We start from the raw sequence: 230,686 nt of genomic DNA on the forward strand, positions 1-230,686 counted from the left end.
ACTAATATAAGACAGATGAGACACTCATGAGGTGATGCTATGCCAATACCTGTCACAATTGCTGATGATTCTTTAATGTCCAGAAAAGCGGTAAGACGAGCTTTACCGGAGGACTGGGATGTTGAGATCACTGAAGCGTGCAATGGAAAAGAGGCCCTAGAAGCAGCTAATTCAGGTAAGGCTGAGGTACTATTTCTTGACCTGACCATGCCTGAACTTGATGGATTTGGAGTACTTAAATGTCTTCATGAACAACAATCAAAGACGGTTGTGATTGTGATAAGTGCAGATATACAGCCAGAAGCTAAATTGTTAGTTGATTCCCTAGGTGCTTTTCGTTTCTTACAAAAACCGTTACAACCCGCACAGTTAAGGGAAGCACTTTTCGATGTGGGGCTAATATGAACATGTTGCTATCTGAAGAACAGCGAGACGCGCTCCAGGAATTGATGAATATTTCTATGGGGCAAGCAGCTAATTCACTTGCTCGTTTAATCGAAGCTAAAATTACACTATCAATTCCTAAAATCAGTGATGTTACTCCTGAACAATTTGTCTCAATGCTATCGGACGAGGCAATGTGGTACACACGCCAATCATTTTTAGGCAGTATTAAAGGTGAAGTTATTTCAACGCTATCTAAGCAGGGCTGCGATGCGATTGGTACATTAATGGAGTATGAACTGCCACTTACTCAAGACCGGTTAAATGAATTGTTGTTAGAACTTGCCAATATTTTAGCTGGTGCATGTTTAACCGGATTTGCTGAGCAACTTTCATTAAACGCAAAGTTAAGTATGCCGACAATGTACAATGCGACTAGTCAGCATTACCATTATAGATGGGCAAGTACTTTAATGATGGAGGTTGAGTTTAAAGTGGAAGTGAGTCAGTTTGACTCAAAAGTTGTGATCTGTTTGGAAGAGGCATCAGTTCAAACTTTATTAGCGAAACTACAGCAGCTGCTGGAGTAATTATGAGTCAGTCACAGCTATTGCAGAAGCTTACTTCACGCTTACCACTTGGAATTTGTGTGGTTGATGAGTTTTATCAAATTATTTACTGGAATGAATTTTTTACCGATAGATTGTCAACCGATAATAAGTCAGTTACACACGAAAATAACTTACTCACGTTATTCCCTGATGCCGCAAAATTTCTTCAAAAAAAAATTAATAGCGTTTTTGTGCTTAATAATGCCAGTTTCTCATATTGGGAACATCGTCCACATGTATTTGACTTTAGTAGCAGTCGGCCTATTACAGGTGAAGAGACTGCTATGTACCAAAATATTGAGTTTTTCCCGCTCGATATAGAAAATAATCAAGTGAAAACAGTTTGTTTAATTGTGCAAGATGTAACTGAGCTTGCAAGTTATTACCAAGCACAAAAATGCCTTTCTGAACAATTGGAACAAGAGCATACAGCACTGAGTTTTCTCAATAAAAAACTAGAGGCTGCTCAAAATCAATTATTACAATCTGAAAAAATGGCCGCAATTGGGCAGTTAGCTGCAGGTGTTGCTCATGAAATTAATAATCCAATTGGTTTTGTGAATTCAAACTTACAAAGCTTACAAGATTATAATGATAAGTTATTAAAATTACTTAGCTTTTATCAAAAACTAGTACATAAAATTGGGTCTCCGCCTTATTTTGCACTTGAACAAGATATGTTGAAGCGACATCAGTTTGAATTTATATGCTCAGATTTACCTGATTTAATCAATGAATCGATTGAGGGATTAGATCGCGTTGCCGTAATAGTGAAAAGCCTCAAGTCTTTTTCTCATGTAGATAGTAGTGAATGGCAATATGCTAATGTAATAGAGGGTATTGAAAATACATTAAAAATTGCTGCTAACCAAATTAAATATAAAGCTGTTGTTCTTCGTAATTTCCAGAATAATTTGCCAGAGCTATATTGTCAGCCAATGCAGCTTAATCAAGTATTCCTTAATCTGTTAGTTAATGCTGCGCAAGCTATAGAGGAAAGAGGTGAAATATCTATCGATGTAAGTGCGACAGAATCAGAAATTATGATTATTATTCGTGATACTGGTTCTGGTATTGCGGCACAAGATATACGTAAAATATTTGAACCTTTTTACACCACCAAACCTGTCGGAACAGGCACTGGGCTTGGTTTATCATTATCCTACAGTATAGTTCAAAAGCATAAAGGTGAGATTAAAGTCACTTCTACTTTAGGTGTGGGCACTTCTTTCACTGTGATATTACCGATCTTAACTCCTGCAGATGTTTCTGAGTGTTAGGTCTGACTCATGTGTTATCATTGATATTATATCCTATTATTTTTCATTTTCAGCTAAAAGTGCATCTGTTATAGCGGTTGACAATTCGTTGATTTCATCTAGGGTTATCATTCGATTTTTTAGTTGCACATTGAGATGTGCCGCACATGACGATATATTGCTAAGCCCTAAACACGCACTTGTTCCTTTTAGCTTATGTAATTCATGTCCTAACTTTGTTATTTCTCCATCATTGATAAGTTGCTTTAATAAGGACAATACATTAGGTAAGGTTTTTAGATATTCAATTGTTAAATCATTATCTAATATGTCATCTTCTTTTTTTTGCTTATTATATGTTGATTGGTTTTCTCCCAGAAAATATTGCAAGGTATCAATGAGTTGTTGTTTGCTAAAAGGTTTTGTGATTTTTTTGTTGAAAGCGCTATTTTTTTCACTGTCATCATAAAAAATATCAGCACTTAATAATAATAAAGGAATATTTTTACTCATCGCACGTATTGTATTTGCAGCGGTAAGTCCATCGATAACTGGCATTTGTTGGTCTAATATGATCAGATCGTAATGTTTTAGAGATGCTAATTGTATTGCTTCTTCACCATTGACACCAAAATCTATACTTATTCCTGTATCTTTTAGGTAAATGGCTACTAAGTCTCTAATATCCTCTACATCATCAACAAATAAGATGCTTTTCTTTTTCCAGTCTATGATGTCATTTTGAATAATGTTGATTTCATCATGCGTTATGGCAACGTTATTAATTAATTTTTCTGCGGGTAATGTGATAGAGAAACAAGACCCAATCCCAACTGTACTATGCATATTAAGTTGTAAAGACATAGCATCAGCTAATTGTTTACTGATAAATAATCCTAGACCTGTACCACCATAATCTCTACTGGTACTGGAGTCTGCTTGAGTAAATGCATGAAATAAACTCGATGCTTGTTCAGATGAAATACCAATGCCGTTGTCGATAATTGCAATATATAACTCATTTTTATCTGTTATGTTCGCAACTAATTTTATAGTACCTTTTTGCGTGAACTTTACTGCGTTACTAATAAAATTTAGTAATATCTGCTTAAGTCTATAAGGGTCTGTTTTTATATATTTAATATTTGATAGATTAATGTCTAACTGAGTGGTTAAATTTTTCGAATGTGCTAAAATAGTTAATGCATCACTTAAGCTGTTTAAAAGCGGTTCAATAGCAACCGATTGCTCAGCTATAGACATTTTTCCTTCATCAATTTTAGCCGCGTCTAAAATGTCATTAATTATACTTTGAAGGTGAGATGTATTTTGTTCAATTTTGCAAAGAGCAGTATGTACTTCACCATGGGTAATGGGTAAAATTTGTTCAGTGAAACCTTTAATTATCGTTATTGGAGTACGAATTTCATGGCTCATATTAGCAAGGAATCTAGTTTTAATTGCCGCTAGATGATTTGCTTTATCGCGCTCTTCTTCTAATTCTCTTGTTCGTTTTTCAACTCTTTCTTCTAACTCTTCATTAAGAAGTCTTACCTCATTCATTGATGATATTGTTGCGTTGTGAGCACCAGTTACTCGTCGTTGCATATTTATAAAGCTATGCGCTAAAGTGTCAATTTCAAGCGCCGATTGAGTAAGATTCAATGCTTTGCTATTTAAGGTTTTGCCATCCCATTGTTGAGTGTAATCTACCAATTGCTCCAATGCCTGTGTGTAGTTTTTTACAAATCTTTTTGATAGTCTAACAGATGTTTCTAATATTATAGTGATTAAGGCTAGAGCAAGAAAAAATAAATTGAAAGTTTTATGAAGAGATCGTTCGTGTCAATGAAAAAATATAACTCCCAACCAGTTAAACCTATTTTTTCATTGATGATAAAGTGATGCGCATCTTTGCTAAATGCAATAGGGTTAAGTGGGTTGAATATACTTTTTCTTAAAAATGTTTCTTTCATCGGCTCGCTATCTTTAGGTCGAGTCCAGACACTGCCGATATCACCACTTACATTGTTTCCCCATACTTTTCTTCCTGATTTATCTATGAGTATACGATGTGAAATACTATCATTATGTTTATCAAATAATGTCAGTAATGAATTAAGTTTTATTGCTAATTGTAGAACACCATCAAATTTATTTTCTCTTATTATAGGTGTGCTTACAGCAAATAATTGATCATCTCCGAGTGATCTTCCTTTGAAGGTATCACTTATAAAAGACGTTTTTGTTTGTTTTACCAAATAAAAATAGGGACGGTCTGCAACGCTCAAGTTGCCGATGTTGTTTGTGTTTGCATCAACTTTGTAGAAATCTCTAACAATACCATTATTATCTGTTACAAGTGAAGATATAAATTCTGGAGATTGTTCCACAAGAAGTTTTAAAGTGTTTTTGGTAACTTGTTTTTCTGTTGTATTAACAATAGTTTCAATCTTTACGATGTAATCTTTTAGTTTTAACTCAATATTATCCTTAAGAGAGTTAACTTCATTTTGATAATGAACCATTTGTTTCACAAGTTCTAAACTCGTTAGTCCATTGAGACCAAGTGTAATAAGTAATGTTGCAGGGATTGCTGTGTATAATCCGACTCTAAAAGATAGTTGATGTTGCAATGACTGTTTTCTTAATTGCTCATTATTAACATATAATGCAAGAAGTAAACGTGCAGCTTTTATACTCCAAATAAATAATGCCGTTGATAAAGAGCAATATATAATCAAGAAGGATAAATTATCCTTTATAGCTTCCAGTGAAAACATTTTTATAACGAGAATAGCTGCTAAAAAATAAATCACAGAAATTTGCGTTGTGTTTGAGCTATTTTTTTTAATATAAATATTAAATAATACGACTTGTATAAGGCTTAGTATTATAGCAATAAAAGAGGGGAGTGGAGATGCAACAAAAACAAAACATACTAACGCCCACAAGGGACCTAAACGTGCTAGAATCAATAAAGCTGCAACATTGCCTACATTGAGAGGTACTGCAATTGGAACGGTTACAACTGATAAATTGGCAACCAATCCAATGATAATACAATATAATAAGAATAATATTCGATGTTTCTTAATGGATTTATTATGTCTTCTAATTATTGCTAGCATGGCTAGACTCCGGTAGACCTATAACAAATTTTGTACCCGAAGGCCCTGTGTAGTCAAGAGTAATAAATCCATTGTGTTGCTCTACTATAGCTCTTGATATTGATAGCCCTAACCCAGTACCTTCACCAATTTCTTTTGTTGTAAAAAAAGGTTCAAAGATATGTGGTATATCAGTCTCATGTATACCGTTCCCATTATCCTTTATTTCAATGTTTATCCAATGATTTATCTTCATGATATCTATTTCAATTAATCCTTTTTGATGTTTTATTGAATAATAGGAGTTGTTTATAATATTTAATATTGCTTGACTTAGTTGTGTTGTGTTTCCTTTGGCTAATGCACTTTCTAAATGATGAGTTAAATTTATTTTTATGTGTTTTTTTAGATTGACTTTAGCTATCTTTACCGTATCTTCAACAAGCTTTACTATGTTTATAGTTGATATGGTTTGTTCATCTGGATGTGTGAAGTTACGTAGGTTTTTAATAATATCTCTCGCACGTCTAGCACCTTCTTGACTTTCATTAATTAATTCAATACTGTCTTTTAATATAAAATCAAGCTTGTGCTTTTTAATGGACTTATTAATTTCTGGATATGTATTGTTTACTTCGTTTATGAATGAGTTGATATCTTTTAAGTACACGTCAAGCGTTTTCAAGTTGCTATAAATAAATCCTAGTGGGTTATTCAATTCGTGGGCAACGCCGGCTGCAAGTTGACCAATTGCCGCTAATTTTCCTTGTTTCGCTAAACTGTTTTCAATTCTTTTTTGTTGTGCAAATAAACTTTCGCGTTCAGCTGCAATATGGCGATAGTCTCTCAATGTGAGTGTGTTTGCGATAAAACTACAGTAGTTTGATATGATAGATTGCGCTCCAGAGTTAAAGCTATAGGGCTCTTTTTTTAGCAAGATGACGGCATAATCACTGTTGTTAAATTTTACAGGCTGAATTAGTGCTGATGTCGCTTGGGGCAATAGGCGTTTTAGAGTGCTTGACCAATTAGAGGTAGAGTCTAAATTGATCACTGTTGTTTCTCTAAATTCAAATTTTACAGTTTTAGTATTTTCGAATGTAATGTTTTTTCCAATTAGTTCCTCATGTGTGCATGCTAAAATACTCAGTTCAGTACTTTCTGGGTTGCAAGTTACGATTAATTGAAGATCAGGTTTTAACTCCTGTTTGACTAGTGAAAATAAGACGCTAAAGGGCATAGCTTGGTCTATGTTTTCCGTCAAAGCTTGCATTGATTTTGAAATTAAATTATTGAGTATTTTAAACTCTAATAATTCCTGATTTTCTGCTCTTAATTGTATCAGCAATTGCTGTTGGTCATTTTTATTCATTCAATAGTCCAAATTGCACAGCTAACTTTATAAGAGTATTAGTCGTTTTGACACAGTTGAAAGAGAGCACGTATGTCAACGTTACAAATGCTAATGGAAGGGATGGAAGTTAGCTTTGTACCAACACTGAGTATAGCTTCGTTTAGCTTGCCAATAATCACCGCAATGGTCATAGGGATGATAACTGTTGAATATTTTCGCTCCTGTCGGACTTTTAACATCACAGCGTGGGCATTTTACATGTATTCAGGGAGTCATATATTTAAGTCATCCCATTGATCTATAATGTTTTAAGCTTTAGTTTGTTTCTATTTCAACTAACAATTGCTCCTTATGTTTTAGCTGATACTTTGATAATTTATCAAGTGAAGCAGAGGTTAGTATATGTCCTTCAGGTAACAGCAGTATGTGCTTAAGATTGTATAAGTTTTGCTTTAATTTCATACCGGCTTTGAGTGCACTCACTTGTAGTCCTCTTCTAGCTTTGTTTGCTATGTCTACTTCTTCGGAAGTGACTAAAATTGACAAAGCGTTGACTATCACTGGGTCATAATAACTGCCCTGGCGTAGTTTTATTGCGTCAAAGCCGTCAGCCATGCTTTTTTTATTACCATCGTATCGGCCTTCAACATGCAGCCAAAAATCTCTCGCTACTGCCAATATTCGTGACCCAAGAGGGATGTCTACGCCTGCTTTTTGAGCGGGTTCACCACCGCCATTAAAGCGTTCTAATTGATTGACGATGATGAGTGACATTTCGCTTAAATGTATCGCGGGCAGTAAGATCTCTTCGGCATGTAATGGATGTTCATTAAATAAACGACGTTCACGATCATAGAGGTCGGTATATGCCGTTTCAGCTATTTTGGTGGGGAGCGCGATTTTACCGATTTCTGAAAATAAGCCCGCTTTTGTTATCGTAACTACCTGTTCTGCGGGCAATTGCAATGCATTTGCAAGATATTCGCAGGTGGCGCTGATTTTACGGGCCAGTTCGCCACTGAGTGGTGGATAACTCACGATGATATTGTAGAGTACCTCTAAGGTAGCAGCTTCATCTTTTTGTCGTTCACTTGCTAAGTTTTTGAATTTTAATAGTGTTTGCTTAAGTTGTTCTGTACGTTTTTGAACGGTTTCCTCAAGGGAGTTATTGAGTTCTTTTAACTGTTTGTTTTGTGCGGCTACCTTGGCAGTAAGTTGTTTGTTTTGACGAATTAAGTGGTACATTGCTAATCCTTCGTCAACCACAGTTAATAGTTCTTGATTATCCCAAGGTTTTTGAACATATCTGTGGATTTTTCCAAGATTGATTGCAGAGACCGTCGAGGCAAGATCAGCATAACCGGTCATTAAAATGCGGTAAGCGTCTGGTTGTAATACCGCCGCTTTAGCTAAAAATTCTGCCCCCGTCATATTCGGCATACGCATATCGGTGATAATGACATTGATTCTATACTGCTTCATTAACTCTAAAGCTTGGCTCCCGCTATCAGCCAATAAAAGCTGCAGCTCCTTACCGATAAAAAGCCGCTGTAGCGATTTTAGAATACTGGCTTCATCGTCTACACACAAAATCAATGGCAGAGTGCTTTCAGATGGGGTTGGCATTAAGTCACCTATCGCATTTGTCCTATTTGTCTTATAGATTAAAATTATGCTATAAGTGTTAACTAAGCAAGAATAATCATGGGTACGAGAGCATGAAAACGCTCAAGCCAAGCGATATTGCTCAATATTGCGATGTTCATCAACGCACAGTGAGTCGCTGGATCGCTAAAGGTCAATTAAAAGGTCACAAATTACCTGGACGGGGTAATTATCGAGTCTTGGTTGATGACTTCATTAGTTTTCTACATCAACAAAACATGCCAATGCCAGAAGCCTTTTTAGCCTCAAATAATAATGAGTTAATGGCTGATAAAAAGTCTATTCTTATCATTGATGATGAATTATCGATGCGAAATGCACTCAGGCGGGCACTCCATTCAACACCCTTTGCAATTTTATCGGCACAGGATGGTTTTCAGGCTGGGGTGAAAATTATTGCTGAAAAGCCAGATTTAATTGTTCTTGACCTGTCCTTACCTGGGTTGAATGGTTTTGAAGTTATCCAATTTATTCGAGAGCGACCGGAGTTAGCAAATATTAAAATTTTAGTATTATCAGGGCTTTCACCTAAAGAGTTAGCAGAGTCGATTAGATTAGGTGCGGATGATGCGATAGCAAAACCTTTTGATAATCATGATCTATTGGACAGAGTAAATATGCTCTTAAGCTAGAGGCCACAATGGATAACTCTTTACTACTAGTCGATGACGATGTTGGCATTTTAAAGGCCCTAAAACGCTTATTAACTCGTTCTGGCTATTCGGTAAAGACTGCTCAAAGTGGAGAAGAAGCGTTAAACCTATTACTCACTTATGATTGTAAAGTTGTTTTGACCGATTTTAGAATGCCCTATATGGATGGAGGGCTGTTACTTTCTAAAATCAAACGCTTATATCCTGAAGTCGTCGGGCTTGTCATTAGTGGTTATTCAGATTTTGAGTCGGTGAAGTCATTACTTAATGCGGGTAGTGCGTATCGTTTTCTGCAAAAACCTTGGGAAGATAACGAGTTACTTGAAGAAATAGCGAATGCATTTACGCATCACAACAAACAGATTTTTCAACGCCAATCCCAAAAAATGTTGTTGGCTAGTTCCGATGCCTTACTCGAGATATCCCCATCTAATCAAATTGTGCATGCTAATATTGCGGCGACAAAGCTCTTGGGTTCAACCTTGGTCGAGGGACGTTTGCTTGATGAGTTTTTGGTTGAAACAGATAGGTTAACCTTGCAGGAACAGGCATTAGCAATCGGTCAGAGTGTATCTATTAGGTTATTGAATCACACTGAATTAGAAGTGAGTTGTCGTTTAGCTGGTCCTTCTGGGGTCGTTTTGTGTTTAAATCCCGTGACTGATGGAGAGTTGCTAAACACGGCATTTGAACTTCCTTCGCTGCTTAATTATCAGCAGCTTATCTCGGTGATAACACAATATCTCAATTCTCGCAGAGCTATGGTTCTCGTTGTTATCAAGATCAAAAGTTTTGAACTCTGGAGCCGCATGATTGGTTATTCAGAAGCGCAGCGGACTATCGAGCATATTGCATTACAGCTACTTAATTCCACTGGTACGGCAGGGGAGCTTGCACTACTAGCGAATGAACAATTTGTGCTTTGTTTACCTGATATTACCTCCGAGATGGACGCTTTACAGAAGGCCGCTTCAATTATTGACCCCGTGACTGGTAAAGCTAATTTGACCTCATCTAAGTTGGATTATGCTGTCAGTTACTGTCTTATACCCGACGATGGTGATGAGCCTCGAGCCGTTCTGAATAATTTATTACTGGGTAATCTGATGATGGCAGAAGACTCTGTCCGGATGTTCATGCGTTATGATCAGCAAGCTATCGAACGAAAAAAACACCAGATCTCATTAAATCAGGCGTTATTTCATGCGGTGCAACAGCGTCAACTTTTTCTGCATTTTCAGCCAAAATTTGATTTTGCCAAATATAATTTGTCCGGCTGTGAAGCCCTCATTCGGTGGCAGCACCCCGAATTTGGGATGGTTTCACCTGCGTTATTTATTCCTTTAGCTGAGCAACATGGCCAAATGGTGGATATTGGCTATTGGGTACTCAAAACGGCCTTTATTACTGCGGCCAGATGGCGGAGTGAAGGCATTCAATTTGGAAAAATGGCAATTAATATATCTGGTCGACAGTTAACTGAGCCTGATTTTATTCACTGGATAAAGCATCATATTCAGTTGACAGGCGTTTCACCGACAGATTTAGAATTTGAATTAACCGAAACTTTTTTGCTTAATAACCTTGAAGATTGTGCGATCACCCTTAAGGCGATTGCTGAACTCGGTATCAGTATTGCGATAGATGATTTTGGTACCGGTTATTCATCTTTGAGTTACTTGAGTAAACTGCCTATTAATGTACTAAAAATTGACCGTTCACTTGTGCTCGATATTGAAAGTAATTTGAATACTGAAAGTTTAGTGGCTAATGTGGTTAGGTTAGCACATGATCTGAACATGAAAGTGGTTGTTGAGGGTATTGAAACATTGGACCAACTCAATATTGTCAAATCCTTAGGTTGTGATGTAGTGCAAGGATACTGCATTTCTAAACCGCAATCTGAAGAGGAGTATTTAGCGCTATTGGCTTCTTTTGAAAGTCTTTCAGCTACAATGGCTTAGGAGAGAGTTATGTTTAATGTACTCTTTGTTGATGATGACAGTTTTATGCTTAGAGCTCTCTTGCGGCTAGCGAAAAGACTGAGACCTGACTGGCAGTTTTGGACTGAGGAGGATGGCCTAAACTGGGCAAAATCTATAGCTAATGATGTTAATGTCGATCTTATAATCTGCGATTATTTAATGCCTGATGTTAATGGCGATAGAGTACTCGTTGAGGTTTCAAAACATTATCCCCAGGCAATTAGAGCGTTACTTACAGGTGACACGACAGAGGAAGTAGTATGCAAAGCGGGCAAAACGGCTCATTTTGTATTGAGTAAACCCTTCAATGAACAGGATATTGTACAACTTCTGACCTCAGTGGAACGGGTTCATAAATTGCCATTCTCCCAAGACGTTAGAGCAATGTTGGGCGCAAGTGCTTTATTACTACCTCTGCCAGACATAGTGCAACAGGTCCGCAAAGTGCTTCTAAATCAGCAATCCGAAGCCGCCGATATTGTTGATCTTATTGCCCACGAACCAATTATTACCGCCAAATTATTACAACTCGCAAACTCCGCGTTTTTGGGTTTTAGCCGCACAACACTGTCAATTGAAGAGGCTATCAAACGCTTAGGGGTGGATTTAACTAGCGCGATTATTAGTTCTATCGCCATTGAGCAATCGGCGACGTCGATTATTGATAAGTCTGCACAGAGTAGAATTAACGAACATGCGTATCAGTTAGCGCTTAACGCTCAAAAAATCGCTAAAGCACTTAATTTACAAAAGAGTCTACAAGAAGAGCTATTTATTGCCGCTTTGATGTCGTCAATAGGTGAGTTGATTTTGGCATCTCGTATTTGGCAAGATTCGTTTGCGACTCAGTTTACGGAGTGGCCAGTGAGAAAACTCATCGTCTCTATATCAGCCTATCTTTTAACGCTTTGGGGGTATAGCGAATCCTTATGTGACAACATTTTGTCCAGCGCAGAGCCTGAGGTGAGTAATGTTGAACATAATCTAGCCTTATTATTATGCTTGGCACACTATGCCACTAAATATCACGGCAGAATCCCCGATGAAATATTGAATAAGCTACCCGATGAGCAAATAAAACTAAAATTAGCTAATCTCTAACTCAAGATACATTTGTGGGCATTTAGATCTTACATATTTATTCGATCACTAACTTATCCCAACTTGCTGAATAGACTGCAACTTTATTCTCTGTCGCTTTCGTGTTTCTTATATAGCAATGTAACCCTTCGAACTCCCTTGGTATGCGAATAAAGTTGAATATCATCTAACTTATTTGCATCACTAGAGCGTGCTTTTTACTGCTATTGTTATCATTAACCGTTTATTTTCCTGAATGAAAAAGCGTGTTAGGTTAAATCCACAATCGCATGCCTCACCTAACGAAAGGATGTTTTATGGTTGAAAAAATCACTGGGATGCTAGCACTCATCGGCGTGCTTTCGCTTTTTTGTCAATGGCTTGGTTGGAAGTTGAGATTACCAGCAATTTTACCGCTACTCATCTGCGGTTTGATGTTAGGTCCTGGGTTTGGAGTGTTAAATCCCGATGCAATATTTGGGGATTTATTGTTTCCGATTATTTCCCTAGGCGTTGCCGTGATCCTGTTCGAGGGTGCATTAACCCTCAATTTTAAAGAGATTAAAGATCATGGCCGCATGGTGACTCACTTAGTGAGCATCGGTATGGTGATCACTTGGGGCTGTATCAGTACCGCTACCTATTATTTGTTGAATTTTAGTTGGGAAGTTGCGCTGCTATTTGGTGCGTTGGTGGTGGTCACGGGGCCAACTGTGATTGTACCAATGCTGCGCAGTGTGCGGCCTAAGTCGCAGCTCGCGAGTATTTTACGCTGGGAAGGGATTGTGATTGACCCAATCGGCGCACTACTTGCGGTATTAGTATTTGAATATATTACGGTATCTGGCAACCCCACTCACCATGTATTGTTCGCGCTAGGATCAATGTTAACGCTAGGTTTAGGCTTAGGGGCTGCGGCAGGTTATTTAATCGGCCAAGTGATAAGGCATAATTTGCTTCCCCATTATTTACGTAATACAGCGGTATTGACCTTGATGCTCGGGGTGTTTGTTGGCTCAAACCTGCTACAGGAAGAGTCGGGATTACTTACGGTCACTGTGATGGGCATATGGCTGGCGAATATGCGCGGTGTGGATATTGCTGAAATCCTTGAATTTAAAGAAACACTGACAGTTCTGCTGATCTCCGCCTTATTTATTCTGTTAGCAGCGAGACTCGACTCGAATGCCATGATGGATTTAGGCTGGGGCGGCATTGGTGTACTCGCCGTGACCATGCTTATCGCACGGCCGCTCAGTATTTGGGTATCAGGTATTGGCACGTCATTGTCAAAGGCCGATAAATGGTTTTTATGTTGGATCGCCCCGCGCGGGATTGTGGCTGCGGCCGTGTCTTCGTTATTTGCAATTAAGCTAGAAGCCAATAATGTGCAGGGCGCTGATGCGATTGTGCCTTTAGTGTTTTTAATTATTATCGGTACTGTGGTTATCCAAAGTTTAACCGCAGGGCGCTGGGCGAAATACCTTGGGGTCACATCGGGGTCGGCTCAAGGAGTGTTAATCTTTGGCGCCTCTAAATTTTCCCGCGAGCTGGCAAAACTCTTAAAGGCAAAAGAGGTGAAAGTGCTGTTAGCCGATAGCAACTGGGATAACATTCGTCTTGCGCGGATGGACAATATTCCAGTTTATTTCGGCAATCCTGCCTCGGAACATGCTGAAACTTACATGGATTTAACCGGAATTGGCCGCGTGCTGATCATGTCGCCCTATAAACAGTTAAACCCGCTAGTGACGTTTTATTTTCAAGATGTGTTAGGCGCTAAAAAGGTCTTTGGTCTTAATAATGCCGAGCAGGGCAGCGCGCGCCATCAATTGTCTGAGTCTTACAAACAGCGGCTATGTTTATTTGGTGATACGGTTTCCTATGCCAAAATTGCTAGTCAAATGGCGAAAGGGGCACAGCTTAAAGTCACTAACTTAACCGAAAACTTCACCTTTGAGCATTTCCGTAAGCGTTATGGTGAAACCGCTTTGCCGCTAGTGTATCTGACTAAAGAAGGCAAAGTGGTTATCGTTTCAGGCAATGATACTCCATTCCCTAATGGTATTGAGTTAATCAGTTTATTGCCCGTTGAAGCCCTTGAAGAAGCGAAAACTCAGCAGGCGATTGCTGAGCAAGAAGCCAAAGAGGCCCAGGCCAAAGCGGTGGAAGAAGCTGCCCAAGACAAAGCAAAAGTTGAGGAAAAAGCCAAGGCTGATCAGGAAGCAGAAGCTGAGCGTCAAAGACTTGAGCTGCAAGAACAAATTAATGCTGGGGAGCCATCGCTACCAGAGGCTAATGCACAAGATAGCATTAATACATCGGATGAAACTTTAGCTAAGGGATAATGGACGGGATTAAGGATAACTAAGGATTAGCTTGGTATTTTCGAAGAGATAAGCCTGTTAAGTGAGGCGTAGATACAAAGAGGCACTACATAGGTAGTGCCTCTTTTTTATTTGGATAGGCTTAGCTAGTTCAGCTTAGCTATTAAGCGGCGCGTTCCTGTGAAGTCGTCGCGACGACTTCAGGACGCAGTTCTGCTGGGTCGAAGTCATCCACATTGATAGACTTCATGCGGCCGATTTCGGCTCTTTCCAACAGTTGTACTTCGCTGTCGCTTAATACGCCTAAGGCTTTACCTTCAGCAGCGACTTTATCTAACCACATGAAAGGTAAACGCTTGCCACTAGCTTTACAGACTTTGTCGAATAAAGGTTCTGCGGCCAGAATATCCTTCAGCGTTTGCTCTTGAATACCCACGGCATTGTGCTCAGAGTTAGTCCAGAATTGACCTTTACCTAAACGATCACGGCTTTCACAAGGGGTTTGCATGATCTTGGCGACTTTATGATCTAACACATCGCTTGGACGTTTCAGTGGACGGCCGAATGGGAACATGATGGCACGTAATACACCGCCTAGACCCATTGGGAAGTTATCCAGTAAATCGTCTAATGAAGCCTGTAACTTGTACAGAGCATCTTCAACCGCCCATTGTACCAGTGGCAGATCGTCGGTTTGACGGCCTTCATCTTGGTAACGTTTTAAGGTTGCAGAGGCGAGGTATAACTGGCTTAACAGATCGCCTAAACGGGCTGAAATACGTTCTTTACGTTTTAAGTTGCCGCCTAAAGTTGCCATCGCTAAGTCTGATAGCAGGGCTAGGTTAGCACTGAAACGGTTCATATGTTGATAATAACGCTTGGTTTTATCTGAGTAAGGCGCGTTAGAAAAACGGCTTGATGTCAGACCTAACCAGAAGCTACGCACAAAGTTACTGGTTGCAAAACCAATGTGACCGAAGATGGCCGCATCGAAGTTGGCTAAACCTTGGCCAGACTCAGTATCAAACGCTGACTCCATTTCGGCTAAGACATAAGGATGACAACGGATTGCGCCTTGGCCATAGATGATCATCGAACGAGTCAGAATGTTTGCGCCTTCAACGGTAATCGCGATTGGCGCCGCTTGATAGCCACGGCCTAAGTAGTTGTTAGGGCCTAAGCACACACCTTTACCACCGTGGATGTCCATGGCGTCGATAACGCATTTCTGCATACGATCGGTCAGGTGATATTTCACGATAGCCGAGATAACCGAGGGTTTTTCACCTAAGTCGATACCCGTGGTAGTTAATGAAGTCACCGCATCCATCAGATAAGCGTTACCACCGATACGTGCCATTGGCTCTTCAATCCCTTCTAACTTACCAATAGGCAGTTTGAATTGACGACGAATACGCGCATAGGCACCAGTTGCTAATGCTGCGGTTTTGACACCACCAGCAGAGTTTGATGGCAGCGTAATACCACGGCCTACAGACAAACACTCAACCAGCATACGCCAGCCTTGGCCAGCCATTTTCGGACCACCGATGATAAAGCTTAATGGTACGAATACGTCTTTACCGCGAGTAGGACCGTTTTGGAACATACAGTTCAGCGGGAAGTGACGACGACCCGTTTCAACGCCTTCAACGTCTGTTGGGATCAGCGCGCAGGTAATGCCCAGCTCTTCTTTATCGCCTAACAGGTGATCAGGGTCACGCAGTTTAAAGGCTAAGCCTAATACAGTCGCAACAGGTGCGAGGGTGATATAACGCTTGTTCCAGGTTAAGCGCATACCTAAGACTTCTTCGCCTTCCCATTGGCCTTTACACACGATACCAAAGTCAGGGATAGAGCCTGCATCGCTACCAGCCTCTGGGCTTGTCAGTGCGAAACATGGCACTTCTAGCCCTTTGGCTAAACGTGGCAGGTAATAGTTTTGCTGCTCTGGCGTACCATAGTGTTGTAACAGTTCGCCAGGGCCTAAGGAGTTAGGCACACCTACAGTGGATGCTAATTCGCTGCTCAAACCTGCCAGCTTTTGTAACACACGGGATTGGGCGTAGGCTGAGTATTCTAAACCGCCGTATTTTTTCTTGATGATCATGGCGAAGAAGCCGTGATCTTTCAGGTATTGCCATACTTCAGCAGGCAAATCAGCCAGTTGGTGCGATACTTGGTGTTGATTCACCATGCGGCACACTTCTTCAACTGGACCGTCTAAGAAGGCTTGCTCATCGGCACTTAAACGAGCAACAGGGTAGTTGTGGAGTTTTTTCCAGTTTGGGTTACCCGCAAACAGATCGGCTTCCCACCAAGTGGTACCAGCTTCAATCGCTTCTTTTTCGGTTGAAGACATTTCGGGCATGATGCCACGGTACATCTTCATCAGTGGGCGACTGATAACATTTTGTCTAAATGCACTGATATTGAGGGGCAGCGCGATCACCAGGAAGATAATCCAAGAGATAGGGCCGACAACATCGAGTGTCCATCCGGCTGTCATCACAACAGCGGCTGCAATAGTGGCAGTGAGCAAAGATACCCGAAGGTAAGCTAGGGCTCCTAGCACTAAGATCATGGCGATGATCCAAAGTAGGGTAGTCACTGTAATTTCTCCTTAAGTATGACCGAGTGCCAATCACAGGTCATAACGAGTTTTGTTGATTGCGATCACAATTATAGTTTGTGGTCTGACCTGTGTCGCATAAAAGTTAAACCTAAGGCTGTTTTAATACAAGTATTTTTCAAACAATTGTTTAAATTTTTTGTCACCTTTGATCATTCCACAAATGTCATCAACTAGTTACAATGCAAAACCGTGGAGATTTGGATTGAGAAAGGCGAGAAATATGTGTGAGTTACTGGCGATGAGCGCCAATGTGCCGACCGATATTGTGTTTAGTTTTACGGGTTTAGCACAGCGTGGTGGCGTCACTGGGCCCCATGTCGACGGTTGGGGGATCACTTTCTATGAGGGCCGTGGCAGCAGAACTTTTAAAGATGCTTGCCCGAGTAGTGAGTCGCACATTGCAAAATTGATCAAATCCTATCCGATTAAAAGCGAGGTAGTGATAAGCCATATTCGTCAGGCCAATCGCGGCTGTGTTTCCCTTGAAAATACTCACCCATTCACCCGTGAGTTGTGGGGCCGTTATTGGACCTATGCTCATAATGGTCAGTTAAGCGATTATCAGGCGAAGTTTCAGGTGTCTCGTTATCAGAGTGTTGGTGATACCGACAGCGAGCTGGCTTTTTGCTGGATATTGGAGCAAATCGCGGCCAAGTTTGGTGATCGTCGGCCTGAAGATATGCAAGCGGTGTTTCGATTTGTGGCTACGCTGGCCGAACAAATCCGTGCGCTTGGGGTGTTTAATATGATCCTCAGCGATGGCGAATACTTGATGAGTTATTGCAGTAATAATCTGTGTTACATCACCCGCAGGGCGCCGTTTGGCAAGGCAAAATTAATTGATACCGATGTAGTGATTGATTTTGATAAAGAAACCACGCCACACGATGTCGTGACTGTAATTGCCACTCGGCCGCTAACCGAAAACGAAGACTGGCAGGTGATGCAACCCGGTAATTGGAAGTTGTTCCGCTTAGGTGAGCTGCTTATCGATTTGTAATTGGGGCGCTGTCACAGTCAGTCATTGCACTTTGACGGAATTAAATAAGACACAAAAGGCCAAACGGAGTCACTCACGTTTGGCCTTTTGTGTTTTGTGCTGTGTTGTTACGGCATCTTAGAAACAGCGCTAAATCCATCTTAAATTGCGATAAATGTGTAACTGGCTTAATTCGCGCCTGTGCCGAGGAGTTTAGGTACTTTCTGCTCCGTCGGAACTTCAGTATCAACGGCAGCGGGCTCGGCTTCAACTGGCACATCGTCAAAATGATACTTAAGCAGTTTGATATCGAGCTGCTTACTGCCTTTTTCAAAGTGCGTTAGACGAACGGGGAGGTAGGCTAAATCCGGCGCCATCCAAAAGAAGGTTTGGCGTTTATGATTGTCACGCACTACCTCAATTTTGACTGTATCATAACTGCCGCTTTCAATTGTCATCCGTTCCTTACCAATCACATGGAACTTATACTCATCGAGCTCGTTAGATTTAATCATTTTATAATCAAGCACTTCTTTGCCAGCGCTGATATCGAGTCGAAACTGCAGCTGCACCATTAAGGGATCGAAAATATCGCCTTCAAACGGGAATTTACCTTTTTCATCCTTATAACGGGTGTGGATCATGCCCTGTGCCTTAGCAAAGGCGGTTTGTTCGATGAAATTTGGGCCGACGCCTTGGCGCTCATGCAAATAGCGCAGGGGCAATAATTGATTCCCCTCTTGGGCAAACTCACTCAGTACATGGCGTACATCGGTCAGTAATAACAGGCTAAGATCGCTGTCGAAGCGATATTTATAGACGCCATCCTCTATGGCTGGCAGTTGATACTTGGCCTTACCCAGTTCAACATCACCATAATTAACTTGATATTCAGCAGTTTGAGGCGTTAAAGGCGTTGGCGCCGCCATCGCAAATACGCTGTGGGTGAGTGCGAGACTCACGAATAACGTTGGAATTGTGCGCAATTAATGCTCCTTTATATCGCAAACAGAAAGCGTCTAACACTGCTTATCCTATGGCTCAGCTATCAAATTTAAGTGTTTATAACCGAGTTTATATTGGAATAAATAGTTTTTAGATCAATATATTAAATTAGAACGGGATTGACATCACTAAGGTTGCCATATCCGGTTGCCACTCACATTCAGACAAGTTCACTTTGCCACAGTTCACCATTACACCTTCAAGGCGCAATAATTCCATCTGTTCCTGAAAGGAGGCTGAATGTTTTTCGAAGGAAATTTTTCCTTGGCTATTGAGTACTCTATGCCAAGGAAGTGACAAATGTTCGGGAGCCAATTTGAGAGCTCTGGATACATAGCGAGCGCGTCCTGGTAACCCTGCGAAATCGGCGATCTTACCATAACTGCTCACTTTGCCGGGCGGGATCATCGCTACAATCTGCCAAATCTTCGCCATGGGTGATAGGGCATGACTTCGTATCTCTTGTGTATTGTCTAACTCGTCTGGCGTATTAGCCTTATCTTGCTCTAAGTAGCGATAAAGTGGAGACTTATCTTTTGCAAACCGCATGATGATGCCAAGTAAAACATGAACAGATGAGCCTGTGTAGCGTTAAACGAAGGCCAAGTGAAACAGAGGCTAGTTTGAAAAGCCGTAATGTCAATCTAAAAAATCGATTGTAATGATTTTTATTAAACTATTTAGTTTTGAATATTGAGAAAACACAGGAATAGTTCATAATGGCGCCAATTTTTTTGACTCCATAAGAGATGAAACAGGCATGGCTGTACTCGATATTCTGACAATTCCCGATGAACGTCTAAAACGCAAAGCGCAACCCGTAAAAGATATAGAAGCAATTCAGGGATTTATCGATGACTTAATCGAAACCATGTACCACACTGACGATGGTATTGGTCTGGCCTCGACCCAAGTGGGCAGTACAGATGCGGTGATTGTGATCGATTTATCCGAAACCCGTGACCAACCCTTAGTGCTGATTAATCCAGAGATTGTTGAAAAGTCTGGCGAATATGTGGGTGAAGAAGGCTGTCTTTCAATCCCTGGCTATCGCGCGAAAGTGAGCCGTTTCGAAAAGGTCAAAGTCACCGCCTTAGACAGACAAGGCAAAGCGGTTGAAATCGAAACTGACGACTTTTTAGCCATTGTTTTGCAACATGAAATTGATCATTTACACGGTAAAGTGTTTATCGAGCATTTATCGGCATTGAAGCAACAAATCGCCTTAAAAAAGGTACGTAAATACGCCTAATTTCCCCAATGTCTTGCTCTGCAAAGCCGCACATTTGATTGCGGCTTTGCTGTTTCTAGGCGGTATTACCCGTCGTACTCATGGTGATAAAATTGTTACGTTGTTGAATGTTTATCTAGATACACGCAAAACGAGTCTGTTATCAGCATCTATGGGCTAACTACGATGGTAATAACAAAAAATCATCAAAAGCATGTTGTGCCAACAGGTTTGGCGCGAAATGGGCACAAATTTAGAAAAACGGCGAATTGTTAGGGAACAGCGGTAAATGTGGACCAAACAATAGAGGCAAAATCAGGCAGAGCCGAAGGGTGGGGCATGTTTGAATGTTTTTGGGAAAACCTAGAACAGGCTCGAAGATTTTATCTTAGGCACAAATAAAAATTAAGTATCTTGATGGATGAACAGGTTAAATTGAGTTTTTACAGGGAGTTAAAGCAAGAAATGGTACACCCGAGTGGACTCGAACCACCGACCCCTACCATGTCAAGGTAGTGCTCTAACCAACTGAGCTACGGGTGCACTGTTTGAATTTCAATGTTTAGACTCTATGAAGAGAGTGGTACACCCGAGTGGACTCGAACCACCGACCCCTACCATGTCAAGGTAGTGCTCTAACCAACTGAGCTACGGGTGCATCGTATTACTTATATCGAAACCGCTAAACGCATCTCGCTTTCGAACGAGCGCTATATTAGGGGGATAGCGAAAGGCTGGCAAGCAAAAAAACGAATTTTATTGTCAAATGGTGAATTGCTGTGCAACTTGCCCAGTGTTTCAGCAAAGTTACTGATAAAACGGCAAGTTAGGCTTCAAAGGTTGCAAAATTAAAAGAAATTAAACAAAACGGCGAGCTAATGCTCGCCGTTGATTCAGTGAATTATGTCCTATGTCAATGGTGCACGCTGTCGCCTTCAATCAGACTTAAATGTACGCCATGCTTTTGAATATAACGTAGACGGATAAAAAACAGCAGCGCCGCCGAGGTGAGACCTGCAATCAATCCTGCCCAAAAGCCATGGGCGCCCATGGCGGGTACGATAAAGTCGGTATACGCCAAGGTATAACCTAAGGTCATGCCGATTCCCCAATAGGAAAACAGCGTAATATAAAACGCACTGCGGGTATCCTTATATCCACGTAGTGCACCAGCGGCAACCACTTGGACTGAGTCAGATAGTTGATATAGCGCGGCCATCAACATCAAACTGCCCGCAAGTACCACCACTTCAGGATCGCTGTTATATAACTCGGCGATTTGAAAGCGGAATATCACCGTTAAGATTGCCGTCGATAAGGCCAACGATAGTGCCAACCACAATCCGACTTTAGCCACCACGGCAGAAATATCTGCACGATCGCGGCCAAGGTAGTAGCCAATACGAATCGAGACGGCAATACCAATCGACAGTGGCAACATAAATACAATAGCGGAGAAGTTCAACGCTATCTGATGACTTGCCACCACAGTTGCGCCTAATGGCGCCAGCAGCAGGGCGATAATCGCAAACAAACTTACTTCAAAAAATAACGCCATCGCGATTGGCATGCCGAGCTTGGTCATCTTCTTCATGGTGGTAAAATCGGGGCGATGGAATTGGCTAAAGGGTGCCAATGCGGCAAATTTCTTATGAAACTGCATATAAATCGTCATGGCGATCAACATGGCCCAAAATACCAATGCAGTTGCGACACCGCAGCCAGCGCCGCCCATGGCAGGCACGCCGAAGTGACCATAAATAAAGATATAGTTTGCTGGAATATTCACTGCGAGTCCCACAAAACCGATGATCATAGTCGGTAAGGTATATGAAATCCCCTCACTGCAACCGCGCAATACTTGATAGAGCACAAATGCGGGGGCACCCCATAAAATACCGTCGATATATCCTATGGTTAAGTTGTACAATTGGGGCTCTAAATTCATATGGCTGAGCACGAGTGGCGCTGATGCGAGAAACGCCATTACGCCAAGGCCACCAATTAAGGCTAAGTAGGCGCCTTGAAACGCCAAAGGTTGAATGGCTTTCTGATTATTTGCGCCATTGTGATGGGCAAATAATGGCGTAAACGCCATCAGTAGCCCCTGTACAAATAGAATTGCGGGCAACCAAAGACTGGTTCCCACGGCAACTGCGGCCATATCGACCGCACTGACGCGACCCGCCATTACCGTGTCGATAAAACCCATCATGGTTTGTGTCACTTGGGCGATCAACACTGGAAGTGCGAGTTGAATTAAGCGTTTGGCCTGAAAGCCTGAATGATTCATAAATACAGCCTTTAACGAATAAGCGAGCAAAAAATGTTTACTGGTATAGTTCAAGCCACCTGTGAGGTGGTTGCAATATATAAGAAAGATGGCCTCAATACCCTTGAGGTAGCGTTTAAACCTGATTTGCATGAGGGACTTGCAATTGGCGCAAGTGTGGCAAATAACGGGGTATGTCTGACGGTGACTCAGGTCGTTGATGATAGGGTATTTTTCGATGTAGTGGAAGAGACCTTAAGATTGACTAACTTGGCACATTTATCCGTTGGGCAGCGCGTTAACATTGAACGCTCTCTGACTTTTGGTAGCGAAATTGGCGGCCATATCCTATCTGGACACATTCATACCAAGGCAAAAGTCAGTCACATTAGTCACACCGAGCAGCATTATGATCTGACCTTAAGCGTCGAGCCTAAATGGATGAATTATATTCTCTATAAAGGCTTTGTTGGGGTAAATGGTTGCAGCCTTACCGTTGGCGAGGTGACCGAGAGTACTTTTATGCTGCACTTGATCCCAGAAACTCTTAAGTTGACCAATTTAGGCCAATGTCAGGTTGGTGATGAGTTAAATATCGAAATTGACAGCCAAACCCAAGCCATCGTCGACACCGTTGAGCGTGTGCTGGCTAAACGTTTTAGCGGCCAATCTTAATCAACATGCCTAATAAATTTGCTCGTCGTCCGAGTCAATATATAACTCTATAGTTCGGCGGGCATCATCCACATGTAAACGCAGGTGGATGGGGTTACAACAAATTCGGCAGTCATCGTAATAATCCTGATCGCCGCTGCTGGCATCAATACTAATATGTTGATGGTGTCCGCAGTGGGGGCAGGCAATGACTTTATTCATGATCCTCATGGCGCAACTCCTCGCTAACGAAGGGATGACATTTGTCGCTAAGCCTTCATACTGGCTTTGTTTGAGTATACAAGAATGTGCCGTGGCAGCTTAGATAAAGTCGGTATCAAAATCTCAGTAACTAGATTTTTCCATTCAGCTCAGCGCTTGGTACTTTTTTCACTAAAATTTTCTAGCGTAAGAACCGTCAAGCATGTGCACCAGTATAAGTTAACTCAATCCTTTACCGTCATAAGTTCGACAGGCGCCGTCGGTAATATGCCTTCCTCTATATTGTCACTAATGGCCTGCGATAGTCGTTCGATCTGTAGCAAAAGCTCGGCATGGATATCGGCCTGTAAGCCACTGGTGTCGAATTGTACTGTTTGGCTTTGAACCACTATCGGCTCAGGTTGTGTTTTTGGTATGGGGTTAACAGAGATTGAATTCTGGGCGACTTGGCTAAGTGCAACCGTCAATAGGATACTCGTGAACATACCAACTCCTTTTGCTTCATTATTTACAGCGATGTGACGGCAACGGCATTTGTTATGGCAAATAACAAAGAATCCCGCGGTCATTTAACGCGCATAGCGTAGGGGCGTTAGATGACTGCCACATGAACGATTGACTGCAATATGATGAATTAACGGCAAACTTCGCGGATTGGTTTTAATAAATGCATCGATTTGGGCGCTAACCCCAGCAATCGGGCCATTTAACTTGCGTGTATTAAAGACGATCCCGTAGAATAACTGCCTGCTACGCAAGGCGGCTAAGACTCCTGTACTGTCTTAACCTCGCGAGCATTACTCTTTTTACTTAATCACCATGTGGCCCTACGTGTGGGTCACCACTGGACAAGGATATTTCATGCCTGTAATTACACTTCCTGATGGTAGCAAACGCGAGTTTGCACATCCCGTATCGACTCTCGATGTTGCCGCTGATATTGGCCCTGGTCTTGCGAAAGCCTGTATCGCTGGTCGCGTGAATGGCGAACTCAAAGACGCTTGCGATCTTATCGAAATCGATGCTGAACTTTCTATTATTACCGCTAAAGACGAAGAAGGTATTGAAATCCTTCGCCATTCTTGTGCGCATTTATTAGGCCATGCAATCAAGCAATTATGGCCACAAACCAAGATGGCGATCGGTCCTGTAATCGATAACGGCTTCTACTACGACATCGATCTTGAGCATAAGCTGACTCAAGAAGATATCGAAGCCCTCGAAAAACGTATGCTTGAACTGGCAAAAACCAACTATGACGTAGTGAAACGCGTTGTAAGCTGGCAAGAAGCCCGTGATACCTTCGCCGCCCGCGGTGAAGAATATAAGATTGCGATTCTGGATGAAAACATCAGCAAAGATGCGACACCTGCTCTGTATCATCACGAAGAATACACCGACATGTGCCGTGGTCCTCACGTGCCAAACATGCGTTTTTGCCAGCATTTTAAATTGATGAGCATTGCCGGCGCCTACTGGCGCGGTAACTCTGAAAACAAGATGCTGCAACGTATTTACGGTACTGCATGGGCTGACAAAAAAGCCCTGAGTACCTATTTAACTCGTCTCGAAGAAGCGGCTAAACGTGACCACCGCAAGATTGGTAAGCAGCTCGATCTATACCATATGCAAGAAGAAGCACCCGGCATGGTGTTCTGGCATAACGACGGTTGGAGTATCTTCCTTGAGTTAGAAAGATTCATCCGTCGCAAGTTAAATCAATACACTTACCAAGAAGTGAAAGGTCCACTCATGATGGACCGCGTACTGTGGGAGCGTTCAGGTCACTGGGATAAATACTCAGAAGCCATGTTTACCACCAGCAGTGAAAATCGTGAATATGCGGTTAAGCCAATGAACTGCCCTGGCCACGTACAGATTTTCAACCAAGGTTTGAAATCTTACCGTGACTTGCCATTGCGTATGGCAGAATTTGGTTGCTGTCACCGTAATGAGCCTTCTGGTTCACTGCACGGCCTGATGCGCGTACGTGGTTTTACTCAAGACGACGCCCATATTTTCTGTACTGAAGAGCAAGTTCAAGCGGAAGTCAGCTCTTGTATCCAAATGGTATACGATACTTACTCTACCTTCGGTTTTGAAAACATCGTGGTAAAACTATCAACTCGCCCAGAAAAACGTATCGGTGACGATGCGATGTGGGATAGAGCTGAAGAAGCATTGAAACAAGCCTTACGTGCTAATAATATTGAATTCACTATTTTACCGGGTGAAGGTGCCTTCTACGGTCCTAAGATTGAGTTTACACTGCACGACTGTTTAGACCGTGCATGGCAGTGCGGAACAGTGCAACTTGACTACGCATTACCAAGCCGTTTAGGTGCAACTTATGTGGCGGAAGATAATAGCCGTCAAACGCCTGTGATGATCCATCGTGCAATTTTAGGTTCGTTGGAGCGTTTCTTAGGTATTCTAATTGAAGAATATGCTGGTCGGTTCCCAACATGGTTAGCGCCAATGCAAGTTGTCGTGATGAATATCACCGACAAACAGGCTGATTATGTTGAAGAAGTGGTCAAATTCTTCAAAGAACAAGGTATTCGTGCCTCATTTGACTTGAGGAATGAGAAAATAGGCTTTAAAATACGCGAACACACCTTAAGGCGTGTCCCTTATTTATTGGTCGTTGGCGATCAAGAGATGGAAAATAAGGAAGTCGCGGTGCGTACTCGTGATGGCGTTGATTTAGGTAAGATGCGAATTGAAGATTTCGCCGCTAAAATCCATCAACAGATTTCGCTCCGTAGTCTCAAATTGTTGGAGGAATAGGTCATAAAGATCAAGAAAACAGCAGGGCGTCAGCTGGCCCCTAATAGAATCAATGAAGAAATCACAGGTGTACCAGAAGTACGCTTAACCGGCATTGATGGTGAAGCTATTGGTGTGGTGAGCATCAGAGATGCTCAGAATTTGGCAGATGAAGCAGGTGTAGACCTAGTTGAAATTAGTCCAAATGCTGAACCTCCAGTATGTCGCATTATGGACTACGGTAAGTTCCTGTTTGATAAGGCTAAGTCAGCCAAGGAACAAAAGAAGAAGCAAAAGCAGGTTCAGGTTAAGGAAATTAAATTCCGTCCTGGAACTGACGAAAACGACTATCAGGTAAAACTACGCAACCTGATACGTTTTCTGGAAGACGGGGACAAAGCGAAAATTACGCTGCGTTTCCGAGGTCGCGAAATGGCCCACCAAAATCTTGGTATGGATCTTTTGAACCGTATTAAGACTGATTTGGATGAGTATGCGGTTGTTGAATCTTTCCCGAAAATGGAAGGCCGACAAGCCATCATGGTGCTAGCGCCTAAAAAGAAATAAGTAGGGCAACCTATAAAAGTAGCGAAGGCTATATGCCTTCGCTCGCCTTGCTTTTTATTTAACATCCCAATGCGGAGTTTTAGTAATGCCTAAAATGAAAACCGACAGAGGTGTAGCGAAGCGTTTTAAGAAAACCGCTAATGGTTTCAAGCGCAAGCAAGCCCATTTACGTCACATTCTGACCAAAAAGAGCACTAAGCGTAAGCGTCACTTACGTAACAAGTGTTTAGTTGCCAAAGTTGACGTTCCAGCAATCGCGCGTCAATTACCATACGCTTAATTTAGGAGATTAGAAAATGCCAAGAGTTAAGCGTGGTGTAACCGCACGTGCTCGTCACAAGAAAGTTTTAAAATTAGCTAAAGGTTATTATGGCGCTCGTAGCCGTACTTACCGCGTTGCTGTTCAAGCAGTAACTAAAGCTGGTCAATATGCTTACCGTGACCGTCGTCAGAAAAAACGTCAATTCCGCCAACTGTGGATTGCACGTATTAATGCTGCAGCTCGTCAAAATGGTCTGTCTTACAGCCGTTTCATCAACGGTCTGAAAAAGGCGTCTATCGAAATCGATCGTAAGATTTTGGCTGACATCGCTGTATTCGACAAAGTTGTATTCGCAACTTTAGTTGAAAAAGCAAAAGAAGCGTTAAACTAAGCAATTAGTTTGTCGCACTTAAGAGGGGACCATTTGGTCCCTTTTTTTGTTGCTGTTTTTAGCCACAACATGCAGATAAAAAATAGCAGGCTAAGGTAGTTAACCTATGCCTGCTATTATTTGAGTCTAGATAAGACCTACAGTAGATTATTTCTTCGCGTCTAAGTAACGCTCGGCATCTAATGCTGCCATACAACCTGTACCCGCAGAGGTAATCGCTTGACGGTAATGTTGATCCATCACATCTCCTGCGGCAAACACACCTTCTATACTGGTTTGCGTGGCGTTACCTTGAAGACCACTTTGCACCTTCAAATAGCCGTTGTTCATCTCTAATTGGCCTTCGAAAATCCCTGTGTTTGGGCTGTGACCAATGGCCACGAACACACCGGCAACGGCTAGATCAGTGATAGAACCGTCTTTGGTGCTCTTCATTTTTAGACCTGTTACACCCATTGCATCACCAACCACTTCTTCCATGGTTTGGTCGAGATGCAGGATAATGTTGCCGTTGGCGACTTTATCCATTAAACGGTCGATAAGAATTTTTTCTGAGCGGAAGGTGTCGCGACGGTGAATTAAGTGCACTTCGGCGGCGATATTGCTTAGGTATAGTGCTTCTTCAACGGCTGTGTTACCACCACCAATCACTGCAACTTTTTGATTACGATAGAAGAAACCATCACAGGTTGCACAGGCCGATACGCCGCGTCCTTTGAACGCTTCTTCAGACTCAAGTCCTAGGTAACGGGCAGAGGCGCCAGTGGCGATGATTAGCGCATCACAGGTATATTCGCCGTTATCGCCTTTTAAACGGAAAGGGCGCTCAGTTAGCGTCACTTCATTAATATGATCGAACAGAATTTCAGTATCAAATTTTTCCGCATGCTTTTGCATACGTTCCATTAATGCTGGACCCGTTAAGTCTTCTGCATCACCTGGCCAGTTTTCAACTTCAGTCGTGGTCGTTAACTGACCACCTTGCTGCATACCTGTGATCATCACAGGCTTTAAGTTTGCGCGCGCAGCATAAACTGCGGCTGTGTATCCTGCGGGACCTGAACCTAAAATCAATAGGTTACTATGTCTGACTTGGCTCATTTTTCTCTCCGTGCTTTTAGCAAATTGCATGGATTGTAGGGAATTTACCTGTAGGGGTAAAGCGATGTTTGGTGATTCTTTTAGATTATGCTAATCGAATCCTAAGGCAAATTGTCAGCCTGAGTTTACTAAGGCTATGGCTTAAAACCGGCGTGAGTGAAGATAATTGTGATCTGCATAAAAAATCGGCCTCAACAGAGTGAGGCCGAACAAAGCAGAGTAGGTCCGTGTGAACCTAGGCTCTCATATGATTAGGCTAATAAACTTGCTGGCGCTGTGTACTCAAGATTTAATGCTTGAGCCACTTCTTTACAAACCAGTTTGCCGTGCATTACGTTCAAACCGTTTAGTAAGTGCTTGTCTTGTAACAGGGCGGCTTTATAACCTAAGTTAGCTAACTTAAGGATATAAGGCAGAGTTGCGTTATTGAGAGCGAAGGTTGATGTACGGGCTACTGCGCCTGGCATGTTCGCTACACAGTAGTGCACAACATCATCAACGATATAAGTTGGATCTTGGTGAGTCGTTGCATGGGAGGTTTCCACGCAACCGCCTTGGTCGATAGCTACGTCTACGATAGCACTGCCTGGTTTCATACGAGAAATCATGCTACGTGTCACCAGTTTAGGTGCCGCAGCACCAGGAATTAATACGCCACCAATGACTAAGTCAGCTTCTAATACATGGCGCTCAATCGCATCGGCAGTCGAGTAAACCGCTTTAACTGCAGAACCAAATTGCATGTTTAAGCGACGTAGTGCATCGATGCTACGATCAAGCACAACTACATCTGCGCCCATACCGACAGCCATTTGGGCTGCATTAGTACCGACCATGCCACCGCCAATGATCACAACTTTAGCTGGCTCAACACCGGGTACACCACCTAATAACATACCACGACCACCAGAAGATTTTTCCAGCGCCATCGCACCCGCTTGGATAGACATGCGGCCAGCCACTTCTGACATCGGGGCTAACAGCGGTAAGCCACCACGGTCATCGGTCACAGTTTCGTAAGCGATGCATACGGCACCACATTTAATTAAATCTTCAGTTTGTGGTAAATCCGGTGCTAAATGCAGATAAGTGAATAAAATCTGGTCATGACGCAGCATGGCGCGTTCAACTGCCTGAGGCTCTTTTACCTTTACAATCATCTCTGCTTTAGCAAAAACTTCAGCAGCAGTTGCTAATATTTTTGCGCCTGCATCAATATAATCCTGATCAGTAAAACCAATTCCCGTGCCGGCATTCGTTTCTACAAACACTTCATGACCTTTGATTGTCAATTCGCGAACGCTTGAAGGAACCATACCGACACGATACTCGTGGTTTTTAATTTCCTTTGGTACACCAATAATCATTTTTGAGCCTCAATTGCCTGAAAAACCCACTTTTAATGGGCATAATTGTTATTTTATCGTGACCTGAACGTGATTAATTCAGGGATATCTAGTATAGTATCGGCGACGCAGTTTATGCTGCTGAACTTTAGACATACGTAGAATAAAATGTTGTTTTAGTGATAAAGCAAGGTTAAATAAATGGCATATAATAAAAAGAGTCCTGTAAAAGACTTGGATCGCATCGATCGCAACATTCTTAATGAATTACAAATTGATGGACGCATTTCAAATGTGGAACTATCTAAAAGAGTGGGATTAAGTCCTACTCCGTGTTTAGAAAGAGTGAAACGACTCGAAAAGCAAGGATATATCAATGGCTATACTGCTTTGGTGAATCCTCATTTCTTGGGTGCATCCCTACTGGTATTCGTGGAAATCACATTAAGTCGTGATACTCCCGAAGTATTTGATAAGTTTAATCGCGCTGTGCAACTGTTGGATGATATTCAAGAATGTCATCTCGTTTCTGGTGACTTTGACTACTTATTAAAAACACGTGTTTCTGATATGTCGGCTTATCGCCGCTTATTGGGCGAAACTTTACTGAAATTACCTTCTGTTTCAGATACCCGTACCTACGTGGTGATGGAAGAAGTTAAACATACTAGTCGTGTTGCGATAAACCAGCTGCTCTGCGATATTTAATACCCTGAAACGGTTACAATAAGGGGCCTAGGCCCCTTATTTATTCCAGTGTAAGCCTTTTAAAACCACACTTATAACCTTGCTTTTGCCCTTAAGTTAGCCAGCTTAGGGGCATATTTTTATCTGGCATTTGTCTTCAACAATGTAGCCTAAATTGATTGCGGAATAATCTGTTAATGGTCAAAGTCCTAGCTTTTATGAGCCAAGAGCGTTTTTTTATCTTATAGCAGTAATTCTTAGGAGAAAAACCGCCTAAGATGCTCCACATTTAATGGGATTCTGGTATCGTTAGCCCACCTGTTTCAATTTTATGGATTAAGTCGTTTGTCTCAAGGAAATAGTGTACGCACGCTCTCAGGCTTGCAGCGTCTGCTCGAAGGCGGACTCATCATTTGCTGTGTTGTAGCCACTTATATTTTGCTCGCTTTAGCCAGTTTCAGTCCCTCAGATCCGGGTTGGAGTCAGTCTCATTTTCAAGGTGATATCAATAACTGGACAGGGGCTGTTGGTGCTTGGATCGCCGATATCCTGCTGTATTTTTTTGGCGTGACAGCCTATATCATGCCAATTATTGTCGCCTCTACTGGTTGGCTGCTTTTTAAGCGCGCCCATGATTTATTGGAAATCGACTACTTTTCGGTCGCATTGCGGATCATTGGTTTTCTACTACTTATTCTTGGTTTTTCAGCATTAGCCAGCATGAACGCCAATAATATCTATGAGTTTTCCGCAGGCGGTGTAGCTGGTGATGTCATTGGTCAAGCGATGCTGCCATATTTTAATAAGTTAGGCACAACCTTATTGCTATTGTGCTGTTTAGGCTCGGGTTTTACGCTATTAACAGGGATCAGTTGGCTGACTGTGGTTGAAAAGGTCGGCTTTGTCTCAATCTGGTGCTACAAACAACTCAAACGTTTACCTCAGTCGTTAAAGCGTGAGCGAGAAACGGAAGATACTCGCGGTTTTATGTCTGTTGTGGATAAATTCCGCGAGCGTCGTGATTCGCAACATGTGCTTGATAAAGCAAAAATACGTCAACCAGATACAACACAAAGCCGCGTGATCCATACACGGGCGTTACCAGAAGAGCCCCGTGAAGAATTCATCACTGAAGCCAGTAGTGGTAAAGGTAAGTTATCTTCTTTGGTTAAAATTTTAAGTTTAAACAACAATAAAGCAAAAGCTGAACCTAAAGGCCAGCAACGCGTTGAGCCGCAACTTGATCCTGTTAGCGCGGTCGCTGAATACGGTCATTTTGAAGCGCCACCTTGGGTAGCTAAAGCGCAAGATGCTGATTTGGACGAAGATGAAACCGATAACGGTTTCAATGCTCAGGTTTTCGACGACGATGAGGATGAACCAGTATTGCATCGCGAAGCTATCATTGATGAAGACGATGACATCTTAACGTTCAATGATGACGATGTGATCGATTTTGATACCAAAGCATCTACGGGTGCAGTAACTCAAGCGCAGCGTCAAAAGCAGGCCCCTAAGGCTAAGATTGTCGATGGCATTGTCGTATTACCCGGCCAAGAAGATAAACCTGTGCCGACTAAGCCTATGGATCCGCTGCCGAGCATCAGTTTGCTCGATGTGCCTGATCGCAAGAAGAACCCGATTAGTCCCGAAGAGTTAGAACATGTGGCACGTTTGGTTGAAGCTAAGCTTGCCGACTTTAATATTGTTGCCACTGTTGTGGGGGTCTATCCAGGTCCGGTGATCACTCGTTTTGAGCTTGAACTTGCGCCAGGTATTAAAGCCTCTAAGATTTCAAACCTTGCAAATGACTTAGCCCGTTCACTGCTGGCAGAGCGTGTCCGAGTCGTTGAAGTGATCCCAGGGAAATCTTACGTTGGCCTCGAACTGCCAAACAAGTTTCGCGAAACAGTGTATATGCGTGATGTACTCGACTGTGAAGCCTTTACTCAGAGCAAATCGAATTTAACTATGGTGCTTGGCCAAGATATCTCCGGTGAGCCTGTGGTGGTTGACTTAGGTAAAATGCCGCACTTATTGGTTGCTGGTACGACAGGCTCGGGTAAATCAGTCGGGGTGAACGTGATGATCACCAGCTTGCTGTATAAGTCTGGTCCTGAAGATGTTCGCTTTATCATGATTGACCCGAAAATGCTTGAGCTCTCGGTTTATGAGGGGATCCCGCATTTACTCTGTGAAGTCGTTACCGACATGAAAGAAGCGGCCAACGCGCTGCGTTGGTGTGTGGGTGAGATGGAGCGCCGCTACAAGCTAATGTCTATGATGGGCGTTCGTAACATCAAGGGATATAACGCGAAAATCGCTGAAGCTAAAGCCAATGGTGAAGTGATTTATGATCCTATGTGGAAATCGTCTGACAGCATGGAGCCAGAGGCACCAGCCTTAGATAAACTGCCATCAATTGTGGTGGTTGTCGATGAATTTGCCGACATGATGATGATTGTCGGTAAGAAAGTGGAAGAACTGATCGCCCGTATCGCCCAAAAAGCCCGTGCTGCGGGTATCCATTTAATCCTCGCGACCCAGCGTCCGTCGGTGGATGTGATCACCGGCTTAATCAAGGCTAACATTCCGACGCGGATGGCGTTCCAAGTGTCTTCCCGTATCGACTCCCGTACCATTTTAGATCAGCAAGGTGCCGAAACCTTACTCGGTATGGGTGACATGTTGTACTTACCGCCCGGAACCGCAGTGCCAAATCGTGTCCATGGTGCCTTTATCGATGACCATGAAGTTCACCGTGTGGTAGCCGATTGGTGCGCCCGTGGTAAGCCACAATACATTGATGAGATCCTCAACGGCGTCAGTGAGGGTGAACAAGTGCTATTGCCGGGTGAAACCGCCGAATCCGATGAAGAATACGATCCGCTTTATGATGAAGCCGTTGCCTTCGTGACCGAAACTCGCCGAGGTTCGATTTCGAGCGTGCAGCGTAAATTTAAGATTGGTTATAACCGTGCAGCACGTATTATCGAACAAATGGAAATGCAGGGCGTGGTGTCGGCGCAGGGCCATAACGGTAACCGCGAAGTGTTAGCACCTCCGGCCCCAAAACACTATTAATGTTAAGCTAGATATCAGTTTGAACTTGCCATAATGCGGCGAGTTGAACTTTTAGTCCAAAGGATACCTATGAAAAAACTGTTGTGTGCTGTGTTGTTATCACCATTGTTATACAGCAATGCAGTGTTGGCCGATGATGCTAAGCAATTACGCGAAACCTTAAACGGCACGGAGTCCCTTAAGGCGGATTTTAAGCAAACCGTTACCGATGTGAATAAAAAAGTTATCCAAAGCGGTGCTGGCGTATTTGCACTTGCTCACCCTAATCAGTTTTATTGGCATTTAACGGCGCCCGATGAGTCTAAAATTGTCGCCGACGGTAAAGACTTATGGATCTACAACCCCTTTGCCGAGGAAGTTGTGATTATGGATTTTGCTGAAGCTATTAATGCATCGCCTATCGCTTTATTAGTTCACCGCGATGATGCCACTTGGTCGCAATATAGCGTGACCAAGAAGCAAGACTGTTATGAAATCAAACCTAAGTCGATGGACGCTGGTATTTCTGCGGTTAATGTGTGTTTTAACAAAGGCACACTGAATAAATTTAATGTACTCGATGATAAAGGCAATCTGAGCCAGTTTGACTTAAGCAACCAACACACTATTAGTTCTGCGGATAAAGCGCTGTTTAAGTTTGTGTTGCCTGATAACGTTGATGTTGATGACCAACGTGTTAAACCCCAATAGGTTAGCGAGTGAGTAGTTTATCGTTTAATTTTGCGCCCGATTTTCGTCCTTTGGCCGCGCGTATGCGCCCAAGGACGATAGCTGAGTACATAGGTCAAGCCCATTTGTTAGGTGAGGGCCAACCACTACGCCAAGCATTAGAAGCGGGCCGCGCCCATTCGATGATGTTATGGGGACCGCCGGGTACTGGTAAAACGACCCTTGCCGAACTTATCGCCCATTATTCTAATGCCCATGTCGAACGTATTTCGGCGGTCACGTCGGGTGTAAAAGATATTCGCGCCGCCATTGAGCAAGCGCAAGCGATTGCTCAATCCCGTGGCCAACGTACCTTGTTATTTGTTGATGAAGTGCATCGCTTTAATAAGAGTCAACAGGACGCCTTTTTGCCCTTTATTGAAGATGGCACTGTGATTTTTATTGGGGCGACCACGGAAAACCCTTCATTTGAAATCAATAATGCCTTACTGTCGCGGGCGCGTGTTTATCTAATTAAGCGCTTAAGCCAAGACGAGATAGTGCATATCATCACCCAAGCCTTAACGGATACAGAGCGTGGCTTAGGGCAACGACAGTTAATTATGCCAAATGATGTGCTCAATAAACTGGCGCAGTTATGTGATGGCGATGCGCGTAAGGCGCTGAACCTGCTTGAGTTGATGAGCGATATGGTGGCCGATGGTGGCAGTTTTACCATCGAGATGCTAGTACAAGTCGCAGGCCATCAAGTGGCGGGGTTCGATAAAAATGGCGATCAGTTTTACGATTTGATTTCGGCTGTACACAAATCGATTCGCGGCTCGGCGCCGGATGCCGCGCTCTATTGGTTTTGCCGCATTTTAGAAGGCGGCGGCGATCCGCTATATGTCGCCAGACGCTTATTAGCCATAGCCTCAGAAGATGTGGGCAACGCAGATCCTGCTGCCATGACCATTGCGCTCAATGCCTGGGATTGTTTTCACCGCGTAGGTCCTGCCGAAGGTGAGCGGGCGATTGCCCAAGCGATTGTGTATTTAGCCAGTGCGCCTAAAAGTAATGCCGTGTATACAGCCTTTAAAGCGGCGAGGGCGCTGGCGCGCGAAACGGGCCAAGAGGCCGTGCCTTATCATTTACGTAATGCACCCACAAAACTCATGGCGGAAATGGGTTTTGGCGCCGAGTATCGTTATGCCCACGATGAACCCAATGCCTATGCCAGCGGTGAGAATTATTTCCCCGAATCCTTACAAGCATCGCAATTTTATTTCCCGACTGAACGCGGATTTGAGAAGCGGATTAAGGACAAATTGGCGCAATTAGCGCAATTAGATCAAGCCAGTGGGAGAAAAAGGTATGAATAATCTCATACTTGTGGCCTTAGGTGGTTCCATTGGTGCGGTTTTTCGCTATCTTATTTCAATATTCATGATCCAAGTATTTGGCAGCAGTTTTCCTTTTGGTACACTGTTGGTCAATGTCCTTGGTTCATTTTTAATGGGCGTCATTTACGCACTGGGACAATTGAGTCATATCAGCCCAGAACTCAAAGCACTAATTGGTGTTGGCCTGTTAGGTGCTTTGACAACGTTTTCAACCTTCTCAAACGAAACTTTATTGCTGATGCAAGAAGGAGATTGGTTGAAGGCAGCTTTGAATGTGGTGTTGAACCTAAGTCTATGTTTGTTTATGGTTTACTTAGGTCAACAACTGGTTTTTTCTCGCATTTAACTATTAAGAATATATCACATGTTAGATCCTAAATTTTTGCGCAACGAATTAGCAGTGACCGCTGAGCGATTAGCTACCCGTGGTTTTATTTTAGATGTCGCTCATCTCACCCAATTAGAAGAAAAACGTAAGTCACTGCAAGTGGCAACGGAAGAGCTGCAAGCCTCGCGTAATGCTATTTCCAAGTCCATCGGACAAGCTAAATCCCGCGGCGAAGATGTGGATGCCATCATGGCGCAGGTAGGCGATTTAGGTGCGCAATTAGATGCGAAGAAAGTCGAGCTGGCCGCGGTACTTGAAGAAGTGAACGCGATTGCTATGTCGATGCCAAACCTGCCAGATGAGTCTGCGCCTATCGGTGCTGACGAGACTGAAAACGTCGAAATCCGTCGTTGGGGCACGCCACGCAGCTTCGATTTCCCCGTTAAAGATCATATCGATTTAGGTGAAGGCCTAAACGGTTTAGATTTTAAGAGCGCAGTGAAAATCACTGGCTCACGCTTTATCGTGATGAAAGGCCAAATTGCCCGTTTAAATCGTGCATTAGGGCAGTTCATGCTAGATCTGCACACCACTGAGCATGGTTATACCGAAGCCTACGTGCCATTACTGGTTAACGAAGCAAGCTTATTGGGTACAGGCCAATTACCTAAGTTTGGTGAGGATTTATTCCACACAAAACCTGCGACCGAAGAAGGCCAAGGCTTAAGCCTTATTCCAACCGCAGAAGTGCCATTAACCAACTTAGTGCGTGATACCATCGTTGATGAAGATGAGTTACCCATTAAATTAACCGCACATACCGCGTGTTTCCGTAGTGAAGCAGGGTCTTACGGTAAAGATACCCGTGGCTTAATTCGTCAACATCAGTTTGATAAAGTGGAATTAGTACAGCTAGTTAAGCCAGAAGATTCAATGGCTGCACTCGAAGTGTTGACTGGCCATGCGGAAACGGTTTTACAACGCTTAGGCTTACCATATCGTACAGTGGTGCTTTGTACCGGTGATATGGGTTTTGGCTCAAGCAAGACCTACGATATTGAAGTGTGGTTACCTGGACAAAACACTTACCGTGAGATCTCTTCATGCTCAAATATGAAGGATTTCCAAGCGCGCCGTATGCAAGCGCGTTACCGTGTTAAGGCTGATAACAAACCCGCATTATTACATACCTTAAATGGCTCTGGTCTTGCGGTAGGTCGTACCTTAGTTGCAATTTTGGAAAACTATCAAAATGCTGATGGTAGCGTGACTATCCCTGAGGCGCTGCGTCCATACATGGGCGGACTCACACAGATCGGTTAATTGACATAACACAATACCATGGATAAAGGTCAACGCTATCTTCGTTGGCTTTCCTATACTGCGGTCATCGCCATATTTTGCGCTGTGATGCTCGCAACCTTAGGTAAAGCTGTCTGGGTTGTGTTAGAAAACGTCAATTAGCACGACTCAATGTTAAGACTCAAAATGAAAAGGGGTATCTGCAATAGATATCCCTTCTTTTTGATTTTATTACATGATTACTTTGAATATTGATACGCTGAATCAGCCTTCCACGTTCTAAAGCGCAGTTCTGCACCCTCGGGTAGATAAAACACCTTTGGTAGACGACTGTCATAACGCAGTGTTAATTCACTTGGGATCCTTAGAAATGCTTCTTTTTTGGCTAATTCAAAACAGGCCATCATAGTGCTTGGGCCTTCTGATATTTCATCGACCTGATAGTAGTTATAACCCCAACCTTCAACGGTGAGCTCTTTAAGCTGGCCATTGAGTCCATGTTTATTGCAATCAACAAGTTGAGTTTGGCCTATTTGGATCTCGACCATGTAGTCTGCTTCATTCTCAAGCTTAGGTAATGTCAAAATATGTTGAACCATGCCTTTGTTGGGGGCTGGGAACATTTTAACGGCTTCCCCTGGAGCATAATTATTGGTGTTCATACGAGAAACATTAATCATTGGGGCATTAAGTCCTGTTGGATGAGGCGGGCTGACAGCACTGGCATTAAAAGAAAGCAACGTAAAGGCCAGTGGTACTACCGCAAGATAACGCAATTGAGTTAATTTCATACATTTCTCCTTAAGACTTAAAAAGAGGTTGCTAGGATAATGGAACAACCATTCTACGGTACCTATAAACGGCTTACTTGCAAGAAAGGGTTATTTATGTCGGAAAATTTAAGCCCATAACTCATTTTTCCTTAAGATCTTTATCTAGCATTCGGCTATAAAATCAATGAATTTTAGAGGGTTGAACTGTGTTTTTGAAAAATGGTGCATTCATAGAAAATTTTATAGTCTCGATGCTGTGGTTTGTTTGAGCTTAAAAACTGTTCAAAAAATAATACCACTTAGCAGACCGATATCCATCAACTACTTACGATGTACTTAATCCGAACGTCATTTCATCCCCAATGTTAAATTTATTTAGATAATTAGAGGCTTATTTAATTAAATCAGCCTTTTGTGTGATCTTGTTCAAGAAGTACTCAGAGTTTTGGCGTAATACGAAAAAAGCGACTACGTTTATCTGTAGGGAAAAGTTTCTTCCGTAACAACATAATAGAAATATAAATAAAAGAGACAGTAAAAATGACAAGCATGGAGCGCAATCTTTTTTCTACCACCACCTTGACCTTTATTGTTGGAGCTATAGTCTTCTGCGGGCTCGTTTGGCTCTCCCATTGGTGGCTTGCAGGCTTATCTTTACTCTCATACTTTGGATTTGCTTGGGTGCTTCGGGCACAAATTCACAAATCGACTCATCTTTATCAATCTCGCCAACTCGCCTATGAAAAAGAGAAACGACATCATGTTGACCAACAAGTCGCCAAACTTGAGGCGATTATTTCCCGCTTAGTACCCGTTTGGCAGGGACATATCGTCTCTGTTGACCAACAAATGAACCAAAGCGTAGCCAATATGACGGAGCGATTTAGTTCAATTATCAGCGAAATCGAAAAAGTCACTAGTAATTCAACGGGGATCGCAGATCAACTCCACTCCCCAGGTATAGAAGACGACAAAGCACTGCTAAAAGCATTATTTAATGACTTAAACCAGATGAATAGTGCCAAACTGCACCATTTAGAACAGTTAACCGCATTAGTTAACGATACCAAAGCACTTGATGGACTAGCAGCTGAAGTTAGAAAAATTGCCCAACAAACCAATTTATTAGCCTTAAATGCGGCAATTGAAGCCGCTAGAGCCGGAGAATCGGGTCGCGGCTTTGCCGTAGTGGCTGATGAAGTCAGAACCTTGTCAGCTCAATCAGGGCAGACAGGTGAACGGATCACTCAGCAAATTACTGAATTAAATCAACGTATGGCGGAGCTATACCAGCTGACCGATGCAGCAACTTTACAGGAAAGCCAAGCGCTAGAAGGTGGCGAGTCCATTCTCATCCGTGTAATTGACCACCTCGAAAATCGTACTTTGCAAATGAAAGATGAGGGTATTCAAGCATTAGAGCTTGGTCGGCAAGTTAAAAGAGAAATTGAGCAAATATTAGTGGATTTTCAATTTCAAGATCGCTGCGACCAAATGTTAAGACAGCTTGTCGCCAGTATTGATGAGCTTACAGAGCTAATCCGTGTTCAACAGCAAGCGAGGGAAGCCGGTTTACCTATTCCTGAAGGTGATGTGGATTCCTTGCTTGCCATGATGAAGCAAAGGTATGTGGCGACCGAACAGCATATTCACCATAGTTCAAAAAAAGATAGCCATTATCAACATGCAGAGAAAAGTTCTATTAACTTCTTTTAGTTCACGTTTATAAAACAAGGATGGCCACTGAGATGAAAAGAATACTCGTAGTTGATGACTCTGCCTCTATCCGACATGTCGTCAGTATTGCGCTTAGGGGCGCAGGTTATGAGGTCATTGATGCCTGTGATGGTAAAGATGCACTGAGTAAACTCAATGGCGATAAAATTAATCTTATTATCAGTGACGTTAATATGCCAAATATGGATGGCATTAGCTTTTTAAAAGAAGTTAAAAAACATCCGCGTTATAAATTCACTCCAGTCATTATGCTCACCACCGAGGCGGGTCGGGATAAAATGGAAGAAGGTCGCATGGCGGGAGCTAAGGCATGGGTAGTCAAGCCTTTTCAACCACCCCAAATGCTTGATGCGGTAGCTAAACTTTGTTTACCGTAAAAGGATTTGTGTATGCCAATCAATATCGCGCTAAAAGATCTATCTATTAAGGTTAACTTAACCGAAGAGTTAACTATCTATAGTGTTATGGAATTTCGTGATGCATTAGTCGGTCATTTGCAACCGGGTGTAGACATCAGTGTTGATCTTTCTCAAGTGACAGAGATCGATACCGCAGGGCTTCAGTGGCTTCTGGCGCTTAAAGTATTGAATGAGGCACATCGAGTAGAATTTTGTCACCACAGCAAAGCGGTAATAGATGCCCTCGCACTTTCGGGTTTGTCTGGCACATTTGACGATACCATAGTGATATCCTCGGAGACTCGCCTATGACCGCTAATGACGTTCAAAAGTTATTTATGACCGAAGCGGAAGAACTACTGACAGAAATGGAAGATGCATTATTGTCATTAGAGGTCGACGCAGAAAGTACAGAATTAATAAATCAACTTTTTAGAGCAATGCACACGATAAAAGGTGCAGCGGGTATTTTTAATTATCGTGCCATCGTTGATTTTACTCATCCCATTGAAACGTCAATTGATAGGCTGCGCAAAAATGAATTGAAAATAGATAGTGCGCTTATAGCACTACTCCTTAAGTGTAAAGATCATACATGGGCGTTGGTCAATGCTGCGGTAGAGGAGGATGAGGCAGAGTTGAATACACTCTGCATTCAAAGTCAGTCAATTTTGGCCGAATTAGCGCAACATGAAAACCTTGAACCTTGTTACCCTCAGACTCTCGCCGCAGAGGCGATTACCCCTGAACGGATAGAAGGACATTATCTTGATACGGGCCATTGGCTTATATCACTGGATTTTAAAGCCGATGCACTACGTAATGGATTAGATCCATTAAGCTTTATTCGTTATTTGCATCAATTAGGTCAAGTGCTTGAAGTTATTTGTTTAAGCCACAAGTTGCCGCCATTCGAAGAATGTGACTTCGAAAGTTGCTTTTTACGCTATCGTATTATTTTTGCTGGAGATTGTACGAAAGAACAAATTGAGTCGGTATTTGAATTTGCCCAAGATGATTGCGATATACAGATTCTACCTTCACAAAAAATCTCCGAATCATTTCAAGCTCTGATTGAACAGCTGAATCCGTCTGAAAATCAGCGACTAGGTGAAATTCTGCTATCGATCGGCGCCATCACTGAAAGAGAACTCTCTAAATCACTCGATTTACAGTCTGGTAAGAGTGAAGACTGCACGACTAAAAAACTGGGCGAAGTGCTAATTGCAAACTTACTTGTCGATAAACCTGTGGTTGAGCAAGCCCTTAAAAAACAAATTCAAGCTCGAGAGCAGGCGCAAACTATTCGCGTCGATTCTAATCGTCTTGGCCAGTTAATTAATTTGGTTGGTGAGCTGGTGACGGCAAGTGCTGCGATGAAGGTGATGGTCGACCGTTACCAATTTCTCGATGCTAATGACCTAGTAGGATCGGTAGAACATCTGGTCCAAGAAATTAGAGAAAATGCCTTACAACTACGTATGGTGCAGATAGGTGAAACCTTTTCACGTTTCCGGCGAGTGGTACGCGATGTCAGCAATGAACTAGGTAAACAAATTGAGTTGACCATCCAAGGGGGAGAGTCTGAACTCGATAAAATCGTTGTTGAAAAGATTAATGACCCTTTAACCCACCTTGTTCGCAATGCCCTAGATCACGGTATTGAATTTCCAGAGGCTCGTCTCAAGGCCGGTAAATCCGCTGAGGGACATCTGATGTTAAATGCCTACCATGATTCTGGACATATCGTTATTGAAGTCACTGACGATGGTGCTGGACTTGACCCTGAGCGCATTCGAAGAAAGGCTGAAGCATTGGGGTTAATTGATGTAAACCAGATTCTTAGCCATTCTGAAATTTTGAAATTAGCCTTTGAACCAGGCCTCAGTACTAAAGATAAAGCAAGTAATCTGTCAGGAAGAGGTGTTGGTATGGACGTAGTTAAACGCAATATTGAAGCGTTACGCGGCTCAGTTGAACTCGATAGCGAGCTGGGTAAAGGTACAAAAGTGACGATCACATTACCATTAACTCTTGCCATTATTGATGGTTTTATGGTCGGTGCTGCCAACGAAAACTATGTGATACCGCTGAATATGGTAGAAGAATGTGTCGAGCTCAATCGGGGCGAATGGCATGAGCAACAGAAGAATTACATCAGTTTGCGTGGGGAACTGATGCCTTTTATACGACTTAAAAGTTTTTTTAATATACCCAATTTAAATCAAAACCATACCCGTGAAAGCCTTGTTGTTGTTCGTTTTGGTCGAACTAAAGCAGGGATAGTTGTCGATAAATTATTTGGTGAACAGCAAACAGTGATTAAGCCCTTAGGGAAAATGTTTCAACATCTCAAGGGATTAAGCGGTGCCACTATTTTAGGAACGGGAGATATTGCCTTGATCCTTGACGTACAGGGTTTAATTACTGAAGCAAGCATTAGCGCCAAAAAATATCATCATGTAGCACTGATTGATGAATAGCCTATGTTGAAAAGGAATATTGACTATGTTTAAAAAACTGACGCTCAGCATGCAGATTTCTGGTGGTTATGCATTGGTGTTATTACTATTGATCGTGATTTCATTAGCCGCCTATTTTGGACTAACGAAAGCCATTGACGGTTTTAATGATTACCGCTCGTTGGCGCGCGACTCTAATATGGCTGGTCGCATCCAAGCTAATATGCTTACAATTCAAATGCAGGCTTATGACTATATCTTTCAGAAGAACGAGTCAGCTTATAAAGTATTTAATGAACGTAATGTTATTCTTAATGACATCATTCAAAAAGCCATGACGGAGATTAACGAGCCTGAATTAAGTCAACAACTTTCAGATATTCGCAAAGATATTGTTGATTACAATAATTACTTTGAATCTGTAGTAAAATTGATTAAATCTCGCAATGATGAAGTTACCAACGTGTTGGTTCCTAAAGGAACTGAAGTTGTAAAACTGATTTCTGACACTATGCATCAATCCTATAATAAAGGTCAGATTGATGTTGCTTATCGAGCAGGTTCTGTACTCGAATCGATATTGACTGCTCGTTTAGCAGCATCTAAATTCCTTGAAACAAATTTAGATGCCGATTTACAGCAGGCGCTGATGGCTATTGATTTAGCTAAGGGAGAGCGTCTTTCTGCCTTAAAAACTGTGGCAATAGATCTAGATGCACAATCAAAATTATTACAATTTACCAGCAGCATTGACAATTATGCGTCTTCGTTAAAGTCAGTTTATAGCACTATTAGCGAAAGAAACGATATTGTGCAAAATCAACTCGACCGTATCGGTGCTGATGTTGCGCGCCAAACTGAAGATATCAAATTAACCATCCAAAAAAGGCAAGATGCCCTTGGTCCTATTGTTAAAGCACAGAATGAGCAGACCCTTACCACTGTTATTAGTGTATCTATCGCCGCTATTTTGATCGGCATTTTCTTGGCATGGTTTTTAGTGAAGTTAATTAAAAAACCGTTGGGCGGAGAACCTCGTGATATGGAAACGATTGCGCGCGCAATCGCTAACGGAGACTTAACGGTAGAGCTAAAACAGCGTGAAAATGCGACGGGGGTTTATAAGGCGATGATTGATATGATTGATAGCCTTACTTCTGTGATTGCTCAGGTTCGAAGTGGTGCAGATAATTTGTCTAGTGCTTCTTCACAGGTCAGTAGTACCGCACAAAGTCTAAGCCAAGGAGCAACAGAGCAGGCTGCTAGTGTCGAAGAGACGACCAGTGCCGTTGAAGAGTTAAATGCATCTGTCCAGCAGAACTCCGAAAATGCTAGGGTTACCAATAATATGGCAACGGTAGCCGCTGAAGAAGCACGACAAGGTGGAATAGCGGTAGAACAAACCGTTGCCGCAATGAAACAGATTGCGGCGAAAATTAGCCTAATAGAAGACATTGCATATAAAACTAATCTATTAAGTCTCAATGCGGCCATTGAGGCGGCCCGTGCTGGTGAACATGGTAAAGGCTTTACCGTTGTCGCCTCCGAGGTTAGAAAATTAGCTGAAAACAGCAGCTTAACTGCACAAGAAATTAATAAACTAGCCAGTGAAAGTGTTGGTATTGCTGAAAATGCTGGCCGCTTGATCGCTAATATTGTGCCTAATATTCAAAAAACATCTGATTTGGTTCAGGAAATTAGTTCCTCCTCTGAGGAACAAGCCATTGGGATCAGCCAGATTAATGACTCTATGTTACAGCTTGATAAAGCCACACAGCAGAATGCATCTGCGTCAGAAGAGTTAGCCGCGACATCAGAGGAGTTAAACGGTCAGGCTAATCAACTACTTGACGCAGTAGAGTTTTTTAAACTTGCCATCAGTAGTGAAAGATCTCATCAAGGTAAATCAACAGTAATGGCGGCTTCTGGGCGTAAGACAGCCAAAGCTAAGCAACATGTTGAACGTACCGATTTCGAACGATTCTGATAGGGGCCTATCATGAATCAATTAGTGAATGAGATGAAGGCCAATTCAGTGGGAGATATTACCCAATATCTTACCTTTCAGTCAGGGAATGATACCTTTGCAATTGGTATTTTAGATGTAAAAGAGATCATTGAAATTGAAGGCATTACGCGGGTGCCTATGATGCCAGAATTTTTGTGCGGTATTATTAATTTACGAGGTAAGGTCGTTCCTGTTATTGATTTGTCAAAAAGGCTAGGGCGTCTGACAACGGTCATCTCAAAAAAAAGTTGTATTGTATTGGTAGAAGTCAGTCACGAAGATGAGCAGCAAACCATTGGGATGTTAGTGGATGAAGTGAATGAAATCCTTGAAATTGATGATGAACATACACAGCCGCCACCGGATTTTGGTGCCGATCTCAGAGTTGACTTCATTCGCGCAATGGGGCGAGTTGGCGAACATTTTATGATATTACTTGATATCAATTATGTGCTGTCGGTGGCCGACATTAGTGCAATTAGCCAACTCAATTTTCATGCAGCTGATGCCACTGATGAAGCACTATGAAGTCCTCACCGTTGCCGCTTGAACATACCGCCTTAACGCAAAGGGAATTTGAACATATCCGGCAATTTTTGTATGAGGAGGCCGGTATATTCTTGAGCGACATTAAAAAATCATTGGTGGCTAGTCGATTATGTCGACGCCTAAAAGAAACTGGTTATGAAAACTATGGAGATTACTTTGAGTTCGTCAAAAAACACTCTGAACATATTGAATATCATCATTTTATAGATGCTTTGACGACCAATGAAACATTCTTTTTTCGTGAAATAGAGCATTTTGAATTTGTTAAACACCTAATAAAAACACATCCACAAAAAAAAAGCTGGCAGGTATGGTCAGCAGCGTGTTCATCTGGAGAGGAGGCTTACAGCTTGGCCATGCTGTTGGCGGATCATTTAGGGATTGATGGTCACTGGCAAGTGCAGGGGTCTGATATTAGCCAGCGGGTGCTAGCGAAGGCTGAAATGGCACATTATCCCCTTGAACGTAATGACGCCATCGGCTTTGAGAGATTACAGAAGTATTGCTTAAAGGGGGTGGGTAAGCAAAACGGTACATTTTTAATTGACCAAAGCTTAAAGAGTAAAGTTAGCTTTTTTGCGATGAATCTGACTCAATCCTGTGAAAGTGTCGGAATGTGCGACTTAATCTTTATTCGTAATGTAATGATTTATTTTGATGCTGAGTCTAAGCAAAGGGTCATAAACCATGTAATAAAGCAGTTGAAAGTCGGTGGTTATTTGTTTATTTCACATACCGAATCCTTAATGCACGTAAAACATGGGTTAAAGCAGATTAAACCTTCTATATATCAAAGGATTTGATGTGGAAAAGACAGCCTTAAATCAAAGAACAGTAATCATGATTGGCCCTGGTGAGCATTATGTGACGGCGAAAAACGAAGTCATAAAGACATTATTGGGCTCATGTGTGGCAGTATGTTTATTTGATCCCAAGGCCCAGATCATTGGAATGAATCACTTTTTATTGGCTGCTGATCGGCGCAAGCTTACACATTTTCTTGATTCTCGCGCAGGTTACTATGGTGTTCATGCCATGGAGATCTTAATTAATGCCATGCTAAAGTTAGGAGCACAGCGGCAATATTTGCAGAGTAAAATATTTGGAGGCGCGAATGTTTTATCTTTGTGTGCTGACAATATCCTTAATCACTATGATATTGGCGGGATGAATATTGATTTTGTTAGACAGTTTCTACAACGTGAACGAATCCCTGTTATTAGTGAAGATCTTGGAGGCCATTCTGGTCGAATAATTTATTTCGATCCGTCGGATTATTCGGTCTATCGCAGTTTAATCGAGAATAAATATGAAGAAATTGCGTCACTTCAGGATGAAGAATACCGATATTTTAATCAAGCGAGTGAAGATATGCGTACCTCTAATAACTCGGTGGTGATTTGGTCGGATTAACAAGACTTAAGGGGGCTTTGTGATTAATGTCGCCATAGTCGATGACTCAGCAGTTGTCAGACAAGTGCTCAGCAGCATGTTATCTAACCAGCCTGATATTACCTTATTAGGCTGTGCTCGGGATCCGTTGTTTGCGCTTAAATTATTTGAACAGCAATGGCCCGATGTCATTATTCTTGATATTGAAATGCCAAGAATGGATGGCATTACTTTCTTAAAAAAAGTGATGGCTGAAAGGCCAACCCCTGTTGTGATTTGCTCAACACTCACTGAGCAAGGTGCTTCAGTGACTATTGCTGCACTTGCCGCGGGAGCGGTTGATATCATTACTAAACCTAAATTAGGATTGAAGGGATTTTTGGAGGAATCACAAGCCCGTTTACTCCAGTCCGTGCGTGCTGCAGCTAAAGCCTCAGTATCAAAATTGCGTGTTAATACCCCTACAAAAATGCCTGTCGCCGCGAAACATAACGCCGATGTAGTGTTAACATCAACAAACCATGCGCTACATCAAACGACGGATCGGGTTGTTGCACTCGGAACTTCAACGGGTGGAACCCATGCACTTGAGTGCGTGTTAACGGCATTGCCACGCACAAGTGCCGGTATTGTTGTTGTCCAACATATGCCAGAGCATTTTACGGCGGCCTTTGCTAGTAGGTTAAATAGTTTATGTGAAATGGAAGTAAAAGAAGCCGAAGATAACGATAGAGTGATGCCGGGTCTTGTGCTCATTGCTAACGGCGGCAAGCACATGCTGCTACAACGTAGTGGTGCTCAATATCGTGTTCAGCTTAAGGACGGACCGTTGGTCAGTCGGCATCGCCCCTCGGTTGATGTGTTGTTTCGTTCAGTCGCTAATGCTGCGGGTAAAAATGCCCTAGGCATAATTATGACTGGTATGGGGGACGATGGTGCTCGGGGTTTGCTAGATATGCATCATGCTGGAGCCACAACATTAGCACAGGATGAAGCCAGTTGTGTGGTTTATGGTATGCCAAAAGAGGCTGTTAAGCTCGGCGCAGTCAGTCGGCAGGTTGCTTTAAGCAATATTGCTGAGGAAATTATTGCGTTTACCAAAGAATAAAAAAGCCAGTGCGGACACTGGCTTTCTCTGGCGAAAAAAGGCGGTTATACGCGCTTTTTAAATTCGCCAGTACGGGTATCGATTTCAATCTTGTCGCCAACTTTCACAAAGTCAGCCACGCTGATAGTGCCGCCACCAGTGATAGTGGCTGGCTTCATTACTTTACCTGAAGTATCACCACGAGCTGATGGCTCAGTGTAGATCACTTCACGTACGATAGTGGTTGGCATTTCAACAGAAATTGCTTTGCCTTCGTAGAAAGTCACTTGGCAAGTTTCTTCCATACCGTCAACGATGTAAGCTGCTGCATCACCTAAGTTTTCAGCTTCTACGTCGTATTGGTTGTATTCTGCATCCATGAATACATACATAGGATCAGCAAAGTAAGAATAAGTACAATCCAGACGATCTAGGATAATATCGTCTAACTTATCTTCACCTTTAAAAGTGGTTTCAGTACCAGAGTTAAGCAGTAAGTTTTTCAGCTTTAACTTAACGATGGCAGCGTTACGGCCAGAACGAGTTGTTTCTGTTTTCTGTACAACCCATGGGCTGCCTTCAAACATGATCACGTTACCAGGACGGATTTCATGAGCAGTTTTCATTACACAATTTCCTATATGTCGATTTTCTATATCAGCGCAGCATCTTAGCTTTTTTTCACAAATTGGACTAGCCGAGTTGCAAGATCTGCAGCATTTATTGCGTCAATTGGCCATTCTTTAGCATGTTGTAAGAGTGGCAAACAGACTGGATTTAGGTTTTGCCAGTGAGTTTTCACGGCGGATTGCTCTCCTTGGTTAAATGCAACGTTCAATTTAGACCAAGTGTCAGCAATATCAGGGGGCAGATTATCGCAGTAAAGTCGAATAAAAGCTTCTAATTTTATTAGATGATAATCATCTTCTTGCGGATAAATATGCCAAATAAAAGGTTTTGCCGCCCATTGGGCCCGTAAGAAGCTATCTTCACCGCGGACAATATTAACGTCGCAGCTCCATAGTAGGCGGTCAAATCCCTGTTGATCGGTCATCGGCAAGATATGCAGGGTTAAATCCCCCAGTTTAATTTGCTGCCCAGGTATTAATTCCTCTATAGGGCAGGGCAATATGTGCTGCAAACTGTTTAAGCTGCGGCCTTTGGGGATAAGGGCGTGAATTTTTGCATCGCGTTTGGCCGTGGCTTGCCAGAGTTCACATAAGGCTGGGAGCGACTCGGTTTCATAACTAAAGACGCTATAGACAGTATCTTGCGCTTTAATATCCTTAAGACCAAGACGGTCAAATAATTGCAGCTTATTGGCACTATCCTGTTGCCATGCATCGCGCTCGGCAAATAGCTCTCGCTCACAAATCAGTCCACCCGTCTTAGGTGTAAAGCCCGGGAAAAAGAAATACTTTCTAATGCCGCTTGCCTGCATCGAGGGTAAACCATGGCAGCCATCGACCCAATCTTCTGCGCTTAAATACTCTAAATTAAGCCATAAAGGCACAGATTTTGGTGTTTTAATGTGCAGTTCAGCAAGTTGTTGCTTCACTACATCGGGTAGTTCGCAGGCGAAGGCTTCAATTAACACTTCGCCTGGCTCATATACCAAAGGTAAGGGCGTAGTCCAATGAAGGATAGTCACGCCATGAAAAATCTGGCAAGTGAGGTTAGGGTCAAGGGTCGGTAAAATATGCGAAAAACTGTTTAAGTCATCGACCCAAAGCTTAATTGGGATCTGATATTCATTGACTAACTGTTTGGCTAAACGCCAAGTAACGCCAATATCACCGTAGTTATCGACGACAGTGCAGAAGATATCCCAGTGGGGATGTTGGGGAGCTACCATTGGAAATATCGCTTTCATTTACGTGGATAAAAAATGTAAAAAAAGCGGCATTGGGCCACTTTTTTTACAGAGCTCACTCGATGAAACTAGGCTTAGTCTTCGAGTTCTGCTAAACACATTTCTTCGTAGATTTGCTTAACCCAAGCGTCAACACGCTCTTCGGTCAGCTCTGGTTGACGGTCTTCGTCAATCCCTAAACCGATGAAGTGATCGTCATCCACTAAGCCTTTAGAAGCTTCGAAGTTGTAACCTGCAGTAGGCCAATGTCCAATGATAATACCACCACGGGCTTGAACAATATCGCCAATCATGCCCATGGCATCGAGGAAATATTCCGCGTAGTCTTCTTGATCACCACAACCGAAAATAGCAACCAGTTTGTCTGTAAAATCAATCTGTTCTAACTCAGGAAAAAAGTCATCCCAGTCACACTGTGCTTCACCATAATACCAGGTTGGGATACCGAACAGCAGCAGGTCGTATTCTGCGATCTGTTCTTTGGTACTTTTGGCGATATCTTTCACCTCAACCATTTTCTTACCCAATTTCTTCTGGATCATCTTGGCGACAGCTTCGGTGTTGCCTGTGTCGCTACCGAAAAAAAGACCTACAGTTGCCATTGTCTATCCTTTATGTCTAGTTCACTTATACGTTAATCTTGCTGCTATCGATTGCTCAGCATTTTATTTTTTGCTGAAGAATTAATTCGATTAACTGGCTTCGGCTGATGTTACTGGCCAATGCCCGCTCATTCAAGGCGTCATATAAATCTTGTGACACCTTTAACTCTATTCGCTTTAATCCTTTGGCTTTATCCCGCTGGATCTGGTTGCGCTTATTGACCTTAAGTTGCTGGCTACGGGACAAAGGATTGCTACGTGGGCGTCCCCGTCGCTTTTCATTGGCAAAAAGGTCAATGGTCGTTCTATCTGTTGCTTCTTTTGCCATGTTCTTATTGTTTAACCGATGCCTGAACCTTCCCAAGACATCTGGATAATACCTTTTGCAATAAACCCGGCGCAGCCGAGAAATAACACTAACCAAACAATAAATCGACCAAATTTCGGTACGTTACCTTGTTTTAGCACATCGTGGATGGCCATGCCGATAAAGAAAAATATCGCGGCAAAAAACAGGTTCAAGCCGAGGGTCTCAATTTGTTCCATGTACTGAGATAACATACTTTCTTAGTCCTCTAGATTGTTCTAAGGCTAAAAGAGGCGCGAATATATCACATCAACAAGGTGTCGGCTATATGATTTAGGTCGAGAATCGTTGTCATTTACACCGTGTGTTTGTCAATAAATTCAGACACAATCCGGTTAAAAATAGTAGGTTTTTGCGCATGTAACCAATGGCCACAGCCTGCTAATGTTTTTGCTTGGACTTGTGGAAATTGGTGCACAATCTCGTCTCGGTGCTCCGCGGTGACATAGTTTGAATCGCCACCACGGAGAAAAAGACTCGGACCAGCAAACACTAATTGGGATTTACCAGGTGGATTATGCCAGCCGATGATATTGGGATAACAGCTTTTTAAGCCATTGAGATTCAATTTCCAACGAAACCCAGTGTCAGTTCGTTGGAGGTTTTTCAGTAAAAATTGTGCTGTTGCTTCATCTATTCCGCCAGCTTGTAAATGTGCTAAAGCGAAGCGGCGGTCTGTGTGGCCTTCAAGGGGTAAACTTTCAAGCGCGGCAAACACGGCATCATGCCGAGGTTGATAGGCGACGGGCGCAATATCGGCCGCAACTAAGCTGATGATACTATTTGGGTATGCGAGTGCGGTCGCCATGGCAATTTTTCCGCCCATGGAATGGCCTACGATATGGACACGCTCAAGCTCGAGTTCATCGAGTAAATCCACCATGGCCTTGGCTAAGCTAGGGTAATCCATTTGTTGCCAATGTTCACTTAAGCCGTGATTTGGCACATCAACGCGGATGACTTGATGATTGGCTTCGAGCACTTGGCCTAAGCTTTTAAGATTATCTAAATTACCAAAGAGTCCATGGATAAGGAGGACAGCCTCTCCTTGACCTGAGGATACAAAATTCATGAAATGCCTGCGCAGTGGTGCTTAACGTTGCGCGAATTGTGCCCCTAATACGTTAAGTTTGACAAGTTTCATCATTGTTTTTGGATTATCCCCCCGAACTTGCTGGCTTTTTCAGCGATTAATACCGTTGTGCTAATTTGATGTGCGATTTCACGCATTTTTGGATTAATGATGCTTTATCAGATTGATAGAGATAGATACACTGGGGCACGATCGCACAGATCCTTCGCAAGGATCGTTTGTGGTGCGTTTTGTCGGTTATGCCTATCGAATAACAAAGGATAATAAGGTTATGAAATACATCGAAGTGGATGAAGAGCTCTATCGTCATATTGCCAGCAAAACGGAACGTATTGGTGAGAGCGCCTCTGACATTCTCCGTCGATTACTCGGCCTGTCCGTTAATGCGATTGAACCAGCACAGCCACAGGCTATTAGCCAACCGAGTTTGGAGACTGCAACGCCTGAACCATCATTCACGCCACAAGCCGAACCCTCAGTATCTGTAGCTGATTTTAATCAATTGGTGGATGAACATAGGTTAGAGCAGCAAAAAGGCGCTGTGGGGCGATTCTTATTTTTGCTCGAGAGCCTGTATCAACTGAATAAACCGCAGTTTGCACAAATCTTACAGATCCAAGGGCGCGATCGTCTCTACTTTGCCCGCTCCCGTGAGGAGTTACTTAAGGCCAGCGCCACTGCAAATCCGAAGGAAATTGGCCAGACGGGTTTTTGGGTAACGACCAATAACAATACTGCAAAAAAACGGGCAATTTTAGCCGAGGCCTTGGTGCAATTTGGCTGTGATGCTGAAATTGCCAATGGCATTGCCGAACGCGTATAACGACTTATCGACGCCGCAATGATGCGGCGTTTCCATTTAATTAACCGATTTTCCGGTAGGAGAGGATCAGGTGGCAATACATCAACGGGCAGGACAAACCGCGAGTCAGACGGATCTGGTGAATATTCCAAAGCTGATGAGCCATTATTACAGCATCAAACCTAATGTGGATGCCGCTGAGCAGCGTGTCACGTTCGGTACGTCAGGTCACCGTGGCTCGGCGTTTCAAGGCAGCTTTAACCAAGATCATATTTGGGCGATTACTCAAGCCGTAATCGATTATCGTCAATCGGTGAATATCGAAGGGCCACTCTTTTTAGGTATCGATACCCACGCTTTATCTTATGCGGCTTACGTGTCAGCGATTGAAGTGTTAGCTGCCAATAAGATAACGGTGAATATTCAGCAAAATGATGGTTTTACGCCAACACCTGTGGTGTCCCATGCCATTATTTGCGCTAATCGCGAAGCGGCGCTGAGTGGTGCAGCTTTAAGCGATGGCCTCATTATTACACCGTCCCATAATCCGCCGCAGGATGGTGGGATTAAATACAATCCACCCCACGGCGGTCCTGCAGAGGGCAATATCACCGCGTGGATTGAGTCCCGCGCTAATGATTACCTGTGCACTGCACTTAAGGGCGTTAATAAGCTCGCTTATGCTGATGCATTGGCATCGGGTTATGTGCATGCCATCGATTTAATCACACCTTATGTGGCGGATTTAGACAATGTTGTTGATATGCATGCCATTGCTAAAGCCAAACTTAAGTTGGGTGTCGATCCATTAGGCGGTTCGGGTATCCATTATTGGGCACCGATCGCCAAGCACTATGGCATTGATATCACCTTAGTTAACGATAAGGTCGACCCAAGCTTTAGCTTTATGTCACTGGATAAAGACGGCAAGATCCGCATGGATTGTTCATCGCCCTACGCGATGGCAGGTTTACTGGCTCACAAAGAATCCTTCGATTTATGCGTGGGTAATGACCCAGACTACGACAGACACGGTATCGTGTGTCCGTGCACTGGACTTATGGACCCCAACCATTATTTAGCGGTAGCGATTGATTATCTGTTAACCCATAGACCAGAATGGAGCGCTAGCTTGGCCATTGGTAAGACATTGGTATCAAGCGCGCTTATCGATAAAATCTGTGCCTTCCATGGCAAAAAATTACTCGAGGTGCCCGTTGGCTTTAAGTGGTTCGTCGATGGTTTAGCTGATGCAAGTATTGCCTTTGGCGGAGAGGAGAGTGCGGGAGCGGCCTTCCTACGCCGCGACGGCACGACTTGGTGTACCGATAAAGACGGCTTTATTTTAGTGCTGCTCGCAGCCGAAATGCTTGCGGTCACAGGTAAAACGCCTGGTCAACGCCATCAAGAATTAGTGGCGCAGTTCGGTCAAAGCTTCTACATGCGTATCGATAGTCCGATTAGCCTTGAGAACAAAGCCAAATTTGCCAAGCTTAATGCCGAGACCTTAAACGCCACTACGCTGGCGGGTGAGAACATTGAGGCTGTATTGACCCATGCACCTGGCAATAATGCTTCAATTGGTGGCATTAAAGTGACCACGGCCAATGGTTGGTTTGCTGCGCGGCCATCGGGCACTGAGGCGTTATTCAAGATTTACGGTGAGAGCTTTATCAGTGAGCAACATCTTGCCGATATCATTAAGGACGCACAAGCCCTGATCGATAAGGCCCTCAGCGCCTGATTTAGCGTTTACGCATTCTTTTTACCGATAAAAAAACGCACTCATCGAAATCCTACGAGTGCGTTTTTATTTGCAGCGATTGTAAGGTCAAATTATTCAGGTTTGAGCTTAATCGCTAAGCCTAGTACTCGATATGGCAACTTGGTAAGTTATTCTTATCGATATAGTTTTGGTGATATTCCTCTGCCACATGGAATTGCTGTAACGGCACAATCTCAGTGACGATATGACGTAATCCCCAACGACCTGAACGGGCAAAGGCCAGTTTTGAGGCTTCTGCCGCCGCTTTTTGCTCACGATCATGGAAGAAAATGGTACTGCGGTATTGAGTACCAATATCGCCGCCCTGCATATTGAGCGTGGTCGGGTTGTGGTTTTTCCAAAACACATCCAGTAACTCGTCGTAACTGACAATCGCAGGGTCAAATTCTACTTGTACGACTTCAGCATGGCCTGTCTTACCTTTTTTGACTTCCTCATAGGTGGTCGCTTCGTTATTGCCACCCATATAGCCGCAGGTCGCGTTGGTCACGCCGTTGACTTGTCTAAAGAAATACTCCACGCCCCAAAAACAGCCGGCACCGAAAGTTGCTAACGCCATGATAAATCCTGATAGAAGTCTAGATGGCTAAGGATTGTGATAAAACTCATGCCTAAAAGCAAGTGTGTCGACAAAATTAATCCTATGTCGACCAAATGCGGCTAAGATGCTGTTGTTTTGCCGCGAAATGCGCTTGTTTGACCAGAATGACAGAGTAACGGCCCAAAAACTTGTGTTAGTATGGATGCGCTTTTTAAGGTGGGTAGTGATAAGTGCAATGAAACAGGCAGTTATTGCCATAACGACTCGCCTCTAACACGCTATTATAAGGAGAATTCTGTGTTACAAGCTCTGTTAGATTCGAAGGATTTTCTCGCGCTGACCCTCGCTAATCCTGAAACCCTCGGGGATGAGTTTAGTTTCGCCTTAGGAGAACATACTCGAGTAGAGGTGTGGGACACGGGCGTCATCGTCTTTGAGCCTGCACAGGCCCAAGGTAAGGATGTCATTCTCTCCTGCGGTGTCCACGGTAATGAAACCGCCCCCATCGAACTCTGCAATACCTTAATCAAACAGCTTCTCCAACAAAAAATCATCGCCAAACAACGCACGCTCTTTCTTATTGGTAACCCTTTAGCGATTAATAACGGCACTCGCATTATCGACGAGAACATGAATCGTCTCTTTAGTGGCGAGCATTCAAATCCTCCGGGATTAGTGAATCCTGAGCGGGTGCGGGCAAAAAAATTAGAAGCCTATGTTGACCGCTTCTTTAAGGGCGCAGCCGCAGGGCGCCAGCGAATTCACTACGATTTACACACGGCGATGCGGGCGTCTAAACACGAAAAGTTTGCGATTTATCCCTATCGTCCCGGCCGTGCTTACAGCGCCGAGCAAATCATGTTTTTAGCGGCCAGTGGCGTCGATACTGTGTTATTTCACCATGAGCCGACAACTACTTTTAGTTATTTTTCCTCCGAGCAATATGGCGCCGATGCCTTTACCATTGAATTAGGTAAGGTGTATCCCATGGGGCAAAACGATATGACGCGTTTTATTGCCGCCCAAGAGATGTTTATGCGTCTTATCACAGACAAACCCTTAGCGCTTGAGCCATTCTCAGCGGATAAGGTGAATCTGTATCAAGTGTGTCGGGTGATCAACAAACATTTTGATGATTTTGAATTTACCTTCGCGACCGATGTCGAAAATTTCCGAGCTTTCCCTAAAGGCTTTGTATTGGCCCGAGAGGGTGGGCAGGAAATTAAAGTCGAACAGGAATTTGAAGCGATTGTCTTCCCCAATGCTAAGGTGCCCATCGGCAATCGCACTGTGATTTGCCTGATCCCTTCAGTCGCGCCAGATGTTCGCTAGTTTTGTAAAGCATTATATACATGCCCACAGGGGATTAGTTGTCGTTTGAACTGTGCCAACGGTTGATAGGTAGTTTACGTTAACGTAATGTTCATCCGGCATATTCGTATAAATTAGGCGCAGTGGTTCTTCTGCTGCGTAACGAGATAACAAGAGCACAATATGAGCAAAGCAACACTCAACACTGATACAGTGCACCGTGTCGGCTTCTTGGATAAGGCATCGCTTCACATTCCTATCCTTCGAATTCTACAAGCAGACGGCACTACCTATGAAACCGCGGTTTTGCCTGTAATAGATGAAGCCTTAGCCACCAAAATTTATGATACTTGCGTGTTCACGCGAGTACTCGATGAACGTATGCTTGGCGCACAGCGTCAGGGACGGATCAGCTTCTATATGACCTGCACCGGTGAAGAAGCCGCGATCGTCGGTAGCGTGGCCGCACTTGATCAAGAAGATGTGATCCTCGCGCAATACCGTGAACATGCGGCGCTACGTTATCGCGGCTTTACCACTGAACAGTTTATGAACCAAATGTTCAGCAATGAGAAGGACTTAGGTAAAGGTCGCCAAATGCCAATCCACTACGGCTGCGCGGCGTTAAACTACCAAACCATTTCATCGCCATTGGCCACTCAAATTCCGCAAGCGACAGGTGTCGGTTATAGCCTGAAAATGCAGGGCAAACGTAATGTTGCTGTCTGTTATTTCGGTGAAGGCGCTGCATCTGAAGGCGATTTCCATGCCGGATTGAATATGGCAGCGGTGTTAAAATGCCCCGTGATTTTCTTCTGCCGTAACAATGGTTATGCCATTTCTACCCCAACGGAAGAGCAATTTGCCGGTAACGGTATTGCCAGTCGTGGCGTGGGTTACGGCATGCACACCATTCGCGTCGACGGTAACGATATGCTGGCGGTGTTAGCGGCGACACAACAGGCGCGTGCCTATGCGATTGAGCACAATGCCCCCGTGTTGATTGAAGCTATGACTTATCGTCTGGGCGCCCACTCATCTTCTGACGATCCTTCGGGTTATCGCTCAAAAGAAGAAGAGGCGAAATGGCAACAACACGATCCGGTCAAACGCTTTAAGTTGTGGCTGATTAATAAAGGCTGGTTAGCTGAAGCCGATGATGTCCAGCGTTACGAAAAGTACCGTGAAGAAGTGTTAGCCGCCGTTAAAGTCGCGGAAAAATTACCTATCCCTATGCTGGATGAGATTATTGAAGACGTGTACGACAAGCCAACGCCTGCGCTTAAAAAGCAACTGAGCGATCTTAAAGAACACATCAAGAAATATCCGCAATCCTATCCCAAAAGTGCAGGGAGGCTATAAGCCGTGGCAGAAATGAATATGTTACAGGCCGTCAATGAGGCCTTGTCAATCGCCATGCAAGCTGATGAGCGCATGGTGGTATTTGGTGAAGACGTTGGCCACTTTGGCGGCGTGTTTCGCGCAACTTCTGGTTTGCAGGAAAAGTTTGGTCGCAGCCGCTGCTTTAACACGCCACTGACTGAGCAAGGTATTGCGGGTTTTGCCAACGGGTTAGCCTCTAATGGTATGACTGCCGTAGCGGAAATCCAGTTTGCTGATTACATCTTTCCGGCGTTTGACCAGATCGTAAACGAGTCGGCTAAATTCCGTTACCGCAGCGGTAATGAGTTTAATGTGGGAAGTCTAGTGTTCCGTACACCCTATGGTGGTGGTATTGCGGGCGGCCATTATCATTCACAATCGCCAGAAGCCTATTTTACCCAAACCCCAGGCTTAAAAGTGGTTGTGCCGCGTAATCCTGCTCAAGCCAAAGGTTTATTATTAGCCTCTATTCGCGATAAAAACCCTGTGGTGTTCTTCGAGCCTAAGCGTTTATACCGTGCTTCTGTGGGGGAAGTCCCTGCGGGCGATTATGAAATCGAGCTGGGTAAAGCCGAAGTGGTGCGTGAAGGGAAAGACATCACGTTAGTGGCCTGGGGCGCACAGATGGAAATCATCGAAAAAGCGGCCGACATGGCAGCTAAAGAGGGGATTTCCTGCGAAATTATCGACCTGCGTACACTCGCGCCTTGGGATGTTGATACCGTTGCCGATTCTGTGAAGAAGACAGGCCGCTTATTGATCAACCACGAAGCGCCATTAACGGGTGGTTTTGCGGGTGAAATTGCGGCCACCATTCAGCAGGAATGTTTCTTGTATTTAGAATCACCTATCAGCCGTGTATGTGGTCTAGATACCCCATATCCACTGGTCCACGAAAAAGAATATATGCCCGATGCGCTCAAAACCTTTGAAGCCATTAAGGCATCAGTGAACTTCTAGGAGTCCGGTATGATTAAAGATTTTATTTTGCCGGACATTGGTGAAGGCGTTGTCGAGTGCGAATTAGTCGAGTGGTTGGTGCAAGAGGGCGACACGATTGTGGAAGATCAACCCATCGCCGATGTGATGACCGACAAAGCCTTAGTGCAAATTCCGGCGCCTTTTGCAGGAGTCGTGACTAAGTTGTATTACGCCAAAGGCGATATTGCTAAGGTGCATGCACCGCTGTATGCCGTGCAGGTTGAGTCTGACGAAGCTGCGCCTGCGTCTCAACCTGAAGCGCACACAGCGACTCAAACATCCGTAAGCCAAGCCTGCGTGGCGGGTACCAGCGTCGAAGAGTTCCTGCTGCCCGATATTGGTGAAGGGATTGTTGAGTGTGAACTGGTCGAATGGTTAGTCCAAGAAGGCGATACTGTGGTGGAAGACCAACCCATCGCCGATGTGATGACTGATAAAGCCTTAGTGCAAATCCCCGCCATCAAAGCGGGCAAAATTGTCAAGTTGCACTACCGTAAGGGCCAGTTAGCGAAAGTACATGCGCCACTATTTGCGATTGAGGTTGAAGGTGGCGTTAGTGCGCCGGTCAGCCATGCACAGGAAGCAAGCGTCGGCGCTGCGAATACCGCTCCAGCAGCTTGTTCGAGTGCAAGTGTGGTGCAAGAGTCTGCTCGCCAAGGTAAAGCCTTAGCCAGCCCAGCCGTTCGCCGTATGGCACGTGCCTTAGATATCGATTTAAGTCGCGTACCTGGTAGTGGCAAACATGGCCGTGTGTATAAGGAAGACATTACTCGCTTCCAAGCACAGGGCGGCGCTGTGCCTGCCGTTGCGCCAGTGGTTGTAGCACCGACTCAATCAGGTGTGACTCAATCAACCGTCTCTAACGTCGTGGCAAGTTCTGCACGGGGTGACATTGTTGAGCCTATCCGTGGCGTGAAAGCCGTGATGGCGAAAATGATGGTCGAATCGGTATCAACCATTCCACACTTCACCTATTGCGAAGAGTTTGATTTGACAGACTTAGTCGCACTGCGTGAAAGCATGAAGGCCAAGTATTCCTCCGACGAAGTTAAGCTGACCATGATGCCATTCTTTATGAAGGCCATGTCATTAGCCTTAACGCAGTTCCCTGTGCTTAACAGCCAAGTGAATGCTGATTGTACGGAAATCACCTACAAGGCGCGTCATAACATTGGTATGGCAGTAGATTCGAAAGTGGGATTGTTAGTGCCCAATGTGAAGGATGTGCAAGATAAGAGTATTCTTGAGGTGGCTGCCGAGATCACCCGCTTAACCACTGCTGCGCGTAGCGGCCGTGTGGCACCAGCGGATCTTAAAGAAGGCACGATTTCGATTTCGAATATTGGCGCCTTAGGTGGCACAGTCGCAACACCAATTATCAATAAGCCAGAGGTGGCGATTGTTGCGCTTGGTAAGTTGCAAACCTTGCCGCGCTTTAATGCGAAAGGTGAAGTCGAAGCGCGCCAGATCATGCAAGTGAGTTGGTCTGGCGATCACCGCGTTATCGATGGTGGCACCATTGCTCGTTTCTGTAACCTTTGGAAACAATACCTTGAGCAACCGCAGGATATGCTATTAGCCATGCGTTAGTCGGCTGTCAGCCAATACTTACAGCCAATCCGGCAAAAAAGGACGCAATTTAGCGTAATGCCGATCAGTTAAGACAGATCGCTTGACGATCTCGCTGAAAAGATCAAAATCCGATGACCTCATGTCATCGGATTTTTTATGCAACTCTCAGAAGCACTCGCCCGTACTCATATTACTCGCCTAACCGAATTCACCTGCTTAGCTGATGTGTTAGAACCTGAGTTAATTCAATCTTGCCTAGACTCTCAGGGCGTTGCGACGTTAAGACGGCGTAAATTGCCGATGGACGCGATGATTTGGGCCGTTATCGGAATGGCTTTGTTCCGAGGGGAGTCTGTTCGGTCACTCATCAACAAACTCGACATTGTTTTGCCGCAAGAGATTGATTATGTTGTACGCAGCGCCGTGACTCAGGCGCGTAAACGATTGGGCAGTGAGGTTATTAGAGAAGTATTTAGCCGCAGCGCCAATACCTGGCACGCGAGAGCTGAACATCCTCATTGGTGCGGCCTTAACTTGTATGGTGTTGACGGTGTCGTGTGGCGGACACCCGATAGTGTTCAAAATCAAGCCGCCTTTGCGCGTACCGCAAACGCTTCAGGCGAAGCGGCTTATCCGCAAATTCGCATGGTTTGCTTGATGGAATTAAGCAGCCATTTATTGGTCAACAGCGCCTTTGATTCGGTTGCCGAAAATGAAATGAACTTAGCGTCCCAGCTCATTCCTAGCATTCCTAATCACAGCCTAACCCTATTTGACCGAGGATTTTACTCGCTCGGCCTGCTGCACGCTTGGCAGCAAGCGCAACCTGATAGCCACTGGTTGTTGCCATAGAAGAAAGGCACACAATATGAGGTGGTGCGAACGCTAGGAAAGCATGACCAGAGGGTGAAACTCACCACGACACCTCAAGCCAGAAAGAAATGGCCGCAGCTCCCTGAAACTCTTGAAGCACGTTTATTGACTAAGATAGTGAAAGGTAAGTCAGTCGCCATTTTGACCTCGTTGACAGACCCGATGCGTTACCCCAGCGAAGACATCGTCGACTTATATGCCCATCGATGGGAAATCGAACTGGGCTATAGAGAGATGAAACAACATCTGTTGGAGAGCCGTTTTACGCTCCGCAGTCAACTACCGGAGCTGGTGACTCAAGAGTTATGGGGCGTGCTACTGGCCTATAATCTCATTAGATATAAGATGTTGCTGATGGCTAAAAGCTTGCCATCGGTCCATCCCAATCAACTGAGTTTTCGGGATGCGGCGAGTTATATCATCTTCAAGTTGACACAACTGTCATCACAAACACCGGGGAATGTCCCGAGAGACGTATTGGATATAGAACGAAATGCACGGCAATTTAAGCTGGATGGTAAACGGGAAAGGGCATATCCACGAGTCCTTAAAATGAGCAAAAACAAGTTTCCGGTTAGACCAAAGAAAAATGCCGTTCACTCTTAAGTGAACGGCATTACGCAATTTAGCGTCCTTTTTTATTCGCAGGCCATAAATGGGTTAATCTTTTGATCCCAATTACGTATAATTCGCGAACGTTGTTATCCTGATGGATTTGTTATGAGCCCCAGCCCATTTGCCCCAACAATCGAAACTATTGATTATCCGTTTCCGCCTAAGCCAATTCCTCTGTCCGATGCCGAAAAGGCGGACTACAAGGCACGTATCAAGCAGCTGCTGATTGAAAAGGATGCGGTATTGGTTGCCCATTATTATACCGACCCTGAAATTCAAGCTCTGGCTGAAGAAACTGGTGGGTGTGTTTCAGACTCACTTGAAATGGCGCGCTTTGGCCGCGATCATCCCGCAAAGACGTTAATCGTCGCTGGGGTGAAGTTTATGGGTGAAACTGCCAAAATCTTAAGCCCAGAAAAAACCATTCTGATGCCGACTCTTGAAGCGACCTGTTCATTGGACTTAGGTTGCCCCATTGATAAATTTAGCGCCTTCTGTGATGCACACCCAGATCATACCGTGGTTGTTTACGCCAACACGTCTGCGGCGGTAAAAGCCCGTGCCGATTGGGTGGTGACCTCGAGTATTGCCCTTGAAATTGTTGAGCATTTAGACAGCGAAGGCAAAAAAATTATTTGGGGCCCAGACCGTCACTTAGGCAGCTATATTGCCAAACAAACGGGCGCCGAGATGCTGATGTGGCAGGGCGACTGTATCGTTCACGATGAGTTTAAAGCGAATGCCCTGCGTGATCTGAAAAGCGTTTATCCCGACGCAGCAATTTTGGTACACCCAGAATCACCCGCGAGTGTGGTGGCGATGGCGGATGCTGTCGGCTCCACCAGTCAGTTGATCAAAGCTGCGCAAACCATGCCTAACGAGCGTTTTATTGTCGCGACCGATCGCGGTATTTTTTACAAAATGCAACAAGCGGCGCCGGGTAAAACATTGATAGAAGCGCCTACTGGTGGTAACGGTGCCACCTGTAAGAGCTGCGCCCACTGTCCTTGGATGGCAATGAATGGCTTAAAAGCCATTGAAGCGTCATTAAGTGATAGCGACAAAACCACCCATGAGATCTTTGTCGATGAAGACTTGCGAGTGAAAGCGTTAATCCCGCTGACCCGTATGCTCGATTTCGCTAAAACGCTCAATATGAAAGTGAAAGGTAATGCCTAAGCGCTTTTAGTCGCACATCGAGTTTCAACATTAATATCCCCGCTTTGCGGGGATATTTTTTTAATTACAGTTGCCACACGGCAAATAACAAAAAGCCCTGCATTTGCAGGGCGTTAGCTAAATCGCTAATCGAGATTATTTAGCGTTCATTAACGCAACCGCGTTATCTAACATACGGTTACTGAAGCCCCATTCGTTATCGTACCAAGCCATTACTTTGACTAAACGTCCGTTAACACGGGTTTGTGTCGCATCGAAGTTAGATGAAAACGCATTGTGGTTAAAGTCGATAGATACCAATGGCTCTTTGTTGACGGCCAACACTTCGCTCAGTGGTGCTACGCTTGCTGCACGCTCGATGATGGCGTTAACTTCTTCAACGGTTGTGTCACGTGATGCAATGAAAGATAAATCCACTAAAGACACGTTAACAGTCGGTACACGTACCGCTAAACCATCGAATTTACCTTGTAATTCAGGCACAACTAAACCTACTGCCGCGGCAGCGCCAGTTTTAGTTGGGATCATCGACAGTGCCGCTGCGCGAGCACGGCGTAAATCTGTGTGGTATACGTCAGATAAACGTTGATCGTTGGTATACGCGTGGATGGTGGTCATCAGACCTGATTCGATACCAATTTCGTCATTTAACGGCTTAGCGAAAGGCGCTAAGCAGTTAGTGGTACATGACGCGTTAGAGATAACGGTCATATCCGCGGTCAACACATTGTTGTTCACACCGTAAACGACGGTTGCATCAACGTTTTTGCCTGGTGCAGAGATAATCACTTTCTTTGCGCCAGCGGCTAAATGCGGTTGAACAGAATCTTTAGAAGTGAAGATACCAGTACATTCAAATACCACGTCTACTTGTAGGTCGCCCCAAGGTAATTTGCCTGGATCGCGCTCTTGGAAAGTGAGGATCTTGTCACCGTTAACATAAATTGCTTCAGCATCATGCTCAACTTTGGCATTGAAACGACCATGTACAGAATCGTATTTTGTCAGGTGAGCGTTGATTGAAGCGTCGCCTAAATCGTTGATGGCAACAATTTTGATTGGGTAAGCTTTTTCGCTTTCGTACAGGGCGCGTAATACGTTTCTACCGATACGGCCGTAACCATTTATTGCAACACGGATAGTCATCTCATATCCCTCTGGTGATTATAAAATTCAACTGGTAGTAAAATTACCAAACTGACAGCTATCGTCAAGTTAATTCGGCTATTTTGCCGGGATTTGGTTAACAAATTAGGTGTTTTTTTACATTGCTCGCGAAAACACCTTTTTTAGCACTGCATTTGGATAAAAAATTACAAGATGGCAAACATTTTGCCGACGTTACTCAAGGCCCAAGCCTTAAGGCGAGTTTGGCTTCTCTGGTTCGACGGGAGTTGCCGCTGGCGGTGTTACCTCTGTCTGAGGTGGAGCAAGCCAGAGCGCAACCGGACTAGTCGAATAGAGGCCATCTTCTAACGCATTGATCAAATTCTGGGCGTATTCATCTAATCTTGTCGCCAGCGTTTTGTTGCCACCGATTAAGGCTAGCATCTTATCTTCAGAATACTTCTGCTGCGTAAGTAGTAAATTGGCTTTTGTCAGCATGTAAGTTTTTTCTAGCGCTTGGGTTTGGCGATAGGCTGCAGCGAGCCCAAGCAACCAATTTGGATCAAAGTCAGCGTATTGGATCTCTGCAAACACAGTAAGGTAGAGTTGTTGCGCTTTGATGGCATTACGGTTGCTGTAGTAGGTGGCTATTTGCGCTAAAAGAAATGGCTCAGTGACTTCGCCAGCATTTTCTTGTGCCAAGAGTCGGTTTAATGCATCCGTGTCACCAAAACGTGTCCATTGATAATAAGACATAAACGGGTCTTGGCGCTCGCGGGTTTCATCCTGCAACTGACTCAAATTTTGTGTACTTAGTCGAAAGGCTCTGGCTCTATCAGCTGTGCGGCTTGTATGGATAATATGCTGAACACCCGAGGCCAATTCAATACATCGACTATAGTCCTCGAGGTAAGTTAACTGTTGATAGAGTTGCTTGCCTGTTGGATTTTTATTGTCCTTTAGGTCGTATCGACTTTGGATCAACTTTGTTTTTTCGGCTAAACACCAGCCATCCTTATGCAAATCGGCACAAATTTCAGGATTATTTTTACAAATCGTTTCGATATTTCGGCCATTATCACAACCGAAAAGGCTTATCGCGAGGGTAAATGATGTAATTATTACTAGATTTTGTCTCAAAATACGCTCCAAAATGCAATTTTCTCTAATAAAATTACAGATTTACAGAAAATATCTTACTAGCAAGCTGGGTCAGTTTTCATTACAATGGCGCCGACCAAAACAGAGGGTTTTCCCTAAAACCTACATAAGATTATTGGTCTTTTCGTCATGTTACTCAAACCTTTCAATATATTTTATTGAAAAGTGAGATAAAGGATCTGTAAATGAGCGCTGATAAACACCTACAAAGTTGGCAAGAACGTTTTGAAATGGCAGAGGCAATGCAACCTTTGCTGGGCAAGTTATACCGTAACCAAGGCGTCGAAGTTGTGGTTTATGGTAAGCCATTACTCAATGCTTCTACTATTGAGATTATTAAAGCGCACCGTTTAGTTCGTCGTCATGTCGGCGAGAAATTACGTTTACGCGAGAGTTTCCCGTTTGTTCAAGCCTTAAGCAGACTCGCTGTTAAACAATGTAAAGTGGATATTGGTAAGCTTGCTGTCAAATACTGGGCTGAACATACCGATACCAACGAAATTGAAAGCTATATGGCACGCGAATTAGCGGCTGCGATTGATCATGCTGATGATATCGCTCCGCGTGATGTGGTGTTGTATGGTTTTGGTCGTATTGGTCGCTTATTAGCGCGCTTACTGATCGAACGTACTGGCCGCAGCAACAAGTTAAGACTGCGTGCTATCGTATTACGTGGTGGTAAGAAGGGCGATTTAGAAAAACGCGCAAGCTTACTGCGTCGTGACTCTGTTCATGGTCCATTTAACGGTTCTGTTGAAGTGGATGAAGAGAACAATGCCATCATCGCGAATGGTACTTATATCCAAGTGATTTACGCAAACTCACCAGATGAAGTGGATTACACTAAATACGGTATTACAGATGCCTTAGTGGTAGACAACACGGGTATTTGGAAAGACGAAGCAGGCCTAGGCTTACACTTGAAGAGCCCTGGTGCAAGCAAAGTGTTACTGACAGCACCTGCAAAAGGCGCCATCAAGAACATCGTTTACGGTGTGAACGAAGGCGATATTACGCCAGAAGACATCATTGTGTCTGCAGCGAGCTGCACCACTAACGCCATTACACCAGTACTGAAAGCGGTAAATGATAAGTACGGTATCGAGAATGGTCACGTTGAGACGATTCACTCATATACAAACGATCAAAACCTGATCGACAACTACCACAGTGCTGACCGTCGTGGTCGCAGTGCACCATTAAACATGGTGATCACTGAAACGGGTGCAGCTAAAGCCGTAGCTAAAGCTCTGCCAGTATTAGCGGGTAAACTGACAGGTAACGCGATTCGTGTGCCAACGCCAAACGTGTCTATGGCAATCATCAGCATGAACTTAAATGCTGAGACCAACAAAGACGAATTGAACGAATACTTAAAAGACACGGCGCTGCAATCACCCTTGCAGAACCAAATCGACTACACAGACTCAACTGAAATCGTATCAAGCGACTTAGTGGGTTCTCGCTATGCGGGCGTGGTTGATTCTCAAGCGACCATCGCCGAAGGTAAACGCGCCATTCTGTACGTATGGTATGACAACGAATTTGGTTACAGCTGCCAAGTAGTCGGTGTGATGCAAACGATGTTAGGCTTAACAACGCTGTCTCTGCCTGCTTAATTGCGACAGACAGAAGTACAACAGAGAAAGCGCCTGAGAGGGCGCTTTTTTTATACTTCAATTATGTTGAATAACAATTTATCTGGACATTGTTATTGAGCAAATCCGTGAATTGTTGATTCTATCGGCAAGTTTATATCGCTATGGCTGAATATTGGGCAAACAGTGTGGTTAAGCGCAATATTTCAAATTTGTTGATTGACTCTGAAGGTTAAATCGGTAGAATGCCAATCCGCAGTCAGGGGAAAGCGTAGTAACGTTACTCTATGACATCGATGCGACATTAGCTCAGTTGGTAGAGCGATACCTTGCCAAGGTATAGGTCATCGGTTCGAACCCGATATGTCGCTCCAACTCTTTACGAGTTTGGAAATTTGGCGCGATGGCAGAATGGCTATGCTGCGGATTGCAAATCCGTCGATCTCGGTTCGACTCCGGGTCGCGCCTCCATAGATTAAAGTATTAATGATACGATTACTGTCGTTAATATAAAGAGTTTGCCCGAGTGGTGGAATCGGTAGACACAAGGGATTTAAAATCCCTCGCTGGTAACAGCGTGCCAGTTCAAGTCTGGCCTCGGGTACCATAACATAAAAAAGGCCTAACATTTGTTAGGCTTTTTTTATTGGCAATAATTTCAAGTTCATAACTTTAAAGCCACTCTTGAAGCGATAGTGATCTGCCTCTAAAAAATCATATTTTTCAAAAAATTCAGCTTTCACATAAATGATCTCTCATTTAGTTGTTATTTATTTTAATCAATCCATAATAGCCAAACTATTTCCTTAAGAAGCGGTAATAGGCGCTATTCCCTCTCTTAAGACAGTGGTATAAATAAGCCGAATTTTCCCCCTACACGTGAACATTTAGGATAAGTAGTCATGATTTTCTCTCAGGTAGTACTCGCACCCGCCGATCCCATCCTTGGTTTAACCGATACATTTAAGGCCGATCCGCGCCAAGATAAAGTCAACCTTGGTGTTGGCATTTATAAGGATGAAGCAGGGCAGACTCCAGTATTACAATCAGTTAAGAAAGCTGAAGCCCTATTGCTTGAGCAAGAGAAAACTAAAAACTATTTAGGGATAGAAGGGGTTCAAACCTATAATCGCGTAGTACAAGAGCTGCTATTTGGTGAAGGTAGTGATCTCGTGACTTCTGGCCGAGCAGCAACTGCTCAAGCGCCTGGTGGTACAGGTGCACTGCGTATTGCTGCCGAGTTCTTATTGCGTAATACGCCATCGCGCACTGTGTGGGTAAGTAATCCAACTTGGGCAAACCATCAAAATATTTTTGAAACTGCGGGTTTGACGGTTAAAGAATACGGTTACTACAACGCCAGTGCCCACGATATTGATTTTGATGGCATGATGACAGATCTCGCCAATGCACTGGCGGGCGACATTATTCTACTGCACGGTTGCTGTCATAACCCAACGGGTATTGATTTAACGTTAACCCAATGGGAATTAGTCGCTAATCTTTGTGCGGACAAGCAATTAGTTCCATTATTCGACTTTGCATACCAAGGTTTTGGTGCTGGTATTGAAGAAGATGCTGCTGGTTTACGCTTAGTTGCGTCAAAAGTACCAGAACTATTAGTGGCAAACTCATTTTCTAAAAACTTTGGTTTGTATAATGAACGTATCGGCGCGGTGACTGTGGTTGCACAAAATGCCGATGAAGCGGTGCGTGCATTTAGCCAAGTGAAACGTACTATTCGTGCAAATTACTCAAATCCACCAGCCCATGGCGCGTTAATTGTGAGTACGATTCTGAGTGATGCATCATTGAAAGCCCTTTGGGTACAAGAGCTGACCGAAATGCGTGAACGTATTGCCGAGATGCGTACGCTATTTGTACAAAGCTTAAAAGATGAAGGTGTGACACAGGACTTTAGCTTTATTTCCCGTCAAAACGGTATGTTTAGCTTCTCCGGCTTAAATAAAGCACAGGTTGCCCGTTTGAAAGACGAGTTCGGCATTTATATCGTCGGCTCGGGTCGCATTAGTGTGGCGGGTATGACCAAAACTAATATGCCTGTGATCTGTAAGGCGATTGCTCAAATCCTCTAACTTAAAAGAGGCTTACGAAAAAGGACAGCTTAGGCTGTCCTTTTACTTTTATGCGGTCGATAAACTTAAGTTTTATGGTTTATCAGTATAGAGAACAATTACGAAGCTAATGTTTCTAAAGGTAATTCTGACTTTATCCGCAGTATGGCGTTAAGCGCATCACGCAGACTCGCCTGATCATGCAATTGCGGATTATGACGATTTTTTAAGGGAAAATAATTAACTAGGGTGCCTAAACGCACTTGTTCCGAATGTCGCAGCACTTTAGTGATCACGGGTTTACCAATTACTTGATGGCACCAGGCTATGCGCTGCTCAATACTAAACTGGCCTGCTGGCGAAGTTTCTTCATTCAGATTATCGATAAAGACTACGGGTGCCGTTGTCATTGCTAATGCTTTAGCAAAGCAGGGTAATAAGAGAGGTGGCATCACACTTGTAAGAAAACTGCCAGGTCCCAAGATAATCAGATCCGCGCGGCAAATGGCTTCACAGGCTTCGGCTGTCGCATCAACTTGTGGCTCAAGGCATAGTGCAATGGGAGCTTCATTCATCTTGTCGACATTCACTTCACCAAACACTTTTGAGCCGGACGCTCGTAATGCCACCAAATGGGTTGGTTGCTCCGACATTGGAATGATATTGGTCTCAATTTTAAGCATATGCCGAATAAGATTGACGGCTTCGAGGGGCCTAACGCACAACTTATCTAAGGCGAGCAACATCAAATTACCTAGATTATGACCACTGAGTTCAGTTTCGCCTTGAAAGCGATACTCAAATAATTGTGAGCCGACAGAAGGACGATGAGCAAGTTGGGACAAACAATTGCGCAAATCACCCCAAGCAATGCAGTCCTGCTCGGCTCTTAATCGACCTGTAGAACCACCATTATCCGTCGTAGCAACAATACCTGTGAGACGATTGCCTAGAAAATCGAGTGATGAAAGTACACGTCCAAGACCGTGGCCGCCACCGATAGCCACTACATGATTGAATTGGTTTAAGATTTGCTGCATGAGGCTTCCTTCCTGAATACCCGTAAAATCCTATCCTGTTATCAACTCGGATAAACTCAGTTTGTTACTGCCGAGGCTAACGGAACCTTAGTATAAAAGCTCAGTCAAAAGCATGCACTAAAAATTCTCACGCATTCTAATACTTAAGCGCCGGATCGCATTTTAGATATGTGTGAATGCAGGATTGGGAAGAATTGTTGTTTTTGCATCCAAATTTCGTGAATTTCAAGATATGACATATAATCTGGCGCTTATTTTGCCACTAGTAACTCAACATCGAAGGTGACTTATTGAAAACTGGTAGAATTGGTTCGTTTACACTCGCGTTAGCCCTAGTGATCTCGGCGATTTTTTCGTTGAGATTGTGGCTCATTCCTACAACGAATGAGCCTGAATCTATTGTTAACCAATTGGAAAACGCCGTTGAGCCTGTTACGCAAGTTCCTGACTTTTCTGCTATCAGTGATGTAGCAGAAAAAAAACGTGCCTTTTTTAACTTTTTGAGGCCGATTGTTCAACAACAAAACGCCATTATTGCCACTGAACGTGAATTTATCATTGATATGTTGGCAGTAATAGATAATGGCAATACGTTGTCCGAATCACAGTTAGCGCAGCTCAATCAATTATTTGATAAATATCAATATGCTGCCCGCAGTGTCGATACTAAATCCCTTAACAGCCTACTCAAACGGGTTGATATTATTCCTGAATCGATGGTGCTGATCCAAGCGGCTAATGAATCTGGGTGGGGCAGTTCTCGTTTTGCTCGTGAAGGTTTTAATTTCTTTGGTGAATGGTGTTTTAGTCATGGCTGCGGCATTGTGCCTTCTTCGCGAGGCTCAGGTAAAATACACGAAGTAGAAATATTTCCATCGGTAGACGCTTCAGTTTCCTCCTATATGCGTAATTTAAACTCGAACACAGCATATGCCTTGTTTCGCTCAATTCGAGCCGATTTACGTGCTCAGGAGGCTGAATTGAGTGCCGACCAACTTATCTATGGATTAGTGAATTATTCTGAAAGGCAAGAAGCTTATATCGATGAGTTACTCGATATGTTACGTCATAATGAAAAATATTTGGTGAAGGCGGATGTATAAAAAATGGTTGTTAGTGGGAGTTTGCTTGTGTGCATCAAATGTGCAGGCAGAAACAATTTCCCTTGAATATAAAGGGTTTTATGACAGATTAAAGCAAGTCAATAAGGGTAGTTATCAGTTAGTTGAAGTGGCCTTTAGTGTACCAATGCTGCCTAACTGCCATATTCAGAGTGGTACCATTTCGAGTGAATTAAATTCAACGCCACTCACTTATACATCTGCGCAACGTTTGTTTATTCCCTTTGATGATGCACTGAAAGATCAGCGGGCATTAGTAAATCTAGAGTTTGAGGGTAAGGCTGAAGGCTGTGGAATTGCGATGCAAGTGCGCTCGAAGCAAACACAAGTTCAATATGATCAAGAACGCTTACAGCAAATTGCTAGTGAAATGGATGACTTACTAGGGGCTATGCAGGGCTTCCCGATGCGTTACTTTAAGGATCCTATTGCAGGATTAAATTTTGAATTTGCTCAAGATCAAACTGTTACTGTGACGCTTGATGGGCGTGAACAACAGGTGAATACCAGCTTTAAGCTGAGCGTTGAGCAGATCAATAGTTTGACATCATTGCAATTTAGCCATGTGCCGACCGTATTAAGTCCTTGGGTTAAGTAACAATAGATTAGCTATAAAAAAGCCCACGTCAGTGGGCTTTTTTATGCTTGTCGCATTTACGCTTCGTACACGTTGACGATATTGATGCGTTTTGCCGCATCTAAATCGATATGGCCGTTGTTAGCAATATCGAGAAAATCAAAGGCGGGCAGTTCGGCTTCGGCCACATCCCCCTTCATCGGCGCGTTGGGATCGCGTTTCAACGATACAAAGTCAAATTGGTCACGGTCAACACCCTGTGAAGGTGCAGTATTTTGCATAGCAGTGAAAATGGTTTCAATACGGCCAGGATATAGTCTATCCCACTGATTGAGCATGTCTTTCACCGCTTGACGCTTGAGGTTTTCCTGAGAGCCACAGAGATTACAAGGAATAATGGGGAATTTTTTAAGCTGTGCGTATTCTTCCAAATCCTTTTCACGACAGTACGCAAGTGGGCGAATAACCACGTTTGCGCCATCGTCTGAGAGCAACTTAGGTGGCATGGCTTTCATCTTGCCGCCATAAAACATATTGAGGAATAGCGTTTCAATAATATCGTCTCTGTGATGACCGAGAGCTATCTTGGTTGCGCCAATTCGTTGCGCAAAACCATAGAGAGTGCCACGACGCAGGCGAGAGCACAGTGAGCAAGTGGTTTTGCCTTCAGGAATTTTCTCCTTCACAATCGAGTAAGTGTCTTTTTCAAGAATGTGATAGGGAATATTAAGGCTATCTAGATAGGCAGGCAGTATATCTTCAGGGAAACCTGGCTGCTTTTGATCTAAATTAACGGCAATAATTTCGAACTGTACAGGCGCGCGCTGTTGTAGATTGAGCAGAATATCCAGCATAGCATAGCTGTCTTTACCGCCACTTAGGCAGCACATGACTCGGTCACCATCTTCAATCATGTTGTAGTCGGCGATAGCACTACCCACTTCACGACGAAGACGCTTCTGTAATTTATTCAGACGGGTAATTTGTTTTTTTGATAATTCTTCAGGCATTTGACTCGCCGTAACTTCAGACATAGCTTCCAACATAAAAAAAGCGCCCAGTAACTCAGTTTCAGGGCGCGTATTATTCCAGCTATCGACGGCGGGGTAAAGAGCGGCGTGCGTTACGCCTCTTCAAGCGGTGATTTATAACCATCAGGTTTGATAGCTAATAAATCACAATTGATACTATCGATAACATGTTCTGCTGTGTTGCCAATGAGTGCTGCTGAAAAGCCTGTACGACCGACTGTACCTAAAATAACTAATTCAGCATCGAGCTGCTCAGCAAGCTCTGGGATCACATCCTCTGGCAATCCTTCCCTCACATGGCAATGGAGTGTATCGATACCATAGGCATTAGCCAGGTATTGCACTCTTTGTTCGTGTTGTAGGCGAATGGTGTCGTTGTAGGTTTGTGCATCAAAATCGGGGAGTTCAATGGCAAGATTTACCGGTGTGCCTGGATAGCCATTGACTAAGTGAACTTCGGCGGCAAATTTTGCGGCTAAATCCTTCGCATGTTCAATAATTTTGCCATTAAGCATTTGATGATCGGTATCCTCAGTTGCCACATTTACCGCACAGAGAATTTTACCGGTTTCAGGCCAATCATGATCTTTGACCATTAATACAGGAACAGGGGCTTTACGCATTAAATGCCAATCCGTCGGAGTAAAGATCACCGCTTTTAATTTATCATGAGCATGGGTGCCTTTAACAATCAGATCATATTGCCCTGAAATGGCATGGTTAATAATGCTTTCAAAGGGGCGGTTGTGCCAAATAACTTGCGTATCAATATTAAGTTGTAGGTGGTTATAGGCTGACAGCAGATCTTGTATCCAAGCTAAACGTTGATCAATCACGCCTTGGCGCATGGCTTCGCGCTCTTGGCTCGATAGAATCGATGTCATTTCATAGGAGAAGTCAAAAATCGAAAGAAACACAGTCACATGGGCGTTACTTTTACTGGCTAAGGTAACCGCTCGAGCGAGTGCCACTTGATGTTCTGTCGTAGGATCGACAACGACCAGTATTTTTTGATAATCCTTCATAACTTGTTCCTTTAGTCATAGGCTCATATTCATCATGAGCCTTTGGCAATTATCTGTATTGTTCTAGATCAAAACTCTTTTGAAAACCAGTGCCTAGCGCCAAAAACGCATGATTAATGATGAAGCTTATCTGGCAATTCTGGCATTACCCGCTAGAAGATTAAGTTCATTATAATCAACGATAATGATGTACTTTCCTTTTACTTCGATTAACCCAGATTTTTGGAAGCGGCCTAACAAGCGACTGATGGTTTCAACGGTAAGGCCTAAGTAATTACCAATATCCCCACGTGTCATGGTCAAGCGAAATTCTTTGGCAGAAAAACCTCGATTACCAAAGCGGTTAGCGAGATTACTGATAAATGCAGCGAGGCGTTCTTCTGCATTTTTCTTACTGAGCAGCAAAATCATTTCTTGATCGCTCATGATTTCATTACTCATTAAGCGCATGATTTGTTGGCGTAATTTAGGCATTGTGCCTGAAAGTTCATCGAGAATATTGAAGGGTATTTCACACACCATGGAGGTTTCTAAGGCTTGTGCAAAACTTTGATGAGATTGTGCATGAATACCATCAAAACCAATGACATCTCCCGCTAAATGAAAGCCAGTGATCTGTTCATCGCCTTGTTCGGTGATAGTGTAACTTTTTATGGTGCCTGAGCGGATCGCAAAGAGTGATTTTAAAGGATCACCCGATTTAAAAATCTGTTCGCCTTTTTGAATAGGTTTCTTACGCTCAATAATGTCATCGAGTTGATCGAGTTCATTTGCATTGAGGGTGAATGGGATACAAAGGGTTCCCATACTGCAATCGTGACAATGAATTGCGCACCCACTGGCGGCGGGACGACGGTTTTTATTCTGCTCTATTGTCATGTCGGTTCTCAAGTTAATCCACTGCAGCCATGTTAAACCAATTCATTCGCTTGGGCTAGTTTAGCTGCGACAGGGCGATATATAAAGTTTGTGCACCAAAGGCAATTAAAAGTAAGCCACTCAATAATCTAACGGTTTTTTGCTGCACCCAATTGGCTAAGCGTTTGGCCGCCAATCCTGCACTGAGTAGTGCAGGGAGTGTACCCAAACCAAATGCCAGCATAATCAAGGCGCCTTGACTGGCAGATCCTGCCGCTACAGACCAAGTTAAGGTGCTATATACCAGTCCGCAGGGCAGCCATCCCCATATCAATCCCGCGGTGATAGCTTGCATTGGCGTAGTGATTGGCACCAGACGTTGTGCTATGGGTTTCAAATAACGCCACAATACCTGACCAAGGCGTTCAATTTGTACTATTCCGAGCCAAATTTTTGCAATGTAAAGCCCGGTTGCAATCATCATGACGCCGGCGATGATCCGGAGAATTAATAGGTAGCTATCTAGCTCAAATAAGTGCCCAAGCATGGCAGATGAACCGCCGACTAAAGCGCCCGCGAGGGTATAACTGACAATCCGGCCAAGGTTATAACTTAATAAGTAAGTGAGTTGATGGGCTAAGTGGTTTCCTTGCTTAGGATTAGCAAGCTGAGAGGAAAAGGCGCCAACAAGGCCACCGCACATGCCAAAGCAGTGAGCGGCTCCCATTAGACCAACGAGAAACGCACCCATTACATTGTATTCAATCACAGTGCCAGTCACTGAGGCATGCCTTTGTCTTGAGATTCCTGTTGCTTGATGCTCGCAGGATTAGGTTTGTCGGCATCTTCATCGAATAGAATTGAGACACTTTGGCGGTCTAAATCATCGAATTGTTCGGATTTTACCGCCCAAAAGAACACGGCTACAGCGATCAACACAAAGATCATCGCAATAGGGATAAGTACATAAATGATGCTCATTAGCTAAGCCTATTTTATTGTTATATTTTAATTCGTAATAATCTCAAACTGTTACCCACAACAATCAGTGAGCTTGTCGACATGCCGATAGCGGCAATATAAGGTGCAACATGGCCGGTTACCGCTAAAGGTAAAATGAGCGCGTTGTAACCTAATGCCCAAGCGAGATTTTGGCGAATAATTTGTGTGGTCAGTTTAGCAACCCTCACCGCTTGGGTGAAGCGGGAGAGGTGATCGCCAAGCAAAATAAGATCGGCACTGTTTTTGGCAATTGCACTACCGCTGCCCATGGCCACGGATAAATCGGCGCCAGCGAGTACAGGAGCGTCATTTATGCCATCACCGAACATCACCACAGGATTGGATTGCTGTAACTTATTCACTAGCGAGAGTTTATCGGCCGGTGTGAGTCCACTGTGTACATCCGTAATGCCGAGCTCTTTTGCCAATTGATGCACATGCCCAGAGCTATCCCCGCTGGCGATACTGACCTTGCAACCTTGTTGCTTCAGTATGTCGACAGTTTCTTTGCTATCGATACGAATATTGTCTTTGATCTCAATAGTGGCGATAACCTTTAGTTGGGCATCATTGGCACGAGCAAGCCAAATCTGTTGATTGATAAACTCTGAATTGACTATTGCGCCAGTAAAGTGAGCATTCCCAATGCGATATTCAGCGCCATTGATAATGCCTTTAACCCCAAAACCCACTTCATGGTGAACTTGCTCGGCAACAACATCGACTTGGGCAAAGCTGGCAAAGGCCGCAGCGATGGGGTGACGAGAACCTGACTCTAGCGCAGCAGCAATTGCCAACACTTGTTCTTTAGCCACATCACAATGACATTGCACCTTGGCTATCGATAGCGTGCCGCAGGTGAGGGTGCCGGTTTTATCAAATACTACATGCTTGATTTGGGGCAGTTTTTCAAATACACCCGCCTTACGGGTAATGATCCCAAGACGGGTAAAAATCGCGGTCGCGCAGGTCACTGCGGTAGGCGTTGCCAGTGCAAGGGCGCAAGGACAGGTGGCCACTAATACTGACAAGGTCACCCAAAAGGCGTCTTCGGGGGAGATTTGTAGCCACACCAGATAGGTGATTGTCGCTATGGTTAAGATAGTGCCTGAGAAATAACGCGACAGTTTATCGGCCAGCATAGCGACGGCAGGTTTAGTGTTTGAGGCTAATTCCTGCAAGCGAATAATTTCAGCAACCAATTGGTCTTGCCCAAGAGCGGTGACTTTTACCTTAATGGGTTGGTCTAGGTTTATGGTGCCAGCAAATACTTGGCTATCGACGGGCTTTTCAATAGGCATTTGCTCACCGGTGAGCATGGCTTCATTGATGCTGGTGTGGCCGTCAACCACGATTCCATCGGCGGCGACCATTTCACCGGGTTTAATGAGGATAATATCCCCAAGACATAATTTTTTTGCGGGGATTTCTTCTTGCCCCTGCGCCGTGACCAGATGTGCCGTTAACGGCACTAACTTGTGGAGATTACTGGAGCTAACGGAGGCCTTTTGTCTGGCCTTCTGCTCGAAATAACGTCCCAGCAGCAGGAAGAAGGTAAACATGGAAACGGATTCAAAATAGACTTCGCCCGTGCCGTTAACGGTCGCAAAGCAACTGGCGATATAGGCGCCGCCAATGGCGATAGAGACCGATACGTCCATATTGAGTTTGCCACTGAGCAGGGTGCGAATGGCGCTAAAATAGAAGGGCTGCGCCGAATAGAGCACCACGGGCGTGGCGAAAATCATGCTCACCCAGCGGAAATAATCCCGATATTGCACATCTAAATCGGTAAAGTAACCGGTATAGAGGGCGAGGGCGAACATCATCACTTGCATGGTGGCAAAGCCCGCCAAACCTAAACGCAGTAAGAATTTACGGCTATTTTGCTTGGCGGTCAGTTCTTGCTCATCCACTTGATAGGGCGCAGCTTGATAACCGATACGGCTAATTTGCCCCAAAATATCACTGAGTTTAACTTGCTGTTTATCCCAGCTGATCAGCGCCCTTTGGGTGGTGGAGTTGACCATCACTTGGCTTACGCCAGGCAGTTGCTTCACTTTATGTTCAATTAACCAAGCGCAGGCCGCGCAGGTAATGCCATCAATGGACAGCGACACTGAGTCGCTATTCTCCACTGAGTGGACAAAGTCCTGCTGTACCTCGGGCAAGTCATAGGCACTAAACTGATTTAATTCATCAGGCACAAGGGCCGTCTGTTTATTACCTGGCTCAGTTCTAAACTTGTAATAGCTTAATAAGCCTGCATCAACAATGGCTTGGGATACCGCTTGGCAGCCTGGGCAACACATGAGTTCATCGCGATCATTAATGCGAGTGACAAACTGCGTGCCGGTGAGTACAGGTTCATTACAGTGAAAACAACTTGGATGTGTCATAGCAATACTTATTCAACCACCGTCAGTTCAACCACAATTGGACGTTGTCTTTTAATTCGACACGTTGATGAATACGCCATTTACCGTCAAAACCTTCGAGGCGGACTTCCCAAGCACCCGTTAACACATCGGGCAGAGTAATGCGATACACATGATTGGCATCGGCGGTGACAGTGGTCTTAATATCTCTTTCGGCAATCGTTGGGTGGTAAAATTCGACTTTCAACGCAGCTTGATAGGCTGGGCCGCCGTGCTGAGTTAATAGGAGTTCATGGTTATTCTGTTCAAGTTGCCATTGCATGCCAAGCTGCTTGGCATATTTGACTTTACTCAAGTCCATGTTGATGGCTTTGCCTTCTTTGTAATAATCCTCGGCAACCAGAGAGTCAGAGTTTGAGAGGGCAATTTTTAGCGTGGTAAAACTTGCGACGACGGCACATAAAGGAAGAATAATTAAAAACCAAGGCCAAAACTGCTTATACCAGGGTTGTTGTTCGCTCATGTTAAATACCCATTATAAAAATTTGCGCCATTTTACCGTTAAAAGGTGGCTTTAGCACTTTAAAAAAAAGGCCCCGACGTTATCGAGGCCTTAGTGTTACTCATATCTAATTACTTGTTTGACAAGCTATAAACATAAGCTGCGATCACGTGGACTTTCTCTTCACCGAGAACGTCTTTCCATGCTGGCATCACGCCTGCACGGCCGTGTTTGATCGTTTCTTCGATCACACCACGGCTACCGCCATATAACCAAACATCGTCAGTTAAGTTAGGTGCGCCCATGAGCTTGTTGCCTTTTGCGTCCATACCGTGACACGCAAAACAACCTTTCATGAATGAACCTTGACCAAGAGCTGCGAGTTTCTCGTCGTGTTCACGACCAGATAACTTAACCACATACTCGGCTAGACCTGCAATTTCGCTATCGTCGATTGGCAAACCACCTTTTGGTGGCATCATGCCATGACGACCGCTCATGATGGTGGTTTTAATCGTGGCTAAATCGCCACCGTATAACCAATCACTGTCGGTCAGGTTAGGGAAGCCTTTGCTACCACGTGCGTCAGAGCCGTGGCACTGCGCGCAGTTTTGTAGGAACAAACGGCCGCCCACTTTCAACGCTTCTTGGTTTTTCACTAACTCTTCGAGTGGTGTTGCCAAGTAAGCCGCGAAGATTGGGCCATATTTTTCGTTAGCGTGTTTAACTTCTTGGTCGTACTGAACGTACATGCCTTCTTTTGCCGCCAGCTCAATCGCGGCTACAGAATCGGCTTTAATACCTTTCTCTGTACCAATGCTTTGGTTAGAGCTGGTCCAGTTCAGTAGACCTTTGTAGTTACCTAAACCTGGGAACAGGGCTAAGTACACTAGGCCAAACACGATAGTGATATAGAACATATAACTCCACCATTTTGGCAGTGGGTTATTGAGTTCTTCGATACCATCGAAACTGTGACCCATGGATTCGCCTTCTTTGACATCGGTGGTGTTCTTTGAACACACACGTAGCAACAGAAAACATCCTGCGATCACAATTAACGAGAGTACGCTAATCCAAATACTCCAGAAGCTACTCATCACTTATTCTCTCCTGAGTCCTTCGATTCCTTGCTGATTTCCTCATCGGAAAACACAAGATTCGCTGCTTCATCAAAGGATTTTTGACGACGCGAGCTATATGCCCAAGCAAATATACCGACGAAGGTCAGCATCACAATGATGGTTAAAATACCTTGTAATGTGCCGTAATCCATATACTGCCTCCTTATTTGAGTGCGTGACCCAAAGACTGAAGATATGCAATCAAGGCTTCCAGCTCTGTCTTACCTTCAACAGCTTTCTGCGCGCCTGCGATTTCTTCATCGGTGTAAAGATCCTTACCTTTGTAACCGCCTTTGTGCATGTTACGCAGAATAGTCATCTTGTCGCCGGTTAACTTGCCGTCTAACTTGTTTTCGGCAAGCCATGGGAAGGCTGGCATATTCGATTGAGGGACCACAGCACGAGGATCGATTAAGTGAACTTCATGCCATTTATCGCTGTAGCGACCGCCAACACGGGCCAAGTCTGGACCAGTACGCTTAGAACCCCATTGGAATGGGTGATCCCAAACAGACTCACCGGCAACAGAGTAGTGACCGTAACGTTCAGTCTCTGCACGTAAAGGACGGATCATCTGACTGTGACAGTTGTAGCAACCTTCACGTACATAAATGTCACGGCCTTCAAGTTGCAGGGCAGTGTAGGGTTTCAAACCTTCAACAGGCTCAGTGGTATCTTTTTGGAAAATCAGCGGCGTGATTTCAACCAAGCTACCGAAGCTGATAGCGATAACAGTGAATATCGCTAACAAACCGATGTTTTTTTCAACTATCTCATGATTAAATTTCATCGAGTTTGCTCCTTAAGCCGCTTTTGCTTCAGCCAGTGCTGGCAATGAATCTTTAGAGGCTTTCACAGTACGGATCACGTTGTATGCCATGATCAGCATACCGGTTAAGAAGAAACAACCGCCGAGGAAACGTACGAAGTAGAAAGGATAAGAAGCTTCCAGACTTTCAACAAAGCTATAAGTCAAAGTACCGTCAGCGTTAACTGCACGCCACATCAGACCCTGCATTACACCCGAAATCCACATAGACACGATGTAAAGAACAGTACCGATTGTCGCTAACCAGAAATGCACGTTAACTAACTTGATGCTGTACATACGGCCATGGCCGAACAGTACTGGGATCAAGTGATACAGAGAACCGATAGATACCATTGCAACCCAGCCTAGCGCGCCGGAGTGAACGTGACCTACTGTCCAGTCTGTGTAGTGAGATAAAGCGTTAACTGTCTTGATGGCCATCATCGGACCTTCGAAGGTCGACATACCATAGAAAGACAGAGAAACCACTAAGAAACGCAATACTGGGTCAGTACGCAGTTTGTGCCATGCGCCAGATAAGGTCATGATACCGTTGATCATACCGCCCCAAGATGGTGCGAACAGGATCAGTGACATCACCATACCTAAAGACTGAGTCCAGTCAGGCAGGGCAGTGTAGTGTAAGTGGTGAGGACCTGCCCAAATGTACAGTGCGATAAGTGCCCAAAAGTGCACAATCGACAGACGATATGAGTAAACAGGACGACCCGCTTGCTTAGGAACGAAGTAGTACATCATACCTAAGAAGCCAGCGGTTAACAGGAAGCCTACCGCGTTGTGACCATACCACCATTGCACCATGGCATCGACCGCGCCACTGTACATAGAGTATGACTTAAACAAGCTAACAGGAACGGCCATTGAGTTCACGATGTGAAGCACGGCAACCGTAATGATAAATGCACCAAAGAACCAGTTCGCTACGTAAATATGCGATGTTGTTCGTTTGATAATAGTGCCGAAGAACACTATTGCATAGGATACCCAAACGATCGTAATTGCGATATCGATTGGCCATTCTAATTCAGCATATTCTTTACCGCTGGTATAACCCATTGGCAGAGTGATGGCTGCTGACAGAATGATGGCTTGCCATCCCCAAAACGTAAATGCAGCTAATTTAGGTGCAAATAGTCGGGTTTGACAGGTGCGTTGTACGACATAATAGGATGTTGCAAAGAGGGCTGATGTTCCGAACGCGAAAATTACCGCATTGGTGTGTAATGGTCGCAAGCGACTATACGTAAACCAAGGCGTATCGAAGTTCAGATGTGGCCAGATTAACTGAGCCGCAATTAAAACACCGACTGACATACCAACAATACCCCACAAAACTGTGGTTAAGGCGAATTGGCGGACAATGGTGTAATTGTAATCAGCGCCTGTTGGCTGGGAATGGTTCATCATAATGCTTCCACTGCTTATTACTTTTACTTTTAGTAAAGACTAGCTTTACCTGTTATATATGACACAAAGCTCATGCCCCTATAAGGGTTATGAAGCCATGTCAATGCGTTACCCTACACATTTGTGCTCAAATATGAGGTTTCGCAATGATACTTGAGCCATGTCAAAAAAGATACCAAAGAAGGGGGACGGAAAGTTGATCTAGATCAACCTACGCCATAGAATGTTAACATCTTGCATCACAAGGTTAATTTTTGTGCTTAATCGCAAACGTCTCCCGCTTTACATCATGTTAATTACGTTGAATCTTAGCGCTTGTGATAAAAAAGCCGAGCAACAGGTAAAAATACCGCCTACAGATCCCACTCTTTGTGTGTTTACTCAGGGAGATTGCATTAAAAAGGTCGGGGATATAGTGCTGAGCATCAGCCTTTCGCCAGATCGTGCGCTAAGTGAAAAACCATTAACATTGAAGCTATTATCTTCTGATGTACTTGATAATTTACAGGTCCGTTTAGAAGGTAGAGATATGTTTATGGGCATTATCCCTGTCAATATTCGTCAACTCGATAAAACAACCTATGAGGGGCAGTTGATTTACGGTTCCTGTAGCAGTGGGTATATGGTGTGGCGTGGTTTTATCAGTTTTAGTCGAAATGGTATCGAGCAAGCCGTTATTTTTGACTTTCTTGCCGATAATCCATATTAAGTTTATGGCGTTCGCCGGATAAAGAGCTTGGTAACAATATTAACTCCCACTCCTTATTCATAATGACCGATTATCATAGGCGGATGATTGATTATGAATGCTATTTTGGCTATTCATCATGATCCTTCCAGTTTTCTTTAACCTGTACAAAAATATCGATGTTATTGATAAACAGTTCGAGTAAATCAGGATCAAAATGTTTACCTGCACCTTTACGCATTTCATCGATAACCTCTTCCAGTGGCCAAGCTGCTTTATAGCAACGTGCATGGGAAAGAGCATCGAACACATCTGCAATTGCAACAATACGGGCAAAAATGTGAATTTGTTCTTGTCTTAAATTGGCTGGATAGCCTGAACCATCATACTTTTCATGATGTTGCAAGGCTATAATCGCAGCGGCTTTAAGGATAGGCCGCTCGGAATTCGCGAGGATCTGGTAACCAATAGTAGGGTGCTGACGCATAACCAACCATTCTTTATCGTCTAACTTGCCAGGCTTAAGCAACACAGCATCGGGGATCGCTATCTTACCAATATCATGCATAGGCGATGCTCTGCGTAAAAGTTCAGCTTCGGTCTCTGATAATCCAGCAAGTAGCGCCAGTTTGGCACAATATTCGGCCATGCGTTTTACGTGATTAGCAGCCTCTTTTGAGCGGCTTTCAACGACATCCCCTAAACGTAGAATAAGTTCAGACTGGGTATCTTCGACCTCTTGGTTTAGAAGTAGGTTCTCAAAGGCGATACCCACATTTATTGCAAAAATATCAATAAGTTTTTTATCTAAATCGTCGATTTTATCAATCCCATCCATATAAAGCAGGTTGATAAGCCCGCTCTTCGTAGGGAAATAGCCAACGAAACAGTTATCTTCATATAAACAACGCTTTTGTGCGAGAGCTGTGCGTAATAACTTATCAATATGCATTGGTAACACTTTGTTCGCAGGACTCTCGGCAAATTGTCCCGTCCCCGCCAAAATCTTAATCTCAGCAGATTCCATATGGCCGCTTATCGCATCCATGGCATTGCAGGTTAGCAGCAGTGTTTCGGAATCGAGATTCAATAGGGTTGCAACTTGGGTCAGCAAGCCATCAGCGAATCGATAGAGCGTTCTGAGTTCAAATAATCCTGAGGTTGCCTCGAGCACTCGCTCTAATCCTTTTCGATGATTCAGCTGCGCACACCTTGCTTGTTCGATTTCCATAATGTCGCGGTAAGAACGCAGTGCCGAGTAGACACTTGTCATTAACTTGCGTGAATCGAGTTCAGATTTTGCCTTATAGTCATTGATATCGTAGTTGACGATAACATCTTCTTCAGGAGCTTGGCCTGGTTGTCCTGTGCGCAAAATTAGGCGGATTGTTTTGTTTTTATGTTCCTCACGGATCCACTTTACTAACTCCAAGCCAGCATGATCGGTTTCCATAACAACATCAATAAAGGCAATTGCCAGATCTTGTTCATTTAAAAGAAATTCTTTAGCTTGCTCAGCACTATAAGCGTTAATAAAGGAGAGGGCACGACCATCGAGTTTAAAACGAGAAAGTGCAAGTTTAGTGACCGTGTGTACATCAGGCTCATCATCAACAACAAGAATTTTCCATGGTGCAGAAAATGCAGAAGTTTCTATGGTTTTTTTCCCTGAAAAGAGCGGCTTTTTCTTTGTAAGATCAATCACCATCCGAGACCTCATCACTTAATTTATGTCGCACAGTTAGAGTGTAGTAGAAGCTTGTCAAATCAGTAAAAATAATTCTGCAGCGGGGAAGGTCGCAAATTTAACAGCTCGTTATTGATAACTATTATCATTTGTGTATTATCAAAATAGATAACTCAGCAGGAATTTATATGGCATATATGGCAGAAAGGATCAATTTATCTATATCAGAGGAGAAACTTGCGCAACTCATTCGTGAAGGAAGTCTATGTGCAGCGGATTTTTCATGTCTAGATAATCAATCAAAACGGAAAGTCTGGCAACTTTGCCTTATCTGTTGCCAAAAACGCATAGGCTGCCAGCAATGTTCACAAACAAGTTGTCCGCAAATTGAAAGACTCATTAATGCCGATAAATAACGTTATCGGCATTTGCATTTAAGTATTATCATGCATTAAACACTTAAATTTAAAAGTTATTATGCAGCTTCCTCCAGTATTACCTTTATTTGATTCAATTGAATTCATACAAGATGGGAACAGTGTGGTGAATCAATACATTACCCAAGTCAGTCTAACGGATGTGCCTGATGCAGGTTTAGTAATGGAACATGCAACAGATTGGTTGTTTGAACAAAAACACAGTGAAAACAACTATAAAGCCTATCGGAGTGAACTCACTACATTCCTGCATTGGTGCTTTGATGTCGCCAAAATGTCACCCACACAGGTACTACGTAAGGATATGAGTCGGTATGTGGATTATTGTTTGGCGCCACCCTTAGCGCTGATTGGTTACTTTAACGTGCCACAGTTTAAACTCGATAAACTGAGTGATGATCGGGTTCCTAATAGTCTTTGGCGGCCATTTGTCGGCAAGAAACTGTTAGGGCAAGTTCAACCTTATGTGCTTAGTGACAATGCATTAAAAACCAAGATTGCTATTTTATCCTCGTTTTATAGCTACTTAATGAGTGAGGAGTTTTGTGAGCGCAACCCCGCGCAAATTTGGTTGAATCACAGCCGCTTTGGCCAAAACAAGCAGTATCAAAGACAAAGCGAGGAAGATGAAAACAACTTGGCTTTCACAGAACTACAGTGGTCCTATGTAATGAGCACAGTTACTCGATTGGCTGAAACATCACCCGAATTGCATCAACGTAGTTTATTCTTGATTTCATTGATTTATTCCTGCTATTTACGCATCTCTGATGTATCTGCACGGGTTGGCTATTCGCCCGTTATGGGCCAATTTAGGCAAAATCCACAGACTGGTATTTGGAGTTTTCATATTCCACTCAGTAAAGGTGGTAAAAAGCGTAGCGTGGCGATGTCAAAGGCGTTACTGGACGGCTTAGTTAAATATCGACAGTTTTTAGGTCTTACTGACTATCCAAATCAAAGTGAACCACATCCGTTATTTGTTCGACATAGAGCAGCTGGTCGCGGCCGAGATGCGGGTGTAGTGAATGCTAATCTTGGGATCCGTCAGATACGGGAAGAAATTCAAGCGATTATTAATCTTGCTGCGGATAATGCTCAAGCTGATGGCTTTCACCAATACGCGGCACAAATGAGAAAACTCACAGCACACAATATCAGACATACTGGGATTACCCATGACATTAATATTAACCGTAGACCGTTGTCACATGTCCAAGCCGATGCAGGCCATGAGAGTATCGACACCACATCGAAGTATTTACACACCACACAAATAGAAAGACATGAAAGCGCCTTTAATAAGCCGTTAGACCATTTGCAAGGTATTAACTAGGATGTTATCGGCACCCTAGTTAATACCTCTTACATGAAAACTGCGCACAATGTATATTATGTTAAATTGTGTTTTGGGGAAAGAAACAGTTCTCTATGGATTTACGTTAAAGTACTTTCACTTCTGCTGGTTCTGCTTGATTGAGGATTTATTGGTTTAAGGAAGAAATGCTATTGCTTATATCGCGTTGCTACGTGAATGTTTGCAGAGATTACTCCACATAGTGCTAAAGAATTCACATAGCATCGCGTTTTATATCATGATGTTGGTGTCTATTATTACTTGGATCGACTTTTTATTTTGCCAATCAATCTCTTCATTTGCCTACGGTCAAATCTTAAAGCCCGACCACGGCTGGTTGTGACAGTTGGCTTCCTTGAAGTCGATAGCCATGATTATAAATATTTGCTCGACCATCACGGCAGAAACCGACTAAAGTCACATTGCTTTGCTCCGCAATCTCAGTAGCCAACGCCGTCACGGCTGACATAGCAAACAGAATTTGAATACCGACACTTGCCGCCTTTTGTACCATTTCAAAACTGGCGCGGCTGGTTAACAATACCGCAGCGGGTTTTGCTGCATACCGAACAGACATCGCCCCGATCAATTTATCTAAAGCGATATGTCGGCCAATATCTTCAAATAGATAAATCACCTCCCCGTTTTCATTTACACCAATTGCAGCATGGGTTGCACCAGTTAAAGCAAAAGTCTGTTGTAGTTGTTTGACTCGGACTAAAATCGGGTCGAGATGGGCAATGTTGAATCGGATATCTGATCCAACGACTTGAACTGGTTTTACAGCATCTTTAAGCTGTGCAACACCACAGAGACCACAGCCAGTGCGTCCCGCCATGCTACGGCGATGCTCCTTTAACTCATTGAAACAGCGTTGATTAATCTCTATCTTAATGATCACGCCATTAGAAACATATTCAAGTTCAATATCTTTTATATCATTAATGGTTGAGACAATTCTTTCCGAAAGCGTAAAACCTATCGCAAACACTTCCAAGTCCTGTGGGCTTGCCATCATGACTGTGTGCGCCAATCCGTTATACACCAACGCCACTCTTACCTCATTGGCGAGTAATTCAGTTTGTTCAACATTCCCTGCCGTGCTAAATCGAGTCACATCGGCTGTAACAACTGAATTAGGGAAAGAATTATCAGCAACCATCAACGCATCTCCTGTTAACTACGTTTTCTAAGCTTCATGGGCCAGCAATAGCGGATTGACAGTTGTCGCACCATAGCCCTTTGTATTGAGCTCGGCATCCAACCCCAGCGTTGCGATATCATCCGCAGCCGCATCTAATAATGGCAAACGGTTGGTAAACAACATCTTAGTGTAGCCCTTACACGTCTCACAGCTCTCAATCCGTACGGCAGCCTTATGATCGTCAAACGACCAAATGGACATTTCCCGAGATTGTTCGCAGCAAGTACAATGGGCGCGCACATAATGCCACTCAGTTTCGCACAGACTGCAATGCAGATAACGCAGCCCTTCGCGGGGTTTATCGACAATCATACTGGCGACAGGATGACTGCCGCATACAGGGCATAAACTGGACTGCTTAACCCTATTGGTATCCATACGCGCAATCACCATGGGCGCCCAATGGGACCAATAGAGTGACAAACCCGCCCAAATAAATAAGCTAAACTGTGCGGGTACGGCACTAAACTGCCCTTGCCTCAGTTGATTGCCCCACTGGAGCAATTGGACTGGCGATTGCTCCAGTAGCTCCTGGAGAACAGGCACTAAATGTGCGGGCACTTGGGATTGCAATTCTGTTAGCAATGCTTGCAATGGTTGTAACCAATCCTGAGCCGTTTGAGTTTGGCTTAGGGACAACGGATATGGCGCCTCAACGTCAATCATTGGTGCTGGGCCCATATCCGTTGCCGCCAGTTTTTGCTGCGCAGACACTAGGATTTGGCAGAGCTTGAGATAATCCGCCAGCGGAGAATCCTGCGCTAATTGGGCTAAACGACGTGCTCTATGTTGGTAAATTTTCTCAGGATTTGCCGCTTTTAGCGGTTTTAATGCCAAGGGGGATTTATCAACAAAACTTAACGGGATATCGCTGGCCATCTTCATCGCTATTTTTCCTCGTGTTCTTCTAACATGGCTGGGTGGTGCTTACGGGCCCAAGCTTTAGAGACTTTGCCGTAGAGCATCCCTGTGATCGAGCCTTCAATCCAGCAGGCCATCCATACGTGTACCACTAGGGATAACAGCATTAATATGCCGCAGGCCGAGTGGACTAAGGTGGCCCAATTGACGGCTTCTGCCGAGAACATGGGGGCAAAATAAGGTTGCCACATCATGATGCCGCTGATCAGAAACGCCAGTACAAAAACCACAAAGGCGCGGAATAACATTTTCTGACCTGGGTTGTAATGGCCCACGGGCGGAATGTTTTCTTCTTTTTGCAGTAACACCCACACCACTGCTTTCATCCAGGGCAAATCGTACTTATTCCACTTATTGTGCTGGTAATAGCGGATCAGCATCACCGCCAGCAGCAAACACATGGCGATCCCGAAGAATGGATGCATCACTTTTGCCAGTTGTGGGGTGCCAACAATGCCACTCAGCCACTGGAACGAAGGATAAAAAAACGAGAACCCCGTTAGAAAGGTCACTAAGCCCACAAAGACTATGGTCCAGTGACATAGACGATCAACGAGCTTATGGCGCACTATCATCTCTTTATGACTCATTGCTTTTCCTCCTCTTTGACACCGGCATCAATGTAACCGGGCTGATCTTCCTCGACGATGTTGCGCCCTACCGCAATGCGGTGCATCAGGGCGAACGCCGCCGTTGCGAGCAAGCCTGCGGTGCCCAAAGGTTTGAGCCAATCTTGACGCCATTCGGTGGCGGCGGGGATTTGCGGGTCCTTTGGCATACCGTAGGTTTCGGGTTGTGTGATGTCGTGGAGGATCATCATCATATGCGTTCCGCCAACACCTTCGGGGTTATAAAGTCCCGCCTTGCTGAAACCACGCTCCTTTAACTGCTCGACGCGTTTTTCAGCATAGAACAACATGTCTTCGCGGGTACCAAAGCGCAGTGCTCCCACGGTGCAGGTTTTAACGCAGGAAGGCTCTAAGCCAACGGCGAGCCTATCGGAGCACAGGGTGCACTTATAGGCTTTGTTATCTTTGGCGCTGATCTTAGGCACATTGAAAGGACAGGCACTGGCGCAATAGCCGCAGCCAATACATTTGTTCGAGTCAAAGTCCACTGTGCCATTGGCATGTTGCACAATCGCTCCGCTGGTTGAACAGGCTTTTAAACAGGCTGGATCGGCGCAGTGCATACAGGCAGTGTGGGTAAATTGCCAACGCAACTTATTGTTATCCATCACTTCGTGATACTGCATTATGTTCCAGCTTTCCGGTGACAGTGTCATCGGGTTCTGGTAACTGCCTTGGAAAGTACCGACATCTTCACGAAGGTCATTCCATTCGGAGCAGGCAACCTGACAGGCCTTACAGCCGGTACATTTCGTCGCATCAAACAGCTTAGTCACCTGCTGGACCGCTCCAATGCGTGCTTGAGACGCTGGGGTGATGTCCGTGGTGCCTGAGATGCGGATAATATCTTGAGAAGCCATAATTAGAAGCCCTCCGCTTTGGCAATATTCACAAGGAATGCTTTGTATTCAGGGGTTTGGGTATTGGCATCGCCCACAGATGAAGTCAGTTCGTTAACGATATAACTCTTCTGCGTCAAGGCCTCGTAGCTGCCATGGCGTGGAATACCAATGGTATGGACTTTTTTGCCCTGAACCATCATGGGTTGGAGCCGTTTAGTGACATAGGCCTTAGTGACAATATGCGAGCGCTTAGAGCTCACCTTGACCCAATCACCGTTATTGATGCCCTTTTCCGCCGCCAAGGTTTCATCGATTTCGATAAAGTGCTGTGGCTGGGTAATCGCAGCAAGGTGACAATGTGTGGTCCAGTTGTTGAAGTGCTCCGTCATTGAGTAAGTGGTGCCAACATAGGGGAATTCTTCATTGGTACCAAAGCTTTCACGTAAGCCTTTGAACATCCGCGCCACTGGGTTATTGGTGACCTTAGGGTGCAGCGGATTACTCGCCAGTGGTGATTCGAACGGCTCGTAATGCTCTGGGAATGGGCCATCTTTTAAGTCACGCAGCGCAAATAAGTGGCCAACGCCATCGGCTTGCATGATGAAAGGATGGGCCGATTCTTCGGCATTCAATTTGGCATTAAAGTCTGGCACATCAATGCCCTGCCACTTGTTGTCTTTATACTCGAGCAGTACACGGCTTGGATCGCGCGGCTTACCTTGCACGTCGCAGGAGGCGCGGTTGTACAAGATGCGCCGGTTTGCTGGCCAAGCGAATGACCAATTTGGGGTAATGCCTTTGCCTGATGGATCGCTATTATCGCGACGCGCCATCAAGTTGCCCGCTTCGGTCCACATGCCTGAGTAAACCCAAACACCACATGAGGTTGATCCATCGGCTTTTAACTCGGAGAAACCATTGAGTAACTTACCGGTCGTGAGATCATAACCATTCATCTCCCGCGCGATTTCCTCTGAACTAGGTTCATGTTCGACCGCATAGTCCCATTTAATGGCTTCAATTGGCGCAGGTAAACGACCACCCTCTTCACGGTATAAACGTTTTAATTCCAGCATGATGCCAGAAAGAATTTCAGGATCAGACAAGGCTTCGCCGGGTGGATTTGCGCCCTTAAAGTGCCATTGTAACCAGCGGCTTGAGTTGGCAATTGAACCACTTTCCTCAGCAAAACAGGTCGTGGGTAAGCGGAAGACTTCAGTTTGAATACTGGCGGTATCCACATCGTTAAACTGACCTGCATTGCGCCAGAAAGTGGAGGTTTCGTTTGCAAGTGCATCCAGCACAACTAAGAACTTCAGATTCGATAAGCCCTTAGACACTTTTTGTTTATCGGGCTGAGAGTTAAGCGCGTTGATGCCTTGGATAAAGTAGCCATTGACCTCACCGTGAACCATCATGTCGATTTGCTTGTTGATATCGTACTGTTGGTCCCACTTTGGCAGCCAGTCATAGCCATAATCATTCTCTGCCGTCGCATGTTCACCGAAGAAGGCTTTTAACAACGACACGGTAAAGGCTGGGTAATTGTGCCAATAGTTGGTTTGGTTTGGTCTTAAGGCTTTTGGGGTGTAATGGGCTAAATAGTTTTGTAAATCAACATCTTTATCTTGAGGTAATTTAAGGTAACCCGGTAAGGCTTGGCACAATAACCCTAAGTCCGTTGCGCCTTGAACGTTTGAGTGACCACGCAGTGCATTCACGCCGCCGCCCATGATCCCCATATTGCCAAGCAGCAATTGGATCATCGCCATGGTGCGGATGTTTTGCGCGCCGACGCTGTGCTGTGTCCAACCTAGTGCATACAGGAAGGTGGCGGCTTTATGGTCAACATGGGTTGCCCCAATTTGCTGACACACTTCAAGATAGGTTTCTTTAGGCGTCCCAGTGATACTGGAAACTGTGTCGGGATCGTAGCGATCAACGTGTTTTTTCAGCAGGTTAATCACGCAACGAGGATGACTTAAGCTAGGGTCGACCTTAGCGTAGCCCTCTTCATCTAACTCATAGAACCAAGTAGATTGGTCGTATTTATGGTTAGCTTCATCGTAGCCACTGAATAAACCTTCATTAAATTCAAAGTCTTCCCGCACGATAAACGAGGCATTGGTATAGGCTTTGACATAGTTTAGGTTGATTTGCTGGGTTTCGAGCAGGTAGCGGATCATGCCGAGTAGGAAGGCAATATCGGTGCCCGAACGAATAGGCGCATATAAATCGGCGACGGCAGCACTGCGGTTAAAGCGCGGATCGACCACAATCAACTTGGCATTGTTATGCTCCATCGCTTCTGTCACCCAACCAAAACCGACGGGATGCGCTTCGGCAGCGTTACCGCCCATCACAATGGCCAGATCGGTATTTTTCATATCTGCCCAGTGGTTAGTCATAGCGCCGCGGCCAAAGGTGGGCGCCATCGCAGCTGGTGTCGGTGCGTGACAAACGCGGGCGATGTTATCTATGCCTAACATGCCAATGGCACGGCCAAATTTATGGGTAATGTAGCAGCCTTCGTTTGCTTGGGCCGATGAAGTCATCATGCCTAGACTGACTAAGCGGTTAACGGTTTGACCCTGGGCATTTTTTTCAATCAGATTGGCATCACGCTCGTCTTTGATAAGTCTTGCGATACGCTTAAAGGCCTCATCCCAGCTAATGCGCTGCCATTTATCCGAACCAGGTAAACGCACTTCAGGATATTTTAAACGGTGCGGGCTATTCACATAGTCAACCAAGCCAGCGCCCTTAGGACACAGAGCCCCACGGTTAATTGGATTATCGGCATCGCCCTCGATATGAAAAATGCTCTGCTCCGCATTTTTCCCATTACTGCTCTGGCTGTACATCAACAAACCACAACCCACAGAGCAGTAGCAACAATTGTTACGCGTCTCTTTTGCGCGTAGCAATTTAAAACCTCTGACGGATGCAAATGCCTTTTCGGACATCAACCCCAGTGCAGAAATAGCAGAAGTCGCGGCTCCCACAGCACAGAGTTTAAAAAACTGTCGTCTATTCATTGTCATTTCACACACTCTCTTTTATGTGCTCACAAGTTGCAGCGAATACGCTGCATGCTTGAGTAGAGAACTTAACCCTACTCAAGGTGCGAGTATAAAAAAGTGACTAATAATGACAATTTCCGACAGGTGATCGAAATCACATTAAGCTTTCAACAGAATAATATCCTGATGTATGTAGGATTTATTATTATTTTTGAATTAATACTTTTAAATAATGTTATTTCTCAGGATTTAACGCTTTTATTGATATGGACATTTTGAGTAGTCATTTTGTCCACTTTGTACCAATTTCTGATAGCTGTAAATCTTATTATTGATGCGCGTCACAAAAATGGCGTTAGTTGCTCAAATTATGAGTGAAAATACCGATTAGCCGCTTTTTGAGCAAGATCACAATTTAAGGTAAATGATTGGGGCGATAAGCGGCGATTTTGCCTGAAAGCGCGGTAAATCGTTTTTGTCTAAGGGATTGGTGAGTGGATTTGATAACAAAATTTGCGCTAAAAACGCTGATGTTTACTTAGATCTAACCGCAAAAACGTGGGGCGGTTACGCCATAAATACCCTGTAATTGATAGATAAATACATCCCCCGCTTGCGGCTCTTGAGCTAATTGCGATGCGTCAAGTGAGTGTTTAGCACTGGTCACGATAAGTAAATCTAATTTTGCGCCGCCAAAGGCGATGCTGGTTGGGTTTGTAACGGGCAATTTGAGGATAAGATCGACTTTACCGTCTGGACGATAGCGTACCACTTGGCCACCGCCCCACTGGGCATTCCAAAGATAACCCGCCGCATCGACATCGGCGCCATCAGGGAAAATGTGATGGCTCGTGCTCGCAAAGAGGCGCTTACGACTCAATAGCCCCTGCTCAATATCAAAATCATATTGATAGATTTGGTGTTTTGGCGAATCAGCATGGTAGAGCGTTCGCCCATCCACGCTCCAGCATAGGCCGTTGGAGATTTCGAGATTTGAGAGGCGCTGGTGGCAATGCCCATTCTCATCCAGACAATACAGGGCTGCCGTTTGTTGCAAAGTATCGCGCCGCTCAACCATAGTGCCCGCCCAAAAACGCCCTTGCCTATCGATGCGACCATCATTAAAGCGATTGCCGGCAAAATGAGATTCTGGCTGCGCCAACCATGTCAGGCTTTGATCTTCAATATTATAAGTCGCAATACCAATATCGAATGCGACGATCAGTGTTGTAGGCTTTGCCGTGAGGCCAAAGGAGCCGACGCGGTGCGGCATGGAGAAAGTATCTAGTGTGCGGGTGGCGAGAGTAAAACGATAAATCACAGAGGAGAGAATGTCAGTCCACCAAATGGATTGGTGTAATTCATCCCATAATACGCCTTCTCCAAGGAGGTTTCCTACTGGGATCGTCATCAACAGCTCGCCAACCGTGACCGTTTGCATTGCGTTACTCAGAAATAAACTCTGTAATCAAGAAAGGCTTAATCTTAAACAACTTATGGGATGAAGCAAGGGTAAAACGTGAATATAGCTTGTGGTTTTTTTAGCTACCGGCTTATCGCGATAATAGTCGATAAATGACCTTCATAATCGCCAAGATTTAAATATCTTAAAACATTGATTTAAATGCACCATTTAGAGTAATGCCAATCAGTTAAGAGCTGACTGGCCTTTTCTTTTGACTGGGTATTTCCTTGGTTTCGCTATGACACATCGAGGATAAACCCTTAATTCTCGTTGTATCGGTAGTATATGTTGCTCTGTTTCTGCGATTAAACTATCAATCCTTTTAGGAATGGTTCCGGCCAGTGCAAACGCGGTAGTGAGTTGCATAAAAAAATCCGATGACGAGTGGTCATCGGATTTTGATCTTTTGAATGGGATCGTCAAGCGATCTGGCTTAACTGATCAGTTATTGATTAGATTCGCCAAATAAATCAGCCACATCTTGTTCAGTAATCGCTTCGTCATAGAACTTGATTTCATCGATTGCCCCTTTGAAAGGCGTATCCCAGAAGTTGACCCCGACCGCAAACTTAGTGGTCGGTACTGAGAATACGTCCGGGAAGTTAGCGCCGGTAAACTTCAATTCACCATTGATATAAACCTTCACATCGCCGCCATTCACTGTGTACGCAAGGTGCGTCCATTGGGATTTTGGCATCACAAAACCGGTTCGACCGTCGTACCATGCTGTGCCTGACCATAACACCATGCGCTCATAATCATTTTGACCGCCAGGTAAGACGCTGGTCCAGCTAGAATCGGTCGCATAACCAAACAAGGCTGTAGTGTACTTATTCAGCTGCTCAGGATTGAGCCACATCGACACTGAGTAGGTGTAGTCTTTGATAAGGTTATTCGGCAATACAATACCAGAGGCACCATCAAAGACCGCCGCCTTGCCTACCGCGCCGTCCATATAGCTGATTTTACCGCCTTCGACACCAATCAGGTTACCCACTAAAGTGCCCGCACCGAAGTTAGCGGTACTGTCATTAAGATTATCTTCGAAACTGTAAACCGCTACAGGTGTTGGTGGATTCTTAGCTTTTACGGTTGCGGTGAAGACTTTGGTTTGAGTCGCATTACCCAGTTTTAAGGTGGCCGTTAAGGTGACCACCTTGTCTTCTTCACCACGTGCAGGTTGCGTTACGCTACCATGGGTATCAATAGTCGTTGGATCTGAAGATACCCAAGAAATCGCCGCAGCATAAGGACCCGTAACTGGCAGTTCGATATTTTTACGCACCGCCGATAAGTCGCCTAGCTCCAGAATGGCCGTTGCTGAGGACAAGAGTTCACTGTCGGCTAACTTGTCGATATCGAGGGCTTTGACTTCTTCAGCCGTTAATGCCGCTTCATAGACTTTGAGTTCATCAATGAGGCCGTTGTATGGCAGATCCCAGTAGTTAACGCCAAGACCGAAAACGCCCTGAGCACCCGTAAAGTAGTTCGCAAGGTTACCGCGGCTAAAGCGCTCAACCCCGTTGATAAAGACTTTAACTAGCCCTTTATTGACGGAGAACGCCAGATGCGACCACGTGTTTTCAGCGATGCGCTCGCCGGTTACACCATCAAACCAACTTTCAACCGCGGCACTGCCGCTGGTATCAATATTGTGACTCCAGAACATGGTATTACCGTCCCAACCCTGTGGCAGCATGCTGACCCAAGTATTGGAGAACTTGCTACCATCTTCAGCGGTTTGCTCGTTAACTGCGCCGAAGAATGCCGTGGTAAACCCTGTAATAACCGCAGGACTTGCCCAAAAAGACACTGTGTACTCGTAGCTGGAGATAATGCCCGATGGTAGTAACACCCCATGGGTACCATCGAGTGACAGGGCTTGTCCTTCAAAGCCTGTGGCGTAGCCAATGGCATCGCCCGATTTGAAGATCCTATCGCCAGTGGGTTGGCCATCACCAAATAAGCCCAAGGAATCCTTGAGGTTATTCTCAAAGCTGTACAGGGCAATACGGTTATAGGTTTTATGGGCAAATACGGTGATTTTGAAGGTTTTAGTCACCTTCTTACCATTGACCATAATTGTCGCGGTTAAGGTCACGACCTTATCGCCCTCGCCCACGTTGGGTCGGATAATGGTGCCATCGGCACGGATCACTGACTCGTCGCTCGATTGCCACTGGATAGTTGCTCCACGGGTACCTTGTGTCGGTAAGGCGATCGTGCCTTCAGTCGCTTCAGTCGGCAGGCTAATGCCGTTTGCGGATGCCGATAAAATTTCCTCAGTGGTTTTATTGGTGAGCTTCACGCCCCAAATACTCGCCCCATCATTAGAAATGGCGCTAAAGGTGGGCATGAGTTTGTTTTGTTCAGGATCCCATTGCCAAGCGAGTACGCCTTCAAAAGTGCCTAAATTGTCTAGCGTTAAGGTGATTTGGTTGTCATCCCCCTGTTGGTAACTACCAGTCACATCGCCAGAGACAGTACCTTTATTGGTCCAAGTACGGGATAACTTAATGTGGAGGGAGGTATGAGCCGCCTTATTGATATCTTTTGCGTGATTAATGAATTGATAATCACCAATGATATCGATTTCATCGACAATGTTATCGCCGTTGATCGGTGCATAACGCTGTGGTGAGGCAACTAACCAACCATCGCTGTTGAGAAATAGCTCATGCACGCGCACGCTGTGACCTTCGTCGGTATCGGGGAAGCGGGTATGGAATACCAAGAAGTATTTGCCCGTTTGTGCATCATAAAAAGCTGAGTTGTGGCCGGGTGACAGATAACCGTGATCATGACCCACATCGCCAGGGTGGGCCACAAATTGGAAACCGCCCATCAGTTTGACGCCATAGTCGGCGATATTGCCTGCGGCCGTTGCGCCAATCATGTCGAGCCCAGCTGCATCGACATAGGGACCGTTAGGATTTTTAGAGCGAGAGATACGAATGTTGTAACCGTCTTTTTGGGCAAAACCACCAAAGGAGGTAAACATATAATAGTATTCGGATTCAGGGCTATAGATAACATAAGACCCTTCAATCGCGCTGTAATTGCCCCCCATGATCTTAGTACCATAACCTTGTCCAGCGAGCGGTTTACCCGTTGCTGGATCTAACTGCATCACCCAGATCCCGCCGGAATAGGAACCATAGGTCATCCACAGGCCGCCATCTTTATCGTAAAACACGGCTGGATCAATAGCATTAGGGTCGACATTGCCATCGTAAATTTGACCGTTTGCGCCTGGGTTTTCAGCCCCAATATGCCCAGTCTTCAAGATCAAGCCTTGGTTAACATAGGGACCGAGAATATTGTCAGAAGTCGCCATCCCCAAATAGGAGCGCGATACGCAATCAATCTTATCGGGGCCGCCACAAAAGTCGTAATAGAAATGGTACTTACCGTCAGCAAGCTTTATCACATCCGGCGCCCACGAACCGACAAAGCCGCCCGTCCATGCCGTGCCTTCAGCGATTTCTGACACATAGGTATTAAACAAGCTGCTCGTGGCGGCACCATCCGAGGCAATTTGTGTCCAGTTCATTAAATCAGTAGAGCTGGCCACCGCTAGGTGGGAGCCAAAAACATAGTAAGTACCATCAGTATCTTTAATGATCGATGGATCATGGACCACTGCATTTTTATAGCTCACCTCACCTGCTATTGTCGGATCCGCCGAAGTCACTGGAGCGGGAGGTGTAAAGGTATTTGTGTCGTTAGCACTATAGCTGCTGTCGTCCCCACCACAGGCGGCAAGTGCCATGATCAAGCTTGCTGACACGAATGAGCGTTTAAGCACCATGAGCGTCGTTCCTTTTATTGTTGTGTTGGATAGTTAGAGGTTAATCGTGTATCAATGCATTACATATTGGTAATACAATACTACTGTAACACTAAAATTACATTAGCACTCTGACGAAAGAAGTAAATATCTTGTGAAAGAGATTTATGATTTTTTGCAAGAAATTAGGCATTAAAGCTAAATATACAATGCGATTTATATTGATTTTGCCGCATACTCACCAATTTACCTACCGTCAAACAGTAAACTATCTCTCTGTTTTGTTTTAAAAATTTAATTTTTTCCTTGTCCATAATTCATTCTAAGAAATGCACTCTCTCTTTATTATCAAAATGAAATAGCAATGTTGACAGGTCAATAGTCATACAATATGATTTTAACACTTTGATAAGATCTTAATTGAGCACTTGAAGCATCATCAGATGCCATGGTGCAAAGTACGCTACAAAATTCTAAATTTTCAGGGACACTGTGGGGATGTCCGTGACTCTGAAGTGGAATAAAAAAGACCGGGACGTCAGATGGTGTCTTAGGCTACCGGGTCAAATAATAAAACTACCGGAGATTAACTAGATGTTTAAACAGACTTATTTGGCAAGTGCGATTCTGCTTGCTCTTGCTAGTCAAGCGACGTATGCAGCAGAACCTGAAGCGACACAATCGCCTCAGGCGGAAGAAACGGCACAGCCCTCTTCTAGCGGTAAAGCGCAAAATAACGAAGAGATGGAGATCATTCAGGTTCAGGGGATCCGCGGTAGTTTAAATAAGGCGGTAGAACTCAAACGTCAAAATATTCAAGTTGTTGATGCCATCATTGCCGAAGATATTGGCAAATTCCCAGATAATAACGTCGTTGAAGCCTTACAACGGGTAACGGGTGTTCAAGTCACCGACCGCGCCTCTGGTGAAGCCAATACTGTAAGCATTCGGGGTTTAACGGATGTGACAACCACAGTGAATGGCCGCCAAATCTTCACCGCCGCAGGCCGTGAAGTGGCAATTGCAGACGTACCAGCGGCATTACTCGGCAGTGTTGAAGTCTTTAAAACACGCTCCTCTTCTCAAGTCGCCAGTGGTATCGCAGGCCAAATTGACATTCGTACCCATAGACCTTTTGATTTTCAAGAAGAAAAAATTTCGGTAGCAGCCAAAGGGATTTACTCTGATCAGCCTGACACTATCGATCCCAATTTCAGTGCTTTAATTAGCGACCGCTGGGATACCAGCATCGGTGAAGTCGGTGCATTAGTTAACGTTTCTTATATTCGTACCAATTACAACGATCAAGTTGTCGCTCCTGGTGCGTCCTTGCCCTATTACGCAGAAACGGGTACACAAATCCCTGATATTTATTGGACCCGCGGTTTAGCTCATGGTCTTGATACATCTGAAGGAGCCTTGATCAACGGTCAAGAATATTTGTTGATGCGTGATGCTGTGTTTCAAAATATGAATAACGGTGAACGTGAGCGTCCAGCACTAAATTTCTCATTGCAATGGGCACCAACTGACACTTCCGAGTACCTTTTTGAAGCATTCTATAACGGTTATCGCAATGATAACTTCAACTCTATGCTCTTTAGCAATGTTGATTCCTCGGCTAATTGGCAGCAAGTGATCAAAGATGGTATCGAAGTTTATGATGGTACCAACGTGGTAAAATCGCGAACTGCATATAACGTTGGCGGCTTTAGCAGTTCAGATCATAGCCACAACGAAACAGATAGTTACGTATTTGCCTTAGGAGGTAAGTGGGACTTTGACAATTTGATCTTAAAGTCTGAAGTTGTCTATCAAACCAGTACCTATGAATCACAATTTCTGGCGATGCGTGGTGTAAGCGCGAATAGCACTCAAACTTTCTACGGCGTTGATGTTGACTATAACGACAAAAGTGGTGGTGTCCCTAGCTGGGTTTATTTAGATAACCCTGACACTGCTATTAATGAATCTGATTTAACGCAATTATCCTTGTGGCAAACTGCAAACGTATACGATAGCGGTGCCAAAGACGAGGGGGATTCAGTTACTTGGACACTCGATGGTGACTATTACCTCGACTACGGTATCTTCACTAAGATGAAGTTTGGTGTACGTGCTGAGCAACGTGGTGCAAAACACGGATTGTACGATGCAGGCTCACTAAACACTAATGTTCTATTTAGTGATCTTGACCCGAACATGTTTACCGTAACTACTGACTTCTTTGATGGCCGTGGAAATGTACCAACTAGCTGGGCTATCGCTAACGGTAACTATCTGTATGCTAATCGTTCTGCTATTGAAACGATGTACGGTGCAGATGAACAAGCTCTTGCTATGTATACTAACTATGACATCACTGAAAAATCATACGCTGCGTATATCCAAAGTGATTTTGAAACTGAGTTATGGGGTAAGCAAGTCGATGGTCAAATCGGCCTACGTTACGAGAAAGCCGATGCGGATATGGATTTTTGGGAACGCAAAAAATATGCTACTGAGGATGTCGTTGATGACATTCGATATTATCTCGTGCATGACACCGATACCAATGGAAGTGCGGAGTTATTACCAAGCTTAATGGTACGCTTCTGGTTAACGGATGAACTGGTTGCACGTTTTGCCTACACTGAAACGATTCGTCGCCCCGCCTTTGGTGATTTAACCACTGCGATTTCCTATACAGAAGACTTAACAAAGCTTGGATTCGGTCAAGCTTCAAGTGGTAACTCTAAGTTAGAACCAACTACTTCACAAAACTATGATTTCTCATTGGAATATTACTTTGGTGAGGGATCTTCTATTTTCGGTACTTATTTCCGTCGTGATATTGAAGGTTTTGTATTTAACTCAGTATCGACTATCACTCGTGAAGTTGATGGTGAAACAAAAAAATATCTTTTAAGCCGACCAGAAAACTCTTCGAATGGAAAACTAAGTGGTTATGAACTTGGTGCGGTGTATTTCCCTGAAAATATGCCTAGTTACCTAGATGGTTTAGGTACTCAAGTGAGTGCAACCTTCTTAGATTCTAGCCAAGACATCCCAGAGTTTGATAGTGAAAGTGGTGAGCAAATTGCAACTACAACACGAGATTTATTTGGTGTATCAGATACCTCAATGAGTGCTGTATTGATTTATGATAAAGACGTTTATAGTGCTCGCCTCTCTTACACCTGGCGTGACAAATTCTTATCTGCTTATGACGCAGGTAGCTTCGCAATGCCTCGTGGCATTTATCGTAAGCCGGAGCAATCGCTTGACTTCCAATTTAGCTATAACGTAACAGATGAATTTGTACTAACCTTCGATGCGACAAATATTCTTGATGATATCTATCAAGAATACTATGAAGACTCAGTACTCTATAACCGCACGAATAGTATCTACACCCGAACGTTTGCCCTCGGTGCGCGTTACTCCTTCTAATTGACCACTGTTGTTTAAACCGAAAAAGCTAATCCTGTGATTAGCTTTTTCTTTTTATATCAGATAAATGGCAAGATTTTTACTCGATCTTTCTAATGCTTATCCATCAAATTGCTTTTGTCTGAGCCCAAGCTTTGCTAGTTTATATTTCTTTTCTTCCTTGAATATTGGCTATGCACACCGCTTGGTTCGATTTTAATCTGATCCCTATCGATATATTCACGCTGTTAACCTTAGCCTCGGCATTTACTGCATTTTTTACCGCCTGTTTTGGTATTGGCGGAGGTGTGATGTTATTGGGCGTGATGGCGCAAGTGCTTCCGCCTCAAGTGATTATTCCCCTCCACGGCGTAGTGCAATTGGGCTCTAACTTAGGACGAGCCCTATTGGGATGGCAACATATTCAATGGCGAATTATCAGGGTATTCTTACCGGGGGCGCTCGTTGGTGCCACGCTGGGCAGCTTAGTGTTAGTGGCGATCCCCCCTACGGTGATGTATCTCACCATTGCCCTATTTATTTTGTACTCCTGTTGGGGCCCCAAAATACCTCGTGTAGTACTGGGTACTATGGGCATGTTAATTGCGAGTGGGATAACAACCTTTATCTCATTATTCGTTGGGGCAACTGGCCCTTTGGTTGCGGCGTTTATCAAGCAGTTAGAGATTGATCGATTTCGTACCGTAGCCACCTTTGCAATGATTATGTCCTTACAACATGGGGTGAAAATTATCGTTTTTGAGGGTGTTGATATCCCCATACTCCCATGGTGGCCACTGTTCGTTTGTATGATTATCAGTGGCGGTATTGGAACATGGCTAGGCTTTAAGATGCTTACTCGAGTAACGGACAAACATTTCAATTTAGCTTTTGATTTGATTCTCACGCTACTGGCAATACGACTGTTATGGCAGGCCATGACTGGATAAAAAGAGCCGGGATAAAAAAGAGCAGTAATTGCATACACAACTACTGCTCTGGTGCCGAGCAAACAAGGCTCAACCAAGATGCCGTTAAGCGACCTCAACTTAAACGACATTACAAGCACGCGTTTAGCCACCGCCGTGGTGATGTTCAGTTATTTAGAGCGATGAATTATTTCACCTCTCTAAAATAGAACTGTTGTGAAATGGTGTTTTTCCACACGTCTTCCACTATGTTATCGCCATTGGCATAGGACCCATTGGCCACTTTCATGGACGAACCGCCCTTGCGAGACACTAGCCTTAATGAGCCGTTTGGCATCAACTCGCTACGGAACTCGCTGTCGATTGCATTACAAGCCCCTAGCTCCAGATTACCTTCGTTGGTCACAAGGCATTGTTGCGCCTTGTTGTTTGAAAGTTGGATGGAATGCAGACGGTAAAATCCATCGGTTGTCGGCATTGCTTGCCACTGCTGACAGGCATCGCCGGTGTATTCAAACTGAGCCACATTGGTATTAGGTTTAAGCTGACATTGTTCGGCGCTGACCACTCGGCCGCTATGGGCGTTGACTATGGCAAATGTGGAGACAGGCTCAATCCGCCAATCGGTGCATTCACTGACACGGTTTTCCCCCGCAATCACTTCGGCGCCGGCCTTTTTACTGCAGTTTTTCGCCTGCAGATTGCCAATGGATCGATCGTTTGCGAAACGGAACCAGCCTTCACGGGTCGAATCCACCGACCAACGCTGACAACGGGAAGCGACCCAAGGCGCAGTATTCAGTGCCGTTGAAGACTCATCTTGGCACTGAGCCTGAGTTAAAAAGGTGCCCTGACCCACATTAGCAAAGCGATACAGGCCATCGTTACTCGGATCAATTACCCATTGGCTGTTGTCATCTTCGCACTTACCGACACTGACCTGGCCCTTGGCATTGGTCACTAGGCATTGACCTACCTCACGATTCACGATGCGGTATTTCACGCCTTCCACTTGAGTGGTTATCGGGCCAAACTCGCCACTTGGGACTGGCAATTGCTTTTTATCCGCCAATGGTTCGCCAAATTTAGGCAAGCCTTTGTTATCCCAAGTAAAGGGTTGAGCACGTGCCGCTCGGGTACCACTACAGCCGTCGGAGGCCGAGGAGTTGCCATGGTAAATGAGCCAATCTTCTTTTCCATCGGGAGACTTGAAGAAACCATGGTGGCCAGGGCCATACACGCCATTGGCTTTGCTAAAGAAAGGCTTGTCGTACTTAGTCCATGCGGCGGGATCCATAGGATCGTCACCGGTGAGTTCAACCACGGCTAAGGAATAATCCTCAGTATTACAAAAGCTTGCCGAGTGAACTAAAAAGGTTCTGCCCTCATGCTGGATGATTTCAGGGCCTTCGTTGACGTTTAAGCCTGATTTTTCCCAGTCGTGAATAGGTGCGGTAATCACCTTATGTTCGCCCTCGACGGTCCAAGGGTTACTCATCTTGGCAATCAAGTTGACTTGATCTTGGCCGTGCCATTCGGACCAGAGAAAATATAGCTGGCCTTTATACTCCAAATAGCTGCCGTCGATATTCCAGTGGTCGGGCATTGGTGTGCCCTTAAACTTGTATGGCCCCATGGGGTCACTGCCTTCACTCTCGAGGATATGGTTACGCTGGCCATCGAAGTTTTCAGCCACGCCCGAGGTGTAAATCACATACCAACGTAATCCCTGCGCAGTTTGCAGAGGGTGAAATTCAAATGCCCAAAAATTACAACAGTTGGATTTATCGGTGCCACTCGAAATATTGTGGGCTGGCGCATCGGCAAGCCCTGCAATGGTGGGCGATTTACGCATCACCAGCTCAGAGGTCCACGTGGTGGTGGTTAGGTAATAGTTACCATTGTGGTATTCGAGCCAAGGATCGGCCCCATTTCGAAATAACGGATTCGCAAAGGTCGCTGCGGTAATGCGGTTTTCATCCGCGCCTTTCACACTTTCCGCTGCATGTAGGTTACCTACCCCCAAGCTGGTGAAGCCAAGTCCCATCGCAAGGGAGATGGCAACCATTACTTTATTGATAGAATGAGTCATTATTATTTTCCTTCGGGTGCAACTAATACGCTCTGGTATTGATTGAGCACCTTAGGATCGACCACGGGCCAACCTTGGCGCCAGCTCAGTTCCGCCATCTTGAGTTTTTGTAAGCCATTATCGGCGGATTCATAGGCATGAAAGACTAAGTAATCTTTACTATCGAAGTTATAAACACTGTTATGGCCCAATCCAGGCCAGTCCTTAGTGCCATGCAGTAATACTGAGCCACCGCCCTGTGCCATGTCTTTGCCCTCTTTATCGAGGTAAGGCCCAGTCACCGTTTTGGCTCGGCCCACGGCTAAGTGATAGGTGCTGTCATCCCCACGGCAGCAAAGGCCATAGGAAACAAAAAGATAGTAATAGTCATCTTTTTTGTAGATAAAAGGCGCTTCGATTTGTGCAGGACCCGGTTCGGTTTCACCAAGCAATGCCGGGCGTTCTAACTTGGCTAGCGTGTGCCATTCTTCAGGCTTGGCAATGGAGATAAAGTCTGGGTTGAGTTTGACCAGTTTTAACCCTTGCCAAAAGGAGCCAAAGCTCATCCAAGGCGTGCCCTTTTCATCGACAATAATATTGGGATCAATCGCGTTCCATGCATCACGATTTGGCACAGATTGGATAACGATGCCTTTATCTGTCCACTGGTAGTCCTTCGAGTTTTTATCCAGTGTCTTATTGACAGTCACGCCAATGGCGGAGGTGTTTTTACCAAAGGCAGATACCGAGTAATACAGATAGAACAACCCATTGTGCTCGATAATATCCGGTGCCCATAAATGGCCGTTAAACCCAGATGCCACCTCACTCGCCCAGCTAGGTTCGGTCTCAAATACCCGCCCAGCCAGCGTCCAATGGATTTTATCCTTTGAGGAATAATAGGTAATGCCTGGGCCTGTGCTAAAGAGATAGTACTGCCCGTTCTCTTTCGCCATCACAGGATCATGAATACTCACCTGCTTGGCACTTACTTGGCCTAGGGTTCCCAATATGCCTAGCAGCGCACAATTGAGCATCTTAAAGTGACGTTTTAGGGCTGTTTTCGGTGTGATTCTTATGGCTGGCATTAATTCTCCTTATTACCTCATCCTATTTAATAAAATAGTTATTATGCTATTGTATGATGAATTAAGTTATCATACTATCGGACAAGGAAGTAACAATCAAATGCAAAAAAATTAACAGGAGAAAAATGTGTTAACATTGCGGATGCTGTAAATCGCAAAATAACACAATAACTCACTGTTTATAATAAATATAATAAGGATTTCTGATGAGTTCTCATAAATTGTCAGTCATTGAAAAGATCGGTTACGGCTCCGGGGACATGGCCGTTAACGTGGTGATTTCGTCAATGATGTTAATTATTACCTTCTTTTATACCGATATTTTTGGGTTAAAACCCGCCGATGTCGGGATATTGTTCCTGCTGGTCCGTCTTATCGATGCCATTACTGATCCTTTAATGGGCATTATTAACGATAAAGTGACCACCCGCTGGGGAAGATATCGCCCCTACTTCCTGTTTATGGCGATTCCCTTTGGTATTTCGGTGTTCTTAACCTTCTCAACCCCGGATTGGGATTACAATGCCAAACTTATCTGGGCCTACTCGACCTATATTCTGGTCACTATCATCTTTACCACCGTCACTATTCCGTACATTTCGATTATCAGTGTGATCACCGACGATCCGAAAGAGCGTTTATCCGCCAACGGTTATCGTTTGTTCTTCGCCAAAATTGCCGCCTTTTTAGTGACCATTATCGTGCCTATGTTAGCGTCGTCTTGGGGCGGTGATAACATTGCTGCGGGTTATCAAAAAGCCATGGGCGTGATGGCATTAATGGCAACACTGTTGTTTTTATTCTGCTTTTTCACGACCACAGAGCGTGTGGCCTACAAGGTTGAAACTAAGCCTGTCGCCATGCAACTGCGATTATTGTTTAAAAACGATCAATGGCTAGTGTTAACCGCGATTTGTGTGATTGGCACCATTGGCTATGTGATCCGCGGATCGGTAGCAGCCTACTACGCCACCTACTACTTGGGCGGCGATGCCAAAATGCTCTCGGCATTCCTGTCGACCGGTGTGGGCGCGGCGATTCTGGCCATGGTCGCTTCAACTTGGATCACTAAGCGTTACTGCAAACTTAAACTCTTCCGTTACAGCCAAATCGCGGTTGGGATCTTAAGCGTCATAATGTTCTTTGCCGTGCAACCGGGCGACATAGTGCTGGCCTTCGTACTTTACTTTGCGATTTCATTTGTGGTGGATTTACATGCGCCTGTCTTCTGGTCGGTGATTTCCGAGTCGGTGGATTATGGCACAGTCAAAACGGGCCACAGGGTCTCTGGCCTTGCCTTTGGCGGGATCTCATTCGCCCAAAAAGCGGGTATGGGCGCGGCGGGATTTGTAGTCGGTATGCTGCTGACCTACTTCAACTATCAACCCGGTGCAACCCAAAGCGAATTTGCGTTGACCGGCATTTCGTTAATGCTGACGGTGATCCCTGGCGCATTCCACGCGCTGATGGGATTACTGATGTTCAAATATAAGATTTCTGACCGCGTGTATGAAGAAATCAAGCAGGCTTTACCCGAGCAAACGCACTCAAGCCAAGTTGATACCAGCCGTGAGGTCAATCCAAAGGCCGTGACGAGCCAAGTCTCGGCGTAATTCATTTAATGACCATTTAATTCAACTATGGCCATTTCGCTTAAATATGACAAAGCCCCTACCAAGGGGCTTTTTTATCACACCGTATGACATTTGCGTTATATCGATTACTACGAACGTGCACTCTACAACCATATCCTCTCGTCCCAGCAAGCGAGCTCAATCACGCTGATCCCCTTCTTTCGCCTGCATGACAGCCGCTATACCTTGTATTTTGGCCAGAGTGCTCCCGATGAATGGCAGCAGAAACAGCAAGCGTTAGCTCAAAAAGCCCAGATGGAAGCCAAGCTGATGGCGCAAACCTTAGATAGTGTGCAGCCCGGTGAGCAGCAACCATTTCTTTAAGGCATCAAAGAGTGAAGCGGGCCTTAATGGTAATCGCCATTGGCGCCATGCCGAGGATTGGTTTAGCTATCAACTCGATGCCAAAGGTGAACCGCAACCCATATTGCGCTTAACTTACTTTGGTTTGGATGCAGGGCGACGTTTTGACATTTTGATCAACGATAAACGCCTTGCCGAAGTCACTCTGCCTGCCGATAAGAGGCCAACATTTTATAGTGTCGACTACCCTATTCCCGCCGATATGCTTTTGGATAGCACTGTGCCCTTCAGGGTGAAATTTGTGGCAAAACCGGGCTCGATTGCTGGCGGTTTATATGAGGTGCGCCTGCTAAAAAGTGAGCCAACCTCGACTCTGTAAGCGAGCATCCTGAGCGCATATAGGTATTCGGGCTAAAAATGCTCATTCAGACAAGGGAAAGTGAGACGCTTTCCCTTGTTTCTTTATCCGCTTACCCAGAGATTCTGCGCTTGGCATTACCTAATGTTTGCTGGTGGCCCTATGCGACTCGCCGTAAATATCAGCCACTATCTGTCAATATTGAGTGTGACCTCGTCGGTAATAGACGAAATAAGCCAATTGAGTTGAAAATTTTTGTTGGCAATATTCATCGCCATTGCTGATAAAAACGAGCGACCATCTCTTTGTCATTGCAACTTCGAACAAAATAATCGATATCAGCATCGCATTGATCGCCAAACCAGACGGAGAACAATATTGCCTGCGGGTTTAGTGGGCGCATAGCTTTAACCTCATTGAGCGCCCTGACTAATATGGCGTACAAGGCTTTGAGGTAAGCATCAAATGCCTCTTCGGACTCAAGTGCCTCAGCGTCCTCATGTAGCAATTGCAGTTTGTCGTTAACTGCCTCAAAAATATCTTCATTTTCATCGTGATGTGGAGAGTCGCAGGCCGACCAACGCAGCGTTTGCTTAAGCTCTGCGAGGGATTTATGTCGGAAACGATGATCGTTTTGATATTGCTCTGCGACGGCCGTCAGGCCTTCCTCGGTGAAAAGCGTGACGCCTAGATATTCCACTAAGGGCGTGCTGTATAGGCAAAAACCGTATAGGGTCTGCGCCGGATAGTGTGACAGCCACCAATCGTAATATTCCGCTAGTGCCAGAGCGAGTTCCTGAGCAAACTCTTCCAATCCAGCTTCAATATCCGCACTAAGCTTGTCCTTGTTTATCGCCATATCCCTACTCCTCGATCTTGGCAAAATCATCATCACTGAAATTCACTCCAACACTCAGGCAGCACTGCTGCCCACAATGTGAATACTCGAGCGGCAATATAACATCTTTAGCTTCAAAGGTTGCATCGGTTAAGTGATTGAAATAGTGATTGGAATAGCTTGTTTTGCGTGCGAGCCTAAACAATCGCGCTTCATCTAAGCAATCGCGCTTCAGTCAGGCATAAAAAAGCGGGGCTGCTGAAGCATGCCCCGCGGTTATCGAATCATTTGTGGTGGTAAATGAATTAGTAGAAGTTGAACAAGGGGCGCCCGCTCTCATCAAATGACACCGCTAACGTTCGCGCATGGCGATTGGGATCATAGAGAGGATCTTTAATAATTTGTGCTAACGGACGGGTATCTGTCTTAGGTACCACGCGAGGATCGCCCACCGCATGTTCATAATCACGGGCATGGTACACACAGATGGGCGTTACGCCATCTTCTGCCACGGTGAAACTGTTATGACCAGGGCCGAAGATTTGCTTGTCGACATCAGTGCACAGCACTGGCTGGCGGGTTTTCTTCCATGAGTTACGATCGAGCAAATCAGCATGCTCATCGGCCTCCATATAACCCATGCAATAACAAGCACCTGTCGCGCTGGCCGAGAAAGTAATGAAGATTTTCCCCTGATGTTTAAGCACTGCAGGCCCTTCGTTAACCCAAAAATCGACGCGCTCCCAATCGTAATCTGGGGTGGTGAGCATAAATTGCGCTGTCTTTAACTTGATGGGCGATGCCATTTCCGCAAGATACAGGTTGGATGCCGCAAATTGTCCACCGGTTTTCTCCGCCCAGCAGAAGTAGCGCTTACCGTTGTTTTCGAAAATGGTCGCATCTAAGGAAAAGTCGATAAATGACTTATTATCACCATCGGCCGCCTGCATCATGCCAAGTTCAATCCATTCATCATTCAAGGGATCTTGCCCTTGGCACTCAAGCACATAGGGGCGTAAGGCCCAAATATTTTCTTCTTCGCTGGCCGCAAAGTAGATGTACCATTTGCCGTCGAGATAATGGATCTCGGGCGCCCATACGTGGCGGCTCATCGGGCCGCTTTGGTGTTTAAACCAGATATCAAAGGTTTGCGCGTCTTTCAAGCCGTCTAAGGTCTTGGATTTACGCAGTTCAATCCGATCGTAGGTCGGAACAGAGCCCGTAAAGTAGTAATAACCGTCGCTATGTCGGTACACAAAGGGATCGGCGCGCTGCTCGACTAGGGGGCTGTTTGTTGCTCTTATCATGGAAAAACCTGTCTATTTCGATTACTTAAGTGTGCTATTTTTCGTGTCTATTAAACGCATTTCGCTTATTTAGCGGGACTGCGTGTCTTGTCGATGCAGGGTTTGGCTATCACTGTGCTGATTATCAAATACTGGGAAACCGTCCACCGACCAGCTAATCGCACGGTAGTAAGTGTGCCGATTGCCGTCAGTCAATGGCGTCCCCAGCAGCTCAAGATAGTTACGTGCATGGTAAAACATCAGCTCGGTTTTACCATCCTCTGCCAGTACAAAACTATTATGGCCAGGGCCAAAACGCATTAGGTTTGCCTCAGTGGTAAAGATAGGGCTTGCCGATTTATGCCAACTCTTGGGGTCGAGTAAATCGGCATTTTCATCGGCCCATAATAGCCCCATGGCATAACGGTCGTCCGTGGCACTGGCGGAATAGGTCACGAAGACTTTACCGTTTTTAACCAACACCGCAGCGCCTTCGTTGACTTTAAAGCCTAAACGTTCCCAATCCAATAAGGGCTCGCTGATAATGGTTTCGTTATCAGAGAGTTGAGTTGGCGATAGCATTTTGGCAATCACTAAACCGGTGTTGTAACGCTTGGCTTTGTCCTGCTGCGCCCAAATAAAATATCGCTCGCCCTTGAGGCTAAAGCTGGTCGCATCGAGTGAGAAGGCATCCTGCGCCGATTGCAATTTGCCAAGCTCCTGCCACTGCCCCGTCATCGGCGAGTCACCCTCGAGTCCTAAGACAAACATGCGGTTATGAAAACGCACATCCTTATTGCTGGCCGCAAAATAGATATACCAGCGACCATCGATTTTGTGCAGCTCAGGCGCCCAAATATCGATACTCATTGGGCCGGTTTCATGCTTGCGCCACAGGGTTTTAGGCGTTGCTTGGCGTAAACCGTCGATGGTTTTGGCGTGGCGAAGTTCGATGCGGTCAAACTCAGGCACGGAGGCAATAAAGTAGTAACTGCCGTCATCATCGCGGATCACCCAAGGATCCGCCCTTCTCTCGATAAAGGGCGCATTCGCATCGAGGGCTTGCGCTGTGGCGCTGTGGGATTGTTCGCGGCTAATCTCAAGCACAGGCACGGCTTGCGCTAATGGCAATGCCAATGCGGCGAGTAAGCCACAGGTCAAAGGCAAGCGCCGAAAGACCGACAGGTTAGGTTGACGATTATCCATGTTGTTTTTTGCGTCCATTCAAGAGTTTCTGCAATAGGATGAAAAAGAACAATAAGAGTCCGATAACTATTTTGGTCCACCAACTGCTTAAGCTGCCATCGAAGGTGATATAAGTTTGGATCACCCCCATCAAAATCACTCCAAGTACAGTGCCGACCACAAATCCACTGCCGCCCGTCAGTAACGTACCGCCAATCACCACGGCCGCAATGGCATCCAGTTCGACGCCAATGGCGCCAAGCGCATAGCCAGAGAAGGTGTAAAAGGTAAAGACAATGCCCGCCAGCGTTGCCAGAAAGCTACTGATGGCGTAAATACTGATAGTGGTTTTAGCGATGGAAATCCCCATTAGCTCGGCGGAATGTTGATTGCCACCAATGGCATACACATTGGTGCCGAAACGGCTGTAATGCATCACAATGGCGATAATCACAAAAAACAGAATAAAGATCAGCGAGCTTAAATCGAGCGCGCCATTGCCTGGTAGTGCAATGCTCATATCAGCCACCGCATCGTAAAATGGATGGTAAATGGCAATCGACTCTTCGCTGAGCGTCGTCGCTAAGCCCCGCGCGAGGAACATGCCCGCAAGCGTCACGATAAAAGGCTGCAACTTATACACATGGATAATAGTGCCCATGAGTGCGCCAAACAGGGTGCCAAGGGGCAAGATAACCGCAAAGGCCAACAATGGATGCCACTGGTACTCAGTGATCAATAAACTGCTGACAACCCCACTTAAGGCGATGACAGCGCCAACCGAAAGATCAATGCCCCCGGAGATAATCACTAAGGTCATGCCTAATGCGGTGATAAGTAAAAAAGCATTATCACGCAACAGGTTGGTGACTACTCGGCCGCTGGCAAAACCGTCAAACTGAAAGGTGCCGACCAGAAACATCGTCAGCAGCAATGAGGCGGTGATCCACAGCGGGATAAAACGTCTTGCTATCATGGTTTTTCTCCTGTCGCTGTGCTGACTTTTGCACTTGTGCCCTTTTCTGCTGGTTTTGCATCCGCTTGGCGCTTGGATTTGAATAGCGCCGACAATTGGCGCCTAAATTTAGCCGATTGCAACAGCAGCACGGTCAGGATAACGATGGCCTTGATCAGCAAGTTAAACTTAGCGGGTAAACCACTGACGATAATCGTGGTTGCTAAGGTTTGGATGATCAGGGCGCCGACGACCGACAGCATCAAGGAGAAACGCCCGCCCGTGAGTGCGGCGCCGCCAATAACCACCGCTAATATGGCATCGAGCTCAAGCCACAGTCCGGCATTATTCGCATCTGAACCTTGGATATCGGCGGTGCTGATCATCCCGGCCAACGCCGCGCACAGACCCGCAATGGCATAGGCGAACAATTTAATGGATTTATCATTGATCCCAAGGTAACGACTCGCCTTAGCATTACAGCCCACCGCTTCGATAAACAGCCCTAAGGCGGTTTTACGTAGCAGTAATTGGCTAAAGATCAGCATCCCAATCACAATCCACACAGGCATCGGCAGGCCTAAAAACTGGCCCACGCCAATGGCGGCAAAGCCTGGGTGCTGGAAGGTGATAATTTGCCCTTGGTTGATAAGCTGAGCAACACCGCGCCCTGCCACCATAAGCAACAAGGTTGCGACAATCGGTTGAATGCCTAAGAAACTCACCAGACCGCCATTAATACAACCGGCTAAGAGCCCAACGCTTAAGCCCGCAGCAATGACGATGACTAAGCTTAAATCCGGCACTAACAGTAGATTGGCGCAAACTGCGCCCGCAATCGCCATCACGGCACCAACCGACAAGTCAATACCGCCAGTGGCAATCACGAGACTCATACCAATTGAGAGCAGCGCTACGGGTGCACTGCGATTTAAGATATCAATCAAAGAGCCATAGAGTCTGTCGTCTTGATAGCTGATATTAAAGAAACTGCTATCAATAAACAGATTGGCAAGTAACAGAATACCTAAAGCCAAGAGTGGCCAGAGGTATCGACCAATGGAGGTCGACTTGCCCGCTTGGTAACGGGCATTTTTTTCTTGAACCATGGTTTTGTGGCTTTCCTGCATCCGTGGTTGTCGCTCAGATGAATGCGCCTCAGATGCATTCATCTGGGGTGAGATCAAATCGGCGGACATGCGTGTGGATGATAGGGTTTCGGCTGAGCTTTTCATTTATCCCTCCGCAATCGCTTGCATGACGTGCTGCGAGGTTAATTCCGCGCCTGAAAGTTCACGTACTGCATATCTGTCGCGTAGCACCACGACTTTATTTGAAAAGGCCACAAGCTCATCAAGCTCGGACGATGCGACCAATAGTGACATGCCGTCATCACACAGGCTTCTGATAAGCTTGACGATTTCAGCGTGGGCACCAATATCGATGCCACGGGTCGGCTCATCCAGTACCAATAAAATCGGCTCTATGGCTAACCAACGCGCGAGGATCACCTTCTGTTGATTACCACCACTCAATTGCTCTATGGGTTTATCCGCATCTGGGGTTGCAATCTGTAATTTATCGATAAAGAACTGGGCAATTTCCTGCTGCCGAGCTTTAGATAAATAACGCCACCAACCGATACGCGCTTGCAGCGCGAGTATGATGTTTTCACGGATAGACAAAGGGCCGATAATGCCGTCAATCTTACGATCTTCAGGGCACAGGGCGATCCCGGCGCTGATCGCATCCACGGGTTGCGACAGCTTGAGTTTCTGCCCCGCCAAATGAATACTGCCGCTATCGACTAAATCCAGCCCAAATACCGCGTTGCAGACTTCGCTGCGCCCCGATCCTAAAAGACCCGCAAGCCCGACCGCCTGCCCCTTAGGTACGGTAAGATTCATCGATTGAATCGAGCCTTTCACCGACACAGCTTCAAGGGATAACAACACGGCCTCGGCGGAGCGGTTGTTATCGATGGCGGTGCGTTCCTTTTCCTGCTTATCGACCAATTTCTCCTGCAGTGAACGCCCGAGCATAGCTTCAATCAGCTTAGGCTGTGGCAGCTCGGCCGTCAGATATTCGCCGATAAATTGCCCATTACGCAGCACGGTAATGCGATCGCTTATCTGGTAAACCTGATCGAGGAAGTGAGTGATAAAAACGATAGCCACACCCTTGGATTTGAGCTGGTTTAAGATCCCAAACAGCACTTGCACTTCTTTGGCATCTAAGCTCGCCGTAGGCTCATCGAGCACTAATACCTTGGCCGACATAGCAACACCGCGGGCGATGGCAATGAGTTGTTGCACCGCGATGGAATAGTCCGACAGCGGCGCGCTAACATCGATATCCAGCTTGAACTGGGTTAACACAGCCCGCGCGTCGGCATACATTTTTTTGAAATGAATAAGACCAAGGCGGCGCGGTTCGTAACCGAGGAACAAATTTTGTGCCACGGTCAGGTTAGGCACTAAGTTCACCTCCTGATAAACCGTGCTGATCCCCGCCCTTTGCGCATCCATCGGTGTGTTGAAATGTTGCGGCTCACCCAGAAAGAGAATGTCGCCCATATCTTTTGACTGGGCGCCTGTCATCACTTTCACCAGCGTCGATTTACCTGCACCGTTTTCGCCGAGCAGGGCGTGAACTTCCCCCGCAAATAACCGCAAACTCACATCCTCAAGGGCTTTTACGCCCGGATAGTGCTTACTGATCTGCTTGAGTTCTAAAATAAGGCTCATAGCTATTCCCCAAGAAAGCGTCAATCTGACTATTGCTGGCGACGCTTTTCGTACTCGGCGGCAGCGGTTTCTTGGGTAAATACATCACCCGTGGTACTGATAAGCTTAGGCTGTTCCTTATTGCCCTTCAGGTACGCATCGATAGCATCAAATGCTGGGCCGCCTAAGTATGGGCTAAGCTCAACCGTGGCATTGACATCACCATCGGCCATCGCCTTAAAGTAATCGGGGACACCGTCCACGGAGACGATCAGAATATCTTTGCCCGGTTTTAAACCGGCTTCTTTAATGGCTTGCACGGCACCCAGGGCCATTTCATCGTTATGCGCCCACACGGCGCACAGTGGCTGACCGTTTTGGGCCTTGAGGAAACCTTCCATCACTTCTTTACCCTTAGCGCGGGTAAATTCGCCGGTTTGGCTGCGAACAATCTTGGCATTGGGATAATTGGCAATCACTTGGTTAAAACCAGTGGCGCGATCAATCGCTGCGGTTGCCCCGACTGTGCCCTGTAATTCGGCGATATCGCAGTTGCCTTGGGTTTTATCCATGAGCCATTGGCCAATCTTGCGGCCTTCTTCGGTAAAGTCGGAGGCGATACGGGTGAGGAATAGGGAATCATCATCGACCTTGATATTACGGTCTACTATCACTACAGGGATGTTGGCGCGTTTCGCTTCTCTCAGCACTGGCTTCCAGCCTGTTTCCACTACAGGCGCGATAATAATGGCATCCACGCCTTGGGCGATAAAGCTACGCACGGCTTTGATTTGGTTCTCTTGTTTTTGCTGAGCGTCGGCAAATTTTAAATCTATACCCCGCTGTTTGGCCTCAGCTTTAACAGCTTCACTGAAGCTCGTTCGCCAACCACTCTCGGAGCCAACCTGTGAAAAGCCCACCGTAGTGGCGTAGGCACAAGTTGCACTTACAGCCCATAATCCCAATGCGGTAATGATTTTATTATGTTTCATTATTATTCCCTTTATAATTTTAGGTAACAGAGATCCCCTAGCCTGCTGAAACAGCAAGCTAACCCGTACAAATAAATGTTATTTCGCCTTGATTGAATTAAATATTCTTAAACTTATGTACCGTAATTTGTTGATATTGAGTATTTGCCTCGAGCATTACACTCGGGAAATGGTCAATGTTTACCGCATTCGGATAACCGTGGGTTTCTAAACAGAGCCCATGGAATTGATTAATGCTATAACCTTCATCGTCAATATGGCTGCCATCGAGAAAGTTGCCACTGTAAAATTGCACGCCAACTTCTGTGGTGCTAATTTCGAGTTCTCGGCCTGAAAGCGGATCTTTTAATACCGCAATAGTCTGCAAACTGTTTTTATTACCAGGATTTCTATCCATCACAAAATAATGATCATAACCATTGGTTAATTGCTTAATATTCGTGGCAATTAGCTTTGATTGTTTGAAATCGTAAGCGCCATCGTCGACTAAGATTAATTCGCCGGTTGGGATCTGTTCATTATCTAGGGCAAGAATATGGCTGGCATGGATGGTTAACTCATGCTCCAAAATACCTTGCTGTTTGTCTGAGGCAAGATTCCAGTAGGCATGATTGGTTAAACAGACTGGTGTGGTTTGATCGCAAGTGGCGTGATAACTTAGGATTAATTCATTGTTTTCATTGAGGCGGTATTCTAGCTTAATGGCAAGATTACCCGGAAATCCTTGATCGCCATCGGGACTGGTAATGCTGAAAACCGCCGCCACACTGTCACTGTCCTGCAAAGTCTCAACCTGCCAAGTACAATGGCTTAATCCTTTAGGGCCGCCATGAAGTTGGTTATTGCCTTCGTTGGCGACTAATAGAATCGTTTTACCTGCTAAAGGAAATTGTGCTTTACCAATACGATTCGCGACACGGCCGGCGGTAATACCAAAATAATACGGATTAGTCGCCCAATCTTTAATATCTTGATAACCTAGACTTAATGAAATGGGTTGCTCATCTTTGCCATAAAGTTTTACCGACCAAATGCTAGCGCCGTAATTTGATAGAACCACTTCAAGCCCGTGGCTATTGGTAAGCGTGACTAATTGTAATTCATCCGCAAATGCGGCATGTTCTACATTTTTTTTAGAGACGGAGAGTTGCATGGTGAGTGCTTTACCTTTTATTAAAAATAAACTCAGCACTCACCTCATTATTCAATGAACTGAAATTTTATTGTGATATTTAAATCCAACCACCATCGACAATAAAATTTTGTGCGGTGCAGAGTTTGCTATCATCTGCTGCTAAAAATAATGCCATAGCAGCAATATCTTCGGGCATTACATATTCTTTAATACATTGGTTATTTTCGATATGTTTTGCCGTATCTTTATCAACCCAGTGAGTGAGTTGCCGTTTTGTCATCACCCAACCCGGCGTTAAGGTATTAATCCGGATTTTATCTTTGCCTAAATCGGCGGCTAAACCTCGAGTTAAGCCCATTACACCTGCTTTTGAGGCCGTATATCCCGCCATTCCCGCTTGACGATTGTGCCAACTCATCGAGCCAAAATTGATAACAGCCCCCCCGCCGAGCCGCTGCATTTGCGGCCTGACCGCTTGTACGGCAAAAAAGTAGTGCCGCAAATTGGTATTTAAGCATTGGTCCCAATATTCTGGTGTGACTTCATCTATGCTATGCCTTTCATCGCACGCGGCATTGTTAATCAATACCGAGATAGGGCCTAAATCGTCTTCAACCTGAGCAATGACACTTTTAAGCGCAGCTACATCGACAAGATCACAGTGATAAAATTTCACATTGGCGTCAGGCTGAGTCAGCTTAAGGCCTGCGACAAGTTGAGTCGACTCCTCAACTAAAATGTCGACAAATGCCACCTTAGCGCCCTGCTCTAAAAAAGACCGTACTAAGCAAGCCCCAATACCCGTACCACCGCCACTGATAAAAATGGTCTTACCTTGTAAACTCGGGTATTGATTAGTCAACTTCATAACTCAACCTTTTATTAAAATAATTATTTGGTTTCATTATAAAAGAAAACGAGTTCATATTTAATGGGAATGTGCGGGTATCTCTGCACCTCGACATCCCACGAGAAAATCAAAATCACATCCCTCATCCGCCTGGAGCACATGCTCCTTAAAAAGCGAGAGATAGCCACCATTCACAGGAATGGATTTCACCGCCGCGAGTTTTGCTAGGCGCGCCTGTAACTCTTGGTCGCTGATCTCCAGCTGTAATATCCCTGCATAGGTATCGAGCGCTATCATGTCACCATTTTGTACCGCGGCGAGTGGCCCGAGTGCCTGCGCTTCTGGCGCAACATGGAGAACAACGGTACCAAAGGCGGTGCCACTCATGCGTGCATCGGAAATCCTTACCATATCTTTAATTCCTTTTTTCAAAAGCTTAGGTGGCAATCCCATATTGCCGACCTCAGCCATGCCCGGATATCCTTTAGGGCCACAGTTTTTAAGCACCATAATACTGGTTTCATCTATCTCCAGTTCAGGATCGCCAATGCGGGCGTTGTAATCGTCAAAACTTTCAAATACGACCGCTTTACCACGGTGTTGCATCAAGTGCGCGCTGGCGGCGGAGGGTTTGATTACTGCGCCTCGGGGCGCGAGATTACCGCGCAATACCCGAATGCCACCATTTTCAACCAAAGGTTTTTCAAGTGACATAATCACCTCTTGGTTATAACAAGGCGCCTCTTTGACATTGTCCCAGAGGCTAGCGGCATTGACGGTGAGCGTGTTTTTGCTCAGTAAATCATGCTCAAACAGCTGCCTTAATACTGCGGGTAGCCCACCTGCGTAGTAAAAGTCTTCCATTAAGTACTGACCCGAAGGCTTAAGATTCACTATGGTCGGTACAGTGTAACCATGGCGCCAGTCATCGAGTGACAGCTCAACCCCTATCCTGCCGGCAATGGCCTTTAAATGGATAACGGCGTTAGTTGAACCACCAATGGCAGCATTGACTTTGATGGCATTGATAAAAGCATCACGGCTTAAAATTTTACTTAAGGTCAAATCCTCTTTGACCATATCAACAATTCGCATTCCCGACATATGGGCCAACACTTGGCGGCGAGAATCCACCGCAGGAATGGCGGCATTGTGTGGCAAACTCACGCCGAGGGTTTCCATCATACAGGCCATAGTCGATGCCGTACCCATAGTGTTACAGGTGCCCGTTGAGCGTGACATATCCGCTTCGGCATTCATAAATGCGGCGAGGCTGATGTTGCCTGCTTTATATTCTTGATGCAGTTCCCACACGAGTGTGCCAGAACCCACATCCTTGCCCTTATGCTTACCATTGAGCATGGGACCACCCGTGACGACTATCGTCGGTAAATCACAACTGGCCGCGCCCATCAATAAAGCCGGAGTCGTTTTATCGCAGCCCACTAACAGCACAACACCGTCGATGGGATTGCCACGAATGGCTTCTTCCGTGTCCATAGCCGCAAGGTTACGCGTTAACATGGCGCTAGGGCGCAAATTGGACTCGCCATTTGAAAACACGGGGAACTCCACCGGAATGCCACCCGCTTCCCGAATACCATTCTTTACTCTTTGCGCCAATTCCCGTAGATGACCATTGCAGGGCGTCAATTCTGACCAAGTATTGCAAATACCAATCACAGGCTTATTTTGAAAGTGATGCTCGGGTATGCCTTGGTTTTTCATCCAACTGCGATACATAAAGCCATTTTTGTCATCACTACCAAACCAACTAGCCGAACGAAGTGTTTTCGGTTTTTTATTATTCATATGACACCTTCGTTTTCCAAAGCACGTGCCCTGCCCGACATATTCAATTAGCCGCGTTACAGTCGACTATTAGAGAGTTGGCGCACCTTTATGCCCTGAGTTAACAATTTGTACTTTAATATTGCTAGCACGCAAAAGTATTGGTATTACTATAATACTAAAATATCAAAAAACAATAGAGGAAGTATGAAAAAGGCATTTTCTAGTATTTGTGTGAGTGCTTGTTTGGCATTGATCACCACGGCCAGTACAGCGGCAATTGCTGCGAACCCTTTGTTTACGGATGTATTTACCGCCGATCCTGCCGCTATAGTGCACCAAGATACTGTCTATCTTTATACTGGCCATGATGTTGCAAAGGACAATCGTACCTTCTTTGAAATGCATGATTGGCTCGTTTTTAGCTCTAAGGATATGCACAACTGGACGGCCCACGGTAGCAAGTTATCGGTGAAGGATTTCAGCTGGGCAAAAGGAGATGCATGGGCCAGCCATGTGATCGAAAAAGAAGGTAAGTTTTACTGGTATGTCACGGCAAGACACAACAAAATCAATGGTTTTGCCATAGGTGTCGCGGTTGCAGATAGTCCACTTGGCCCCTTCAAGGATGCCCGCGGCAGCGCCCTTATCACCAATGACATGACCACAGATACCGAGATTGATTGGGATGATATCGATCCTGCTGTCTTTATCGATGATGACAAGCAAGCCTATCTGTTTTGGGGCAACACTAAGCCAAGATTTGCCAAGCTAAAAGCCAATATGATTGAACTCGATGGTCCAATACACGCCATTGATGTTCCTAACTTTACCGAAGCGCTTTGGGTACATAAAAAAGATAAAACTTATTATCTTTCATACGCTTCAGGCTTCCCTGAAAAAATTGCCTATGCGACCAGTGATAGCATTCTGGGCCCCTGGAAGTACCACGGCATCTTAAATGAAGTGGCGGGTAACTCGCCGACAAACCATCAAGCAATCATTGAATTTAAAGGTAAATCCTACTTTATCTATCATACCGGCGCCTCGCAGGATGGCGGCGGTGAGTTTAGACGTTCAGTCGCAATTGACCCGCTGCATTACAATGCCGATGGCACCCTACAGCGTATTCATATGACAAGCGAAGGCATCAACGAGCCGCAGTAATCCTATTTTTTACTCGCTCTAAAGTAAAAAAGGTGAACCTAAGTTCACCTTTTATATTTGCAGTAAAGCGGCGTTAAAAATTGAAGCAAGCCGTTATTTACGCACGATATTTTTATGCACTGTATCTTGAGACGTCGAGAGTAATTTATTCATCTCGGCTTTCGCGCCTTCACTGTCCCCTGCGGCAATCGCAGTGTAAATGGCTTTGTGGCCAGGGAGGGATTGGATAAAGTCATCCTGAATTGTGCTACTGAGTCTAAAGATTTCGAGCAACGCAGATTGAATCGACACGCCGAGGGATACCATAAACTCGTTATTGGTCGCATCTAAAATCGCCATGTGGAAATCGATATCCGAGGTATACACTTCATCCGTACCTAATTCGGCCGCTTCCATCTTGGCATAAGCAGCCGCAATCACCTCAAGCTGCTCTGGGGTGCGTTTCTTGGCAGCCAGTTCCGCCGCAGCGGGTTCAAACACGGCACGAATTTCATAGAGCGAAGTATAAAACTCAGGGGAAGGTTTCGATTGGGAAAACCAGTTTAAGATCACCGGATCAAACATATTCCAGTGGCGACGCTCACGAATTCGAGTGCCAAGCTTAGGGCGAGACTCGATAAGCCCTTTTGCTGTGAGCACCTTAAAGGCTTCCCTTAAAGAGGTGCGTGATACTTCCAGCTCTTCACAGATAGCATTTTCGTTAGGGATATATTCACCTGGCGCATAAAAGCCGCCCACAATGCGGGAACCTAATTCGCTTGCCACCCAGTTATGGATATTCTGCGGACGGTTATTTGCCTGATTTGCCATAGTGCCCTCTTTAACTCTCTATCTCTGTGCTCAATCCAATCAGCTGGATAAGGTACTTAACGCTGATAAACAAATGTTATGATACTACCTTTCATGCTAAAGGTAATAAAAATTTTGTTAACGCTAAGAATTTATGGGGATTTCCTCAAACTCATTGTCCCTACCTTACCCCAAACTTTTACATTGTAAAGCCTAATTTTGCGTTTTAGCCAGTGATTGGACAAGCTCGCAACGGCTATTGAGCGCTTAGAAAATAGTCATTTTCAATCTGTAATTCAGCATGCACATCGACCACAAACATCCCCGCCGCTTCGGCGGCTTGGATGCCCGCCTTCGCATCTTCAAATACGATGCAGCGCTCTGGCGCTATGCCCATCAGCTCGGCGCAGCGTAAAAAAGTATCAGGCGCAGGTTTGGGTGACGCGACTTGGTCAGCCCCCACCACATAATCGACTAATTCCAGTAACCCACACAGGGTTAAGATTTGAATGGCTTCCTCTGTGTAGGCGCCTGTGCCGACCGCCATTGGGCGTTTGCCCTGATTCTGCTTGGCAAATTCGGCTAATGCCGTCGGTTTGACATATAAATGCATAGTGTCGCGCACTAGGGCTTCTTTATACTCGTTCATGGCTTCGCAACTGGCCGTTGGTGTGACGCCAAAATGGGCGATCAGAATCTCTAAGGTGCCAATGGTGGGCACGCCCGCTAACGAGCGCATCAGTGCCGGCTCTACCGGGATCCCAAAGTGATTCAAGGTTTGTCGCCATGCCTGTTCATGCAACTGACCGCTGTCGACTAAGGTGCCATCCATATCGAAGATAATGCCGTCAAATTCTGTATACATCTGTGTTAACCCTATGAAATGAATGGTTCCAGAAAAATGAAAGCCGCCCGAAGGCGGCTTTATTGCTGCGCAAGAATTATAACCCTCTTGCTAAACCGTAATAAACGGAATTTTGGCGAAGTTCATTCTTAAACTCGCGGATCTTAGTGTCGGCATCGATGATAACCAGTTCAGCACCGGCCATTTCAGCAAAGTCGACAATCTGATCCGTCGTGATGGCTTGGCTATAAGCTGAGTGATGAGCACCACCGGCGTGGATCCAAGCTGCGGCGGCAACTGCTAAATTCGGACGAGGCTCCCACAGCGCAGACGCGACAGGCAGATTTGGCAGATCCTGTGGTGGTGTCACTGTATCTAATTCATTGAGAATGATACGGAAACGGTTGCCTAAATCGATAGTCGATACGTTAATTGCTGGGCCTGCTTTGCCAGTGAATAACAGACGTGGCACGTCACAACGCACACCAATGGTATGGCGGTGAACTTCTAAACGCGGTTTTGCCGCGGCAATCGAGGGGCAGACTTCTAACATGTGGGCGCCAAGAACTTGGTCAGTCGCCCCAAAGTTATAGGTGTAGTCTTCCATAAAGGAAGTACCACCGGCACGGCCTTGGCCCATGACCTTCATAATGCGCACCATGGCAGCCGTTTTCCAGTCACCTTCGCCGCCGTAACCGAAACCGTTCGCCATCAGACGTTGGGTAGCGAGTCCCGGTAAGCCTGTCATACCAGTCAGGTTTTCGAAGCAGTTGGTAAAGGCACCAAATCCACCTTGGGTTAAGAATTGGGTTAAGCCGAGTTCAATCTTGGCTTCTTTTCTTAAACGGTCTAATTGGTATTCATCACCAAAAAGTTCGTTACCCACTTGGTATTCGCTGGCGTAACGGTCGAGCTGTGCGGTTACATCGCCTTCGGCAATGGCTGCAATCGCTTCATTAAGTTCACCTAAGCTATAGGCGTGCACTTCGTAACCGAATTGAATTTGTGCGGCAACTTTGTCGCCTTCGGTCACGGCCACTTGACGCATGTTGTCGCCAAAGCGGGCGATACGCAGATTTTGGCTCTCGTGCCAACCCGCTGCTGCGCGGCACCAATCATCGATTTGTGCCTGTACATCGCTCGATTGCCAGTGACCCACAACCACTTTGCGCTCTTTACGCATACGAGTGCCGATAAAACCAAATTCGCGGCAACCGTGGGCACTTTGGTGGGTGTTCATATAGTTCATATTAATTTCGCTCCAAGGGAGCTCGGCATTGAACTGGGTATGTAAATGCATGAATGGCTTGCTTAATTCATTCAGGCCAGCAATCCACATCTTGGCGGGAGAGAAAGTGTGCATCCACAGAATGACGCCGACACAGTTTTCATCGCTGTTGGCCGCTTGGCATACGGCATGAATTTCCCGTGGGGATTTTACGGTTGGCTTATACACCACTTCCAGCGAAATGGCGGAAGATTCATTAAAGCCATGAACAATTTGCTCACTGTTTTTAGCGACTTGTTCTAATACCTTCGGGCCGTATAAATCCTGTGACCCTGTGATAAACCACACTTGTTTTTGTTTGAAGGCTTTCATATTACTCTCTCTAGTTTGAAATGAGACCCGACTGGCAATTACTTGCTTTGGCCGTAATAAGCGTCTTTTCCATGCTTACGCAAATAGTGCTTATCAATAAGCTCTTGTTTTAGCTGATTTATACCTGGTGATAATGTTTTGGTGAGATACGCCATCCGGGCGATTTCTTCGAGCAACACGGCGTGGTACACAGATTTAGCCGCATTCGCGCCCCAAGTGAACGGCGCGTGGCCTGCCACTATCACCATGGGCGACTCGTGGGGATCTCGGTCGGCGAAGCAATCGAGGATCTGCACGCCGGTTTCTTCTTCGTAGTCGCGGCTTATCTGATCATTGCACATCACTGCTGTGCATGGAATTTCACCGTACACATAATCGGCCTGTGTCGTGCCTAAGCAGGGAATCGCGATCTGCGCCTGCGCCCACGCGGTGGCATAGGTCGAATGGGTATGGGTAATGCCACCAATACTCTGCCACTGACGATACAAATAGGTGTGCGTCTTAGTATCCGATGAAGGACGCATGCGCCCTTCGACGATTTGATTCTCAAGGTCGACAATCACAATGTCTTCAACCTTCAAATCTTCATAGGGCACGCCGCTGGGCTTGATACCAATCACGCCGAGTTGGCGATCAATTTGTGAAACGTTGCCAAAGGTGTAAGTCACCAGTTTGCGTTTCTCAAGCTCCATGTTGGCTTCGTAGACTTCGCGTTTTAGCTCTAAAAATGACATCTTATTTTGCTCCATCAACATAGTGGCCAAGGGCTAAGTACGCTTGATAAAGCGCTTGATATTTCTGTGCGTTTTCAGGATTTGGTTGATAGGTTTTCGCAACATTTGAGGCCATCGCGGCTTGGGCACTCAACACATCGGGATAAACCCCGGCAGCGGTTGCGGCATAAATGGCGGCGCCAAGAGCACAGCTTTGTTCGCTCTCGAGTACGTCGATGTTGCAATTCCACACATCGGCGCAGGTTTGCATAATGAAGTCGGATTTTTTCGAGATCCCACCAATGGTGACCACATGGTCAATGCAAACGCCTTCTTGTTTGAAGCGCTCGATAATGGCCCGTGCGCCATAGGCGCTGGCTTCCACTAAGGCTTTGAAGACTTGCGGTGCTTGGCTGCCCATGGTTAAGCCTGTGATAGCCATGGCAACAGATTGGTCGGCATCGGGCGTGCGACGTCCATTAATCCAATCCAGCGCGACAATACCCGTCTCGCCAACGGGGATTTTCGCGGCCGCATTGCCCAGCACGGTTAAGGTTTCGGCCTCGAGTTGCTGAATAAGTTTGGTTCTGGTGTCGTCATCAAACAGTGCTGAAGTGTCGAGCTGTTGCATCGGCCATGCGGTGAGTTCTCTAAACCAAGCGTAGAGATCGCCAAAGGCGGACTGACCCGCTTCAAGGCCAATCATGCCGGGCAATACGGAACCATCGACCTGACCGCAAATCCCTTTGATACAACGCTCACCAATATCTTCATAACTGGCGACCGTGATATCGCAGGTAGAGGTGCCCATCACCTTGGTTAAGACGCCGGGCTTAACATTGGCACCAACGGCGCCTGCGTGGCAGTCAAATGAGCCAAAAGACACGATAACCTCGGTCGATAGCCCTAAATGTTGTGCCCACTCAGGGGTTAACTGACCACAAACCTTGTCGGATGTGCAGGTTTCAAGGGGTAATTTGTCTCTTAAACCATCGAGTAAAGGGTCGATGCCAACGAAAAAGTCATTCGGCGGATAACCATTCCATGACTCATGCCACATCACTTTGTGACCAGCGGCGCAGCGCCCTGCTTTAAAGACTTTTGGATGTGTGGTGCCCGTCATTAATGCGGTGATCCAATCACAGTGCTCGACCCAGCTATAGGCGGCTTGTCTGACTTCTGTGTCGTGGCGCAGTACGAATAGCGCTTTGGCCCAAAACCATTCAGAGGAATAAATCCCTCCTTCATATTTCAAGTAATTTTCGCTTGCATTGTTTGCTGCGGCGGTAATTTGCTGAGCTTCGAGGATGGCGCTGTGATCTTTCCAAAGCAAAAACATGGCATTGGGGTTATTCGCAAACTCTGGTTTTAAGGCTAAGGCAACGCCAGCTTCGTCGACGGCAATGGGAGTTGAACCTGTGGTATCAACACTCAACCCGCAGACTCTTTGCGCGGCGCCACTGGGGGCTTTAGCCCATAATCCTTGCACTACCTCGATAAGACTTTCGATGTAATCGAGGGGATGTTGTCTAAATTGATTCTTCGCGGGCTCACAAAACAGCCCCTTCTTCCAACGTGGGTAGTACACCACATTGGTTGCTACTTCTGCGCCCGTTTGGGTATCCACCAATAACGCGCGTACTGAATCAGAGCCGTAATCAAGCCCTAACGCGTAAGCCCCTAAAACATTCGACATTTGCATCCCCATTCATTTTGTCTGCGTCCGATCCGGTTTACGCAGGTAGAGTGAATATCATTTCATACTACAATATTACTACGAGTTAATAGTAATACAATATGATTTTAGTTGTTGGGTGATAAAATTTTTAACATTAAGGCTGAGCATGTAACGATTAGGTGAGGAAGAGTGTGGAAAACTAAGCTGCGCTTAGCTTGACTCAAACGGTAAGAAGTCGAATAATGGCGCCAGGTTGCAGAGACACCTATCCGCAGAAGATGACATCACTCTGACTCATATCTCGATGTACGCATCACATGTATGACACAACAATTGATTAGGTTTGGCTTAGCGGAGATGCCAATAAAACTTAGGAGAATTGTTTGTGATACAACAAATTACCCCAGCACCACGCGCCTTAACCGAAGTCAAAATCCACGCTAAAAAGCGCCTTAAAGCCTGCCACGCTGGTGATGCAATGGCGCTAGATAAATTCGCCCCCTTGATGAATAAGCAAGGTTTTACGCAACAGGATATTCAGCTTAAGCATTGCCAAAGCCTATTGGCTCGTGAAATCGGTTTTACTGATTTTAATCACTGTCAAAGAGTGTTATCTGGGCAAGCACACATCGGTGAAGACTTAGGTACCCTATTCCATAGCAGGCGCTGCGATACCTTGCTCAATCACTGGTTCAGCGGTTTTGATGAGGCGCAGGCTTTTTTAAAGCAATCACCACAGATGGTGTTGTTGCCCTACAAAAAGCAGTTCTTTGTGGTCAACGGCCCTGACTATCTTGACGCTCTGGGGCTTAAATTGAGTGACCCCGCCTGCATCTACAGTACATGGGTGGGGAATGAAACGGTTCCTGCCTATGAAGCTTTTGCGCTAAGTCTTATCAGGCATAAACTCACTTAGCCTAGCCTTACTTAACCTAAGCTGCTTTGCTATTTGAAAATCCTAGCTAATGGGAAATTAAATCTATTGCGAAAGAAAAAGGCCGCTAAGTCATCAGCGGCCTTTTTGACTGAATTTGGTGGTGGAACTGCGGTTAGCGTTAGGAACCCTAGGGTTCAACTCCCGAAATTCCAAAAACAGAAAAACTATCATTACAGATGGTTCATCTGTGGAATATTGCCAAGGAGCTGCGCTTAGAATTAGGAACCCTAGGGTTCAACTCCTGAAATTCCAAAAACAAAAAAGCCATCATTGCTGATGGCTTTTCCGTAGAATATGGCGGAGGAGCAGGGATTTGAACCCTGGGTGGGCTATAAACCCACGCCGGTTTTCAAGACCGGTGCATTAAACCACTCTGCCACCCCTCCGAACGATGCGCATAATATAAGTTAGTTTACTGACTGTAAAGCACTAACTGATAATTTTGCGCTAACTGCTCGTATTACATTCAATCTGCTTGATTTTGCTTCTTATCCACATTGATCCCAAGGCGAGCTGGATCCGGCGCAGTAAAGTGTTTGGCAAAATCGGCCCATGTTTGTTCGGTTTTTAACAGGTAACCCAAGATCACCACTAATGAACAGCTCAAAATGGCCCAACCTATGGCAACTTCTCCTGAGCTTGCCCAGAGCGCGACTAAGCTTGAGGCGCCAAAGGCGATAGTGATTTGCAAAAAGTTCTGTAATCCTGCCGCTTTAGCCGCATTTTGGGTAAATTGTTGCAAGGCGCTGTTCACGACGATGGGATAAATCGCCCCGTTCGCCGCTGCAAGTATCGAGAACGAAATCAGCAGTGGGAAAATAGTTTCCATCTTCATTAATAAGGTGAAAAATACAATTGAGATAACACAGAGTCCAAACATTGCCAGTAATACGTTGAGTGTACGGTCGGCACCAATACGTTTTATCAATAACTTACTCGCGTATCCGCCCACAATAAACATGATGGTTTGCGGAATAAAGCTAAGGCCAATCTCGGTTGCTTGATAGCCATGCTGCTCCATCACAATCGGCCATACCGTCAAGTAGGCAAAGAACGCACCTGAACACGCACCAAAAATCACTACGTTGCCTAAATAACGGGTATTTTTCAAAATCTGCTTGTAGGAAACTGCGCTTGGCTTAGCATCCTGATGCGCTGCATGGCTCGGCACGAAGTATAAGGTCATCAGCACCAATAAAAAGGCAATCACACACAATGAGATAAAGATTGCACGCCATCCAAAATCGTTCAGAATATAAGCGCCAAGGATTGGGGCTAATGCGGGTGACAATGCCACTAACGGCATAATATTGCTGAAGATCCCCTGAGCTTTTTCGGCATCATACTGTTCGACCACAATCGCTTGCCAAATAACGCCAGCACTACAGGCGCCAATGGCTTGGAAGAATCGAGCGATATTCAACATCAGTATCGAGTCGCTATTGGCAATTGCAACACTGGACGCGGCAAAAATGCCAAGGCCGAGGATCAGGGCATAACGTTTGCCGAGTTTACTGACCAAAGGGCCATAAATCAGCTGCCCTAAGGCTAAACCAGCCAAGAAACAGGTGAGCGACATCGCCACTTGTGAAGGTGAAGAATTGAACGAACTTTCAATTGCTTTGAAAGCAGGTAAATACATGTCTGTGGCAATAAAGCCTAACATGCTTAACAAGGCCAAATAGAATAAGAATATAAAAAACTTCATATTTACAAAGATATTACTAGATGTTTTCATAAAATAATCATGTCAAAAGACTTAAGGCGTGCAGTCTAAATACTTGTTAATTTGATTGGAAACGTTTATTTTTGACAGATGCTATCAATTATTTTCATCACAATGGATGTCAGCTATGCTCTCGGAACAAGCGTTAGAACTCATTGATATCGTGGCCCGGGTGGGGAGTTTTACGGCGGCAGCCAATCGACTGCACAAGGTCCCTTCAGCGGTCAGTTATGCCGTTAAGCAAATCGAAGAAGAACTTGGCGTAGTGTTATTTGAGCGCCACCACCGCAGCGTGACCTTAACCCCTGCGGGAGAGCATTTTGTTAAGCAAGCCAGAAACTTGCTGACTCAAATGGATGAGATGAAACGTGGCACTCAACGTGTGGCAAATGGTTGGCAACCCACACTGTCTATCGCCTTAGATAACATAGTCCGCGCGGACAGAATTAGCGTATTAATCGCCGACTTTTACCGTCATTTCCACGATATTGAGCTTATCATCCGCATCGAGGTCTTTAACGGGGTGTGGGAGGCGCTTGCGACCGGTCGAAGTGATATCGCCATTGGTGCAACCACCGCCATTCCCGTAGGTGGCGTATACCAATATAAAGACATGGGCGATATTCAATGGGCGTTTTTGGTGAGTAAAAACCATCCCTTAGCCAATATTGATCGACCTTTAACCGACGATGAATTGCGCCCCTTCCCCTCCATCTGTTTGGAAGATACTTCGCGGGAAATTCCTAAGCGCATGACCTGGTTATTGGAGAATCAGCGCAGACTCGTGGTGCCGGATTGGATCCGCGCGATTAACTGTTTTAGAGAGGGCCTCGGCATTGGCTATATGCCAGTTCATTTGGCCAGCGTCTTTATCAAAGCTGGCGCCTTGGTCGAAAAACAGCTTGAAAATCCTAAGCTGACCAGCCCGTGCTGTCTGGCTTGGAATGCAGACAAAATGTCGCCCGCCCTAGCCTGGGTGCTGGATTATTTAGGCGATACCAATAAATTACACCGTGAATGGCTGGCGTAATATTGCCGTATAATGACAGGATTAAGCTTGTTTTAAAGTCTTTGTGTTGCACTGTTGTAACGAAATACGGCTGAATCATCAGACAACACAGAAAAATCAGCCTTTACAACTTGTTATTTGTGGCGTGAATCCTTTAAGCCAAGCGCTGTTTTAGTTACTATGCAAACAGGATTACTGGATTTGCGAGATTAATGGGAACTCTCGTGCCCGTTAAAAATCAAAATGATCGGTTTGGATTCAAAAGCTAATGGAGAAAGATATGACTCAGCAAACCCTGTACTCAACGAGTGCATCCACCTTAGAAGTGAATAAACTTCTTAAAAACACTTATCTGTTACTGGCCATGACCCTCGCCTTTTCTGCATTGTGTGCAGGCTTAGCGATGGCGCTCAACATCAGCCCACTGATGTCACTCGGTTTATCTATCGGCGGTTTAGTACTGCTATTTGTAACCTTACGAAAAGCCGATTCAGCGGCAGGCATCTTCTGGGTTTTTGCCTTTACTGGTATGGAAGGCGCCTCATTAGGTTACATGCTTAACCACTATGCTGGTATGACGAATGGCTCTGAGCTTATCATGCAAGCTCTTGGTTTAACGTCAGTTATCTTTATTGCGCTCTCTGCCTATGCGGTAACGACGAAGAAAGATTTCTCTTTCCTACGTGGGTTCTTGTTCGCAGGATTGATTGTGGTGATTGCCGCTGCGCTGATTAACATTTTCGTGGGTAATAGTGTGGCCTTTATGGCGATTAACGCAGGTCTTGCGCTGTTAATGACCGGCTTTATCCTGTTCGATACTAGCCGTATCGTGAATGGTGGCGAGACTAACTATATCCGCGCCACGATCTCCTTGTATCTGGACTTTTTAAACCTGTTTATTGCCATTTTGCATTTGCTTGGCATTGGTAACGATGATTAATCCCCTTTTCGGGAAACTTACGCTAAAATGGCCCTACTTTTAGGGCCATTTTTTTTATGATGAGCAAATTTATTATCCAAGTAAACGGGCCAGCCTATGGCACGTCGGCAAGTGTGAATGCCCTACGTTTCACCCAAGCCTCCCTGCAAAGCGGACATGAGATTGTCTGTGTGTTTTTCTATCAGGATGGCGTGTATAACTCCACGGACTTTAACTTACCCGCATCCGATGAATATGATGTGGTTAAAGGCTGGAAACAACTGGCGGCCGAGCATCAAGTCTCGTTAGTTAACTGTGTTTCTGCGGCATTACGGCGCGGCATCGTCTCGCAGCAAGAGGCGCAGGAAAACGGGCTAAGCCACTGGAATGTTGAACATTCTTTTATTATGGGCGGACTGGGTGAACTGGTCACGGGAATTGAATCAGCCGATCGTTTGATCTGCTTTTAAGCTTCGGAAATGTTATGAAAAAAATCTGTATATTGTTCCGAAGCGCGCCCCATGGCACTACTAAAGGCCGCGAAGCCTTAGACTTTGCCCTGTTAAGTGCCAGTTTTGAGCAAGAAGTGAGTTTAGTGTTTGTCGATGAAGGCGTGTTGCATCTGCTAAAAGACCAACAACCCGAGCTTATCGGCGGTAAAGATTACCTTGCGGCGCTAAAAGCGCTCCCGCTGTACGACATCGAATCGGTGTTCGCCTGCAAACAATCTTTAGGTGACTACGGCTTGAGCCATGGTTTGCTGTCGATTCCGGTGACAATCTTAAACGATGAAGCGATTTCAGCTCACTTAAAAGCTGTCGATGAGGTCTTAGTATTCTAATGATTTTACATCATATTCAAACCTCGCCCAGCCGAGACAATGCCCTCAAACTTTGCCTGCGTTATGCTTGCAAAGAGGATGCGATTTTACTCTCGAGCGATGGCGTAAATGCATTATTACTGCGCCAATGGGCCATGGCGCTATCACCCTTTAAGGTAATGGTGCTGAAAGACGATGTCATCGCCCGCGGCTTAACGGAACGTCTTAATAATATTAGTCAAATTGATTACAACGAGTTTGTCACTCAAGCTCTACAGCACGATAAGGTGATCACGTGGTAAATCCGCTTATATTTAACGGCGTCGAAATTGAACGCGACCATCAAGGCTATTTGAAGAATATCGCCGACTGGCACCCCGATATGGCGCCGCTGCTCGCTCATGAAGAACAGATTGAACTGACCAGTGCTCACTGGGAAGTGGTCAATTTTGTTCGGGATTTTTATCTGGAATATAAAACCAGCCCTGCGATTAGGGTGTTAGTTAAAGCTATTGGCCAAACCTTAGGCCCAGATAAAGGCAATTCCAAATACCTCTATACGCTGTTTCCAGTTGGCCCGGCAAAACAAGCAACCAAAATAGCAGGGTTACCTAAACCCGCTAAATGCATCTGATGACGAAAGGCATATAGCATATATGCCTTCAATCATTACCCCTTAAGTACCCGCTTTTTGTAGCCTTTGCTTGATATCGGCGTATCTACATTTTTCCAAACGTCCGAAGCCTTGGAGTTTGCGAGATTGCAAACGAGTCAAGATAGGTTGAGTCAGGCCTGCTAAAAACTGGCATTGGGTATCTAAGGACAAAGGTGCTAAGCCTTTGGCTTCTGCTGCGAGTTTTAACTCGTTTAAATCGGCACGAATTTGCGTATCATCAGGCCATATTGGCTCTTCAGAATAGGTCAATTTAGCCACTCGGCCACGACAAACACTGCAATGACCACAGGATTGAGGTGCTGCATTATCGTCAAAATAGCGAGCTAAATTGTAATTTAAGCAAGTCGTTAGCTCAAAAAATCGTACTAACTGTGCAATGCGAGCAATTTCTTTTACTTCTTTATCAGCAAAGTATTGATAGAGCCGCTCTGCTCGGTTTTCCTGTAATAAACCTTTTTCATCGACTTGATAGACATCGGTGACTTGCTTTGCTTCTAATTCAATGAGTTGCTGACTCGCAAGATATTCTAACGCAGCCATTACTCGAGTCCGTTCAGCCCCCGTAGCCTGATACAGTGAAGAAAAATCCAAACTGCCCCAAATGCGCTTCATTTGAGTGTGGGCGAAAATATCGGTTAAAAATGCCTGCCGTTCGGGTGAAAACTGATGCAAAAATTGCTCTTGCGGCACAATAAAACGGTAACGAATATCGGCGTAATAGGCATAAAGTGGTTTGATGATGCCTTGCATTTCAAGCTGCACGAGTAACGTTTTCAGAGGGAGTTGTCTAATATTACTCACATTTGACAGTTGATGAAGTTGCAGTTCCCAGCGTCCATTGTGGGTTTCTTCGCGAATGTTATTAATTACAGCCTTAATACTTGCCAGTTCTGGCGTATCGCCATAAACAAAGTTTTCGACAGTGTTGATCCCATCCAAATTGGCTAAAGTGACGCAATGGGAAAGTTGTCCATCACGCCCTGCGCGGCCAATTTCTTGGCAGTAATTTTCAATAGATTTTGGTAAGTCATAGTGGATCACAAAACGAATATTGCTTTTATCAATCCCCATTCCAAAGGCGATAGTCGCAACAACGATGTTGATATTGCCCTGCATAAAGTCCTGCTGAATTTGCTGGCGTTTCTCATCCTCAAACCCAGCATGATAGGCGCTTGCTTCAAATCCCATACGGCAAAGTTCAGCGGCCACCTCCTCTGCCGTATGCTGCAAAGTCACATAGACAATTCCTGCACCGATAACATGTTGTAACTGCTGTTGTAGTGCGGCCAGCTTGTGCTGACTTGCTACAGGTAGTACTGTCAAGTCGAGATTAGCACGATAAAAGCCTGTTTGAACAATGTGTTGTGGCTTAATATCAAAACGCGCCGCCATATCAAGCTTTACTTTACGTGTTGCAGTAGCAGTGAGTAACAGCACCAATGGAATCACTAATTCGCGCCGATAATCGGGGAGTTTTAAATAATCGGGGCGAAAATTATGTCCCCATTCTGAGATACAGTGTGCTTCATCAACAACTAGCATAGAGATCGGAATTGATTGAATAAATTGCCTAAATCGCTCATTTTTAAATCGCTCCACCGAAACCATTAGCAATTTTAACTCGCCTGAGCGAGCCTCACGCATTACCTGTTGAGTCATTTCTGGTGTTAAGGTCGAATCAATACTCGCCGCTTTAATGCCCTTCTGTTGTAAAAAACTTAATTGATCTTTAATCAAAGCCAACAATGGCGAAACCACTAAGGTTAAATGGGGAAGTTGTAGCGCGGTAAATTGATAGCAGAGCGATTTTCCTGAGCCAGTAGGAAAAATCGCCAGGCTCGACTGGCCAGCTAATAGCTGAGAGATAACCTCACCTTGACCCTGTCTAAATCCTGCAAAGCCAAATTGTTGCTGTAATAGTGGTATCAAGGTTGATACATCATCGGGTTGAGGTGCTGAATAAGACATTGAAAAATCCTTGTACCCTATCATATAGACAGGGTCTGCGACTGAAGAAATGCTGAGAACGATTAGACCTTGTCGCTATGACTTTCTGGCTAAATATAAATTGATAAATGCGGTGAGCTTATCGTTAAAGACCTCTTCAAATGTATCGAGATCTTGACCTAATGTATTGAAGTATTGGGAAACTTGAGAACGTGACAAGTTTTTATGATCAACCGTGTATTCCATTTCTGGCATGGTTTTATCGTAACGAGGCACTAAGGTCCACGTCACTAAATCAACAGCAAAATGCTTCATGGCCTGCTGTGCTAAGGTACAAAAAGCTTCAATATGTTCGCGGCCATCTGGCCCGAGACAACCAGGTTCAACTCGGCAAAGTACTGATAGCTTTTTTGGCATATTATTTCCTTATGTCACACACTTCTGCTAGAAGCATTGTCCAACGTTGTACGATTAACGCCAGCGTCATCGCTAACTTCAGTTTAGTTTACGTCACTAAACCCAAAAGTCACGTATTGAAGATGGTAAACATAGCCGTTGGTTGATATGAACATTATTTAAAAGGTTTCTTCTTCATTTGCGGCAGAAACAGTAGCGGCATGTTCTGATAATAACGTATCGAGTGCTTGATCAAAACTATCTAAACGCTCAAGTTCCATATAACGCTTTAAGCGTAGGATAATATCCTTACTAACTTCGATGTGAGACTTTTTCTGACGCTTTTTTATCTGGGAAAGTTCTTTGCGAACCATGCGCCATCCTAAATCACTAAAATATTGATTCAGCATTCGATTCACTTGCTGTAATTGAACATCTACCGTTTGATTTTTCTTACGTAATTGAACCAGTATATTTATATTAGCGATTAACTCAGTATAACTTGCAGGTGAATGCATCAATAAGTTAAACCATCCAGCCTTTTCCCCTACCACATCTGGATGAACCATACGATAAATTAACGGTAAGGCAAATACTAATTCTGCTTTATCCAATAACCGTAATTTTCGCCCCGAGGTTGGTGCTTCTTGATGATATTCCCAAAAATAGGCTGTCGTCATTTATGCAAAACGTGTTGTTAACGGATAAGCCCATGATAACGATAAACACCATAAAATAAAAGAATGGTTACACCATTTTATCGATCGTTTTTGCTATAACCTTCTTCTCGCTTAAAAGCTGTACGGTTAAGGCGGAGGTTCATCTTGGTAATCATGGCTAATATTATGTTTTTACAAGACTAAATTTTAACCAGCTCAGCACTAATAATCATTCTGTTTTAAATTTAGTCAACATTAATCATCAATAAAATGGTGTAACCATATTTAAATATTTTAATTAATCCTTACTACTTTATGGCAAGCATTAAATATCAAATAGAGTGTTTTATCGCCAACACTAAGTTCAACACCATTTATGGAATAATATTTAAGCAATAATGTGAATCACAGTAAATGATGGTTGAATTTTCATATAAAAATAAATTTCACTCTATTTTGCCCTAGCCCTCTCTAAACTGTTTTATTTATAACCTATTTGTGCATTTTAACCTCATATAGCTCGACTACCAGTGATAATGACGATTATCACTGGTAGTAATAGCAAAGATTTACGTATAATTGCGCCAGTTTTATCGGCAGTGAAAATCGCTCTAATGTCAAAAACGAATCGATTTTATCCAATAGATGTTAATCCGCAACCCGTAGGGGTAAACACTCATTTAACAAAAAATCTTACACAAGCTGATAATGCATTTTTTGAAGAAAGTGCACTTCCCCAATCTGTGCATAATGACTTTTATAATGCAGCAGCCGAAACTGAATTTGAAATATCCAGCAATACTCGCCGTGTATACCAAACGAGCTTCAGTCTATTTGCACAATATTGCTTTGAACACAGATTACAATCATTACCGACTGATCCAAGAAGCGTTATTTCTTTTATTGGTCATCAAAAAGAATTGTTAATGGCCGACACAGGGATGCAGCTTTCTAAGCAAACCTTAACCACACGGTTAGCCGCGATTCGTTACTATCACATACAAGCGGGTTTTCCGTCACCCACTGAGCACCCGCTGGTGCTCCGAGTCATGCGCGGTTTGAGTCGTAATCACAATCGCCGAGTGCAAGATTATGATCAACAACCGATAATGTACGATGAAGTAGAGTTACTGCTCCAAGCGGTTGAGCAACAACCTCATCCTCTGCTGCGTTCAAGGGATAAGGCTATTATTCAACTCGGTTTACAAGGAGGATTTCGCCGTTCTGAGTTGGCGAATTTGAAGGTGCAATATTTAAGTTTTATGCGGGATAAATTAAAAGTACGCCTGCCATTTTCTAAAAGTAATCAGCAAGGATTAAGAGAATGGAAAAATTTACCTGATTCTGAACCTTTCGCCGCTTATCATGCAGTAAAAGCATGGTTACATGAAAGTCAGATTAGTGATGGGCATTTATTTCGCTCTATCTCTCGTGATGGAAAAACCTTAAGACCTTATCAAGTGAAAGATAATAACAAGTCCAATACCACATTTAACCGAAATAGTGGATTCTTAAATGGAGACGATATTTATCGAATTATCAAACAATATTGCGTAAAAGCAGGATTACCCGCTCAATACTACGGCGCACATAGTTTACGCAGCGGATGCGTAACACAACTACATGAAAACAATAAGGATACACTATATATCATGGCAAGAACTGGTCATACGGATCCGCGTTCATTGCGCCATTATCTAAAACCGAAAGAAGATTAACCATTTTATTAGTCCACAATTCACAATACTGTATTTGAAATATTTTTAAGTTAAGTCTTACAAATGTTTATGGTTAGTCATTGCAGTATTCCTGTAATATAAATGCCGTTTTGGTGTCATATAAGTACTTTAGGCTAAGTCACGAAATTAATTATCCGTACTAGCTGGAGTAAAATATGAGCAAGGCTACCTTTGATCCTACACGCTATAATAAAAGTAATAACGAACCTTTTAACCAAGTGTTGGATAAACATTTATCTCGTCGTAATTTTGTCAAAAGTGGATTAGGTCTAGGGGCCATGACCGCCTTTGCAGGTATAGGATTGACGGGATGTGGTTCTGACAATTCCTCCTCCCCCACCCCAGTTGATCCCGTGCCACCATTACCACCTAGCAAAAGTAGCGCTAAGCTTAACTTTACCTCAGTCAAAGGCGCACGTTTAGATGCTGTAGTCGTACCTGAGGGGTATACCGCCCAAGTCCTTGCTCCTTGGGGGACACCATTAAATTCTAAAGCTGCACCTTGGAAAGCGGATGGCAGTAATACCGCAGATGACCAAGCCAATGCTGTTGGTATGCACCATGACGGAATGCATTTTTTCCCATTGAATGACGCTGGTGATGATGGTTTATTGTGTATTAACCATGAATATATTGATGAAATAGCCCTACATCCCAATGGTCCAACGGTCGATGCAACAACGGGATTACGAACCATTGTCGATGAAGTTCGCAAGGAAATTAATGCCCATGGAGTGTCAGTGGTTAGAATCAAATTGACGAATAATCAATGGGAAGTAATTTATAACGATCGTCATAATCGCCGTTTTACCGGCGCGACAGTAATGGATATCGCCGGCCCTCTAGCTTATTCTTCACTGCTTGAAACCCGATACTCCCCCGATGGTAGCCAAGCTCGTGGTACTTTAAATAACTGTGGTAATGGTTACACCCCTTGGGGCACTTACCTCACATGTGAGGAAAATTGGCCTGAATATTTTGTTAACCGTGGCTCCCTCACTCCAGATCAAATTCGCATTGGGATCAGTAAAACCTCCAGTCGTTATGGCTGGGATGATCTTGCCGGCCAAGATGAAGAACGCCTTGATGAATTTAGCCGCTTTGATGTGACCCCAAAGGGAACGAGCGCGCAGGACGATTATCGCAATGAAGCCAATGGCCATGGTTATATCGTCGAAATAGATCCATACAATCCCACATCCCGCGCAATTAAGCGCACTGCCTTAGGGCGTTTCCGTCACGAAGGTTGTACTTTTGGTAAGTTGAGCGAAGGTAAACCCGTGGTATTTTATTCTGGTCATGATGCGCGTTTTGAGTACCTCTATAAATTCGTGTCGGCAGCACCTTGGGACCCACAAGATGCCAACAGCAGCAATCGCCTTGAAGTTGGCGATAAATATATGAATGAAGGCACATTATATGCGGCTAAGTTTAGTGAAAATGGCGTTGGTGCTTGGCTACCGTTGACCTTAGCTAGCCAAACGACTGATGGCAAAACCTTAGGTGACACCTTTGCAAGTCTGGCTGAGATTATTCTTAATACCGCTGGAGCAGCAGATTTACTGGGGGCAACGCCGATGGATCGTCCAGAGTGGTGCGCAGTCGATCCTTTCACAGGTTCAGCCTATTTAACACTGACAAATAACTCGAAACGTACCGAAGCCAACCCCGCAAATCCAAGGTTGAAAAATAACTTTGGACATATTATTCGTTGGGATGAAGCAGAGAAAGAGACTGAATTTACCTGGGACATTTTTGTCTTTGGCTCGCCAAGTGATGGTAATGCCGAGACTAATTTATCTGGCTTAACAGATCTAAACCAGTTTGCCAGCCCAGATGGTCTTGCCTTTGATAAACGCGGGATCTTATGGGTACAAACCGATAATGGTGCTAAAGAAGTCGCCGAAGAAACGAACGATCAAATGCTGGCGATTGTCCCTTCGACGCTGCTTGATAGTGCCAATAAGCAAGCGAGTTTAACGAGCAATAACCAAATGGAGTTAAAACGCTTTTTTGTAGGTCCCAACGATTGTGAAGTCACAGGTTTTGCTATAAGCCCTGATTATACCTCGGTATTTGCCAACATCCAGCATCCGGGAAACTGGCCTTATTCAAACAACGCTGCTGAAGTCACGCCAACAGGTGTCGTGCTTCGCCCTCGCGCGGCCACTGTGGTGATCCGTAAACTCGATGGCAAAGAAGTCGCCGTTTAATTTATCGACTAAAGCATCAGATAAAGCACATCAATCCCCTCACTCGAGGGGATTTTCTGTAAATCACAACTCCAACGTCGCAGCGCGATAAGCCGCTTCAAAGGCATCGGTAAACTCGCTGATCGGTAGAATATCTTCACGGCAGCGACGGTTGCGCCCAAGTAATGATGACTCGACAAACAGATCGAACCATGCGGTTAATGCTTTACCATTTGCCTCTTCACCCATCGCAGCCAATGCCAGTGAAGCAACTTCTGCCGTCCCCAATTGAAAATCGTGACTGCCCTTACGTAGTGCGTAAGTCGCTAACGTATTAGGATCAAAAGACAAGATAGGTAAATCTTGCAGATAAGCGCTTTTACGAAACATTTTAATAGCTTCTCGCCAACTGCCATCGAGCATAATCAATAAAGGGCGTTTACCGTTCGCCAGCGTAGCCATGGGGACTTGGCTTAATACGGTTTGGCCTGGGTTAGCATATTGGGCGGGAAACACTAAAAACGGCTGATAATGCTCATTGCTTAACAGTGCTAGCATCTCAGCTGCTGGCTCGGTGCGCGACCACAGAAACGCATAGGTATCAGGGATCAGATCCGCAATTAAACGGCCACTATTGGTTGGCTTGATGACCTCGTCGTTATACATGATCAGCAGAAAGCTAGCCTGAGTGGTTAACTGCCTGCGCAGCGAACAAGTACAAAATTGCGCACCTAATAAACACAAAGGACAACGGATGAGTTTTTTGCCGCGAGCGCCAAAAGGCTTAGTCGAAATGGATTTGCGATATTCATATAAGCGATGTACAGCGTGTGGGGCAAGAGCCATAGCAACCAATTCTCAATCAAACTCGTTTTAAAAGGCAGTACACAAGGTGTGCCATTATGTCGCGGAGGCGCAGTGTATCCTTTGGCCGATAAAGGTGCAATTGTGGAAGAGTAATAAAGTCTCATACTCAGGCAACTCGCTTTGGGACATTAAAGCGCGTTAGATTTAATGCACTAAAGGTGAGTCATAGCATTATCAAACTTATGGCAACCTGATTAGATTCGTTGGCTGATATCCACTAATATAGGCTTGCCATGGTGTTCACTCACCGACACGCAGCAAGTCCATCCGTGGATGCTCGACCGCCCCGTCCATGGGGCGGACGGCCGTCTCGCTAATCACCATGGCTAGCCTTTTTAGCATTAGCGTAATCTGTAAGTTTTAAAGAAATACGAAACACGCTTTGGGACAAAACCTTGCTAGAGTTTTTACCCTAATTCATTGGTTTCGGATTAATATTTGTAAGGCGATTATTGAGCGTTAGTATTAAACCCGATAAACAAGCCATCCATTTTCGTTGCATGAACTTAAGCGCATAATCTCCAAAAACTCATTTGGTCAAAACTCGCAGCAGACTGAGCAGCTCAAAACAGTAGAAGCGATCACTCATAGACAGCAGAAGCGATCAATTGTGCCAGTACCAATTAATTGGCGGCGCTGCCCCAAACTGCCCGCCCTGCTGGCAGACACTGCTCACTTCTACCGGCAAGCGCTGCCCGGGCTGCTGGTCAAATTGCCCAATTCCAGGCAAGAAAAAGCCCCAAGCAAATGGGGCTGATTGACCAAAAGTGTTATGCCTGTCCTATCTCTCCAGCTGTTTAATTCGGATCTGCCCCCTTTTATTCAAAGGTCACACCAAATTTTCCCGCATCTTTCTTCAACTTTTTAAATATTTGCAAGTACCCGCCATGTTGCACTATTTCGCCTGAATCTCGATTCACTATAGAATCTACTATACCTATATAGAATAATTCTTTTCCATCAGACATAGCTTCACGAAATTGAACCAGAATAGCGCCACTTGTAGATAAATATCTATCAACCCCTGCTTCCAAAGCTTGATGAGAATCAATTTTTGGCATTAATTTGGAACTGACTATAAATATTTGCCATATGTTTTTATCTCTCAAAACATTGTAGTTCTCAATTTCCACTTCATGCCAACGATCTACATAAACCTTACCAACTTTCTCGTTATAAGTTCCAACCAGCTTGTACGGCCCAAACTCAGGAAGTAAGCTGCTGGACATCCACTTAACAATGCATTCACTATTGGATGCCAACTTAAAGCTTTTTCCTTTTCCTTTTCTAACCCATTCAATCGCATTAATCATAATAAATACTTTAAATTAGTTATCATATCTGACAAAGAATACATGACTAAACTCTCCCGTTTTCCGAAGATCATCCATGGCCCGTCTTTCTCTTATAACGGGAATTCCACCTCTAGTTCCTCGACCTACTTGAACAGCAATTTGATCATCCCCTTTTTTCATTACAAGGTCAGGGTATCTGTTGCCAACTTTTTCCTCCGGGAGGCTGCCACCAGAAATAGTCTTCCATCCTTTATCACCTAATCTTTTTTCTGCTTCAAGGACCTTGTCTGTGTGAGCCGGGCTCCCTCTCCGCCCCCAAGGATTAGGTACTTTTTTTGCAGCATCAGACACAACATCAGGCGCTCTCGAAAGTTTAAGCTTCCGCTCTCCGTACTTCTCCAGTGCAAATACAGCGCCAGCCAATGCTGCATCAGTGTACGAACCTGTCTCATTATACTCGTCAGCGAACTTCTCGATACCTTCTATGCCAGATTTGATGCTGTCTACAGCCTGCCCAACAGGCGTCATCGACAACACACCAGACATATCCTGCTTATTCGCTTGGTCAGCGTATCCCTTCACAAAATTAGCATCATTACCATAACTTGGTTTACTGGCGACCGACGAGAGGTCACCTATGTTACTGGCACTGAACGATCCCTGAACATTCTTGCCACCAATACTGTTCACCTGGAAGGAACCATTATTGGTGTTGATGATCGCGTTGCCATCTTTGGTGACTTGAATGCTTGTCACATCCTTAACGTCAATCGAACTCAGATCACAATTGTTATCATCCGAGCACTGCGCCGCATACCCCGTCGGATCTGTCCCCGCCAAGGGGTTATTCATAATGTAGCTGTAGGGATTCACGCTCTGGGTCGAGGTTGGACTCTGGATCAGCGGATCCACGCTCATGAAGCGGCCCAGGTTATAATCGTACATCCGGCCGTTCATATCAAATAAATCCAGCCACCCAATATAAATCAATAACATAATGCACTTTATGTTTGCCAACAACTTGTCCGAATTAAAATGGTTTAAATAGGGACAATCAACAATCGCGGGGACAGCATCTAAGGCAATAAATTGCGCTAATTCCTTCAAAAATTAGGTATTTCAGACGAAGTAAATTGGCCCATAGTGCTTGGGATGTGTTCTGGGTGAGGCTTTTGAAGTGATATAAGCAGTTGTCAGTTACTGTTAAAGTGCTGGCAGCTTGACGCAAAGTGCCGTCGTCGCTTTTCGAGATGTTCGCAGTAATCTGTCAGTTCTTGCAGCGTGCCCACCGGACCATGAAATAGTTTGCCAAACTCGGTGGTCAGTTTGAGCCAGTTCTCATGGGGGATATTTAATCTTGTCAGTAACTTGGCGCTACTTTCACTGATGCATCCACGTTTATCGTTGCGAATAATTCGGCCTGTATCTTCCACCAATTGAAGGTAATCGGTTAAGGAAAACGCAATGCCATTGGGTTGGTTGTCGCACTCGTGACCAATAAACGGTAATAGATTACTCGGCTGCTCACCTTTTAATACGGCCCGAATACGTAGTTGAATACTGGTATGGTCGGATTGTTCAGGTGTATCAGTTAGTTGTGCTCTGATGGGATTTAAATCGACGTAAGTCATACAAGCTAATACTGCGGCTTCATCGAGTAGAGCTTGCGATTTAAACCTGCCTTCCCAGAACCTGCCTTCCCAGAACCTGCCTGTGCAGTTATCTTCTTGATTTGCTTGTCTTGCTATCGGCTCATTCAAACAGCGCATAAACCATGAAATATCACACAAACGACTGCGATAAAGGGCGATTGAATGCTTTAATCTGCTGACCTCATGCGCTTCAACTAACTCACCTTTAGCGAATTTTTGCGTTAACTCATCGCCTTTAAACAACTTATGCCACTGCTCAAGCACTTCGCGGTCAGTCCAACGATTTGCCGTCTCGATATCGACCCGCAGCACTACATGCAGATGATTCGACATCACCGAAAACGCCGCCACATCAATAGCAAAAACCGCTTCAAGTTCAAACAATAGCGATTCTACCCAAGCGCGGCGATGGTCGTAGTTTTTACCCGAGTAATTATCATCACCACATAAAAAAGCCCGCCGAACAACGCGGCTACAGCAATGGTAATAGGGTGTGTCTTCAAGGCTTATCTGGGTTCGGCGAGGGCGCGGCATACAAACCTCCTTGTTCAATGCTTAACCAAAGCATAGTCGGAGGTTAGCTACCGCGCTATTAAGGCTGGGTGTCCAACTTTAGGGGCTAAGAAGCTTAGGGGCAAATATCTTTTTAGCTGACCTAGCAGCTAGAGGGATAGTTAGGATTGGCATTGTTGCAACAGTGACCGTTGGCGGCATGGATGCCGCCGTCGAGCCTATAGGGACATATTCACGGCGTGTCACTGGGGAAACAGTGACAATTCATCCTACACACCTGATGACAAACTTATCTCGCTTTGGGGCATAAACATTGTAGAAAAGGCTGCGTACCGAAAAGAACGCTGCCATAGGCCAACTAATTGGTTACGCTTTGCTAAACGATCGCCGAAGATCAAAACAGCTTAGGCTAAATTTGTAGCCAATCTGATTTAAATCGTGCTAAATCTTTCATCCATCAATCTATGTTGAATCAGTGCCATTTGCAGGCCCCAACAAAAATGCAAGGAATTATATGCCCACGTCTATCTTGCAAGCGATAAAGCTCACCCGCTTCGCTTTGTTATCTACACCATTAAGTTCACACAACGTAGGCTCGATCATTTTTGGCGGAATATTGCTAGCAGTGACACCATTAATGGTAAATGCCGCGCCACAACGGGGCGTCAGCTTCCCTCCGAATGCCCAGGCTATAGAAGCCCTTATCGATTCTACTGTTAATCCTTTAATGAACGAATATGGGATCCCTGGGATTGCAATCGGGGTAAGTATCAATGGACAACAGTATTTCTTTTCTTATGGTGTCAGTTCAAAAAAGACAGGGGAAAAGGTGAATGAAAATACCCTATTTGAGATTGGTTCTATCAGTAAAACCTTTACCGCGACCCTCGCAACATACGCTCAACTTGAGGGTAAACTGACGCTAACAGATAAGGTAAGCCAATATCTGCCTGAATTAACCGGTAGCCATTTTGACCAGATCAATCTCATTCATTTAGCCACCCATACAGCGGGAAATCTGCCCATGCAGGTCCCTGATAATATAACCAATAATGCTGAGTTAATAAGCTATTTAAAAGCCTGGCAACCAGCTTATGCCGCAGGTACTCACCGCAATTATGCCAATCCCAGCATTGGTCTTCTCGGTGTGATCGCGGCAAAGCAGCTTGGTCAAGGTTTTCCTGAGGCCGTAGAGCAAACTCTCTTTCGACAACTTGGCATGACAAACAGCTATTTTATGGTTCCAACCAATAAAATGACTGACTACGCCCAAGGCTACAATAAGCAAGATCAGCCAGTACGCCTCAATCCCGGTGTGTTAGCCGATGAGGCCTACGGAATAAAAACGACGGTTGTAGATCTGCTCCGTTTTGTTGAAACCAATATGCAGCAGCATTCGGTGCCTGCAAGGTTGCAACGTGCCATTGATGCCACCCATACAGGCTATTTTGATGTCGGCATGATGACTCAAGCGATGATTTGGGAGCAATATCCGTATCCTATTGCCCTTGATAAGCTCCTCACTGGACATACACAAGATGTAGTGTTTGGCAGCATGCCAGTGAAAGCCATTACACCACCTCAAGCGCCACAGCAAAATGTCTGGATAAATAAGACTGGCTCAACGGGTGGTTTTGCTGCGTATGTGGCTTATATTCCAGCTAAAAAGCTAGCATTGGTGTTGTTGAATAATAAAAATTATCCCGTGCCGCCACGGGTAACCGCGGGTTACCAGATATTAACAGGCTTAGAAACGCTGCAAAATTAATATCGCGTTATCATATTTCAGTCCAAAACCGAGCTTGTCAAAATGGAGAGGTTTTGTTTTCTCTCCATTCAATTTCTCTGCTACGAATATCTCGTTATTGATCAAAACCCATGTTAATAAACGCGTTATATTGTTGACTTAAGAATCCACCCTTTATCAATTACAAAACCTGATTAACAAGATAAACACCAAGTGTAAGCTTAGTTTTACAGCCATAAAAGCATAGAAAAACTTATGTGTTCGATGAAAAAATATTCCTGAAAATCAAGACGATTAGCCATTGAACTACTCAATTTTGGGCGTAAGATGCGCGCCATTGTTCAACTGTGCTTTTTTACGGAATTATGATGTCAGGCGAAAAACCGTCTTTAATCTCATCAAAAACGTCGGCTTCATCAGCAGGAAGTACCACTCGATTGCTCTTTATGCTGGTCTTTATGGTGGCCTGTGGACAGATGGCCCAAACGATTTTTGTGCCAGCACTCCCGCTGATTGCCCAAGGTTTAGCCGTCGATGCAAGCAAGCTACAAGCAGTCATGGCCTGTTATCTGCTCGCCTACGGTTTATGTCAATTTATCTATGGCCCATTATCTGACCGCTATGGGCGAAAACTCCCACTGTTGTTTGGTATTGGGATTTTTATGATCGGCGCGTTAATTGCCACACAAGCCACAAGCTTTAATCAGTTAATTTGCGCGAGTCTGCTTCAAGGCCTAGGCACAGCCAGTGCCGGCGCCCTGTGCCGCAGCATTCCTAGGGATCATTACTTTGGCGATAACTTAGTTAGATTTAATAGCTATGTGTCCATGGCGGTGGTGTTTTTACCCTTGGTGGCACCCTTCTTAGGGAGCCTTACTTCAGCTTACTTAGGTTGGCAAGCCGTTTACTGGGTGTTATTTGGGTTTGGCGTCTTTGTTTGGCTACTGCTTTGTTTTGGTTTTAAAGAGTCTTTACCAAAAGACAAACGAGAACAACAACCAGTGTTAGCCTCCTATCGCCATGTGCTACGCCACCGCAGCTTTAGGGCATATCTATTTTCATTAATCGCCACCTTTGCGGGGATTGCCGCCTTTGAAGCCATTGCGGGTGTGCTCTATGGCCAATATTTGCAACTCTCATCTTTTATGGTGAGCTGTTATTTTGTGGCGCCTATCCCCGGCTATTTACTCGGTGCACTGGTAGCAGGAAGACAAAAACAAGCACAACGAACCGTATTTCAAGGTGTTGCCTTGCTCGGTGCTGGCGCATTGTTTATGTTGATCCCTGGGTTGTTTCAACTGGTTGTAGGCTGGAGTTTGTTGATAGGCTCAATTTTATTTTTCAGCGGCGCCGGCATGTTATTTCCGACATTAACCTCGGCTGCGTTAGAACCTTTTCCGCGTCAAGCGGGCATTGCGGGGGCTTTGCTCGGTGGTTTACAAAACTTTGGCGCAGGGCTGGCGGCATTAACCATGTCGCTCGTACCTATGGGAGGCCAGTTAAGTATCGGTTTACTGAGCGCGCTGATGGTGCTTTTAGTGATTGTGGCCTTGCATTATGCCCGAGATCAAAACGATACCCATCAAACACTATTGCCGCAAAAAAACTGAGGTTCTCTATCAAAATAACAAAGCCCACTTACGTGGGCTTTAGTTTTTCTGATGCTTATCGATTACAGGATCCGTCTTAGTAAAAAGTCTGCTTTTAATCTTCTAATACGATTCATAATCTTCTTCACCGGATCGGGATAGCTTTGCAAGGTATCCACTTGGCTATAGTGATACAACCTCTGTGTATGCTCAAGAATATGCGCTTGCTCGGCCTCAAATTGCGCCTTCCAGCTACCCGTTTCATCGTGGATCAAGAGCCCATTCTCTAAATCCAACGCCCATGCTCTAGGGTTTAGATTTGAGCCTGTGATCAAATGCTTACGCCCATCGGCACTGATACCTTTGAGGTGGTAACTGTTGATCCCATGCTTCCACAGATGAATATTGAGTTGGCCATTATCAATCGCCCACTGCTGACGTTTGGCAAATTTACGCAGCGACTGTTCATATAAATACGGCAAGGCACCGATGGTGGAAAAATCTTGCTCAGGCGGAATATAAAAGTCATTCGCCGTTTTATCGCCGACGACAATATCAATCCGTTTGCCGTTGCGCAGATGTTTAGCTAAGGCGCGGACCAAAATATAAGGAGGGTTAAAGTAAGGTGTGCAGATAAAGAGTCTATCTTTTGACTCCTCAACCATCGCAATAACCGCTTTATTCAATAAATTATGTTTACGGCCTAAGCCCAGTAATGGTGTTACCCGATTACCCGTTCGAGTTGCGTTAAACTCGTACTGTGCCTGTGACAAACGTAATTTAAAGCTGCGCACATCGGTTTTAGGCGGTAACACTTCCTGCTGCGCATCTTGAGTGAGTGATGTCACTGCTGGATCGGCAATGATATAACGTTGGATCATTGCGCGCATGCTGCGTGCCAGCTCTGCTGACTCAATCACATGGTAGCGGTCGAAACGGTATTTATCGTTTTGCTGTAGATAGATATTATTAAGACTTGCGCCGCTATAAATCACGGCATCATCAATTACAAAGCCTTTAAGGTGTAATACACCCATAAATTCACGGGATTTGACTGGTACGCCCATAATCTCGATAGGATATTCAGCTTCAGCCATCACTTTGCGGTACATCAAATAATTACCGCTATCACCCTTATGGCCAATCAAGCCACGTCTAGCACGGTGAAAATCGACCAAAATTTTGATATCCAACGCAGGATTTTTAGCCTTAGCCGTCATCAAGGCCTGTAAAATCTCCCGCCCTGCTTCATCATCTTCTAAATAGAGTGCAGCGATGTAGATGCTGTTCTTGGCATTTTCGATGCGAGTAAGTAACTCTGCCTTAAATCGGCATGGCGTAAGCAACCACGTTAAAGCCTCGGGTTGAACGGCTATTCCACCAAGCTTATCTAGCAAGGCATCCTCCTTTAAACATGCTGACCACCCCGATAGGAAGCGCTTGGGGTCAGTGACAAAAACATCACAGCAATCTGTGTTAATTCTGGGTAGGCTTCTGTCACTGCCAGCCTGATTGTTTGTTCTACTTTAAGATGAATATCAGGGTCTACCGGAAACCAAAGCAATTCGATTTGGACAAAGCGCTGATCAATTCTACCATTACGGTAACTGATGCTGGGGATCCAATCTAATGTAAAACTCTCTGCTTTACCTTTACATATAGCCGCCAAAGACTGCAGTAATGTTTGGCTAAGCTCTGCAACGACTGCCTGGGGTAAGCCGCGCATACTAATATGAGGCATGGTTTTAGTGGTTACCTAAGATCCTAAAATCGTAAGGGGTAGAAATTACCGACTTCACTGCAACTCGGCAAGACTTTTCGATGAAAAGAGCGCGGCGTAACGCCTATTTTGCTGGTAATTTGAGCTGAAACAAGTCATTGGCAATAATAAGTGTAAAATTACGTCGGTTCAGCCTAAATATATACGAGCAGACATGCCGACTTCAATGACTAACCAAATACGCTTGCACTCTTTATCGGTTGCTCATTTTGCTTATCTACATAGGGTGCCCAAAATGGTAGTTTAATCACAAAATATGGGTTGCTCCTAATGCAAGCATGCCCGTTTTGCGTGTTTTAGCGTAAACTAAAACGTCACCAGTCAACACTCTAAAACTCTATGAATAAAAAAATCCTGTTAACCCTCGCACTGACTTTAGCTTTAGCGTGGGGCATTTTTCATTTTAAAGCGCAACTTGGATTACTCATTTTGCCACTTTTTATTGGCTTGGTTTTATTTGTTACCCTAAGGTTGTATCGTCTGATGGAAAAAGATGATGGCAGTCATGACCGCTAATTAAGAGAGTAAACATACAACAGACATGGAAACGTTCTCCCCATTATTCAATTTACAGCGTTCGGCAGGCATATTGCTAACGGTAGTAGCAACAGCCCTATTACCACATCAGCTGTGGGCTACGACTGCAGATATTCAACATGCGATCTTGAGTCAACAAATTAATGATATTGCACCACGTCACTCGCAAATTGCGCTGCTGGCACTGGATATGGCGAACAGTAAACAGCTTTATAGCCAGCAAGCTGATACCTTGTTTATCCCCGCAAGCACACAAAAGGTCCTTACTGCCGTCACAGCATTGGCCAACCTTGGGGCCGATTTTCGTTATGTGACGGAGCTATGGAGCGATGCCCCCATTCGCCAAGGCCATATTGCGGGAAGTGTCTATCTGCGCTTTAGTGGCGATCCTACCCTCACTCAAGACGATCTTAAGGCCTTGTTTGCCCACCTACAAAAACAGGGTATCAACAGTATTGACGGGCATCTTTATCTTATCGGTGATAAACAAGAGCAATTACAAGCTCCTGGCTGGGTGTGGGACGACCTCGGCATTTGTTTTGCGGCGCCGGTGTCGAGTTATATCATCAATCAAAACTGTGTTTATGGGCAATTCGTTCCAAGCTCGAGCAAGCATTCCTCTGAGGTCAAATTAAGGGTATCTAGTTTTGGGGTAAAGGTCAGCAGTGACGCGATATTCTCTCCCAAAGCTAGCCATGATTTTTGTCAGCTCGATTTAGTGCGACTTGGGCAAAATCAATATCACCTTCGGGGATGTTATCCTGGCAGTGAGGCTATTCCCCTCGCTATCGCAATAACCGATCCTGAAAAATTCGCCATGGATACGTTAACGGCCACACTCAAGGGGGAAATGTCGCTCTCGGGTAAAGTTAAAATTGGCAACGCAATACCTTCAAAGGCAAAACTTATCGCCAGTCACAGTAGTGCGCCTTTGCCGGAGTTGTTAAAGACTATGTTGCTTAAGTCGGATAATCTGATCGCCGACAGCCTGTTTAAGTTAGTCGGACAACACTATTACAAAACCCAAGGAAATTTTACCAATGGTGCGGCGGCCATGCGCCATATCCTTAGCGATTTGGGAGTCGATTTAACCCACGCCAATATCGTCGATGGTTCAGGGCTTTCTCGTTATAACTTATTGAGCGCAAGGCAATTAGCCAATGTGCTTACTCTAATTTATCAAGATGCCCGCTTTCACAGCCTGATTGATAGTTTGCCCGAGGCGGGAGTCAGCGGTACGCTAAAATATCGACTGGGTTACACTCAACCACCGCTCAAAAACCGTGTTTTTGCCAAGACAGGTTCAATGCAAGGGGTTGCCAATTTAGCTGGTTTTATTCGAATACCACAGCGGGATATCTTATTTGTGGTGCTTGAGAATGGCATTAGTCCTGAAACGAAAAAACAACGCACGCCTGCGTTTAGCGCTGACTTTTTGACTCGTCTCATAACTACAGTTGAACAACAGGCACAAACAAACCAAACATCAACTAAAGAACTCAACACGGTTAAATTAATTGACTGATAAAACTAAAAAGCACTGATAAATCAGTGCTTTTTACATCATTTATCTCACCAATCCAAACTTAGAACAATTCCGCTGGCATTGCCATAGTACTGGCATCACCCGCACGCACCTGCGCTAAATGATAATCGGCCTTAGGCAATAACTTATCAAAATAGAATTTAGCGAGGTAAGCTTTTTGCTCGGCAAAGTTTTTATCCTCGGCGCTAGGGACCTTATCCAACATGGCTAGCCAATAAAAACCATATAAGCTGTAACCAAAGGCATCTAAAAAGTCGACTGCACAAGCATTGATTAACGCAGGTTGAGTCAGTTTTTGCTCATTGATCGATTCAGCCACATTCACTAAAGCATCTAAACGAGCACAAACGGCGGCAACTTTTACACCGTCGACCTGTGTAAATTCACGCATTTGTGCTTTTAATTCGGCCACAAACTCTTTTAGCGTCGCTAAGTTGTCGCCAGTGACTTTTCGACCAAGGAAGTCAATGGCTTGAATACCATTTGTGCCTTCATAGATTTGCGCAATGCGGGTATCACGTACCAATTGCTCAATGCCTGTTTCACGAATATAACCATGTCCACCAAAGACTTGCTGCGCCATGATAGTCGCGTCTAAACCACGGTCAGTTAAAAACGCTTTAGCAACGGGTGTTAATAAACCCACGTAGCGGGCAGCTTTAGCTTTAACCTCATCTTGAGCATATTTCGCCAAATCGAGCTGTTTGCCGGTAAATATGGATAAGGCACGTCCCGCTTCTGTCATCGCGCGGATTGTCAGTAGCATACGGCGCACATCGCCATGGACGATAATAGGATCAGAATCGCTTCCCGTGGGTGAGCCACCGGCAGCAACGCCTTGATTGCGCTCTTTAGCATAATCGGCGGCCATTTGATATGCGGCTTGTGCGCTGCCAAGCCCTTGAATACCAATAGCTAAACGTTCGTAGTTCATCATGGTGAACATACAAACCAAGCCACGATTAGGCTGGCCAATCAGATAGCCCTTTGCTTCATCAAAATTCATCACACAGGTTGCTGAGCCTTTAAGGCCCATTTTGTGCTCGATTGACCCCACGCTAACACCATTAGCCTCACCTAAGCTGCCATCATCATTAACCGTGATTTTGGGTACGAGGAACAGTGAAATACCTTTGCTTTCTGGTAATTTTGCCAGCACTAAGTGAATGACGTTTTCAGTTAGATCGTGATCGCCACCAGTAATAAAAATTTTGCTGCCACTAATCGCATAACTGCCGTCCTCCAATGGAATAGCGCGAGTGCGAATATTACGCAGATCAGAGCCAGCTTGTGGCTCTGTCATATCCATCGCTCCAGCCCATTCACCAGAATATAACTTGGGTAAATAAGCTTGTTTTAATGCTTCGCTACCGTGGGCATTGATACACAAAGCTGCCCCCGCGGTTAATGAGCCATAAAGCGTAAACGCGTTGCAGGCACTGTAGGCCATTTCATCCACTAATACACCAAGCATTTTGGGCATGCCCATACCACCAAACTCAGGCTCACCACATAGGCCTACCCAACCACCTTCAGAATATTGCTTATATACGGCTTTATACCCCTCAGGGGTAATCACACCATTATCTTGGTGTAAAACGCCTTGCTCATCACCAGCACGGTTTAGCGGATGGATTAATTCAGCACTGATTTTTGCCGCTTCTTCAAGGATTGCATTGGCCGTATCCATATCAACCATTTCTGCAATCTCAGGTAATTGTGACCACGTATTTGGGGCATCAAAAACCTGTTCCAGTAAGAAACGCATATCTGCTAACGGGGCTTGGTAAGGATTCATTGGGAGACTCTTAAACGTAGGATTTAAACAGTTGTTTTAATTTATACCAGTTCTATACAGAAAACAATCTCATTACAAATTCACTTTGATGCTAAGCACTAATCTACGCAACATAACAGAGTGAAGAACGGGCAATAAAAAACCCTTAAGTGACCTTAAGGGTTATAGTGTAGCGAGAAGTAAACTTGGTTGTCGTCGGCTTAGCTCACGATTAACGTATTGATTACCACATTAAATCGTCAGGGATCGCATAATCAGCATAAGGATCATCTTCGACTTCTACGGCCTTACCCGCATCCTGTTGCCACAAATAGCCGCACCATTGTGGCACCAATAGATTCACACGTTCGGCAAGCTTGTGAGGGACGAGGTAGCTCTTATCTTCGTATCGAACAATCCCTAATTGGCCTTTAAGCAATTCGGATTGAATTTTCTCATCGATATAGACAGAGTAAATTTTATTGTCTAGCGTATAGTTGAATTTGATCTCGGCATGACTTGGGATCTTGATAGCAAATTGCGTGAATTCACTCACTAATCCTCGCACTTGTCCTCGGGCCGTTGCCTCTGCAAAGCGTTGTTCATTGAGGGCTTTGTCTTTTTCAGCTTGTAAGCGTTTTTGCTCGGCGATCTCAAGTTTTAACGCGCTTGAGCCATCGTCAACCCGCGCCTTTTTATCGCGACGCTTTTGCGTTTTTACATCACGCACTTTTTGTTTACTGGCAAGTCCAGCTTTCAGTAGCTGCTCTTGTAATGCATTCGCCATGGATTTTCACCCGATTTTCTATTAAATAAATGAGTTATAACTATTTAGTTACTGCCCTTTGCTGCTAATTCACCTAAGGCAGTCATCGCAATACTGGCACCGCCCAGTGACCAACCTCCATCGACGGGAAGTACAACACCCGTGATATAGGATGCCAGCTCAGAGCCTAAAAATAACGCTGCGTTGGCAATATCTTGCCCTTCCCCATTACGTTTTAACGGTACCGATTGTGCCACTTGTTGCTGTAGTGCAGCGCTCGGCGCTAAACGATTAAAGCCTTCGGTGCCTGTAATCGGGCCTGGAATAATGGAGTTAATTCGAATGCCTTCACAGCCCCATTCAATAGCTAAGGTTCGCGTCAGCATGTCAACCCCCGCTTTTGCCGCACAAACATGGGCCTGCATTGGCATCGCAATCGATGCCTGTGGCGCAGAAATTTGAATAATATTCCCCTGTGGGCGACGCAGTAAAGGATAAGCTGTTTTCAGTACTTGGAAACTGCCCAATAAATCAATATCCATGACAGCTTTAAAACCATTCGCCGAAAGCTTAGCGGCAGTTGCTGGAAAATTGCCCGCAGCGCCGCTCACCAATACATCAATAAAACCAAATTCTGAGGCGATGGTTTCAAAGCCCTGTTCTACTGCGGCTAAATCCCTGACATCGAAACTCACCCCAAGATGGATCCCATCTGGATTCGCCTGTTTGAGCTGTAACACCGCAGCATCGACTTTATCTTGGCTGCGACTCGCCACCGCCACATTGGCTCCCGCATGGGCAAACGCAATGGCAATTGCGAGGTTTATGCCACTGGTACCACCGACAACGACAACATTCTTACCCTGATAATGAAACATTGTAGTATTGAGCATGGACGTTCTCCGTGAACGGTTAAAGTTTGTCGCGAATACGAACCTTAACAGCTAAATAGTGTGCTGTTCAGCATACTAAAGCAAAGATTGGTGAATCGCCTGCAGCGCAGCCAGAGGATCTGTCGCCTTAGTGATCGGACGACCAATCACTAAATAATCAGAACCGGCAGCAAGCGCCTCAGGCGGCGTCATCACACGGTGTTGGTCGCCAACCTCACTACCCACAGGACGAATACCAGGTGTAATAAGTTTAAAGTCTTGGCCTAATAAAGATTTAAGCACACTCGCTTCTTGGGCTGAACAGACAACACCATCAAGTCCGGCCTGTTTAGTCAATTTAGCTAAACGCTGAACATGCTCAAATGCTGGCACATCAATGCCGATGAGCTTCAGATCGTCATCGCTCATAGAGGTTAATACCGTCACAGCAATCAGCATTGGCGCCTCTTTACCGTAAGGCAGCAAAGCCTTTCTCGCCGCTTCCATCATCGCTAAGCCGCCACTGGCATGGACATTCGTCATCCACACACCAAGTTCCGCTGCAGCAGCAACCGCTTTCGCAACCGTATTAGGGATATCGTGAAATTTTAAGTCGAGGAAAAGATCGAAGCCACGGTCATGGATATCTTTAACTAACTGCGGGCCGAACAGGGTAAACATTTCTTTGCCAACTTTCAGGCGACACATGTTGGGATCGAGTTGATCTATCAATTGTAAAGCGTGGTTTTTATTATCGTAATCAAGCGCTACGAGGATAGGTTTAGTCGTCATCATCTCTCCAACAGGGTTACACTAACTAGATATTTAAAAAAGTTATTCACCGTCCAAACCTCTGATCCGTTTAATGGTGCCCCACTTTTTGCAAGAAGGACAATGCCAATATAGTGTATGGGATGGGAAACCACATTCTTTACAGCGGTAGCTTGGCCGGAATTTAATTTGTTGCTCAACAAGTTGCTCAAGCATCGTCAAACTTTGTTTAGCTTGCCCTTCTTCTGCTTGCCGTAGATGCATTTGCATTAAGTGCTGAAAACCCTTCATGGTCGGATGGCGATAAAGCGCATCGAGCACCATGTTTTCAGCAGCTTTAATCTCATCAAGGCTTATCATATGTTGGGCAAGCGCCACCACTACGGATGCGCCAGCACCTTCAGCCATAGCGCCAGCTAATAACTCTTGATAGCCCTCTTTATCTTGAGTATCGCGATATACTTCTTTAGCCGTCGGCAGTGCATCAGCAAAAAGCTCAATATCGGCCTTTTTTAATGCTATCAGCATGGCTTTACACTGACTGTAATCCTTCGCATCGAGAAATTTCTTGGCAAGAGTCAATAAGGCTCGGCCACATTTGGGATCTTGTTTTAAGGCCTGTTGCAGTAGCTTGACCTTCTCAGCATCATCACTGGTTTCATCGGCAAGTTGGCAATAAAAATGCGCTGTTATCGGTTTGAGTACGAGTTGACGTTTACGGCTTAAACGTTTGGTGATATCGATGGCTTTTTGCCATTCCTTTATCACTTGGTAAATCGCAATCAGCTGAGTTTCAGACTCTTCACTGTGGTCATCTTGACTCACCAAATTCAGAAAAATTTCCTCGGCGCGGTCGTAAAATCCCGCGGCAAGATAGTCTTTGCCCAGCTCCATCATGGCGATATCGCGCTGCTCATTGGTGAGCGTAGGACGGGCAATTAAGTTTTGATGGATACGAATCGAGCGGTCAACCTCACCACGCTTACGGAATAAGGAACCGAGGGAAAGATGGGTGTCGATGGTTTCATCGTCTACATCAAGCATACTGATGAACAAGTCGACCGCTTTGTCCGACTCGTTAGACAATAAGTAATTTAAGCCAGTGAAGTAATCACGACTTAATTGTTTACGCTGATTGCTCTGATTTTGCCTTATGCTCCGCCGCCCCATATACCAACCGTAACCGGCAGCAATAGGAAGCAACAGGAAGAGGATCTCAAGCATATTAGGCGTCTACACCTTGAGGGTTTTTAGCAGTTTGAACCGTTAATTTCTTTTTCGTTGCCGCTAAAGCCAATTTAAGTTTCACAATATAATAGCTCGCTACCAGCCAACTAAGCATAAAGCCTGCAAAGAAAACAATCGCTAACACAACGGGTAAACGGTATTCCCCTTGTGCCACAAAGTAGCTGATTGTCACGACTTGTTCATTACGTGCGCCAAAAATCAAAGCCACTATAAATAACAGTGCCACTAGGACTGTCGCTACAAAAGATTTCACGTCGCACTCCCTTAAACGCCTTTCAATTTTCTGATTATCCAAGAAATTTACTGAGCTGACCAGCTTTGCCTTACATTAGATATAAAAAAGCCCCCTTGCGGAGGCTTTTTGCAATGCGGTCAATTAAACATTGACAGCGTCAACGCGTTCGCGCAGTTCTTTGCCTGGCTTAAAGTGCGGGACGTATTTGCCTTCCAATTCGACGGATGAACCCGTCTTTGGATTGCGGCCAGTACGCGGCGCACGATAATGAAGCGAGAAACTACCAAAGCCACGGATCTCAATACGATCACCGCTTTCTAATGTTGATGCCATTTGCTCCAACATCTCTTTGATTGCGCCTTCTACCTCTTTCGCCGACAGCTGCGACTGCCTGGTGGCGAGTTTTTCGATCAGTTCGGATTTTGTCATCCTAGCTATCCCCTATTATCAAGCCAAACACAGTCACCTAATGGGGAGAAAATCTCCCCATACAACAGGCGATTATTTGCGAGCTGCTTTAAACGCTTCAGCCATTGCATTACTAATAACAGCGTCTTCTTGTTTATTCAAGGTCGCCATTACTTCTTTTTCTTCAGCTTCGTCTTTCGCTTTGATTGACAGGCTGATAGAACGGTTCTTACGGTCAACACCCATGAACTTAGCTTCGATTGCGTCACCTACTGAGTAAACAGTAGATGCATCTTCGATGCGCTCACGGCTGATGTCAGCTACACGGATGTAACCTTCAACAGTGTCAGCCAGTTCAACAGTCACACCTTTAGCATCAACAGCAGAAACAGTACCGTGTACGATAGTACCTTTCTTCTTGTCAGCTAAGTAAGCGTTGAATGGGTCGTCTTCAGTTTGTTTAACACCTAAGCTGATACGCTCACGCTCTGGGTCAACAGACAGAACCACTGCGTGGATTTCGTCGCCTTTCTTGTACTCAGATACTGCGTCTTCGCCAGTGCCGTTCCAAGAAATGTCAGACAAGTGAACTAAACCATCGATACCGCCGTCAAGACCGATGAAGATACCGAAGTCAGTGATTGACTTGATCTTACCAGAAACCTTGTCGCCTTTGTTGTAACGAGTTGCGAAGTCATCCCATGGGTTGGTCTTACATTGCTTCAGACCTAGAGAAATACGACGACGCTCTTCATCGATGTCCAGAACCAGAACTTCAACTTCATCACCTAAGTTAACCACTTTAGATGGGTGAATGTTCTTGTTAGTCCAATCCATTTCAGAAACGTGAACTAAACCTTCAACGCCTTCTTCGATTTCAACGAAACAACCATAGTCAGTCAGGTTAGTTACGCGACCAGTTAACTTAGTGTTTTCTGGGTAGCGCTTGCTGATTTCTAACCATGGATCTTCGCCAAGTTGTTTCAGACCTAGAGACACACGAGTGCGCTCACGATCGTACTTCAGTACTTTAACGTTGATTTCGTCACCAACGTTGACGATTTCAGATGGGTGCTTAACGCGTTTCCATGCCATATCAGTGATATGTAACAGACCGTCAACGCCACCTAAATCTACGAATGCACCGTAGTCAGTCAGGTTCTTAACGATACCTTTAACTGCTTGACCTTCTTGCAGGTTTTCTAACAGTGCATCACGCTCAGCGCTGCTTTCTGATTCGATAACTGCACGACGAGAAACAACAACGTTGTTACGCTTCTGGTCTAGTTTGATAACTTTGAATTCTAATTCTTTGTACTCTAAGTGAGCGGTGTCGCGAACTGGGCGCACGTCAACTAGAGAACCTGGTAAGAAGGCACGGATACCGTTTAATTCAACAGTGAAACCGCCTTTCACTTTACCATTGATGATACCGATTACAGTTTCAGCATCTTCGTAAGCTTTTTCCAGAACGATCCAAGCTTCGTGACGTTTCGCTTTTTCGCGAGACAGTTGAGTCTCACCGAAGCCGTCTTCAACAGAGTCAAGAGCTACGTCAACTTCATCACCAACAGCGATTTCTAAAACACCTTGAGCGTTTTTGAATTGTTCAGCTGGGATTGGGCTTTCAGACTTCAGACCTGCATCAACCAGAACCATACCGTTTTCGATAGCAACTACAGTACCACGAACGATAGAGCCTGGACGGAATTCCAGAGTTTGAAGGGATTGTTCAAATAGATCAGCAAAAGATTCAGTCATGTTTAAGTTACTTTAATGTAATAAACCACAGTCAATCCTAGACGTGGAGTCAGTCAAATTATCCGTATCATCCTTAATACGAATACCTACCCGAGCAATAATTTTAGTTAGTGCTGGATAATTTTTGCTTGATAAAGTTGAGCGCAAGCTCCAGTACTTCATCAATACCTTTATCGCTTGTATCGATAACGAGCGCATCCTCGGCTGGGACCAATGGTGCCACAGGACGATTCATATCGCGGTCATCACGTTCGATAATTTCAGCTAAAAGGCGCTCGATATTAACATCGAAGCCCTTGTCCTGCAACTGATTATAGCGTCTTTGAGCCCGCTCTTGTGCAGATGCCGTTAAATATAATTTAGCCGATGCTGTTGGGAAAACTACCGTCCCCATATCGCGGCCATCGGCGATCAATCCCGGTGCCGTTCTAAAGGCTCGTTGGCGACGCAATAAGGCTTCTCTAACACGGGGAAACGCCGCCACTTTAGAGGCAGCATTTGAACATTCTTGGGTACGTATCGCTGTGGTGACGTCTTCACCTTCTAAGATAACTTGAACGGGGTCTTTCTCATTGCCCGTTAAAAATTTCACATCGAGGTGTGAAGCTAGCAAGGTGATGGACTCTTCATTTTCCAATTCTACGTCGTGATGAATGGCAGCTAGTGCAAGTACTCGATAAATTGCACCACTATCAAGCAGTTGCCAACCTAGATGCTTAGCCAATAATTGGCTAATGGTCCCTTTACCAGCACCACTTGGGCCGTCGATTGTGACTACAGGAGCCCGTTCAGACATACATTCCTCCGCAAAAAATAATCATCATCCGTGAGTTCATAAGTAGAGCCCCGAAAATGAGCGCGCCGCATTGTACAATAATATACAAATAAAATCCGTGGATTTTTTATGAAGTTTAGAAGCCGCTCAAATGCGGCTTCTTTTGTTTGATATGGTCAGAAGTCAATCTGTTAGCAGAAAACGTTAGGCCTTCAGACTGGCAAATTGAGCAAAATAGTCAGGGAAGGTTTTCGAGGTGCAGTCAGGATCGTTAATAGTGATCCCGCAATCGGCAAAGGCCAGCATGGAGAAGCACATGGCCATGCGGTGATCGTTATAAGTGTCAATCTCTGCGGTATTCAGTACTGCTGGCGGCGTGATTTGAATATAATCATGTCCCTCTTCGACTAACGCGCCGACTTTACGCAGCTCAGTTGCCATCGCCGCCAAACGGTCGGTCTCTTTAATGCGCCAGTTATAAATATTGCGAATGGTGGTCGTGCCCTTAGCAAACAAGGCGGCGGTAGCAATGGTCATCGCCGCATCGGGAATATGATTCATGTCTAAATCAACCGCAGTTAACGGCGCGCCACGGGCAATAATATAATCATCGCCCCACTCAATATCAGCGCCCATTTTTTCCAGCACATCGGCAAATTTCACATCGCCTTGAATGCTTAAACGGCCAACACCAGTGACTTTCACCTCACCGCCTTTGATGGCACCCGCCGCTAAAAAGTAAGATGCGGAAGAGGCATCCCCTTCTACTAACACTTTACCCGGTGACACATACTGCTGCCCGGCGGGGATCTCAAAGCGTGCGTAATCATGATTGATGACCTTAACCCCGAACTGCGCCATCAGCGCTAAGGTGATGTCGATATAAGGCTTAGAAACCAGTTCTCCCTTAACATGAATATTCACGCTACCCTTCGCAAGGGGCGCAACCATTAACAACGCCGTTAAGAATTGGCTAGACAGATCGCCGGCAATTTCCACATCGCCACCATTAAGACCTGTCGCATTAATGGTTAGAGGCGGGAAACCGTCATTTTTTAAATACACAACATTGGCACCAAGTTGCCTTAAGGCATCGACTAAGTCACCGATAGGACGCTCTTCCATGCGCGGCTCGCCGGTTAAGGTAAATTCGCCTCGCCCCAAGGTCAGCGCAGCACACAATGGCCGCATTGCCGTGCCCGCATTACCTAAAAACAGCGTTTGCGCGCTGTCTGCCGAAATCGTCCCACCTAACCCTATGAGTTCACAGACAGTGTTGTTTTGCGATAAACGGTATTCAACCCCTAACTGCTTTAAAGACGCCAACATGTGGCGAATATCATCGGAGTCGAGCAGATTGGTGAGCGTGGTGGTACCTTTGGCTAAGGTCGCCAATAATAAAGCGCGGTTTGAAATACTTTTTGAGCCGGGAATATTGATCTCACCGCGGACTTGCACAACAGGTTCAAGACGTAATTGCTTCATGAATAAATCTTCTTTCTCTTTGGGCGTGATTGATGTCATCACGCGAACTGAATAGGCTAATGGCAACTTCACGCTACAGAACGTCAAGTTTACGTTACTAATAAAAGGAGATTGGGGACCTTGTTGGTGCTTCGTCGTTATAAAATTACCGATAGTGACGCAGGATTCAACCGTTTTTTACTAAAAAATGGCTTTTGAAACCGGAAATTTACTCAAGTCAGCCTAAAAATAACAAAAATACTAAATATAATGGGTGAAATTGTGATCTAAACGGTTTTTCGGCAGGCTTTTTTGCCAGACTAATTGGTCTCTAAACACCATTTTTACTTTAAAGTTTTCATCTATTCACGTTATCCTAGGTTTCAATCGATAAATCACGCACATCCTATGTGATTCATGCTGTCGCTTAATAACTAGAAAGGTAGATGGAGCTATGTTTAATTCACTCATCGCAATGCCTGCGGATCCGATCCTCGGCTTGTTGACCCAGTACCGCGAAGACACACATCCACAGAAAGTAGACTTAGGTGTCGGTGTTTATAAAGACCCCGCGGGAAACACCCCCATTCTCAATTGTGTAAAAAAAGCCGAGAAATTTCGTTTAGAAACGGAGACGACAAAGGTCTATATCGGTCCAACCGGTTCGCCTCAGTTTAATACCCTGATAACACAATTAGCCTTTGGCAGTGATCATAGCGCGATTATCGCTAACCGTATTCGTACAGTTTCCACACCCGGTGGTACGGGCGCCCTGCGTGTTGCGGGTGACTTTATTAAGCGTTGCAATCCTAATGCGGTATTGTGGGTCAGCGATCCCACATGGGCTAACCATACCGGTTTATTCGAAGCTGCTGGGATTACAGTAAAAACTTATCCCTATTATGACTACGATAGTAAATCATTGAAATTTGATGAGATGCTTGCTGCATTATCGCAAGTGAGTCCTGATGACGTGGTGTTATTTCACGCCTGTTGCCATAACCCAAGTGGGATGGATTTAACCACTGAGCAATGGGACAAAGTGGTTGCCCTCACCAAAGAGCAAGGTTTTACCCCGCTTATCGACATGGCTTACCAAGGTTTTGGTGATGGTGTTGATATTGATGCCTACGGCGTGCGTAAAATGGCTGCAGCCGTTGATAATATGATCCTGTGTAGTTCATGCTCGAAAAACTTTGGTCTGTACCGTGAGCGTATTGGTTCCTGCTCTGTGATTGCCAAAGATGCCAATACCGCCAATATCGCGCAATCTGTACTGCTTTATGTGGTTCGCTGCCTCTACTCCATGCCGCCAGCCCACGGCGCGGCGATTGTTGAGACGATTTTAGGATCAAAAGAATTAACCCAAGAATGGCTTGATGAGCTCAAAGTGATGCGCGACCGTATCAACGGTAACCGCGCGATTTTAGTTGAAAAACTCAAAGCCAATGGTGTTGAGCGCGATTTTAGCTTTATCGCTCGCCAAAAAGGCATGTTCTCCTTCCTTGGAGTTAATCCTGAGCAAGTGGCGCGTCTACAGAAAGAATTTAGCATTTATATGGTAGGGTCAAGCCGCATTAGCATAGCAGGCATTAGCGAAGACAATGTGGATTACTTAGCTAAGTCGATTGCCAAAGTGCTTTAAATACATGCTTTAAATACAAGTGCTTTAAATACAAGTGCTTTAAATACAAGCGATTTAGTACTTTTTAACCACCTACTTACTCTGCTGTATTCTCTATCTAGGATGCAGCAGAGTTTATCTACCGCTTGTCAATATTACACTCAAGTTCTATTTAGTTTGGATTGACGAGTCTTCCTTTTCGTTTCTCCCCAAAAAACCTCATAAGCCACGCCATCGTCACCCTTTAAGCATTTATTTTCAATCGTAAAACCCTATTTGAATGACGTTGACTCCACGGTCTTATCACAATAAACCGCACGTTGTGATCTCGGTCGGCGGATTTCCATTTTATCAATCGGAGCTACGGTAATTTTCACTTTTTAAAGCCAGAGCCACTGAGTAAATTAATCGTCATTATTAAGCTTGTGGATATTCCGCCATGTTATTACAAGATAAATTAATGCAAATTGTCACTAAGTCGCAGCTTTCACCTAAGCAAAAATCTAACTATTTAGCGTTGGAGGCTGAGGCAAGTTTGCCCTACATGCCGATATCGACTGAGGTAAACGCGGCGATGAATGACGGCGTTACCTGCGATATGTTTGAAGGCCATACACCGTTTAAACCGCGCTATGTATTGCCAGATTATGCCCGTTATCTTCAGCAAGGCTCTGAATATTTAGAACTTTCACCTGCACAGGATTTAGATGAAGCTCTCAATGCCTTAACGATTCTGTATCACCATGTGCCATCGGTGACCAATATCCCCGTGTATTTGGGTCAGTTGGACGATACTTTGATGCCTTTCGTGGAAGGAATGGATGCAGATGTCCTTTATCGTAAACTAAAGCTGTTCTGGATAATGCTTGACAGAACCCTGCCCGACGCCTTTATGCACGTCAATATTGGCCCGACAGACAATATTGTTTGCCGTACCCTACTGCGCATTGATGCCGAGCTCAAACAAGTTGCCCCCAATTTGACCTTTATGTATGACCCCGCCGTCACGCCGGATGAATTATTGCAGATTGCGGCCACCAATATTTGTCAGTGCAGTAAACCGCATATCGCCAACTATCCTCTGCATGCCAGTGTATTTGACAAGCGCGGCTTTGGTATTGTGAGTTGCTACAATGCCTTACCATTAGCAGGCGGCGCTAATACCTTGGTTAGACTCAATCTGAAAGAAGTGGCATTAAAAGCCACATCAATCAATGACTTTTTTGAGCGTGTTTTGCCCTATTACTGCTCACTCACCTTCGAACTTATCGAGGCGCGCTCAGCATTTTTACATCAAGAGTCGCACTTCTTTGATAGCTTTTTAGTTAAAGAACAATTGATTGATGAATCGCGCTTTGCACCCATGTTTGGTATTTATGGTATGGCTGAAGCGGTGAATATTCTGCAAGCTCTGATGACAAGTGAGACAGACAAATCATCTGAATCAAACAAACCCACAGGCTATGGGCATAGCATGGATGCAAACCAACTTGGCTACCGTATTTCTGCCGCCCTCGATACCATAGTAAAATCCACGCCCGTCACCTATGGCTATCATGGACGAGCGCTGCTGCATTCACAGGGCGGTATTAGTCTCGATAAGGACGTGACACCCGGCGTTCGTATTCCCTATGGTACAGAACCCAATCCCATCGCTCATATTCAAGCCCTCGCGCAGCATCACCAGTATTATACGGCGGGGATTAGCGATATTTTGACTATCGATGAAACTGTCAAATCGAATCCTCAAGCCATGTTCCAACTGTGTAAAGCGGCACTGGAGTTAGGCTTTAGGGAATTTACTGCCAATGTGGCCTCTAACGATTTAATGCGCGTCACTGGCTATATGGTAAAACGCTCAGATATTGAAGCATTTAAACAATGCGGATCGCGCCTTAATACCACGGGTTTAGGAGCAGAAGCCGCACAGAATACCGGCATATTGCAACGCCAAGCACGCGTTGTTGCCCATGAGCACTCTCCCTGTGTTGTTAACTAAACCGGTCATAAATAAACAGGCAATTGTCAGCCAACTATTGCCGTTTTCCTGCGTCGACGGGCCTGGCAGCAGGCTCGTGTTATTCTTGCAGGGCTGCAACTATCAATGTAAAAACTGCCATAACCCACATACCATCGGCTTATGCGATGGCTGTGGCGATTGCATCGCCACCTGCCCTGACAAGGCGCTGACATTGATAAACGCTAACAATAAGCATCAGATCCATTGGGATAAAGACCGTTGTAGCCAGTGCGATACTTGTCTTGCTGTGTGTCCAAAACAAGCCAATCCCAAAGTCACCCGATATACTGTTGAAGAAATCTTGGCGATTCTTCACCATCAGCGTCACTTTATTAATGGCATTACGGTGAGCGGCGGAGAAGCAAGTCTACAACTGCCATTTATTATTGAATTATTTAAAGCGATTAAGACCTCAACGTCGCTTTCACATTTAACCTGTATGCTTGATACCAATGGCAGTTTGGGCCTCACTGGCTGGCATAAACTGTTGCCCTTTTTAGACGGCGCTATGGTGGATCTTAAAGCGTGGCAACGAGATACCCATAGATACATTACCGGACGAGATAACCATACGGTGTTCAAATCCATTGAACTCTTGGCGCAGCAGCAAAAACTGTATGAAGTAAGATTGCTGCATATCCCAGGTATTACGGATTTTGAACAGGAGATAAACGCGCTATCTTGCTATTTACTGACCCTCGGTGCCGATACGCGGGTGAAATTAAACGCCTTTCACCACCATGGCGTGGTTGATGAGGCGTTAACTTGGCCAAGTTGCACTCAAACCGATATTGAAGCCTTAGCAGCCTCCCTTGCCCAGCGAGGTTTAACAAATATCGTGTTACCGTCCATCTACCTTTAACGGCTACAAAGCAGGATCTGCTCGTACAACCAGCGTAGCGCGGGATCCTTCATACTTTGTTTATGCCATACGAGGCTATAAGCCACTTTTCCATATTCGATGGGTAACGGTTTCACGGTTAAGCCTTTGGCTTGGCTCGCGATGGATGCCCAGCGGCGCGAGCAGGTAAACAGCAGTTCACTGTGGTGGCACATTAACGCCGCGCTGCCAAAGTCTGGCACCGAAATGGGGACTGCACGTTTTTTAGATTGCTGAGCGAGTAAAATATCAAAATAGGGCGTACTCAGATCCGTGTCAGTGATGCCTATATGGCTGAAGCTGAGATAATCATCAAAGCTGATATGCGATTGTTTTGCCAAGGGATGTGATGAGTTCATTAAGCAAATCATTTCATCGCTGAACAAGGTTTCCCACACTAGATCATCTTGCGAAGGATTAGGCTGACTCAAATCATGGGGTAACAGTACAAAATCTAACGAGCCATTAATGAGTCCATCAAAACCGATATTGTCTTTGCTGTAAATATCGAGATGAATATGGGGCGCCAAACTCAAAATATGGGCGCTAAGTTTGGCGGCCAGCAGTTCAAAGGTGCTTTCACGCATTGCAAGCGAAAAACGCCCCTCATAGTTTATTGGGGTAAACGCATCTTGACTTATGATCTGATTCATATCATTGATCATTTGTTGCACGCTTGGGCCTAATCGTTTGGCTAAAGGTGTTGCAACCAGTGAATTACCATTACGGTAAAACAGTTCATCATTCAAACTGTCTCGAAGCTGACTTAAGGTTTTACTGACCGATGAAGGGCTTAAGCATAAACGTTCGGCGCTGGCGGTAACGCTCAGAGTATCGAGCATCACGTGTAAAGTGATTAAGTGCTTCATACTAATACGCGAAAGCTTGGCTAAATCCATCAGTGGTTTCCTGGTAATTTATCTTATGGTAAAAATCAAAATATCAATTTTTAATCATGATAAACAATACGATAAAACTTACCCAATAGATTGCTAAGTATATTGGTCTGTTATGCGTGCCGGCTCACAGGCTTACTCGGTACAACTGCCATTGCCGCAAGCTTATCTGGGTTGCATCTAACCAAATCCTGCCAACAAAAAAGCGAATGCATATGTGCATTCGCTTTTTGCGTATAACAGCTTAAAACTTATGCGCTATAGGGTGAGTGCGGACTAAATCTTGTGATATTTAGCTGCAAACTCGTTCATAAATGTCACCAGCGCGGCAACACCTTCCAGTGGCATTGCATTGTATAGGCTTGCACGCATACCACCGACAATTCGGTGTCCTTTTAAAGCCACTAAGCCCGCCGCTTCGGCCTCTTTTAAGAAGGCGCCATCAAGGGATTCATCCGCCAGTTGGAAAGTCACGTTCATTTGTGAGCGGTTCGCCGCGACGACACCATTTTTATAGAAAGGATTGGCATCGATACAGGCATATAGCATTTGCGCTTTTTGCTGATTGATTTTTGCGATACTCGCCACTCCACCAATCGATTTAAGCCAAGCAAACACTTCAGCCGCTAAGTACCAGGCAAAGGTCGGCGGCGTGTTGAACATGGAGTCATGCTCCACCGCTAAACGATAATCCATAATGGATGATTGAGTTAAACTCGGCAGTTTCAACATATCATCACGCACGATCACAATGGATAAGCCCGAAGGACCAATGTTTTTCTGTGCGCCAGCATAGATTAAGCCGTAACGGCTGACATCAATTTCACGAGACATAATGGTAGATGATAGGTCGGCGACAATCGGCCATGGACTGTCTAACTCATCAAAAATTTCGATACCATCAACTGTCTCATTTGGGCAGTAATGCACATAACGGTAATCGGCATCAATCTTATGCAGATCAGGCAGCACTACTGCATTGAGTCCATTATGTTTTTCAATAATGTTAAGGCTATCAATTTGCGCGTCGCCCGCCAGCTTTTGGGCTTCGGCTAATGCCGCAGAAGACCATTGGCCACTGACTAAATACAGGGCTCGGCCTTGGTTGCCTAAAAAATTATTCACAACGGCAGAGAACTGACCGCGACCACCGCCGTGCATAAACAACACATGATAGTTTTGTGGAATGTGCATCAGCTCGCGTAAATCCGCCTCAGCTTGCTTGGTCAGCGCGATAAATTCCTTACCTCTGTGGCTGACTTCCATCACGGAGACACCTAGCCCATTCCAATCGAGTAATTCCTGTTGTGCTTTTTTCATTACCGCTGCGGGTAACATCGCAGGACCTGCACAGAAATTATAAATCGCGCTCACTGCCACTCTCCTTATTTACAAACCATGATATTAGAATTCATAAAATAAAACGTTGCCATGAAAAAAACGAGCGTCCAATTGGACGCTCGTTTTTATGCTTTCGAATTAGTCTTCGTCTTGCTCGTCGTCAAGCTCTTCATCTTCGTCTAATTCTTCTTCCAGTTCATCCTCTTCCTCTAAAGGCTCTTGTTGAACAGAGTCACCTTCAGCGACAACTGGGACGATTGGCATACCGTTTTCATCCAGCTCGACGTCATCTTCGTCGCCTTGGATCTCATCGATACGTTGCAGACCAACCACTTTCTCGTCACTTGCGGTGCGGATAATGGTCACACCTTGGGTGTTACGGCCGATGATAGACACACCGTTCGCCGGCGTACGCACTAAGGTACCTTTGTCGCTGATCAGCATGATTTCATCATTGCCGCCAACTTGTACCGCGCCAACAACTGCACCGTTACGCTCACTCACCTTGATCGATACCACACCTTTGGTCGCGCGGCTCTTAGATGGGTATTCAGACAGTTCCGTACGTTTACCATAGCCGTTTTCAGTCACGGTTAGGATAGCGCCATCGCCCTTAGGTACGATGAGAGACACCACTTTTTGGCCTTCTTCAAGCTTGATACCGCGAACACCGGTCGCACCGCGGCCCATTGGACGCACGCCCTTGAAGTTGATTTGTGGATTGCCTTCTTCATCCAGCACTGGGTTTCCGTTTTCATCGAGGACAGCAACTTCTTCGCCTTCTTTAAAGCGAACCACTTTACCTTCGTTCGAGAACAGCATGATCTCATCATCACCATTGGTGATATCGACACCGATCAGTTGGTCACCGTCTTTGAGGTTAACAGCGATAATGCCGTTAGCACGTGGGTTGCTGTAAGCTGTCAGCGCAGTCTTCTTCACGGTACCGTTAGAGGTCGCCATGATAATGTACTTATCTTCGGCGTATTCACGCACTGGCAGAATCGCCGTAATGCGTTCGCCATCGGCCAGTGGCAGCAAGTTAACAATCGGACGACCGCGCGATGTCCGGCTCGCCAGCGGTAACTGATAGACCTTGAGCCAGTACATCTTACCGAAGTCTGAGAAGCACAGAATCGTATCGTGGGTGTTCGCAACCAGCAGTTTTTCAACGAAATCTTCGTCTTTCACCTTAGTGGCGGCTTTACCCTTACCACCACGGCGCTGGGCTTGGTAATCGCTCAGTGGTTGGTACTTGGCGTAACCTAAGTGTGACAGAGTCACAACTACGTCTTCTTCGTTGATTAAGTCTTCAAGACTCATATCAATTTCATTGGCGTTGATGACAGTGCGGCGAGCATCACCGTATTCAGCAAGAATTTCTTCCAGCTCTTCTTTGATCACTTCCATCAAACGCTCAGGGCTACGCAGAATAAACAACAGACCCGCGATGAACTCAAGCAGCTCTTCGTATTCGGCGATGATCTTATCGTGCTCAAGACCGGTTAAACGGTGTAAGCGCAGCTCAAGGATTGCCTGAGCCTGTTGCTCAGTCAGATAATATAAGCCGTCACGGATTCCGAATTCTGGCTCTAACCATTCAGGACGCGCCGCATCGTCACCCGCTTTTTCAAGCATGCCCTGTACATGACCGAGCGCCCAGCCCTGCTCAACCAGTTTGACTTTAGCGTCAGCTGGGGTTGGCGAGGCTTTGATCAACGCAATAATCGGGTCGATGTTGGCCAGCGCGACCGCTAATGCCTCAAGAATATGGGCACGTTCGCGCGCTTTACGCAGTTCAAATACAGTACGGCGAGTCACCACTTCACGGCGGTGCAGGATAAAGCATTCGAGCATTTCTTTTAAGTTGAACAACTTAGGCTGACCATTGGTCAAAGCCACCATGTTGATACCAAAAGAACATTGCATTTGTGTTTGGGCATAGAGGTTGTTCAGGACAACTTCACCCACTTCACCACGCTTAATTTCGATAACGATGCGCATACCGTCTTTGTCAGACTCATCGCGCAGACCGCTAATACCTTCAATCTTCTTATCTTTAACTAGCTCAGCGATTTTCTCGATGAGTTTTGCCTTGTTCACCTGATAAGGGATTTCGGTGACGATAATACGTTCACGGCCATTGTCTTCGGTTTCGACTTCAGCCAGCGCGCGCATAACGGCGCGGCCGCGGCCCGTCTTATACGCATCGATAATGCCCTTACGGCCATTGATGATCGCCGCCGTTGGGAAATCTGGGCCAGGAATATATTCCATGAGCTGTTCAATCGACAGCGCAGGATCGGCGATCAGCGCTAAACAGCCTTTAACCACTTCCGTTAAGTTGTGTGGTGGGATGTTCGTCGCCATACCCACTGCAATACCCGATGAACCGTTAATCAACAGGTTAGGTACGCGTGTCGGTAATACCGCAGGAATTTGTTCTGTGCCGTCGTAGTTTGGCACATAGTCAACGGTTTCTTTTTCAAGATCGGCGAGGAGCTGGTGCGCTAACTTATCCATCCGGATTTCGGTATAACGCATTGCCGCGGCAGAGTCACCGTCAACCGAACCGAAGTTTCCTTGACCGTCGACTAAGGTGTAACGCAGTGAGAAAGGCTGAGCCATACGCACGATAGTGTCGTATACCGCCACGTCACCATGGGGGTGATATTTACCGATCACGTCACCGACCACACGGGCAGACTTTTTGTACGGCTTGTTCCAATCGTTCTTCAATTCACTCATGGCAAACAGCACGCGGCGATGTACAGGCTTAAGGCCATCACGCACGTCTGGTAATGCACGTCCTACGATGACGCTCATGGCGTAATCAAGGTACGAATTCTTTAGTTCGTCTTCGATATTAATTGGCGAAATAGATGATGCCAGATCAGTCATAAACTGCTCGTTCCCCTGAAAATTAGCCGACAACGCATAATCCGTATCATTGAGCGGCCCAAAAACGTGATTTGGCATTCTAACACAGTTATTTAATGTCGCCAGACCTATCCTGCGCGAATTGAGAAGGATGTGGCTTAATAGATGAAAACACTGTCAATTTGCACTTTTAAACCCGATAAAATCCGTTGTTAATGGCGAAATTGAGTCCAAGACTTGATTAATATCCGAGCAGAAAAACCGCTCCGCTTCACAAAGTGTTTAAGAATTAATGATAATTGCTGAAATTTCACTCAACCACAAAGACTTAGAATCAGCCAATACTGTGTTTATCCACCATTGTCGTTATAATAGCCGCACTATTCAGCCGCTTTAGGTAATCGCATGCAACAGAATACCAACGTAGACCCACAGGAAATCGCAAAGTTTGAACGTATGGCCGAAACCTGGTGGGATCTCAATGGCGAGTTTAAACCGCTGCATCTATTAAATCCCCTTCGCTTAAACTATATCGATCAGACCGCTGGCGGGATTTTTGGTAAAAAAGTGCTCGACGTCGGCTGTGGCGGTGGCATTTTATCCGAAAGCATGGCGCGCATCGGTGCAGTGGTTGATGGTCTTGATATGGGTGAAGAACCGTTAGAAGTTGCACGCTTGCATGCGCTGGAAACCGGTGTGAGCATCAATTACGTGAAAAACACCGCCGAGGCTCATAGGGAAGATCACCGCGAATACTATGATGTGGTGACCTGCATGGAGATGCTCGAACACGTACCCAATCCCCAATCAGTGATCCAAGCCTGCTGCGATATGGTAAAACCCGGTGGTTTTGTGTTTTTCTCAACCATCAACCGTAATATGAAGTCTTTTGTCGAGACCATTATCGGCGCCGAGTACCTATTAAAGATGTTGCCAATTGGCACCCATGACCATAATAAGTTCATCAAGCCATCGGAACTCATGGCCTTAGTCGATAACACCGACCTCATCTGCAAAGACGCCCTTGGGATCACTTATAACCCGTTAACAGGGATTTTTAAGTACACATCTAAGGTCGATGTAAACTATATGATTGCAACGCAAAAGGCAGATTAAGATGAGTTTAGCTGAGGTTAAAGGGGTCTTATTCGACCTTGATGGTACCCTTGCCGATACCGCGCCGGATCTGGTTCAGGCCCTTAACCTCAGTTTGTCTGATGTCGGTATCCTGGCAAAACCCTTTGCAGACATGCGTAGCGCCGCCTCCCATGGCAGCTTTGCCTTAGTCGATGCGGCCATTCCTGGTGCAGATGAGGTGCTACGCACCCAAGTCCAGCAAGGACTCCTTGCCCACTATCAAAGGATCAATGGCGACCATTGCCAATTGTTTGAAGGTATTTCTCCACTGCTTGACTGGCTCGAGTTATGCCGCGTGCCATTTGGAGTCATCACCAATAAACCTGCCCGCTTTACTCGTCCCCTGTTACATAAGCTTAAGCTCAGCTCGCGTATGCCAGTGATGATCAGCGGCGATTCGACCCGTTACCCTAAGCCCCATACCGCACCTATGCTATTGGGCGCGCAGCAGTTGCAGTGCAAGCCACAGCAAATCCTTTACTTAGGTGATGCTGAGCGGGATTTACTGGCGGCTCAAGCGGCGGGCATGCTCGGCGGTGTAGCGCTGTGGGGATATTTGGGCGAGGACGATACACCCGATGCATGGCCTGCCTATGCACAGTTTACGACGCCTTCGAATTTACATTCGGCACTAAGCCAAGCGTTAACAAAATAAGCACGAATCAGGATTCGTGCTGATAGCTATTAATAGAATTAACGCTATGGGTCAATCCCCGCGATCGTGATCGCTGCTTATTTTAGCGATCGATCACACTGCGGGATCGGAATAAAAATTCGCCATATCAAACGCACGCTAATCTCAATTTGAGCTACAGGGTTAGTCATTACTAACGCATTTTTTTATCCTCAAGATATCCACAAGATACCCCCTAAATTGAGACTTGCAAATAATAGCAAACCTCACTATCTTGTATCTCAGATTATTTAAAACACCATATCTTGTGTATAGGTAGCAATCAGACACACTAGAAGTTCCCCGCTAAATCGACTATTTTCACCATAGTCAACAGTATTAAGGGTTTTCAGGTTGATTGTTTTACAAGGAAACGTACGGTGACTTAGTTCACCTGAACAGATATCAGAACCAAGGCCTCTCTTCAATGAATAGCAATATGACAGTTACAAAACGCTGTGGTGCACGTGAGACAATTGATCTCGACAAAATACACCGCGTAATTACTTGGGCAGCCAAGGGATTAAAAAACGTTTCTGTTTCTGAAGTTGAACTTCGCACGCATTTACAGTTTTTCGATGGGATCCCAACCGAAGCTATCCACGAAACGATCATCAAATCTGCGGCGGATTTAATTTCCCCTGAGTCACCCGATTATCAGTTTCTGGCTGCGCGTTTAGCCGTATTCCATTTGCGTAAGAAGGCTTTTGGTCAGTTCGAGCCGCCCAAGTTATATGACCATGTCACTAAGCTGGTAGAGTTGGGTAAGTATGATATGCATATTCTGCAGGATTACACCCGCGAAGAACTCGATATTATGGATACTTATATCGACCATTGGCGCGATATGAACTTCTCTTACGCAGCCGTTAAACAGCTTGAAGGTAAATATCTGGTTCAAAACCGCGTCACCCACGAGATTTATGAGAGCGCCCAGTTCCTCTATATTCTGGTGGCGGCCTGTTTGTTTGCCCGCTATCCAAAAGCTACGCGTCTGCAATACGTCAAAGATTTTTACGATGCGGTATCGACTTTTAAGATTTCACTGCCAACGCCTATCATGGCGGGAGTGCGTACGCCGACTCGTCAGTTTAGCTCATGCGTACTGATTGAATGTGGCGATAGCTTGGATTCAATCAACGCGACAGCATCATCTATCGTAAAATACGTGAGCCAACGCGCTGGTATCGGTATCAACGCCGGTCGTATCCGTGCATTAGGAAGCCCAATCCGTGGTGGCGAAGCCTTCCACACAGGTTGCTTACCTTTCTACAAGTATTTCCAAACTGCGGTGAAATCGTGCTCGCAAGGCGGCGTGCGCGGCGGTGCAGCCACCCTCTTCTATCCTATTTGGCACTTAGAAGTTGAATCGCTGCTAGTACTGAAAAATAACCGTGGCGTTGAAGATAACCGTATCCGTCATTTAGACTACGGCGTGCAACTGAATAAACTGATGTATCAACGTCTGATCAAAGGCGAAAATATCAGCCTGTTCAGCCCATCGGACGTACCCGGTCTTTACGATGCCTTCTTTGAAGATCAAGCCGAATTTGAGCGTTTATATCTGCAATATGAGCAAGACAGCAGCATTCGCAAAAAGACATTAAAAGCGGTGGATCTGTTCTCATTGATGATGCAAGAACGTGCTTCAACGGGCCGTATCTACATTCAAAACGTGGATCACTGTAACACCCACAGTCCATTTGACTCAAAAGTTGCACCGATCAGACAGTCTAACCTCTGCCTTGAAATCGCGCTGCCGACTAAGCCATTGAATAACATTGACGATCCAAACGGCGAAATCGCCCTTTGTACACTGTCGGCATTAAACCTAGGGACAATTACCGATTTAGCGGAACTGGAGCCATTAGCTGATTTAGCCGTGCGAGCCTTAGATAACCTGCTGGATTACCAAGATTACCCAATCAAAGCGGCGCAAATTTCGTCGATGAACCGTCGAACCTTAGGGATTGGTGTTATCAACTTCGCTAACTATTTAGCGAAGAATGGTATGAAGTACTCCGATGGTAGCGCGAACAATCTGACTCACAAGACCTTTGAAGCGATTCAGTTTTATCTGCTCAAAGCGTCAATGAATCTGGCGAAAGAAAAAGGTGCGTGCCCATTATTTAATGAGACGACTTACGCTCAAGGTATTTTACCTATCGATACCTACAAACGTGACCTAGATAAGATTTGCAGTGAGCCATTGCATTTAGACTGGGAAACACTACGTCAAGATATCAAAGAATACGGTTTACGTAACTCGACATTGTCTGCACTGATGCCGTCTGAGACTTCATCACAGATCTCAAACGCCACCAACGGTATCGAACCGCCACGCGGCTTGATCAGTGTGAAAGCCAGTAAAGATGGCCAGTTAAAACAAGTAGTGCCTGATTTCGATGAGCTGAAATACAACTACGAGCTGTTATGGCAAATGCCAAGCAACGAAGGTTACTTACAGCTTGTGGGTATCATGCAAAAGTTCGTTGACCAAGCGATTTCGGCCAACACAAACTATGATCCAGCGCGTTTTGAGGGCCGTAAAGTCCCAATGCAGACCCTGCTAAAAGACTTACTCAATGCCTACAAGTTAGGTGTAAAAACGCTGTACTACCATAACACTCGCGATGGTGCATCGGATCAACACGATGACATTACCAACATAGAGAAAGAAGATGACGGCTGTGCTGGCGGCGCTTGCAAAATCTAATCTTCAATGTTAACGGTTGCGGGATCCCAATGGGATCCCGACTTATTGGAATACTCGTACCATGACCTACTCTACTTTTTGCCAAACACCCAACGATGCCACCCGTGAACCCATGTTTTTCGGACAATCAGTAAACGTCGCACGTTATGACCAACAAAAATATGAAGTGTTTGAAAAACTAATTGAAAAGCAGCTGTCTTTCTTCTGGCGCCCAGAGGAAGTCGATGTGAGCCGCGATAAAATCGACTACAACTCACTACCCGATCATGAAAAGCATATTTTTATTTCGAACCTGAAATACCAAACGCTGCTCGATTCAATTCAAGGTCGCTCGCCTAACGTAGCTTTTTTGCCATTGGTGTCACTGCCTGAGTTAGAAACCTGGATTGAAACCTGGTCATTCTCCGAGACCATTCATTCGCGCTCATACACTCACATTATTCGCAATATCGTCAACGATCCTTCAGTGATTTTTGACGATATCGTGGTGAACCATGAGATCCTGCGCCGTGCCACAGACATTGCAGAGTTCTACGATCACCTCATCAAATTAACCCAGACATATCATTTACTCGGTGAAGGCACCCATGTGATTGATGGTGAGCCTTTAGAGGTAAATACCCGCACCCTGAAAAAAGCGCTGTACCTGTGCATGATGTCAGTTAACGCGCTCGAAGCCATTCGCTTCTACGTGAGCTTTGCCTGCTCATTTGCCTTCGCTGAGCGTAAACTTATGGAAGGTAACGCGAAAATTATTCGTCTTATCGCCCGTGACGAGGCGCTGCACTTAAACAGCACTCAGCATATCTTAACCATTATGCAGGGCGGCAAAGACGATCCTGAGATGGCCGAGATTGCCGCAGAATGCCAACAGGAAGCCTATAACCTGTTCCTAAAAGCCGCCGAACAAGAAAAAGAATGGGCAAAATACCTGTTCAAAGACGGCTCAATGATCGGTCTAAACGAGCAGATCCTCTGCCAATATGTTGAGTACATTACTAACCAACGGATGAAGTCAGTTAACCTGCCGCTACCTTACGCAGAACAAACTAACCCACTGCCATGGATGAAAAACTGGCTAGAGAGTGACGCAGTGCAAGTGGCCCCACAAGAAGTGGAAGTGTCATCCTATCTGGTTGGCCAAATCGATGCAGCCGTCGACAGTGATGAATTTCTTGATTTCGATCTCTAATCACTTTTGATTGTGAAATGACTAGATTACGAAATGACTAAGTCGAACCAGCTAAAGAGCCATCCATTGAATAATCCCTTTGCCAAGGCGCCCATTGTGCGCCTGCAAGGGCAACCTGTGCTGCTATTTACCCCGCAGCACGGCTCTTTACTGCAAGCTCTTGAGGCCAAAAAAGTCAGAATTTTCTCTGAATGTCGTAGTGGCTTTTGTGGTGCCTGTAAAACAAAAGTGCTTAGTGGTCGTGTCAGCTATTTAACCGAGCCTCTAGCCGATCTCAATGCCGACGAATGTCTGCCCTGCTGCTGTATACCCAGCGAAGATTTAGAACTCGACTTATCGCCCGAAGGCGCTGCCGTGGTGACCTATTCTTGCCACACCCGCGCTCAGTCTACATCTACACGTAAAACCGCCAACCTCAAAGCCGTGCCACAGCAAGAAGTGGTCGAAGACTAGCAGAGTCGTCTACTATTGGTTGTTATTGACAAACATTCTCCTGCATAACACCTACTGATTAGCAAAAACAACATCTTTACAGCTTCCCAAGCGCTTTATCGCTCACCCTTGTTAGCTTGCCAAAAGATCATTATGTTATTGCTTTCCACTTATTTTTACTTTGTATTAGGTGGACCAGTTTATGCCAAGGAGAGCTATGGATAAGTTAATCGCAATCAGCTTGCTGCTTGTGTCAATGAGTGCATTTTCGAGTGAAGATAACCTCGTTGCCGAAATGAAAGACATGGATAGTAAGGTATTTGATTCATTTAATCGTTGTGCCGATGAGCAACAACTCAAGCTGCACGAAAGTTACTTTGCAGATAAGGTCGAGTTTTACCATGACAACGGTGGTGTCACTTGGGATCGCCAGTCGATGATCAACAACACTAAAAACTATGCCTGTGGTAAATACACCCGCTCACTGGTTGAAGAGAGCTTTCAAGCCTATCCCATCAAGGACTTTGGCGCGATAACAGAGGGTGTACATAAATTTTGCAGCCAAGAAACTGGCAGTTGTGACGGCAAAGCCAAATTTTTAATGGTCTGGCAACACACCAATGGCCAGTGGCAAGTCACTAGAGTCGTCAGTTATGGGCATTTACCCAACTAAGCAAATGGCCCACTCATATAGATAAGCGCTTATCTTCATATCAATCAACAAAAAAGCCTGAGTCTGACTCAGGCATTTTTTAGGATAAACCGCTTAAAACTACAGCAGCATAGCAAGCTCGGCGCCTTGACGAATGGCGCGTTTTGCATCCAGCTCAGCGGCAACATCAACCCCCCCAATCAAATGCACAGGAATGCCCGTTGCTTTCATCTCATCGACTAAGGTGCGATTTGATTCTTGTCCGACGCAGAGGATAACATTATCCACGGCCAATACTTCAGTTTGCTCACCAACCCGAATATGTAGGCCAGCGTCATCAAACTTTTCATAGTTGACGCCGGTTTTCATCTTCACATCATGCTGTTTTAACACTAAACGGTGGATCCAACCGGTGGTTTTACCTAAGCCTTGGCCCATCTTTGAAGTCTTGCGTTGCAGCAAATAAACTTGTCTGTGATCGCTATTATCGACTTCAGGCTCGGCTAACCCACCCGCATGCTGATATTGCTTGTCTATACCCCACTGCTTTAACCATTTTTCAGGATTAAGCGTGCTCGACTCAGATTCGCAGAGGTAATGCGCCATATCAAAGCCAATACCGCCAGCACCAATCAGCGCGACTTTGTCACCAATCGCAGTTTGCCCCGTCAGAACCTGCTGATAATCCACCACTTTGGGGCTATCAAATCCTGGCAAGCTCAACTCGCGTGGGACCACGCCGGAAGCAATAACAATTTCATCAAACGTTTCGGTTTCCAGTACCTTAGCATCCAAGCGGGTATTTAAGCGCAGATCAATTTTATACAGTTTAATTTGATTGAGGAAATAACGAATTGTCTCGTTAAACTCTTCTTTTCCTGGGATTTTACGTGCCAGATTAAACTGACCACCCACCTCGGATTTCGCCTCAAAAAGCACGACTTCATGGCCGCGCATCGCTGCATACACAGAGAATGCCATCCCAGCGGGGCCCGCGCCCATCACTGCGATACGCTTCTTTTTATTGGTAGGTAAAAAGTTAATTTCGGTCTCATAACAGGCACGGGGATTGACCAAGCAAGTGGCACGTTTCAGAGAGAAGGTATGATCTAAACAGGCTTGATTACAACCAATACAGGTATTAATCAGCTCTGGCGTGTTGGCAGCCGCTTTATTCACAAACTCAGGATCGGCTAGGAAAGGCCTCGCCATAGACACCATGTCCGCTTGACCAGTGGCGATGATTTGCTCGCCAATCTCAGGCGTATTAATACGGTTTGTGGCAATCAAGGGCACTGAAACCGACTTCTTAAGTTTTTCAGTTACCCAAGCAAAGGCGCCGCGGGGCACACTGGTCGCAATGGTTGGCACGCGGGCCTCATGCCAGCCAATCCCAGTATTGATAATAGACACTCCCGCATTTTCAAGCCATTTGGCCAGTTGCACAACTTCATCCCAGGTGGAGCCGTTATCGACCAAGTCGAGCATAGATAAGCGGAAGATAATGATGAAGTCTTTGCCCACTTGGGCGCGAATGGCATTCACAATCTCTAGCGGAAATTGCGCGCGTTTTTCAAAACTGCCGCCCCATTCATCGGTGCGCGTATTGGTCCGGGAACTGATAAATTGGTTGATCAAATACCCCTCAGAGCCCATCACTTCAACGCCATCGTACCCTGCTCTTTTCGCTAAGGCGGCAGAACTGGCGTAATCCTTAATAGTGGCGCGTACTTGACGGCTCGACATGGCAGAAGGCGTAAAGGGAGTAATCGGCGATTTGATTTTACTCGGTGCCTGCGAAAAAGGATGATAACCATAGCGCCCAGCATGCAGGATTTGCATACAGATTTTACCACCGGCCTCATGCACCGCTTGAGTCACAATGCGGTGCTTGCCCACTTGCCAGGGGAAACTCAACTGACAAGCATGGGGAGTCAATCGACCACGTAGGTTTGGTGAAATTCCGCCAGTGACGATCAATCCTACGCCGCCCAACGCGCGCTCTTTATAAAACGCTGCCAGTTTCTCAAATCCGCCCTTTTCTTCTTCTAACCCCGTGTGCATGGAGCCCATCAACACACGGTTTTTGAGCTGGGTAAATCCCAGATCTAAGGGTTCTAATAAATGGGGAAACGACATTCAAACATCCTTTTTAAACAAGTGATTTAAATGAGCATACCTTGAGTCAAATGTAAGCTCAACTGTTGCTAACGGGTTAAAAGTTAAAAACCTTTACAATTGTGTTTAGCCAGTGAAGAGATTTTCAGTTAGCATTGGCACATTCGATATGCAAAGGAGTGGCTAATGTCCGCTAACCCATCGTTTTTCAAGAGAATATGCTTATTCATTTGGAACGCCCTTAACGGGATCCGTAAATTCATACTTAACCTGATCTTTTTTGGCCTCCTCGCCATGATTCTGATTGTCATTGGCAGTAGTGAAGATATTCAGGTCGAAGATAATTCGGCACTGGTACTTAATCTTGCGGGATCGATTGTTGATCAAAAACAACAGGTCGACCCGCTTGAAGCCGCACTCAAGCAAGGTAATAACGGCAGCAGCGATGGCGAAATCCTACTGGCGGATATTATCTATGTGATTGATAACGCGGCGCACGATAACAGGATAAGCACTATAGTCTTAGACTTGTCAGAGCTAAAACGTGCGGGGATCAGCAAATTACAATCCATTGGCGACGCCTTAAATCGTTTTAAAGAAAGCGGCAAAAAGGTCGTAGCGATTGGTAACTATTACGAACAAAACCAATATTTTCTTGCCAGTTTTGCCGATACCATCTATCTCAACCCTCAAGGTAGCGTCTCACTTGAGGGATTAAGTATGTATAACCAATACTTCAAATCCGCCCTCGAAAAACTCAAGATAAAAGCACATATTTTCCGTGTTGGGACGTTTAAATCCGCAGTAGAACCTTATATGCGTGACGATATGTCAGATGCGGCCAGAGAGGCTAGCAGCGTCCTACTCGCTGATGTTTGGCAAAGTTACACTCAAACGGTGGCAACAAATCGCCAAATTGATACCAAAGCCTTGGTTTTGGACTCGGCAAATTACCTCGCGCAACTCGATAAGGCTGAGGGCGATTCTGCGACTATGGCCCTCAATATGAAATGGGTCGATACCCTAGCGACCGATGAAGATTTCCGCAAAGTGATGCTTGAGACCGTGGGTAAAGAAAAGTCGGGTGACAGCTTTAAGCAGGTCAGCTTTTACGACTATTTAACCCTAGTGACACCTCTGCCAAGCTTTGTTGAGCAAGACAGTGTTGGTATTATCGTTGCCAGCGGCACTATTTTAAATGGCAGCCAACCTGCAGGCCAGATTGGTGGCGATAGCACGGCTGAACTCATTCGTAAGGCGCGATTTGATAAACATATTAAAGCACTGGTGTTACGAGTTGACAGCCCTGGCGGTAGCGCCTTTGCCTCGGAGCAAATCCGCCAAGAATTACTCGCCCTCAAAGCGGCGGGTAAACCTGTGGTGGTCAGTATGGGTAGCCTTGCGGCATCCGGCGGTTATTGGATTTCGGCCAGCGCCGATTATATCTTCGCGACACCAACAACACTGACGGGCTCTATCGGCATCTTCGGGATGATCACCACCTTCGAAGATTCACTCGCCAGCTTAGGCATTCATACCGACGGCGTATCAACCTCTGAATGGGCGGGTTTATCAGTCACGCGCACCCTCTCTCCACAAATTGAATCGGTAATCCAGCGCCATATTGAGCGTGGCTACTTAGACTTTATTTCACTGGTGGCTAAGGAACGAAAAATGACCTTAGAACAAGTGGATAACATCGCCCAAGGCCGTGTGTGGAGTGGTAAAAAAGCTCTAGAATTAGGCTTAGTTGACGAACTAGGTGATATAGACCAAGCTGTCGCGAAAGCAGCTAAACTGGCGGATTTAAGCCTGTTCGATACCCGTGTGATTGAGCAAGAGCTCACGCCTGAGCAGCGTTTTGTGCAGCAAATGTTTGCCTCTGTGTCGGCTTATTTACCCGCTTCACTCAGCCATTCAACGCTGCTTGAGCAAATGCTGAGCCAATGGACAGGTAGCTTAAAGACTATAGCGGCCTTTAACGACCCTAACCATGTGTATGTATATTGTGACAGCTGTGCGATCAACTAGCGCAGACTCAAGATGAAAGACACAAAAGCCCGATACCTCGGGCTTTTTTATTGGGTTTATGTCAGCAAAATCGTATAATTAGCCCACGTGAAGCTAAGATAACGACAAGAATGACTAAACGCTCCATTTATGTCGCCTACACGGGCGGCACCATAGGCATGCAAAAAACCGATAATGGCTTTGCACCAGTAGCAGGATTTTTGACCCAATGCGTCCAATCCATGCCCGAGTTTTACCATGCTGAAATGCCTGAGTTTGTGATCCACGAGTACTGCCCGCTCATCGACTCATCAAACATGGCACCGACCGACTGGCAAATGATTGCCGATGATATCAAAGCCAATTATGACAAGTACGATGGCTTTGTGATCCTCCACGGCACTGATACAATGGCCTACACGGCATCGGCCTTATCCTTTATGCTTCAAGGCCTGTCAAAGCCTGTTATTGTCACCGGCTCACAAATCCCCTTGGCGCAGTTGCGTTCCGACGGCCAAACCAACCTACTCAACTCTTTGTATATCGCTGCTAATTATCCAGTGGCTGAAGTGTGCTTATTCTTTAATAACAAACTATTCCGTGGCAATCGTTCCACCAAAGCCCACGCCGACGGCTTCGATGCATTTGCCTCACCAAACTTCCCCTTACTGCTTGAAGCGGGGATCAAAATTAATCTGCGCGCAGGTAAAATTGCCACGCCAAGCGATAAACCGTTAGAAGTCGCTAATATCAGCCCGCAACCCGTAGGTGTGGTCACCCTCTACCCAGGTATCTCCACGCAGATTTTTGAGAATATTCTGCAGCAACCCGTTAAGGCGCTCATTTTACTGACCTTTGGTGTAGGTAATGCGCCACAGGATACGGCATTACTCGATACCCTAAAGCAAGCGGATGAACGGGGAATTGTGTTAGTGAACCTGACTCAGTGTTTCCAAGGCAAAGTGAATATGGGCGGTTATGCAACGGGAAATGCCCTCGCTAAAGCAGGCGTGATCAGTGGCGCAGATATGACCATTGAGGCTGCATTGGCTAAGTTGCATTATCTGCTGTCGAAAAACTTAAAGCCGAGCGAAATTAAGGCTGCTATGTTGCAAAACTTAGTTGGTGAGCTCAGCCCCGATTAAGGATCGCAACTTTGCGTATTAAAAAGCCCACATTAGTGGGCTTTTTAATACGTTGCGTCAACTGAGATTACAGGTCGTCAGCTTTAAACTCGGCTATCGACTCGCCACGGAATTGTTTCTTCAACTCCACCTTTGACAGCTCATTTAATTTTCCGCCAGCACCTATAGTGAAATGCTCCGTTTGATCTAAGCGGCGCGCCTGATAGAGCATCACCACTTGAAGAGTCGATTCACGCTGGGCTTCGGTCAATACTGTGCCATCTTCCCATTTGCCTAATTCAGCAGCGCTACGCAGCCTTTCATAGACTTCTTCAGGCATTTGGTCGATTACTTGATTAATGTCGGTCATACACTCTTTCGCTTATGTAATACGATTCTAACGCGGGTAATTAAATAGCCCACAAAACCAAAGACAAAACAGATGGCACCAATGGTCGCGCGGACGCCTTCGGCGGGCTCTCCACCCCAAAACCAAATCACCACCCCCGCAATAAACAGCGTCATGGCAACAAAGCTTTGGTTCATTAAGCTGCTGGATTTTTGGATATGACTGATCCGTACGAGCGAGCTATTATCACCATTGGTTTTTGCCTCACAATGCGGGCAAGCTGGCGCCTTGCTCGACATCCGTTTACGGCAGATTGGACATTCGATTAATGCCATATTCACACCTATCTTAACTTATCAACCACGGCGAGCATGGCAATCAATGACGCTTCGCCTAAATAAATACTGCGCTCAGGTGACCAACCCACAAACGGATCCTGCAGGTTGTTGTTGTCTTTAAAAGGCATTTCTAAGGTGTTCGACAAGCAATCGAAGGTTTGCGCCACCCAATTAGACGCCACGGTCAAGTTGGCTTGACCAGGCTCGTCTTTAGCGTACCCAAACTCGGTTTGGAAATCGGCACTGGCCAAGGTTAATGCCTGACTAAAGTCCGCTTGCAGCTGCGCCAATCGCTCATTGTAAGCTGGTACCCCCTCACAACCCGCGAGGAAAACATAGGGAAGACCTTCATCACCATGGACATCGTAAAATAAATCTACGCCCGTTTGCTGCATCTTATGCACTACATGGTAGACCTCTGGGCTTCTTTCTAAGCTCGGGGTTTGCCATTCACGGTTAAGGTTAACCCCAATCGCATTGGTACGCAGATGGCCTCTTACGCTGCCATCCGGGTTCATATTAGGCACAATGTAGAAGTTCGCTTTATCGAGCAGTGCTTTTGCGGTTGGACAATCATTATCCAGCAGACGATTCACTAAGCCTTCGACTAACCATTCCGCCATGGTCTCACCGGGATGTTGCCTTGCGGTGATCCAAATATTGCGTTTATCAGGATTGCCATCGCCCACTTTCATCAGGGTAATATCACGGCCATCTAAGGTTAAGCCTAAATGTTCAAGATTTACATCGGGATGTAATTGCGCGTTGCTGAGTAAATCTAAGTGACGCTCATAGCTGTACGGCGCAAAGTAAGCGATTTGAATCGCATCACAATCAAGTTCAAGCTGGATACTGAGTTTGCCATCAATATATTGAGTTGGTACACGGAACCAATGCTGACGATCGTAACTGGCGACTGCGTGGTAATCCTGCCAGCCCTTAGGATAGGAAGCGGTGCCCGCATTGATAATATTTAAGGTGTACTGGTTTCCCACATCACCTTCGAATCGGAAGTTGAACCATTGATAAAACTCACCGCCCGCATCGGGACGGATAGCCAGTTGAATATCGTCTTTATTATCAAGATTAATGACTTGGATATTTCCGCCATCAAAATTGGCACTGATCCGCATACTGATTCCTACTTAGTTATTCATGTGAGGGCAATGATGCAAAATACGCATCTACTATAATGCCCGTTAGAATAAACCAAATCCGTATCTGGGGAAAATGAAAGCGAGTAAAATTGCCTAAGAAGCCATCAGTCACGCTGTAATTCATCAGTGCCTAGTTTGTTAGCCCCTCACAACTCATCAAGCGGAAAAACTGTATCCTTGACCACGTACCGTATTAATTAATGTCCGCGGTAAACGAGTATTTGCCAGTTTGCGCCTTGTATTACTGATATGCATATCCAAGTTACGATCAAACCGCCCTAAGTCCTTTTGCAAAACTGACTTTTGCAGCTCTTGCTTAGTGATCACTTGCCCTTTTCGTTCAAACAGGTACTTAAATAACCTAAACTCAGTTTGGGTTAACTCCACGGCATGCTTGTCGATGGTTATCCTGTAGGCGGTTTCGTCAAACTTAATCGATTGAATGGCGGCGGTTTGATCGATCGCCATTAGTGGCTTATGCCGCTGCACTAACCGTCGCTCAATCGCCTGCAAACGTACCAATAACTCTTTAATACTAAAGGGTTTAGCTAAGAAGTCATCCGCACCGAGTTCATAGCTTCTGATCCTGTCTTCTTCATTATCGCGGGCTGACAACATCATTATCGGCGTCAGACAATTCCTTGCTTGTAAAAGCTCAAAACCATCCATTTGAGGCATCACCAGATCGAGCATAACAATCTCGGGCGCAAAGGAGCGAATGCGTGAAAGCCCATCAACACCGTTAACGGCACATTCAACCTCATGTCCTTGTGCTTGGAGCACATCAGTTAACCACACTCGGAATAATGGATCATCATCGACTAACAGTATTCTACTCATCTCAAAACACCAAACGATAATCAATATCATTTATGTTACCATACCTAGATGTTTGGCTCTAGCATAAGAAGAAGATTAAAAATCAGTATTTACTTAATTGTGATCAAGTTGGCAGCGATAGATAATGTATGTAACCTTTTGCACCAAAACAAAAAAGCGCCCGAAGGCGCTTTTTAGAGTGGGTTCAAATTAAAATTAGAACTTAACAGTCACACCGCCGTAAATGGTACGGCCGATAGTGTCGTAAACTTCTGGAACAGTACCACCATCACTACCGTTAGATACAGTCAATGGTTTTTCATCGGTAAAGTTCTTCACACCTAAGCTAACTGCAGTGCTGTCGTTAACGTGATAGGTACCAGAAATGTTATGATAAACGATATCACCCACTTTGTTACCACCTTCAAGATCACGCATATCACCAATGTAACGGTTGAAGTACATGACACTCCAATCGTCTTGACCAGCACTGATGCTGAAGTTGTTACGTACGCGAGAGTATGCACCGAAGTTACCGTCAATAGTGCCAGTGTAATCAACACCGTCCTGCTCGAATTGCACTAAGTAGGTTGTATCGTTGCTTACTTTCCAATCTAAACCAATTAACTCAAAGCTATAGGCTAAGTTAAAGTCAATACCGCTAGTATCTTGAGAGCCTACGTTTGTCAGCGCATTTGACAGATTGGTTAAATCGCCACCGGCACCAATATTAAACTTGTCACAAGCTGCTGTATCTCCCGCGAAACACGCATCTAAACCGTCTTGAGTATTAGCGCGAGCAATTGCATCACTTACCTTGAAACGCCAGTAGTCTAATGTCACAGACATACCGTCGATATAGCTAGGAGAGTACACTAAACCAGCAGTATATGACTCTGACTCTTCTGGCTTCAGGTTTGGATCTGAAGTACGGTTTACAAGGATCTGTGCATCCTTAATATTACCCCATGGATCCGTTAAGTAATCAAATGAACCAGAGTTACCACCATACAATTCTGCAACGCTTGGTGCACGGAAGCCCGTAGCAGCCACAGTACGAACCATCAGTTCATCAGTCGCAGTGTAAGTTAAACCAACTTTCCAAGTAGTCGCTTTACCGAAGGTTGAGTAATCGTCTAAACGCAGCGCGAATTCACCTGTCAGTTTTTCCGTAAATGGTACGCTCACTTCTTGGAAGAAAGATACTACGTTGTAGTTACCGTTAGTTGGGTCTTGCTGAGCTGAAGTACTTTCACCAGCGATAACCACTTCGTCTGGCGTGTAGAAACCACTTTCACGACGGTACTCAGCACCGATAGCGAAACCTACAGCACCTGCACTCAAGTCGAATAACTCACCGTTTAAGCCAGCAGATAGCGTTTGTTGCTCGTTACCCCCTTTAGCTTCTTCAGTGTAGCTAATCGCGTCAATCATTTGCTGAGTTAATGGAGCACCACTGAACCATGCAGCTTGATTTGCAAGCACTGAAGCTTTCATATCAGAACCGTTGATTGAGTTTTCTACTGCGGTTTTAGCTTGGTTCTTACCATAGGTGTAAGTCACATCCCAGTTCATACCAGTATGTACATCTAGAGTACCCGCTAAACCACCAGATAAACGCCAAGTATCAGTATCTTGAGTATAAATACGTGGACCAACGTCATTAGTACGGCGACGGTAACTAACTTGATCATCTTTATTTGCAGTGATACCACCGGCGATCATTGCTTGATCAAGGGTTAAACAATCCTTTTGACCTGCCGTTTTACAAACATCTAAGAAAACTTCAGCAGGTTGTGCGGCCATTTGCTGATTAGATCGACGGTTAGTGTAGATAGCGTCAGCAGTTAATACCACATCATTACCTAACTCTTGGGTCATGTTTGCAAATAAACTACGACGCTCATTTGGAGTTTGATAGTAACTATCTTGTGTAAAATCATAACCATAAGTACGGTCAACCCAGTTGCCGTTTGCATCTTGAACTTTACCGCCTAAGGTGCCTGTTGGGATATAAGAACTTGCACCTGGCTCAGTCCAATCGCGGTCACCTTGGATTACACCACGACGGTCTGCATATGCTGCACCAAATGTATAGTTACCACCATCGGTGTTGAAGCCATACAGTGCGCTCACATCACCGTTTTCGCCGTCACCCTTGTCGGTGCCGCTACCGTTGAAGTCTAATTGGAAACCTTCAAAATCTTTTTTGGTGATGATGTTCACTACACCAGCAATCGCATCAGAACCGTATACCGCTGAAGCACCGTCTTTTAGGATTTCAACGCGAGCGATCATCGCAACAGGGATAGAGTTTAAATCCACAGAACTGTTAGCGCCTGAACCTGAGTTCACCATGCGACGGCCATTTAATAGTACGAGAGTACGTTGCGAGCCCATACCACGTAAGTCAACTTGGGCAACACCATCAGCACCGTTGTTAGTGGTTGAACCTACCGCAGCACCTGCCATTGAGGTTTGTACTTGTAGCATTTGGTCTACAGAGGTAAAGCCTTCGGCTTTGATTGCAGCAGCATCAATAACGGTAACAGGAGAAGCTGTTTCCATATCTTGACGTTGAATACGTGAACCCGTGACTTCAATACGCTCGACTTTTGCAGTCTCTTCAGCTGCAAATGCGCTTGATACCACGAAGGTACCAGCAGCAATTGAGCTAACGACAGCTAAATTGATAGCCGACGCAACTTTGGTTCTTTTAATCATGAATGAATGCTCCCTAGATCTTACTATTATTTTTATGCTTACAGTATGTACAACTATTGCTGTACGACTGTTGCGCTTGATACTGAGGATTCACTTTCATTCAGTCAACGTTCATTTTTTTAACTTTAAAAGTAAAAATGTTTAATTTAATTAGACTCTTTGTTTTTTATTTGTTTCAAAAAGATCGAGCGCACTTTCTTTGAGATTTATTCAGCATAAAACACCAGCATAACCGATATCAAACAGGCACAAAAACTGTTACCAACGCAACATTTTAAAAACATTTAAACACTTCAAAAGTGTGATGTGTATCACACTTTACCAAAGGTAAACCGTCTTGCGCACAGAATAATGTATCGATTAATTATGAGAAAATATGCATATTAGCAATCTTTGCAATACTAAGAATTGAGAAAACATAAGTAGTTTTGGTGAGTTAATGGATACAAAATGAATAAGGTGTGGTTTTTATGCAAACCCACGAAAATTTAAACATAAACGCAACAATTGGTTGTCAATTTAAAAATTGAGAACTAATTTGCTATTGGGTCAATCGTTAGGGACAAAAATGCATTAAGATAACGAAAATACGAAGAAGATAGATGATATACAATCAAACAACACTCAATAACGCATCACTTAAATTACTTGCAGAGATTACGTAAAAAGCTAATAAAAACAATAAGGATTAAATTAAATCCAGGTTTCATCTATTTCTATTCAAAAAATATAAAAGCGACCTAAGTCGCTTTTATATTAAGCAATAGATAACACTATTTAGCGATCACTCTGGTTTTATCATTCCAAAGTGTAAATACGCTCTGGCCGTTGCGATCCTGCCACGGGGAGTGCGTTGGATAAAACCTTGTTGAATAAGGAAAGGTTCGAGCACATCTTCAATGGTTTCGCGCTCCTCACCAATTGCTGCCGCAAGGTTATCAAGGCCCACTGGGCCGCCCATAAACTTATCGATAATCGCGAGCAACAATTTGCGGTCCATATAATCGAAGCCTTCGCCATCGACATCGAGTAAATTGAGCGCCAGCTCAGCAACATGTTGAGTCACAGCACCATCGTGTTGCACTTCGGCATAATCACGCACCCGCCGGAGTAATCGATTGGCAATCCTTGGTGTACCGCGCGAACGTTTGGCAATTTCAGTTGCGCCCTCACTATCAATGGCTAATCCCATCACTTGGGCAGAACGGGTCACAATGGTGCTTAAATCTTTGACATTATAAAACTCAAGTCGCAATGGAATGCCAAAACGCGCCCTTAGCGGAGAGGTTAAGGCCCCCGCCCGCGTGGTCGCGCCGACTAAAGTAAAAGGTGGTAAATCGAGCTTAATGGAACGCGCCGCAGGTCCTTCACCAATCATGATATCCAGTTGATAGTCTTCCATCGCCGGATACAGGATCTCCTCAACCACAGGACTTAATCGATGGATTTCATCGATGAAGAGTACATCACCTGCTTCGAGGTTAGTCAGCAGCGCCGCTAAATCCCCGGCTTTTTCCAACACGGGACCCGAGGTCGATTTTATATTGACGCCCATTTCATTGGCGACAATCATCGCCAAGGTGGTTTTACCTAAACCTGGCGGGCCGTAGATCAACATATGATCTAAAGCTTCTTCGCGATTCTTGGCCGCTTGAATAAACACTTTTAATTGGGCACGCGTATCATCCTGCCCAGTGTATTCATCGAGCAATTTAGGGCGCATTGCCCTATCGATAACATCATCTTGACCTTGCAGCTGTGGCTGTATCAGTCTATCTGCTTCAATCATTTACCTATTCCTGTTACCGCATTGCATTCTTGGCATGCGGCACTTGCTATTTTGCTGCAGTTGCAGCCTGCTTGGCTGCAAAAATCGCGCACCGCAATAAACTGCCTCAATCAAAACCATGCGTTAGAGCATCGATTTTAACGCGGCCTTAATTAAGGTCTCACTGTCCATGCCTTCTTTAAAGGCTGCTGAAACCGCTTTGCTCGCCTGTGGCGGTTTATAGCCGAGGGAGATCAAGGCTGAAATTGCATCCTCTTCGGCACTGTTGACCGTCGGAGCCGGTGAATAGTTAGATTGCAGTACGAACTCACGCTCAGAGCCTACGGATGCCTCCATCAAACTCTTCAATTTATCGCGCATCTCAACCAATAAACGTTCGGCAGTCTTTTTACCAACACCGGGTAATTTCACCAGCGTCACTATATCATCGCGCTCGACACAGCCCACAAACTCGCTGGCGGTCATGCCAGAAAGAATGGTTAACGCCAGTTTAGGGCCCACGCCGTTGGCTTTGATAAGCAAACGAAACAGTGAGCGCTCTTGTTTAGTGATAAAGCCGTAAAGCAGCTGGGCATCTTCACGCACCACAAAATGGGTATACACTGTGGTCGGTTGATTGACCTCGGGGAGTTCATAGAAGCTGGTGAGGGGCATCTGTAACTCGTAACCCACGCCATTGACATCAATCAACACCTCTGGCGCTTGCTTTTCAATTAACACTCCACGTAAACGACCTATCATCTGTACCGTCCATATGTTCTTGTTGTCGCTCGGCCGCTTAAGGCAACCAAGCTTTGATTGGTGTGATAATGACATACTGCAACGCCAAGCGCATCCGCGGCGTCTGCCTGTGGTGCGGCTGGGAGCTTAAGCAATTGCTGGATCATATGTTGTACTTGCTCTTTTTTCGCACGCCCAGTCCCGACTACAGCACTTTTTATCTGGGTTGCGCTGTATTCTGCAACAGGTAAATTCGCCACGGTTGCTGCGACAATTGCTGCGCCACGGGCTTGGCCCAATTTTAAGGCTGAGTCGGCATTTTTAGCCAAAAATACCCGTTCAATGGCAAACTCATCGGGTTGATATTGGCGAATAATTTCACTTATACTATCAAAGATCTGCTTTAATCTTAACGGCAGATCATCACCCGAGGTACGAATGCAGCCACTGCCTAAATAAAGTTGCTGCCGCCCTTGGCATTGGATAACGCCGTAACCTGTGATCCGCGATCCCGGGTCTACACCTAAAATAATTGCCATTGTTTCCTTATGCGTGCGCCTTACGTAAATCGGTCGATTTGCGTCTTAACAGCGCCTCAACCAAATCATGACTGATTAAAGAACCATTCAAGAACCACTAAAACCTGCTCGCGTTCATTCAACCAAAGGAGACACGTTGTCTTTTACTCAGCATCTAGCTTGCAAACACTCGTACCTCCCCAAGTTGGCTTAACCCAAACTTTCCATAATCTCATCGGAAATTTCCGCATTATGATACACCTCTTGCACATCATCGTGCTCTTCGAGGGTATCGATAAGGCGCATAAACTTCTCGGCAGTCTCGGCATCTAACTCGGCTTTGGTCGAGGCTATCATCGCGATTTCGGCGTTATCACTGACAAACCCTGCGGCATCGAGGGCATCTTTCACCCCATAAAACTCGGTCGGTTCAGTAAATACATCAATCGCGCCATCATCGTAACTCACTACATCTTCAGCGCCCGCTTCGAGCGCCGCATCCATCAAGGCATCTTCATCTGCGCCAGGCGCATAGGACAATACTCCGCGTTTAGTGAACAAATAGGCAACCGAACCATCGGTACCTAAGTTACCGCCCGATTTGCTAAAGGCATTACGTACGCCGCTGACGGTACGGTTACGGTTATCTGTCATAGTTTCCACCATCACCGCGGTGCCGCCTGGGCCGTAACCTTCGTAAATAATGGTTTCGAGCTGCTGACCTTCAAGCTCGCCAGCACCGCGCTTAATCGCGCGCTCAATGGTATCGCGGGTCATATTGCCGCCGAGCGCCTTATCGATGGCGATTCGCAGACGCGGATTTGAATCGGGATCTGAGCCGCCTTCGCGGGCTGAAACCGTTAACTCACGGATAAATTTGGTAAAGAGTTTACCGCGCTTGGCATCTTGCGCTGCTTTGCGGTGTTTAATATTGGCCCACTTACTATGACCTGCCATGGGAGTTCTCCTCTACACGTAGCCATTGCACATCTTATCAATAGCCTAAGGTAACCTTGACGGTGCCTCGAATAAGGCGCCTTTACTCAATGTTCCTTTACACAGTGAATGACGGCAAATTAAGTGACGTCGATAACGCAGATATTGATAAGAAATGAAATGACGGGGTAAAAATAGACCGAGGCTTGCGCCTCGGTACTCGATAATCGCTAAAGATTAGTCTTCAGTCTTCGCGGCTTTCACCACGGAAATACCTAGTTCAGCTAATTGTTGTGGATTAGCAAAACCTGGCGCATTGGTTAACGGGCACGCCGCTGTGGTGGTTTTCGGGAATGCCATCACATCACGGATTGAGCTTGCGCCCGTCATCAGCATGATGATGCGGTCTAAACCAAAGGCTAAACCTGCATGTGGTGGCGTACCGTAACGTAACGCTTCGAGTAAGAAGCCGAATTTCTCTTTCGCTTCTTCGTCGGTAATGCCAAGAATGCGGAATACCGCAGACTGCATCTCTTGGTTGTGGATACGTACCGAACCACCACCTAATTCACAGCCGTTTAATACCATGTCGTAGGCATCTGACACACGGTTAGCAGGATTGGCTTCTAGCTCTTGAGGTGTCACGCCGCGCGGAGCGGTAAATGGATGGTGAACCGCGTGGAAGCTGCCGTTGATCTTCTCAAACATCGGGAAGTCAACCACCCACAATGGACGCCATTGACCTTCAAGCAGATTAAAGTCTTCACCGGCTTTAAGACGCAGTGCACCCATAGATTCAGCAACCACGGTCGCTTGGTCTGCACCAAACAGGATAATATCGCCAGTTTGTGCGCCAGTGCGGCTTATGATTTCGTTAACAATGCTCTCATTCAAGAACTTAAGCACAGGCGATTGAATGCCTTCTAACCCTTGATTCAGGTCGTTTAGCTTCATCCACGCTAAACCTTTAGCACCGTAGATACCCACGAACTTAGTGTAATCATCGATTTGCTTACGGGATAAGCTCGCGCCACCTGGAATACGCAGCGCCGCAACACGGCCTTCTTCATCATTGGCTGGACCTGAGAATACTGCAAACTCTACTTCTTTGAGCAAGTCAGCCACGTCCACCAGCTCTAATGGGTTACGTAAATCTGGCTTATCTGAACCGAAACGACGCATCGCTTCGTTGTAGGTCATGCGCGGGAATTCGCCTAGATCAACGTTCAGCATCTCAAGGAACAGACCACGCATCATCTCTTCGGTTTTCGCCATCACTTGCTCTGAGCTCATGAAAGACGTTTCGATATCGATTTGAGTAAATTCTGGCTGACGATCAGCACGTAAATCTTCGTCACGGAAGCATTTTACGATTTGATAGTAACGGTCAAAACCTGACATCATCAGCAGCTGTTTAAATAGCTGTGGTGATTGTGGCAGTGCGAAAAATTGACCTTTATATGTACGGCTCGGCACTAAATAGTCACGGGCACCTTCTGGGGTTGCCTTGGTCAGGATCGGCGTTTCAATATCTAAGAAACCATTTGAGTCGAGGAAACGACGCACAGCACTGGTCACTTTCGCGCGGAACATTAACCGCTGTGCCATTTCTGGGCGACGTAAATCTAAATAACGATATTTTAAACGCTGTTCTTCACTGTTGTTTTGATAGTTATCTAAGCTCAGCGGCAGTGGCTCAGAACTGTTGATAATAGTTAGTGCTTTACCCAACACTTCAATTTCGCCAGTTTTCATTTGTGCGTTAACTTGGCTATCAGGACGTGCACGAACCACGCCTTTTACCTGCACACAAAACTCAGCGCGCAGTGTGCTAGCCACATTGAACACTTCAGGTAAATCTGGATCGTAAACCACTTGGACCAGACCTTCTCTGTCTCTTAAATCTAAAAAGACTACGCCACCCAAATCACGGCTACGATTAACCCAACCTACCAAGGTAACTTCTTGTCCAACGTGAGACTTATTGACGTCTCCACAATAATGACTGCGCATCTAACTCTATCCTTTATCCGGAAACCGGTGCTTTGGAAATAATCAAAACGAGATAAAAGCGGCATTATAGTCAAATAATGCCGATTACCAAAGTACTTCACTTTTAGGCGGTGAAGTATCAAACAGTTTTACGCCCTTGACTAGAGGCGAACGCACTATCTATGCATAAACGTACAAAAAAACATCAAGCCACGCGGTAGCAACGCCCACCCGCCGTTTTGGCTTGATACATTAATTGATCCGCTTTTTTTAATAATTCAATCGCCGTATCACCATCGCGGGGATAAATCACCACACCGATACTCACAGCAATTTCTACCTTTACGCCTTCAAAAGTGAAGGGTGATGAAAGCGAGTGCAGAATATTATCAGCAACTTGGGTCGCGGCATCGAGATCTTGCACACGATTTAGCAGGATAACAAACTCATCGCCGCCAAATCGAGCCACAGTATCAGAATGGCGAACGGCTTGCGTCAGTAATCCCGCCACCCGTAGAAGCAAGGCATCACCTATTGGATGTCCATGCTGATCATTGATTTGTTTGAATCCATCTAAATCAATAAACAGCAGCGCAAAATGGCTCTGATCGCGACGATGGGCTAATAGTGCCTGCGATAATCGATCATCGAGTAAGCCTCGATTAGGTAACTGGGTTAATGCATCATGGTTCGCAACGTATTGCAAACGTTTTTCCGCCGCAATACGGCGAGTTATCTCACGATTTAGACGACGATTAACCACTAATACCGCGATCATCACCACCGATAAACTCAACGCTCCAAGCAATAAATAGCGGATCCAACGCAAGTATTGCCCATCGTCAGTGGCAATCGCGAAATTCACCCAATGGGAATAGATTTGTTGCTGCTTTTGCTGATCGATCTGCGCTAATACTCGGTTGATTAATGGTGCCAATGGGGTAAATTGCGGATTTATACCAAAATGACTATGCTGGTCGGCTAAATCGCTTAAGAGTGACATTTTAAGTAAAGGATACTGGCCTGTTTTTAACTCAGAGGCTAGCGTCACCACCTTATCAATAAACACATCGGCATTACCTTCATTTACCGCTAAAAGCCCTGAGTGCGTATCGGGTACCAATACGAGCTTCAGCGAAGGTTGTAGCATCATTAGTTGAGCGACAAGATGATAGCCTTCAACCACGGCCACTCTCTGACCTGCCAATTGTGCCAAATTAAAGACAGAGACTTGTTCAAGCTGCGATACTAGCCCCCATGGCGATGGCCAATAGGCATCACTAAAAACCACATGCTGTTGCCGCTCAGCGGTTTTAGCAATACTGCCCGCCAGTGCAATCTCTCCTGTTCGCAATGCGCGAATAAGCGACTGCCAATCATCAAACGCAACGGGTTGGATCTTAAGATGCAATTGCTGAGCGAACATATTTACGATATCACTATTAATGCCCGCGAATTGCCCTTGTTCATCGCTAAATTCCATGGGCGGCCACTGCTTAAGATAACCCAGTTTGAGTTCACCCAATTGTGAAAGATAGTTTTGTTCGCTGCTTGAGAGTTGGATACTGCGTAAGCCTGCCTGATTAAAAATACGGTCTTTAGGGTTAAGCATCCATTTTTGTTCAACATCAGCAAATTCCTGCATGCTAATGCTGTGAAATCCATTGCTGATCCGTTGAGTCAGTCCAGGATCATCGCTTCGAGTTAATACATAGATATCGGTAGGAAATTCCAGCTCAGGGTATTGATTAAAATCGGCCCATGCTTTGTTTTGCAGAAGATAATGGGTAGTCCATGCTCCCGCAGCAACAAACCCAACAATCTCCCCCGCTCTTGCACCAGCGACCATCGCATCCATACTGTCATAGTAACGCAATGACACATCCGGCAGTGCTTTGCGTAACTGGACTAAATATGGCGCCGTTGGCACAACACCAATACGTTTACCTTTTAAGCGATGTAAATCAGTTAATTGCTGTTGATACAAAAACAGTCGACTCTTTACCGTATACAAGTGCCACGCGCGAGTTAACCCCGTTTTCATGTCATCACTCTCGGGATAACCAATATGAGCATCGGCTAACCCTTGACGTACATCGTTAACACTGCCGTTCATATCGCCTGAGATAAAATCGACATCAATCCCCGTTTTAGCCGACCATAGTCGCCAAAGATCTACATAAAAACCATGGGGTAAACCATCAACACCTAAATCAACAAAAGGTTCAATTCCCAGTTGCATCGCGACTATCAGTCCCGCTTTTTGGCCGTGGTAACCCAACCAGCGACGCTCAGTTTGTTGGATAAATTTAGGGTCAAGAGCATTAAAGCCCGCCTTAATTTTATTCAGTAAGGCGGTATTGTGCTTCATCACCGCAGGCACAAATTGCATCGCTTTAATGGGGATACGAATATTGAGAGGAAAATTTGCTGCGATCGTTTGGTTAGAGGAAGGGTCGCGAAGATAACCGTCGAGCCCAGCAAACACCACTGTGTCACCCGCCGCCACACCTGCAAGTAGCTTTTCACGGCTTTCATAATATTTAAATACTAACGCAGGTTCGATACGGCGTAATTCCGCTTCATGGGAAGAACCGGACACAATTCCAATCTGGTAAGGCACCAATTCTTTAATGTTTTTTTTGCCCTGCAAGGATTTATGTAAATACAAATAGGTGCGAACATCAGCAATCGGATCGGCAAAATCAAATAGTTGTTCACGCTCCGGGGTTTTACCCATGCCAATATGCACTTGGGCGTTTCCCTGTTGTAACTGTGCGAGAGATTCATTCCAGTGTCGCGCAACAAAAACGAGTGAGGTATCGGTACGTTTACCCCACTCCTTCCAAAGATCGACTAATAACCCCGTGGCTTCGCCCTCGTTATCCACAAATTGATAGGGAAAGCTGTCTTCCCCCATCACCACGATAAGCGAATCAGTCGGTCCTTGACTGGCATTAACTGTGTTGTTCGAAAAAACACAACACAGGATCACAATAAGCTGGAACACTAACTTCAACTGGGGTCCCTAGTACCTGATGTACAATGTAAATACTTTGTTATTTATCGCATATTAGACAGAAATTTCTGGCAAATTACTAGCCCGAGACTTGCTGCTAGTCAACGGGATTCGTTAAAATGCGGGGTTGAACTTTCGAGACATTCCCAAATGAACGCTTCCCAAGATACTATCTACGCTCAAGCGAGCGAGCACATTAGCGATTTCCAGTTTGATAGCCGTGTTGCGGGTGTCTTTAGTGACATGATCCGCCGCTCCGTGCCTGGTTACACCCAAATTATCAATACTATCGGCGATTTTGCGGATCGTTTTGTTAAACCTAATACCCAGATTTACGACTTAGGATGCTCTTTAGGTGCTGCAACATTGAGCATTCGCCGCCAGATCCAAGGCCGTGACTGCCGAATTGTTGCCGTAGACAATAGTGAGTCTATGGTGACGCGCTGCCAAGAAAACCTCAATGCCTATGTCAGTGATACTGAGGTTGAGCTGATCTGCGGTGATATTCGCGATATTCACATCGAAAACGCCTCCTTAGTGGTGCTCAACTTTACGCTACAATTTTTACCTCCCGAGGACAGAGAGTCACTTATTGCCAAGATTTATCAAGGCTTAAATCCAGGAGGGATCTTAGTACTCTCGGAAAAAATCCGCTTTGATGATGCGCCAATTCAAAGTGTACTTGAAGAACTGCATCTCGACTTTAAACGAGCCAATGGCTATAGCGAGCTCGAAATCAGTCAAAAACGTAGTGCGCTGGAAAATGTCATGAAACCAGATACCTTAAGTACGCATCAACAGCGCTTAACTCGCCAAGGGTTTAGTCACTTTAGTACATGGTTCCAATGTTTTAACTTTGCTTCTATGGTGGCCATCAAGTGATTAATTTTAGCTCCTTTTATCAACAAATCGCCGACTCAAATTTACAACATTGGCTTGAAACCTTGCCAGCAATCCTCGGTAAATGGCAAAGAGAACACAAACACGGCAACCTCCCGAAATGGGAAAAAGTGCTTAATAAACTGCACTATCCAAGCCCAGATAAAGTCGATTTTGTTGATAGTGTCACGATAGGCACGGGTGAGCAGCTCACGCCAGGCGAAAAGGAAAAACTCGAGAATTTACTGCGGCTCTTTATGCCTTGGCGTAAAGGTCCATTCCATATTCACGGCATTCATATCGACACCGAATGGCGCAGCGATTGGAAATGGGATCGGGTTAAACCGCATATTTCGCCCCTGCAAAACCGTACAGTACTCGATGTAGGTTGCGGTAGCGGCTATCACATGTGGCGTATGTTAGGGGCAGGCGCTAAGCGCGTGGTAGGCATCGACCCTTCCCCGCTGTTTTTATGCCAATTTGAAGCGGTTAAACGCTTGAGTGGTGAGAATCACCCTGTGCACCTGTTGCCACTTGGTATTGAAGAACTTCCGCCATTGGATGCCTTCGATACAGTATTCTCCATGGGCGTCTTGTATCACAGACGCTCACCCATTGATCACTTGTTGCAATTACGCGATCAGTTACGTATGGGGGGAGAATTAGTATTAGAGACGTTAGTGATTGATGGTGATGAAAACGCCGTACTCGTCCCGCAAGATAGGTATGGCAAAATGAATAACGTTTGGTTTATTCCATCCGTTGCGGCACTGATGCTCTGGCTTAAAAAATGTGATTTCACCGACATACGTTGTGTCGATACCGATGTCACCGCCCTTGCCGAACAGCGCCGAACCGATTGGATGCCAAATGAATCACTGGTTGAATATCTTGACCCTAACGATATCACTAAGACTATCGAGGGTTACCCTGCGCCAAAACGCGCAACGATTATTGCAGTGAAAAATCAGCCGAATCAAGATTTGAATTAAGGCATGATACACTTAGGCATGTTAAAGCCATGTCATCCCATACCATGAGGGTCACTGCCCCGTTGCCTATGCCAAAAACATTGTTTACGGCTAGCCTGTTTGGCTGGTGTTTATTATCCTCTATTGGTGCAGCCTCTGCTGCACCAAGCCCTGTACCTCTGCTAGTGGAACAGTGTTTACGTCATCCTAATATTGACTTGACTAGCGCCTTTAGCCGCTATGCCAATACACATAATTTGCCCACTTTAATGCTCTCAGATAAAGCCTTGGTATTAGAGCAACACACCATAGGGCTTAATAACATTAATGATAGACTCAACTACTACCGAGGTTTATCTCTCTCGGGCGAAGAACGCCAAGGACTACTGCAATGTCAGTTGCGCCTTGCCGATATCCTAAACGACCTGCTGAGCCAAGCTGCATTCAACCAACTTGTTGATGAGCTCACTGATGCGGCTGATAAACATAGCAATGATGAGCATCTCACCCAAGATCAACTCTTATTCGGTGAACAATTAGTCGCATTACTACGTCAGCATCAATCCCCCCTTGATAAGGCCAAACTGCACACAGCACAAGCCACTATTCGACAAGGATTAGGCAGTCAACAATTTCATTTAGCGGTTCAAGCAACCCAATGCCAACTGCCAACTGAGGTTACTACTGCCAACACAGAAAATGTCGCCGTTGATGCAGCCGACAACGCCACAGAAACATCAAATACAACGTTTTCCGGCACGATTGTCGGTTATCTCTTAAAACAACCCGATCGCCACTGTCGGCAAATTCTGTGGCAGGCCTATCAAGGTCGTGCCCGCGAGCATAACCAACTCGCATTGCATCGTATTGCAGAATTGCGTCAACAAATGGCAAATGACGCAAACTTTATCGATTTTGCCAGTTACAGCTTGGCTGAACAGCAACTCAATTCTCCTGCATTAGTAAAACAGTTTCTCGACAGCCAAACTGAATCAATTGGAGTCGCACCTTGGGATGTCGGCCGTAAATTATCGCAGCTAAGTAGTGCCAAACAGATTTCCTTACACACTGGCGAAGTGCTCGATAATGCTTTTGCTATTCTCGGTGAGTATGGATTGAGTTTTGAAGTGATAGATGGGCATATTGCATCAACCGCGGCTCAACGGCAGCAACAAATCATCCGGGTTTACCACCAACATCGTTTGCTTGGTGAAGTGTATCTTGACGTAAATAGTCGGCATGCCAGTGCCAGTCAACATACCCTCAGACAAAGTGTAATTGGCCAACAGTTTGGTCAACAGGCACTCGAGCTTAATCCCACACTCAACAGTGACAAAGATATTGAACGTTTTTGCAATGCGTTAGCCCAAGCTGTTGTAGCACTTGCACGGGGAAGCCATTTTTATCTAAACAATACCTTAGGCCCGAGTCTCGATTCAAATCAGTTACCAAGCCTTTGGCTAGCCAATGTATTACACGAAACACTCTTTCCAAAATATGATATTCAACATATAGCGCCAAGGGAGATACTCGCCAAGGCCTATACCAAACAACTTAATGTGTTTCGCGCTAAAGTGGCGCTTAATTTTTATCAGTCTTTAAAACAGCAAAGCTATCCCGATCTACAAGCAGAGTTCAGTAAGAGTTTTGGCGCAAATTGGGAACAACCAATTGACTATGCATATAGTTTCAATGCAATCGCTAATGAAGGCCCACGCTATTATCAATCCCTGTGGCAAACGCAATTAGCTAAATTTGTCTATTTATCCACACAAGACTGCCAAGATAAACTTGGGCTTTTTAATCTGTTGGTAGTCAATGAGGCTGCACTCACCTTAAGTGAGCAACTACACGCTACTATTGGCGATCCCGTTGATGCGGCATCGCTTATCCAGAGGATTATCGTTGTCTTAGGATCGCACGCTAACGCAAGCAATTGTGCTTTTTAGCGGCTTAACACAATGGGAACGGTGATTTGCACACACCAGCAAACAATATCCACGCGTAATCTTACCGTCAGTAATAATCATACCGCTGCACATCGCCGCGATTATCGTCTCCCTATTAAATCACCGATACTATTGAATAAACGATCATGACTCGCCACTATAGGGCTAAACCTATCGTTTTTTTAGAAAACTGTCGTTAGACATTAGGATCTCCATGACTCGCGCTAAATCCACCCTTGAGCAATGGCGTATTTTACAGGCCGTCGTCGATTATGGCGGCTATGCGCAGGCGGCAGAAAAACTCAACAAGAGCCAATCGTCTCTCAACCATGCTGTCGCCAAGTTGCAACATCAATTGGGAATTGAGTTACTCGAAGTCCGTGGGCGTAAAGCCTATCTGACGCCACAGGGCGAAGTGTTACTGCGACGTTCACGCCATGTCACTCAATCTGTGAATGAATTAGAACAACTTGCTAGCAACCTAGAGCAAGGTTGGGAGCCAACGCTGACCATTGCCCGTGAAATTGTCTATCCGATGGAAAGCCTTGTATGTGCGCTAAGTGACTTTCTGCCCCATAGCCGTGGTACTCGCATTATTATGCTTGATTCAGTGATCACTGGGACGCAGGAGCTGATCCTGCAGAATAAAGTCGATATAGCCATTTGTGCAGGCATCCCACCCAAAGGCTATTTATCCGAGCCTCTATGTGAACAAGAGCTGCATCTGGTTTGCCACCCGAGCCATCCCTTAGCCGACATTGGCACTTTAGATGACGACAAACTGTTGGCACAGCATCTGCAATTAGTGATCAAAGACACGGGCGTGCAATCTAACATTGATATCGGCTGGCTCAAAGCCGAGCAGCGCTGGACAGTATCTAACTTCCATGAGGCGAAAGTTATTTTAAACCAGGGAATTGGTTTTTGTTGGATCCCATCCTTCCTTATCCAAGAAGAATTAGCCGCGGGTAAACTGGTGCGTTTACACCTGCAAGGCAGCCAGAAACGACGGATAATGCTTAGCCTTGTGATACCCAACCGCGATCACCAAGGCCCCGCCTCGAAACTGCTGGCCTCTTATATCCTAAAGCACCATGGTGTGAGCACTACCGATTGATAACGCTAAGGTTGTTTCCTCTAGCACGGCAAAATGAGTGCTTGGCAAATCGAGAATCACTGTTATTTGATTTATGGCTACTGAACTTGCAAACAGAGCACGCTTAAGCGATAGGCCTTAATGGGCAAACGCTACTCGGTTAATATTTGCGAGAATATCGAGAATTAGAGGCTAGACATTCACATCTAAGAAACGCGGACGATGCAGTGCTAAAGTTTGAGGGTTGAACAGGCCGCGAGTGTCTTGGCGGTTTGATGACTCAAGTGTTAATCCATTGGAAATAAGACTATTCTCCCCATAAACAGTCGAGCTAGACACCAATGCAGAATCGTCTATTGGTTCAGCTATCTCCCCACGATGTGCATCAACACTCGACTCATTGTGCACTAGTGTTGAGTTTTGATTACTGGCTAGCGCTGCTACGGCTACCGCATCATAGAAACGAACCGCATTGCTGCCCCTTTGGTTAAGATTCAATGCACTCTTGTTGAATAAGCGAGCGGATGATTCGAGTCGCTGTGAGGAAATCTGCGGATTTTCAGCTTGGCTAGATTGCACAGAACCAACGGCCAAGGTTGCTGTTGGAGGTTCAATTGTATCGCTATTTTCAACCTCTATGACATTTACGGCATCAGAGGTATCACTCGATGCAACCTGCGCCGCAATGGCTTGCTTAATCTTATCAATCACTTCGGTAACAGGAGCCGATGGCTCGTCTTGGGGGACCGTGATATTACCATCGGCATCAACCTTACCCGTGACTTGAATTTGACGTTCTTTGAGCGGTGGCAAGTTTTCAAGTTGCGCCTCGGCGCCTATTAAGGTTTCCGTTGTGGACTGGTCAACAATCTGCTGTTGACGTTCCTCAGCAAGTTTAGCCTTGGCCTCATTCATTTTCTGCAGTGCTTGCGCCGCCACGCGAATATCGGCAGAAGATGGGTCAACTGGCGCCATAGCGGCCGCATAGACTTGCTTCATCTTATTGATGGTCGCCAGAGGATCGCCTGGTACTATCGACACATCGATTTGTACTTCACCGTCGGTGGCATAGCGTTTGCCATCAGTACCTTTTTCATACTTGAAACTGGGGCTTTGGGCATATTGACCACCCACGCTGGCATGAGCGTGCTCGTGAGCTTTGACTTCTGTGTCCCTTGCTTTTAATTCGTCAATTTGGGCTTTTTGTTGCTCTATCGCCTTTTCTTGTGTCTGTTTGACTTGCTCTTTCGCTAAGTCTTGCTGGCGAGTTTGTTCGCCCTGTGTCTGCTGAGCTTGTTGGCTATTATCGGCTTTAGCAAAGGCTTCGGCTAATGCTTGTTGTTTTTGCTCCTGCTCTTGTATAGCCTTTTCCCTTGCTTGCTTAGCTTGCTCATCACGAACTTGTTCAGCTTGATTTTGCTGAATGTGAGAAAGTTCGCCTGCTACCGATTCACTCCCAACTGGTTCCTTGGTCGCTGCATGTTGGCCAAAGATATGACTAAACTGCTCACTCAAACTGTTTGCCTGAGGCGAGGTTCTATCACCAACGTTGGTCACCACCGAATCGCGGGTCCCCGAAGAAGTACCCACAACATCAGCCCCTGCAAACTCAGTAGCAAAAGGACTCATTGCAGTACTAGTGGCCTTTTGTTGTCCCAATGGTGCGATACTCGTTGTGATGGGATCTGAAGTCGGGAATATATTGGCGAAATCCGAATTTGACGAAGTAATACTACCGATATCGCTTTCAGTTGAGTAAGCGGTTGTGCTTGGCGCCAAAGACACCATAGGATTAACGGCACCATTCAAGGTTGAAAGCCCCATATCCGGAGCACTCAACACTGACACGGCTGTCTGAGAGGCAGCAATTTGCCCACCTCTCATGCCACCTATGGAACGAGGTCCTGTGAGTAAACTAAAACTTTTATTAGTTGAAGACTGTGAAGTCGAATCTATCAGTTTTGGAGCGGAGGGGTTTGAATATAGCTGAGCAGAAGCGTTTACACCTAAATCTACAATAGCTTTCTGTATCGCAACATTATTCGCGCTAGAAGAAAGGCTCGCATAACTCGATTTAGCGCCTGCCAATAACTCAGGCTGAGTCCCAGTGAAAGGCAAAGTTTGGTTGGACGCAGCAGTAAAGCTACTTAAAGACGGTTCAAGTGCCCCACTCACTTCGGATTTTGGTGCATGCAGGCTAGCCGTTGAAGCGCTATGTTTAGCAACCGTCTGACTATTGTCACCTTGATAAACCAGTCCACTTTGAGGTCTTGCTCCTTTTAGCGGCTCAATCGGCTTATCAGCACTCAAAAACGAATTGGATGGCGCGCCAACCTGGGATGACAGCGCCATGACCGACATAGTTACACCTTGATGTTAATAATCGAACCTATAGTTTCAGATTCTCTCTCGAGTACCTCAGTCGATGCTTCGCCTTGTCGCAATGATGAGTTGGCAGCAACTAATGCTGAAGTTTTATCGGTTTCATCTACCGCCTTGGCGGTTTCTGTGGGTGCAGCGCTTTGCGAAGGACTCGGTTTAGCCACATCAATCGTAGCCTGTGTTAATCCTGATTGAGCCGTTTGCAAGCCTTGCAGACCGGAAGCATAAGCAGATTGGATTTGCATAAAGGGATTCCTGCATCTGGTGAACACTAGGTTAATTATTGACCAAACCTACCTTGATGTACAGATTTATCCCTCTTATGGACAGCTTTTTTGCTCATTTTCAGCTCCTTTTTAACAGGCTATCCAAGCCGATTCCCAATCCTTAAAGACGGGGTTAAATCCCTTGAGCCGCATTTGACTGATGACCTGCTCAACAGTTCGCTCATCGCTGATCTCAAACTGATCGAGCTGACTATCAGGTGCTTGGTAACCTCCGGGCTGAGTTGAACTGCCCGCACTCATTTGCGTTATCCCAAGAGGCAGTAAATTGTCCCGAAGCGATGGTGCCTCGCGGGTCGATAAACTGATATCAAGTTGTTGATTAAACAGTCTAAAGGCACAGATCATTTGCACCAGTCCCAGATCGGTTAAATGCACTTTTGGTGTTATGCCACCAGTACAAGGCCGCAAACGTGGTAGAGAAATACTAAAACGAGTACGCCAGTAATGTCGTTCTAAATAGTCCAAATGATGACCCATCAACAAGGCATCGAGCCGCCAGTCATCTAATCCTAGTAACACACCTAGGCCTATCTTATCGATACCCGCACGGGCAACACGATCGGGCGTGGCAAGCCGATAGGCGAAGTCCTGTTTTTTCCCTCGGGTGTGATGTTTAGCATAAGTCGCGGCTTGGTAGGTTTCTTGATACACCATCACAGCATCGAGTCCTCGCTCAACGAGCTGGCGATAATCAATCTCCTCAAGCGGCTGCACCTCCATAGCCACATAACTAAACAGCTGTTTTACCAACGGTAAAACCCGCTGAAAGTAATCCATTCCAACTTTAGTTTCATGCTCTCCCGATACTAGCAAGATAGAATCAAAGCCGCGGGATTTTATAATCGCCATTTCGGCAGCAAGTTCCTGCTCATTGAGCACTTTGCGCTTGAGCTTATTGCTCATGCTAAAACCACAGTAATCGCATTCGTTAGCGCAAAGATTGGACAAGTACAGTGGTAAGTACAATCCGATATTGGCCCCAAAGCGTTGCCGAGTGAGCGCTGCCGAGCGCTGTGCCATCTCTTCGATATAGGGCTCGGCCGCAGGAGACAGCAAAGCGAGCAGACTCTGTAAGTTGCCTTCTGGTTGAACTAGGGCACGTTCAACATCAGCAGCAGTGCATGAATACAACGCCAGCAATAACTTATCCCGTTCAATGCGGGCAAAATGGTCGACAAAACTCATTGCTGTAGGAATCCGGTTAGTGGGCTGGTATGCACCGCCTGAGTTTGCACCCGGCCAAGCCCCGCTTCAAAGGCGCGTCGACCGCAATCTACCGCATCCTTAAAGCACAACGCCATTTCAATCGGAGATGCGCTGCTGGCAATGGCGGTATTAACCAGCACGGCATCGGCACCTAACTCCATCGCGTGCGCTGCATGGGATGGCGCGCCAATTCCCGCATCAATCACCACCGGCACCCTTGCTTGCTCGATAATCATCTTGATGAAAGGCTCCGTCACCAACCCCTGATTGGTGCCAATTGGGCTTGCCAGTGGCATCACAGCGGCGCAGCCGACATCCTCTAAACGTCGGCACAGCACGGGATCGGCATGCACATAGGGCATCACAATAAAGCCACGTTCACAGAGGATTTTGGCTGCGGCTAATGTCTCGACCGCATCGGGCATCAGGTATTTGGGATCGGGATGAATTTCAAGTTTAACCCATTGTGTTCCCAGTATTTCCTGCGCTAATTCCGCGGCGAATATCGCTTCCTTAGCATTACGCGCGCCCGCGGTATTAGGCAAGAGTCGCACGCCCGCTTGCCTAAGTGGCGAGAGCAAATCATCGGCCCCAGTTTTTAAATCAATTCTTTTCATTGCAACGGTCACCAACTGCGACTGAGACGCCTTAATTGACTCCAGCATCAGCTGACTTGAGCTGAATTTTCCCGTGCCCGTAAATAATCGTGACTCAAATTCCACACCTGCAATCGTTAACATCTTAACCTCCCGCGACCACGGCAAATACATCAATCTTATCCTCATGGTGGCATAGGATAGATGACCATCGGTGTTTTGGCACAACGGCCTCATTAAGCACTAAGGCAACCGAGTGTTGGCAAATATTTTGTGCTTCTAACAAGGCTTGTAAACTGAGCGGTTGTTGAAGTGTTTGGGGCACATTATTGAGATGAATTAAAATCATAACAAACCTCGATTAGGGACAGATTTGAATGAAGCAGCTGTGGTTGATTGCATTAATGCACTCGGCTTTAACCCGCACACCTTGCACTCGGGATCACGGGTTAATGCGGCCGAATGCCATTGGAGTAACTTGGCATCGAAACGCCAAAATCGGCCAAGTAGCGCTCTCGTGGAGGTGACTGGGTGACTTGTCTCTTCGAAAGACTGATTACCCGTTTGTTTTGTTGTAGAAGTTGGCGGCGTGGCTAAGAGCAACAATTGCATCGCTAGCAGCGCCTGCATCGATGCCATCACGCCGACACTGGGGCCGAGCACTCCTTGACTGCTACAGTTTTGTGGCGCGCGAGAATTCGAGGGGAAGATACAGTGATAACAGCCGCCTGCGGGAAATCGCCGCTGATCAACCGCAAACAATTGGCCGTTAAAGGCAGCAATCGAGGCGCTCACCAAAGGCAAGGCATGCTCAATACACAACCGATTGATACAATGGCGCGCAGTAAGGTTATCAGTACAATCAAGCACTAACCTCGTCTCTTCACCATGGGTTAACAGACCAGAAAATACAGTGTTCGCAGACTCGAGAGTCAAATGCTCGGCAAAGGCATCAATCTCACAACCGTGCGCCAACACGGCCAATTTCTGTTTAGCAATGAGGGCTTTGTGATGACCAATATCGTTGTCACTAAAGAGTAACTGCCTTGGCAGATTGGATAATTCCACCCTATCGCCATCGACAAGCGTTAAGCGCCCGACTCCGGCACAAGCCAAATATTGCGCCGCCAATTGCCCGAGGCCGCCTAAGCCGACGATAAGCACATGAGCCTGTTTAAGCTGCAACTGGCCAGCCTCGCCGACCTCGGGTAAAAATATTTGCCGCGAATAACGAATAAAGTCTTTATCGGCAAGGGATTGCGCCTGCTCTTGTGTCATGCTCATAAGCTTGACTCCCAAGCTCGCGTCAATTCGGCAAAGGCCATTATTGGATCGCTTGATTCGGTAATCGCCCGCACCACGGCAATATTGCTCACCCCAGTCGCTTTGACTTGGGCAAAATTCGAAGGCCCGATGCCGCCAATTGCCACTAAGGGATAATGCGCTTTTAACAGTTCAACATAATGCGCTAACTTGAATAACCCTTGTGGCATCGATGGCATTTGCTTGGTCGTCGTCGGGAAAATATGCCCAAGGGCGATGTAAGATGGCGCATGTTGATGGGCACGCAGCAACTCGAAATAACCGTGGCTAGAGATGCCAAGCGCCAATCCCGCGCCATGAATGGCGTTTAGATCCGTCACCGCTAGATCTTCTTGTCCAAGATGGACCCCAAATGCGCCATGCTTTATCGCTAATTGCCAATGGTCATTGATAAAAAGCTGCGCATCATAATGCTTACCTAAGGCAATCGCGGTTTGGATTTGTGCCTCAAGTTCGTCCGACGTCAACGCATTAGACTTTAGCGCATTAGGCTTTATCCTGAGCTGTACCGTCTTCACGCCCGCCGCCAATAACTGTTCTAGTAACTGTAGGTTATCGACAACTGGATAAATCCCTAAGTCAGGATCAAGGCGCTTAAACGCGCCGCATTGCAAATCACTGGATTCACTCAAGCTGTTTTGAGAATAAGCAGTGACGTGAGGATACGTCGTTAAATTATGCGGCCAAGCGGTACGCGCGAGTGGCCCAGGGCCTTGACCAATCCCCTGTGCTTGAGTTAAACCTTGATTGACATAGGCTTTTGCTACCACAACCGCATCCTGCAATACAAAGCCAGAGGCTAACACCGTGGCGATGGCTGAAGACAGAGTACAACCACTGCCGTGGTTATGGCGCGTGTTTATCCGCGCACTACTGAGCCAAAAACCGCCATTTGCGTCGAGCGGTGAGCAGCCAGTAACCTGATGACAAATCAACAAATCTTCCGCAAAATGCTGATTCTCTGTAGCAATGCGATGACTTGTGATATCGCTTTTTTGATCGCTTAAGACATCACTGGTGTTAATGCCAGCACTTGCCTGAACCGCAAAATCAATATCGCCGCCCTTGGCTAATACGCTGCACGCTAATTGTTCAGAGAGTTGAATTGTCGCAGCGGCGAATTCAGCTTTTGTGTGTATTGCTGACGCTTGTTTGTCTTTGGCGACAATAAGCCTTGCCAACTCCTGCACATTCGGCGTTATCAGGCTAATCAAGCCCTTAAAGGGAGTAAAATCTAGCGGCCGACTCGCCGCGCTCTTATCGCCGAGTTCGTCTCCACAGCTTGCAACCATCACAGGGTCGAGAATAACGGGGGCGAGTGGAAATTGGGTTTTAAAACCAGCCAACCAATCGGCAACTAAGTGCACTTGCTGCTGATTTGCGAGTAAGCCAATTTTGATCGCCTGAGGCGGTAAATCAGCTAACAGGGTCGAGAGCTGTGTGAGTAACATTGCCTCACTCACAGGCTCAACTAACGCCACCGTCACCGAACTTTGGGCCGTTAGCGTGGTGATCACGCTGCACCCATGGCCGCCCAAATCCTTGATGGTGGCTAAGTCGGCTTGGATCCCCGCGCCGCCACCGCTGTCTGAACCCGCAATGGTCCAGACGATAGGTTTAGGTGCCACCTGGCTAATATCTTTAGTAAGGGTCATTATCAAACCTCCGCAACCTGTGCTGTTGGTTTGAGCTCACTCCCATCCTGATACTTGCCCGATTCATTGGCAGTTTTAGCTGTATTAGCCTCGCCCATCGGTAGATACAACTTGGCGCCCGAGGCAGCAAACTCAGCCGATTTTTGCGCCATGGCCGCCGCTAATTCATCTTGAATTTTGACTCTGATCTGCTGGATTGCTTCTGTGTTTGATTGCCCTTGTTGAGCAGGGTTTATCGATGCAAGCGCTTCAGCGCTCTCAACATTTTGGCTTGACGAAGCCACTGACAACGTACCCGCCGCTAAGCTTGCCGCATAGTCGCGCACATCTTGGGTGATCTTCATTGAGCAGAACTTAGGGCCGCACATAGAGCAAAAATGCGCTACCTTGGCCGACTCTTGTGGCAGGGATTCATCGTGATAGGCACGCGCGGTCTCAGGGTCAAGTCCGAGGTTATATTGATCTTCCCAGCGGAATTCGAAACGCGCCTTAGATAACGCATTGTCGCGGATCTGCGCGCCCGGGTGGCCTTTGGCAATATCGGCGGCATGGGCGGCAATCTTGTAGGCAATCAGCCCTTGTTTGACATCCTGCTTATTGGGTAAACCTAAGTGCTCCTTCGGCGTCACATAGCAGAGCATGGCGCAGCCATACCATGCGATCATCGCAGCCCCAATTCCGGAGGTGAAATGATCGTAACCCGGCGCAATATCAGTAATTTGCGGCCCTAGGGTATAAAACGGCGCCTCGGCGCAGTGGATTAGCTGCTTATCCATATTCTCTTTGATAAGTTGCATCGGGATATGCCCGGGCCCTTCGATAATGGTCTGCACATCGTATTTCCAGGCGATTTTGACCAACTCGCCTAAGGTCTCAAGCTCGGCAAACTGCGCCTCATCATTGGCATCGGCAATCGAGCCTGGACGCATACCATCGCCTAATGACAGCGACACATCGTAGGCCACGCACAGCTCGCAAATCTCACGAAAATGGGTATAGAGGAAGTTTTCTTGATGGTGACTCAAGCACCATTTGGCCATGATTGAGCCGCCGCGGGATACAATCCCAGTTACCCGTTTGGCGGTCATCGGCACATAGCGCAATAACACGCCAGCATGGATGGTAAAGTAATCGACGCCCTGCTCCGCTTGTTCAATCAAAGTGTCGCGAAACACTTCCCAGGTAAGGTGCTCAGCAACGCCATTCACTTTTTCCAGTGCTTGATAAATCGGCACTGTGCCAATCGGCACTGGCGAGTTACGGATAATCCATTCACGGGTTTCATGGATATACCGGCCAGTGGACAAGTCCATCACAGTGTCCGCGCCCCAACGGGTTGACCAAACAAGCTTTTCCACTTCCTCCTCGATGGAAGACGTAACCGCCGAGTTACCGATATTGGCGTTCACTTTGACTAAAAAGTTACGGCCAATAATCATAGGCTCAGCTTCTGGATGATTGATATTTAACGGAATAATGGCGCGTCCACGGGCAATTTCGTCGCGGACAAACTCAGGGGTAATTGGTTTACCTATTACGGCACCAAAGGATTCACCATGGCCGCGGCGGTTTAAGATTTCATCTTGCACCTGGGCGAGCGCCATATTTTCCCGAATCGCCACATATTCCATTTCAGGGGTAATAATCCCTTGGCGAGCATAGTGTAATTGGCTCACGCGTTTACCCGGTAAAGCACGGCGAGGACGAACAATCGCACTTGAGTCAGCTTCGAAGCGCAGATGATCTAAGCCATCATCCTTTAGGCGTTGCTGGGTAAAATCTGAGGTCGCACAATCAAGCACTTCAGTATCTTGGCGCTCAATAATCCACGGTAATCTGAGTTTGGCTAGTCCTTGACGCACGTTAATTTGCGCAGCCGGATCGGAATAAGGACCGGCACAGTCATACACCGGAATGGGAGGATTTTTCTCGACTATCGGTGCGGCCGTAGTGCCGCCAATCCGCGTATCAGTTTGCAGAATTTGCAGCATCCCTACACGGATATCCTCACGGCTTCCCTGCAAATACAACTTTTGCGAATTAGGGTGTTGTAATGGTTTAAGGGTATCGATAAAGGCTTGGGCCTCGGCGCGCGCCGCACGGCGGCTCCTTTGCCCATGAGTGTTCACGGCAAGTGATTCTGAGGACGATTCTAAACTGGACATAAGCAATCTCACTTTAACAAATAAAAATGGGGTTGCTTGTCTGGAGACTTGAGTGTTGAGAGCTGAGCCTTGTAAACCGTAAGTGGATTTACTGACTCAATAACGACTAAATCGATGGGTAAATAGACGGCAAAAGATTGCCGCTGATACGATTTAATGGAAGTTATTATGCTTGTTTCCTTCGCAGGTTTTAACCTGATCAGGTTCAACGGATCCCGAATAAACGGTCTCAGCCAAGAGGCACTCCGACAAGATGGGCAAAAGTATAGGCAGAAGCGCTGCGAACAAACAAGCGTAATTTGAGGACAAAAACTTAACTATCAATCAAAAACAAAGAATACATAAGCAACTGTATATTATAGCATTTAATTTTATAAAACTTTTAAACTCATCATTATCATTATCTTGAGTGAAAATTTATCATCGTTATTTTTTAGCCTTTTGGCCGCTTTACCATCATTTTATCGAGCTGCGCCTTAATGGCATCGTCAATTTCTTGGTTCATTTTCTTGCCACTGCAATCGAAGGGGAAACCTAAGTTCTCAGCATAGGGATTAATTGGGGTGCCCACTTTGACGACCCGATAACAGGTATTACCTTGACGAACGATACGATTCGGATCCAGCTCTAAATCTAAACTGGTGGGGCCGCTAAAATCGTCAGCATTGGGCACAATCAGTACCTCCATCTCGGGGCTCATTTCAGACAAATTCGACCGTTTGCTGTAATGATTTGCTTGCTCTAACACTAAATCATCCAAGGCTTGCTCACGCTGTCGTTCAAAATAACGCTGAGTAAACAATCCCACACTGCCCGCCGCCCCGCCGCTTTGCCCATTGGCCGCAGACTGCTCAGTACTTGCCGCTTGAGCCAAGCTTGATTGGACTTCTGCCTTTTTCGGTTTAACAGCCTCTTTTGCACTCTGCTGGGCTTGGCCCTGAGTTGAGGTGTTAGGCACAGATGTGTTTGGTACTGATGCTTTTGATTCTGTTACTTTTGATTCTTGGGCGCTGACTTCGGAAGGTTTGGCACTTTGCGCCGTAGGCTTAGGTGTCGGCTTTTCCGCGGGTTTTGGTATCACTTTCGCGGCAGGCTCAACATCTGGAGTAGATTTTACTGTATTAGGCGGTGAGGTTATCGGCTCGCTAGTGTTAATAAACTCTTCCACTGATATATCTTGAGCAGAATCCGCTGGAGCAGTTTGCGTTGGCGGCGCATAAATAAAATATGCCTTTAACGCTTTGGTTGTAGTCCGTGCGTTAGCAGATGATTCAGTAAAATGCAGCCCTAAGTGTTCCGACTGGGTTCGCCATAAAAAAATTAATAAAAACAGCAGTAAGCCATGGCCAAACATGACCCAAAGCAATAGCTTAAGATTGAAATAATGTGGCCGCTCTCGCCCGCTTAGATTTGAAGATGTTTGAAATGCGCTATCGATTGATCTTTGGTCTGCTTCACTTAAATTGAGGTGTAGATTGTTATCGCAAGACTCGGCATGAACACTTAAAGCGCTAAAAGGCTTAGTGTTCAAATCTGTAGCGCCTTGGGTTGTAGCACTTAAAAACGTTGCACAAAAAGGCAAAGCGGAAAATGGTGCGGTCTCATCGTTTGTAACGCGGCTGAGCACATCAACACTAAGATCATCTTCTGGGGCTATATTCGATCGAACAGGCAAAATCCATCCCTTAGTACTTAATGAATAAAGTACTTAACAAATCCATGACATCTTACGGAGAATTAGAGAAAGTGAGTCGAACAAAGTTCCAAAGCAGTGACATTATTCAGTTGTCAACCAGTACCATAATCTTGTACAAGGACAACAGAACTCATCAGTGTTATAGCCGATGGCAAGAACACGTAAAATAAATCAGCTTACACGTGTAAGCCAATTGTAGCTTTCCATTTTATCTACTGATAGACTCAATCATTATCGTCATCGAGTGGATCAACAGCATGCCAAGCCAGAGTTTGATAGAGCCGCAAATGAGTCATGAAAAACCTTTAAATATCAGCGGGTATAGCTTAAGTGAAGAGATAGCCAATAGCATTAGCCATGGCCTAGGGGTGATTGCAGGTGTAGTGGGCTTAATCTTTATGCTACTTAAGGGCGCAGATCATCTCACCAACATTCAACTTACAGGCGTTATTATTTATGGCGTAAGTCTTATCCTGTTATTTTTAAGCTCAACCCTGTACCACAGCGTAACGCATGTTGGCTGGAAACATAAACTTAAGATTGCCGACCATTGTGCTATCTACTGCTTAATTGCGGGCACCTACACCCCACTGATGTTAATCAGCCTGCAAGGACAGCTTTCAACCATTATCCTGACGGCGATTTGGTCTTTAGCTATTGGTGGGATTTTATTTAAGACCTTATTTATTCACCGATTTAAAAAACTCAGTCTTGTGTTATATCTGGCGATGGGTTGGCTTTGTATGACGGTGATTGGCGATTTGACAGCAGCAATGTCACCGCTTGGATTTAATCTACTGCTATTGGGCGGGTTGTTTTACACCCTTGGAGTGATCTTTTATGTCGGCAAACGTATTCCGTACAATCACGCGATTTGGCATCTGTTTGTGCTAGCTGGCGCGATGAGTCATTTCTTCTGTATTTATTTAACAGTGATCTAGCCACTCACGCACTCTGAGTCACACAAGCCATCCTCTGGGTGGCTTTTTTATGTCTATGCTTTAAGACTGAGTTTTATGGCTAAGTGATAAAGTCGCCAGCCAAGCGTTATCTACAATAATTCTGCAACTATCTGTTTCAGCAAAAAGATTTCCCTGTCGATAGATTGGCCTTTGTTGGCGAAGGTGCGCTGAATTTCTTCATTATGGGCAATGGCTTGATGGATATTGATCCACTCAGGGCGCATGCCGTTTTTCACTTCATGGGCTTCAAGCTTTGGCTCACCTAAGCCACGGTTACCTAAAGTCATATCGATTTCACACAGGTAGCAATAGGAATCCATATGCACGACGTTGGCGCCTTCGCGAAACCAAGGTCGATATTCTTCATAGCGGCCAAAGGGTGCAATAACGTTAGCGGCAATGGCGCCGGTTTCTTCCTGTAACTCACGAATAAGCCCAACCTCGATGCTCTCGCCCTTATCCACACCACCGCCGGGCAAGCCGTAATCTCGATATTTTTGGGTATAGAGCAGCAAAATATCTTCCCCCGACAGCACAATGGCGCGGGCGGCTTGGCGATAAAAGATCCTTGCCTGTTTTAAATTAATATTGGCAGCTTGGGTGGACTTCAATAAACGCATAGAAAAACTCAAGATTAACGGCCTATTAGCATAAACCAACTTTATGGATTTATAGAGCAAAACCGTTTTCAAGCAACACGCACAACAATACGTACACTTGAAACGGGTTAATTCAGTTGCTTAGTTGCCGCAAGATTTGCTGATAGGCCGCAACTATTTGCGCCTTATTTGGCAAGCGGCTCTCGGGGATACGTTGGTAGTGGCTGATTGTCTGCACAAGATAACGCTTAGCCAGGCTGGTTTTATCCGCATCTAACCCTTGCCACATTATTGAGCCAGTCGAACTTAAGGGCGCCACGTCATTGCGCTTAGAAGCTGTATTCGAATGGGTTAAATGCAATATCTCATAGAAGCGCTGATTTTCTTCGAGTAAATATTCCTGCTTAAGGGATAATCCCAACTCTGCAAGTGAGCTGCGCACATGATAATTATGATGCACGGGACACAAAATAAACTCGAGTGGGCTGGAATGATAAGAATGGTTGTGATTGTCGCTGTGATACTGGCCATAACACGACACGATGCTGCGCACCAGTTCAACCAATAACTCGCCCCCCACACCCGCAATAATCACTAAGTGCTTGGCTTGCTTGCCGTAATGCGCCAGTGGCAACGCCGCCACATCCAGACAATGCACTTGCCATTCACTTTGGGCATGGGTGGTTTGCTCTTTTTCGTTTTGAGCGTTTGAGATAGGCTGCTGGGGGAAAAACCGAGCTAACTCAAGGCTGAGTTGCTGCATCAAGGGGGCCACACAATCGACAAAATGCACTTTAGGCGCGGCATTTCTTTGCAGTAACAGCATGCCGAGTAAACCATGATCGCAGCAGCAGTCCCAAATATGATCGTATCCTTGCTCTACCATCTGATTGATCTGCTGTAATCGCTGACTGATTTTCACCGCTGACGCCTCAAAAATCGCGCCCATACATGCTTGAGCGCCATAAAGCCGCGCATTCTACCCGAGTCAGCGGTTAAAACCCATCTCTTTAGGTTTGACTATCAGGCTGCCAGCCTCTAGGCCGCATCGGTGAATACGTATGCAACCCATTGCGAGCAAAAAGCCATCACCACTAGTATGCATTGACCCATATTCACTATAAAAACAAGGATCAGGGAATGTTCAGCAATCCTCTTACCCACGCACGCCACATCAACTCGCCAACGCGAAATCGACACAATTTATTCACGCCCAGCTTGCTAGCACTCAGCATTGGTAGCCTGTTGAGTACATGTTCCACGGCGCAAACTCTCAACCTGAGCTCCCCCGATAAGCAAATCGTCTTGAGTCTGAGTGATGATACTGGCCGCCCTGAATACCAAATCCATTTTCATGGCAAAACCGTTATCGAACCGAGCCGCCTAGGGTTAGTCTTTGCCTCACAGGGCGAATTAGGCCAAGGTCTTCGCATTAAATCGAGCCACATCGCCAATGCCAATGAAAAATGGCAGCAACCTTGGGGGGAGCAGGAATGGATTAAAGATCAACACAATCAACTGAGCGTGGTATTAACCGACGGTAAAATCGACTTAAACCTAGAGTTTAAAGCCTTTGACGATGGCATCGGCTTTCGTTATCACTTAGCTGCCCAAAACGCCCTGCCAGCCAATACGCCGCTTGCCATTACCGATGAACTCACCGAATTTAATATTGGACAGAGTGATAAGGCCACCGCCTGGTGGATCCCTTCTCGGGGATGGAACCGCTACGAATATCTGTATCGCACCAGCGCGCTCAATCAGGTCGACCGAGCCCACACTCCTTTTACCTTTAAACTGGTCGATGGCACCCATTTGAGTATTCACGAGGCGGCGTTAGTTGATTTTGCCTCAATGACACTCGATCAACAGCGCGATGGCAAGCTAAAGGCCGATCTCACCCCTTGGTCAGATGGCACTCGCGTTAAAACCCAAGCGGGCTTTTATACCCCATGGCGCACGATTCAAATCGCCGACAAGGCCACGGGGCTGCTTAATTCTCACCTTATCCTCAACCTGAATGAGCCCAATAAACTGGGGGATGTCTCTTGGGTTAAACCGGGCAAATATGTTGGTATTTGGTGGGGGATGCACCTCAATGAAAACACTTGGGGCTCGGGCCCAACGCACGGCGCAACCACCAGCGAAACAGAGCGCTATATGGATTTCGCCGCCAAATACCAGTTTGATGGCGTCTTGGTCGAAGGCTGGAACCAAGGTTGGGATGGCGATTGGTTCCATAATGGCGATCAATTCAGTTTTACTAAGGCCTATGATGATTTCGATTTACCCGCCATTACCGCCTACGGCGCGAAAAATGGCGTGCGCCTGATTGGTCACCACGAGACCGCAGGCTCAGTCACCCACTACCGCAAGCAAATGGATGATGCATTCGCCCTGTATGAAAAACATGGCGTGACCCAAGTCAAAACCGGTTATGTCGCTGACGGTGGACAAATCAAACGCATCGATGGAAACGGTATCACCCGTCACGAATGGCACGACGGTCAGTTTATGGTGGGCGAATATCTTCACAGCGTTACCGAAGCAGCCAAGCACCATATCAGCATTAATACCCACGAGCCGATTAAAGATACTGGGCTGCGCCGCACTTATCCTAACTGGATCTCCCGCGAAGGTGCCCGCGGCCAAGAGTACAATGCTTGGGGCAGCCCACCAAATAGCCCAGAACATACCGCCATGTTGCCCTTTACCCGCATGCTGGCTGGACCAATGGACTTTACCCCGGGGATTTTTGATTTGGCGCCTAAGGGATTAGATGCCGAAAATCGTGTGCAAACCACCTTAATGAAGCAACTCGCCCTGTATGTGGTGCTCTACAGCCCAATCCAAATGGCCGCCGACTTGCCACGCAATTATCAAAAACATCTAGATGCCTTCCAGTTTATTCGCGATGTACCAACAGACTGGTATCAAAGTATAGCACTGGCTGGCGAAGTGGGTGATTATGTGGTGTTTGCCCGCCAAGCCAAGGATCAGCAGGATTGGTACTTGGGGGCGCTGACCGATGAAAATGCCCGTCAGATCAAGGTTAAACTGGATTTCCTCGATCCAAACAAACGCTATCAAGCCCAGATCTACCGTGATGGCGCTAAAGCCGATTGGAAAACCAATCCCTATAATTATGTGATTGAAACCAAAGAGGTCAGCGCCAAAGACAGCCTAACCTTAATCCTCGCCAGCAGTGGTGGCACAGCGATCCGCTTTAAGGCTCTTTAAATTAATAGGGCGACCAATATGGTCGCCCTATTAGGTTTGCAATGCGATTAATTTAACCTGAACTCGGGATAACGGGTGTCGAAAAAGTCTAAATTTAACAAACAAAATCAATGCTATAGATGATTATTTTGAAAAGAAAAATCTTTTTCCTGACTGAATGCGCAGATTTTTGCGCATATCAAGGCGCTCTGTCGTATGCCATAGCGAGCTATGGTGAGACAGAGCAACGCAGAGAGGCCCGAAAAGATGCCTATTCAGCGGCGCTACTTATCCCGAGCTCAGGTTAATTTAAGGTCAACGCCACAATTTTAAGGGGATGATTATCATCGAATGACGGAAAATCCTCATGGGGATCGAGCCAAGTGTGATCAATCACACCTCGGCCTTGTTTTTCAACGCAGCGAACTAGACTATCAAACCAATCTTGACGGTCTACTTTGGCGACATTATTGCAACACACTATGGTGCCACCAGCCTTGGTTGATAATAATGCGGGTTTAAATAACCCTTGGTAATCATTAACTAAATCGACAATCCCGAAGGCACTCTTGGCATAACGAGGCGGATCAAGAAATACCAAATCAAATTGGGTTTGCGGCAATTTGGGGTAACTGGGTAATTTTTGGTTGCGGCGCCCTCCCACACTTAAACCAGCTAATTGGCGCAAAGCCGGAAACGCATCACTCTGCACAAACTCACATAACTCTGACACTTGGTTTAATTCGGCATTAGTTCGCCCTGCGGCGAGTGCAAAGGAGGAAAAGTCGACATTCACAACCCGTTCTGCGCCGCCCATGGCCGCAGCAGTGCCGATACCACAGGTGTAAGAAAACAAATTCAGCACGGTTTTATCTTGGCTATGTGCCCGCACATATTCTCGGCCAATACGCATATCAAGAAATAGCAGCGGATCTTGTCCTTCGTGGCGTAGCTTAGTGGTAAATTTAATCCCATTTTCCTGCATCACCAACTCGGCACTGGCAATATCATCCAGTTCAGGGCTTAGCGCATTGAGCACCCGCGAATGGCCAGCGGAGCGGTCGTTATACACTACCGGCAGGGCTACTTCTTGGGTGAGCACGTCCACTACTTCAGCCAATTCCTCAGCGGTTAAGGTGTGGTGAAAACTCTGCACTAACCAATTATCGCCGTAGCGATCGACATTCAAGCCACTGACACCTTCGACCGTGCCATGGAACACCCGAAAACAATCGGTATGATCTTGTTCTGCTTGTAGTAAAAAATCATGGCGTTTAGCTAAAGCCGTCGATAACAGCGTTTGAATAGACATAAAAAGCGGGACTCATACAGCGGAAACCTGCGTAAGGTTTCAAGGAGAAAACGGCATGATAGCAAACTCAGCGACAAAATATCGGATAAATTCCCCCAGTATCCAATCACAGACTATGCAAGCGGAGCCGTTTTAGCTTAAGGCACTAAGTGAGGCAGCACCTTTGGCTCACCCCTTCCCTTAGCGCCTACACCATTAGTAGCCGCAAACTACACCACTAGACTATGTCACTAAAACGATGCCGCTCAGACTATGCCTTTCTCTCTGCAAACGATGCCTGATAAACGGGAAAATCGATATAGCCAGACTCATCGCCGCCATACAAGGTAAGCCTTGCATCCGCATCAAACTCGGTTAATGGCCAGTCATGGGCAAAGCGCGCGACTAAATCCGGATTGGTCACAAAGGGCGTGCCAAAGGCCACAAAATCAGCATAGTGTTGGTCGAGTAAACGCTGAGCAGATTGCTTGGTTAATTTTCCCGCCACCATTATGGGATGTTGATACACACGGCGCACTTGCTGACGAAACGCGTCAGACACTTCCACATAGCGCGAGATGTTTTCAGAAAAATGCACATAGGCAAGATTCATCGGTTGTAGCTTTTGTAGCAAGGCGAGTGTTAATTGGATGATGTCAGGGTTGTCACCGGTAAATCCCTCGCCAATATGGGGAGATACCCGCACAGCGACTCTCCCTGATCCAATGGTCTGTGTAAGGGCTTGTAAGGTGTCGACTAAAAAACGCAACCGATTTTCTTGGCTGCCACCGTAGCGATCTTGCCGTTGATTGCTTTCTAAGCGCATAAAAGTATCAAATAAATAGCCATGGGCTGCATGCACTTCAACCCCATCAAAACCGGCTAACATCGCGTTTTGTGCTGCTTGCACAAAATCGCTGATAGTCGCTTGGATATCTTGTTCGCTCATCGCCTTTGGCTGCTGGGTTTCAATCATGCCAAAGCCACCTTCAGGCAATGGACCAAATACCTGATCGGGTATTTTTATTGCCGATGGCGCAAGAGGCTCAGCGCCAGACACACTCGAATGGCTGCGACGACCAACATGCCAGAGTTGGATAAATATTTTCCCACCTTCTTGGTGCACCGCTTCAGTGACTTTTTTCCAGCCTTCAATCTGTGCTGGAGTATAAATCCCAGGGGTCATTGAATACCCTCTCGCCACCGCTGATACGGGTGCGCCTTCGGTAATAATCAATCCTGCGCTTGCTCGCTGGCGATAATAGATGGCCATCATCTCGTTCGGAATATCCCCCGGCTGAGTACTACGTGAGCGAGTCATTGGAGCCATCACAATACGGTTTTTGGTCTCTAACACATGACCTTTGAATGCCTTGAACATACTTTCCCCTAGGCTTGATAAGTTGGATAGTCAGTTAACCCTTTTTCACCACCACCAAACAGCGTTGTTGGGTCATGCTCAGCCAACGGATAGCCGTGTTTTAGCCGCTCGGGTAAATCCGGATTGGCAATAAAAGGTCGTCCAAAACCAATCATATCAGCCAGACCATCGTTAATAGCTTGCTCCGCTGTGTGTGCGTTGTATCGTCCGGCATAAATCAGCACGCCCTGATAAGCCTCACGCAATGCTTGTTTGAATGAGCGTGGCGTATCAGGTGCATCATCCCAATCCACCTCGGCAATATGCAGATAAACAATGCGATGTTTGTTAAGTAACGCAGCGGCCGCGGTATAGGTCACAATCGGGTCCGCATCCACAGTGCCATTGAGGGTCGTAAGGGGCGCTAAACGCACACCCACACGCTCAGCACCAATGGCATCGACCAATGCCGCAACCACTTCGTCTAAAAAACGTAGACGATTTTCAAGGCTACCGCCGTACTCATCACTACGGTTGTTGGCTTCGGAATCAATAAATTGGTTGATCAAATAGCCATTAGCGGCGTGGAGTTCAATGCCATCAAAGCCAGCCGCCATAGCATTGAGCGCTGCTTGACGATAATCGGCGATCACTTGCGCAATATCAGCCTTTGTCATTACCCGAGGCGCAACGACATCAACAAAACCAGGTTCATCAGTGCCGTTATCGACAAACACTTTTACGTTTTCCGCTTTTAATGCGGATGAAGAAATCGGTTGTTGCCCACCAATATTGTCAGGATGGGTGACTCGGCCTACATGCCATAACTGAGCAAAAATCACTCCGTTCTTGGCATGAACTGCCTCAGTGACGATACGCCAGCCCGCGATCTGTTCGGGAGTATAAATACCAGGAGTCCAAGCATACCCTTTTGCAGTTGGAGAAATCTGTGTGCCTTCAGAGACAATGAGCCCCGCACTCGCACGCTGAGCATAATAGGTTGCCATCATATGATTGGCCACATCGCCTAGCTGACTGGCTCTTGAACGAGTCATTGGCGGCATAACGATGCGGTTTTTGAGTGTTAATGCACCCAAGGTGATCGGTTGAAACAGTGATTGCGTCATAATATAACCCTCTCATTTCGTTGCAAACATACTAGCAAACTCAACAAGAGACATTGAGCGCAATAAAGACAAATGATTTTTGTTGTAACTGCAAAAGTGTTTACTGATACGTCAATACGACAAGTGTTGCCCTACTGCTTACAGGATTAGCTTAGGCTGAATAAAATCAATAAAGGCCGAGATACGTTTCGCGACGGTAGAAGATTTATAGTACACCGCATTGATCTGCTCTCGGCCGGTATTGGTGATTTTTTCACTCTCCAATAAGGGGATTAAACGCCCCTCAGCGATATCCTTTTTCACCATAAATCCCGATAAGCAGGCAATGCCATTACCCGTTAATGCAAGCTGCCTTAACGTTTCACCGTTACTCGAGGTTAATGTAGGTGTAAATCGAGTAAATCCGTTCAGTGGCCAATCATTGAGGGCTTTTGGGGTAGAAAATCCCAGCAAATCGTGGTGAATAAGATCGCTGCTTTTATTGGGAAAACCGCGCCTTGATAGGTAATCTGGTGAGGCTACAATGTACAGCAAGCTTTTACCAAGTGGCCTAGCATGCAAAGTCGAATCCGTTAAGTTGCCAATGCGGATCGCGAGATCGGTTTTCTTTTCAAGCAAATCAACAAAACCTTCGTTGGAGGTGAGTTCCAATTCAATATCGGGATAGGTTTGCTTAAATGGCTGGATAAGCGGCACTAATTGATGAAACACAAAGGGACTTGCGGCATCGACACGTAAACGGCCTCTCGGTAGCTCTCCACGAGTAATGATATCCTCTTCAGCTTGCTGGATCTGTAATAAGCCAATTCGGATGGCTTCAACAAACTGGCGACCTTCCTCGGTTAATTCGATCCGGCGAGTCGTGCGATTTAAAATAGAAACGCCAACTTGGCTTTCAACCTTGCTCACCGCCCGAGACACGCGGGCAACTTGAATATCTAACAGTTCAGCTGCCGCCGAAAAACCACCACTGTCGACGACAGCAAGCAGTATTTCTAAATCATCGGACCGTGTTTTCATTTTATTTCTCGCGCCACACCCGTAATTGTTGCATTTATAGCAAATATCATTGGTGTAAATATCTGTATTTTACAATTTGCAAAAATCACTAAAGTGTCTCAATGAGTTGCTCGAATCCTGCGGCGGCTTTGGTTGGCACAAATTCCACTACATCAAATTCAGCCACGTCTTCGGTATAGAAAGGATCTTGCTGCAAAATAGCCTCGAGTACTGCACGCGACTCCGCCTTAGCGAAGATCACACCGCCCGTGCGTGGCACCTTACGGCCCGAGGCGATAAAAACGCCCTTGGCGTAATACGCATCAAGATAATCAATATGAGCAGCTAAATGTAGCTCAACATCTGCCAGCGGCTTTTTGTAGGTTAAGGTGATAACAAACATAGATATCCTTTATTCAAAACATAATCGATTTTGACAGGTGCTAACCATGATTACATGAGAGCATCTGCTGACATACTGTTCCATTATTTTTGCAGTATCAATCGCATAATGCGTCTATTGCTCACTGCTGCTGACACTTTAGCCACTGACTGGATACCCACACAACCCCATAGGAGTGTAAAATAGGCTGCCATTAGGTTACACGGCTGTTTAACTTGAGTTATCAATGGATGATGAATACGTATGTAAGCGGTTGTGCGTCAATCGACGCTGCGGCTACTATAAATTCGCTAGTTCCACCCTCTGCTTGTGGGGTTGAACACTGTGAGGTCGTTTCTGGTAGCAGCCTTTGAGGATAGCTGTCAGGCTTAGGTTCTTTTCTGCTTCTGAGCATTTGCATCATAGAGTATGAAAATGAATTTATTGGCGAATATGCTTCTGAGGGAGAGGTATATTCGCTATTTTTTAGCATCAAAACACACCTTTAATAGCGACCAAACCGAACTGGCACAATAATGCGTAAACTGAGCCAAAGCTATTGATTAAGCTTTCAAATTATAACGATAAATGACTCAAGGCAGCACTGCTGTCCGCTACTGAAGGGAAGTTGCATGTCCACGGATCAACAAACGATTACCCCATTAGAAAGTGTCTCACCCAAGGTGGTGCATCGAGCAGTTCATAAGCTACAACCCGAGCTAAATTTCTGGCAAATTTTTAATATGTGCTTTGGTTTTTTGGGGATCCAATTCGGTTTTGCCCTGCAAAATGCCAACGTCAGTCGCATTTTCCAAACCCTTGGCGCCTCTATCGATGAAATTCCCATCCTGTGGATTGCCGCACCGTTAACGGGTCTGCTGGTTCAACCTATTATTGGTTATCTGAGCGATAACACTTGGGGGCGCTTAGGTCGCCGTCGGCCGTATTTTTTAATCGGCGCTATTTGTACGACTCTTGCGATATTTGTGATGCCACATTCCCCTACATTATGGATTGCCGCAGGCATGCTGTGGATTATGGACGCCTCTATCAATATCGCCATGGAACCCTTCCGTGCCTTTGTGGGGGATAATTTACCCCCCAAGCAGCGCACCCAAGGCTATGCCATGCAAAGCTTTTTTATTGGTATCGGCGCGGTTGTGGCCTCGGCCCTACCCTATATTCTCAGTAACTTCTTTAATGTCGCCAACACCGCGCCCGCGGGCGAAATAGCCGATTCGGTGCGTTATGCCTTCTATTTTGGCGGCGCCGTGCTGTTTCTCAGCGTTGCCTGGACAGTGATCTCCACCAAAGAATATTCCCCCGATGAACTTGCCGCCTTCCATGGCAATGCTGACGCTGGCATAGATGAGCAACAATATCGCACTCGCACCCATCAGAATTATCAATTTGCCGCTATTGTTTGGATGGCTGTAGGCGCACTACTGACGCTTGCGGTGTGGACGCAGGATTTAGATAAGCAGCTGTATATTTTAACCTTAGGGATTTTTGCCTTTGGCCCATTGCAACTTTACTGCGCCCTGCGCTTAGGTAAATCAACGCCCTCACAGCGCGCGCAACTGGGTATTGTCTTTAATGTGGTCGATGATTTATTCCATATGCCAAAGGCCATGCATCAGTTAGCGATAGTGCAGTTTTTCTCTTGGTTCGCGCTCTTTGCGATGTGGATTTACACTACCTCGGCGGTGACGTCTTATCACTTTGGCAGCAGCGATGTGTTATCCCCGGCCTACAATAATGGTGCCGATTGGGTGGGTGTACTATTCGCCTCCTACAATGGATTTTCGGCCATTGCGGCGCTGTTTATTCCGCTACTTGCCAAACGGATCGGGATCAAACTCACCCATACCTTCAATATGTTCTGCGGTGGTTTTGGCTTAATCAGTTTCTATTTTATCAAGGATCCCAGCCTGCTATGGCTGCCGATGATAGGGGTGGGTATTGCCTGGGCCTCAATTCTATCTATCCCCTACGCGATGTTATCCAGCACCTTACCGCCGAAAAAAATGGGCGTGTATATGGGAATTTTTAACTTCTTTATCGTGATCCCACAGCTCCTTGCAGCCAGCGTCTTAGGCGTAATCCTCAATGGATTATTTGATGGTCAACCCATCTATGCCCTGCTCACCGGCGGCGTCCTCATGCTCTGCGCCGGGATTGCCGTGCTCTTTGTTGAGCAACCGAATACTCAGTACACTCAAGCGTAAATCGCAGATCCTACAACTCGGCACCCTTGGCGTTTGGGCAACTAAACGCCAAGAAGCATGGCCAGATAGCTTACAACAAGAATAAATCGCAATTAGCACCATCTATTGATTGGGGAGATTTTGATGAATATGGCATCGACAACAGTACCTTCACAGCAGGTTCGCAGCTTAACTGACCGCCGCAACTTAACTCGTAAGCCGATTGCGCTCGCAATTGCCGCAAGCCTTATCGGCGTTGCCAGCTTAACGGGCTGCTCACCCTCGGCCCCCAATGCAGACACATCAACACCGACCGTCACCAAAGCTACAGACGTACAAATTGCCCCCGGCGCCCCCGGCAAAGCCCCGACCTGGGCGTTCTCTGGCAAAACCGGTATCGGCACTTCCTATGAGCCTTATACTCAAGGGCAATACCAGGATAGCGCGCAAAATCCCATTAGCCGCGTGTGGTTCTCCATCGCGCAGGGGATTTTAACCGAAACCATGTATGGCCTTATTCACAACGCTCAGCTCAAAGAGTTGCAATTTGTGATCACCGGCAATGGCTTCGTCGATACCGAAAAAGACAACACTATCAGCAGCATTGAATACTTAGATACCGATGCTAACGGTCGCCCACAATCCTTGGCCTATAAGATTATCAATCGCGACGTTGAAGGTAAGTATCAGATAGAAAAACATATCTTTACCGATCCCGACCGCGATACGCTGATGATGCGCGTGACGTTTACCGCCTTTGAAGCGGGCATCACACCGCATTTATACGTTAACCCCCATATCGATAATGCGGGCGCGAATGATATGGGCAGAATCGATCATCAAGCCCTTATCGCTCGTACGGCGAATCCCCACAGCAGCGTGATGACGGTGAAATCAGATATCGATTTTGCGCAGGCGACTACCGGTTTTGTCGGTGTATCCGACGGTTTGGCCGATTTAGCCGATAACGGCAAGCTCGATACGTTGTATCAGGCCACCAGCAGCGCCGAAAAGCCTACTCAAGGCAACATTGCCTTTACCGCCAGTTATCCCGCACTCCAAGCTAATCAACCTCTTAATGTGAATTTTGCGATTGGTTTTGGCCAGGATGAGGCCAGCAGTTTAGCCAATGCCAACGCCAGCTTAACGGCGGGGTATGATGCGGTGCTGAGCCAATACAACGCCGGTTGGCACAGTTATTTACAATCGCTGCCCGCGATGCCAGCTATGGCGCAAAGCACCACAGATAATGGCAAGCTGCTGTATACCAGTGCCATGGTACTCAAGGCGCAGGAAGATAAAACCTACGCGGGCGCCCTTATCGCTTCGCTTTCTAATCCTTGGGGCGATACCGTCCCTGCTGTCACACCCAGCACGGGTTACAAGGCTGTTTGGCCGCGCGACTTTTACCAGTGCGCCATGGCATTTCTCGCCATGGGCGATACCCAAACGCCTAAAGTCGCCTTTGAGTATCTTAAAAAGGTGCAAGTGAGCGATAAAACTCCAGGCTTTAGCGGCACACCCGGTTGGTTTTTACAAAAGACCCATGTGGACGGCCAAATTGAATGGGTGGGCGTACAGCTCGACCAAACGGCGATGCCTATCATGCTCGGCTGGAAACTCTGGCAGGCAGGCGTACTCAGTCAAGCTGAACTTAACCATTGGTATCAAGAGATGTTAAAAGCTGCGGCGGACTTTTTAGTCAGCGGCGGCGAAGTCAATCTTGACTGGAATCACACCCAAATTACGCCACCAAAAACCCAACAAGAACGTTGGGAAGAACAGGCAGGTTATTCGCCCTCCACCACGGCCGCAGTGATCGCAGGCTTAGTGGCCGCGAGTGATATTGCCAAGGCAGTAAACGACAGCGATGCCAGTCAACGTTATCTCGCGACCGCTAAAACGCTTAATCAACAACTTGAAAAACACTTAGTGACGACCCAAGGTTTGCTCACGGATAGCCAAGGTATTAAGGCGCCTTATTATCTGCGATTAAGCCCCAACGGTGAGCCAAACACCGCCGAGCAACTCGCCGCCAATAATGGCCGTGCGGGATTAGATCAACGTCAGATCCTCGATGGCGGCTTTTTAGAACTGGTGCGCTATGGCGTGCGTGGCGCCACCGATAAGCTGATTAATCAAAGCCTAGCGCTGGTGGATAATACCGAGCTTGAGGACAATTTACGCCTCAAATACAACTTTATGGCAAAGGATGGCAGCAGCGTTCCAGGCTTTAGACGTTACGGTAACGATGGCTACGGTGAAGATACCCTCACTGGCGCAAACTACGCCGAATCGGGCAGTAATAGCGACAACCAACGCGGCCGCGTCTGGCCCTTCTTTACTGGCGAGCGTGGGCATTTTGAATTGGCCCTTGCCAGCGCCAAGGGAGAGCTAAGCGGTGCTCACGCACAGCAAACCAAGCAGCAACTTATCAATACCTATGTGCAAGGGATGGAAACCTTCGCCAACGCGGGTCTAATGCTCCCCGAACAAGCATGGGACGGTGTGGGTAACGCCACTCGTTACCAATATCAACTCGGCCAAGGCACTAACTCCGCCACCCCGCTCGCCTGGACCCACGCTGAATATATCAAGCTGGTACGTTCAATGAGCGATGGTCGAGTATGGGATAACTACCCTATCGTCCCAGAGGCGTTGAAATAATTTTTAAGGCTGATACCTGTGAGTAAAGCCCGCAAAACCTCAGTTTTGCGGGCTTTATGATCACAAGCGGCATATCATTCAGCACCGACTTAATACCTTTAATTTGCCCCACATCATCCATTCTGCGCACCGTAAAAGCATTCTCTGTTTTTATGTGAATACTTGTTTTATTGCCGTTACTTCAATAAAAAATTGACTTACATAAGTTCGTTAAGATGTTAAGCTATTTGGGCTTTTGTTAATTTATCGATAAATGGAGTTTTGATGAAGCCTTTAAAAACCGTAATCAAATGGATTTTGCTCACGTTATTCTTGGTGCCAGTGAGTCTTTATCTGATCCTTGCCGCCATCAACATAAAAGATAGCCCAGCTTCAGAGCAGGCCAAAACCTACCTAGACGAAATTCAAAAGAGTAATAAGGCGTTAGCCGACAACCAAGCTCAGAATGCGTATCTCTATGCACTGGGCTTTGATGTGAATAGTGGCGCCTCACCGATGGATGCGGGGATTTCTCGACTTAAAAGCATACAACAGCTTGGCATTTTGGAGCGCTCCCCAACGCTAAACACAACGCGTATAGACAAACCGCAAACCCCTTTTAACGAATGCCTTAACCGTGATGATTTTCTGTCCAGTTGTCTCCCTGTACTGACAGAACAAACGTCTTTTGGCGAACTCATCGCAACAAACGCCGAATTAATCACGCGATATAAAACATTAATTCAGTTAGATACCTGGCAAGAAGGCAGCCAATTTAATGTCTTTTTGTCTTCTCCGTCACTTTCACATCTGCTCACGGCACAAAAACTCTACTTCATCGATTTACTGGCTCACGCTCAAACCATGTCTGCGCAGCAAGTTGCCGATGTGATTAATCAAGATATGTTGTTTTGGCAACGCGTAGCAGCTAACACCCATGTGCTACTGATAAAAACCGTTAGTCAAAACGGCATCACAACAAATATGAAATTTGGCGAATTGATACTAGGCCAACTGCACCCCTCTCAATTAAGCAACGTCATCCCCACTAGCTGGCAAACGCCGTTCCCTGCTGAGGTGACTACATTTGAAAAAATAAAAATGGGTGAATGGTATTACTTTACAGCTATGGCCAAAGCATTGCAGACAATTGATGATGAAGATATCACCACAAACGTGACGCAATGGTTGCTGACACCGTTAATGAAAGATCAAGACACAGCGAATCGTTACGCGGAAATTTTAAATGGCACGACTCCTCCGCAGACTTGCCCTACTCCTTGGTCAATCGCTGACATGAGCCAATTTATATATAACCCACTTGGAAAATTTGTACTCTGCTCTGGCATTACATCATTAGACCGTTATCAACAAGATTTTGATGAGCTCGAGCCACAAAGAGCACGCTTGATCACGAGACTCCAATAGGGTGATTGTTTACTTAAGCAAATACATGACATAAACGCCTTCGACATGTGCTAAAGTTAGCTTATACTGTGCATATGTACAGTATATAGATGCATATGATCATGGTTACTCCTGAACAATCAAAAATCCAATATCCTTTCTTTAGCACATCGGTGGCGGCGGGATTTCCTTCTCCCGCCAATGATTATATTGAGCAATCGCTTGATCTAAATGAGCTTTGTATCAAACACCCCACCGCAACCTTTTTTGTCAAAGTTCAAGGCGATTCGATGGTCGATGCCGGAATTTCCTCTGGTGATATATTAGTGGTTGACCGAGCCTTACAAGCCACCCATGGAGATATTGTAGTGGCGGCCATCAATGGGGAATTTACGGTAAAGCAATTGCAATTACGTCCTGTGGTGCAATTATTGCCATGTAACCCGGCCTACAGTGCAATTCCACTCAGCCACGAGTCAGAGTTAGACCTGTTCGGTGTCGTGACTTGTGTGGTGAAAAAACTCAAATGACCGCCAACTTATTCGCCCTCGTAGACTGTAATAATTTTTATGCGTCCTGTGAGCGTATGTTTCGGCCCGATCTACAGGGCAAACCTATCGTTGTGCTGTCAAATAACGATGGTTGTGTTGTCGCGCGTTCATCGGAAGCAAAGCAATTAGGCATAAAAATGGCCGTGCCGGTTTATCAAGTGATGGAGATGATCCGCGCCCATAATGTGGCGGTATTTTCGTCCAACTATGCCCTTTACGCTGATATTTCAAATCGCGTCATGACCACACTTGAGCAGATGGTGCCTAGGGTTGAAGTCTACTCAATCGATGAGGCTTTTTTGGATTTGTCTCGGCTCGATAAATGTCAAGATATTAACCAGTTAGCCATGGATATTCGTCAACGGATCCAGCAATGGATAGGGATCAGTGTCTGCGTAGGAATTGGGCCGAGCAAAACCTTAGCCAAGCTAGCTAACTATGCCGCAAAACAGTATCCCGCCACCCAAGGCGTTGTCGATTTACGCGATAAAGAACGCCAACGTCGGTTAATGGCACTCACTCCCATTGATGAAGTTTGGGGCATTGGCCGAAAAATTGCGCAACGTTTAAAACTGATGGGCATCCATACCGCTCTACAGCTTGCAGATGCCCATCCTAAACTTATCCGAGACAATTTTTCCGTCATGGTTGAGCGAACAGTGTACGAGCTTAACGGTATTGCCTGTGATGATATTCAGCAGGTGGTAGCGACAAAGCAGCAAATAATCAGCTCGCGCTCCTTTGGCACACGTATTACCACCTTTGAGGCGATGCAGCAGGCTATCAGCGACTATACCTTTAGGGCCTGCGAAAAATTGCGAGCGGAGGGGCAGTTTGCCCGCACCTTATCGGTGTTTATTCGCAGCAGTTATTTTACGCAACATCAGCCCCAATATAGCCAAGTACTCACTGGTCATCTTGTGTATCCCAGTGACGATACCCGTGATTTTATCGAATTAGCGCAGCGACTATTGCATCGGCTTTGGCGTGCAGGTCCCGCCTATGCTAAAGCTGGCGTCATGCTAGGAGATTTTTATGCGCCGGGAGTATTTCAATTAGGCTTGTTTGACGAGGCCAAACCGCAACCTAAAAGTAAAGAATTGATGAAACTGCTTGATGGTATCAATCAC

At 45.5% G+C, this 230,686-nt stretch carries 193 protein-coding genes, 6 tRNA genes, 1 pseudogene and 1 riboswitch (1 of these 201 running past the window's edge); of the genes and pseudogenes, 87 read left to right on the forward strand and 113 right to left on the reverse strand.

Annotated elements, in window-relative coordinates; translation table 11 throughout:
* Positions 1 to 39: 39 nt before the first annotated feature.
* From JM642_RS09690 to JM642_RS09700, 3 genes are read left to right on the forward strand one after another with little or no spacing between them, the layout of a single operon-like run.
* The gene (locus JM642_RS09690; RefSeq protein ID WP_037419128.1) at positions 40 to 405 is read left to right on the forward strand and encodes a response regulator; all 366 of its coding nucleotides are present in this window, start codon (positions 40 to 42) and stop codon (positions 403 to 405) included.
* Entirely contained in the window at positions 402 to 974 is a 573-nt protein-coding gene (locus tag JM642_RS09695; RefSeq protein ID WP_172589911.1) for a chemotaxis protein CheC, read from the forward strand. The genes JM642_RS09690 and JM642_RS09695 overlap by 4 nt, the downstream gene beginning before the upstream one ends.
* A 2-nt stretch (positions 975 to 976) precedes the next feature.
* The gene (locus JM642_RS09700) at positions 977 to 2,275 is read left to right on the forward strand and encodes an ATP-binding protein (protein ID WP_172589910.1); all 1,299 of its coding nucleotides are present in this window, start codon (positions 977 to 979) and stop codon (positions 2,273 to 2,275) included.
* A gap of 36 nt (positions 2,276 to 2,311) precedes the next feature.
* On the opposite strand, the gene JM642_RS09705 is transcribed toward JM642_RS09700, so the two are convergent.
* The 4 genes from JM642_RS09705 to JM642_RS09720 form a co-directional block, all read right to left on the reverse strand.
* On the reverse strand, positions 2,312 to 3,970 hold the full coding sequence (locus JM642_RS09705) for an ATP-binding protein (RefSeq protein WP_203433602.1): 1,659 nt from the start codon (positions 3,968 to 3,970) through the stop codon (positions 2,312 to 2,314).
* Between the two features lie 80 nt (positions 3,971 to 4,050).
* Positions 4,051 to 5,385 carry a hypothetical protein gene (locus JM642_RS09710; protein WP_203433603.1) on the reverse strand — a complete coding sequence of 445 codons (1,335 nt, stop codon included), beginning with the start codon at positions 5,383 to 5,385 and terminating at the stop codon, positions 4,051 to 4,053.
* Positions 5,369 to 6,736, reverse strand: a complete 1,368-nt coding sequence (locus JM642_RS09715; protein WP_203433605.1) for a HAMP domain-containing sensor histidine kinase — start codon at positions 6,734 to 6,736, stop codon at positions 5,369 to 5,371. Before JM642_RS09715 ends, JM642_RS09710 begins: the two co-directional genes overlap by 17 nt.
* A gap of 297 nt (positions 6,737 to 7,033) precedes the next feature.
* Positions 7,034 to 8,344 carry an HD domain-containing phosphohydrolase gene (locus JM642_RS09720; protein WP_050991328.1) on the reverse strand — a complete coding sequence of 437 codons (1,311 nt, stop codon included), beginning with the start codon at positions 8,342 to 8,344 and terminating at the stop codon, positions 7,034 to 7,036.
* A gap of 92 nt (positions 8,345 to 8,436) precedes the next feature.
* Here JM642_RS09720 and JM642_RS09725 point away from each other — a divergent pair, with 92 nt between their 5' ends.
* The 4 genes from JM642_RS09725 (at position 8,437) to JM642_RS09740 (ending at position 14,449) form a co-directional block, all read left to right on the forward strand.
* A complete protein-coding gene (locus tag JM642_RS09725) occupies positions 8,437 to 9,015 on the forward strand; it encodes a response regulator (protein WP_037427647.1) in 579 nt (192 codons plus the stop codon).
* 8 nt (positions 9,016 to 9,023) lie between these two features.
* On the forward strand, positions 9,024 to 11,000 hold the full coding sequence (locus JM642_RS09730) for an EAL domain-containing protein (protein ID WP_144375002.1): 1,977 nt from the start codon (positions 9,024 to 9,026) through the stop codon (positions 10,998 to 11,000).
* A 9-nt stretch (positions 11,001 to 11,009) separates the two neighbouring features.
* Positions 11,010 to 12,122, forward strand: coding sequence for an HDOD domain-containing protein (locus JM642_RS09735; protein ID WP_037419113.1), 1,113 nt, complete (start codon positions 11,010 to 11,012; stop codon positions 12,120 to 12,122).
* Between the two features lie 296 nt (positions 12,123 to 12,418).
* Entirely contained in the window at positions 12,419 to 14,449 is a 2,031-nt protein-coding gene (locus JM642_RS09740) for a cation:proton antiporter (protein WP_037427645.1), read from the forward strand.
* 142 nt (positions 14,450 to 14,591) lie between these two features.
* On the opposite strand, the gene fadE is transcribed toward JM642_RS09740, so the two are convergent.
* Positions 14,592 to 17,039 carry an acyl-CoA dehydrogenase FadE gene (gene fadE, locus JM642_RS09745; protein ID WP_037427644.1) on the reverse strand — a complete coding sequence of 816 codons (2,448 nt, stop codon included), beginning with the start codon at positions 17,037 to 17,039 and terminating at the stop codon, positions 14,592 to 14,594.
* 244 nt (positions 17,040 to 17,283) lie between these two features.
* On the opposite strand from fadE, the gene JM642_RS09750 reads away from it, so the two are divergent.
* A complete protein-coding gene (locus tag JM642_RS09750) occupies positions 17,284 to 18,063 on the forward strand; it encodes a class II glutamine amidotransferase (RefSeq protein ID WP_037427643.1) in 780 nt (259 codons plus the stop codon).
* Positions 18,064 to 18,230: 167 nt separating this feature from the next.
* On the opposite strand, the gene JM642_RS09755 is transcribed toward JM642_RS09750, so the two are convergent.
* Together JM642_RS09755 and JM642_RS09760 are read right to left on the reverse strand one after the other, a co-directional pair.
* The gene (locus tag JM642_RS09755) at positions 18,231 to 19,028 is read right to left on the reverse strand and encodes a DUF3108 domain-containing protein (protein WP_203433607.1); all 798 of its coding nucleotides are present in this window, start codon (positions 19,026 to 19,028) and stop codon (positions 18,231 to 18,233) included.
* Between the two features lie 127 nt (positions 19,029 to 19,155).
* Positions 19,156 to 19,599: an MGMT family protein gene (locus tag JM642_RS09760; RefSeq protein ID WP_156312327.1), complete on the reverse strand. Its 444-nt coding sequence runs from the start codon at positions 19,597 to 19,599 to the stop codon at positions 19,156 to 19,158.
* 208 nt (positions 19,600 to 19,807) lie between these two features.
* Between JM642_RS09760 and def the strand changes: the two genes are divergently transcribed.
* On the forward strand, positions 19,808 to 20,299 hold the full coding sequence (gene def / locus JM642_RS09765; protein WP_037427638.1) for a peptide deformylase: 492 nt from the start codon (positions 19,808 to 19,810) through the stop codon (positions 20,297 to 20,299).
* Between the two features lie 445 nt (positions 20,300 to 20,744).
* On the opposite strand, the gene JM642_RS09770 is transcribed toward def, so the two are convergent.
* The 3 genes from JM642_RS09770 to JM642_RS09780 form a co-directional block, all read right to left on the reverse strand.
* Positions 20,745 to 20,821: transfer RNA gene (locus tag JM642_RS09770), tRNA-Val, on the reverse strand.
* Positions 20,822 to 20,859: 38 nt separating this feature from the next.
* Positions 20,860 to 20,936 (reverse strand) — tRNA-Val (locus tag JM642_RS09775).
* A gap of 255 nt (positions 20,937 to 21,191) precedes the next feature.
* Complete coding sequence (locus tag JM642_RS09780) at positions 21,192 to 22,571, reverse strand: MATE family efflux transporter (RefSeq protein WP_037427637.1); 1,380 nt, start codon at positions 22,569 to 22,571, stop codon at positions 21,192 to 21,194.
* Positions 22,572 to 22,604: 33 nt separating this feature from the next.
* Between JM642_RS09780 and JM642_RS09785 the strand changes: the two genes are divergently transcribed.
* Positions 22,605 to 23,225, forward strand: coding sequence for a riboflavin synthase subunit alpha (locus tag JM642_RS09785; RefSeq protein ID WP_144374998.1), 621 nt, complete (start codon positions 22,605 to 22,607; stop codon positions 23,223 to 23,225).
* Positions 23,226 to 23,234: 9 nt separating this feature from the next.
* Here the strand turns inward: JM642_RS09785 and JM642_RS09790 are convergent, their stop codons facing one another.
* On the reverse strand, positions 23,235 to 23,435 hold the full coding sequence (locus JM642_RS09790; protein ID WP_011622722.1) for a CPXCG motif-containing cysteine-rich protein: 201 nt from the start codon (positions 23,433 to 23,435) through the stop codon (positions 23,235 to 23,237).
* A 215-nt stretch (positions 23,436 to 23,650) separates the two neighbouring features.
* Positions 23,651 to 23,911, reverse strand: coding sequence for a hypothetical protein (locus JM642_RS09795; RefSeq protein ID WP_239000499.1), 261 nt, complete (start codon positions 23,909 to 23,911; stop codon positions 23,651 to 23,653).
* 376 nt (positions 23,912 to 24,287) lie between these two features.
* On the opposite strand from JM642_RS09795, the gene thrS reads away from it, so the two are divergent.
* The 4 genes from thrS (at position 24,288) to rplT (ending at position 27,415) form a co-directional block, all read left to right on the forward strand.
* Positions 24,288 to 26,216: a threonine--tRNA ligase gene (gene thrS, locus JM642_RS09800; RefSeq protein ID WP_037418422.1), complete on the forward strand. Its 1,929-nt coding sequence runs from the start codon at positions 24,288 to 24,290 to the stop codon at positions 26,214 to 26,216.
* Between the two features lie 3 nt (positions 26,217 to 26,219).
* Positions 26,220 to 26,762: a translation initiation factor IF-3 gene (gene infC, locus JM642_RS09805; RefSeq protein WP_011072302.1), complete on the forward strand. Its 543-nt coding sequence runs from the start codon at positions 26,220 to 26,222 to the stop codon at positions 26,760 to 26,762.
* A gap of 85 nt (positions 26,763 to 26,847) precedes the next feature.
* Positions 26,848 to 27,042 (forward strand): 50S ribosomal protein L35, encoded by a 195-nt coding sequence (rpmI, locus tag JM642_RS09810; RefSeq protein WP_011072303.1) that lies wholly within the window; start codon positions 26,848 to 26,850, stop codon positions 27,040 to 27,042.
* 16 nt (positions 27,043 to 27,058) lie between these two features.
* Positions 27,059 to 27,415 (forward strand): 50S ribosomal protein L20, encoded by a 357-nt coding sequence (rplT, locus tag JM642_RS09815; RefSeq protein ID WP_006081652.1) that lies wholly within the window; start codon positions 27,059 to 27,061, stop codon positions 27,413 to 27,415.
* Positions 27,416 to 27,562: 147 nt separating this feature from the next.
* Here rplT and trxB read toward each other — a convergent pair whose 3' ends face one another.
* Together trxB and ald are read right to left on the reverse strand one after the other, a co-directional pair.
* Positions 27,563 to 28,516 (reverse strand): thioredoxin-disulfide reductase, encoded by a 954-nt coding sequence (gene trxB, locus JM642_RS09820; protein ID WP_011622726.1) that lies wholly within the window; start codon positions 28,514 to 28,516, stop codon positions 27,563 to 27,565.
* 251 nt (positions 28,517 to 28,767) lie between these two features.
* Positions 28,768 to 29,883 (reverse strand): alanine dehydrogenase, encoded by a 1,116-nt coding sequence (ald, locus tag JM642_RS09825; RefSeq protein WP_172589602.1) that lies wholly within the window; start codon positions 29,881 to 29,883, stop codon positions 28,768 to 28,770.
* Between the two features lie 180 nt (positions 29,884 to 30,063).
* Here ald and lrp point away from each other — a divergent pair, with 180 nt between their 5' ends.
* The 6 genes from lrp to serS all read left to right on the forward strand — a co-directional run bounded on the left by lrp (position 30,064) and on the right by serS (position 37,335).
* Positions 30,064 to 30,570, forward strand: a complete 507-nt coding sequence (gene lrp / locus JM642_RS09830) for a leucine-responsive transcriptional regulator Lrp (protein WP_037418431.1) — start codon at positions 30,064 to 30,066, stop codon at positions 30,568 to 30,570.
* 324 nt (positions 30,571 to 30,894) lie between these two features.
* Positions 30,895 to 33,633 carry a DNA translocase FtsK 4TM domain-containing protein gene (locus JM642_RS09835; RefSeq protein ID WP_047535687.1) on the forward strand — a complete coding sequence of 913 codons (2,739 nt, stop codon included), beginning with the start codon at positions 30,895 to 30,897 and terminating at the stop codon, positions 33,631 to 33,633.
* A 69-nt stretch (positions 33,634 to 33,702) separates the two neighbouring features.
* The gene (gene lolA, locus JM642_RS09840) at positions 33,703 to 34,323 is read left to right on the forward strand and encodes an outer membrane lipoprotein chaperone LolA (protein ID WP_088585551.1); all 621 of its coding nucleotides are present in this window, start codon (positions 33,703 to 33,705) and stop codon (positions 34,321 to 34,323) included.
* Positions 34,324 to 34,331: 8 nt separating this feature from the next.
* A complete protein-coding gene (locus tag JM642_RS09845; protein WP_203433609.1) occupies positions 34,332 to 35,663 on the forward strand; it encodes a replication-associated recombination protein A in 1,332 nt (443 codons plus the stop codon).
* Positions 35,656 to 36,030, forward strand: coding sequence for a fluoride efflux transporter CrcB (gene crcB, locus JM642_RS09850; protein ID WP_037418443.1), 375 nt, complete (start codon positions 35,656 to 35,658; stop codon positions 36,028 to 36,030). The genes JM642_RS09845 and crcB overlap by 8 nt, the downstream gene beginning before the upstream one ends.
* Positions 36,031 to 36,048: 18 nt before the next feature.
* Entirely contained in the window at positions 36,049 to 37,335 is a 1,287-nt protein-coding gene (serS, locus tag JM642_RS09855; RefSeq protein WP_037418445.1) for a serine--tRNA ligase, read from the forward strand.
* A 218-nt stretch (positions 37,336 to 37,553) separates the two neighbouring features.
* Here the strand turns inward: serS and eco are convergent, their stop codons facing one another.
* Positions 37,554 to 38,105: a serine protease inhibitor ecotin gene (eco, locus tag JM642_RS09860; RefSeq protein ID WP_055647641.1), complete on the reverse strand. Its 552-nt coding sequence runs from the start codon at positions 38,103 to 38,105 to the stop codon at positions 37,554 to 37,556.
* A 522-nt stretch (positions 38,106 to 38,627) separates the two neighbouring features.
* Here eco and JM642_RS20460 point away from each other — a divergent pair.
* The 9 genes from JM642_RS20460 to JM642_RS09905 are packed head-to-tail and all read left to right on the forward strand — an operon-like array spanning position 38,628 to position 47,741.
* The gene (locus tag JM642_RS20460) at positions 38,628 to 39,803 is read left to right on the forward strand and encodes a methyl-accepting chemotaxis protein (protein ID WP_050991390.1); all 1,176 of its coding nucleotides are present in this window, start codon (positions 38,628 to 38,630) and stop codon (positions 39,801 to 39,803) included.
* Positions 39,804 to 39,835: 32 nt separating this feature from the next.
* Complete coding sequence (locus JM642_RS09870; protein ID WP_037429781.1) at positions 39,836 to 40,201, forward strand: response regulator; 366 nt, start codon at positions 39,836 to 39,838, stop codon at positions 40,199 to 40,201.
* A 12-nt stretch (positions 40,202 to 40,213) separates the two neighbouring features.
* Positions 40,214 to 40,534 carry an STAS domain-containing protein gene (locus JM642_RS09875; RefSeq protein ID WP_037418461.1) on the forward strand — a complete coding sequence of 107 codons (321 nt, stop codon included), beginning with the start codon at positions 40,214 to 40,216 and terminating at the stop codon, positions 40,532 to 40,534.
* Between the two features lie 26 nt (positions 40,535 to 40,560).
* Positions 40,561 to 42,705, forward strand: a complete 2,145-nt coding sequence (locus JM642_RS09880) for a chemotaxis protein CheA (RefSeq protein WP_275403233.1) — start codon at positions 40,561 to 40,563, stop codon at positions 42,703 to 42,705.
* Between the two features lie 25 nt (positions 42,706 to 42,730).
* Positions 42,731 to 44,671, forward strand: a complete 1,941-nt coding sequence (locus JM642_RS09885; RefSeq protein ID WP_203433613.1) for a methyl-accepting chemotaxis protein — start codon at positions 42,731 to 42,733, stop codon at positions 44,669 to 44,671.
* Positions 44,672 to 44,683: 12 nt separating this feature from the next.
* On the forward strand, positions 44,684 to 45,220 hold the full coding sequence (locus JM642_RS09890; protein WP_037429777.1) for a chemotaxis protein CheW: 537 nt from the start codon (positions 44,684 to 44,686) through the stop codon (positions 45,218 to 45,220).
* Entirely contained in the window at positions 45,217 to 46,044 is an 828-nt protein-coding gene (locus JM642_RS09895; protein ID WP_080612388.1) for a protein-glutamate O-methyltransferase CheR, read from the forward strand. The genes JM642_RS09890 and JM642_RS09895 overlap by 4 nt, the downstream gene beginning before the upstream one ends.
* A 1-nt stretch (position 46,045) precedes the next feature.
* Entirely contained in the window at positions 46,046 to 46,654 is a 609-nt protein-coding gene (locus JM642_RS09900; RefSeq protein WP_203433615.1) for a chemotaxis protein CheD, read from the forward strand.
* Between the two features lie 19 nt (positions 46,655 to 46,673).
* On the forward strand, positions 46,674 to 47,741 hold the full coding sequence (locus tag JM642_RS09905) for a chemotaxis response regulator protein-glutamate methylesterase (RefSeq protein WP_037418477.1): 1,068 nt from the start codon (positions 46,674 to 46,676) through the stop codon (positions 47,739 to 47,741).
* Between the two features lie 44 nt (positions 47,742 to 47,785).
* Here JM642_RS09905 and efp read toward each other — a convergent pair whose 3' ends face one another.
* The 6 genes from efp to JM642_RS09935 form a co-directional block, all read right to left on the reverse strand.
* Complete coding sequence (efp, locus tag JM642_RS09910; RefSeq protein WP_037418480.1) at positions 47,786 to 48,346, reverse strand: elongation factor P; 561 nt, start codon at positions 48,344 to 48,346, stop codon at positions 47,786 to 47,788.
* Between the two features lie 44 nt (positions 48,347 to 48,390).
* Positions 48,391 to 49,575, reverse strand: coding sequence for an elongation factor P maturation arginine rhamnosyltransferase EarP (earP, locus tag JM642_RS09915; protein WP_099458024.1), 1,185 nt, complete (start codon positions 49,573 to 49,575; stop codon positions 48,391 to 48,393).
* A 92-nt stretch (positions 49,576 to 49,667) separates the two neighbouring features.
* Positions 49,668 to 50,195: a flavodoxin FldA gene (fldA, locus tag JM642_RS09920; RefSeq protein ID WP_023265275.1), complete on the reverse strand. Its 528-nt coding sequence runs from the start codon at positions 50,193 to 50,195 to the stop codon at positions 49,668 to 49,670.
* Positions 50,196 to 50,250: 55 nt separating this feature from the next.
* Positions 50,251 to 50,523: a LexA regulated protein gene (ybfE, locus tag JM642_RS09925; protein WP_203433617.1), complete on the reverse strand. Its 273-nt coding sequence runs from the start codon at positions 50,521 to 50,523 to the stop codon at positions 50,251 to 50,253.
* 11 nt (positions 50,524 to 50,534) lie between these two features.
* Positions 50,535 to 50,756, reverse strand: a complete 222-nt coding sequence (locus tag JM642_RS09930) for a DUF2788 domain-containing protein (protein ID WP_011072324.1) — start codon at positions 50,754 to 50,756, stop codon at positions 50,535 to 50,537.
* Between the two features lie 101 nt (positions 50,757 to 50,857).
* Complete coding sequence (locus JM642_RS09935) at positions 50,858 to 51,634, reverse strand: alpha/beta fold hydrolase (protein ID WP_203433619.1); 777 nt, start codon at positions 51,632 to 51,634, stop codon at positions 50,858 to 50,860.
* A gap of 292 nt (positions 51,635 to 51,926) precedes the next feature.
* Here JM642_RS09935 and seqA point away from each other — a divergent pair, with 292 nt between their 5' ends.
* Positions 51,927 to 52,478: a replication initiation negative regulator SeqA gene (seqA, locus tag JM642_RS09940; protein ID WP_203433622.1), complete on the forward strand. Its 552-nt coding sequence runs from the start codon at positions 51,927 to 51,929 to the stop codon at positions 52,476 to 52,478.
* 70 nt (positions 52,479 to 52,548) lie between these two features.
* Positions 52,549 to 54,201 carry a phosphoglucomutase (alpha-D-glucose-1,6-bisphosphate-dependent) gene (gene pgm, locus JM642_RS09945; RefSeq protein ID WP_203433624.1) on the forward strand — a complete coding sequence of 551 codons (1,653 nt, stop codon included), beginning with the start codon at positions 52,549 to 52,551 and terminating at the stop codon, positions 54,199 to 54,201.
* Between the two features lie 121 nt (positions 54,202 to 54,322).
* Here pgm and msrA read toward each other — a convergent pair whose 3' ends face one another.
* Positions 54,323 to 54,802: a peptide-methionine (S)-S-oxide reductase MsrA gene (gene msrA / locus JM642_RS09950; RefSeq protein WP_037418505.1), complete on the reverse strand. Its 480-nt coding sequence runs from the start codon at positions 54,800 to 54,802 to the stop codon at positions 54,323 to 54,325.
* A gap of 279 nt (positions 54,803 to 55,081) precedes the next feature.
* On the opposite strand from msrA, the gene astE reads away from it, so the two are divergent.
* The 6 genes and pseudogenes from astE to nadA all read left to right on the forward strand — a co-directional run bounded on the left by astE (position 55,082) and on the right by nadA (position 62,698).
* Positions 55,082 to 56,116, forward strand: coding sequence for a succinylglutamate desuccinylase (astE, locus tag JM642_RS09955; protein ID WP_172589595.1), 1,035 nt, complete (start codon positions 55,082 to 55,084; stop codon positions 56,114 to 56,116).
* Positions 56,117 to 56,278: 162 nt separating this feature from the next.
* Positions 56,279 to 57,457 carry a thiamine pyrophosphate-dependent dehydrogenase E1 component subunit alpha gene (locus JM642_RS09960; protein WP_203433626.1) on the forward strand — a complete coding sequence of 393 codons (1,179 nt, stop codon included), beginning with the start codon at positions 56,279 to 56,281 and terminating at the stop codon, positions 57,455 to 57,457.
* A 3-nt stretch (positions 57,458 to 57,460) separates the two neighbouring features.
* Positions 57,461 to 58,438: an alpha-ketoacid dehydrogenase subunit beta gene (locus JM642_RS09965; RefSeq protein ID WP_037418512.1), complete on the forward strand. Its 978-nt coding sequence runs from the start codon at positions 57,461 to 57,463 to the stop codon at positions 58,436 to 58,438.
* Between the two features lie 9 nt (positions 58,439 to 58,447).
* Entirely contained in the window at positions 58,448 to 60,049 is a 1,602-nt protein-coding gene (locus JM642_RS09970; protein ID WP_203433628.1) for a dihydrolipoyllysine-residue acetyltransferase, read from the forward strand.
* Positions 60,050 to 60,187: 138 nt separating this feature from the next.
* Positions 60,188 to 61,510 (forward strand): annotated as a pseudogene (locus JM642_RS09975) (IS4 family transposase).
* 114 nt (positions 61,511 to 61,624) lie between these two features.
* On the forward strand, positions 61,625 to 62,698 hold the full coding sequence (gene nadA, locus JM642_RS09980; protein ID WP_037418516.1) for a quinolinate synthase NadA: 1,074 nt from the start codon (positions 61,625 to 61,627) through the stop codon (positions 62,696 to 62,698).
* A 135-nt stretch (positions 62,699 to 62,833) separates the two neighbouring features.
* On the opposite strand, the gene gap is transcribed toward nadA, so the two are convergent.
* A complete protein-coding gene (gap, locus tag JM642_RS09985) occupies positions 62,834 to 63,844 on the reverse strand; it encodes a type I glyceraldehyde-3-phosphate dehydrogenase (protein WP_037418518.1) in 1,011 nt (336 codons plus the stop codon).
* 213 nt (positions 63,845 to 64,057) lie between these two features.
* Positions 64,058 to 64,945: a DUF2989 domain-containing protein gene (locus JM642_RS09990; protein WP_172589592.1), complete on the reverse strand. Its 888-nt coding sequence runs from the start codon at positions 64,943 to 64,945 to the stop codon at positions 64,058 to 64,060.
* Positions 64,946 to 65,151: 206 nt separating this feature from the next.
* Here JM642_RS09990 and JM642_RS09995 point away from each other — a divergent pair, with 206 nt between their 5' ends.
* From JM642_RS09995 to JM642_RS10015, 5 genes are all read left to right on the forward strand, one after another.
* On the forward strand, positions 65,152 to 66,585 hold the full coding sequence (locus JM642_RS09995) for a glyceraldehyde-3-phosphate dehydrogenase (RefSeq protein WP_023267065.1): 1,434 nt from the start codon (positions 65,152 to 65,154) through the stop codon (positions 66,583 to 66,585).
* Between the two features lie 277 nt (positions 66,586 to 66,862).
* Positions 66,863 to 66,938: transfer RNA gene (locus tag JM642_RS10000), tRNA-Gly, on the forward strand.
* Between the two features lie 23 nt (positions 66,939 to 66,961).
* Positions 66,962 to 67,035, forward strand: a tRNA-Cys gene (locus JM642_RS10005).
* A gap of 49 nt (positions 67,036 to 67,084) precedes the next feature.
* A tRNA-Leu gene (locus tag JM642_RS10010) sits at positions 67,085 to 67,171 on the forward strand.
* 295 nt (positions 67,172 to 67,466) lie between these two features.
* Positions 67,467 to 68,660 (forward strand): amino acid aminotransferase, encoded by a 1,194-nt coding sequence (locus JM642_RS10015; RefSeq protein ID WP_203433630.1) that lies wholly within the window; start codon positions 67,467 to 67,469, stop codon positions 68,658 to 68,660.
* 98 nt (positions 68,661 to 68,758) lie between these two features.
* On the opposite strand, the gene JM642_RS10020 is transcribed toward JM642_RS10015, so the two are convergent.
* Positions 68,759 to 69,679 (reverse strand): YvcK family protein, encoded by a 921-nt coding sequence (locus JM642_RS10020; RefSeq protein WP_037418527.1) that lies wholly within the window; start codon positions 69,677 to 69,679, stop codon positions 68,759 to 68,761.
* Between the two features lie 290 nt (positions 69,680 to 69,969).
* On the opposite strand from JM642_RS10020, the gene JM642_RS10025 reads away from it, so the two are divergent.
* Positions 69,970 to 70,782: a glucosaminidase domain-containing protein gene (locus JM642_RS10025; RefSeq protein ID WP_047533356.1), complete on the forward strand. Its 813-nt coding sequence runs from the start codon at positions 69,970 to 69,972 to the stop codon at positions 70,780 to 70,782.
* On the forward strand, positions 70,775 to 71,398 hold the full coding sequence (locus JM642_RS10030) for a DUF2987 domain-containing protein (protein ID WP_047533359.1): 624 nt from the start codon (positions 70,775 to 70,777) through the stop codon (positions 71,396 to 71,398). Before JM642_RS10025 ends, JM642_RS10030 begins: the two co-directional genes overlap by 8 nt.
* Before the next feature lie 56 nt (positions 71,399 to 71,454).
* Here the strand turns inward: JM642_RS10030 and ttcA are convergent, their stop codons facing one another.
* The 11 genes from ttcA to ccoN form a co-directional block, all read right to left on the reverse strand.
* The gene (gene ttcA / locus JM642_RS10035; RefSeq protein WP_047536988.1) at positions 71,455 to 72,423 is read right to left on the reverse strand and encodes a tRNA 2-thiocytidine(32) synthetase TtcA; all 969 of its coding nucleotides are present in this window, start codon (positions 72,421 to 72,423) and stop codon (positions 71,455 to 71,457) included.
* A 77-nt stretch (positions 72,424 to 72,500) separates the two neighbouring features.
* Positions 72,501 to 73,433 carry a universal stress protein UspE gene (gene uspE, locus JM642_RS10040; protein ID WP_047536990.1) on the reverse strand — a complete coding sequence of 311 codons (933 nt, stop codon included), beginning with the start codon at positions 73,431 to 73,433 and terminating at the stop codon, positions 72,501 to 72,503.
* 126 nt (positions 73,434 to 73,559) lie between these two features.
* Complete coding sequence (gene etrA / locus JM642_RS10045; RefSeq protein ID WP_037418542.1) at positions 73,560 to 74,312, reverse strand: electron transport transcriptional regulator EtrA; 753 nt, start codon at positions 74,310 to 74,312, stop codon at positions 73,560 to 73,562.
* A gap of 55 nt (positions 74,313 to 74,367) precedes the next feature.
* A complete protein-coding gene (locus tag JM642_RS10050) occupies positions 74,368 to 75,060 on the reverse strand; it encodes a sulfite exporter TauE/SafE family protein (RefSeq protein ID WP_203433776.1) in 693 nt (230 codons plus the stop codon).
* Between the two features lie 8 nt (positions 75,061 to 75,068).
* Positions 75,069 to 75,272 carry a cbb3-type cytochrome oxidase assembly protein CcoS gene (ccoS, locus tag JM642_RS10055; protein ID WP_037418545.1) on the reverse strand — a complete coding sequence of 68 codons (204 nt, stop codon included), beginning with the start codon at positions 75,270 to 75,272 and terminating at the stop codon, positions 75,069 to 75,071.
* A 20-nt stretch (positions 75,273 to 75,292) separates the two neighbouring features.
* Positions 75,293 to 77,692 (reverse strand): heavy metal translocating P-type ATPase metal-binding domain-containing protein, encoded by a 2,400-nt coding sequence (locus JM642_RS10060; RefSeq protein ID WP_203433632.1) that lies wholly within the window; start codon positions 77,690 to 77,692, stop codon positions 75,293 to 75,295.
* Positions 77,693 to 77,714: 22 nt separating this feature from the next.
* A complete protein-coding gene (locus JM642_RS10065; RefSeq protein ID WP_203433634.1) occupies positions 77,715 to 78,194 on the reverse strand; it encodes a FixH family protein in 480 nt (159 codons plus the stop codon).
* 110 nt (positions 78,195 to 78,304) lie between these two features.
* On the reverse strand, positions 78,305 to 79,273 hold the full coding sequence (gene ccoP, locus JM642_RS10070; protein WP_037430481.1) for a cytochrome-c oxidase, cbb3-type subunit III: 969 nt from the start codon (positions 79,271 to 79,273) through the stop codon (positions 78,305 to 78,307).
* A complete protein-coding gene (locus JM642_RS10075; RefSeq protein WP_011072349.1) occupies positions 79,273 to 79,449 on the reverse strand; it encodes a CcoQ/FixQ family Cbb3-type cytochrome c oxidase assembly chaperone in 177 nt (58 codons plus the stop codon). The genes ccoP and JM642_RS10075 overlap by 1 nt, the downstream gene beginning before the upstream one ends.
* A gap of 11 nt (positions 79,450 to 79,460) precedes the next feature.
* Complete coding sequence (gene ccoO, locus JM642_RS10080; protein ID WP_023265294.1) at positions 79,461 to 80,087, reverse strand: cytochrome-c oxidase, cbb3-type subunit II; 627 nt, start codon at positions 80,085 to 80,087, stop codon at positions 79,461 to 79,463.
* A 12-nt stretch (positions 80,088 to 80,099) separates the two neighbouring features.
* The gene (gene ccoN, locus JM642_RS10085) at positions 80,100 to 81,536 is read right to left on the reverse strand and encodes a cytochrome-c oxidase, cbb3-type subunit I (protein ID WP_011072351.1); all 1,437 of its coding nucleotides are present in this window, start codon (positions 81,534 to 81,536) and stop codon (positions 80,100 to 80,102) included.
* A 223-nt stretch (positions 81,537 to 81,759) separates the two neighbouring features.
* Between ccoN and JM642_RS10090 the strand changes: the two genes are divergently transcribed.
* Positions 81,760 to 82,245, forward strand: coding sequence for a hypothetical protein (locus JM642_RS10090; RefSeq protein ID WP_203433636.1), 486 nt, complete (start codon positions 81,760 to 81,762; stop codon positions 82,243 to 82,245).
* 109 nt (positions 82,246 to 82,354) lie between these two features.
* Here the strand turns inward: JM642_RS10090 and JM642_RS10095 are convergent, their stop codons facing one another.
* A complete protein-coding gene (locus JM642_RS10095) occupies positions 82,355 to 83,932 on the reverse strand; it encodes a DUF3369 domain-containing protein (RefSeq protein WP_203433638.1) in 1,578 nt (525 codons plus the stop codon).
* A 176-nt stretch (positions 83,933 to 84,108) separates the two neighbouring features.
* On the opposite strand from JM642_RS10095, the gene JM642_RS20360 reads away from it, so the two are divergent.
* On the forward strand, positions 84,109 to 84,327 hold the full coding sequence (locus JM642_RS20360) for a hypothetical protein (protein ID WP_037430492.1): 219 nt from the start codon (positions 84,109 to 84,111) through the stop codon (positions 84,325 to 84,327).
* 61 nt (positions 84,328 to 84,388) lie between these two features.
* Positions 84,389 to 85,684, forward strand: a complete 1,296-nt coding sequence (locus JM642_RS10100) for a site-specific integrase (RefSeq protein ID WP_203433640.1) — start codon at positions 84,389 to 84,391, stop codon at positions 85,682 to 85,684.
* Positions 85,685 to 86,021: 337 nt separating this feature from the next.
* Here the strand turns inward: JM642_RS10100 and fdhD are convergent, their stop codons facing one another.
* The 7 genes from fdhD to JM642_RS10135 form a co-directional block, all read right to left on the reverse strand.
* Positions 86,022 to 86,867, reverse strand: a complete 846-nt coding sequence (gene fdhD, locus JM642_RS10105; protein WP_082389649.1) for a formate dehydrogenase accessory sulfurtransferase FdhD — start codon at positions 86,865 to 86,867, stop codon at positions 86,022 to 86,024.
* Between the two features lie 27 nt (positions 86,868 to 86,894).
* On the reverse strand, positions 86,895 to 87,794 hold the full coding sequence (fdhE, locus tag JM642_RS10110) for a formate dehydrogenase accessory protein FdhE (protein ID WP_203433642.1): 900 nt from the start codon (positions 87,792 to 87,794) through the stop codon (positions 86,895 to 86,897).
* A 2-nt stretch (positions 87,795 to 87,796) separates the two neighbouring features.
* The gene (locus tag JM642_RS10115; protein ID WP_023265795.1) at positions 87,797 to 88,420 is read right to left on the reverse strand and encodes a formate dehydrogenase subunit gamma; all 624 of its coding nucleotides are present in this window, start codon (positions 88,418 to 88,420) and stop codon (positions 87,797 to 87,799) included.
* Positions 88,417 to 89,319, reverse strand: a complete 903-nt coding sequence (fdxH, locus tag JM642_RS10120) for a formate dehydrogenase subunit beta (protein ID WP_099458043.1) — start codon at positions 89,317 to 89,319, stop codon at positions 88,417 to 88,419. The genes JM642_RS10115 and fdxH overlap by 4 nt, the downstream gene beginning before the upstream one ends.
* Before the next feature lie 2 nt (positions 89,320 to 89,321).
* On the reverse strand, positions 89,322 to 92,339 hold the full coding sequence (fdnG, locus tag JM642_RS10125; RefSeq protein ID WP_083848336.1) for a formate dehydrogenase-N subunit alpha: 3,018 nt from the start codon (positions 92,337 to 92,339) through the stop codon (positions 89,322 to 89,324).
* A 529-nt stretch (positions 92,340 to 92,868) separates the two neighbouring features.
* Positions 92,869 to 93,765, reverse strand: coding sequence for an SMP-30/gluconolactonase/LRE family protein (locus tag JM642_RS10130; protein WP_099458044.1), 897 nt, complete (start codon positions 93,763 to 93,765; stop codon positions 92,869 to 92,871).
* A 469-nt stretch (positions 93,766 to 94,234) separates the two neighbouring features.
* A complete protein-coding gene (locus tag JM642_RS10135; RefSeq protein WP_099458045.1) occupies positions 94,235 to 97,600 on the reverse strand; it encodes a LamG-like jellyroll fold domain-containing protein in 3,366 nt (1,121 codons plus the stop codon).
* Between the two features lie 573 nt (positions 97,601 to 98,173).
* On the opposite strand from JM642_RS10135, the gene JM642_RS10140 reads away from it, so the two are divergent.
* Together JM642_RS10140 and JM642_RS10145 are read left to right on the forward strand one after the other, a co-directional pair.
* On the forward strand, positions 98,174 to 101,011 hold the full coding sequence (locus tag JM642_RS10140; protein ID WP_099458046.1) for a TonB-dependent receptor: 2,838 nt from the start codon (positions 98,174 to 98,176) through the stop codon (positions 101,009 to 101,011).
* A 173-nt stretch (positions 101,012 to 101,184) separates the two neighbouring features.
* Positions 101,185 to 101,940 carry a sulfite exporter TauE/SafE family protein gene (locus tag JM642_RS10145; RefSeq protein WP_203433643.1) on the forward strand — a complete coding sequence of 252 codons (756 nt, stop codon included), beginning with the start codon at positions 101,185 to 101,187 and terminating at the stop codon, positions 101,938 to 101,940.
* A gap of 166 nt (positions 101,941 to 102,106) precedes the next feature.
* Here the strand turns inward: JM642_RS10145 and JM642_RS10150 are convergent, their stop codons facing one another.
* Positions 102,107 to 104,011 (reverse strand): family 43 glycosylhydrolase, encoded by a 1,905-nt coding sequence (locus JM642_RS10150; protein ID WP_203433645.1) that lies wholly within the window; start codon positions 104,009 to 104,011, stop codon positions 102,107 to 102,109.
* Positions 104,012 to 104,013: 2 nt separating this feature from the next.
* Positions 104,014 to 105,078, reverse strand: coding sequence for an arabinan endo-1,5-alpha-L-arabinosidase (locus tag JM642_RS10155; protein ID WP_203433647.1), 1,065 nt, complete (start codon positions 105,076 to 105,078; stop codon positions 104,014 to 104,016).
* Between the two features lie 206 nt (positions 105,079 to 105,284).
* Between JM642_RS10155 and JM642_RS10160 the strand changes: the two genes are divergently transcribed.
* The 3 genes from JM642_RS10160 to JM642_RS10165 all read left to right on the forward strand — a co-directional run bounded on the left by JM642_RS10160 (position 105,285) and on the right by JM642_RS10165 (position 107,394).
* Entirely contained in the window at positions 105,285 to 106,691 is a 1,407-nt protein-coding gene (locus JM642_RS10160; protein WP_099458048.1) for an MFS transporter, read from the forward strand.
* A gap of 93 nt (positions 106,692 to 106,784) precedes the next feature.
* A complete protein-coding gene (locus JM642_RS20365; RefSeq protein ID WP_226770094.1) occupies positions 106,785 to 107,036 on the forward strand; it encodes a glycoside hydrolase family 127 protein in 252 nt (83 codons plus the stop codon).
* Positions 107,014 to 107,394, forward strand: coding sequence for a DUF6805 domain-containing protein (locus JM642_RS10165; RefSeq protein ID WP_239000501.1), 381 nt, complete (start codon positions 107,014 to 107,016; stop codon positions 107,392 to 107,394). Before JM642_RS20365 ends, JM642_RS10165 begins: the two co-directional genes overlap by 23 nt.
* Before the next feature lie 247 nt (positions 107,395 to 107,641).
* On the opposite strand, the gene JM642_RS10170 is transcribed toward JM642_RS10165, so the two are convergent.
* From JM642_RS10170 to JM642_RS10215, 10 genes are all read right to left on the reverse strand, one after another.
* A complete protein-coding gene (locus tag JM642_RS10170; protein WP_203433649.1) occupies positions 107,642 to 108,232 on the reverse strand; it encodes a DUF4303 domain-containing protein in 591 nt (196 codons plus the stop codon).
* Positions 108,233 to 108,516: 284 nt separating this feature from the next.
* Complete coding sequence (locus tag JM642_RS10175) at positions 108,517 to 109,518, reverse strand: family 43 glycosylhydrolase (RefSeq protein WP_203433651.1); 1,002 nt, start codon at positions 109,516 to 109,518, stop codon at positions 108,517 to 108,519.
* A gap of 69 nt (positions 109,519 to 109,587) precedes the next feature.
* Positions 109,588 to 110,721 carry a family 43 glycosylhydrolase gene (locus tag JM642_RS10180; RefSeq protein WP_203433653.1) on the reverse strand — a complete coding sequence of 378 codons (1,134 nt, stop codon included), beginning with the start codon at positions 110,719 to 110,721 and terminating at the stop codon, positions 109,588 to 109,590.
* Positions 110,696 to 111,658 (reverse strand): galactofuranose ABC transporter, permease protein YjfF, encoded by a 963-nt coding sequence (gene yjfF / locus JM642_RS10185; protein ID WP_203433655.1) that lies wholly within the window; start codon positions 111,656 to 111,658, stop codon positions 110,696 to 110,698. Before yjfF ends, JM642_RS10180 begins: the two co-directional genes overlap by 26 nt.
* Positions 111,655 to 112,872, reverse strand: a complete 1,218-nt coding sequence (locus tag JM642_RS10190; protein ID WP_203433657.1) for an ABC transporter permease — start codon at positions 112,870 to 112,872, stop codon at positions 111,655 to 111,657. The genes yjfF and JM642_RS10190 overlap by 4 nt, the downstream gene beginning before the upstream one ends.
* The gene (locus tag JM642_RS10195) at positions 112,873 to 114,384 is read right to left on the reverse strand and encodes a sugar ABC transporter ATP-binding protein (protein WP_203433659.1); all 1,512 of its coding nucleotides are present in this window, start codon (positions 114,382 to 114,384) and stop codon (positions 112,873 to 112,875) included.
* 29 nt (positions 114,385 to 114,413) lie between these two features.
* Complete coding sequence (locus JM642_RS10200) at positions 114,414 to 115,355, reverse strand: ABC transporter substrate-binding protein (RefSeq protein ID WP_144346532.1); 942 nt, start codon at positions 115,353 to 115,355, stop codon at positions 114,414 to 114,416.
* Between the two features lie 97 nt (positions 115,356 to 115,452).
* A complete protein-coding gene (locus JM642_RS10205) occupies positions 115,453 to 116,508 on the reverse strand; it encodes an aldose epimerase family protein (RefSeq protein WP_203433661.1) in 1,056 nt (351 codons plus the stop codon).
* 79 nt (positions 116,509 to 116,587) lie between these two features.
* Positions 116,588 to 117,358, reverse strand: a complete 771-nt coding sequence (locus JM642_RS10210) for an SDR family oxidoreductase (RefSeq protein ID WP_203433663.1) — start codon at positions 117,356 to 117,358, stop codon at positions 116,588 to 116,590.
* A 60-nt stretch (positions 117,359 to 117,418) separates the two neighbouring features.
* Positions 117,419 to 119,152, reverse strand: a complete 1,734-nt coding sequence (locus JM642_RS10215; RefSeq protein WP_203433664.1) for an IlvD/Edd family dehydratase — start codon at positions 119,150 to 119,152, stop codon at positions 117,419 to 117,421.
* Positions 119,153 to 119,338: 186 nt separating this feature from the next.
* On the opposite strand from JM642_RS10215, the gene JM642_RS10220 reads away from it, so the two are divergent.
* Entirely contained in the window at positions 119,339 to 120,298 is a 960-nt protein-coding gene (locus tag JM642_RS10220; RefSeq protein ID WP_203433666.1) for a glycoside hydrolase family 43 protein, read from the forward strand.
* Positions 120,299 to 120,391: 93 nt separating this feature from the next.
* On the opposite strand, the gene JM642_RS10225 is transcribed toward JM642_RS10220, so the two are convergent.
* The 5 genes from JM642_RS10225 to JM642_RS10245 all read right to left on the reverse strand — a co-directional run bounded on the left by JM642_RS10225 (position 120,392) and on the right by JM642_RS10245 (position 125,940).
* Positions 120,392 to 121,108: a FadR/GntR family transcriptional regulator gene (locus tag JM642_RS10225; protein ID WP_037418975.1), complete on the reverse strand. Its 717-nt coding sequence runs from the start codon at positions 121,106 to 121,108 to the stop codon at positions 120,392 to 120,394.
* Between the two features lie 235 nt (positions 121,109 to 121,343).
* Positions 121,344 to 121,952, reverse strand: a complete 609-nt coding sequence (locus tag JM642_RS10230; protein WP_037418972.1) for a beta-phosphoglucomutase family hydrolase — start codon at positions 121,950 to 121,952, stop codon at positions 121,344 to 121,346.
* 76 nt (positions 121,953 to 122,028) lie between these two features.
* Positions 122,029 to 123,531 carry an L-arabinose isomerase gene (gene araA / locus JM642_RS10235; RefSeq protein WP_203433667.1) on the reverse strand — a complete coding sequence of 501 codons (1,503 nt, stop codon included), beginning with the start codon at positions 123,529 to 123,531 and terminating at the stop codon, positions 122,029 to 122,031.
* Positions 123,532 to 123,569: 38 nt separating this feature from the next.
* Entirely contained in the window at positions 123,570 to 124,265 is a 696-nt protein-coding gene (locus JM642_RS10240) for an L-ribulose-5-phosphate 4-epimerase (protein ID WP_203433669.1), read from the reverse strand.
* Between the two features lies 1 nt (position 124,266).
* A complete protein-coding gene (locus tag JM642_RS10245) occupies positions 124,267 to 125,940 on the reverse strand; it encodes a ribulokinase (RefSeq protein ID WP_203433671.1) in 1,674 nt (557 codons plus the stop codon).
* A 367-nt stretch (positions 125,941 to 126,307) separates the two neighbouring features.
* Between JM642_RS10245 and JM642_RS10250 the strand changes: the two genes are divergently transcribed.
* Entirely contained in the window at positions 126,308 to 126,838 is a 531-nt protein-coding gene (locus JM642_RS10250; protein WP_203433673.1) for a hypothetical protein, read from the forward strand.
* 316 nt (positions 126,839 to 127,154) lie between these two features.
* Here JM642_RS10250 and JM642_RS10255 read toward each other — a convergent pair.
* Both JM642_RS10255 and punC read right to left on the reverse strand, forming a co-directional pair.
* Positions 127,155 to 127,245 (reverse strand) — tRNA-Ser (locus JM642_RS10255).
* Between the two features lie 80 nt (positions 127,246 to 127,325).
* Positions 127,326 to 128,597 (reverse strand): purine nucleoside transporter PunC, encoded by a 1,272-nt coding sequence (gene punC, locus JM642_RS10260; protein WP_037418960.1) that lies wholly within the window; start codon positions 128,595 to 128,597, stop codon positions 127,326 to 127,328.
* 115 nt (positions 128,598 to 128,712) lie between these two features.
* Here punC and punR point away from each other — a divergent pair, with 115 nt between their 5' ends.
* The 6 genes from punR (at position 128,713) to JM642_RS10290 (ending at position 131,967) form a co-directional block, all read left to right on the forward strand.
* A complete protein-coding gene (gene punR, locus JM642_RS10265) occupies positions 128,713 to 129,615 on the forward strand; it encodes a DNA-binding transcriptional activator PunR (RefSeq protein WP_203433675.1) in 903 nt (300 codons plus the stop codon).
* 259 nt (positions 129,616 to 129,874) lie between these two features.
* Positions 129,875 to 130,534 (forward strand): Bax inhibitor-1/YccA family protein, encoded by a 660-nt coding sequence (locus tag JM642_RS10270; RefSeq protein ID WP_037418955.1) that lies wholly within the window; start codon positions 129,875 to 129,877, stop codon positions 130,532 to 130,534.
* A gap of 59 nt (positions 130,535 to 130,593) precedes the next feature.
* Entirely contained in the window at positions 130,594 to 130,983 is a 390-nt protein-coding gene (tusD, locus tag JM642_RS10275) for a sulfurtransferase complex subunit TusD (protein WP_037419061.1), read from the forward strand.
* 14 nt (positions 130,984 to 130,997) lie between these two features.
* Complete coding sequence (tusC, locus tag JM642_RS10280; RefSeq protein WP_011622737.1) at positions 130,998 to 131,354, forward strand: sulfurtransferase complex subunit TusC; 357 nt, start codon at positions 130,998 to 131,000, stop codon at positions 131,352 to 131,354.
* Positions 131,354 to 131,635, forward strand: coding sequence for a sulfurtransferase complex subunit TusB (gene tusB, locus JM642_RS10285; protein ID WP_037418953.1), 282 nt, complete (start codon positions 131,354 to 131,356; stop codon positions 131,633 to 131,635). Before tusC ends, tusB begins: the two co-directional genes overlap by 1 nt.
* Positions 131,629 to 131,967, forward strand: a complete 339-nt coding sequence (locus tag JM642_RS10290) for a TusE/DsrC/DsvC family sulfur relay protein (RefSeq protein WP_037418950.1) — start codon at positions 131,629 to 131,631, stop codon at positions 131,965 to 131,967. The genes tusB and JM642_RS10290 overlap by 7 nt, the downstream gene beginning before the upstream one ends.
* Before the next feature lie 42 nt (positions 131,968 to 132,009).
* Here the strand turns inward: JM642_RS10290 and JM642_RS10295 are convergent, their stop codons facing one another.
* The 3 genes from JM642_RS10295 to JM642_RS10305 all read right to left on the reverse strand — a co-directional run bounded on the left by JM642_RS10295 (position 132,010) and on the right by JM642_RS10305 (position 135,032).
* On the reverse strand, positions 132,010 to 133,977 hold the full coding sequence (locus JM642_RS10295) for a RecQ family ATP-dependent DNA helicase (protein WP_203433677.1): 1,968 nt from the start codon (positions 133,975 to 133,977) through the stop codon (positions 132,010 to 132,012).
* A gap of 75 nt (positions 133,978 to 134,052) precedes the next feature.
* Positions 134,053 to 134,373 carry a hypothetical protein gene (locus JM642_RS10300; RefSeq protein WP_037418945.1) on the reverse strand — a complete coding sequence of 107 codons (321 nt, stop codon included), beginning with the start codon at positions 134,371 to 134,373 and terminating at the stop codon, positions 134,053 to 134,055.
* Between the two features lie 158 nt (positions 134,374 to 134,531).
* Entirely contained in the window at positions 134,532 to 135,032 is a 501-nt protein-coding gene (locus tag JM642_RS10305; protein ID WP_037418942.1) for a hypothetical protein, read from the reverse strand.
* 593 nt (positions 135,033 to 135,625) lie between these two features.
* Here JM642_RS10305 and JM642_RS10310 point away from each other — a divergent pair.
* Both JM642_RS10310 and JM642_RS10315 read left to right on the forward strand, forming a co-directional pair.
* The gene (locus JM642_RS10310; RefSeq protein WP_203433778.1) at positions 135,626 to 136,729 is read left to right on the forward strand and encodes a tyrosine-type recombinase/integrase; all 1,104 of its coding nucleotides are present in this window, start codon (positions 135,626 to 135,628) and stop codon (positions 136,727 to 136,729) included.
* A 176-nt stretch (positions 136,730 to 136,905) separates the two neighbouring features.
* A complete protein-coding gene (locus tag JM642_RS10315; protein WP_172588400.1) occupies positions 136,906 to 138,963 on the forward strand; it encodes a PhoX family phosphatase in 2,058 nt (685 codons plus the stop codon).
* Between the two features lie 63 nt (positions 138,964 to 139,026).
* Here the strand turns inward: JM642_RS10315 and JM642_RS10320 are convergent, their stop codons facing one another.
* The 4 genes from JM642_RS10320 to JM642_RS10335 all read right to left on the reverse strand — a co-directional run bounded on the left by JM642_RS10320 (position 139,027) and on the right by JM642_RS10335 (position 143,290).
* Positions 139,027 to 139,788 carry a DTW domain-containing protein gene (locus JM642_RS10320; protein ID WP_140907314.1) on the reverse strand — a complete coding sequence of 254 codons (762 nt, stop codon included), beginning with the start codon at positions 139,786 to 139,788 and terminating at the stop codon, positions 139,027 to 139,029.
* 839 nt (positions 139,789 to 140,627) lie between these two features.
* On the reverse strand, positions 140,628 to 141,122 hold the full coding sequence (locus tag JM642_RS10325) for a hypothetical protein (protein WP_203433679.1): 495 nt from the start codon (positions 141,120 to 141,122) through the stop codon (positions 140,628 to 140,630).
* 15 nt (positions 141,123 to 141,137) lie between these two features.
* Complete coding sequence (locus tag JM642_RS20370) at positions 141,138 to 142,211, reverse strand: RHS repeat-associated core domain-containing protein (RefSeq protein ID WP_239000502.1); 1,074 nt, start codon at positions 142,209 to 142,211, stop codon at positions 141,138 to 141,140.
* 86 nt (positions 142,212 to 142,297) lie between these two features.
* Complete coding sequence (locus tag JM642_RS10335; protein WP_203433681.1) at positions 142,298 to 143,290, reverse strand: transposase; 993 nt, start codon at positions 143,288 to 143,290, stop codon at positions 142,298 to 142,300.
* A 616-nt stretch (positions 143,291 to 143,906) separates the two neighbouring features.
* Here JM642_RS10335 and ampC point away from each other — a divergent pair.
* Complete coding sequence (ampC, locus tag JM642_RS10340; protein ID WP_239000511.1) at positions 143,907 to 145,037, forward strand: class C beta-lactamase; 1,131 nt, start codon at positions 143,907 to 143,909, stop codon at positions 145,035 to 145,037.
* Between the two features lie 344 nt (positions 145,038 to 145,381).
* On the forward strand, positions 145,382 to 146,626 hold the full coding sequence (gene emrD, locus JM642_RS10345; protein WP_203433685.1) for a multidrug efflux MFS transporter EmrD: 1,245 nt from the start codon (positions 145,382 to 145,384) through the stop codon (positions 146,624 to 146,626).
* A 62-nt stretch (positions 146,627 to 146,688) separates the two neighbouring features.
* Here emrD and pssA read toward each other — a convergent pair whose 3' ends face one another.
* A complete protein-coding gene (gene pssA, locus JM642_RS10350) occupies positions 146,689 to 148,002 on the reverse strand; it encodes a CDP-diacylglycerol--serine O-phosphatidyltransferase (RefSeq protein ID WP_037428083.1) in 1,314 nt (437 codons plus the stop codon).
* An 11-nt stretch (positions 148,003 to 148,013) separates the two neighbouring features.
* A complete protein-coding gene (locus tag JM642_RS10355; RefSeq protein WP_011072371.1) occupies positions 148,014 to 148,346 on the reverse strand; it encodes a DUF1904 domain-containing protein in 333 nt (110 codons plus the stop codon).
* A 580-nt stretch (positions 148,347 to 148,926) separates the two neighbouring features.
* Here JM642_RS10355 and dacB point away from each other — a divergent pair.
* A complete protein-coding gene (dacB, locus tag JM642_RS10360; protein WP_203433687.1) occupies positions 148,927 to 150,447 on the forward strand; it encodes a D-alanyl-D-alanine carboxypeptidase/D-alanyl-D-alanine-endopeptidase in 1,521 nt (506 codons plus the stop codon).
* Positions 150,448 to 150,508: 61 nt separating this feature from the next.
* Here dacB and JM642_RS10365 read toward each other — a convergent pair whose 3' ends face one another.
* From JM642_RS10365 to aroA, 10 genes are all read right to left on the reverse strand, one after another.
* Positions 150,509 to 152,266 carry an acyl-CoA dehydrogenase family protein gene (locus tag JM642_RS10365; protein ID WP_172589742.1) on the reverse strand — a complete coding sequence of 586 codons (1,758 nt, stop codon included), beginning with the start codon at positions 152,264 to 152,266 and terminating at the stop codon, positions 150,509 to 150,511.
* A 223-nt stretch (positions 152,267 to 152,489) separates the two neighbouring features.
* Positions 152,490 to 153,032 (reverse strand): DUF2058 domain-containing protein, encoded by a 543-nt coding sequence (locus tag JM642_RS10370; RefSeq protein ID WP_037428086.1) that lies wholly within the window; start codon positions 153,030 to 153,032, stop codon positions 152,490 to 152,492.
* Positions 153,033 to 153,076: 44 nt separating this feature from the next.
* Positions 153,077 to 153,904: an SDR family oxidoreductase gene (locus JM642_RS10375; protein WP_203431735.1), complete on the reverse strand. Its 828-nt coding sequence runs from the start codon at positions 153,902 to 153,904 to the stop codon at positions 153,077 to 153,079.
* A gap of 75 nt (positions 153,905 to 153,979) precedes the next feature.
* Positions 153,980 to 154,675, reverse strand: a complete 696-nt coding sequence (pyrF, locus tag JM642_RS10380; protein ID WP_088585601.1) for an orotidine-5'-phosphate decarboxylase — start codon at positions 154,673 to 154,675, stop codon at positions 153,980 to 153,982.
* Positions 154,676 to 154,717: 42 nt separating this feature from the next.
* Positions 154,718 to 155,878, reverse strand: coding sequence for a lipopolysaccharide assembly protein LapB (gene lapB, locus JM642_RS10385; protein ID WP_047537808.1), 1,161 nt, complete (start codon positions 155,876 to 155,878; stop codon positions 154,718 to 154,720).
* Position 155,879: 1 nt separating this feature from the next.
* On the reverse strand, positions 155,880 to 156,155 hold the full coding sequence (locus JM642_RS10390; protein WP_037428089.1) for a lipopolysaccharide assembly protein LapA domain-containing protein: 276 nt from the start codon (positions 156,153 to 156,155) through the stop codon (positions 155,880 to 155,882).
* A gap of 123 nt (positions 156,156 to 156,278) precedes the next feature.
* Positions 156,279 to 156,566: an integration host factor subunit beta gene (gene ihfB / locus JM642_RS10395; RefSeq protein WP_037418898.1), complete on the reverse strand. Its 288-nt coding sequence runs from the start codon at positions 156,564 to 156,566 to the stop codon at positions 156,279 to 156,281.
* A 72-nt stretch (positions 156,567 to 156,638) separates the two neighbouring features.
* Positions 156,639 to 158,306 carry a 30S ribosomal protein S1 gene (gene rpsA, locus JM642_RS10400; protein ID WP_011072381.1) on the reverse strand — a complete coding sequence of 556 codons (1,668 nt, stop codon included), beginning with the start codon at positions 158,304 to 158,306 and terminating at the stop codon, positions 156,639 to 156,641.
* Between the two features lie 103 nt (positions 158,307 to 158,409).
* On the reverse strand, positions 158,410 to 159,102 hold the full coding sequence (cmk, locus tag JM642_RS10405) for a (d)CMP kinase (protein WP_037418896.1): 693 nt from the start codon (positions 159,100 to 159,102) through the stop codon (positions 158,410 to 158,412).
* Between the two features lie 183 nt (positions 159,103 to 159,285).
* The gene (gene aroA, locus JM642_RS10410; protein ID WP_055648346.1) at positions 159,286 to 160,566 is read right to left on the reverse strand and encodes a 3-phosphoshikimate 1-carboxyvinyltransferase; all 1,281 of its coding nucleotides are present in this window, start codon (positions 160,564 to 160,566) and stop codon (positions 159,286 to 159,288) included.
* A 433-nt stretch (positions 160,567 to 160,999) separates the two neighbouring features.
* Between aroA and JM642_RS10415 the strand changes: the two genes are divergently transcribed.
* The 3 genes from JM642_RS10415 to JM642_RS10425 all read left to right on the forward strand — a co-directional run bounded on the left by JM642_RS10415 (position 161,000) and on the right by JM642_RS10425 (position 165,051).
* Positions 161,000 to 162,190 carry an amino acid aminotransferase gene (locus JM642_RS10415; RefSeq protein WP_099458100.1) on the forward strand — a complete coding sequence of 397 codons (1,191 nt, stop codon included), beginning with the start codon at positions 161,000 to 161,002 and terminating at the stop codon, positions 162,188 to 162,190.
* Positions 162,191 to 162,608: 418 nt separating this feature from the next.
* Positions 162,609 to 164,168 carry a YjjI family glycine radical enzyme gene (locus JM642_RS10420; protein ID WP_099458101.1) on the forward strand — a complete coding sequence of 520 codons (1,560 nt, stop codon included), beginning with the start codon at positions 162,609 to 162,611 and terminating at the stop codon, positions 164,166 to 164,168.
* On the forward strand, positions 164,140 to 165,051 hold the full coding sequence (locus JM642_RS10425) for a YjjW family glycine radical enzyme activase (protein WP_192937935.1): 912 nt from the start codon (positions 164,140 to 164,142) through the stop codon (positions 165,049 to 165,051). Before JM642_RS10420 ends, JM642_RS10425 begins: the two co-directional genes overlap by 29 nt.
* Here JM642_RS10425 and JM642_RS10430 read toward each other — a convergent pair.
* From JM642_RS10430 to gyrA, 3 genes are all read right to left on the reverse strand, one after another.
* Positions 165,048 to 165,968, reverse strand: a complete 921-nt coding sequence (locus JM642_RS10430) for a LysR family transcriptional regulator (RefSeq protein ID WP_099458102.1) — start codon at positions 165,966 to 165,968, stop codon at positions 165,048 to 165,050. The genes JM642_RS10425 and JM642_RS10430 overlap by 4 nt on opposite strands.
* Positions 165,969 to 166,241: 273 nt before the next feature.
* Positions 166,242 to 167,339, reverse strand: coding sequence for a 3-phosphoserine/phosphohydroxythreonine transaminase (gene serC / locus JM642_RS10435; protein WP_099458103.1), 1,098 nt, complete (start codon positions 167,337 to 167,339; stop codon positions 166,242 to 166,244).
* A gap of 105 nt (positions 167,340 to 167,444) precedes the next feature.
* The gene (gyrA, locus tag JM642_RS10440; protein WP_203433780.1) at positions 167,445 to 170,207 is read right to left on the reverse strand and encodes a DNA gyrase subunit A; all 2,763 of its coding nucleotides are present in this window, start codon (positions 170,205 to 170,207) and stop codon (positions 167,445 to 167,447) included.
* A 384-nt stretch (positions 170,208 to 170,591) separates the two neighbouring features.
* Here gyrA and ubiG point away from each other — a divergent pair, with 384 nt between their 5' ends.
* From ubiG to JM642_RS10470, 6 genes are all read left to right on the forward strand, one after another.
* Entirely contained in the window at positions 170,592 to 171,302 is a 711-nt protein-coding gene (gene ubiG, locus JM642_RS10445; RefSeq protein WP_099458104.1) for a bifunctional 2-polyprenyl-6-hydroxyphenol methylase/3-demethylubiquinol 3-O-methyltransferase UbiG, read from the forward strand.
* Between the two features lies 1 nt (position 171,303).
* Entirely contained in the window at positions 171,304 to 171,978 is a 675-nt protein-coding gene (locus JM642_RS10450; protein ID WP_099458105.1) for an HAD-IA family hydrolase, read from the forward strand.
* Between the two features lie 445 nt (positions 171,979 to 172,423).
* Complete coding sequence (gene nrdA / locus JM642_RS10455; protein WP_099458106.1) at positions 172,424 to 174,712, forward strand: class 1a ribonucleoside-diphosphate reductase subunit alpha; 2,289 nt, start codon at positions 172,424 to 172,426, stop codon at positions 174,710 to 174,712.
* A 61-nt stretch (positions 174,713 to 174,773) separates the two neighbouring features.
* On the forward strand, positions 174,774 to 175,904 hold the full coding sequence (gene nrdB / locus JM642_RS10460; RefSeq protein ID WP_037418877.1) for a class Ia ribonucleoside-diphosphate reductase subunit beta: 1,131 nt from the start codon (positions 174,774 to 174,776) through the stop codon (positions 175,902 to 175,904).
* A 33-nt stretch (positions 175,905 to 175,937) separates the two neighbouring features.
* Positions 175,938 to 176,357 (forward strand): class I ribonucleotide reductase maintenance protein YfaE, encoded by a 420-nt coding sequence (gene yfaE, locus JM642_RS10465; protein WP_037428098.1) that lies wholly within the window; start codon positions 175,938 to 175,940, stop codon positions 176,355 to 176,357.
* Between the two features lie 196 nt (positions 176,358 to 176,553).
* Positions 176,554 to 177,009, forward strand: coding sequence for a nuclear transport factor 2 family protein (locus tag JM642_RS10470; RefSeq protein ID WP_231570537.1), 456 nt, complete (start codon positions 176,554 to 176,556; stop codon positions 177,007 to 177,009).
* A 99-nt stretch (positions 177,010 to 177,108) separates the two neighbouring features.
* On the opposite strand, the gene JM642_RS10475 is transcribed toward JM642_RS10470, so the two are convergent.
* On the reverse strand, positions 177,109 to 179,127 hold the full coding sequence (locus JM642_RS10475; RefSeq protein WP_203431736.1) for an NADPH-dependent 2,4-dienoyl-CoA reductase: 2,019 nt from the start codon (positions 179,125 to 179,127) through the stop codon (positions 177,109 to 177,111).
* 165 nt (positions 179,128 to 179,292) lie between these two features.
* Here JM642_RS10475 and sppA point away from each other — a divergent pair, with 165 nt between their 5' ends.
* Both sppA and ansA read left to right on the forward strand, forming a co-directional pair.
* The gene (sppA, locus tag JM642_RS10480) at positions 179,293 to 181,137 is read left to right on the forward strand and encodes a signal peptide peptidase SppA (protein ID WP_203431737.1); all 1,845 of its coding nucleotides are present in this window, start codon (positions 179,293 to 179,295) and stop codon (positions 181,135 to 181,137) included.
* 110 nt (positions 181,138 to 181,247) lie between these two features.
* Complete coding sequence (gene ansA / locus JM642_RS10485; RefSeq protein ID WP_037418865.1) at positions 181,248 to 182,261, forward strand: asparaginase; 1,014 nt, start codon at positions 181,248 to 181,250, stop codon at positions 182,259 to 182,261.
* Between the two features lie 67 nt (positions 182,262 to 182,328).
* On the opposite strand, the gene JM642_RS10490 is transcribed toward ansA, so the two are convergent.
* The 11 genes from JM642_RS10490 to JM642_RS10540 form a co-directional block, all read right to left on the reverse strand.
* Positions 182,329 to 182,610: a DUF1315 family protein gene (locus tag JM642_RS10490; RefSeq protein WP_203431738.1), complete on the reverse strand. Its 282-nt coding sequence runs from the start codon at positions 182,608 to 182,610 to the stop codon at positions 182,329 to 182,331.
* The gene (locus tag JM642_RS10495; protein WP_037418858.1) at positions 182,607 to 182,924 is read right to left on the reverse strand and encodes a hypothetical protein; all 318 of its coding nucleotides are present in this window, start codon (positions 182,922 to 182,924) and stop codon (positions 182,607 to 182,609) included. The genes JM642_RS10490 and JM642_RS10495 overlap by 4 nt, the downstream gene beginning before the upstream one ends.
* 8 nt (positions 182,925 to 182,932) lie before the next feature.
* On the reverse strand, positions 182,933 to 184,060 hold the full coding sequence (locus JM642_RS10500) for a M14-type cytosolic carboxypeptidase (protein ID WP_037418855.1): 1,128 nt from the start codon (positions 184,058 to 184,060) through the stop codon (positions 182,933 to 182,935).
* Positions 184,061 to 184,240: 180 nt separating this feature from the next.
* Positions 184,241 to 184,924 carry a response regulator transcription factor gene (locus JM642_RS10505; protein ID WP_144374616.1) on the reverse strand — a complete coding sequence of 228 codons (684 nt, stop codon included), beginning with the start codon at positions 184,922 to 184,924 and terminating at the stop codon, positions 184,241 to 184,243.
* 195 nt (positions 184,925 to 185,119) lie between these two features.
* Positions 185,120 to 187,627: a TonB-dependent receptor gene (locus JM642_RS10510; protein WP_055648357.1), complete on the reverse strand. Its 2,508-nt coding sequence runs from the start codon at positions 187,625 to 187,627 to the stop codon at positions 185,120 to 185,122.
* Between the two features lie 784 nt (positions 187,628 to 188,411).
* The gene (gene ruvB / locus JM642_RS10515; protein ID WP_037418848.1) at positions 188,412 to 189,416 is read right to left on the reverse strand and encodes a Holliday junction branch migration DNA helicase RuvB; all 1,005 of its coding nucleotides are present in this window, start codon (positions 189,414 to 189,416) and stop codon (positions 188,412 to 188,414) included.
* Between the two features lie 123 nt (positions 189,417 to 189,539).
* Positions 189,540 to 190,157 (reverse strand): Holliday junction branch migration protein RuvA, encoded by a 618-nt coding sequence (gene ruvA, locus JM642_RS10520; protein ID WP_037430586.1) that lies wholly within the window; start codon positions 190,155 to 190,157, stop codon positions 189,540 to 189,542.
* Positions 190,154 to 190,675 carry a crossover junction endodeoxyribonuclease RuvC gene (gene ruvC, locus JM642_RS10525; protein WP_203431739.1) on the reverse strand — a complete coding sequence of 174 codons (522 nt, stop codon included), beginning with the start codon at positions 190,673 to 190,675 and terminating at the stop codon, positions 190,154 to 190,156. Before ruvC ends, ruvA begins: the two co-directional genes overlap by 4 nt.
* A 189-nt stretch (positions 190,676 to 190,864) precedes the next feature.
* A complete protein-coding gene (locus JM642_RS10530; protein ID WP_203431740.1) occupies positions 190,865 to 191,611 on the reverse strand; it encodes a YebC/PmpR family DNA-binding transcriptional regulator in 747 nt (248 codons plus the stop codon).
* Positions 191,612 to 191,827: 216 nt separating this feature from the next.
* A complete protein-coding gene (gene aspS / locus JM642_RS10535) occupies positions 191,828 to 193,603 on the reverse strand; it encodes an aspartate--tRNA ligase (protein ID WP_203431741.1) in 1,776 nt (591 codons plus the stop codon).
* 184 nt (positions 193,604 to 193,787) lie between these two features.
* Complete coding sequence (locus JM642_RS10540; RefSeq protein ID WP_203431742.1) at positions 193,788 to 196,601, reverse strand: transporter substrate-binding domain-containing protein; 2,814 nt, start codon at positions 196,599 to 196,601, stop codon at positions 193,788 to 193,790.
* A gap of 150 nt (positions 196,602 to 196,751) precedes the next feature.
* Between JM642_RS10540 and cmoA the strand changes: the two genes are divergently transcribed.
* The 4 genes from cmoA (at position 196,752) to JM642_RS10560 (ending at position 201,517) form a co-directional block, all read left to right on the forward strand.
* Entirely contained in the window at positions 196,752 to 197,483 is a 732-nt protein-coding gene (gene cmoA, locus JM642_RS10545; RefSeq protein ID WP_037418836.1) for a carboxy-S-adenosyl-L-methionine synthase CmoA, read from the forward strand.
* Positions 197,480 to 198,472, forward strand: a complete 993-nt coding sequence (cmoB, locus tag JM642_RS10550; RefSeq protein ID WP_047539995.1) for a tRNA 5-methoxyuridine(34)/uridine 5-oxyacetic acid(34) synthase CmoB — start codon at positions 197,480 to 197,482, stop codon at positions 198,470 to 198,472. The genes cmoA and cmoB overlap by 4 nt, the downstream gene beginning before the upstream one ends.
* 68 nt (positions 198,473 to 198,540) lie before the next feature.
* Positions 198,541 to 200,400 carry a M3 family metallopeptidase gene (locus tag JM642_RS10555; RefSeq protein WP_203431743.1) on the forward strand — a complete coding sequence of 620 codons (1,860 nt, stop codon included), beginning with the start codon at positions 198,541 to 198,543 and terminating at the stop codon, positions 200,398 to 200,400.
* Between the two features lie 214 nt (positions 200,401 to 200,614).
* Positions 200,615 to 201,517, forward strand: coding sequence for a LysR family transcriptional regulator (locus JM642_RS10560; protein WP_037431654.1), 903 nt, complete (start codon positions 200,615 to 200,617; stop codon positions 201,515 to 201,517).
* Positions 201,518 to 201,688: 171 nt separating this feature from the next.
* Here JM642_RS10560 and JM642_RS10565 read toward each other — a convergent pair whose 3' ends face one another.
* From JM642_RS10565 to JM642_RS10605, 9 genes are all read right to left on the reverse strand, one after another.
* Positions 201,689 to 203,857 carry a putative metalloprotease CJM1_0395 family protein gene (locus JM642_RS10565; RefSeq protein ID WP_203431744.1) on the reverse strand — a complete coding sequence of 723 codons (2,169 nt, stop codon included), beginning with the start codon at positions 203,855 to 203,857 and terminating at the stop codon, positions 201,689 to 201,691.
* Positions 203,858 to 203,859: 2 nt separating this feature from the next.
* Entirely contained in the window at positions 203,860 to 204,123 is a 264-nt protein-coding gene (locus tag JM642_RS10570) for a hypothetical protein (RefSeq protein ID WP_037418823.1), read from the reverse strand.
* 111 nt (positions 204,124 to 204,234) lie between these two features.
* The gene (gene thiH, locus JM642_RS10575) at positions 204,235 to 205,350 is read right to left on the reverse strand and encodes a 2-iminoacetate synthase ThiH (protein ID WP_203431745.1); all 1,116 of its coding nucleotides are present in this window, start codon (positions 205,348 to 205,350) and stop codon (positions 204,235 to 204,237) included.
* The gene (locus tag JM642_RS10580) at positions 205,347 to 206,111 is read right to left on the reverse strand and encodes a thiazole synthase (RefSeq protein ID WP_203431746.1); all 765 of its coding nucleotides are present in this window, start codon (positions 206,109 to 206,111) and stop codon (positions 205,347 to 205,349) included. Before JM642_RS10580 ends, thiH begins: the two co-directional genes overlap by 4 nt.
* A gap of 1 nt (position 206,112) precedes the next feature.
* On the reverse strand, positions 206,113 to 206,316 hold the full coding sequence (gene thiS, locus JM642_RS10585; protein ID WP_037430926.1) for a sulfur carrier protein ThiS: 204 nt from the start codon (positions 206,314 to 206,316) through the stop codon (positions 206,113 to 206,115).
* A complete protein-coding gene (locus tag JM642_RS10590) occupies positions 206,313 to 207,251 on the reverse strand; it encodes a HesA/MoeB/ThiF family protein (RefSeq protein WP_203431747.1) in 939 nt (312 codons plus the stop codon). The genes thiS and JM642_RS10590 overlap by 4 nt, the downstream gene beginning before the upstream one ends.
* Entirely contained in the window at positions 207,248 to 208,945 is a 1,698-nt protein-coding gene (thiE, locus tag JM642_RS10595; protein WP_203431748.1) for a thiamine phosphate synthase, read from the reverse strand. The genes JM642_RS10590 and thiE overlap by 4 nt, the downstream gene beginning before the upstream one ends.
* Positions 208,946 to 208,947: 2 nt before the next feature.
* Positions 208,948 to 211,110, reverse strand: a complete 2,163-nt coding sequence (gene thiC, locus JM642_RS10600) for a phosphomethylpyrimidine synthase ThiC (RefSeq protein WP_203431749.1) — start codon at positions 211,108 to 211,110, stop codon at positions 208,948 to 208,950.
* Between the two features lie 159 nt (positions 211,111 to 211,269).
* Positions 211,270 to 211,368: riboswitch (TPP riboswitch) on the reverse strand.
* A gap of 175 nt (positions 211,369 to 211,543) precedes the next feature.
* The gene (locus JM642_RS10605) at positions 211,544 to 212,785 is read right to left on the reverse strand and encodes a hypothetical protein (protein ID WP_203431750.1); all 1,242 of its coding nucleotides are present in this window, start codon (positions 212,783 to 212,785) and stop codon (positions 211,544 to 211,546) included.
* A gap of 278 nt (positions 212,786 to 213,063) precedes the next feature.
* On the opposite strand from JM642_RS10605, the gene JM642_RS10610 reads away from it, so the two are divergent.
* Positions 213,064 to 213,747 carry a hemolysin III family protein gene (locus JM642_RS10610; RefSeq protein WP_037418802.1) on the forward strand — a complete coding sequence of 228 codons (684 nt, stop codon included), beginning with the start codon at positions 213,064 to 213,066 and terminating at the stop codon, positions 213,745 to 213,747.
* A gap of 110 nt (positions 213,748 to 213,857) precedes the next feature.
* On the opposite strand, the gene JM642_RS10615 is transcribed toward JM642_RS10610, so the two are convergent.
* Entirely contained in the window at positions 213,858 to 214,388 is a 531-nt protein-coding gene (locus tag JM642_RS10615) for an NUDIX domain-containing protein (RefSeq protein WP_203431751.1), read from the reverse strand.
* Positions 214,389 to 214,500: 112 nt separating this feature from the next.
* A complete protein-coding gene (locus JM642_RS10620) occupies positions 214,501 to 215,289 on the reverse strand; it encodes a tRNA (adenine(22)-N(1))-methyltransferase TrmK (protein WP_203433782.1) in 789 nt (262 codons plus the stop codon).
* 218 nt (positions 215,290 to 215,507) lie between these two features.
* Here JM642_RS10620 and JM642_RS10625 point away from each other — a divergent pair, with 218 nt between their 5' ends.
* Positions 215,508 to 217,607, forward strand: coding sequence for a glycoside hydrolase family 97 protein (locus JM642_RS10625; protein ID WP_203431752.1), 2,100 nt, complete (start codon positions 215,508 to 215,510; stop codon positions 217,605 to 217,607).
* 283 nt (positions 217,608 to 217,890) lie between these two features.
* On the opposite strand, the gene JM642_RS10630 is transcribed toward JM642_RS10625, so the two are convergent.
* From JM642_RS10630 to JM642_RS10650, 5 genes are all read right to left on the reverse strand, one after another.
* A complete protein-coding gene (locus tag JM642_RS10630) occupies positions 217,891 to 218,898 on the reverse strand; it encodes a class I SAM-dependent methyltransferase (RefSeq protein ID WP_203431753.1) in 1,008 nt (335 codons plus the stop codon).
* 250 nt (positions 218,899 to 219,148) lie between these two features.
* Positions 219,149 to 220,258 (reverse strand): alkene reductase, encoded by a 1,110-nt coding sequence (locus JM642_RS10635; RefSeq protein ID WP_203431754.1) that lies wholly within the window; start codon positions 220,256 to 220,258, stop codon positions 219,149 to 219,151.
* Positions 220,259 to 220,266: 8 nt separating this feature from the next.
* Positions 220,267 to 221,364 carry an alkene reductase gene (locus JM642_RS10640; RefSeq protein ID WP_203431755.1) on the reverse strand — a complete coding sequence of 366 codons (1,098 nt, stop codon included), beginning with the start codon at positions 221,362 to 221,364 and terminating at the stop codon, positions 220,267 to 220,269.
* 138 nt (positions 221,365 to 221,502) lie between these two features.
* Entirely contained in the window at positions 221,503 to 222,384 is an 882-nt protein-coding gene (locus JM642_RS10645; protein WP_169548545.1) for a LysR family transcriptional regulator, read from the reverse strand.
* A gap of 88 nt (positions 222,385 to 222,472) precedes the next feature.
* Positions 222,473 to 222,766, reverse strand: coding sequence for a YciI family protein (locus JM642_RS10650; RefSeq protein ID WP_037431416.1), 294 nt, complete (start codon positions 222,764 to 222,766; stop codon positions 222,473 to 222,475).
* Between the two features lie 611 nt (positions 222,767 to 223,377).
* Between JM642_RS10650 and JM642_RS10655 the strand changes: the two genes are divergently transcribed.
* The 5 genes from JM642_RS10655 to umuC all read left to right on the forward strand — a co-directional run.
* Positions 223,378 to 224,973: an MFS transporter gene (locus tag JM642_RS10655; RefSeq protein ID WP_203431756.1), complete on the forward strand. Its 1,596-nt coding sequence runs from the start codon at positions 223,378 to 223,380 to the stop codon at positions 224,971 to 224,973.
* A 129-nt stretch (positions 224,974 to 225,102) separates the two neighbouring features.
* Positions 225,103 to 227,619 carry a glucan 1,4-alpha-glucosidase gene (locus tag JM642_RS10660; protein ID WP_203433784.1) on the forward strand — a complete coding sequence of 839 codons (2,517 nt, stop codon included), beginning with the start codon at positions 225,103 to 225,105 and terminating at the stop codon, positions 227,617 to 227,619.
* Positions 227,620 to 227,883: 264 nt separating this feature from the next.
* A complete protein-coding gene (locus JM642_RS10665; RefSeq protein ID WP_203431757.1) occupies positions 227,884 to 229,026 on the forward strand; it encodes a hypothetical protein in 1,143 nt (380 codons plus the stop codon).
* Positions 229,027 to 229,127: 101 nt separating this feature from the next.
* Positions 229,128 to 229,535, forward strand: coding sequence for a translesion error-prone DNA polymerase V autoproteolytic subunit (gene umuD / locus JM642_RS10670; RefSeq protein WP_229777742.1), 408 nt, complete (start codon positions 229,128 to 229,130; stop codon positions 229,533 to 229,535).
* Positions 229,532 to 230,686: the 5' portion of a translesion error-prone DNA polymerase V subunit UmuC gene (umuC, locus tag JM642_RS10675; protein WP_203431758.1), read on the forward strand. It continues 120 nt past the right edge of the window; 1,155 of the gene's 1,275 nt are visible here — the first part of the coding sequence; its start codon is at positions 229,532 to 229,534; its stop codon lies beyond the right edge, outside the window. Before umuD ends, umuC begins: the two co-directional genes overlap by 4 nt.

The organism is Shewanella sp. LZH-2 (assembly GCF_016859145.1).
Taxonomy (GTDB): Bacteria; Pseudomonadota; Gammaproteobacteria; order Enterobacterales; family Shewanellaceae; genus Shewanella; species Shewanella xiamenensis.

What these genes read in the sequence shown, in the direction of transcription:
- JM642_RS09785 (WP_144374998.1), top strand. Translation starts at nt 22,605, where the DNA reads ATGTTTACTGGTATAGTTCAAGCCACCTGTGAGGTGGTTGCAATATAT.
- lolA (WP_088585551.1), top strand. Translation starts at nt 33,703, where the DNA reads ATGAAAAAACTGTTGTGTGCTGTGTTGTTATCACCATTGTTATACAGC.
- JM642_RS10305 (WP_037418942.1), bottom strand. Translation starts at nt 135,032, where the DNA reads ATGACGACAGCCTATTTTTGGGAATATCATCAAGAAGCACCAACCTCG.
- JM642_RS09780 (WP_037427637.1), bottom strand. Translation starts at nt 22,571, where the DNA reads ATGAATCATTCAGGCTTTCAGGCCAAACGCTTAATTCAACTCGCACTT.
- JM642_RS10495 (WP_037418858.1), bottom strand. Translation starts at nt 182,924, where the DNA reads ATGGCATTAATCGAATGTCCAATCTGCCGTAAACGGATGTCGAGCAAG.
- gyrA (WP_203433780.1), bottom strand. Translation starts at nt 170,207, where the DNA reads ATGACTGATCTGGCATCATCTATTTCGCCAATTAATATCGAAGACGAA.
- JM642_RS10295 (WP_203433677.1), bottom strand. Translation starts at nt 133,977, where the DNA reads ATGTCTTATTCAGCACCTCAACCCGATGATGTATCAACCTTGATACCA.
- JM642_RS10635 (WP_203431754.1), bottom strand. Translation starts at nt 220,258, where the DNA reads ATGTTCAAGGCATTCAAAGGTCATGTGTTAGAGACCAAAAACCGTATT.
- ttcA (WP_047536988.1), bottom strand. Translation starts at nt 72,423, where the DNA reads ATGTTGGAAGCTATGTCTGAAGTTACGGCGAGTCAAATGCCTGAAGAA.
- JM642_RS10335 (WP_203433681.1), bottom strand. Translation starts at nt 143,290, where the DNA reads ATGCCGCGCCCTCGCCGAACCCAGATAAGCCTTGAAGACACACCCTAT.
- JM642_RS10220 (WP_203433666.1), top strand. Translation starts at nt 119,339, where the DNA reads ATGAAAAAGGCATTTTCTAGTATTTGTGTGAGTGCTTGTTTGGCATTG.
- JM642_RS10145 (WP_203433643.1), top strand. Translation starts at nt 101,185, where the DNA reads ATGCACACCGCTTGGTTCGATTTTAATCTGATCCCTATCGATATATTC.
- JM642_RS10560 (WP_037431654.1), top strand. Translation starts at nt 200,615, where the DNA reads ATGACTCGCGCTAAATCCACCCTTGAGCAATGGCGTATTTTACAGGCC.
- gap (WP_037418518.1), bottom strand. Translation starts at nt 63,844, where the DNA reads ATGACTATCCGTGTTGCAATAAATGGTTACGGCCGTATCGGTAGAAAC.
- JM642_RS09995 (WP_023267065.1), top strand. Translation starts at nt 65,152, where the DNA reads ATGAGCGCTGATAAACACCTACAAAGTTGGCAAGAACGTTTTGAAATG.
- JM642_RS10320 (WP_140907314.1), bottom strand. Translation starts at nt 139,788, where the DNA reads ATGGCTCTTGCCCCACACGCTGTACATCGCTTATATGAATATCGCAAA.
- ald (WP_172589602.1), bottom strand. Translation starts at nt 29,883, where the DNA reads ATGATTATTGGTGTACCAAAGGAAATTAAAAACCACGAGTATCGTGTC.
- def (WP_037427638.1), top strand. Translation starts at nt 19,808, where the DNA reads ATGGCTGTACTCGATATTCTGACAATTCCCGATGAACGTCTAAAACGC.
- JM642_RS10475 (WP_203431736.1), bottom strand. Translation starts at nt 179,127, where the DNA reads ATGTCGTTTCCCCATTTATTAGAACCCTTAGATCTGGGATTTACCCAG.
- nrdB (WP_037418877.1), top strand. Translation starts at nt 174,774, where the DNA reads ATGACCTACTCTACTTTTTGCCAAACACCCAACGATGCCACCCGTGAA.
- ccoN (WP_011072351.1), bottom strand. Translation starts at nt 81,536, where the DNA reads ATGATGAACCATTCCCAGCCAACAGGCGCTGATTACAATTACACCATT.
- JM642_RS09790 (WP_011622722.1), bottom strand. Translation starts at nt 23,435, where the DNA reads ATGAGGATCATGAATAAAGTCATTGCCTGCCCCCACTGCGGACACCAT.
- JM642_RS10530 (WP_203431740.1), bottom strand. Translation starts at nt 191,611, where the DNA reads ATGGCAGGTCATAGTAAGTGGGCCAATATTAAACACCGCAAAGCAGCG.
- araA (WP_203433667.1), bottom strand. Translation starts at nt 123,531, where the DNA reads ATGAAAGCCTTCAAACAAAAACAAGTGTGGTTTATCACAGGGTCACAG.
- JM642_RS09750 (WP_037427643.1), top strand. Translation starts at nt 17,284, where the DNA reads ATGTGTGAGTTACTGGCGATGAGCGCCAATGTGCCGACCGATATTGTG.
- JM642_RS10230 (WP_037418972.1), bottom strand. Translation starts at nt 121,952, where the DNA reads ATGTATACAGAATTTGACGGCATTATCTTCGATATGGATGGCACCTTA.
- JM642_RS10060 (WP_203433632.1), bottom strand. Translation starts at nt 77,692, where the DNA reads ATGACACATCCAAGTTGTTTTCACTGTAATGAACCTGTACTCACCGGC.
- cmk (WP_037418896.1), bottom strand. Translation starts at nt 159,102, where the DNA reads ATGTCTGAACGGGCTCCTGTAGTCACAATCGACGGCCCAAGTGGTGCT.
- fdhE (WP_203433642.1), bottom strand. Translation starts at nt 87,794, where the DNA reads ATGAAGATGGCCAGCGATATCCCGTTAAGTTTTGTTGATAAATCCCCC.
- JM642_RS10580 (WP_203431746.1), bottom strand. Translation starts at nt 206,111, where the DNA reads ATGTTAACGATTGCAGGTGTGGAATTTGAGTCACGATTATTTACGGGC.
- rpsA (WP_011072381.1), bottom strand. Translation starts at nt 158,306, where the DNA reads ATGACTGAATCTTTTGCTGATCTATTTGAACAATCCCTTCAAACTCTG.
- fdhD (WP_082389649.1), bottom strand. Translation starts at nt 86,867, where the DNA reads ATGGTTGCTGATAATTCTTTCCCTAATTCAGTTGTTACAGCCGATGTG.
- JM642_RS09870 (WP_037429781.1), top strand. Translation starts at nt 39,836, where the DNA reads ATGAAAAGAATACTCGTAGTTGATGACTCTGCCTCTATCCGACATGTC.
- punR (WP_203433675.1), top strand. Translation starts at nt 128,713, where the DNA reads ATGCTCTCGGAACAAGCGTTAGAACTCATTGATATCGTGGCCCGGGTG.
- JM642_RS09735 (WP_037419113.1), top strand. Translation starts at nt 11,010, where the DNA reads ATGTTTAATGTACTCTTTGTTGATGATGACAGTTTTATGCTTAGAGCT.
- JM642_RS10115 (WP_023265795.1), bottom strand. Translation starts at nt 88,420, where the DNA reads ATGAGTCATAAAGAGATGATAGTGCGCCATAAGCTCGTTGATCGTCTA.
- umuD (WP_229777742.1), top strand. Translation starts at nt 229,128, where the DNA reads ATGGTTACTCCTGAACAATCAAAAATCCAATATCCTTTCTTTAGCACA.
- fldA (WP_023265275.1), bottom strand. Translation starts at nt 50,195, where the DNA reads ATGGCAACTGTAGGTCTTTTTTTCGGTAGCGACACAGGCAACACCGAA.
- JM642_RS09960 (WP_203433626.1), top strand. Translation starts at nt 56,279, where the DNA reads ATGAGCAAAGCAACACTCAACACTGATACAGTGCACCGTGTCGGCTTC.
- JM642_RS10505 (WP_144374616.1), bottom strand. Translation starts at nt 184,924, where the DNA reads ATGAGTAGAATACTGTTAGTCGATGATGATCCATTATTCCGAGTGTGG.
- fdxH (WP_099458043.1), bottom strand. Translation starts at nt 89,319, where the DNA reads ATGGCTTCTCAAGATATTATCCGCATCTCAGGCACCACGGACATCACC.
- msrA (WP_037418505.1), bottom strand. Translation starts at nt 54,802, where the DNA reads ATGGCGTTAGCAACTTTCGGTGCCGGCTGTTTTTGGGGCGTGGAGTAT.
- JM642_RS10645 (WP_169548545.1), bottom strand. Translation starts at nt 222,384, where the DNA reads ATGAAAACACGGTCCGATGATTTAGAAATACTGCTTGCTGTCGTCGAC.
- JM642_RS10375 (WP_203431735.1), bottom strand. Translation starts at nt 153,904, where the DNA reads ATGCTCAATACTACAATGTTTCATTATCAGGGTAAGAATGTTGTCGTT.
- ansA (WP_037418865.1), top strand. Translation starts at nt 181,248, where the DNA reads ATGACTAAACGCTCCATTTATGTCGCCTACACGGGCGGCACCATAGGC.
- JM642_RS10030 (WP_047533359.1), top strand. Translation starts at nt 70,775, where the DNA reads ATGTATAAAAAATGGTTGTTAGTGGGAGTTTGCTTGTGTGCATCAAAT.
- rplT (WP_006081652.1), top strand. Translation starts at nt 27,059, where the DNA reads ATGCCAAGAGTTAAGCGTGGTGTAACCGCACGTGCTCGTCACAAGAAA.
- JM642_RS10225 (WP_037418975.1), bottom strand. Translation starts at nt 121,108, where the DNA reads ATGGCAAATCAGGCAAATAACCGTCCGCAGAATATCCATAACTGGGTG.
- JM642_RS09740 (WP_037427645.1), top strand. Translation starts at nt 12,419, where the DNA reads ATGGTTGAAAAAATCACTGGGATGCTAGCACTCATCGGCGTGCTTTCG.
- JM642_RS10270 (WP_037418955.1), top strand. Translation starts at nt 129,875, where the DNA reads ATGACTCAGCAAACCCTGTACTCAACGAGTGCATCCACCTTAGAAGTG.
- etrA (WP_037418542.1), bottom strand. Translation starts at nt 74,312, where the DNA reads ATGACAATAGAGCAGAATAAAAACCGTCGTCCCGCCGCCAGTGGGTGC.
- JM642_RS10565 (WP_203431744.1), bottom strand. Translation starts at nt 203,857, where the DNA reads ATGTCGGTCATGGCGCTGTCATCCCAGGTTGGCGCGCCATCCAATTCG.
- JM642_RS10175 (WP_203433651.1), bottom strand. Translation starts at nt 109,518, where the DNA reads ATGATAAGAGCAACAAACAGCCCCCTAGTCGAGCAGCGCGCCGATCCC.
- JM642_RS10300 (WP_037418945.1), bottom strand. Translation starts at nt 134,373, where the DNA reads ATGCCAAAAAAGCTATCAGTACTTTGCCGAGTTGAACCTGGTTGTCTC.
- JM642_RS10630 (WP_203431753.1), bottom strand. Translation starts at nt 218,898, where the DNA reads ATGTCTATTCAAACGCTGTTATCGACGGCTTTAGCTAAACGCCATGAT.
- serS (WP_037418445.1), top strand. Translation starts at nt 36,049, where the DNA reads ATGTTAGATCCTAAATTTTTGCGCAACGAATTAGCAGTGACCGCTGAG.
- JM642_RS10065 (WP_203433634.1), bottom strand. Translation starts at nt 78,194, where the DNA reads ATGAGCGAACAACAACCCTGGTATAAGCAGTTTTGGCCTTGGTTTTTA.
- JM642_RS10100 (WP_203433640.1), top strand. Translation starts at nt 84,389, where the DNA reads ATGCAGCTTCCTCCAGTATTACCTTTATTTGATTCAATTGAATTCATA.
- JM642_RS10470 (WP_231570537.1), top strand. Translation starts at nt 176,554, where the DNA reads ATGGATAAGTTAATCGCAATCAGCTTGCTGCTTGTGTCAATGAGTGCA.
- crcB (WP_037418443.1), top strand. Translation starts at nt 35,656, where the DNA reads ATGAATAATCTCATACTTGTGGCCTTAGGTGGTTCCATTGGTGCGGTT.
- yfaE (WP_037428098.1), top strand. Translation starts at nt 175,938, where the DNA reads ATGACTAAGTCGAACCAGCTAAAGAGCCATCCATTGAATAATCCCTTT.
- JM642_RS09720 (WP_050991328.1), bottom strand. Translation starts at nt 8,344, where the DNA reads ATGCCAACCCCATCTGAAAGCACTCTGCCATTGATTTTGTGTGTAGAC.
- seqA (WP_203433622.1), top strand. Translation starts at nt 51,927, where the DNA reads ATGAAATACATCGAAGTGGATGAAGAGCTCTATCGTCATATTGCCAGC.
- ruvC (WP_203431739.1), bottom strand. Translation starts at nt 190,675, where the DNA reads ATGGCAATTATTTTAGGTGTAGACCCGGGATCGCGGATCACAGGTTAC.
- JM642_RS09690 (WP_037419128.1), top strand. Translation starts at nt 40, where the DNA reads ATGCCAATACCTGTCACAATTGCTGATGATTCTTTAATGTCCAGAAAA.
- ruvB (WP_037418848.1), bottom strand. Translation starts at nt 189,416, where the DNA reads ATGATTGAAGCAGATAGACTGATACAGCCACAGCTGCAAGGTCAAGAT.
- JM642_RS10325 (WP_203433679.1), bottom strand. Translation starts at nt 141,122, where the DNA reads ATGATTAATGCGATTGAATGGGTTAGAAAAGGAAAAGGAAAAAGCTTT.
- ruvA (WP_037430586.1), bottom strand. Translation starts at nt 190,157, where the DNA reads ATGATAGGTCGTTTACGTGGAGTGTTAATTGAAAAGCAAGCGCCAGAG.
- JM642_RS10570 (WP_037418823.1), bottom strand. Translation starts at nt 204,123, where the DNA reads ATGCAAATCCAATCTGCTTATGCTTCCGGTCTGCAAGGCTTGCAAACG.
- JM642_RS10490 (WP_203431738.1), bottom strand. Translation starts at nt 182,610, where the DNA reads ATGACCGACATTAATCAAGTAATCGACCAAATGCCTGAAGAAGTCTAT.
- eco (WP_055647641.1), bottom strand. Translation starts at nt 38,105, where the DNA reads ATGAAATTAACTCAATTGCGTTATCTTGCGGTAGTACCACTGGCCTTT.
- pyrF (WP_088585601.1), bottom strand. Translation starts at nt 154,675, where the DNA reads ATGACGACTAAACCTATCCTCGTAGCGCTTGATTACGATAATAAAAAC.
- ybfE (WP_203433617.1), bottom strand. Translation starts at nt 50,523, where the DNA reads ATGGCAAAAGAAGCAACAGATAGAACGACCATTGACCTTTTTGCCAAT.
- JM642_RS10200 (WP_144346532.1), bottom strand. Translation starts at nt 115,355, where the DNA reads ATGAAACATAATAAAATCATTACCGCATTGGGATTATGGGCTGTAAGT.
- ampC (WP_239000511.1), top strand. Translation starts at nt 143,907, where the DNA reads ATGGTAAATGCCGCGCCACAACGGGGCGTCAGCTTCCCTCCGAATGCC.
- rpmI (WP_011072303.1), top strand. Translation starts at nt 26,848, where the DNA reads ATGCCTAAAATGAAAACCGACAGAGGTGTAGCGAAGCGTTTTAAGAAA.
- thrS (WP_037418422.1), top strand. Translation starts at nt 24,288, where the DNA reads ATGCCTGTAATTACACTTCCTGATGGTAGCAAACGCGAGTTTGCACAT.
- JM642_RS10655 (WP_203431756.1), top strand. Translation starts at nt 223,378, where the DNA reads ATGTCCACGGATCAACAAACGATTACCCCATTAGAAAGTGTCTCACCC.
- JM642_RS09715 (WP_203433605.1), bottom strand. Translation starts at nt 6,736, where the DNA reads ATGAATAAAAATGACCAACAGCAATTGCTGATACAATTAAGAGCAGAA.
- punC (WP_037418960.1), bottom strand. Translation starts at nt 128,597, where the DNA reads ATGAAAACATCTAGTAATATCTTTGTAAATATGAAGTTTTTTATATTC.
- JM642_RS10310 (WP_203433778.1), top strand. Translation starts at nt 135,626, where the DNA reads ATGTCAAAAACGAATCGATTTTATCCAATAGATGTTAATCCGCAACCC.
- JM642_RS10015 (WP_203433630.1), top strand. Translation starts at nt 67,467, where the DNA reads ATGATTTTCTCTCAGGTAGTACTCGCACCCGCCGATCCCATCCTTGGT.
- JM642_RS10355 (WP_011072371.1), bottom strand. Translation starts at nt 148,346, where the DNA reads ATGCCTCATATTAGTATGCGCGGCTTACCCCAGGCAGTCGTTGCAGAG.
- JM642_RS09700 (WP_172589910.1), top strand. Translation starts at nt 977, where the DNA reads ATGAGTCAGTCACAGCTATTGCAGAAGCTTACTTCACGCTTACCACTT.
- JM642_RS10240 (WP_203433669.1), bottom strand. Translation starts at nt 124,265, where the DNA reads ATGTCATTTTTAGAGCTAAAACGCGAAGTCTACGAAGCCAACATGGAG.
- JM642_RS10625 (WP_203431752.1), top strand. Translation starts at nt 215,508, where the DNA reads ATGTTCAGCAATCCTCTTACCCACGCACGCCACATCAACTCGCCAACG.
- JM642_RS10160 (WP_099458048.1), top strand. Translation starts at nt 105,285, where the DNA reads ATGAGTTCTCATAAATTGTCAGTCATTGAAAAGATCGGTTACGGCTCC.
- JM642_RS09935 (WP_203433619.1), bottom strand. Translation starts at nt 51,634, where the DNA reads ATGAATTTTGTATCCTCAGGTCAAGGAGAGGCTGTCCTCCTTATCCAT.
- JM642_RS10615 (WP_203431751.1), bottom strand. Translation starts at nt 214,388, where the DNA reads ATGCGTTTATTGAAGTCCACCCAAGCTGCCAATATTAATTTAAAACAG.
- JM642_RS20360 (WP_037430492.1), top strand. Translation starts at nt 84,109, where the DNA reads ATGGCAGAAAGGATCAATTTATCTATATCAGAGGAGAAACTTGCGCAA.
- thiS (WP_037430926.1), bottom strand. Translation starts at nt 206,316, where the DNA reads ATGATTTTAATTCATCTCAATAATGTGCCCCAAACACTTCAACAACCG.
- trxB (WP_011622726.1), bottom strand. Translation starts at nt 28,516, where the DNA reads ATGAGCCAAGTCAGACATAGTAACCTATTGATTTTAGGTTCAGGTCCC.
- JM642_RS09875 (WP_037418461.1), top strand. Translation starts at nt 40,214, where the DNA reads ATGCCAATCAATATCGCGCTAAAAGATCTATCTATTAAGGTTAACTTA.
- JM642_RS09725 (WP_037427647.1), top strand. Translation starts at nt 8,437, where the DNA reads ATGAAAACGCTCAAGCCAAGCGATATTGCTCAATATTGCGATGTTCAT.
- JM642_RS10415 (WP_099458100.1), top strand. Translation starts at nt 161,000, where the DNA reads ATGTTTAATTCACTCATCGCAATGCCTGCGGATCCGATCCTCGGCTTG.
- JM642_RS10245 (WP_203433671.1), bottom strand. Translation starts at nt 125,940, where the DNA reads ATGTCGAATGTTTTAGGGGCTTACGCGTTAGGGCTTGATTACGGCTCT.
- JM642_RS10205 (WP_203433661.1), bottom strand. Translation starts at nt 116,508, where the DNA reads ATGCAACTCTCCGTCTCTAAAAAAAATGTAGAACATGCCGCATTTGCG.
- ccoO (WP_023265294.1), bottom strand. Translation starts at nt 80,087, where the DNA reads ATGAAATTTAATCATGAGATAGTTGAAAAAAACATCGGTTTGTTAGCG.
- sppA (WP_203431737.1), top strand. Translation starts at nt 179,293, where the DNA reads ATGTCCGCTAACCCATCGTTTTTCAAGAGAATATGCTTATTCATTTGG.
- JM642_RS10155 (WP_203433647.1), bottom strand. Translation starts at nt 105,078, where the DNA reads ATGCCAGCCATAAGAATCACACCGAAAACAGCCCTAAAACGTCACTTT.
- JM642_RS10430 (WP_099458102.1), bottom strand. Translation starts at nt 165,968, where the DNA reads ATGGATTTAGCCAAGCTTTCGCGTATTAGTATGAAGCACTTAATCACT.
- JM642_RS10170 (WP_203433649.1), bottom strand. Translation starts at nt 108,232, where the DNA reads ATGGCGATAAACAAGGACAAGCTTAGTGCGGATATTGAAGCTGGATTG.
- tusB (WP_037418953.1), top strand. Translation starts at nt 131,354, where the DNA reads ATGATTTTACATCATATTCAAACCTCGCCCAGCCGAGACAATGCCCTC.
- JM642_RS10365 (WP_172589742.1), bottom strand. Translation starts at nt 152,266, where the DNA reads ATGAATCCTTACCAAGCCCCGTTAGCAGATATGCGTTTCTTACTGGAA.
- JM642_RS10020 (WP_037418527.1), bottom strand. Translation starts at nt 69,679, where the DNA reads ATGCAGCAAATCTTAAACCAATTCAATCATGTAGTGGCTATCGGTGGC.
- JM642_RS10195 (WP_203433659.1), bottom strand. Translation starts at nt 114,384, where the DNA reads ATGAGCCTTATTTTAGAACTCAAGCAGATCAGTAAGCACTATCCGGGC.
- JM642_RS10510 (WP_055648357.1), bottom strand. Translation starts at nt 187,627, where the DNA reads ATGATTAAAAGAACCAAAGTTGCGTCGGCTATCAATTTAGCTGTCGTT.
- JM642_RS10425 (WP_192937935.1), top strand. Translation starts at nt 164,140, where the DNA reads ATGAGCACTCTCCCTGTGTTGTTAACTAAACCGGTCATAAATAAACAG.
- JM642_RS10140 (WP_099458046.1), top strand. Translation starts at nt 98,174, where the DNA reads ATGTTTAAACAGACTTATTTGGCAAGTGCGATTCTGCTTGCTCTTGCT.
- aroA (WP_055648346.1), bottom strand. Translation starts at nt 160,566, where the DNA reads ATGAAGCAATTACGTCTTGAACCTGTTGTGCAAGTCCGCGGTGAGATC.
- thiH (WP_203431745.1), bottom strand. Translation starts at nt 205,350, where the DNA reads ATGAGTTTTGTCGACCATTTTGCCCGCATTGAACGGGATAAGTTATTG.
- JM642_RS10180 (WP_203433653.1), bottom strand. Translation starts at nt 110,721, where the DNA reads ATGGACGCAAAAAACAACATGGATAATCGTCAACCTAACCTGTCGGTC.
- JM642_RS09970 (WP_203433628.1), top strand. Translation starts at nt 58,448, where the DNA reads ATGATTAAAGATTTTATTTTGCCGGACATTGGTGAAGGCGTTGTCGAG.
- JM642_RS10215 (WP_203433664.1), bottom strand. Translation starts at nt 119,152, where the DNA reads ATGAATAATAAAAAACCGAAAACACTTCGTTCGGCTAGTTGGTTTGGT.
- JM642_RS09930 (WP_011072324.1), bottom strand. Translation starts at nt 50,756, where the DNA reads ATGTTATCTCAGTACATGGAACAAATTGAGACCCTCGGCTTGAACCTG.
- JM642_RS10090 (WP_203433636.1), top strand. Translation starts at nt 81,760, where the DNA reads ATGTTAACATCTTGCATCACAAGGTTAATTTTTGTGCTTAATCGCAAA.
- JM642_RS10420 (WP_099458101.1), top strand. Translation starts at nt 162,609, where the DNA reads ATGTTATTACAAGATAAATTAATGCAAATTGTCACTAAGTCGCAGCTT.
- JM642_RS10450 (WP_099458105.1), top strand. Translation starts at nt 171,304, where the DNA reads ATGAGTTTAGCTGAGGTTAAAGGGGTCTTATTCGACCTTGATGGTACC.
- JM642_RS10095 (WP_203433638.1), bottom strand. Translation starts at nt 83,932, where the DNA reads ATGGTGATTGATCTTACAAAGAAAAAGCCGCTCTTTTCAGGGAAAAAA.
- JM642_RS10135 (WP_099458045.1), bottom strand. Translation starts at nt 97,600, where the DNA reads ATGGTGCTTAAACGCTCATTCGTGTCAGCAAGCTTGATCATGGCACTT.
- lapB (WP_047537808.1), bottom strand. Translation starts at nt 155,878, where the DNA reads ATGCTTGAGATCCTCTTCCTGTTGCTTCCTATTGCTGCCGGTTACGGT.
- ccoS (WP_037418545.1), bottom strand. Translation starts at nt 75,272, where the DNA reads ATGAGCATCATTTATGTACTTATCCCTATTGCGATGATCTTTGTGTTG.
- JM642_RS10210 (WP_203433663.1), bottom strand. Translation starts at nt 117,358, where the DNA reads ATGAAGTTGACTAATCAATACCCGAGTTTACAAGGTAAGACCATTTTT.
- thiC (WP_203431749.1), bottom strand. Translation starts at nt 211,110, where the DNA reads ATGTCCAGTTTAGAATCGTCCTCAGAATCACTTGCCGTGAACACTCAT.
- JM642_RS10555 (WP_203431743.1), top strand. Translation starts at nt 198,541, where the DNA reads ATGCCAAAAACATTGTTTACGGCTAGCCTGTTTGGCTGGTGTTTATTA.
- ccoP (WP_037430481.1), bottom strand. Translation starts at nt 79,273, where the DNA reads ATGAGTAGCTTCTGGAGTATTTGGATTAGCGTACTCTCGTTAATTGTG.
- JM642_RS10640 (WP_203431755.1), bottom strand. Translation starts at nt 221,364, where the DNA reads ATGACGCAATCACTGTTTCAACCGATCACCTTGGGTGCATTAACACTC.
- JM642_RS09890 (WP_037429777.1), top strand. Translation starts at nt 44,684, where the DNA reads ATGAATCAATTAGTGAATGAGATGAAGGCCAATTCAGTGGGAGATATT.
- JM642_RS10150 (WP_203433645.1), bottom strand. Translation starts at nt 104,011, where the DNA reads ATGACTCATTCTATCAATAAAGTAATGGTTGCCATCTCCCTTGCGATG.
- thiE (WP_203431748.1), bottom strand. Translation starts at nt 208,945, where the DNA reads ATGACCCTTACTAAAGATATTAGCCAGGTGGCACCTAAACCTATCGTC.
- JM642_RS09880 (WP_275403233.1), top strand. Translation starts at nt 40,561, where the DNA reads ATGACCGAAGCGGAAGAACTACTGACAGAAATGGAAGATGCATTATTG.
- JM642_RS10650 (WP_037431416.1), bottom strand. Translation starts at nt 222,766, where the DNA reads ATGTTTGTTATCACCTTAACCTACAAAAAGCCGCTGGCAGATGTTGAG.
- JM642_RS10370 (WP_037428086.1), bottom strand. Translation starts at nt 153,032, where the DNA reads ATGGCGAATGCATTACAAGAGCAGCTACTGAAAGCTGGACTTGCCAGT.
- JM642_RS10590 (WP_203431747.1), bottom strand. Translation starts at nt 207,251, where the DNA reads ATGAGCATGACACAAGAGCAGGCGCAATCCCTTGCCGATAAAGACTTT.
- emrD (WP_203433685.1), top strand. Translation starts at nt 145,382, where the DNA reads ATGATGTCAGGCGAAAAACCGTCTTTAATCTCATCAAAAACGTCGGCT.
- JM642_RS09885 (WP_203433613.1), top strand. Translation starts at nt 42,731, where the DNA reads ATGTTTAAAAAACTGACGCTCAGCATGCAGATTTCTGGTGGTTATGCA.
- uspE (WP_047536990.1), bottom strand. Translation starts at nt 73,433, where the DNA reads ATGAAGGATTATCAAAAAATACTGGTCGTTGTCGATCCTACGACAGAA.
- nrdA (WP_099458106.1), top strand. Translation starts at nt 172,424, where the DNA reads ATGAATAGCAATATGACAGTTACAAAACGCTGTGGTGCACGTGAGACA.
- yjfF (WP_203433655.1), bottom strand. Translation starts at nt 111,658, where the DNA reads ATGATAGCAAGACGTTTTATCCCGCTGTGGATCACCGCCTCATTGCTG.
- dacB (WP_203433687.1), top strand. Translation starts at nt 148,927, where the DNA reads ATGGAAACGTTCTCCCCATTATTCAATTTACAGCGTTCGGCAGGCATA.
- lrp (WP_037418431.1), top strand. Translation starts at nt 30,064, where the DNA reads ATGGCATATAATAAAAAGAGTCCTGTAAAAGACTTGGATCGCATCGAT.
- JM642_RS09730 (WP_144375002.1), top strand. Translation starts at nt 9,024, where the DNA reads ATGGATAACTCTTTACTACTAGTCGATGACGATGTTGGCATTTTAAAG.
- JM642_RS10075 (WP_011072349.1), bottom strand. Translation starts at nt 79,449, where the DNA reads ATGGATTACGGCACATTACAAGGTATTTTAACCATCATTGTGATGCTG.
- aspS (WP_203431741.1), bottom strand. Translation starts at nt 193,603, where the DNA reads ATGCGCAGTCATTATTGTGGAGACGTCAATAAGTCTCACGTTGGACAA.
- cmoA (WP_037418836.1), top strand. Translation starts at nt 196,752, where the DNA reads ATGAACGCTTCCCAAGATACTATCTACGCTCAAGCGAGCGAGCACATT.
- nadA (WP_037418516.1), top strand. Translation starts at nt 61,625, where the DNA reads ATGAGCCCCAGCCCATTTGCCCCAACAATCGAAACTATTGATTATCCG.
- tusD (WP_037419061.1), top strand. Translation starts at nt 130,594, where the DNA reads ATGAGCAAATTTATTATCCAAGTAAACGGGCCAGCCTATGGCACGTCG.
- JM642_RS09795 (WP_239000499.1), bottom strand. Translation starts at nt 23,911, where the DNA reads ATGTTCACGAGTATCCTATTGACGGTTGCACTTAGCCAAGTCGCCCAG.
- earP (WP_099458024.1), bottom strand. Translation starts at nt 49,575, where the DNA reads ATGGTAGCTCCCCAACATCCCCACTGGGATATCTTCTGCACTGTCGTC.
- JM642_RS09695 (WP_172589911.1), top strand. Translation starts at nt 402, where the DNA reads ATGAACATGTTGCTATCTGAAGAACAGCGAGACGCGCTCCAGGAATTG.
- fdnG (WP_083848336.1), bottom strand. Translation starts at nt 92,339, where the DNA reads ATGAATAGACGACAGTTTTTTAAACTCTGTGCTGTGGGAGCCGCGACT.
- ihfB (WP_037418898.1), bottom strand. Translation starts at nt 156,566, where the DNA reads ATGACAAAATCCGAACTGATCGAAAAACTCGCCACCAGGCAGTCGCAG.
- JM642_RS09710 (WP_203433603.1), bottom strand. Translation starts at nt 5,385, where the DNA reads ATGCTAGCAATAATTAGAAGACATAATAAATCCATTAAGAAACATCGA.
- JM642_RS10500 (WP_037418855.1), bottom strand. Translation starts at nt 184,060, where the DNA reads ATGCGGATCAGTGCCAATTTTGATGGCGGAAATATCCAAGTCATTAAT.
- JM642_RS10190 (WP_203433657.1), bottom strand. Translation starts at nt 112,872, where the DNA reads ATGAAAAGCTCAGCCGAAACCCTATCATCCACACGCATGTCCGCCGAT.
- JM642_RS10130 (WP_099458044.1), bottom strand. Translation starts at nt 93,765, where the DNA reads ATGCAAACGGTCACGGTTGGCGAGCTGTTGATGACGATCCCAGTAGGA.
- JM642_RS09895 (WP_080612388.1), top strand. Translation starts at nt 45,217, where the DNA reads ATGAAGTCCTCACCGTTGCCGCTTGAACATACCGCCTTAACGCAAAGG.
- JM642_RS10660 (WP_203433784.1), top strand. Translation starts at nt 225,103, where the DNA reads ATGGCATCGACAACAGTACCTTCACAGCAGGTTCGCAGCTTAACTGAC.
- JM642_RS10315 (WP_172588400.1), top strand. Translation starts at nt 136,906, where the DNA reads ATGAGCAAGGCTACCTTTGATCCTACACGCTATAATAAAAGTAATAAC.
- JM642_RS10665 (WP_203431757.1), top strand. Translation starts at nt 227,884, where the DNA reads ATGAAGCCTTTAAAAACCGTAATCAAATGGATTTTGCTCACGTTATTC.
- JM642_RS10610 (WP_037418802.1), top strand. Translation starts at nt 213,064, where the DNA reads ATGCCAAGCCAGAGTTTGATAGAGCCGCAAATGAGTCATGAAAAACCT.
- tusC (WP_011622737.1), top strand. Translation starts at nt 130,998, where the DNA reads ATGAAAAAAATCTGTATATTGTTCCGAAGCGCGCCCCATGGCACTACT.
- efp (WP_037418480.1), bottom strand. Translation starts at nt 48,346, where the DNA reads ATGAAAACTGCTCATGAAATCCGTCCTGGTAACGTGATCATGTTTGAA.
- ubiG (WP_099458104.1), top strand. Translation starts at nt 170,592, where the DNA reads ATGCAACAGAATACCAACGTAGACCCACAGGAAATCGCAAAGTTTGAA.
- JM642_RS20460 (WP_050991390.1), top strand. Translation starts at nt 38,628, where the DNA reads ATGACAAGCATGGAGCGCAATCTTTTTTCTACCACCACCTTGACCTTT.